Here is a 222,267-nt window from a genome sequence, read left to right as displayed (position 1 = left end):
CTTTAAGCTAACTTCTTGTTTTACAAGAGGTTTACCGAGAGGCCTGCGCCAGAAGAGGTGCGGATTATAGGCCCGACAGAAACTACGTCAAGCCTTTATTAAAAGTTATTTGCCACCTTATAAGCGCTAGTACTGCAACCCTGCAGCAGATTAACGCCGAGACGATGCGTCTGCGGAGTATTCCAAGGTAGTTGTCGCGCCGACAGTGTTCCCTATGCCGCTGTTCTGAGTGCCGGTTACAGCCTCCCCGGGCTAGGTCGGATCGTCCCATGGCCAGGCCCTATTACTCTTCAGTTGCGCAGTACGAGCCCGGCGGGTATGGCTGCGTCCGTGGCGATGCTAGTGCTCGGCGGCATCGAAGGCGCGGTAAAGGATCGCAGCGGAAGACAGGTAACGGTCTTAATCGACTAACCGTGGCAAGATTTGACTGGGTGGCAAGCTGGCAATTAGCGCGCTGTTGAATATAACCAGATGGTGCAGAGCCCGTCCTCAACCACCCCATCCTCAACCGCGCGGATGGCACTGCGCTGATCCACGTAATCCCAGACCAGCCATGCCGGGAAATCTTCCGAGAGTAGGCTCTCCAGATTGCGGAGACTATAGGGGGAACTATAGAAAGCGCTGGAAAACCGCTTCGCGGCATTCCAGCCTACCGGGGCTGTGAATTCCGCGATTTGGAGGACGTGTCTCATCCCTCCTTTACTAGCGGCGCACTCAAGCGCAGTGCTATCAACCGCTCAACTCAATCGCGAAGTCGACTTGCGGATGATCTTGATCGAGTGCTTCAACGTCGGCTTGCGGGTCACGCTGATCGCCTTGCGGCTCACAGTATCGATGGTGATATTCCAGAAGCCACTACTCGGTACGGTGACTTTTGCCGGGAAAGTATCGAAAGCACCGCCGTGGTAAGTGTGTCGGCCGCCATTCTTGAAGCTGCGGAAATTCGCGTCGCTCATCAGGCGGATATTGCAGGTCTGCGAGCACTCGATCACGACTACGTCGTCTTCATTGAGGTGTTCGCGCTGGTGTATGTATTTCATCTACCGCTCCGCACAGCTGGGTCAGGCCAATCAAGGCGCTAGTATGAGTGCCCGGAAGGCCTGAGCAAAGCACTCAGTCGTTCATCGCCGTGCACTGGCCTTGGTTGGCCAACGGATACCGTCGCCGCACGCCTGGTGATAGCATGCGCGCCCCATGCAGATCGAAGACTTTTATCAGCACCTCGCCGACCTCGGCGCCAAGCCCATGCATATCGGGCGGATCAGCCGTGCCTGGCTGCAAGGCAAGCCGCTGGATACCGGTACGCGCAACCAGAAGACCGAGAACTTTCTGCCGCTGGCGGTGCGTAATGCCCTGCCGCAGTTGACGGCAGAACTCAATGCCATCGCCCGCCTCAGCTCCGAGCACCCGGCGGCGGATGGCTCGGCGCGTTTGCTGGTGGAATTGGCCGACAAGCAGATGGTGGAAAGCGTACTGCTACCGCGCGACGGCCTGTGTGTGTCGAGCCAGGTCGGGTGCGCGGTGGGCTGCGTGTTCTGCATGACCGGCAAGAGCGGCCTGCTGCGCCAGTTGAGCACGGCCGAGATTCTCGCCCAGGTGGCACTGGCCAGGCGCTTTCGCCCGGTGAAGAAAGTGGTGTTCATGGGCATGGGCGAGCCGGCGCACAACCTTGACAACGTGCTGCAGGCCATCGACCTCCTAGGCACCGATGGCGGCATTGGCCAGCGCAACCTGGTGTTCTCCACCGTAGGCGACCCACGGGTCTTCGAGCGCCTGCCGCAACAGCGGATCAAGCCGGCGCTGGCCCTGTCGCTGCACACCACCGACGCCGAACTGCGCCAGCAGCTGTTGCCGCGCGCGCCACGCATCGACCCCGAGCAGTTGGTCGAACTGGGTGAAATCTACGCTCGGCAGATCGATTATCCGATCCAGTACCAATGGACGCTGCTCAAGGGCATCAACGACAGCCAGGCCGAAATGGACGGCATCCTGCGCCTGCTCAAGGGCAAGTACGCGATCATGAACCTGATCCCCTATAACAGCCTGGAAGGCGACGACTACCAGCGCCCAGATGGCGACCGTATCGTGCAGATCGTGCGCTATCTACACAGCCGCGGCGTGCTGACCAAGGTGCGCAACTCCGCCGGCCAGGATATCGACGGTGGATGCGGCCAGCTACGCGCGCGATCAGTCGAGGTGCTCAACCGCCGGCGCGAGGGCAAGCGCACAGCTGGCACTTGAGACCGATGCACGCGGCGAGTCGCTGCTAACGACATTGGTGGTCATATGACATGCCTCGGCATCTACCCGGGGTTAAGATTCCCACCACTTCCGGCGCTAAGCATCCTGCATGCCCGGGTTAATTGGCCACAGCGAACCCTGCATGATCGAGCGTCAACGCCTAAGGCACATCCTCACTCTCGGCCTCCCGATTATCGGCGGCATGCTCAGCCAGAGCCTGCTCAATCTAGTGGATGCGGCCATGGTCGGCCGCCTCGGCGAGAAGGCATTGGCCGGAGTCGGCATCGGCAGTTATGCCAACTTCATGGCCATCGCCCTGGTCATGGGCCTTGGCGCCGGCGTGCAAGCCCAGGTCGCGCGGCGTCGCGGAGCAGGACGCCTGGATGAGCTGGCAGCACCATTAAATGTCGGAATACTGATTGCGCTGTGCCTCGCCCTGCCACTGACGGTGTCCTGCTGGTTGAACGCCCAGCCGATCATTCGACTGCTGTCAGGCGACCCCGAAGTACTGGCCATCGGCACCGCATACTTCAAGTGGAGGGTGCTGGCGGTTTTCGCCGTAGGCCTGAACTTCTCCTTCCGCGGCTACTGGAATGGCAACCACAGCTCCGGCGTCTATATGCGCACCCTGGTGATCATGCATCTGGCCAATGTACTGATCAGTTACTCACTGATCCATGGCCTCTTCGGCTTACCGCAGATGGGCGCGCCTGGCTCAGGGCTGGGCACCACGCTGGCGCTGTATCTGGGTTCACTGATTTATGCCGTGCAGACCTGGCGCAGCGCTCGCCACCAGGGTTTTCTGACCCGTCTGCCCAGCGCCATTGATCTGCGCAGCATGCTGCGCCTGTCACTGCCCAACTCGGCTCAGCAATTCTTCTTCGCCACCGGCATTACCGCGCTGTTCTGGATCATCGGCCAGGTCGGCACCGCCGAGTTGGCGGTGGCCCACGTGCTGATCAACCTGGCGCTTCTGCTGATCCTGCCGGCCATCGGCCTGGGCATGGCGGCCACCACTCTGGTCAGCCACAGCTTGGGCGAACTGGACTTCGACGCCGCCCACCGCTGGGGCTGGGAGGTGGTCAAGGTCGCGGCAGTCGGCCTGATGCTGCTGGGTACACCCTTCTGGCTGTACCCGGAACTGATCTTGCGGCTATTCGTCAGCGATCCAGCGTTGATAGAACTGGGCAGTTGGCCGCTGCGCCTGACCGGGATGGGCATGGTGCTGGATGCCACCGCCCTGGTGCTCACCCAGGCGTTGCTTGGCGCCGGCGCCAGCCGTACGGTGATGCTGGTCAGCCTGGGCAACCAATGGCTGTTCTTTCTCCCGCTGGCTTATCTGCTCGGCCCCATCCTGGGCTATGGTTTGCTGGCTATCTGGAGCCTGCAGATTCTCCAGCGCGGCCTCGCCTCGATGATTTTCGCCGTAATGTGGCAACGACGCGGCTGGACCCGGATACAGCTTTGAGCAACTATCGATGGATGTTCGACGGCCTGACAGGGCGCAATTGAGGGGGCACCATGAGCAAACAGGATGATCCAGATGAAAAGCCGCTGAGTTTATGGGAAATGCTGCAGAGCGTGCTGGCGGCGGCCATTGGCGTACAGAGCGGCAAGAAGCGCAGCCGTGACTTCAGCCGGGGCAAACCCAGCCACTTCATCATTCTCGGCCTGCTGTTCACCCTGCTGTTTGTTCTGGTGATCTTTGCCGTGGTCAAGCTGGTGCTGCATTTCGCAGGCGTATGAACTAGCGCAACAAGGCCTCGATAGAGCAGTCATAGCCTTGCAGGCGCGGCTTGAACGCGGCGCTGAAACGACGAAAATCCAGCTTGGCAGCATGCTTGTCGATACGCCGCAGCAATCGTATCGACTCCTGCCGGCTCAGCAAGCGGAATAAATCGGCCTGCTGATCCTTGCCGCCGCGCGCAGCGAAGTCCAGGCCGGCGGCGTGATCGTGGAGCATCACCATGGCACAGCCGCCAAGAATGAAATGGCCGCTGACCAGAACACTGATGCGTTGGTCAATTCGTGCCTGCAGCACCCTCTTTGAATTGTTCAGCCCCGAGTAGTGCAATTGTCGTCCCTTCTCCGCCGCCGCGCGCATCACGCCAAACGCCATCTCGTCATTCGCCGCCCACACCAGACTGACCTCGGGGTAACGCGCTAGCAGGACGCTAGCTTGCTCATACGCGCGTTGCTCCGACCACTCGCCATACAGCAGCTGCTTCAGACGCACGTGCGGATGTTCGGCAAGCGCACGATATAAGCCTGCCTCGCGCAATGTGGCCGATGGCGTCTGTTTGACGCCCGAGAAGGCGACCATTTCGCCAGCGCTAGCCGGCGCCATGGCAATCAGCGCCTTGGCCATCAGATAACCGGCTTCTTCATCGTTGGGCACCAGACTACCGATCCAGTTACGGTACTTCTCCCGACTGCCACCGACAATTGCCTGTTGATCTGGCGTTAGGGTGCTGTGCAGGGCGAACAGCTTGATCTTGCTGTCGGCAAACAGGCGCAGTATCTCCGGACCGACATAATGTTCATTGACGAAGACCAGATAGGTCGGCTGCTCCCTCGCTTGCAACACCTCACGCGCATGCTGCAACAGCTTGAGCGGGTCACGCTCACCATTGAGCACACGCAACTGCATGCCGAGGTCATTCGCGGCGTCGTGCATGTAAGCGACATATTCGAGCCAGAACGGCTCATCGGCATAGCCGGGATTGAGAAACACCACGGACACCGGCGCCTGGGTCGTAGCGGGCTTGCCGACACTGGCCGCCGACGCCAAGCCACTCAGCATTGAGAGACACAGCAGAAAAATCACACCCACAGCTGACCAGACCACGCACACCCCTCCCAAAAAGTGTGCGCAGTATAAACGTCAGACAGTGGCTCTTTGCCGCCACTTGTCCGCAAACATCGGCATAGGGGACGGCTTTCATGGCCGTTCCCCTGCCACAGCACCCGGCTTGCGGGCCCGCACCAGGCAGTCCGAGGAGACGCGGTCATGAGAGGCGGACCAGCCCCAAGCACTCGATCAACGCACTATTCAACACGCGACTCAAGTCCAGAGGACCGCTGTGCCACCAACGGCGTGAATTCCCGGCTACCGTATGCACAACCTGCGCCCCCTCCTCCCAGTGATCAAAACTCTCGATAAATCATGAGGCCGCGCCTCCACTGCTTGTGCTGGATCGCTCTAAGACGTTGTCTATGCATTCATCCCACTTGCGCCAGACTGCCAGGGTACCGACAGATAGCTCGAGCCAGGCTTTCCAACCTAGAAGGCAGGGCCACAGAATCTTGACGACCTGGTGTCCGCCTTGCGGCTGCAAACGTAAATTTTTACGTTATCGGTGCTCCAGCTGTCGATCCACTTCGTCCAACAGCACGCTCGCCAACTACGGCGACAGCGGGCCGCCCTGCGTTTCTCCACTGCGACTGCTCTCGACCACGCCAGTGGTCAACGCCACCGCCTGGGAGCTTGCATCAAAACCTCTCGCGATAAACCCGATTGCTGGAGATCCGCGTCCAGTACCCGACTCGCCTACAGCGAGCCCCATCCGCAATCGTTAATGACTCTCGCCGACCCCGGAAAGCAAAAAACCCCTGAAAGATTGCTCTCTCAGGGGTTTTGCGAAAGTGGCGGTGAAGGTGGGATTCGAACCCACGATACGATTTCTCGTATACACACTTTCCAGGCGTGCTCCTTCAACCGCTCGGACACTTCACCGGATCTCGCCTGACACTGGGTGTCTGTCGAGGCGCGCTAATCTAGCCGAACAGCTCGCCAAAGGCAAAGGTTTTTTCAGAATATTCATGTGCTTATGCCGAATGCTCGGTATCCGCTCGACAAGCCTGGGGGATTGGCTCGAATCGCCGGCGACCGCATAGCAGCAAACCGAGAGGGAATAAACTGGCTGCAGAGCAATACGGCGCTTTCTTCCCACAGGTTTGGCTGCGCGCGCTGCACGCCAGTAATTGACCAACTTGTCGTTTCTCATTATCACAGCCGTCTCCCTCAAGTCAGTCGCCATGCCAACACAACGCACGAGCATGGCGCCAATTGCCTGGGTCAATCGGGCCGGCAGGCTGTAATCGGCCGCTACAGCTGACTCGCCAGTCAGCCGCGGCGCTTTACCTGGGCGGTGCGGGTGGGTAACGTCTGTGGTACTTCAGTACAAGGAACCTGCAATGAGCGACCTGATCAGCTACCAATTCGAAGACGGTATTGCCACCCTGACCCTGTGCAACGGCAAGGTGAACGCCATCTCGCCAGACGTGATCGCCGCCCTCAATGTCGCACTGGATCGTGCCGAGCAGGACAAGGCCATCGTCATCGTCACCGGCCAGCCGGGCATTCTATCCGGCGGCTACGACCTCAAGGTGATGACTTCCGGCCCACAGAACGCGGTCAATCTGGTTGCTGCGGGTTCCACTCTGGCACGCCGCATGCTCGCCCACCCCTTCCCGATCATCGTGGCTTGCCCCGGCCATGCCGTAGCCAAGGGTGCCTTCATCCTGCTCTCGGCCGACTACCGTATCGGCGTCGAGGGTCCGTTCAGCATCGGTCTGAACGAAGTGCAAATTGGCATGACCATGCACCATGTCGGTATCGAACTGGCGCGCGACCGCCTGCGCAAGTCGGCGTTTCACCGCTCGGTGATCAATGGCGAGATGTTCGACCCGCAAAGTGCGGTGGATGCCGGCTTCCTCGACAAGGTGGTAACTGCCGAGCAACTGCTGGTCACCGCCCAGGCGGTCGCTCAGCAGATGAAGAAGATCAACATGAGCGCGCACAAGAACACCAAGCTCAAAGTGCGCAAGGTGCTGCTGGAAACCCTCGACCGGGCCATCGAACTGGACAAGCAACTCCCGCTCTAACCCCGCAATATGCCAGCTTCGCCCGGCCAAGTGCCGGGCGAAGCTGTATCAAGGCCCTTAACCAGAAACTGCCACCCAGCGGTGCTCGCTCAGCGCGAGCGGACACGGCATCAACCGATTATCTGGAAGAAATCCTCGTCAGCGGCAACACTCTAGAAAGAGTGAGGGCGATCGTTGCCCCCTTCGGTAAAAAGCCAAAAGGAATGACCATGGGCCGAGTCGTTGCCGCCGCCGTTTACAGCCAAGGTCAAAAGGTCACCGACATTAGCCTCGATGAAGGCAAGGAGTGGTCGAGAAAACCCGGCCACTTTGTCTGGATAGGCCTGCACGACCCAGGCGCCGAGGAGCTGACCAATCTGCAGCGCCAGTACGACCTGCACGAGCTGGCGCTGGAAGACGCCCTGCAGCGCCATACCCGGCCCAAGCTGGAAACCTTTGGCGACGCGTTGTTTCTAGTGGTCTATTCGGCGATTCAGATGAATGGCGAACTGGAATTCATCGAAACCCAGATATTCGCCGGCAACGGCTACATCATCAGCGCCCGCTATGGCCAGTCAGCGCCTTACTCACAGGTACGCCAGCGCTGCGAGGCGCGCCCCGTGCTGCTGGAACATGGCGAAGACTTCGTGCTCTACGCACTGCTCAATTTCGTCATCGAGAACTACCGGCCGTTGATCGATGACTATTACGCTGAGCTGGAGGAGGTCGAACAGGACGTACTCAAGCGACCGCTGACCCAGGCCGATGTCGAACGCATTCAAGACCTGCGCCGTGACCTGTTGCACCTACGCCGTTACATCGGCCCGCTAGAGGGAATCTGCCAGGAGCTGCAACACCTGGACTTCCCCTTTATCGACAAGCATATGCACCCATACTTTCGCGACGTGGCTATTCACGTCAGCCGCCTGCTGGAGGACCTGATCGCCCTGCGCGAAATGGCCGACCACGCCATCGAAATCGGCTTGCTGCTGGAGTCTTCACGACTGAGCATCACTCAGCGTAAATTCGCTGCCTGGGCTGCGATCCTCGCCTTCCCCGCTGCGGTGGCGGGTATTTACGGGATGAACTTCGAGAACATGCCGGAACTCACCTGGCAGTACGGCTACTTCGGTGTACTTGGCCTGCTTACCAGCGCCTGCATCGGGCTTTACGTAAGCTTCAAGCACTCCGGTTGGTTATGAGCCGATCCTGCCCAGCAGCAAAACGTCCAATCCGATAGTCGGCCTTTTGAGTCTCTAGCCAGCGCCTTAAAACGCAGTAACTCGTTGCTTTCGACTGCTGGCACGTATGGCAGGCGCAGCCAAGACTGCTGGCGCATGGTGTGCGAGGAGCGCCCTTCTCGGCCAGGCGCGGTAACTTGCTCAGTCATTCAGGCCCGCGCGGCCGTGCGCGACAAAACGCATCATCCACTCGGCCACCGTATGGCCCTGATGCTCATGCTGCAGGCTGTCGACACCCTTGCGATAGGCCGCTTCGCCAATGTGCTGCTGGCGAATTTCCAGCAGCTCCTTGGAGTAGTCGTGGATGAACTCCGGATGGCCCTGGAAGCACAGCACCTGGTCGTCGATGCAGTAGGCGGCGAACGGACAGAAGTCGCTCGAAGCCAGCAGGGTGGCATTTTCCGGCAGCTTGGTGACCTGGTCCTGATGGCTGATCAGCAGAGTCAGCTCCTCCAGCGCCGGGGTCATCCAGGTCGGCTGATGATCCAGGCGATAGCGATGGGTGCCCACGCCCCAACCCTGCACGGCGCGCTCTGTCTTGCCGCCGAGCAGCAACGCCAGCAGTTGGTGACCAAAGCAGATGCCGAGCAGCTTGTCGCCATGGGCATAACGCTCGAGCAAATAGGTCTTGAGGGTTTCGATCCACGGATCGCTGCCGAACGAATCGGCCTTGCTGCCGGTAACCAGATAGGCATCGTAGTGCTCGCTGTCCGGCGGGTAGCTACCTTCCATCACGTTGTACACGGTGAACTCGGCAGCGATCGGTTGGCGAGCGAACAGGCGCTCAAACATGCGGCCATAACCCTGATACTGGCCGACCAATTCAGGGCGAAGAACGTCAGTTTCGAGAATGCAAATCTGCAACGGCATGGGGCAAATACCTGAAACGCGAGTAATGGTTGGTTCAATGCTCAAGCCTGCCTGCGGCAGGGCAACAAGGCAAGAGGACGCATCGTCAACCAGGCACAAAAACGCCCGACCACCCAGCCTGCGCTTGTATCAGCTCGCTCGATAGTCACCATGATGCCTATTCACTTCTGCCGCTGACGCCACGCGGGGATGATCCGCACATCGCCCAACCATCGCAGAAGGATAATCATCATGAACAACTTCGCCGCTATCGCCAGCTTGCTTGCCGCTTCCGCCTTTGCCGGCAGTGCCAAAACAACCACCCGTAATTAAGCGAATAGGCGTTGCCGCAAGGCAGCACTGGTATCCAGGAGAGTCCCCATGAGCAGCGTCCAATTGGTCTCGGAGCAAAACGCCTACGGCATCACCTACGCCAGTGTCGATCAAAGCGGCATCCACTTCGAGAGCGAATTGGTTATCCATTTGAGTGACGGCACCTTGACCACCCTGAAGATGCCAACCCGGTTAAGCGAGCGCCAAGCCATTCAACGGCTGGTATGTGCCTACCAGGTGTGATGACTTTGTCCTAGGCCGAAAGACCATGAAACTACAAAACACCCATTTACTGATCGTTGCCGCATTGGCCTTGATGACCAACGGTTTTTCGTTGCTCGGCCTCAATCATGGCTCGGCCGGGGCGCTGGCCAGGAATATCGAGTGCGTCTCAAGCATATCGCGCAATATCCAGGTAGCCGAAATGCTCAAGCAGCTGACCGGCAACCCGCCTTGCAAACCACAGATGACGTCGGCAGGACCGTTCAGTTTCAGCTAAGCCGGTGGTGCATGCGGTGCAAGACGTGCTCGCTCAGCAGCCATCTCTGATATGAGGTTGCTGCACGAAAAAATCCTGCATCTCGCCTACAGGGTCAGAAGTATTCGTTGTTCGCCGCCTTTTCCAACAGCAAGGCCGGGGGCAGGAAGCGCTCGCCGTACTGCTCGGCCAGGTACTGGGCACGGGCAACGAAATCGCGGATGCCGTACTGGTTGATGAACTGCAGCGCCCCACCGGTCCAGGCGGCGAAGCCAATGCCCATGATCGAGCCTATGTTGGCGTCCGCCACCGACGTGAGCACAGCCTCCTCCAGGCAGCGGACGGTCTCGATGGCCTGGATGAAGAGAATGCGGTCGCGCACATCCTGCTGCGAGATCTGTGCGTCAGGCTTTTCGAAACGCGCCTTGAGCGCCGGCCACAAGTGCTTCTTACCGTCGACCGGGTACTCGTAGAAGCCCATGCCTGCAGCCTTGCCCGGACGCTTGTACTCGTTGAGCATCAGCTCGATCACCGCGAATGCCGGGTGCGCGGGGATCTGTTTGCCCTCTTCGGCCAGGTCCTTGAGGGTCTGCTGACGGATATGGTTCATCAGGCTCATGGACACTTCGTCGCTGATCGCCAGCGGGCCAACCGGCATGCCGGCCTTGCGCGCTTCGTTTTCGATCATCGCCGCCGACACGCCTTCGCCGAGCATGGCGATGCCTTCATTGGTGAAGGTACCGAACACCCGCGAGGTGAAGAACCCCCGGCTGTCATTGACCACTATCGGGGTCTTGTTGATCTGCATGACGTAGTCGAAACCGCGGGCCAGGGTTGTGTCGCTGGTACGCTCGCCTTTGATGATTTCCACCAGTGGCATCTTGTCTACCGGGCTGAAGAAATGCAGGCCGATGAACTTGTCCTGTTTCTGCACCGCCGTGGCTAAACCGGTGATCGGCAGGGTCGAGGTGTTGGAGGCGATTACCGCATCGGCCAGCGCAGCTCGTTCGGCGGCAGCGCTGACGTTGGCCTTGAGATCGCGATCTTCGAATACCGCTTCAATGATCAGGTCGCAGCCGTTGAAGTCGGCATCCTTGGCCGTGGCCTTGATCCGCGCCAGGATGCTGTCGCGCTTGTCGACACTCATCTGGCCACGGCCAACCTTCTTCTCCAGCAGCTTGGCCGAGTAGTTCTTGCCCTTTTCGGCCGCCTCCAGGGAGATATCCTTGAGCACCACCTCAATGCCGGCCATGGCCGACACATAGGCAATGCCCGCGCCCATCATGCCGGCGCCGAGCACGCCAACCTTGCGCGTGACATAGGGGGCGAAGCCCTGGGGCCGCGAGCCGCCGGCGTTGATCTGGTTGAGCTGGAACCAGAAGGTGCCGATCATGTTCTTCGCCACTTGCCCGGTGGCCAGCTCGGTGAAGTAGCGCGCCTCGATGATCTGCGCCGTGTCGAAGTCGACCTGGGCGCCCTCGACCGCGGCGCACAGGATCTTCTCCGGGGCGGGGAAACAACCGTTGGTCTTGTTGCGCAGTATAGAGGGCGCGATGGCGAGCATCTGCGCCACATTTGGGCTTGCTGGCGTGCCGCCGGGGATCTTGTAGCCGGCCACATCCCATGGCTGCTTGGGCGCCGGGTTGGCGCCAATCCAGGCGCGCGCCTTGGCTAGCAGATCATCCTTGTCGGAGGCCAATGCGTGGATCAGGCCAGCCTTGAGCGCGACATCCGGGCGTACCTTCTTGCCTTCGAGCAGATACGGCAGGGCCTGCTCCAGGCCAAGCAGGCGCACCATGCGCACCACTCCGCCGCCGCCCGGCAGCAGGCCGAGGGTCACTTCCGGCAGACCGAGTTGCACGCTGGAGCTGTCCAGGGCGACACGGTGATGACAGGCCAGGGCGATTTCCCAGCCGCCGCCCAGGGCCGCACCATTGATCGCCGCCACCACGGGCTTGCCCAGGGTTTCCAGGCGGCGCAGTTGACCTTTGATATTGAGGATCATCTCGTAGAAGGCTTGGGCGTCGGCCTTGGTGACCTTGATCAGTTCACCCAGGTCGCCACCGGCGAAGAAGGTCTTCTTCGCCGAGGTCACAATCACCCCGGCGATCGAATCCTTTTCGGCTTCCAGGCGCGCAACGGCTTTACCCATGGCCTCGCGGTACACCGCGTTCATGGTATTGGCGCTCTGGCCGGGCATGTCCATGGTCAGGACGACGATATTGTCCTGGCCCATTTCGTAACGGATGGCGTCAGTCATTACTTAATTCCTTTCTTGCTGGCAGTTGCGCTCGACTGGAGGGCAACGCAGTAACCGTAGGAGCGGCGGGGACGCCCAGTTCATGCCCGCGATCATCAGTGGCGTAAGGTGGGCTGGGCCCGCAATACCCTTCGATGGGTATCGCTTCGCCCCACCCTCCTGCCGGTCAGATCCGCTCGATAATCGTCGCGATGCCCATACCGCCGCCTACGCAGAGGGTGGCCAGGCCGTAGCGCAACTGGCGACTCTCCAACTCGTCAAGCAGGGTGCCGAGGATCGCGCAACCGGTGGCGCCAAGCGGGTGCCCCATGGCAATGGAGCCACCGTTGACGTTGACCTTGTCTTCACTGACGCCCATGTCCTTCATGAACTTCATCACCACCGAGGCAAAGGCTTCGTTTACCTCGAACAGATCGATGTCGCTGACAGTCAAACCGGCCTTGGCCAGCGCCTTGCGCGTAGCCGGTGCCGGGCCGGTGAGCATGATGGTCGGGTCGGTGCCGATCACGGCTGTCGCGACGATGCGCGCCCGCGGCTGCAAACCCAGCTCCTTGCCCTTGGCGGCGCTGCCGATCAGCATCAGCGCCGAGCCGTCGACTATGCCGGAGCTGTTGCCCGGGGTGTGCACATGGTTGATCTGCTCGACATGGCTGTAGACCCGCAGCGCGGTGCTGTCGAAGCCCATCTGCCCCATCATCTCGAAGCTCGGCTTGAGCTTGCCCAGGCCCTCCAGGGTGCTGTCGCCGCGGATGAATTCATCGTGGTCGAGCAGCACGATGCCGTTCTGATCGGTCACCGGGATCAGCGACTTGTCGAACGAACCATCGGCACGCGCGCGCGCCGCCTTCTGCTGCGAACGCAGGGCATAGGCGTCGACATCGGCCCGGCTGAAGCCTTCCAGGGTGGCGATCAGATCGGCACCGATGCCCTGGGGGGTGAAATGGCTGTGCAGATTGGTCGCCGGATCCATGACCCAGGCGCCACCGTCGGAGCCCATGGGCACGCGCGACATCGACTCGACACCACCCACCACGACCAGGTCCTCGAAGCCGGAGCGCACTTTCATCGCGCCCAGGTTCACCGCTTCCAGGCCCGATGCGCAGAAGCGATTGAGCTGCATGCCCGAGACACTGACATCCCAGTCGGCGACCATGGCCGCAGTCTTGGCAATGTCCGCACCCTGATCACCCACCGGCGTGACGCAGCCGAGCACGATGTCATCGACCTGGCTGGTATCCAGGTTATTACGCACCTGCAGGGCCTTGAGCAGGCCGGCGATCAGGTCAACGGGCTTGACGCTATACAGCGCCCCGTCCTTCTTGCCTTTGCCGCGGGGCGTGCGCACCGCATCGAAAATGAATGCTTCGGTCATGGCGTCCTCAAAGTTTCCAGCGCTGGGATAGACAGTCGCGCGTCGTCAGTTGACAGCCGGCTGTCGGGCTTTGGCAAGTAGGCCGGCCCTGGGTCCGGCAGACTCCCGGAACCAGATTGCGCCAGTAAGTGTTCTAAGGCTCTACCATACCTTCAGGCGAACCAAGCTCAATGACCAAAGTGCTCAGGCACGTTGACCGCTCTGCTCAGACGAACGGTCACCTGCTGGCGTTATGCAGGCACAGCCCGGTCTAATGGCTCTGGCTCAAGGGTCGCTGAGAATTTTGCGGTACCTGGCATAACTCAAAGTTCAGACTTCGCAACGGCTAGCAACCAAGTCATCTAAACGATCTGTGACATGCCCCCTAGAGTTAGGATGACTACACGGAAATAGAGTTATAAAAGTAGCTGCCGCCGCCGGGTTTTGCCGGGGTGGTTTTCAGTCCACGCCCAGGCGTGACGCTGCAGCCCGACAGGTCTTTAGAGCGGGTATTCGACGCCACACCAACAAAAACAAAAGGCAGATGGCCATGTTCAAACAGCCCAAAATCCGGCAAGCGGGTCTGATCGTATTCGCCACGACCCTGATCCTGATTCTTCCCAACCTCACCCGACTGGTCGGTTAGCGCCCTTCCCGCGCCGGGGTGGCGCCTGGGCGATCACCTTGGCGCGGGCAATACCATAAGGGTTCATCGGTCGGACACAGAGCCCGGCGGGTTGCCGCTGTACTCCGAGCGGAACTCAATCCGGGCAGCCCACTGCTCTGCTGCGCACCGAGCTGCCGGTCGGCGATCCAGGATCGCTATCGTTGCGCTCATCCGACAACAGCCACTGTTGCGTGGCGCTGACCAACTCCTCGCGCCATCCGCGATCCTTAGGGTGTCACTCGCCGCAGAGAATGCCCCATTGCTTCGGCGGTGCGCTGCAAGACTTGGCGCCAGCTCGCTGTGCGTCGAGCGGAACGCTGTGCGGCACGATCCAGTGCCTTGTTGCGAAGGTCTGGGGGCGCTCTGGCGACGACGCGCGAATTCCTACTCCGCAGACTGCTTGTGAAAAGCGACGCCGAGATCACCTGCCCGCGATCCGCGCGCGTGCCTGGATAAGCATCACCACCAGCCCGCAAGCCGCTTGCGCAATCTTTGCGACTGCTCCCGCTACACCTTACCCTTAAACCCACACTCGGCCGATCCCCCATATCCTGGGCGATGAAGGTGTAATCCCCTTCATCTTCTGCCAGCGGGAGGTGATGTTCAAAAAAGAGTGTGCGACCTTCGCAGCCGGCACGCGATGGCTCACCATCAGGGCACTGGCGGCGCCCACAGCAGAGGAGCAAGACCCCGTGAATGATTGGAATTTCTTACTCGAACGAATCCTATGGCTCAACGTAGGCGTGGTGCTGATCGCCACCTTGACCCTCTATTTCATACTGCGCACGCTGTCCAGCAAGCTGAGCAGCCATCTGGCCAGCTGGGCCAAGGGCCAGCGCAGCCTGGCCACCACGCTGGCGGTGGAAATCTTGCGCCAGACCAGCCGCATCCTGCTGTTCGCCTTTAGCCTGCTGCTCGCCCTCAAGCTGGTCAGTCTGCCTGCCAGATGGGAAGACACCCTGGCCCACGGCTGGTTCATCGCGCTGGCCTTGCAGATCGCCCTGTGGCTTGACAGCGGAGTACGCCTTTGGACCCGTGACATGCTGGTCAGCGACGATGGCACCCTGCGCAACCCGGTCACCACCACCATCATCGCGGTCCTGCTGCGCATCCTCGTCTGGGCGGTGATGCTGCTGTCGATCCTGGCCAACGTCGGCGTCAATATCACCGCCCTGGTGGCCAGCCTCGGAGTCGGCGGTATTGCCGTGGCGCTGGCGGTGCAAACACTGCTCAGCGACATGTTCGCCTCGCTGTCGATCGGCATCGACAAGCCCTTCGAGATCGGCGACTTCGTGGTATTCGGCTCGGTCGCCGGTTCTATCGAACATATCGGTCTGAAGACCACGCGCATTCGCAGCCTGAGCGGCGAGCAGATCGTCTGCGCCAATTCCGAGCTGCTGCGCCAGACCCTGCATAACTACAAGCGCATGGAGCAGCGGCGCATCGATTTCAAGTTTGGCATCACCTACAACACGCCGCAGGACAAGGTGCGCGAAGTGGCGGCGCTGGTCCGTCGGATAGTCGAGGGGATTGCCGATACCCGCTTCGACCGCGCGCACTTCCTCGCCTTCGACAACTACCAACTGACGTTCGAAGTGGTCTATTTCGTGCTGAGTTCGGACTACAACAAGTACATGGACATTCAGCAGGACATCAATCTGGGCCTGCTGCAAGGCATGCGTGAGCTGGACGTGCAATTCGCCTTTCCGACCCAAAGCGTTGAATTTATCGGCGGGAAATTCCCGCAAATCAGCGTGGCCGGCCTGCCCAGACAAACGACCGCGGAGCGTGGCGACACGCAGCAGGACGCCCCCGCCAGCGCTCAATTGCCGGCCCGTGGGTAACACAGGCAAGCATCAGCAGATCCACTATTCGCGTATGTTCGTGAATAGCCAGCCTATGCGGCGGGCCTGCGCGGCGCGGCCTGCGCGGCCCGGCCCAACCTGCAATTCGCTTTGCGGTTAAGGTCGTCCGCGGACAGGCTGCCGGGGGACTTTGCAATCATGCCGGGGTGTGCTCAAAGCGCTACACCGCGGACGCGGTCAAACCCAGTAGTCACCAGGCGCTTCCGCTAGCTGGCCGAGCAGTGTGCTCAGGCCACCGCACCACTGCTGACGAATCCCTTCGAAATAGGCATCGCCTTCGCGCACACGAAATCCGCTCGGCACCTCAAAGCTGTCGGTTTTGTAGACCAGCAGATCCAGCGGCATACCGACCGACAGGTTGCTGCGGATGGTCGAGTCGAAGGAAATCAAGGCGCACCGCAGCGCCAGTTCCAGAGGCGTCTGGTAACTCAGGGCGCGATCGAGGATTGGCTTGCCGTATTTGCTCTCGCCAATCTGAAAGTACGGCGTGTCTTCGCTGGACGTGATGAAGTTGCCCTGTGGATAGAGGTTGTAAAGCGCCGGGGCTTGGCCATGAATCTGCCCACCGAGCAGAAACGAGCAACCCAGTTCTATGCCCTGATTGAGGGTCGCGCTTTCATCATGGGCCAGCACTTCGCGCAGGGTATCGCCCACCAGAGTCGCCGCGGCAAACAGGCTTGGGACGTTGTGCAAATGCTCGCCGACGCCGTCCAGGCGTTGACGCAGCAAGCTGATCACCGACTGCGAGGTGGCCAGGTTGCCGGCGCTTTGCAGAACGATCAAACGCTCGCCGGGCACCCCGAACACATGCAGTTTGCGAAATACGGAAATGTGATCGACACCCGCATTGGTGCGCGAATCAGAAACGAACACCAGCCCTTGGGCCAGGCTCATGGCAACGCAGTAGGTCATGCTTCACCTTGTAGAACGAATGCGCCCGATGCAGTCGTAAACGCTGCACCGGGCGCGGTTGGGTACTCATGTTGCGCAATTCTACTGTTTTTGCACCTTCAACAACGGAGAAACTTCTACAAGAGCGTGCATCTGTTCGGTGCCACCGCCCCGGCGCATACCGCGCACCGGGCAGGCATCCAGGTAATCCAGACCAACCGCCAGCTTCAAATGACGCTCCGGCTTGGCCAGGCAGTTGGTCACATCGAAACTGTACCAGGCGCCATCCAGCCAGGCTTCTGCCCAAGCATGGCTGGCCAGGTGGTCGTCGCTGTCGGTGAGCAGGTAACCCGACACATAGCGTGCCGGAATACCGAGACTGCGCGCACAGGCGAGAAAGGCATGGGCATGGTCCTGACACACCCCTTGCTGGCCGGCGAAGGCCTCAATCGCGCTGGTTTCCACCGCGGTACTGCCGGTCAGGTAGCTGATGTGGCCATGCAAAGCATGCATCAGGTCGATCAAGGCGCTGCGGTCGCGACGTTGTTTGCAGTGCTGTTGGGCGAACTCGCGCAAGGCTGCATCCGCCTCGGTCAGGCGAGTGAAGCGCAGGAACGGCAACGCCGACTGGCGCTCGTGCTCGCACTCGCGCTGTTCATCGATCTCGACCAGGCCACAGGCGCCGATGACGATGGATTCATGGGGCTCATCCATGGTCAGCACGTGCAGGATGTTGCCGTACGGGTCGAGCTGGGCGCGCACCGGGCGCGGTAGGCTGAGCTGCCAGCTGAGCACGCGCTGGCGTTCGCTGTCGTGCGGGGTCAGGCGTAGGTACTGGATGCTTGCCCGCACCTGTTTTTCGTAGTGGTAGGTGGTGTCGTGGCTGATGGACAGTCTCATGCGACCTCCAGGTAGGAACTGTGGATGGCTTGGCCCAGGTCGCGCACCAGCAGGATGAAATCGGTGAGCCAGGCATGCAGGCCTTCGTCCAGCACCTCGTCAATGCTCGTATAGCGCAGGCGGGCTTCCAGTTCGGCCGCCAGGCGCTGGGCCGGACGACCATTCTCGCCAGGCAGGCTGGCGAGCATCAGGTGCAGTTCATCCATGCAGGCGCGCAGGGAGCGTGGAATGTCGGGGCGCAACAGCAGCAGTTCCGAGACCTTGCGCGTACCCGGCGAGCCGCGATAGATCTCGGCGAAGGCCTCGTACGAGGACAGTGCGCGCAGCAAGGCGCTCCACTGATAGTAGCTGCGCGCCGGACGGCCATCGACCTCGTCGATGTCCTCGCCGAGCATCTCGTAGCGCGCATCGAGCAGACGCAAGGTGTTGTCCGCCCGCTCGATGAAGGTCCCAAGACGAATGAAGCGGTAGGGGTCGCCGCGCATGATGGTGCCGAAAGTGGCGCCACGGAACAGGTGCGAACGCTCCTTGACCCACTCACAGAAGCGGCTGATGCCGTAGCGCCCCAGGCCCTGCTCGGCGATGCCGCGAATATCCAGCCAGCTGGCGTTGATGTTCTCCCACATCTCGGCGGTGATACGTCCGCGTACCGCGTGGGCATTGCTGCGCGCCGCGCCCAGGCAGTTGTAGATGCTCGCCGGATTATCGGCATCCAGGGCAAAAAACTGCAGCATGCGCTCGCCGTGCAGCTGGCCATGGCGTGCCATGTACTCTTCCAGGGTGCCGGTAATAACCAGCGGCATGGCCAGTTCTCCCAGGCCATCGCCACGGCCGTCTTGCGGCATCAGCGACAGTGAATAACTGACATCGAGCATGCGCGCGAGGTTTTCCGCACGCTCCAGATAGCGCGACATCCAGTACAGATCAGAGGCAGTTCTACTCAGCATAGTCAGGGCGCTCTCATGTTAAATGGCGAGCCACGCTGGCGCGCGAGCCTGCCAGGCAAGACGCAGGGCGCAGGTTATGGCCACTCCCTCGTCAAGCCCCACAACGCTGCATGGCGGGCTCACAGCACCAACCCGAAGGACCGCGCCCGCAAGGCGCAATCCCGCGTTATTCGTCGTTCATTGGGAATAACCTACCTTCTCTCCTCACTCCTCGTCTTGCGCCTTGCGGGGCAGCGGCGTGGCCGTCATTCGGCATGAGCGCGCCCTGCTAATCCTCTACCACCCAAGTATCCTTGGTGCCGCCACCTTGCGACGAGTTGACCACCAGCGAGCCTTCGCGCAGGGCCACGCGGGTCAGCCCTCCCGGCACCAGGCGCACTTCGCGACCGGACAGAACGAACGGGCGCAGGTCGATATGCCGCGGCGCGATGCCGTTCTCGACAAAGGTCGGGCAGGTCGACAGGCACAGGGTCGGCTGGGCGATATAGGCCTCGGGCCTGGCGATCAGGCGGGCGCGGAAGGTTTCGATCTCGGCCTTGCTCGCGGCCGGCCCGACCAGCATGCCGTAGCCACCGGAACCCTGGGTTTCCTTGACCACCAGTTCAGCCAGGTTGGCCAGCACGTGAGACAGGTCGGCCGGCTTGCTGCACTGCCAGGTCGGCACGTTCTTGAGGATCGGCTCCTCGTCCAGGTAGAAGCGGATCATCTCGGTGACGTAGGGGTAGGTCGACTTGTCGTCCGCTACCCCGGTGCCGATGGCATTGGCCAGCACCACATTGCCCGAGCGGTAGGCCGACAGCAGCCCGGGCACGCCGAGCATGGAATCCGGATTGAAGGTCAACGGATCGAGGAAGTCGTCATCCAGGCGCCGGTAGATCACGTCCACCTGTTTGGCCCCGGCGGTGGTGCGCATATAGACCTTGTCGTCGCGCACGAACAGGTCCGCGCCCTCGACCAGTTCCACCCCCATTTCCCGCGACAGGAAGGCATGCTCGAAATAGGCACTGTTGAAGCGGCCCGGGGTCAGCACCACCACATTGGGGTTATCCAGCGGGCTGGAGGTCTTCAGGGTCTCGAGCAGCAGGTTCGGGTAATGGTTGATGGGGGCGATGCGTTGCGCGGCAAACAGCTCGGGAAACAGGCGCATCATCATCTTGCGGTCTTCGAGCATGTAGCTGACGCCGCTCGGCGTGCGCAGGTTGTCTTCCAGCACGTAGTAGCTGCCATCGCCATCGCGCACCAGATCGACCCCGGCGATGTGCGCATAGAGGTCGCGGTGCAGGTCGAGGCCCTGCATGGCGATCTGGTAGCCCTCGTTGGCCAGCACTTGCTCGGCCGGGATGATCCCGGCCTTGATGATGCGCTGATCATGATAGAGATCGGCGAGGAACATGTTCAGCGCCTGCACGCGCTGGATGCAGCCGCGCTCGATCATGCGCCACTCGCTGGCCGGAATGCTGCGCGGAATGGTGTCGAAGGGGATCAGCCGCTCGGTGCCCTGCTCATCGCCATACAGGGTGAAGGTGATGCCGGCGCGGTGAAACAGCAGGTCCGCTTCGCGGCGGCGCTGGGCCAGCAACTCCTTGGGCGTTTCAGCCAGCCAACGGGCGAATGCTTGATAGTGCGCACGGCATTCGCCATTCGCCAGGTACATTTCGTCATAAAAGGTGCGGACCATGCCGTGCTCCTTGTCACGCGGACACACCAAAGCACTGCAAAGCCCGAGCCACTGGGCTTATCCATTAATAATCATAGACTTAGGAAATAAACGAGCTTACGACGCACCAATCCAGAGCAACCCCGCCCGCGTCAACGGGCGTCACGCACGGTCATGCGGCAGTGCCGTGCACCTCAAACCAACGCCAGCTTCAACCAATGCCGGTAGAAACCTTCGGCCACCTGGTTGAGGGCCGCTATTTTTTCCGGCAAATCATCGAGCATCTGCGTCCGGCTCTGCTGGCTGGGTTGACTCTCATCGAGCAGATGCAACCAGTCACCGAGCCATTGCCGCACCAACGCCTCGGTCATTTCCGGGTGTCCCTGCATGGCGAAGATCTTCTCACCCCAGCTGAACGCTTGATTGTCGCACCAGGGGCTACTCAATAAGGGTCGGGCGCCATGCGGCAGGCCAAAGGTGTCGCCATGCCACTGGAAGACCGGAAACGCCTGCGGCACATGGGCCAACCAGGGACTCGCCACGGCCCCGTGCACCCGCTCGAGCAACTGCCAACCGCTCTCGGTGTATGGCATACGGCTGACTTCGGCGCCCAATGCCTTGGCCAGCAACTGACCGCCCAGACAGTGGCCGATCAGGGGGATATCGCGCCGAATGAAATGTTGCAGCGCTGCAATTTCAGTTGCCAGCCAGGGCAAGGGATCGTTGACGCTCATGGGGCCACCCATGATCGCCACGGCCTTGGGACGATCCAGATCGACGCCATCGAGCTCGCCAAGATCGACCCGTAGCGTATGAAAGTCCAGCCGCGCTTCATCCAGCACCTTGGCCAAATGACCCGGCGGACAATAATCGATGTGGGTAAGTATCAGGATATCGCTCATCAACAGCCTCCGCCGCCAAGTCTGCAGCAAAGCGGATGCTCGGGTCGAGAGGGCAATAGCGAAAGATAGGCGCATCGGCCAGTCAGGAACCGGCCGACGCTCGTTGCGGAAGCTAACTGGCTATCCAGGCTGCAGGGCTTTGACTTCCTGGGTAACCCCCCAACCGTCCAATTTTCCGCCAAGCGGGGCCACGACCGACTCCAGGTCATGTTCGAAGTCGCCAATGCCGTCGTAGGTCGCATACATCACCTTGCTCACCTGCAGGTGCCAGGCGCCGTCATCACGCTCGGTGACCAAGGCATGCAAGGACTCGCCACGAAAGTTTCTGGTCGCCAGGCGTGCCCGCTCCTCATCCGGGAAAATGGCGTAGAACTCAATGGGATGGAAGCTGGTGAAGTCAAAACCACCTTCTTTCATCCGCCGCAAAACTCCGTTACTGACATCATCGTGCAAGGCTGTGCTCATGAAGTGATCTCCTCAGCGATGGAAGGATTAACTGCTTTCCCATTGCAACCGCCATAACTGCGACGGTGTTGCGACACCTGTAACCATGCCGCCCGAGATTCAAGCAAGGAGCTGCTTGATGTGTCATAAGCCAGACCTGAAGACAGGGCTGGTCGACGATGCGCGATTCAGAGCGAAAAGCGCGAAGCTGTCCAGTGCAGAGTAGCGCGAAGCAGAAAGATTTGCAGTGCCAAAAGACAACTTGTGACAAAACCGGCGACCGGCAGCACGTTGCAGGGTGAGGCAGCAATCTGCGCAACACGTAAATCGCCTCGTGGATCAGCCTGACCACGGGACACTCCGGAGCCTCACACCCGGCTGTGCCGCAGGCCTTCAGCCTGATGCCCAGGGGCTGAGGAGCCGAACGAGAAACGCAGACAGCGCTACATGGGCGTGTTGGCGATGGCCGGCATCCATCGGGCGCCGGCAATCGGGATGTTGGTCACTGAGCAGCCCCGCTCAGGCAGGAAATGCACCACCCGAGCGAGGGCGCAATCCGTGCTCTTGAGCAGGCCGGAGAGGACCTGAAACACATGCCATAACCTCGGCTAAGCCTCCAGGCGCACGCTCCTCGCCGCCTGGGCCTGTGCGATGCAGCGCAGGCTGTCATTGAGCGACAGTTCATCCTCCAGAGCTCGATCAACAGGGACGCTAGCTCCTGGCGCTGGCGGCCTTGTACCACTCATACACTCCGAAGATGCCAACCTATACAGGCAACAAATTCTGTTGGTAGTCAGGCGATCTGCAGGCTAGATATCCATGTTGTCTCACGCGCGACTGCTTACCGGGCAGGGCCTGAGCGAAAACACTCGTGGGTCGTTTCAGACGGCGCACTCAATCAGCAATTGGGCTGGGATAGAAGGCTGCTTATGCAAATGCTTATTGGAAAAACCGCATTCATCACCGGCGCCGCCGAAGGCATCGGTTTTCACATCGCTCGCACCTTTGCGCAACAGGGCATGAACGTGATGTTGGCGGACATAGACGCCGGTTTGCTGGAGCAGGCGCGGCAGACACTGAACGATGAGGGCCATAGTGTGGCCGCCGTTGTCTGCGATGTGGCGAAACGCGACGCTCTGGAAACAGCGGCCAAGGCTACGCTGGAGTGTTTCGGCAAGGTGCATGTGCTGGTGAACAATGCCGGCGTATCGGTTGCGGGGCCTCAGGATCGGATTTCGGAAAACAACTGGCGCTGGATTATCGATGTAAACCTGATGGGCGTGGTTTACGGAGCACAGGTTTTTGTTCCCCTGATCAAGGAGCACGGTGAAGGTGGCCATGTGATCAATGTGGCATCGGTGGCTGGTACGCTCGGCATACCCTTTGCCGGTCCTTACTGTGCGACTAAAGCGGCGGTGGTGTCGCTCTCAGAGAGCTGGCAAGGCGAGTTGAAGTCAGCCGGCATTGGCGTTTCGGTACTCTGCCCGGCGTTTGCCAAGTCCCGTATTTACTGCAGTGAGCGTAATCGTCAGACGGAATACGGCGGTGTTCCTGGGCTTGATGCTAAGCCGAGCCCCCGTACCCTGGAGCTCGCGGCCAAGGCGAAAGAAGCGGTAACCACGGGTATCGACACGGCTATCGTGGCCGAGCGCTTGCTGGAAGCGGTGTTGCATAACGAACTCTATGTGTTTACCCACCCCCACTACCGCCCGGTGGTGGAAGGCCGCAGCCAGCAATTGAGCCTGGCCTTCGATGCCGCCGATGCCAGCCCAGTACTGAAAGCTGTGGAACCGGGTGAAATCACTTCACTGTAAATAAAGCTGAAGGGGCTTAGAGGATCTCAGTTAATCCGACAATTGGGAGGGCTAACCGAAATATTACGCCAAGCCCTCCACCGCACAGGCTGCCCCCCGAGATGGAAAACGTCGCGGTGCTGATCAGGCCGAGGAAGCAGCCATTGTCGACGATCCGCGCCACCTGGCCTGCGGCGCAAGGCTGCGCAGGCGAGGATGGCTGCCGACAACTTGAGGGAATCGGCATGTGCTATACCATCGAGAGCAGGGAAAAGTAGCGAGGAAGGCACCGTGCCTGCACCCAGCACGGATATCCTGCCGCCCACCAGGCTCTTTGACCGATTCAATTTCAGCCGTGTGGATCCGCCAGAGACCCTTAAATGAAGAGGTTGATCTCATGACCACGATGCAATGCACCTACCGCGACCACATCATTGCCGCTGACGTTGTCGAACACCCGGGCATTCCGACACCCTGGGCTGGCGGCTGCCATATCACCACCCCGGACGGCCGCACCACCAGACGGCTACCTCTGCCCCTCGACCAGGCCTTCCTCGCCGAACTGGAAAGTGCCCAGCGGGCCTCCATAGCCCACGGCAAATGGTTGGTTGACCAATGCCTGGACCAAGGCGTGGCACTCTTCGACAAGCCCGCCGCCACGGCCTGAGCGCTTTCTCACAAGCGCGGGCGACGTTTCATCGGCCACGGGGTATACGCGAGCACTCTCGGTGCTCGCGCCGCATCAGAGGACGTAGAACAGGATCGCGATGAAATGCAGCAGACTGCCGACCATGACGAACAGGTGCCAGATACCATGCCAATGCCGGAAGCGGCTGTCGTAGACGAAAAAAATGATCCCGACCGTGTAGAAAACGCCACCTGCCGCCAGCCAGGTGAAGCCCGCAATACCCAGGCCGGCGATTAACGGCTGGATCGCAACCAGGACGACCCAGCCCATCAGCGCATAGATCACCAGCGACAACACCCGTGCCTCGGAGCGTGGTTTGATCTCCTGCAGCATGCCGATCAGCGCCAGTAGCCAGACCACCGTGAACAGCGACCAGCCCCAGGGGCCGCGCAAGGTCACCAGGCAGAACGGCGTGTAGCTGCCGGCAATCAGCAGGTAGATCGACAGGTGATCGAGCTTGCGCATGATCACCTTCGCCCGCCCCTGCACGCTGTGATAGATGGTCGAGATGCTGTAGAGCAGGAGCAAGGTGACGCCGTAGATGGCGACACTGACGATCGTCATCGGCTCGCCATCCAGGCTCGCCAGCACCAGCAGCCAGAGCGCCCCGATGCACGCCAGCACGGCACCGACCAGATGGGTCCAGGCGTTGAATCTTTCCCCGTGATACATGTGTCAGCAACCTCGATCTAAACGCAGGCACACGCGCCTAGCGCGCAGCGTGGCGGTTACTGTAAACGATGCTCGCAAAAGCATGGCACAGGCGCTTACCGATCAAGTAGCGGACGCAACAATTGCCCACGCAGCCAGACAGCTCATGACTGCAGTTGAAGGAGGGTCGACGCGGCGCGATGCCAATGCAAGTGGCCGCCCGCATCAGCATCGGAATCCGTGCGCTGCGACCCATCAGCCGCAAACAGCAGGTAATCCGGCGGCGGCTACAGCCGGCTCACTGCCGCCCAGGCAGCCCATCCACCACGCCAGCACTGTTTTCCAGCAAGCTCTTGGTGGCGGTCTGCAGGAAAGCCTCGAGATTCTGCTGCAGTTCAGGATCGATATCACTCTGTACGCGCGTGGCGCTCGGCTCGGCCCCCAGCCGGTAGTCATACAGCCGCGGGGCAAAACCCTTGGGCTGAATCAGAATGCGCTTGGAGGTCACCAGGGCCACGGTCTGATCGCCGCCCGAGGGCTTGATCACGCCGATGCCCAGATCACCTTGCGGCAGATTGAGCAGGTCGCGCCCCCAGCACTGGTGACGCACCTCGCCGCCCAGGCGACCCATGATGGTCGGCACTATGTCGACCTGGGTACCGACCGTGTGGCTGACGGCGCCGAATTTTTCCTGGATGCCCGGGGCGATCAGCAATAGCGGCACGTTGAAGCGAAACAGATCCATCTCGGTCAGCTGCTCGGTGCTGCCAAAGCCATGATCGCCGACCACCACGAACAGGGTGTCCTTGAAATACGGCGCCTTACGCGCCTTGTCGAAGAACTGACCGAGGGCCCAGTCGGCATAGCGCATGGCGGTGAGGTGTTCATCGGCCGAGCCGTGGCCGCTCACCGGCGCAACCGGCAGATCCGCTGGCAAGGCATAGGGGGTGTGGTTGGACAGGGTTTGCAGCAAGGCATAGAACGGCTTGGCCCCGAAGTTGTTGGCCAACTCGCTGGCACCGCGGTCGAACATATCCTGGTCGGACACCCCCCAGGTCGGGTCCATGAAGACCGGATCGACGAAGTCCTCACGGCCGATGAAATTGCTCATGCCCTGGTTGCTGAAGAAACCCGACTGGTTGTCCCACTGAAAGTTGCCGTTGTAGACGTACAGGTTGTCGTAGCCGCGCGCACCGAGCAGTTGCGGCAAGCCGGAGAACTTGTTCGCGCCTTCCGGGGTGCGCATCAGGTACTCGAAACTCGGCAGGTTGGGGAAGCAGGCCATGCTGGCAAACATGCCCTGGTGGGTGTGGGTGCCGTTGGAGAAGAAGCGATCGAACAACAAGCCCTCTTGCGCCAGCTTGTCGAAGTTCGGCGTGATATTGCCCGGATAGCCCATGGCGCCGACAAAATGACCGGCAAAGCTTTCCATCAGGATCACCACCACGTTGCGAATCGGCAAGGTGGCGTCGGCAGGCGGGGTGAAGTCACGGCGGATCGCCGCAGTGTCGGCATCGACCAGCTGATCGTTAGGGGTCAGCAGCAATTTGCGCACGGTTTCCTGGGCCAGCTGGTCGGTCATGGTCGACTGCCAGGCATTCTCACGGTGCGAGGAAAAACTGGCTTGGGCAGCCGAGACCAGGGTCAGGGTGCCATTCAGGCCGAGCTGATTGGCGAACATCGACTCGGTGGTATAGGCATCGCCCCAGCGCAGCGGCGGACCCTGGCTGATATGGCCACGGGCCGCAATCACAGCCACCACCAGGCAAACGCCGAAGGTGGCGATGCGCCAATACCAGGCCGGCGCGCCAGTTGCTGATGACGACACTGTGGCCGCTGGCCGGCTGAGCAGATCCAGGCGCTTGAACAGCTTGCTCAGCAACCAGGTGGCAACAACCCAGGCCAGCAGGTAGCGGCCGACCGGGAAGCCGTTCCACAGCATGCTCAGGACAGTCTTGGGGTCTTCCTGAAAGTACTGGAACACCAGGCTATTGAGGCGTTGATGAAATTCACGATAGAAGTCCAGTTCGGACAAGCCGAGAAACAGGGTGATGCTGGCAAATCCGCTCAGCCAGAAGCGCTGCACGCCTCGGGCAGCCATGGCGCGCACGCTGAGTAACGACAGCAGCAACGGGATGCAGGCATAAACCACCACCCGCAGATCGAAACGCAGGCCGTTGAGAAAGGCCTCGGCAAAGCTGACCGCAGGCGTCACGCCGATCAGCTCGCGGTTGTAGACCAGCAAGGCAACCCGTAGCAAGGCATAGATCAGCAGCAGCGCCATCGCGCTCAAGAGGGTGAAGGCCAGGTGGCTTTTCAGGGTCGGACGCGCGAGAAGATAGGCGGACGAGGGATGTTTAAGGGCCGCAGTGGAGGCCATAGGTTCAGATTCCGTGAGGTCGACGCTTGAGTTCGAGGATACGCTTACGGCCTTGCTCGGCCAGCAAGTAGCGGCCGGGCTCCAAGGCGATGATGGTTTGGGCGGAGCGCAAATGCTGCAGGACTACCTGCAACTCTCCCGACCAATCGAGCAGCAGCAGCCGAGCCATATGGGTACTGTCTTCAGTGATCCACAGGCCATCGGCGGTGCACAGCAAAAAACCCGGCTGGTTGAGGCCGGCCTGAACCAAGGTGTCCTCCCCTGAGGCTTGCCACTGCTTGACCCAGCCCTTTTTCTTCTCGCTATAGAACAGCCGCCCATCGGCACACACCGTCACCGCTTCGCCCTCATTCAGGCCCTCACGCAGGGTGACGACTGCACCGTTGCTGGGGTCGTAACGCAACAGCCGACCTTGGTGCTTGTCCTGGATGACATACAGGTAATGGCCGTCGCTGGCGATGCCCTCGACACTATCGCTGGAGAACAGCGGCTCGGCCCTGTCGCCCTGCAACAGCAACAGCGGTAGTTTGTCCGCCTCCTGACTGACCGCCACACCGCTAGCAAATGCGGCCAACCCGTCTGGTTTGGACAAGCCACTCAAGACTGTCTTCAGGCTACCGTCACGGTTTTGCCTGAGGATGGTGCCCTTGCCGTCGGAAAACTCCTGACTGATATACAGCCTGCCCTGAGCATCGAGGGCTAAGGCACTGACGCGGTCAATATCCGCTTGAAAAACCTGATATTGCCAATCAGAGGACGCGATGACCGGGTAGAAATGCCGCCAGGCGGGGTAAGCCAAGCCTGGCACAACCAGTACCAGGCAGCAGAGCAACCACCGCCTGTAGCGCAAAGATAATTGCATCGACACCACTCCACAGCCAACTAAGTGAAAACGGCGGAAAGTCTGCCAAGTGCCATGTGAAAATTTTGTCGCGAAGGCTGAAGCGCCCAGCCCTCTTGTTGCGGCGCCCGCTTATGGGTTGCCACGTTCTGGATGAACAGCCGCTATTGCACGGGGACGCTCATCCTATCGGTTGCACCAGTTATGCGCCTAAAGGTCAGGCCGCCCTCAGGCGAAGAACTTCTTCATCGAGCGCGAAAACCAGCCGCCGGCCTGTTGATTACTGACCAGCCTGTTCATGTTGTCCTTGACCGCCTGCACATAACCGGCGTCGTCGCTGCGGATATGGTTGAACAACCAGCGCGAGAGCAGAGCGAGCAATTCAGCGGTGATGTCCTCGCCGGCCTGGAAGCGCAGGTTGAAGTCCTTGACCCGAGCAATGAAGATTTCATGGACGCGCTTGTGCGGACGCGTGAACTCGTAGCCGGCTTCCTCCAGCAGCGATTCCTCGAAGGCGAAATGCGACAGGGTGTAATCCACCAAACCGTTGAGCACGTCCCCCACTTCACCACCACTGTCCCCGTTCGCCTTCGCCTGGTGCAGGGCATTGATCATGTCGACGATGCGTTTGTGCTGGTCATCGATGACTTGAATGCCCGTATTCAGATCGTCCTGCCAAACCAGATAACTCATTACCCTCAGCCCCTCGTATGCCGCTCGACTGCAATGCGAGCGCTGCGACAAGGCTACTAAAGGGCTCTGGAATGGGGGCTGACGCAGATCAGTGAATAGTTGCTTAGGCGCCTATCGACGAAGCCAAGGCAATGGCACGAAGGTCATTACGCGGCTTTTTCAGCGGTCGCTGGATGCATGAGTTGGGCGAAAGAGTGTGACCAGCATGATCGAGTCGGCCTTGGCCCTCAGGGCATGCTCGGCCTCTTCGGCCAGGTACATCAGATCGTTGCCACCCATTTCATGCCATGTGCCCTGGGCTTGCACCTCGACGCAGCCCTGCAGGCAATGCAAGGTGAGGGGGCCGGCCACGGCATGCCCGGGAATGACTTTACCGGCCTGCAACACCAGGCGCATGACCTCGATGCGCGGCGCGCTGACAATTGCCTGGGAAATGAAATCAGGCGACTCTGCGGCGGACAGCAGATTGACTACTTCTCCCGATGCGGCGTGCTTCAAGGCCATGATCTGTTATCTCCATTGGAGGATAAATCCTCAAGGTAGTCGAGTGCGCCGCAGCTTGTCCAATCATGCCAGGACGCCTGCGGCAAGCGGCTAATGTGGGTAATGGATTAACTCAAGTGCGGATATAAGAGGTTCTGAGGCAAGGCGCTGCGACGAGTCATGGTCCACTCTGGCCAGGAGCTGGCCTCAGACAGCGTAATTGACTACTCGAACCGACCCAACAGGCCACTAACAGCGTAGTTTGCTGCGCAATGGCGACGGGCCGTTGTGGTCGATTGCCTGCATCAATTCCAGAGGGCGAACCGGTTGCAGCGGCCAGGATGGTCGCTGATCAAGCGGCCGCTGTATCTACTGAAAGACATTCGGCGGGTACCTGGACAGCTTCCGAGTTGCAGCCCGCCCTGGAGAAATCGGACGCCTTGCCAACGTTACTTTTTACCGCGCGCAACCAGCAACAGCCCACCCAGCACGATCCCCCCGATACCGGCCCAGAGGGGGATGTTGACCCATCGTTTTTCAGCCATTTCCATATGCAGCGGGCCCATGTCGACCTGATGGGTCTCTTTGGTGTAGCTAAAGCCGCCATAGCCGAGTGCCAAGGCACCCGCAACTATCAGCACCAGCCCGAGCATTTTCAGTCCGTCCATCTGTCGCCTCCGGTAAACAGTAAGTGAGCTGCGCCGGCTGGAACCTCCTCCGGCGCTACTCGGGATTGGATGGATTACAAGCGTCGGCCCTGGATGACCCGGAACAGTAAGACCACGACGGCCACAACCAGCAGAATGTGGATGAGCCCGCCCATGGTGTAAGACGTAACCAGTCCAAGCACCCACATGACCAACAAGACAATCACAATGAACTCGAGCATAGCGGCGTCTCCACTAGCCTACTGGCAGTAACCTGCAAGCCGTCAGACTGAGCGCGATAGCCGAACCGCGTCTGTACGATAACGCACGCACGACACTTGTGAGTGGCTCCAGCAGCAGCGGCATGGAAACGCCCCGGACATGACCAGGCAGGTATACCGGTACGCTCACGTGTGCGGCGAGCGCCAGCTGTAATTGACTATCCGTCATGAGGGTACGCTGGCGCACAGAGAAGCGCTGGGCACTCGCGCATCCTGCAAGGCGGTGGTGGGGCCCGGAGCGCCTTTGGGTAGTCGGTCATCACGATGAGATGGCTGAAAGCAACAGCAGGTCTGGCCGCCCGACAGCGAACTAATCGCTGAGGTAAGTGGCCGGTTCTGGCGTTTCGCCAATTGTCGAGGGCAACCTGGGGCAGGAGCGTGAGGCAAGGATGCAGCCGCACCACTAGACGCACATGCGGGCCCGCGCAATCGGGTTCGTCATACCCTGTCTATTTTGCTAGTCGTGGAGTCAACCATGAACATCTCTCTGAAACGCTTCCTCCCGATCGCCCTCGTAGCCTTGTCATTGCTATCTGCCGGTGCGCTGAACTATGCCAGCGCCGCCACCGCGGAAGATCTGAACACGGACGCCCGACAAGCACTGCAGACCCTCTATAAATCCCAGCCATTGGCAGAGAAGCTCTCGCAGACGGCCAAGGCGGTGCTGGTGTTCCCGAATATCGTCAAAGCCGGCCTCGTATTCGGCGGCAGCTACGGCGAGGGGGTACTGATGAGGGGGGGAGAAATTGAAGACTACTACAACTCCGTAACCGGCTCCTGGGGGTTGCAGATAGGTGCCCAGTCCTACGGATATGCGGTGTTTCTGATGAGCGATAAAGCCATCGCCCAGTTGCGCGAGAGCAAGGGCCTGGAAATCGGTGTTGGACCGACCGTTGTCGTGGTCGACGAGGGGATCGCGAAGAATCTGTCGACATCCACGCTGCAGGAAGACGCCTATGCATTTATCTTCGATCAGCAAGGGTTGATGGCCGGCGTCAGTATTGAAGGAACGAAGATCTCGAAAATCCGCCGCTAAGCTCGACTGCAATGGCCTGTTCCCCCCATTGGCCATTGCAGCTATTAGCGAGCACAAACAGACGCAGACCAACTCGACGCGGAACGGCCAGGCCTGCCGTGACTGGCCGTTTGAGCAACGCTGGCACTTGGCGTAACCGCGCGGTATTGGGTCGAGCGCTACGCGGAGCTATACCGGTGACGCTGATATCAGCCGCTGCCCCTCCCCACCTTACCGTCCCGTCCACTACTGCCTGCGTGGCGTCTGGCGCAATGGATCGAGTAACGACGACAGGCCGTTGTGATCGATTTCCTGCATCAACTCCAGCAGGCGACCAATTTCTCCTTTGGGAAAGCCCTCGCGGGCGAACCAGTTGAGGTAGCGGCCAGGCAGGTCGGCGATCAAGCGGCCTTTGTATTTGCCGAAAGGCATTTCGCGGGTCACCAGCAGTTGCAGGTCTTCGGGCTTCATTGGGCGCTCTGGTTCATGGGTGCTGATGGGCAAGGTGACTCGGGCATAGGGGCAATTATGCCTAAAGGCGGCCCTGACTGGGGCTAAAGCCCCGGCAGGCGACCAACGCACAGGCCGACAGCGACAAACTCGGGTAAGCTTGCCCCCGCCATTTTCTACCCAGGGTTGTCACGCAATGCTTATCAAGGCACTCAGAATCGGTCTCGGCCAGTTGATCGTGTTTCTCGACTTCATCACCCGCCCGCGCAAGCTCAAGCGCGCGCCTGCCGCGCAGGCCGCAGTCGCGCAAGCCGCAACAGGCCTGGCGCTGTACCAGTTTCATGCTTGCCCATTCTGCGTAAAGACCCGCCGCACCCTGCACAAACTCAACGTACCGATCACCCTGCGCGACGCCAAGAACGACGACCAGCATCGCCAAGCCCTGCTGGAGCAAGGCGGCAAGATCAAGGTGCCGTGCCTGCGCATCGAGGACAACGGCCAGAGCACCTGGCTGTACGAGTCCAAGGCGATCATTGCCTACCTGAACGAGCGCTTCGCGGCGGCCTGACGCCCCGGATCACCGCTCGTACCACGAGGCGGCCCGAAACAGCCCTGGCACCTGGTCATAGGATCAACCCGGGACATTCGAGCTGCTGGGGCTATCGCCCTGCCCCGGACGCGTTGACGCGCACCACCTGCGCCGGTGTGCGACGCATCAATACCTGGCCGGCGCGGACCGACACCAGGGCATGGCCCTGGCTGCGCAGCATTTCGTAATCGCTGGCGGCGGACAGAATCAGCAAGTTGCCCGGGCGCCCCACTTCGATGCCGTAGCCCTCCCCCAGGTTGAGGGTTTTTGCGCTGTTGTCGGTGACCAGGTCGAGCGAGCGCTGCAGATCCTCGAAACCAAGCATGTGGCAGATGTGCAGGCCGGCCTCGAGGATGCGCAGGATGTTGCCGTTGCCAAGCGGATACCAGGGGTCGACGATCGAATCCTGGCCGAAACAGACATTCAGCCCGGCGCGGTCGAGTTCGGCGACGCGAGTCAGCCCGCGGCGCTTGGGATAGACATCGAAACGGCCCTGCAGGTGGATGCTCTCGGTCGGGCAGGAGACGAAGTTGATCTGCGACTGCTTGAGCAGGCGGAACAACTTGGAGCAGTAGGCGTTGTCGTAGGAGCCCATGGCGGTGGTATGGCTGGCCGTGACCCGCGCGCCCATGCCGCGCACCCGCGCCTCTTCGGCCAGTACCTCGAGAAAGCGCGAGTGCGGATCGTCGGTCTCGTCGCAATGCACATCCACCAGGCAACCACTGCGCTCGGCCAGGTCCATGAGGAACTTGATCGAGCTGACCCCCTGTTCGCGGGTGTTCTCGAAATGCGGGATACCGCCCACCACATCGACGCCCAGTGCTACGGCCTGCTCCATCAGCGCGCGGCCATTGGCGTAAGACTCGATGCCCTCCTGGGGAAAGGCAACGAGCTGCAGGTCGATCAGGTGACGGGTTTCCTCGCGCACCTCGAGCAAGGCCTTGAGCGCTGCCAGGGTCGGGTCGGTGACGTCGACATGGCTGCGCACGTGCTGGATGCCGTGGTCGACCAGCATGTCGATGGCCTTGCGCGCCCGCTGCTTGCTGTCCTCGTGAGTGACCAGAGCCTTGCGTTCGGCCCAGAGCTCGATGCCTTCGAACAGGGTGCCACTGAGGTTCCAGTTCGGCTCGCCAGCCGTGAGAGCCGCGTCGAGGTGGATATGCGGCTCGACGAATGGCGGCACCACCAGGTTACCGGCTGCGTCCAGTTCATCCGCTGCGGCGACCAACTCCTGCGCCTGCGCAACTATGGCGGCGATGCGCGTGTGCGCCAGCTCGATGCGAAACAGGCCGCTGCGGCCGCGCAGACGCGCATTGACGATATGCATGGGTATCTCCAGGTGTAGGCACAGATCCAGCCGTAGACTAACAGGCCCTCGGCTGCGCAGGCCGAGGAACGCAGCTCAACAAGATCACGGCATGCAGGGCTGGTCGTCCTGCCCTGCCCGGCAATGGCGAGCATTGCCATCCAGCTCAAGGCAATTTGCCGTGATCTGCTCATGGTGTTCAATCGCCAGGCGGAGCATTCGCAACCTGCGGATTCTCCACTTTTCCGGCGGCTTATCCATAATTGATACACGCCGATGGTATCGAGTAGCGCTTGGCAATCGATCGGTGCGGGTTTTTACATGGCTATCTAGCCTTTTACGCGCAAGCATAGGGCGGATCGACGCGGCCGAGCGTGGTCAACAGCGGGCCACCCGACAATCAGCCGAATGGAGCGAAAGGCAGCATGCAGGGGAACCGATGAGTATCGAACTGCCGAGCGGACTCAGCCAGCAGCAGGCCGCCGCCCGCCTCAGCGCCGAAGGCCCCAATGAGCTGGGCACCGATCAGCGTCGCAACTTGCTCAGCATCGCCGTTAGCGTGCTGCGCGAGCCGATGTTCCTGCTGTTACTCGGTGCAGGGGCGATTTACCTGACCATGGGCGACCCACGTGAGGCGTTGATCCTGCTCGGGTTCGTGTTCATCATCATTTCCATCACGGTGCTTCAGGAACGCCATACCGAGCGTGCCCTGGAGTCTCTGCGCGACCTTTCAAGCCCCAGAGCCCTGGTGATCCGGGACGGCAAACCCGTGCGCATAGCCGGGCGTGAAGTGGTGCGCGAGGACATCCTGATGCTCGCCGAGGGCGACCGCGTGCCCGCCGACGGCCTGCTCTTGCAGGCGCATGAACTGGCCGTTGATGAATCGATGCTCACCGGAGAGTCCGCGGCGGTGGCCAAGTTTGCCGATGGCAGCGAGGTATTCGCCGGCACCTTGGTCGTCCGCGGGCAAGGCCTGATCCAGGTCAGTGCGATCGGCAAAGCCACCCAGATCGGTCATATCGGCCAGTCATTGCAGGACATCTCCCTGCAGTCGGCCCCGCTGCAGGCTGAAATCGCGCGACTGACTCGGCGGCTGGCGGTTATCGGGGCCGGCTTGTGCGTATTCTTGACCTTGCTCTATCAGCTGTTGCGCGGCGGCTGGCTGGAGGCGCTGCTGGCCGGCATCACCCTGGCCATGGGCATCCTGCCGCAGGAACTGCCGGTGATCATGATCGTCTTCCTGGCTCTCGGCGCGCGCAGGATCGCTCGCCATCAGGTCCTCACGAGACGCCTGAGCAGCATCGAAACCCTGGGACAAACCAGTGTGCTGTGCGTGGACAAAACCGGCACGCTGACGCACAACCGCATGCAGGTGGCGGCCCTGTGCGTCGCTGGCGAGGTTCTCGACGTCGACACGCTGACGTCCGCGGCGCTGCCGGAAGAATTCCACGAACTGCTCGAATACGCAGTGCTGGCCAGCGAAATCGAACCGCATGACCCGATGGAGCAAGCCTTTCACCGCTTCGCCCATGACTACCTGGCCAATACCGAGCACCTGCATCCGGATTGGCTGCTGGTGCGCGAATACGAACTGTCACCGGCTCAGCTGGCGATGTCGCACCTGTGGCAGGAGCATGCCGCCGAACCGGCGTTCGTCGCCACCAAGGGCGCGCCGGAGGCGATTGTCGACCTCTGCCACCTGTCTCCAGGCGACTGCCAGCAGGTACTGCAACAGGCCGAACAGCTGGCCGAACGCGGCCTGCGGGTACTCGGCGTGGCAAAGGCGCGCCATCCACCGGGTCCACAATGGCCGGAGATCCAGCATGACTTTGCCTTGCAGTACATCGGCCTGCTCGGGTTGGCCGACCCGCTGCGCGACGACGTGCCTGCGGCCATCGCCGAGTGCCAGCGCGCCGGTATCCGCCTGGTGATGATTACCGGCGATCATCCGCGCACCGCACGAGCCATTGCCGCCGCAGCCGGCATCGCCAGCACAAGGGTGTGCAGTGGCAGGGAGCTGGCCGCGATGGATGCCTCCCAACTGGCCGACTGCCTGCGCTCGACCAGCGTCTTTGCCCGGGTCAGCCCGCAGCAGAAACTGGCACTGGTGGAGAGCCTCAAGGCCAGTGGTGAGGTGGTGGCGATGACCGGCGACGGGGTCAATGATGCGCCAGCGCTCAAGGCCGCCCACATCGGCATCGCCATGGGCAAGCGCGGCACCGATGTGGCGCGCGAAGCGGCGGCGCTGGTGCTGCTCGACGACGATTTCAGCGCCATAGTTGCGGCCATCCGGCGCGGCCGGAAGATCTTCGCCAACCTGCGCCAGGCACTGATCTATACCATCGCCGTGCATATGCCGATTATCGGCCTGAGCCTGATGCCCGTGCTGCTGGGATTGCCCTTGCTGCTGGCGCCGATTCACATCGCCCTTCTCGAACTGCTGATCAACCCGGCCTGCTCGATCGTGTTCGAGGCCGAGAATGGCCGTGGCGAGCCAATGCGTCAGCCACCACGCGCACTGCACGAACCGCTGGTGAGCATGCGCCACATCGCACTGGGCATGCTCCAGGGTCTCGGCGTCAGCCTCGTGGTGGTGGCCCTGTATCACAGCGGGCTGGCCAATGGCATGGCGCAGGATGTGGCCCGCGGTTTGGCCTTCATTACCCTGGTGGTGGCCAATACCGGGCTGATCCTCGCCAACCGTTCGCCCGTACAGGGTTGGCGATCGATGTTGTTGGGGCTGTCCCGGGTTGGCGGATGGGTGCTCGCCGGCACCCTGGCGATGTTGCTGTTGGTGACCGCCATCACGCCGCTGGCTCGGGTTTTTGCTTTCCAGCCCGCCTCGATCGAGCAGTGGTTAGTGGCCTTTGCCTACGGCGCCGCACTGCTGCTGTACTTCGAAATAGCCAAGATCGGCATGCGGCTCGGACTAAAACGCTGAGCGTTTCAACACCGCCCAGCCGGTTCTTGCGACGGCCCTAGCGCGAGCAGCAGCAACATACTCAAGGCACCCAGCATGGCCAATCCGGAATCCTTCTGGGCATCCCATTCGTCGCCTTGAGTACCCAGGAAGGCCGAACCCAGTTCCGGGCTGACCAGCACGGCCGCGAGCATTTCCACCTGTTCGTAGAATGCGCTCATGGCCATCACCACGGCGAGGCTGAGGATCGCCAGCCACCTGCCGGCGAGCCTGGCCGAACGCTGCAGTAATTCCCGCAGCGGATAGACCAGCAGCAAGCCAAAGGAAAAGTGCACCAGCCGGTCGTAGTGGTTGCGGCCCAGAGCAAAGGCATCCTGAAACCAAAAGCCGAGGGGCGTTTGCGAGTAGGTGTAATGGGAGCCATACAGGTGCATGCCCATGAACAGGGCGAACAGCCAATACGCCGTCAGGGAAAAGGCAAAGCGTCGATAGGTCGCCAGCAACAAGCCGGCGAAAAAGAACACCAGCAGGTTCTCCAGCAACCAGTCCTCGCGACTCAAGGGGTTGATCGCGGCCCACAGCCAGATCAGCAGGAGCATGACGACGATCAGCGCCAACTGGATTTTGCGACTGGGGGTTTCGATCATGGGCGGCGTCACTCCGGACGGTTGCCGCCAAGGTGGCTGGCATTGTGTCAAAGCAGTCGACTGCTCGACCTGCCTGGAACTTTAGCAGCCCGGCGAAACATGTTGCGTGCATCGAGTAGATGCGGGACGCCTGGTTACCCCAGCATGCTCACATGCTGCGGATGGCTGGCCACCCGATCGAGCCAGGTGCGAATGGCCGGATAGGGGCCGAGGTCGAAGCCGCCCTCATCGGCCACATGGGTGTAGGCGTACAGCGCGATATCGGCGATCGAATACTGCTCACCGACCAGGTAAGCGGTGCGCTGCAGCTGCCGCTCCATCACCTTGAGCGCCTTGTGCCCGCGCACATGGCACTCCTCGTACTCCTTGCGCCGCGCCTCGGGCAGGCCCTGGTAGAGCTGGATAAAGCGTGCCACGGCGATGTAGGGCTCGTGGCTGTACTGCTCGAAGAACTGCCACTGCAGCACCTGGGTGCGCAGGCGCGGCTCGCTGGGCAGAAACTCCGTGCCGTCGGCGAGGAAGTTGAGAATCGCATTGGACTCCCACAGGCAGGTGCCATCCTCCAGCTCCAGCACCGGAATCTTGCCGTTGGGGTTCTTGGCCAGGAAGGCCTCGCTCTGGGTTTCGCCCTTGAGGATGTCCATGGCCACCCACTCATGGGCAATACCCAGCAGGTTGAGCATCAACTTGACCTTGTAGCAGTTGCCCGACCGGGTATCGCCGTAGACCTTGTACATTGCCCTGCTCTCCCTTCATTCGTCTGTCATATGCACCGTTGCCGCGTGGCGAGGCCGCACGACTGGATCAAGCCGCCAGGTTGGCCTGCGCTTCGCGGATCACTCCGGCCAGGCGCTTGAGGCCTTCGTTCAAGCGCGCCGGGGCGATATGGCTGAAGTTAAGCCGCATGTGCCCCGGATGCCGGTCCGGGTCGATGAAAAACGGCTCTCCCGGCATGAAGGCAACGTTCTGCGCCAGCGCCGGCTCGAGCAAGGTGCGCGTATCCAGCGGCTGCTTGAGGGTCAGCCAGAAAAACAGGCCACCCTGGGGAATCTGCCAATCGGCCAGATCGCCGAAGTGCTCCTGCAACACCACTTGCATGGCGTCGCGGCGGATGCGGTAGAAGTCGCGCAATTCGGCCAGATGCTCACGGTAGTGACGGGTGCCCAACCATTGCAGGGCCTGCCACTGGCCGACGCGGTTGGTGTGCAAATCCGCCGACTGCTTGAGACGCAGCAGATAGGGGAACAGATCCGGGGTGGCGATCAGGTAACCGACGCGTAGCCCCGGCAACAGGGTTTTCGACACGGTGCCGGTATAGATCCAGCTGGCCTTGTGCAGGCGGCTGACAATTGGCGTGGCGCTGCCCTCGTCGAACACCAGCTCGCGGTAGGGTTCATCCTCGATCAGGGTCACGCCGAACTCGTCGAGCAAGGCCGCCACCGCATCGCGCTTGGCTTCGCTGTAGCGCACCGCCGAAGGGTTCTGGAAGGTCGGAATCAGGTAGGCAAAGGCCGGCTTGTGCTGTTCCAGGCGCTGACGCAGGGCGTCGATCTGCGGGCCATCGGCTTCCTGCGGCACGGCGATGCAGTCGGCGCCGAACAACTGGAAGGCCTGCAAGGCGGCCAGATAGGTCGGCGCCTCGAGCAATACTTCGGTACCCGGATCGATAAACAGTTTGCTGGCCAGGTCCAGGGTCTGCTGCGAACCGCTGACGATCAGCACCTGGGTGGCATCGCAGGGTACGCCGAGGGCGCGGGCCTCCTCGGCGATGGCCTCGCGCAATTCCGGCTCGCCTTCGCTCATGCCGTACTGGCCCATGCTGGTCGGCATATCCGCCCATTCGACCTTGGGCAGCATCGGCTCGGCCGGCAGGCCACCGGCGAACGACATCACTTCCGGGCGCTGCGCCGCGGCGAGAATTTCACGGATCAAGGAGCTTTTCAGGCGGGCAACGCGTTCGGAGAAGGCCATGGAGACACCGGTAGCAAAGGCTAATAAAAATAGGTCAAACTGTTTGACCGAAATTACGATACCCCGACCCAATACGTCAACAGGCTTGACCTTAATGCTTGACCTCAAGAACGTCACCACCCAGCAAGCCGCCATGGAGGCCTTCTTCTTCGGTTACCAGGCGTTCACCGCCAAGGCCGACGAGATGCTGGCGCGTCGCGGTTTGTCGCGCGTGCACCACCGCATTCTGTTTTTTATCGCCAAGTACCCCGGGCTGAGCATGAAGGAACTGCTGGCCTACCTGGGGGTGAGTAAGCAGGCGCTGAATACGCCGCTGCGCCAGTTGCTGGAAATGGGCCTGGTGGAGAGCCTGGCGGCCGAGGACGACAAGCGCAAACGCCTGCTCGGCTTTACCGCCGAAGGGGCCAAGCTGGAACTGGCCCTGCGCCGCGAGCAGGCCAAGTTGCTGCAGCGGGCCTTTGGCGAAGTCGGTGAAGAGGCCGTACAGGGCTGGCTCGAGGTCAATCAGGCTCTGGGCAACAGCTATCAGGGCGGCTCGGCGCAAGGTTAAAACGCCTTGTGCAGGGCAACTGTACCGCCCGCCTCAGCGCACGGCTGCCAACTGTACTACCCATTGCCTGCCCCGCTGTACCGCGACGCACGGCACAACTGCCCTTAGGCTGAGCAGCACAGACCCCGAGTGCCGCCACCATGACCACTGAACTGCTGATCGCCTTTATCGCCTTCGCCTTCGTCACCTCGGTGACGCCGGGGCCGAACAACATGATGCTGCTCGCCTCCGGGGTGAACTTCGGCATGCGCCGCAGCCTGCCGCATATGTTCGGAATCAGCCTGGGTTTCATGCTGCTGGTGATGGCGGTGGGCTTGGGCCTCGGCCAGGTGTTCGAACAGGTGCCGATGCTCTACAGCGTGCTGCGTTATCTGGGCGCGACCTATCTGCTCTACCTGGCCTGGAACATCGCCCACGCCGGTGCACCGGACAGCCAAGCTCAAGCCAGCGGCAAGCCATTCAGCTTCCTCCAGGCCGCGGCGTTTCAATGGGTCAACCCCAAGGCCTGGGTGATGGCCATCGGCGCCATCACCACCTATACCCCGCAGGACAATTTCGTGGTCAATGTGCTGCTGATCGCGGCGCTGTTCGCCCTGGTCAACTGCCCCAGCGTCGGCCTCTGGACCATGGCCGGCAGCCTGCTGCGCAACTGGTTGAGCAATCCACGGGTGCTGCGCGGCTTCAATATCGGCATGGCCCTGCTGCTGGTGGCCTCGCTGTACCCGATTCTCGCCGACGTCAATGGAGTCCTGTAGATGAGCGAAGCGGTCCAGACACGCCTGCGGCCACTGGCCGACACCTCGACCTCGGCGGTAGTCGCCGGCTTCATCGCCATGCTCACCGGCTACACCAGTTCACTGGTGCTGATGTTCCAGGCCGGCCAGGCCGCCGGCCTGAGCAGCGGGCAGATTTCCTCATGGATCTGGGCGCTGTCGATCGGCATGGCGATCGGCTCCATCGGCCTGTCGCTGCGCTACCGCGCGCCGGTGATGATCGCCTGGTCGACGCCCGGCGCGGCGCTGCTGATCAGCAGCCTGCCGGGGGTGCCTTACGGCGAGGCGATCGGTGCCTATATCCTCGCCTCGGGGCTGATCGTGCTGATCGGCCTGACCGGCAGCTTCGACCACATCATGCGGCGTATCCCCGCCTCAATCGCCGCCGCCTTGCTGGCCGGGGTGCTGTTCAAGATCGGTCTGGAGATCTGCGGCGCCGCCGAGCAGCAGCCGCAGCTGGTGGTGGCGATGCTGCTCGCCTACCTGCTGGGCAAACGCCTGCTGCCGCGTTATGCGGTGCTGGCGGCGCTGATCGTCGGCTGCCTGCTGGCTGGGTTGTTCGGTCTGCTGGATTTCAGCGAGTTCGAGCTGCAACTGGCCACCCCGGTATGGACCACGCCGAGCTTCTCACTGGCCGCGGCGATCAGCATCGGCATCCCGCTGTTCATCGTCGCCATGGCCTCGCAGAACCTGCCAGGCATCGCCGTGCTGCGTGCCAACGGCTACCAGGTGCCGGCCTCCAAGCTGCTCACCAGCACCGGCCTGCTCTCGATCCTGCTGGCGCCCTTCGGCTCCCATGGCATCCATATGGCGGCCATCAGCGCGGCGATCTGCGCCGGCCCCGAGGCCCATGAAGACCCGAAAAAGCGCTATACCGCGGCCATCTGGTGCGGCCTGTTCTACGGTATCGCCGGGATCTTCGGCGCCACCCTGGCCGCGCTGTTCACCGCCCTGCCCCAGGCGCTGATCCTGTCGATCGCGGCGCTGGCGCTGTTCGCCTCGATCATCGGCGGCCTGACCCAGGCCATGAGCGAACCCAAGGAACGCGAGGCGGCGCTGATCACCTTCCTGGTCACCGCCTCGGGCATGAGCCTGTTCTCGGTCGGTTCGGCGTTCTGGGGCATAGTCGCCGGTCTACTGTGCCTGGCGATCCTCAATGGCGGTCGGCAGTCTGCCTGAACGGCCCTGGCCGCTGACAAGGGCGCACCGTCGGACCTGAAAAGCTCCGACGGCCTGCTCGAGGCGATGGCACGAGCTACCGCCTCACGCTAATAGGGCCCCGGGCCTACATGGAAGGGCCGCATCATCTCGTGATCCTCGTGCGAGAGGATGTGGCAGTGCCAGACATAGCGCCCCGGCTTGTCGAATCGCGCCCGGATCCGGGTGACTTCGCCCGGCAGCGCCGCCACCATATCGCGACGGGTCTGCTCCTGGGGCTCGGGCCCGCGGGGCTGGCCGACCAGCTTGATGTCCTCCAGTCGATAACCCTCGCCGAGACTGCCATCGTGCTGCAGCAAGGGCTGCTCGATCAGTTTGGCCTTGAACGGCTGGCGGTCGAGAATTTCAAAGTGCACCAGGTGCAGGTGAATCGGATGGGCGTCACCGGTGGCGTTGTAGATTTCCCAGATTTCACTGGTATCCAGGGCGGGATTCTCGGTGATCGGGCTGTGCCAGGCCAGCGCACCGTTGACCCAATTGCCGGCGACATCCATGACCGGCTCGGCGGTACCCAGCAGCGGTTGCAGGCGGCCGTACTGATCGGTCCCTTCGAATAGCGCCAGCTTGCGCGTCAGGCTGGCGTCCGTGCCCGGCGCACCGCCACCCAGCCAGCTGCCGTGAGCTATCCCGGTGTCCGCTCTGGACGACAGCGGCAGCATGACATCGAAGGCCATGACGCGGTCGGTCCGGCGGTCCGGGAACAGGTCTTCGCGCTTCGGTTCACTGCCGCCGAAGGGCGCATCGCCGAGTAGATTCTCGATGATCACCCGGCTGCCCCAGGGCACCGCCTTGAAGTCGATGACCAGATCCAGGCGTTCGCCAGGGGCGAAATCGACCGCCTCAACCTCAGCGGCTGTCTGTCGCAGGCTCTGATCGGAGCCGATGACCTGAAACGGCAGGCGCACACCCTCGGACGGATCGCTACCCCAGCCTGCGACCACCTTGAAGCACAGGCGCATGAAGCGACTGTCGCAGCCATTGAGCAACCTGACCCGGTATTGGCGTTGTTCGACCTCGTATCGAGGCCAGATGACGCCGTTGACCAGCATATGGTCGCCGAAGAACTCGGCCAGGGCAGTCGGACCGCCATCCGGGAAGAGTTCCTCCGGCAACTCGGCCTCCTCCTCGTCGATGAATTCGCTGTAGAACGGATCGCCGGGGAAGGCAGGATAGAAGAGTTCGCCGGTGTGGCGGAACATCCGGTCCTGAACTGCGAAGCCCAGTTCATAGGGTGGTGCGGGCAACCCTAAAGGATTGCCCGGCAAGCCGGAGTCGTCGGCATCGCGCAGGATCAGGAAGCCGGCCAGGCCGGCATAGACATTCAGGCGGGTGATGCCCAGGGCATGATCGTGATACCACAGGGTACCGGCCACCGGGTTCCAGTCGGGCCCGCCGTAGCTATAGGTGCGGGCCTCCCAGCGCGGCCCGGTAACCTTGAAGCGCGGCGAGAAGAAATACTCGGGATTGCCGTCGAACGGACTGTCGTTATGCCCACCGTGCACATGGGTGACTACGGGCACACCGTCCGTGACGATCCCGCGGTGCTGGTAACCGGCCAGCGAATAGGCCCAGTGCAGGCTGCCGTCGACCGGCAGCAGATGGCTCAGCGGCAAGGCGCCGTCGATCAGATCATTTTCCCAGGTCACCTCCAGCGGCGCCGCACTGGCCGCCAGTTCGAGGGTGCGTCCCGGCCAGCTAACCGGACCATTGTGCGGACCGTAGCCCCAGATACGGGTTACCACGGGCTGGCCATTCGCGCCCAACAAACCGGTCAGCTGTAGCGCCTCAGCCACGCGGATACGCAGCTTGCCGCTGCTCGCTGCGTATCTGAATTGCGGATCCAGGGCATTGGGCGCCAGGTTGACGAACAGTGGCTGGGCCGCCGGATCGGATAGACCGGCGGCCAGTATTGCCGCATGGCTGCTGTGACTGCGCAACAGTGCCAGGGGAATACTGGCAGTCAGCCCGGCCGCCATTGCCGAACGAATGCTGAGTGTGAGGAAGTCTCGCCGTTGCATACAAATCACCTCGGTTTGGCAACGCTGCCGTTTGGAAAACGGCGGCTCGATATCGAGGACGAGCAATGGCGAACCCAGACGAAACGGTGACAGCTGCGCTAGTACTCGCGTCTCAGGGTACGAAGTATCAAGCAATAAGTAGGCCGATCGGATTTATGACTTACAAATCAAAGCATCTGCTCAATAGCGAGGTGCTCGACAAAGCGATTTGTAATGTCGACTTAACAAGATGGCGGCGTACTCGCCGAACCTGTCGCAGTGGCTATACGCTCGTGCAGCCGGCACCCGCCCCCCGCCAGCCGATGCATACACAACCATCGTCGAGGCCATAGACCTTCGACGGGCCGGGCCCGGCTTGGATTGGCTTAGCTTGGCGAATGATCCAGCCACGAGGGCTTGGCTTGCCGTTGCTGGATATTTTCGACGCAAACGCAGACGCCCCGAACCAGTCGGGGCGTCTGTGCTGCCAGGTCGCTGATTCCGGCGCCTCTCAAGCAGTCTGCCCGAGGCGCCTTTGCGCAATCAGATCGCCGTGGCCCCGCCGTCCACCGCCAGGGCATGGCCGGTGGTGAAGGCGGCACCGTCGCAGCACAGGTAGAGTACCGCGGTGGCGATTTCCTCGACCTTGCCGATGCGCCCGACCGGGTGCATGGCGGCGGCGAACTCGCCCTTCTTCGGATCGGCCTCATAGGCGCGGCGGAACATGTCGGTGTCGATCACCGCCGGGCACACCGCGTTGACGCGGATCTTCTTCTTCGCGTATTCCACCGCCGCCGACTTGGTCAGACCGATGACCGCGTGCTTGGAGGCGCTATAGATGCTCATCTTCGGCGCGGCGCCGAGGCCGGCGACCGAGGCGGTGTTGACGATGGCGCCGCCACCCTGAGCCAGCAGCAACGGGATCTGGTGCTTCATGCACAGCCACACACCCTTGACGTTGACGCCCATGAGGGCGTCGAACTCGGCCTCGGTGCCCTCGGCCAGCTTGCCCTGTTCGATCTCGATGCCGGCGTTGTTGAAGGCGTAGTCCAGGCGGCCGTAGGCGGCTACCGTGGCGTCCATCAAGGCCTTGACCTCGGCATCACGGGTCACGTCGCAACGCACGAAGGTGGCCTGGCCACCGGCGTCGCGGATCAGTCCGGCAGTGCCCTCGCCGCCCGCCACGTCGACATCGGAAACCACTACCTTGAGGCCTTCGTTGGCGAAAGCCAGGGCGGTCGCACGACCAATACCGGCAGCGCCGCCGGTGACCAGGGCAACCTGGCCGGAAAAGCTCAAACTCATCTTAGTGTCCTCACAAGGAGTGAAAGTCTGCGCCGAGTCTAGTCAGGGCCGCGCCTGGCACGACAGCTCTATTCGAACAGCGGTTATGGCTCCATGCAAAATAATGATTAAGCCCCCATACCGCTATCAGCCGAATGGATTAACCGCCATTCGGCCCCAGGGCAAACCTTGCCCATCGGGGCGGCAGGGGCTATCACAGGTCTTTCCGTTCAATGAGTAACCACCATGACCGCCACGCTCAACCGCCAATTCCTCCTCGCCCAACGCCCCGTCGGCCTGCCCAGCCGCGACACCTTCAGCTACGTGGAAACGCCGCTCGGCGAGCCCGGCCCCGGAGAGATTCTGGTCAAGAACCTTTACCTGTCCCTCGATCCGGCCATGCGCGGCTGGATGAACGATGCCAAATCCTATATCCCGCCTGTCGGCATCGGCGAAGTGATGCGCGCCCTCGGCGTCGGCCAGGTGATCGCCTCGCAACACCCGGATTTCGCCGTCGGCGACCACGTCAACGGTGCCCTCGGCGTGCAGGACTACTTCCTCGGCGAGCCCAAGGGCTTCTACAAGGTCGACCCCAAGCGCGCGCCGCTGCCGCTGTACCTGTCGGCGCTGGGCATGACCGGCATGACCGCCTACTTCGCCCTGCTCGATGTCGGCGCGCCCAAGGCCGGCGAAACCGTGGTGATTTCCGGCGCCGCCGGCGCAGTCGGCAGCATTGCCGGACAGATCGCCAAGCTCAAGGGCTGCCGTGTGGTCGGTATCGCTGGCGGCGCCGACAAGTGCAAGTTCCTGATCGACGAGCTGGGCTTCGACGGGGCCATCGACTACAAAAACGAAGAGGTGGTTGCCGGTCTCAAGCGCGAATGCCCGAAGGGTGTGGACGTGTACTTCGACAACGTCGGTGGTGACATTCTCGATGCCGTGCTCACCCGCCTGGCCTTCAAGGCGCGAGTAATCATTTGCGGCGCCATCAGCCAGTACAACAGCAAGGAAGCGATCAAGGGTCCGGCCAACTACCTCAACCTGCTGGTCAACAGCGCGCGCATGGAAGGCATGGTGGTGATGACCTACGCCCCGCGCTTCGCCGAGGCGGCTGCAGAGATGGGTGGCTGGCTGGCCAGCGGCAAACTGAAGTCCAAGGAAGACATCGTGGTCGGCCTGCAGACCTTCCCGGAAACCCTGCTCAAGCTGTTCAGCGGTGAGAACTTCGGCAAGCTGGTGCTCAAGGTCGAGTAACCGCGACCAGCAATGAAGGCGCCGATAAGCGCCAGGGCGCTAAGCCGTAGGGTGGACTCAGGAGCGCAGCGAACAGTCCACCGTCACCAGCAGCAGCAATGGCGTACTGCTTCGCGAGTACGCCCTACGACGTGAGTTACCCTACGCCGTGGCGGTCTCTGCTTGTTCCTGCCTGATCGGCCGCCAGCGGCGCAGCAGCATGTACAGGGTCGGAATCACGAACAGGGTGAAGAAGGTGCCCACCAGCAGGCCGCCGACGATCACCAGGCCGATCTGCTGACGGCTTTCCGCCCCCGCGCCGCTGGCGATGGCCAGGGGCAACGAACCCAGGACCATCGCCCCGGTGGTCATCAGAATCGGCCGCAGGCGCTGCACCGAGGCGTCTATCACCGCGCCACGCAGCTCCTGGCCCTGACGCAGCAGCACGTTGGCGAATTCGACGATGAGGATGCCGTGCTTGGTGATCAGGCCGATCAGGGTCACCAGGCCGATCTGCGAGTAGATATTCAGGGTGCCGCCGAACAGGGTCAGCGCCAGCAAGGCGCCGGCCATCGACAGCGGTACGCTGAACAGAATGATCAGCGGATCGCTGAAACTCTCGAACTGCGCCGCCAGCACCAGGAAGATGAAGGCCAGGGCCAGGGCGAAGATCAGCGCGATGCCGGCGCCGGACTCCTTGAAGTCACGCGAGGTGCCGGTGAAGTCGTATTGGGTTTCCGGCGGGAATACCGTGCGCGCGGCGCTTTCCAGGTAGTCCAGGGCTTCACCCAGGGTGTAGCCGGCACCGACGTTGGCGCTCACCGTGACCGCCCGCAACTGGTTGAAGTGATTGAGTTCGCGCGGCGCCACCGTCTCGCGCACCTCGATCAGGTTGGACAGTTGCACCATGCTGTCGTCACGCCCGCGTACATAGACGCGGTCGAGATCCTGCGGGTTGCTGCGGTCGACGTCCTGCAACTGCACCAGCACGTCGTACTGCTCGCCGTTCTGCTTGAAGCGGGTCACCTGGCGGCTGCCGAACAGGCTTTCCAGGCTGCGGCCGATGGTCGCCACGTCCGTGCCGACCGCGACCGCCTGTTCGCGGTTGATCGTCACCTTGAGCTGCGGCGCGTTCAACTTCAGATCGCTGTCCGGGCTTTCCAGGCCAGGGTAATCGCGCAGGCTGTTCAACAGCTGATCGACGTAGCCCTGCAGCTCGGCGTACTCCATCGAGGAGCGGATCACGAAGTTGACCGGCTGATTGCGCGCGCTCTGCCCGAGCGGTGGCCGATTGACCGGAAAGGCCCGAAACCCGGCGATCTCCTGGAACTTGGGCAGCAGCTCGTTGCGGATCTCGAACTGGCTGCGCGAGCGATCGCCCCAGTCTTCCAGCTTCATGAAGGAAATACCCTGAGCCACGGTGGGGAAACCGGCGATCACCATGTAGCGGTTGGTCTCCGGGATGCTCTCGTAGGCCGCCTCGATCTGCCGCGCATAACGCCCGGTGTAGCCGATGGTGGCGCCGTCCGGGCCGTTGAACACGCCGATGATGGTGCTGGTGTCTTCGGTGGGCGCCAGTTCCGACTTCAGGCCGGCGAACAGCAGCAGGCAGGCCAGCAGGGCCAGCACCAGCACCCCCAGCACCAGCCACCAGGCGGCCAGGGCGCGGGCCAGCAAGCGCTTGTAGCCATGGGTCAGGCCGGTGAGGAAATCCTCGATCAGGTTGTACAGGCGGTTGTGCCGCTCGCCGGCCTGGTGCGGTTTGAGCAGCAGCGCGCACATCATCGGGGTCAGGGTCAGGGCGACGAAACCCGAGACCAGCACGGCTCCAGCCAGCGTCCAGGCGAACTCGGTGAACAGCTTGCCGGTGCTGCCTTGCATGAAACCGATGGGGGTGAACACCGCGGCCAGGGTCAGGGTCATGGCGACCACCGCGAAGGCGATCTCGCGGCTGCCCTTGAGCGCCGCCTGCACCGGGGCCATGCCCTCTTCGATATGCCGATGGATGTTCTCCAGCATGACGATGGCGTCGTCCACCACCAGACCGATCGCCAGCACCATGGCCAGCAAGGTCAGGGTATTGATGGTGAAGCCCATCACGCTCATCAGGGCGAAGGCACCGATCAGCGACACCGGGATGGTCACCAGCGGAATGAGGGTGGCGCGCAGCGAACGCAGGAAGATGAAGATGATCAGGATGACCAGCGCCACCGCTTCCCAGATGGTGATGAAGACGTTGTCGATCGACTCGCGAATGAACAGCGAGCTGTCGTGGGCCACCACCAGGTGCATGCCGTCCGGCAGCAGGGTACGCACCTCCGGCAGGGCCGCACTCAAGCCGTCGGAGATATCCAGCGGGTTGGCCGTGGCCTGCTTGATCACCCCCATGGACACCGCCGGGCGGCCCTTGAAGCGCACGATGCTGCGCTCGCTCTGCGGGCCTATCGTGGCATAGCCGACATCGGCCAGGCGCAGCAGGTAGCCCTGCGAGTCATCGAGAATCAGCTGATTGAATTGCTCCGGGGTATTCAGGTCGGTTTCCGAGAGCACGGTGAATTCGCGCTCTTGCGACTCGATACGTCCGGCGGGAATCTCGACGTTCTGCCGGCGCAGGGCGTCTTCGACGTCCTGCACGGTGAGGTTGTGCGCGGCGAGTTTTTCCGGGTCGAGCCAGATGCGCATGGCCAGGGTGCGGCCGCCGCGGATCTGCACCTCGGCGACGCCGGGGATGGTCTGCAGGCGGTCCTTGATCACCCGCTCCAGCACATCGGTGATCTCCATGGCGCTGTAGCGTTCGCTGTAGGACGCCAGCCAGATCACCGGCTGGGCATCGGCCTCGACCTTCTGCACGATGGGCTCGTTGATCTCGTCCGGCAGCAACCCGCGCACCCGGCCGAGGCGGTCGCGGACGTCGTTGGCCGCCTCGTCGCTGTTGGCGCCCAGCTTGAACTGGGCAGTGATCTGGGTGTTTTCCGAACGGCTGATGGAACTGACGAAATCCAGCCCCTCGATGCCCGAGAGCACATCCTCGATCGGCTGGGCGACCTGGGACTCCATGATTTCCGGACTGGCCCCGGGATAGCCGACGCTGACCGTGACGATGGGCACGTCGATGTTCGGGTATTCGCGCACGCTCAGGCGCTGATAGGCCATCAGGCCGAGCAGCACCACGATCAGCGACAGCACGGTGGCGAACACCGGCCGGCGGATGCAGATATCCGACAGCGTCATGGCTGGCGCTCCACCACCCTGGTGCGCACCGCCATGCCCGCGCGTACCTTCTGCCAGCCGGCGCTGATCAGCTCCTCATCGCCATCCAGGCCCTCGCGCACCTCGACCTTGCCGTCCAGGCGCTTGCCCAGCGTGACCTCGCGCTGCTCGACCTTGCCGTCCACCACCAGGTTGACCAGCAGGCGGTCGCCGACCGGCATCACCGCCTCCTCGGGGATCACCAGGGCCTCGGGCCGTTCGGCGAGGATCACCGTCACCCTGACGAACTGGCCGGGGCTCAGGCGTCGATCGGGGTTAGCAATATGGGCACGCACCGCCTGGCTGCGCCCGGCTTCATCCAGACGCGGGTTGATCGCGTAGATCTCGCCCCTGAAGCGCTCGCCCGGATAGGTATCCAGGCTGATCTCGATCAGTTGGTCCAGACGAATCTGACTGACGGCTTTTTGCGGAATGCGGAAGTCGACCTTGAGCGGATCGAGCACCTCCAGGTTGACGATGTCCTGGCCAGCCTCCAGATAATCGCCCGGGCTGACATGGCGCAGGCCCAGGACGCCGTCGTGGGGTGCATGAATGCGGGTCTTGTCCAGGCGCGCCTGGGCCAGCGCCAGACTGGCGCGGGCGGCTTGCTGCTGGGCGCTGGCTTCATCCAGTGCCTGGGCATTGCTGGCGCCGCGCTTGAACAGCATCTGCGCGCGCTGATAATTTTTTTCCGCCAGATTCAGATTGGCCTGGGCCTGGGCCCGCTCGGCACGGGCAATCGCATCGTCCAGGCTGACCAACAGCGTCCCGGCCGTGACGGCCTGGCCTTCGCGGAAATGCAGCGCGGCCAGACGCCCTTCGATTTCCGGACGGATCATCACCGACTCATCGGAGCGCAGCGAGCCGAAGGTGATCAGCTCGTCGCGCACCAGGGCCTTCTCCACCGGCACGACTTCGACCAGGGGGCCTTCGGCCGCATGAGCCACTGGCCAAACGGCCGAGAGAAGCAACAGCGCTGCCACGAATAGAGCGCGCGGACGGGCAGACATGGACAACCCCCAGTAATTCCATAGCGGCTGAGTCTAACGGCCTCGCCGCGCGCTTCAGCCGTTCGAGATGTTTCCCGATATTATTTTCAATAAATACTCGCTACTGCCGCATGCCGCGCCCGCTGATCAGCAGGCGAATGCACACGCCATAGAGCACCGCGGTGGCTATCAGCATGAAGCCGACGGCGACACCGATGCGAATGTCCGACACGCCGAGAATGCCGTAGCGAAAGGCATTGACCATATGCAGGACCGGGTTGACCAGCGACAGGGTCTGCCAGAACGGCGGCAGCAGGCTGATCGAGTAGAACACCCCGCCCAGGTAGGTCAGCGGCGTCAGGACGAAGGTCGGGATGATCGAGATGTCGTCGAAGTTGCGCGCAAATACCGCATTGATGAAGCCGCCCATGGCGAAAATGGTCGCGGTCAGCAACACCACCAGCACGGTCACACCAAGGTGATGCACCTGCAGGTGGGTGAAGAACAGCGACAACAGAGTGACGATCAGGCCTACCGCCAGCCCGCGTATTACCCCGCCGGCCACGTAGCCGATGAGAATGATGTGCGGCGACACCGGCGAGACCATCAGCTCCTCGATCGAGCGCTGGAACTTGCTGCCGAAGAAGCTCGACACCACGTTGCCGTAGGAGTTGGTGATCACCGACATCATGATCAGCCCCGGCACTATGTATTCCATGTAGCTGAAGCCACCCATCTCGCCGATCCGCTGGCCGATCAGGTTGCCGAAGATGACGAAGTACAGAACCATGGTGATCGCCGGCGGCAGCAGGGTCTGCGGCCAGATGCGGGTGAAGCGGCGGATCTCGCGGTAGACGATGGTGCGCAGGGCCACCATGTTGGCGGCGAACTCGGAATTCAGATAAGCCGTGCTCATACCGCCTCCTTGGCCAGGTTCTTCTCGACCAGGGAGACGAACAGCTCCTCCAGGCGATTGGTCTTGTTGCGCAAGCTGAGCACCTCGATGTTCTGCCGCGCCAGTTGGCGGAACAGTTCGGTAATGCCCTGGCTCTTGTCGATTTGCACTTCCAGGGTGTGATGATCGAGCAGGTGCGCCGGGTAGCCGATCAGCTGCGGCGGCACCAGCAGCGACTCCTTCAGGTCGAGCAGAAAGGTCTCCACGTGCAGCTTCTTCAGCAGCGTCTTCATGCTGGTGTTCTCGACGATGCGGCCGTGATCGATGATGCCGATGTTGCGGCACAACTGCTCGGCCTCCTCCAGGTAATGGGTGGTGAGGATGATGGTGATGCCCTGCTGGTTGAGCTCGGTGAGAAAACTCCACATCGAGCGACGCAATTCGATGTCGACGCCTGCGGTCGGCTCATCGAGGATCAGCAAGCGTGGCTGGTGGACCAGGGCGCGGGCGATCATCAAACGGCGCTTCATGCCGCCGGACAGTTCGCGCGAGGGCACATCGCGCTTGTCCCACAGCCCCAACTGGTTGAGGTACTGCTCGGCACGCTCCTTGGCGATGCGCGCGGGAATGCCGTAATAACCAGCCTGGGTCACGACAATGTCGAAGACCTTCTCGAACTGGTTGAAATTGAACTCCTGCGGCACCACGCCCAGGCAGCGCTTGAGCGCCGCCGGCTGCTGGTCCAGATCATGGCCAAACACATTGACCGTGCCGCTGGTCTTGGTCACCAGGGTCGAGAGAATGCCGATGGTGGTGGATTTGCCGGCGCCATTGGGGCCGAGCAAGGCGAAGAAATCCCCTTCGGCGACATCCAGATCGATGCCATGCAGAGCCTGGAAGCCATTGCCGTAGGTTTTGGTCAACTGCCGGATGGACAGAGCAGTACTCATAAAAAATGCACGCACCTGTAAAAAGAAGAAATCAAAAGATGGGGGCGGCGCCGCTCACTACAAGGGCAACGCGCAGCAAGTCTAGCGCCACAGCGCCGCCAATCGCAGCGTTATCGTGAGAAATTCTGGGTTGCCGGGAGTAAAGGCCTCGAACAAAAGCCAATCTGCAGCTCACGCTCGATGTGCAACAGCCAACGAGTACAGCGTCTTTGAAAGTCAGTTTGGCGCAGACAAGTGCTCGGCACCGGGGTTATCGTCCGGGCATGAATAACCCTGCGCAAACCACGCTGCTGCTGCCCTACCACGCCCCCTGGGATTGGCAGCAGTTCCACGACCATTTCGCCCTGCGCGCCCTGGCGGGGGTCGAACGGCTGAGCCACGAGCGCTATTGCCGCAGTTTCCGCCTGGCAGACGTCAGCGGTTGGTTCAGCGTAAGCCCGCAGCCCGGGCATGACGCCCTGATCTTGAGCTACAGCGCCTCGGCCATCCCCTGCCTGGCCGAATTGCAGCAGCGGGTGCGACGCATGTTCGACCTGGATGCCGAACCGCAGCGCATCGGCCGACATTTCGCCCAGGATCCCTACCTGGCCACGCTGGTCGCGCGCAATCCAGGGCTGCGCCTGCCGACGGCCTTCGATCCGTTCGAGCAGGCGGTGCGGGCCATCGTCGGCCAGCAGGTCACGGTAAAAGCTGCGGTGACCATCAGCGGGCGCCTGGTCACCCGCCTGGGCGAGCCGTTACCGGCGGCCTACGGCGCAGGCGTCGACCGCCTGTTCCCCAGCGCCGCGGCCATCGCCGGCGCCGACCTGACGGGCATCGGCATGCCGGGTAGGCGCGTACAGACGCTGCAGCACTTCGCCGGGCTGGTCGCCAGCGGCGCGTTGCACCTGGATCTGCGCCACGGCAGCGAAGGCCTGATCGAACGGCTCTGCGCCCTGCCCGGCATCGGCCCGTGGACCGCCGAATACATTGCCCTGCGCGCCTTTGGCGCAGCCGATGCTTTCCCCGCCAGCGACCTGGGCCTGCTCAAAGCGCCACTGTGGGGCGCTGACGGCATCGACGCCAGGCAACTCAAGGCCCGCGCCGAAGCCTGGCGACCGTGGCGCGCCTACGCCGCCGCCTACCTGTGGCACGACTACTCGCAGAGGTGAATAGCCATGTACTACCGCTACCACCACAGCCCCATTGGCCGCCTGCTGCTGGCCGGCGACGAAACCGGCCTGCAGCAACTGTTGATGGAAATCGACACCAAACCCTGGCGGATCGGTGAGCACTGGCAAACCGCTGCTGGCAAACTGGATGAGGTGTGCTGGCAACTCGACGACTATTTCGCCGGCCGCCGTCGGCGCTTCGAGCTGCGCCTGGCGCCGCACGGCACGGCTTTTCAACAGGCGGTGTGGCAGGCGTTGCAGGGTATCCCCTTCGGCCAGACCAGTAGCTACAGCGCCCTGGCCGCACAGATCGCCCGGCCCAAGGCGGTGCGCGCGGTCGGCGCAGCCAATGGTGCCAACCCTATTGCGGTGATCATCCCCTGCCACCGGGTAATCGGCCGCGACGGCAGCCTGACCGGTTATGCCGGTGGCCTGGCGCGCAAGGCGTTGCTGTTGAAGCTGGAAGGGGTGCAGTTACCGCAGCAGGCGACGCTGGCGCTTTGAGGGGCTGCTAGGGCGCCGGTATGCGCGCCAGCACCTGGGCCGGGACGTCGAGCGGCAAGGCCAGGATCAGGCCTTCGCCGGAGGCGGGATAGCTGCCGGTCAAGGCGCTGATATTCACCTGATGAGACACCAGCACCATGGGTGCACCGCGCGCCAGGCCATTGATCTGGGCGACCAGCTCCGCGGTCTGCCGGCTGGCGCGTGCGCGGTTGGCGAAGAAGGAATCCAGTGCCGGCAAGGGCTCGACCGTGCCTAGGTACATTTCCCGCGCCGTATCGCGCGCCCGGCACCAGCGGCTGCTGAACAGCCTGGGCTGCTCGATCCTCTTGCTGCGCAACAACGCACCCCAACGCCGGGACTCCTCTCGCCCCTGCTCGCTGAGGTTGCGCTGGGTGGTGCAATCGTCGAGCTGGAAATTCGCCGGATCACCGAAGCCCGGCGCGCTGGCATGGCGCAACAGCAACAGCGCGCGGCCCTCGCGCAGGGCATCCCATGCCTGGCTATCGCTGGCGTAGGCGGAACCGGGCAGGCTCAGCCAGGCCAGCAACACCCAGCCGAGCAGGTGGGCCGCGCCTCTAGAAACGCACGTTGCCACGCGGCCCCATCAGCGCCCAGATGATCAGACCGATCACCGGCAGAAACAGGATCAACAACACCCAGAGGACTTTCTTGCCGACCTCGGTGTTGCTTTTAACGATATTGATAATGGCCCAGATACTCAGAACCAGAATAACCAGGCCGACAAGGCCATTCAGTGTAGAACCCATGAGGACACTCCTGTGCGAAGGGTTGCCCATCTAGGATAGCCATCGAAGCCCGGAGTTCCGCAAGCATTATGTTGTTCGGGCCCTGCGGCGCAGAACGGTATCGGCCATCAAGCGGCGCATCAGTCATCCAGCCGCGGAAAACGGCTGGCGATCGCATCGCCGGTGAACTCGCCGACCCAGCCCTCAGTGTTGCCGAACAGGCGGATCATCACGAAGTGCGGATGCTCACCCATGTCGAACCAGTGCCGCGTGCCCGCCGGTACCGAGATCAGGTCACCCTTCTCGCACAACACGGCGAAGACGTAATCGTCTACATGCAGGCTGAACAGCCCGCTGCCCACCACGAAAAAACGCACTTCGTCCTCGGCATGCCGATGCTCATCGAGAAACTTGGCGCGCAGTTCGGCTTTGTCCGGGTGATCATCGCTCACGCTGATCACATCAACCGCGACATAGCCGCGCTCGCTCATCAGTTGCTCGATCTGCGGGCGGTAGGCGGCGATCACCTGATCCTGGCTGGAGCCAGGATCGAGCGGCGCCGAAGCCTGCCAGCGGTCGAAATGCACCCCGACGGCAGCCAGGGTGCTGGCGATATCTTCCAGGTGGGTCAGTACCTTGTTCGGCAAATCGGCAGAAGACTCGTGGTAGACGCTCAGGCTGCTCATGGTCAGAACTCTCGTTGGTTATCCGTAGACTGAGTAAAGGCACAGTGCGCGCCAGAACCCAATGACATCCTGCACGACCGGCTCATGGCCGCGGCTCGTGCATGCGCGTGGCAGTGATGGCCGCGACCAGGGCGATCAGGCTGGCAATGGCGAACGTCCAGGCCGGGCCGAGGCTGTTCCAGCTGTAACCGGAATAGAGCGCGCCCAGGGCGCCACCAACCCCGGTCAGTGCGGTATACAAGGCCTGCCCCTGGCCCTGCTGACGATCGGCAAAACTGCGCTGCACGAAGTGGATGGCCGCCGCATGAAAACTGCCAAAAGTCGCGGCATGCAGCAACTGGGCGAACAACAGCACCAGCAGATTATCGGCCAGGTTACCCAGCAGCAACCAGCGCACGGCGGTGATCAGAAAGCTGGCCAACAGCACGCTGCGCAGCGAAAAACGCGCCAGCAGCTGGGCCATGACCATGAACAGCACGATCTCGGCCAGCACCCCGAGGGCCCAGAGCTGACCGATCAGGCCGCGCGAATAGCCGAGCGACTCCAGATGCAGGGTCAGGAAGGTGTAGTACGGGCCGTTGCTCAGCTGCATCAGCCCGACACTGAGGTAAAACGCCAGGATGCCGGGGCGACGCAACTGCTGGATAAAGCCGCCCTCGCCCACTGCATTGGGGCGCATGCGCGGCTCGGCGTTGGGCACCCACCAACTGCTCAGCACGATGCCGGCCATGATCAGGATCAGCGCCCAGGGATAGGCATCCAGGCTGAGCAGTTCGAACAGCTTGCCCAGGCCGACCACCGCGACGATGAAGCCGATGCTGCCCCACAGGCGAATCTTGCTGTAGCGCGCCGCCTGCTCCTGCAGATGGGCGAAGGTGATGACCTCGAACTGCGGCAGCACCGCATGCCAAAAGAACGCGTGCAGCCCCATGATCAGGGCCAGCCAGGCATACGTCTGACTGATGAAGATGCCGGCGAAACACAACAGCGTGCAGATCGCGCCAAAGCGCACGATGGCCAGGCGCTGGCCGCTGTAATCGCCCAGCCAGCCCCAGATATTGGGCGCGATGCAGCGCATCAGCATGGGAATGGCCACCAGCTCGCCGATGCGCGCGGCGGAAAAGCCCAGGTGATCGAAGTACAGCGCCAGAAACGGCGCCGTGGCGCCGAGTAGCGAAAAATAGAAGAAATAGAAACCGGACAGGCGCCAGTAGGGCAATGCGGCAGTCATGACCTAGCCACCGCCGATCGGTTCGAGGCGCGCAGCGACGAAGCCCGATAGTGCGAGTGGCAGGCCGACAACTTCAATTGCTGCAGTTGGGCTGCGCTGCGCTCAGCCTGCGCGGCCCGGCCCAACCTGCCCCTGCTCAAAGCTGCGGCAGCACCGGTGTGGTCACCCGCACATCGGCGTTCTGCGCGCGATGGCGCAGCAGGTGATCCATCAGCACGATGGCCATCATCGCCTCGGCGATCGGCGTGGCGCGAATGCCGACGCAGGGGTCGTGACGGCCCTTGGTGATTACCTCCACGGCATTGCCATCGACGTCGATCGAGCGGCCCGGCGTGGTGATGCTCGAGGTCGGCTTGAGTGCCAGGTGCGCGACAATCGGCTGGCCGCTGGAGATGCCGCCGAGAATGCCGCCGGCGTTATTCGAGACGAAGCCCGCCGGCGTCAGCTCGTCGCGATGTTCGGTGCCGCGCTGGGCGACACTGGCGAAGCCGGCGCCGATCTCCACGCCCTTGACCGCGTTGATGCTCATCAGCGCATGGGCCAGCTCGGCGTCCAGGCGGTCGAAGATCGGCTCGCCCAGGCCCGGCATCACCCCTTCGGCGACCACGGTGATCTTCGCCCCGACCGAGTCCTGGTCACGGCGCAACTGGTCCATATAGGCTTCCAGCTCTGGCACCTTGTCCGGGTCTGGGCAGAAGAAGGCGTTCTGCTCGACGCTGTCCCAGCTCTTGAACGGAATCTCGATCGGGCCGAGCTGGCTCATGTAGCCGCGAATGACGATGCCCTGGGTCGCCAGGTATTTCTTGGCAATGGCCCCAGCGGCCACGCGCATGGCGGTCTCGCGGGCCGAGCTGCGGCCGCCGCCACGGTAGTCGCGGATGCCGTACTTGTGCTGATAGGTGTAATCGGCGTGGGCCGGGCGGAACACATCCTTGATCGCCGAGTAGTCCTTGGACTTCTGGTCGGTATTGCGAATCAGCAAGCCGATGGCGCAGCCGGTGGTCTTGCCCTCGAACACCCCGGCGAGGATTTCCACCACATCGTCTTCCTGACGCTGGGTGGTATGGCGGCTGGTGCCCGGCTTGCGCCGGTCGAGGTCGCGCTGCATGTCCTCCAGCGACAATTCCAGGCCCGGGGGGCACCCATCGACGATGGCGACCAGCGCCGGGCCATGGCTTTCGCCAGCACTGGTGACGGTAAACAACTTGCCGTAGGTATTGCCGGACATTTGCAGGGTACTCCGCGGGAATCAGCACCGGGCCCGGCGCAACGCTTGCCCGCGCACGCCCAACCCCGACTCGATAAAGGCCGCGAGTATACCCGCGGCGCCAGCCCAGTTCACCCCAGAAGCCTGTCGGACTTGCCCCATCTGGATGAGGAAAAGTCCGGACTGAGGCTGCCGGGTCGCTGGCTCGAGGCGAATAGCGGGACATTTGACGAGAAAATGCAGCCAAAATGCGTCCTACACGCTAAAACAGTGGCATCTGCAGAGCAGCACAGCGATAAGCCCGGCAGGCCGCTAGAACCTTATGTCGGTGCTGACGTCCAACCCACTTCCGTTGCCATTAGTGCCTACCCATGCTGCGAGTTCTCCTCTTGACCCTGACCTTGCTTGCCGGCCTGACCCAGGCCGCGCCCCAAACCATCGAACAACGACCGATTCGCCTGGCAACCGACCAGGGCACCCTGCATGGCACCCTATTACGCCCGTTAAGCGCCCAGCCGGTCGCTGTCGCCCTGCTGGTCGCCGGTTCCGGGCCGACCGACCGCGATGGCAACAACCCCGCTGGCGGCCACAACGACAGCCTCAAGCGCCTGGCCCAGGCACTGGCCAAGCACGGCATCGCCAGTGTGCGCTACGACAAGCGCGGGATCGCCGCCAGCCGCGCAGCCACCCCGGACGAGCGCGATTTGACTGTCGAGCAATATGTCGCCGACGTGGTCGCCTGGGGGCATCTGCTCAAGGCCGATGAGCATTTCAGTCGCCTGATCCTGATCGGCCACAGCGAAGGCGCCTTGATCGCCAGCCTGGCAGCCCCCGCAGCCGGTGCCGATGCGCTGATCTCGCTTGCCGGCAGCGCACGCCCCATCGACCAGGTACTGCGCGAACAACTGCACTATCGCCTGCCGCCGAAACTGCTCACGCACAGCCAGCGGTTGCTCGACTCGCTGCTGGCCGGCCAGCCGACCGATGCAGTGCCCGATGAGCTGCAAGTGCTGTTTCGTCCCAGCGTGCAGCCCTACCTGATTTCACTGTTTCGCTATAACCCCAGTGAGGTTTTCGCCCGCCTGCGGATCCCCGCACTGATCGTCCAGGGCAGTCACGACATCCAGGTCGGCGTCGCCGATGCCGAGGCATTGCACGCCGCCAAGACCGATGCGCACCTGGTGATAATCGAGGGCATGAACCACGTCCTGCGCATCGTCCCGCTCGACGTCAAGGCGCAACTGGCGTCCTACGACAACCCGGGCCTGCCGCTGGCACGACTGCTGAGCGAGCGAATCGTCGGCTTCATCGACGACACTGGCAAAACGCCAGCCTCCAGCGCCGCGCCAACCGGCCGATAAAGGCTGGGCCAGCCCGATACCCGCAGCTGGTATCGCGCAAAGGACCGCCTTGATGACCGACGCCAATGCCCCACAAGCTGTGCCAGACGCCAGCGCCCAAGCCGTGGTTGAGAACGTTCATCCCTGGGCGGACCTCGCGCCTGAGCACTTTCGCCTGCTGCGTCTGGCGCCTCTGCCGGTCGACCGTCACACCGGCGTGCGGCCTTTGCGCTTCGTACAACTGGGCCGGGTTGAACGGCATGCCAAGGGCCAGAGCCTGCTGCGCCTGACCCTGCACCTGCCCGGCGAGCGGGTGCGCAAGGAACTGAACCTGCTGGAGGTATGGATCGACCACCGCAGCAAGGAAATGCGCCTCGGTCCGGAAAAGGGCTTGCTGGTAGAGCCGGCCAATCGAGGCCTGGGCCGCTTCCTGCTGGCCCAGGGCATCGCCTGGGCCCAGCAACACTGCGCCCATTACCTGGTAGAGGGCGCGGCCCTGGCGGCCAAGGACGTCCTCAGCGAAGCGGCCCGACTGCGCCGCGACCACTGCCTGCAAGCCCAGGGCTTCGTCATCGAATACCTCGACCCCCAGCAACTCAACGCCCGTTACAGCGCAGAGCGGGTCAGCAGCCTGCACAGCGATTGGCCTAGCGAAAAAGTGCAGATGGTTGACCTGCTCGATGCGGCGGCCATGCTGCAAAAAGCCGACCAGAGCCTGCGCGAGCAGGACGTCAAGCTGCGCAAGCTGGAATCGCGCCTCGAACTGTTCCGCCGCGAAGACAGCAGCCTGCGCTTCACCATCGCCTGCCTGGTGGCGTTTTGCATGTTCCAGGCCGGCTTGCTGATCTGGATGGCCACGCGCTGAGAGGACCGAAGCTTTCCGCGTCCGCATGGCGGCCCGCCCCGAGGCGATCACTCGCCGCAGGCGCTACGCCAGGCGCGAGGACGAGGGGACGCCGCCTCAAACGCGACGGGTCTCAGGGCGCGGCGTCTCCCGGATTGTGCTGCGCAGGCGCGCCATCCGCGCCTGCTGAATCGGCCGGGGCATGCGTCGGTGCCCGTGGTGCCGGGCGCCAGCCGCCAGCGGCGAGGTGACAGCTGAACTCCAGAACGTCGCCTGCCTTGAACGGACGCACCTGATTGCGCACGCCGATGCGTCCCGGCCCGGCCCAGCCATAGGGCGCGGAAACGGTCAGTTTGTCGCAGCTGATATCCAGGTAGAGCCAGCAGCCGCGATAGAGCAGCTTGAGGTGAAGCCCTTGCAGTTCCGTCGGCAGGCAGGGGCTGATCCAGATGGTGTCATCGCGGAACTCGAGTGCGGTCTGGCCGCGCTGGATGAGGTCGACGGTGCCCGCCATAGCCCCCAGGTGGATGCCTTCGGCGGTCGTGCCGCCCTGGATGTCGGCAATGTCGCTCTCCAGCGCCTCGGCGAGCAGCGACCACGACCGCGGCCGGTCACTGCGGGCCTCTACCCAAGAATGAACGACACGGCTCAGCGTGGAGCCGTCGGAGGTGCGTGGCACGTAATAATCGATCGTCTTGCGCACGGTATCCGGCTCGAGGGGGTAGCCAAGCGAGTTCATCAGCTCGCGCAGTTCCTCGAAGGAGAAGAGATAGAAGAGCATCAATACGTCGGCCTGCTTGGATACCTTGTAACGGTTGACCGTATCGCCTTCGGCCTCGAGGATGCGATCGAGCCGGTGGATATCGCCGTACTTCTCGCGGTAGGCGTCCCAGTCCAGCTCCTCCAGGCAGTCGTAGCCTTCGAACTGGGCGATGATGCCGTCGTCCAAAAAGTCGACCCGCATCCCGCGGCTGACGTTCTGCCAATGGGCGATCTCTTCTGCCTGCAGGCCAAGCAAGACGTCGAGCTCGCGGCGGCGCTCGCCTCCGAGGTAGTCGAGGGTTTCTGCCGCGCGAAGCAGCACCCAGGCCGCCATGAGGTTGGTATAGCCGTTGTTGTCGAGGCCAGGCTCTTCCCGCCACGGGTAGCGGTCGTGGAACTCGTCGGGGCCCATGACCCCGCGGATTTCGTAGCGGCCAAGCTCCTCGTTGTAGGACGCCACGCTCGCCCAGAAGCGGGCAATTTCCACGAGCATCTCGGCGCCGTAGAAGGACAGGAACTCCCGGTCGCCAGTCGTTTGCCAGTAGCGCCAGACGTTGTAGCCGATGGCGGCGCTCACATGCCGCTGCAGGTGGGTACTGTCCGGGGTCCAGCGACCCGAGCGGGGATTGAGGTGCAGCACCTGGCTCTCCTCGCGGCCGCTGGAGCCACTCTGCCAGGGGTACATCGCGCCGCGGCAGGCCGCCTGCCGCGCGAGCCGCCGCGCATCCGGCAGGCGCCGGTAGCGATAGAGCAGCAGCGCCCTGGTGATCTCGGGAAGGCGGAAGTTGAGGAACGGGAAGATGAACAGTTCATCCCAGAAGATGTGACCACGGTAGGCCTCGCCATGCAGGCCACGGGCAGGAATTCCGGCATCGCAGTCGACCGTGTGGAGCGAAGCCGTCTGCAGGAGATGAAAGATATGCAGCCGCAGGATCATCTGCGTGCGCGCGTGACCTTCTATGACCACGTCGCAGCGATCCCACAGCGCCCGCCACGCCCGGACATGGGAGCCGAGGAGCTCATCGAAAGATCCCGCTTCGCCGATTGCACTGGTCGCCGCGTCGAGAGGCTCGGAGATCGCGCGGTCCCTCGAGGTGAAAAGCGCGACCACCTTCTCAAGCGTGACCGGCTGCCCCTTGGTCGCGGCGAACGTCAGATCCTGCGCGACGAAACCCTCCTCTTCGAGTGCCGAGCGTGTGGCGGCGAGCGGCTCGCCGCCTTGCAAGACGCGGGTACGGGCCGCCTCGGCGATACGCAGCCGCGACTGGTTGGTCTCGACCACGAGCAGGATCGCGTCTTCGCCCAATGTGCGGCTTTCCAGCGCAGTCAGGTGCTTGTTGTTGAGTTGCCGGTAACGCTCGACCCCGGCATTGATGACTCGCCCGTCGAGCGCGGTTCGCACCACGATCCGGCCCGACCAGTTTTCCGGACACAGGGTGACTTCTAGCGCCGCCAGGTGAGGCAGCCCCATGTGCACGAGCCGGCGACTCACCAGCGATGTTTCCCGGCCCTGGGCGTCGCGCACCCGCATGCGCCGCTCGAGCAGGCCGCGCTCGAGATCGAGTTCCAGGCGATAGGCCAGGATCTCGATGCGCCGCAGGTTGAACCAGTCGCCATCCTCGGGGCGGAAGGTCAGCGGCAGCCAGTTCGGCAGATTGACCAGGTCTTCGTTCTCGATGACGCGCCCGGCGATATCGGTCTGCAGCCGATTGTAGCCGCCGGCAAGATAGGTGCCGGGGTAGTGGACGTCATCCGCTTCGACCTCTTCCGCTGCGCCGCGCGTCGCGAAGTAGCCGTTGCCAAGGGTACAGAGCGCCTCGCGGTGTCCCTCCTGCGCGGGCTCGAATCCTTCATAGGCGAGTTTCCAGCCGCTATCCACCATGACGCCTGTCCTCCAGCGTGCCGACGAGATTGCGCAGAAAGCGCTGGACGTCGGCGGGCCGCTCCAGCACGTAGCGGGCGGCGGTCTCGGGCGCGGAACAGCCCACCAGGATGCCGATGCCGTGCTCGGCCAGTGCCACGAAGGCGTCCTCGTCGGTGGTGTCGTCGCCGAGGTAGAAGGGCAGCACCTCGGGGCCGTGCAGCCCAAGTGCCTCCAGCAGCCACGACACGGCCTTGCCCTTGTCCCAGTCGAAGCGGGGGCGGAGTTCGAAGACCTTCTTGCCGTGGGTCTTGCGCAGATCGGGCGTTTCGCCGAGCAACTGGTCGACGACGGCCTCGACCCTCGCCACCTCGGCCTCGGCAACTTGGCGGTAATGCACGGCAACCGCGAAGCGCTTCGGCTCGACGAGCGCCCCGGCGATCGGCGCGAGCGCTTCGCGCAAGCGCTCGGCAGCGCGCTGAACCACAGCCGCGAACGCCTCGCCTTGCTCGTGCTGGAGCTCGAGACCGTCGGGCCCGGCGATATCAAAGCCGTGGCTACCGGCATAGATCAGTTCGTCGAGACCGACGAGCCGTTCGACGTCGACACGGTCACGCCCAGAGATGATGGCCACACGGCAAAGGCCGGCAAGTGCCTTGACGGTCGCCCGCATATCCTCGGCCAGCACCGCCAGATCCGGCCGTTCGACGATCGGTGTCAGCGTCCCGTCATAGTCGAGGAACACCGCCGCGCGCCTGCCGCTCAGTTCGCGCTCGATCTGCGCATACTGTTCGAGCGCCCGCGGCACCACGGCCACGGCGCGCAAGACGGTCTCGGGGAGGACACTGAGGTGCAGATCGGCGAGATCGGCGACCACGATGTCCGCCCCGCTCGCCTCGAGCTCCGCCGCCTGGTCTGCGCGGCCGATGCCGACCACCAGGCCAAAGCCGCCAGCCCGCCCCGCCTGCACGCCGCTGACCGCGTCTTCAATGACCATGGCGCGCTGCGGCTCGACGCCGAGCAGCTCGGCGGCCTTGACGAACAGGTCCGGCGCCGGCTTGCCCCGCAGGCCGAGGCGCGCGATGTCATTGCCGTCGAGGCAGATGTCGAACAGTTCCTCCAGGCCGGCGACCTCGAGCACCGCACGTGCATTGCGGCTCGACGATACCAGCGCCGTGCCGATGCGCCGACTGCGCAGCCGGCGGATGAGCGCAACGGCGCTGTCGAAGACCTCGACCCCATCCTGTTGCAGGCTCTCGCGGAAGTACTGGTTCTTGCGATTGCCGAGGCCACAGACCGTCTCGCGCTCGGGCGGGTCGGACGGTTCGCCTCTCGGCAGGGTTATGCCGCGGGCCTGCAGGAAACTCTCGACGCCGTCGTAGCGCGGCTTGCCGTCGACATAACGGCGGTAGTCGCGCTCGCTATCGAACGGGCGCACTGGCTCTCCGGTCTTCGCGGCGCGCTGGCCGAGGTACTCGTCGAACAGGCGCTTCCAGCTTGCGGCGTGCACCCGGGCGGTCCGCGTGACGACCCCATCGAGGTCGAAGATGGCGGCGGCGAAATCCGCCACGCGCACGTCGGCATCGGCGCCAGACACGCTCTGCCGCCCCGCGGTCCGGGCGGATGGCGCCTTGGCAGCTGGCCGGTCCTGCTGCGCGGCGTGTGAAGGTCGGCTCGACTTCTTCACGACGCTGGCGCCTGCGGCGCGGCAGCCTGGGCGTCGTGGCCCTGCGCTTCGGCCGCCGCGACGTGGCGCTTGACGGCGATGAAGCTGTCGGGGCTCACGGACATCGAGTCGATGCCGCAGGCGACGAGTAATTCGGCGAAGGCCGGGTGGTCGCTGGGCGCCTGGCCGCACAGGCCGACCTTGGCCCCGCAGCGGTGCGCGGCCTCGATCACGGTGCGGATCATCCACTTGACCGCCTCATCCTGCTCATCGAACAGCTCGGCGAGCTCGTCCGAATCGCGGTCGACACCGAGCGTGAGCTGGGTCAGGTCATTGGAGCCGATGGAGAATCCGTCGAAGCGCTCGGCGAACGCCTTGGCCAGCACCACGTTGGAGGGAACCTCGCACATGACGTAGACCTCGAGCCCGTTCTCCCCGCGCCTGAGACCGTTCTGCGCCATGACGTCGAGCACCCGGTCGGCTTCCTTGGTCGAGCGGCAGAAGGGGATCATCACCACGACGTTGCTGAAGCCCATCGCCTCACGCAGGCGCCGAATGGCACGGCACTCCAGGGCGAAGCCCTCACGGTAGCGTGGCGAGTAGTAACGCGAGGCGCCGCGAAAGCCGAGCATCGGGTTCTCCTCCCTGGGCTCGAACTCGGCGCCACCGATCAAATTGGCATACTCGTTGGTCTTGAAGTCGCTCATCCGCACGATCACCGGCTTCGGGTGATAGGCGGCGGCGATCCGTGCCAGCCCGCGTGCGAGCCGGTCGACGAAGTATTCGGTCTTGTCGGCATAGCCGCGCGTCAGCTCGACGATCCGCTGCTTGGCCTCCTCGTCCTGCAGGGTGTCGAAGCGCACCAGCGCCATCGGGTGAACCTTGATGTGGTTGCTCACCACGAACTCCATCCGGGCCAGACCGACACCGTCGGTCGGGAGCCGCCACCAGCGGAACGCGGCGGCCGGGTTGGCCAGGTTGAGCATGACCGCGGTGCGGGTTTTCGGGATGTCGTCGAGCGAGAGGGGCTCGACGTCGAACTCGCCGATACCCGCGTAGACGAAGCCCTCATCGCCCTCGGCGCAGGAGACCGTCACCTCTTGGTCGTCATGCAGGATTTCGGTCGCATTGCCGGTGCCGACGATCGCCGGCAGTCCGAGCTCGCGGCTGACGATCGCCGCATGCGAGGTGCGTCCGCCGTGGTCGGTGACGATCGCGGCCGCCCGCTTCATGATCGGCACCCAGTCGGGGTCCGTGGTCTCGGTGACGAGGATGGCGCCGTCCACGAACCGCTCAATCTCCTGGGCGCTACGGATGAAGCAGACTTTCCCGGTGACGACGGCGTCGCCGATGCTCAGACCCTCGACGAGCTTCGCTCCCTTGCTCTTGAGGTGGTAGGACTTGAGGGCCCCCGCCTCCTTGCGCGACTGCACTGTCTCGGGACGAGCCTGGACGATGTAAAGCTGGCCTGAGTCGCCGTCCTTGGCCCACTCCATGTCCATCGGCATGCCGTAATGCGCTTCGATCGTGCAGGCCCAGCGCGCGAGTTGGAGGATTTCCTGATCGTCCAGCACGAAGGCCGCGCGCTCCGCCTTCGAGGTGGGTACGTTGCGGGTGGCCTGCTCGGCGCCGGTCGCATAGAGCATTTTCAGCGACTTGCCGCCGAGCTTTTTCTCGATGATCGGCGTGAGCGCCGCATCGTCGAGGAGCGGTTTGAACACCTGATATTCGTCCGGGTCGACCGCCCCCTGCACGACATTCTCTCCCAGCCCCCAGGCGGCATCCAGAACCACGACCTTGTCGAAACCGCTCTCCGTATCGATCGAAAACATGACCCCGGCGCCGCCGAGATCCGAGCGCACCATCTTCTGCACGCCGACCGACAGCGCCACCTTGAGGTGCTCGAAGCCTTTGGTCTCGCGGTAGCTGATCGCCCGGTCGGTGAACAGCGAGGCGTAGCAGCGCCGGCAGGCATCGAGCAGGGCCGCTTCGCCGCGAATATTGAGGAAGGTCTCCTGCTGACCGGCGAAGCTCGCGTCCGGCAGGTCCTCGGCCGTCGCGCTCGAGCGGACCGCCACGTCCGTGTCGGCGGCGCCGGCGCGCTTGGAGAGTTGTCGATAGGCTTGGCGGATCTGCTGGGCAGTCGCCTCCGGCCAGTCGCCGCGCAGGAAGGCCCGGCGGATATTCTGTCCGGTCTCATGTAAGGATGCCTTGCCTGCCTTGAGGTCGTTCAGAGCCCCTTCGATCGCGTCCTCGAGGCGGTTCGCCTCGACGAAGCGCCAATAGGCCTCGGCCGTGGTCGCAAAGCCGGGCGGCACGCTGACGCCCTGCGCACCGAGGTGGCCCACCATCTCGCCGAGCGAGGCATTCTTACCGCCGACGCGTGCCACGTCGCCGCGTCCGAGGGCCTCGAACCAGATCACCTGTGGAGCGTCGGCAGTCATACGTTCCTCCCCTGCCCCTGTTCAATGGCGCATGCGGCCCGACTGCACACTGCTGCCGCAGACGAGGTCACTGCTTGACTCAGTAGCAAGTGGTGCCGTTTGCCCATCATGCTGAGGTCGTTGCCTGGGGAATATTGCAGCCGCGCTCTAACCTTTTCTTTGATCTCGATTAAGGATTTCGACCATTTATAGGGTAGCCCGCGAGCAGCACGCCGACTCACCGCTAGCAGGTTCAGCCACCCTCATGGTCGCGGCGCATCGAAATCAAGCCAGGCACGGCACCATGGGTTGCCGAGCCCTAACGACCCGGCAAACGAGGGTATCGCAGCGCAAACGGCCCCTCTAGCCGTCCGCACAGTGACCGCTGGCGCGAATAGACAACTGGCGAGCGCACGGGGTTAAGCTTTCCGCCAGGCGGCCGACACTATAGGAACCCCAAAATCTCTCGCGCAGCGTCGTGCGCAAGGACCCCTGATGAACATAAAACAAAAACTGACCTGGGCCTTCGCCATCATCGCCTGCGTTCCCATCATGCTGGTCGCCGTTCTGGTCATCTTCAATCTGCGTAGCGATGCCAGAACTGAGTTCGTCGACACCAGCGCACGCGAGATCCGCCAGGTAGAGAACGCCATGCGGTTATTTTTCGACGGCATCAACCAAAACGTCGAATACCTGGCCAAGCACCCGCTCGTCGCTCAATCCGACGACCAGCTCAAGCAATATATGGGGGCTAATGCAGCAAGCATTCCCTCCGGCGAGCAAGACAAGCAACTTCTCGCCCTGTTTGCGGGCCTGGGTACCAGCCACCCGGCCTACTCCTATGTATCGATGGGAACTGTCCAAGGCGGCTATGTGAGCTGGCCAGAAGATCCCAAGATGAGCAATTACGACCCTCGCCAACGTCCCTGGTATCAAAAAGCCATGGACAATCAGGGCAAGACCGTGCGCACCGATGCCTACTACTGGGCCGCCGACGATGCCGTACTGTTAGCCAGCGTTCGCAGCATAGCCACCGCCCTTGGCAACCCGGGTGGGGTGATCAGCATCGACGTCTCACTCAAGCAACTGACCGACATCGTCAAGCAGATCAAACTGGGCGAAAGTGGTTACCTGATGCTGATGGAGGATAACGGCACCATTCTGGTCGACCCGCAAAACCCGGATCACAACTTCAAGAAAATAAGTGACTTGAAGGATGGATACAGCACGCTGAGCCAAGCACAAGGAGGCCTGGTCGAAGTCGAGCTGAACGGGGCACGTTACATGGCCAACGTGTGGCCCTCCGAGCAACTGGGCTGGCGCTTTGTCGGCCTGATCAGCGAAAAAGAAGCGATGGCCGGGGTCACCCGCCTGACCTGGATCATCGTGGGGCTGGCAATCGTGCTCGCCGCCGTGTTTGCCCTGGTGGGCGCCAGCTTTGCCGGGCTTATCGTCAAACCAATCCGCGCAGTCGCCAGTGGCCTGGAAGGCATTGCCCAGGGTGAAGGGGATCTGACTCAGGCCCTTAGCGTCCGTGGCCAGGATGAAACCGCGCAACTGGCCAATTGGTTCAATCAGTTCCTCACAGCCATTCGTCAATTGATCCTCAACATTGGCCAAGCTGCCAAGCATATCCAGCAGACCTCGAGCACCTCATCCAAGGTTTCCGGCGACATGACCGAAGCTGCAGGGCGGCAGCGTGAGTCGATCGACATGGTCTCCACCGCCTTTCACGAAATGGTCGCCACCGCCAACGAAGTGGCTCGCTCCTGCTCTCAGGCGGCGGAGTCGGCTGACAACGGGCAAAAGCAGGCACGCGATGGGCAACTGCAGATTGATGCCGCCGTCGGCAACGTCGAGAAATTGAGTCGCGAGATATCCCAGTCCGCCGCGGCGATGCAGCAACTCGAGCAGGACAATAACAATATCCAGTCGATTCTCGGCACCATTCGCTCAATCGCCGAACAAACCAACCTGCTTGCCCTGAATGCGGCGATTGAAGCGGCACGTGCCGGCGAACAGGGTCGGGGATTTGCCGTGGTGGCTGACGAGGTGCGCGCGCTGGCCAAGCGCACTGCGGATTCCACCTCTGAAATTGACGGACTGCTGAGCAGTCTGGCCCAGCGCACCCGGGAGATGGGCAAGCAAATGCATGCCAGCCTGGAGGTATCGCAGAGCACGGTTACCAGCATTACCGATGCCCGTTCAAGCTTCGGTCTGATCCGCGAGTCGGTCGATGTGATACGCGATATGAATGCGCAAATCGCCACTGCCGCCGAAGAACAGCACCAGGTTGCCGAAGACATCAACCGTCACATCAGCATGATCCATGGCGATGCGCAGCTGGTCGAAGGCCTGGCAGAGTCGGCGCGCAGTGACTCGCAGCAACTGTCCAGCCTCTCCACCCAGCTCAATGAACTGGTTAATCGATTCAAGACCTGATGGCGCCATGCACTGCGCAGACACAATCAAGGCAGGCACTCGAGTGCCTGCCTTCAGGTTGTGCACAACTGACCTGCCGGATCAGCCAGCGAAGCTCCGCCTGAGCAGTCAGCTGCCGCGATAAGTGGAGTAGCTGTACGGGGAAATCAGCAGGGGGACATGGTAGTGCTCCTGGCCGGCATCGACCCCGAAGCGCAGTACCACCACATCGAGAAAGGCCGGATCGGGCAACTGCACCCCGCGAGCCCGGTAATAGTCGCCCGCATGGAAGTGCAGCTGGTAGACACCACTGCGGTAATCGTCGCCCTGCAGAATGGGCGCATCGCAACGGCCATCATGGTTGGTCACCACGCGGGTGAGCAACTGCAACTGCGCGCCCTCGACCCGATACAACTCGACAGTGATGGCGCTGCCGGGGCAGCCGTGCGCGGCATCTAGAACATGTGTGGTCAATCGTCCCATAGCGATCAGGCATCCACGCCGGCCACTTGCCACGCAGACACCGCACCTCCTCTACTGTTAGTGAATATTGAAGTCGGCAGATGGCTCAGGTGCCAGCGGCCTCGAGCTGCGCGGAGCATAGCATGCCGCCGAGAAACTCAAGACAGTTTTTTGATTTATTGTACACAATCATATTGACAACCATCCCGACAACGACCGCCAGCCCAGATCCGCCATGACCGCGAACCCCGCGATCAAGGCATGCGCCAGGCGCACGGTCCGAGTGCTCGCACAGATTCGCCGGGGTGAATTGTTTCAGCAATAGTGCTGATTTTTTATTTACAAAGCGCTATTCATTTTGTATACAATTACCCCATCACGGTCGCGTCCCTCGTCACCCGGGCTACGCAGTGACCGCAACACGCCAAGAAGGAAGACTGCAGTGAGCGCTGACTACCCACGCGACCTGATCGGTTACGCCAACAACCCGCCCCACCCGCACTGGCCCGGCGATGCGCGCATTGCCCTGTCGTTCGTCCTCAACTACGAGGAAGGCGGCGAGCGCAACGTGCTGCACGGCGATAAGGAATCCGAGTCCTTTCTCTCCGAGATGGTCTCCGCCCAGCCGCTGCAGGGCGAACGCAACATGAGCATGGAATCGCTCTATGAATACGGCAGCCGCGCTGGCGCGTGGCGCCTGCTCAAACTGTTCGACCAGCACGCGATTCCGTTGACCGTGTTCGCCGTGGCCATGGCCGCCCAGCGTCACCCCGAGATGATCAAGGCCATGGTCGCGGCCGGCCATGAGATCTGCAGCCACGGCTACCGCTGGATCGACTACCAATATATGGACGAGGCGCAAGAGCGCGAGCACATGCTCGAAGCCATCCGCATCCTCACCGCTATCACCGGCGAGCGTCCACTGGGCTGGTATACCGGCCGCACCGGGCCGAACACCCGGCGCCTGGTGATGGAGGAAGGCGGCTTCCTCTACGACTCCGACACCTATGACGACGACCTGCCCTACTGGGATCCGGCCAGCAGTGCAACCAGGCCGCACCTGGTGATCCCCTACACCCTGGACACCAACGACATGCGTTTCACCCAGGCCCAGGGCTTCAACACCGGTGATGACTTCTACCAGTACCTGAAAGACGCCTTCGACGTGCTCTACGCCGAAGGCGTGGCCGGGGCGCCGAAGATGCTCTCGATCGGCATGCACTGCCGCCTGCTCGGGCGCCCCGCGCGCATCGCCGCCCTGGCGCGCTTCATCGAGTACGTCAAAGGCCACGAGAAGGTCTGGTGCGCTCGCCGGGTGGATATCGCCCGCCACTGGCACGCCGCCCATCCCTTCTCCTTGAACCAGCAGCAAGAGAGTACGCAATGAGCCGTTTCCAAACCCTGACCCCATCCCGACTCAGCCGCGAAGACTTCGTCAAGGTCTTCGCCGACATCTACGAGCACTCGCCCTGGGTGGCCGAGAAGGCCTATGACCTGGGCCAGGACGCGAGCATCGACGAGGTCGACGGCCTGCACCAGCGCATGGCCGACCTGCTGCTCAGCGCCAGCCATGAGATGCAGCTGGCACTGATCAATGCGCACCCGGACCTGGCCGGCAAGGCCGCTATCCAGGGCGCGCTGACCGCCTCCAGCACCGCCGAACAGGCCGGCGCCGGCATCAGCGCCTGCACGGCCGAGGAGTTCGCCCGCTTCACCCACCTCAACGACGCCTACAAGGCCAAGTTCGGCTTCCCCTTCATCATGGCGGTGAAAGGCAGCAACCGGCACCAGATCCTCGCGGCCTTCGAGGAGCGTATCCACAACGCTCCGGAGCAGGAATTCGCCTGCGCCCTGGCCGAGATCAACAAGATCGCCCTGTTTCGCTTGCAGCAGCTCTAGCCCGCCACTCCCCGCCCTCACTGTTAAGGCAGACACGACATGAAAGCTTACGCCGTACCCTTCGAGAAATACGTCAACCTGGCCGACGCGCGCCTCGGCACCCAGGCCATCTCGGTCACCGACGACTGGTTCGCCGACGTCAACCGTTTGTTCCAACCGACCCCGGCGGTGTGGAAGGAAGGCGTGTTCGATGACAACGGCAAGTGGATGGATGGCTGGGAGTCGCGGCGCAAGCGCTTCGAAGGCTACGACAGCGCGGTGATTCGCCTCGGCGTGGCCGGCTCGATCAAAGGTGTGGATATCGACACCAGCTTCTTCACCGGCAACTTTCCGCCGTCGGCCTCGCTGGAAGGCTGCTTCGTCGCCGAAGGCGACCCGACTGAGAGCACCGCGTGGACTGAAGTACTGGGTGCGGTTGAGCTGCAAGGCAACCAGCACCACTACCACCCGATCGACAACGCCCAGGCCTTCACCCACCTGCGCTTCAACATCTACCCGGACGGTGGCGTGGCCCGCCTGCGTGTCTATGGCATCCCGTTCCGCGACTGGAGCCACGTCGGCGACAATGAGCAGATCGACCTGGCTGCGGCGCTGAATGGCGGTCGTGCCCTGGCCTGCTCCGACGAGCACTTCGGCCGCATGAGCAACATCCTCAACCCGGGCCGTGGCATCAACATGGGCGACGGCTGGGAAACCGCGCGCCGGCGTACCCCGGGCAACGACTGGGTGATCATCGCCCTCGGCCATGCGGGTGAAATCGAACGCATTGTCGTCGACACCCTGCATTTCAAAGGCAACTACCCCGACAGCTGCTCGATCCAGGGCGCGTTCGTCAAGGGCGGCACCGACAGCCAGATCGAAACCCAGAGCCTGTTCTGGCGTGACCTGCTGCCGAGCCAGAAGCTTTCGATGCACGCCGAGCACGAGTTCGCCGAGCAGATCAAGGCGCTGGGCCCGATCACCCACGTACGGGTGAACGTGTTCCCGGATGGCGGTATCAGCCGCCTGCGCCTGTTCGGAAAAATTAAATAGCCGTAGGAGGGGCTTTAGCCGCGATGCTGTTAAAAGCTCGCGGCTAAAGCGCAATGCCGCCCAGCCCCTCTCACAAAGAGCAAACGCGACACCGCATTTCCGACCTCAAAGAACAGAAGACCCACCATGCGCACACTGATCATCGAGCCCCTGAGCAAAGAAGCCTTCGCCCCCTTTGGTGACGTTATCGAAACCGAGGGCAGCGAATTCTTCATGATCAACAACGGCTCCACTCGCCGCTATCACAAGTTGGCCACCGTGGAGACCGCCCAGCCCGAGGATCAGGCGATCATCAGCATCTTCAGTGCCGAGGCGCTGGAGATGCCACTGACCGTGCGCATGCTGGAGCGACATCCGCTGGGCAGCCAGGCGTTCATGCCGCTGCTCGGCCACCACTTTCTGATCGTGGTCGCGCCAGTTGGCGATGCACCTGCATCAGAGTTAGTCCGCGCCTTCCGCAGCAACGGCAGGCAGGGCGTCAATTACCATCGCGGCGTCTGGCACCATCCGGTGCTGACGATCGAAAAGCGGGATGACTTCCTGGTGGTTGATCGCAGTGGTTCCGGCAACAACTGCGATGAGCATTTCTTTGATGAGCATGAGCAACTGCTGCTCGCTCCCCACCAATAAGAGAAGCCTGGCGCCGGCCTGCCGGCAGCGGGAAAAGAGGTACTGACTGTGGAAGCACATTTGACTGAGTGGCTGAATCTGGGCGTGCGCTGGATTCACATGATTACCGGTATCGCCTGGATTGGCGCATCCTTCTATTTCGTCTGGCTGGAAAACAACCTCAATCGGGTCAACCCGAAAGACGGTTTGGCCGGCGACCTCTGGGCGATCCACGGTGGTGGTATCTATCACCTGGAGAAGTACAAACTGGCACCGCCGAAAATGCCGGAGAACCTGCATTGGTTCAAGTGGGAAGCCTACTGGACCTGGATGTCCGGCGTAGCCCTGTTGATGGTGGTGTACTACCTCAACCCGAGCCTGTACCTGATCGCGCCCGGCAGCGACATGGCGCCGGCCATGGCGATTGCCATCGGCATTGGCTCACTTATAGCCGGCTGGTTCATCTATGACCTGTTGTGTGACTCGGCCCTCGGCAAGCAACCGGCCCTACTCGGCCTGGTGCTGTTCATTCTGCTGGTTGCCGCAGCCTTCGGCCTGAGCCAGGTGTTCAGTGGCCGTGGTGCCTACATTCATGTTGGCGCGATCATCGGTACCATCATGGTCGGTAACGTGTTCCGCACCATCATGCCGGCACAGCGCGCCCTGGTTAAGGCCATCGAAGAGCACCGGACGCCGGATCCGGCCCTGCCGGCCAAGGGCCTGCTGCGTTCGCGGCACAACAACTACTTCACCCTGCCGGTGCTGTTCATCATGATCAGCAACCACTTCCCGAGCACCTATGGCAGCAGCTACAACTGGCTGATCCTGGCGGGTATCGCAATCTTTGCAGTCCTGGTCCGCCACTACTTCAACACCCGCCACAGCAGCAACAAGTTCGCCTGGACCCTGCCAGTGGCAGCACTGGGCATGATCTGCCTGGCCTATGTCACCGCACCGGTGCGCCCGGCAGCCAATGCCATGCCGGTGGCCACTCCAGCCAGCCAGCCCGCCGTCAGTGTTGCCAAGGTAGAAGAAGTGCTCGCCCCCTCGGCTGAAGCGGCCCCAGCCGGAGTAGGCACTGCCTTTACCGAGGTCAACAGGGTGATCCAGGAACGTTGCAGCGTATGCCACTCGGCCACGCCGAGCAGCCCGATGTTCAGCGCCGCACCACTGGGTTTCATGCTCGACACCCCGCAGCAGATCAAGGCCCAGACGGCGAAGATCCAAGCCCTGGCCGTCGCCTCGCAGGTCATGCCGCTGGGCAACATCACCCAGATGACCCAGGCCGAACGTGACCTGATCGGCGCATGGATCGCCCAGGGCGCGCAGATCGAGTAAACAGCGCACCTGGACCGGCACCGCCGGTCCTTCGCTCTTTTAGCCCGCCTATGCGCGGGCTTTTTGTTAGCTGCCTGCACACGCCTGTCCGACTCTATTTGCACCCAAACGGCGCCACGCTAGACATGGCCTTCTGCTGGCCCGGTACAATGCCCAGCTCTAGCCCGATGCTTCACGCCGATAAGGACAGCCCATGATCGCAGCCACCTGGATCGCCTTCGCCTTCTTCATGGGCCTGGCAGTGCGCGCCATCGGCCTGCCGCCACTGATCGGCTACCTGGCGGCGGGCTTCGTCCTGGCGATTGTCGGCGAGCCCCTCGGCATAGGCCCGGGCGATAGTGCAGCGCTGGAACATATAGCCCACCTCGGTGTACTCCTGCTGCTATTCACCGTCGGTCTCAAGCTCAAGCCGAGCAACCTGATCAGGCGCGAGGTGATTGGCGGAGGGCTGCTGCACTTCGCCATATCGAGCCTGATTTTCCTGCCGGCCATCCTGCTGATCCTCGACCTGCCCTGGCAGGAAGGCCTACTGCTGGCCATCGCCCTCTCCTTTTCCAGTACCGTGCTGGCCGCGAAGGTGCTGGAGAGCAGGCGCGAGCTGCGCGCCTTTCACGGCCGGGTAGCCATCGGCGTACTGATCATCCAGGACCTGATCGCCCTGCTGGTGATGAGCCTGGCCAACGGCGACGCCCCTTCGCCCTGGGCGCTGCTGGTGTTCACCCTGCCCCTGCTGCGTCCGCTGCTGTACCGTTTGCTCGATGCCAGCGGTCACGAGGAACTCATGGTGCTGCTGGGGCTGCTGCTGGCGCTGGTGGTCGGCGGCTATGGCTTCGAGTCGCTGGGGCTCAGTTCCGAACTCGGCGCCCTGGCGTTTGGCGCCCTGCTGGCCAAACACAAGCGTGCCGTCGAGCTGTCCAACTCGCTGTGGGGCATCAAGGAAGTGTTCCTGGTTGGCTTCTTCCTGCAGATTGGCATCGGTGGCCTGCCGGACACCAATGGCATGATCTTCGCCGTGGTCATGTCACTGCTGCTACCGCTCAAGGGCATGCTGTTCTTCGGCCTGTTCCTGATGTTCCGGCTACGCGCGCGTAGCGCCTTTCTCAGCAGCATCAGCCTGACCAACTACAGCGAGTTCGGCCTGATCGTGGCCAGCGTGGTGCTGCCACAATGGCTCACCCCCCTGGCCATCAGCGTGGCCCTGTCCTTCGTCATTTCCGCGCAACTGAACCGCTTCGTCCACCCGCTCTACGAGCGCCTGGCCAGGCGCCTGATTCCGTTTGAACGCGACATCCGCCATCCCGACGAACAGCCGATCTCGCTGGGCGATGCACAGATCCTGATCATCGGCATGGGCCGCACAGGCCGCGCCGCCTACGATCACCTCAAGGACAAGGGCTTCAGGCTGTCCAGCCTGGACTCCGACCCGGGGATGATCGAATTGAGCGCCAAGGCCGGGCGCCGGGTGCAATTCGCCGACGCCGAAGACCAGGTGTTCTGGCAGAGCCTGGAGATGCCGGCAATCGAGGCGGTGATCCTGGCCATGAACGACCAGGAAGCCAAGATCATCTCCACCCACAAGCTGCGCGAACGCGGCTTCAAGGGACTGATCGTCGCCCACGCGCTGTATGAAGACATGGCCCAGCGCATTCAGGCCGCCGGCGCCGACCGCACCTACCTGACCATGAGCGAGGCCGGTACCGGCCTCGCCGAGCACGTCGCCCGCGGCCTCCGAACAGACGACTGAGCGGTTGTCAACAAACGCTCAGCCGAGCCCCGACACCATTCGCCAATCCCGCGGACACTCGCTACCGCCAGTGCACCCGGGCTGTTGGGCGCGTCGCAAGGCCTGACTGACGCTGCGCGCCGAGCGGAACCGACCCGGGTCGCCCTACGCCTCGGGCGAAATCGCGACATCGATATCCCCCGGGCGTGAGTAATACCTCATCTGCAGCGGCACCCGACTGCCAGCCATGACACCCGCTGCGCACCGCAGAAAATCTTGTACACAATAATAAAATAAATTGTTTCTAACCCTGTGACCAAATTGCTATAGTCGCAAATTCTGACCGAACAGACAGCTTATAGCGCCGATCAGACAGAGGCGCCGTGAAGCCTCGTGCAAGCCCATGACCATATAAAAACAACTGGCAGGCTCTGACATGACCACGACTCGCACTACCCACGCCCCAGCTCCGTCTGCGGCTAGCAACGACCTGATCTATCAACTCGATGATTGCCCGGCCTTTGTCCCGGCGCTCTTCGCCGCCCTGCAACACGTGCTGGCCGCCTTCGTCGGCATCATCACGCCGACGCTGATCATCGGCAGCGTGCTCGGCCTAGGCGCCCATGTGCCCTACCTGGTGAGCATGGCGCTGTTCGTCTCCGGCCTTGGCACCTTCGTCCAGGCCAAGCGCTTCGGCCCCATAGGTTCCGGCCTGCTGTGCCTGCAGGGCACCAGCTTCGGCTTCCTCAGCGTGATCCTCAGCGCCGGCTTTATCGTCAAGGGCCGTGGCGGCAGCGAGGAGGAAATCCTCTCGACCCTCTTCGGCGTGTGCTTTTGCGCCGCCTTCGTCGAGATCGCCTTCAGCCAGTTCATCAACAAGCTGCGCCGGGTCATCACCCCGGTGGTCACCGGCACCATCATCTGCCTGATGGGCCTGTCACTGATCAAGGTGGCGATGACCGACATCGCCGGCGGCTTCGGCGCCCCGGACCTCGGCGCGCTGCACCACCTGGCCCTCGGCGGCCTGGTGCTGGTCACCATCGTGGTATTCAACCGCTTCCAGTCCCAGTCGGTACGCCTCAGCGCGGTGATCGCTGGCCTGGCCCTGGGCTTCGGTGTGGCCTGGTACACCGGCCAGGTGGATTTCGCGCAAATGACCGAGGTACCGCTGGTCAGCGTACCGGTGCCGTTCAAGTACGGTTTCAACTTCGACTGGGTGGCCTTCGTGCCGATTGCCGTGATCTTTCTGATCACGCCGCTGGAGACCGCCGGTGACCTGACCGCCAACTCGATCATTTCCAAGCAGCCGGTGAGCGGCCCGCTGTACCTGCGCCGAATCAAGTCCGGGGTGCTGGCCGACGGCTGCAACTCGGCGCTGGCCGCCATGTTCAACAGCCTGCCGATGACCACCTTCAGCCAGAACAACGGGGTGATTCAGCTGACGGGTGTAGCCAGCCGCCACGTAGGCTTCTACATCGCCGCGCTCCTGGTCCTGCTCGGCCTGTTCCCGGCGGTCGGCGCGGTGCTGCAGCTGATGCCCAAACCGGTGCTGGGCGGCGCCACCCTGATCATGTTCGGCACCGTCGCCGTGGCCGGAATCAAGATCCTCACCGAGGCCGGTTTGCACCGCCGCAACGTGCTGATCGTGGCCATCTCCCTCGGCCTGGGCCTGGGCGTTGCTGCCGTGCCAGAGGCGCTGTCGCAGATGCCCGACGCCCTGAAAAACATCTTCGGCTCGCCGATCACCATCGGCGCCTTCAGCGCCATCCTGCTGAACTTCTTTCTGCCGGAAGAACATCAACCGCTGGCAGAGAACGACTACGAGCCCGAAGCCCATCTGCACAGCGTGCTGCAAAACCCGCGGCACGCCGAGCCCGACCAACCGTCGAGCGCTCCCGGCAATGGCCTGAGCCCGGCCAATCAGGCCGGCTGAATCACCCGTGCTGTGCCAATACCACCCTGCGGCTCGCCGCAGGGTGGTGACCCCTGCAAGTCCCAACAATAAGGAAAACCCGATGAATCTGAAGCATCTGCCTCACTGCATTGCGCTTTCTGCCGGCCTGCTGGCCGGCCAACAGGCCCTTGCCGGCGACATGCTGTACTGGCAAGACAACAGCCTGAGCTACCTCTACGGCAGCAACTTCCAGCGCCTCAACTTCAACAGTGGGGAACAGCGTTCGCAGACCACCTTCACCTTCGAGCACGCCAGCGGCTGGGCCTGGGGCGATGTCTTCTACTTCCTCGACTACATCGATGCCGATATCGAGCAGGCCCGCGGCAGCAACTACGGCAACCTCGAGGTCAAGGACAAGAGCGACTTCTACTACATGGAGTTCTCGCCGCGGGTCAGCCTCAGCTGGCTGACCGGCCAGGACCTGTCCGCCGGCCCGCTGAAGGACGTCAAGGCTGCCTTCACCTACGAGAAGGGCAACGGCGGCCCAGCTACCGAGAACTACCTGTACGGCCTGGGCTTCGACTGGGACGTGCCCGGTTTCACCTATCTGAAGACCAACCTGTACCGGGTCAAGATCAACAACCACATCTTCTTCGACCATGACTTCAAGGCCAGCGACGCGGGCAATGGCCACGCGACCCAATTGACCGTGGCCGGTGCCTACCCCTTCGCCATCGGCGAGCAGGACTTCGTGGTCGACGGCTACATCGACTGGCGCTCGCCCTCCAAGGATGCCGGCACCCAGACCTCGGTCGGCTCCTCGATCCAGGTCAAATGGGATGCGGGCAAGGCGCTGTTCGGCAAGGAACGCAAGCTCTACGTCGGCACTGAAGTGAACATGTGGCACAACAAATACGGGATCAAACCCATCGACGGTTCCACCGACGGTTTCGACCAGACCGCCGTACAGGCCCTGGTCAAGTACCACTTCTGACGGCAACGAACTGAACCACTGCCGGATAGGCGGCAGTGGCAAGGTAAAGGGCAAGCATGCCAGGCATGCTTGCCCTTTTTAATGCATCTTTTATGCGCCGCTCTCACCAGGCGCGGCCGGCCTACCTGGCCTTGGTTGCCCGCACGATATGCGCCGGCGAGTCGAACTGCACAATGCCATCCGCGGTGACATAGCGGCCAAGCGCCTGCTCCGCCTCGGCCAGTACCTGGGCGATGGTCGGCTCATCCAGAGTCACCCCCATCACCGGCAACCAGCCGCGCAGATCCGCCTCGACCATGGCGCCAATACTCGGAAAATGCGCGGTGCCGGTGTGGGTCACGATGTTTGGCGCGGCGATCCCAGCGTCGCAGAACAATGCCGCCAGCCGCTGCGGGTCGCCCAGGGCGAAAGGCGCGCGCATGGCGGCCGCCGCATCCTCACCGGCGATGCGCGCCAGCACGGCGACTTCCGCCGCATAGGCCGGGGTATGCGCCAGCGAATCCCACACGGCCACCGCCAGGTGGCCGCCCGGACGCGCGACCCTAAGCATTTCGCGCAGGGCTTGCACAGGGTCGCTGAAAAACATCAGGCCGAACTGGCTGATGACGGCATCGAAGTTGTGGTCGGCATACGGCAGGGCTTCGGCCAGCCCCACCTGCCAGTCGATCGCCGGCTCGAGCCGGGCGGCCACCGCCAGCATGCCGGGGTTGGCGTCCAGGCCGGCGACGGCGCCACCAGGGCCAACGCAGGCAAGCGCGGCCTGAGCCAGGACACCGGTGCCACAGGCGACATCCAGCACCCGCTCACCCGGCTGAATATTGGCGGCGGCGACCACCCACGGTGCCCACTCCTGAAACAGCGCCGGGACAAACAATGCCTGGTAGGCATTGGCCGCATCAATCTGAACTTGCAAGGCAGGATCGATCATTTCAGGGCCTCCTGTGCTGCACATCGCAACCTGGCGAGCAGAGCGCCTGGCTACTCTCATTGCAGACCAGCGGACGGCTAATCAGCCGCCCACCAAGCAAGATTCAGGCGAGCAATGGCCAGGCCGCGTCATGCCCTCTCCCTGCAAGCATAGAAGACTTGCGCCGTGCCAGCGGGCCGACCGGTCGCTTGCCACCCGTTGGCGGCTGGGGCCTGCGCGCCCCGCTACTCGGCAGACTTGGCCTTCTGCCGCTTGAGAAAGTCCACCTTCCACTGCTCCATGCCAATGAACTCGGAATCCAGGTTGGCCTCGACCCGGTATTGCGCCTTGAGCGCCGCCACCTCGGCCTGCTGCTCGACAAGGAAACGATCGAAACGCTGAAGCAACTGCGGATGCCGGAGGGTGGACAGGTGAAAGGTGCCGCGGGTGTTCGGCAACTTCGGATCGAAAACCAAGGCACCGGGACGAGCGCGGATGTTGTCGAGGTAATGGGTCGCCACCACCACATTGAAGTAGGCGCCGTCGACATCCTGCTTCAGCACCTGATGGATCATCTTGCGCAAATCCTCGCTGTAGGTCAGCTGGATCTGCTCGGCGTCGATACGCGCCTGATACCCCCAGGGGGTCCAGCCGTTAACCATGCCCAGGCGCTTGAGTAGCTCCACCGGCTGGCCCTGGCGTTCTGGCGCGACCAGCACGCCGTCGACATAGCCGACTACCGCCTGGCTGTAATGCAGATCCTTACCGGCCTTCTGCGCCTGCGCCCAGTTGCTGCTGTCGGGGTATTTGAAATCCACCTCGCCCTGCAACAGGGCCGACAACAAGCGTTTCACCGGCAACGGCTGGTAGCTCAACTGCACCCCACTGTGCCGGGCGAACAGATCGAACAGCTCGCGGGCAAAGCCCTGATACTGACCCTGACTGTCGACGCTGTAATGCGGCGCGAAGGCCATGTCCTCGACGCCGATGACGTAACTTTCGGCATGAGTAGCCGCACAGAACAGCACGGCGAACAAACTGCAGACGCGAGTAGGCTTCACAGCAACCCTCCAGGTTAATGTTGATGGGGTCTAACGGGTTCTTGGGGGCAGCGGGCGGCGGCTACCCAGGAACTCAGCCGCCGGTCATGCTCATGAAACGCAGCACCTGCACCTGCGCATCGGCCGCAAAGTGATGGCGCTCGGGCTTGAGTTGCAGGGCCTCGAGCAAGGCCTGGCGCAGACGCAGGCCGTCGCCTGGGTGACGGCGAATCAACGCCTTGAGATCAAGCGCATTGTCGTGGCCCAGGCACAGCACCAGCTTGCCTTCGGCGGTGACCCGCACCCGATTGCAGTCGCCGCAGAAGTTGTGGCTGTGGGGCGAAATGAAGCCAATCTGGGTATCGCTGCCGACCACTTGCCAGTAGCGCGATGGCCCGCCGGTCTGCTTGCTGCTGCGCACCAGCCCATGGCGCTGTGCGATGCGCGCCCGTACCTCGTCACTGGAACAGAAGGTGTCCTGGCGCTGGTGACTGGAGACGCTGCCCAGCGGCATCTCCTCGATAAAGCTGATATCCAGACCGCGGGCCATGGCGTACTCCACCAGGTCGAGAACCTCATCGTCGTTGCGGCCCTTCTGCACCACGCAGTTCAATTTGATCTTGCGAAAACCCGCCGCCCGCGCCACGTCGATGCCGGCCAGCACCTGGTCGAGCTTATCGCGCCGAGTGAAGGCGGCGAAGCGCTCGCGGTTCAACGAGTCGAGGCTGATATTCAAGCGCTTGACCCCGGCGGCGCGCAGTTGCGGCGCCAGCTGGGCCAGCTGCGAGCCGTTACTGGTGATGGCCAGGTCGTCCAGTTCCGGGCGCCGGCCCAGGCGACTCAACAGACTGAGCAGGTTCTTGCGCACCAACGGCTCGCCACCGGTGATGCGGATGCGCTTGACCCCCAGACCGATAAAGGCATCGGCCACGGCGTAGAGCTCTTCCAGGCTGAGAATCTGCGCACGCGGGGCGAAGACCATGTCCTCGCTCATGCAGTAGGTGCAACGGAAGTCGCAGCGGTCGGTAACCGACAATCGCAGGTAGGTGATGCGCCGACCGAAAGGGTCGAGCAGTTGCGCGTGGTCCACAGCGAGTCTCCTGCATGCAAGGAGTCGAGACATTATTGTTATGAAATTCAGGAGACAGATAGAAACAGAAATGCATTTTTTTGTACACAATAATCTGACCACAGGGTCAGCTTGAGCCGCGCACAACGCCGGTGCTACCATGCCCGACCGCCGCCCAGCGCCGGGTGGCACATGGAAGCACAGGGGCTTATGACCAGTATTCGCGAGCGCAACAGAGAGCTGATTTTGCGCGCAGCCAGTGAAGAGTTCGCCGACCAGGGTTTTGCCGCCAGCAAGACCAGCGATATCGCCGCCAAGGCCGGCGTGCCCAAGCCCAACGTCTATTACTACTTCAAGTCGAAAGAGAACCTCTACCGCGAGGTGCTGGAAAGCATCATCGAACCGCTGCTGGAGGCGTCGGCGCCGTTCAATCAGCCCGGCAAACCGGCGGAAGTGCTGACGGCCTATATCCGCTCGAAGATCCGCATTTCCCGCGAGCTGCCTTCCGCCTCCAAGGTATTCGCCAGCGAGATCATGCACGGCGCACCGCATCTGTCCACCGAACAGGCCGAGCAGCTCAACGCCCAGGCCCAGCACAACATCGCCTGTATCCAGCGCTGGATCGACCAGGGCCTGATGGCCAAAGTCGATCCGCATCACCTGATGTTCAGCATCTGGGCCGCGACCCAGACCTATGCCGACTTCGACTGGCAGATCGCCACTGTCACCGGCAAGGCCAGCCTGGACGACGCCGACTACGAAGCCGCCGCCCAGACCATCATCCGCCTGGTGATCAAGGGCTGCGAGATCGAGGCAAACCAGCCCAGCGCCTCCGAGCAGGTCACCCGCGCCTAGCCTGAGCCTGAGCCTGAGCCTGAGCCTGAGCCTGAGCCCTGTTGTGCGCCCTCCTCTGGGCTAAGCGCGAGCATAAAAAACGCTGAATGCCTGCAAAGCATTCAGCGTTTTTTGTAGCTGCCCGCACTGCCCGCGGGCGCAGTGGGCGGCGCTTTAGCGGCGAACGGTCAGAATTCTCGTCGCGGCTAAAGCCTTTCCCGCTGGCTCAGGCCGCGCCCCCGGCATCGGCCTTGAGCCCCACCGACTCCACCGCGCCAATCGCGCACTGCTCGTCGATGTCCGAGGTGTCGCCGGTGATACCGATGGCGCCGATCACTTCGCCCTGCTCATCACGAATCAAGACACCACCCGGCGCCGGCACCAGCTTGCCGTCGGCCAGGTTATTCAGCGCACCGATGAAGGCCGGCCGCTGCTGCGCGTCTGCCGCAATGGCTCGCGAGCCCTTGCCCAGCGCCACGGCGCCCCAGGCCTTGCCGATAGCAATCTGCGGGCGCAGCAGGCTCGCGCCGTCCTCACGCTGCAGACTGATCAGGTGGCCACCGCCATCGAGGATCGCCACGGTCAGGGGTGCCGCGCAAATTTCCCGGCCGATCGCCAGGGCGCGGTGGCTGATGTGGGTCGCGGTAATCAGGTTCAACGTGCTCATGAGTAGCCCTTCCTAAGAGTAATAGGTGAAACGAGGTGCCTGGCTGCGTAGTTGCCGGCCGCGCAGCCAGGCCATTCAAAGTCCGCCCAACTATCCCACCAGAAACAAAAAACGCAATAGCCAGATACAATACAAGTCTCGTTTGTATACATATATGCTCGTCGCTCGCCTTTCCCCCGGGGCATCCCCCCTCAAACACGCGTTTTAAAAGAGTTCTGCTCGAAGCGGCCTTAGTCCAGAAAAAATCTTGACCGCGAAGTCATGCTCTGAATAGAATCCATGCCAGATGTTTTGTATACAATTTGATAACAAATGAGGCACAAGCTAATGGCCAGAATGAGAGCAATCGAGGCAGCCGTACTGGTGATGCGCCGCGAAGGCGTTGACACTGCGTTCGGTATTCCCGGCGCCGCCATCAACCCCCTGTACGCCGCATTGAATAAAGTCGGCGGCATCGACCACGTCCTGGCTCGCCACGTTGAAGGCGCCTCGCACATGGCCGAGGGTTACACCCGCACCAACGCCGGCAACATCGGTGTGTGCATCGGTACCTCCGGCCCTGCCGGCACCGACATGGTCACCGGCCTGTATTCGGCCAGCGCCGACTCCATCCCGATCCTGTGCATCACCGGCCAGGCGCCGCGGGCGCGCATGCACAAGGAAGACTTCCAGGCCGTCGACATCACCAGCATCGTGGGGCCGGTAACCAAGTGGGCGACCACCGTAATGGAGCCGGGCCAGGTGCCGCGCGCCTTCCAGAAAGCCTTCTTCGAAATGCGCAGCGGCCGTCCGGGCCCGGTGCTGATCGACCTGCCGTTCGACGTGCAGATGGCCGAGATCGAATTCGACATCGACGCCTACCAACCCCTGCCACTGGCCAAGCCTACGACCAACCGGGTACAGGCCGAGAAGGCCCTGGCCATGCTCAATGACGCCGAGCGTCCATTGCTGGTCGCCGGTGGCGGCATCTTCAACGCCGATGCGGCCGACAAGCTGGTCGAGTTCGCCGAACTGACCGGGGTACCGGTTATCCCGACCCTGATGGGCTGGGGCGTGATTCCCGACGACCACAAGCTGATGGTCGGCATGGTCGGCCTGCAGACCTCGCACCGTTACGGCAACGCCACCCTGCTGGCGTCCGACCTGGTATTCGGCATCGGCAACCGCTGGGCCAACCGCCACACCGGCAGCGTCGAGGTCTACACCGAAGGGCGCAAGTTCATCCACGTCGACATCGAACCGACCCAGATCGGCCGGGTGTTCAACCCGGACCTGGGCATCGTTTCCGACGCCGGCGCCGCGCTGGATGCCTTTCTTGAGGTGGCCCGCGAGTGGCAAGCCGCTGGCAAGCTGAAGAACCGCAGCGCCTGGGTGGAATCCTGCCAGGAACGCAAGCGCACTTTGCAGCGCAAGACCCACTTCGACAACGTGCCGGTCAAGCCGCAGCGCGTGTACGAAGAGATGAACGAGTTCTTCGGCAAGGACACCTGCTACGTCAGCACCATTGGGCTGTCGCAGATCGCCGGCGCGCAGTTCCTGCACGTCTACAAGCCGCGCCACTGGATCAACTGTGGCCAGGCCGGCCCGCTCGGCTGGACCATTCCGGCAGCACTGGGTGTGGTCAAGGCCGATCCGAGCCGCAAGGTGGTGGCGCTGTCCGGCGACTACGACTTCCAGTTCATGATCGAAGAACTGGCCGTCGGCGCGCAGTTCAACCTGCCGTACATCCACGTGATGGTGAACAACTCCTACCTGGGCCTGATCCGTCAGGCGCAGCGCGGTTTCGAGATGGACTACTGCGTGCAGTTGGCCTTCGAGAACATCAACGCGCCGGAGCTCAACGGCTACGGCGTTGACCATGTTGCCGTGGCAGAAGGCCTGGGCTGCAAGGCCGTCCGCGTATTCGAGCCGAACGACATCCAGGCGGCCCTGGCCAAGGCCAAGGCGCTGATGGAAGAGTTCCGCGTGCCGGTGGTCGTTGAAGTGATCCTGGAGCGCGTGACCAACATCTCCATGGGGGTCGAGATCAACGCGGTCAACGAGTTCGAAGAACTGGCCGAGCGCGGTGCCGACGCACCGACTGCCATCTCCCTGCTGGATTGATGCAACCGTGGGGTGGAGTCGCGAAGCAGATCCACCCTACGCACCGAATAAAGGAACCAACCATGCCCCGTTTTGCTGCCAACCTGTCCATGCTGTTCACCGAAGTGGATTTCCTGGATCGTTTCGACGCCGCCGCCGCTGCCGGCTTCAGCGGTGTCGAGTACCTGTTTCCCTATGATTTTCCAGCCGAGGCGATCAAGGCCCGTCTGGATAGCAATGGCCTGACCCAGGTGCTGTTCAACCTGCCGGCCGGCGACTGGAGCAAGGGCGAGCGTGGTATCGCCTGCCACCCGGATCGGGTCGAGGAATTCCGTGCCGGCGTCGACCAGGCCATCGCCTACGCCCAGGTGCTGGGCAACAGCCAGATCAACTGCCTGGCCGGCATTCGCCCGTCAGGTTATGACGGCGCGAGCGTCGCGCAGTGCTTCGTCGACAACCTCAAGTTTGCCGCCGACAAACTCCAGGCCGCCGGCATCAAGCTGGTCATGGAAGCCATCAACACCCGCGACATCCCCGGCTTCTACCTGAACAACACCGAGCAAGCGCTGGCCATTCGCGAGCAGGTCGGCAGCAGCAACCTGTACCTGCAATACGACATCTATCACATGCAGATCATGGAGGGCGATCTGGCCCGTACCGTGGAGGCGAACCTCGCCGCCATCAACCATGTGCAGTTGGCCGACAACCCGGGCCGCCACGAGCCGGGCACCGGCGAGATCAACTACCGCTTCCTCTTCGAGCACCTGGACCGGATCGGTTACCAGGGCTGGATCGGCTGTGAATACAAGCCAGCCACCACCACCGCTGCCGGCCTCGGCTGGCTGAAGACCCATAACGCAGTTTGACCATACAGCGCTCGCAGGATGGGTGGAGCGAAGCGATACCCATCCTACGTAGCCAGGCCTCACCAGACATCACGACACCAGGAGAAAACCTCATGGCTAAAATCGGATTTATCGGTACCGGCATCATGGGCAAGCCCATGGCTGAAAACCTGCAGAAAGCAGGTCACCAACTGTTCCTCTCGACCCACCACGATCCGGCACCTGCTGACCTGCTAGCGGCAGGCGCAATCGCCCTGGCCAACCCGAAAGAAGTCGCTCAGGAAGCCGAGTTCATCATCGTCATGGTGCCGGACACCCCGCACGTTGAAGACGTGCTGTTCCGCAGCGCAGGCATCGCCGAAGGCGTTGGCCCGAACAAGGTGGTGATCGACATGAGCTCGATCTCGCCGAGCGCGACCAAAACCTTCGCCGAGAAGATCAAAGCCACTGGCGCGGCCTACCTCGACGCTCCGGTTTCCGGCGGTGAGGTCGGCGCTAGAGCGGCCTCGCTGAGCATCATGGTCGGCGGCTGTGAACAGGCCTTCGCGCGCGCCCTGCCGCTGTTCCAGGCCATGGGCAAGAACATCACCCGCGTCGGCGGCAACGGTGACGGCCAGACCGCCAAGGTGGCCAACCAGATCATCGTCGCCCTGAACATCCAGGCGGTGGCCGAGGCCCTGCTGTTCGCCGCGAAGAACGGCGCCGACCCGGCCAAGGTGCGCGAGGCCCTGATGGGCGGCTTCGCCGGCTCGAAGATCCTCGAAGTGCACGGCGAGCGCATGATCAAGGGCACCTTCGACCCGGGATTCCGCATCAGCCTGCACCAGAAGGACCTCAACCTGGCCCTGGCCGGTGCCCGCGAGCTGGGCCTGAACCTGCCCAACACCGCCAATGCCCAGCAGGTGTTCAGCACCTGCGCGGCCATCGGCGGCAGCAATTGGGACCATTCGGCGCTGATCAAAGGCTTGGAGCACATGGCCAACTTCAATATCCGCAGCGAGTGAGCAGAACCGTAGGATGGGTTGAGCCTGCGCTACCCATCGATAGGATCGATGCCTAAGTCGATGGGTATCGCTACGCTCCCCCCATCCTACCCAGCCGGTGGAATATCTGCCGGCAACCCTTTCGATCTGTCCGGCAGGCGGTGTCACGGCCTGACTGCCGGGTGGGTCGATTCTAGTGCGCAGCGCCCGCTCGCGGACGCTGCGCACTAGAATCGACATTGAATCCGCGATTACAAGAGAGCCTGTCATGTCCATCGATCCGCAAAGCCTGTTACGCGAGCTGTTCGCCAGCGCCATCGACGCCGCCCATCCGCGCCAGGTCCTGGCCGACTGCCTGCCGGCCGACCGCAGTGGCCGGGTCATCGTCATCGGCGCCGGCAAGGCCGCCGCGGCCATGGCCGAAGTGATCGAGCGCGAATGGCAGGGCGAAGTGACCGGCCTGGTGGTGACCCGCTACGAGCACGGCGCCAATTGCAGGCGCATCGAGGTGGTGGAAGCCGCTCACCCGGTGCCGGACGACGCCGGCGAACGGGTGGCGCGCCGGGTACTGCAGCTGGTCAGCCACCTGACGGAAAGTGATCGGGTGATCTTCCTGCTGTCCGGTGGCGGTTCCTCGCTGCTCGCCCTGCCGGCCGATGGCATCGGCCTCAAGGACAAGCAGGCGATCAACAAGGCCCTGCTCAAGTCCGGCGCCACCATCGGCGAGATGAACTGCGTACGCAAACACCTCTCGGCGATCAAGGGCGGCCGCCTGGCCAAGGCCTGCTGGCCGGCCAGCGTCTATACCTACGCGATTTCCGACGTGCCGGGCGACGAGGCCACGGTGATCGCCTCCGGGCCGACCGTGGCCGACCCGACCACCTCGGCCCAGGCCCTGGCGATCCTCGCCCGCTATCAGATCGAGATTCCGGCGAACGTACGCGCCTGGCTGCAGGACCCGCGCTCGGAAACGGTCAAGCCGGGCGATCCCTGCCTCGCGCGCAGCCACTTCCAGCTGATCGCCGCGCCGCAGCAATCGCTCGAGGCCGCTGCCGCCAGGGCCGAGGCCGCCGGTTTCACCACGCTGATCCTCGGCGACCTGGAGGGCGAGTCGCGCGAGGTGGCCAAGGTGCATGCCGGCATCGCCCGCCAGGTGGTCCTGCACGGCCAGCCGATCCAGCCACCCTGCGTGATTCTCTCCGGCGGCGAGACCACCGTCACCGTGCGTGGCAACGGCCGCGGCGGACGCAACGCCGAATTCCTGCTCAGCCTCACCGACAGCCTCAAGGGCCTGCCCGGGGTCTACGCCCTGGCCGGCGACACCGACGGCATCGACGGCTCGGAAGACAATGCCGGCGCCCTGATGACCCCCGATAGTTACGCGCATGCGGCCGCATTGGGCCTGAGCAGCAGCTTTGAACTGGACAACAACAACGGCTATGGCTACTTCGCCGCCCTCGACGCGCTGATCGTCACCGGGCCGACCCGTACCAACGTCAACGATTTTCGCGCCATTCTGATTCTCGAGAGCCAGCAAAAATGATCCCGAACAAGAAAGTAAAGATCCTCGCCACCCTCGGGCCGGCGATCAAAACCCAGGACGACATCCGCCAGTTGGTCGAAGCCGGGGTCAACCTGTTTCGCCTCAACTTCAGCCACGGCGAACACGCCGACCATGCCCAGCGCTATGACTGGGTTCGCGCAGTCGAGCAGCAGCTGAACACCCCGATCGGCATCCTCATGGACCTGCAAGGGCCGAAGCTGCGCGTCGGCCGCTTCGCCGAAGGCAAGGTCATGCTGGAGCGCGGTCAGACCCTGCGCCTGGACCTGGACAGCACCCCGGGCGACGCCCAGCGGGTCAACCTGCCGCACCCGGAAATCATCGAGGCGCTGCAACCGGGCATGAGCCTGCTGCTCGACGATGGCCGCCTGCGCCTGCAAGTCACCAGCAAGCAAAGCGATGCGGTGATCACCGAAGTCATCGCTGGCGGCGAACTGTCAGACCGCAAGGGCGTCAATGTGCCGGAGGCGGTGCTGCAACTGAGCCCGCTGACCGACAAAGACCGCCGCGACCTGGCCTTCGGCCTGGAGCTTGGCGTCGATTGGGTGGCGCTGTCGTTCGTCCAGCGCCCGCAAGACATCATCGAAGCGCGTGAACTGATTGGCGACAAAGCCTTCCTCATGGCCAAGATCGAGAAACCCTCGGCAGTGATCCACCTGGAAGAAATCGCCCGCCTGTGCGACGCGATCATGGTCGCCCGTGGCGACCTGGGTGTGGAAGTGCCGGCGGAAAACGTGCCACGCATCCAGAAGGACATCATCCGCACCTGCCGCCAGCTTGGTAAGCCGGTGGTGGTGGCCACGCAGATGCTCGAGTCCATGCGCTTCTCCCCGGCGCCGACCCGCGCCGAAGTTACCGACGTGGCCAATGCCGTGGCCGAAGGCAGCGACGCGGTGATGCTGTCGGCCGAGACCGCCTCCGGCGACTACCCGCTGGAAGCGGTGCAGATGATGAGCAAGATCATTCGTCAGGTGGAAAGCGGCCCGGACTTCCAGGCCCAGCTCGACGTTGGCCGGCCGCAGGCCGACGCCACCGCCTCCGATGCGATCAGCTGCGCGATCCGCCGGATCAGTTCGATTCTGCCGGTGGCCGCGCTGGTCAATTACACCGAGTCCGGTGCCAGCAGCCTGCGCACCTCGCGCGAACGACCGACGGCGGCGATCCTCAGCCTGACGCCGAACCTGAACACCGCTCGGCGCCTGACGGTGGCCTGGGGCATCTATTCGGTGGTCAACGAGCGCCTGCACAAGGTCGAGGAAGTCACCAGTACCGCCCTGGAAATCGCCCAGGCCCAAGGCATGGCCCAGCGCGGCGACACCCTGGTGATCACTGCCGGCGAACCCTTCGGCCAGCCCGGCAGCACCAACAGCCTGAGGATCGAAACCCTGCATTGAAGTCATAGGGCGATCCGGGCGGCGTTCGGCTGGGAGGCAGGGCGACTGCGCAGCGGAGCGACAACCTGCCATTTTTCTGCGCCGCCAGGCAATTCCACGGAGTACTGCCTGCAGCGAGTAGCGCCCTATGCCGCCCCTGCATAACCGCCAGAACACTTCCAGGCGCCCTGATCGGCGCCTCTTTTTTATTCAGGTTTGTATTCAGGCCGAGCGCGCATGCACCAGCTGTCCCTGCCACCCCGCGCGCGACGAGGCTTGCGTGCGCTACTCAACGGCTTCAGCCAGATTGTCCTGCTCAGCCACGCCGGCTGCGGCCTGCTGGTGGTGCTGGCGATCCTCATCGGTGCGCCGCAGCTGCTTGGCGCCGCCGTGCTCGGCGGTGGCTGCAGCATGCTCACGGCGCGGTGCCGCAACTACCCGCAGGCCGATATCGTCGCGGGGTTATACGGCTACAACGGCATCCTCCTGGGGATGCTGATCAGCGTGCAGTTCTGCTGGTCGCCGCTGCTGCCACTGCTGATCATCCTCGGCGCTGGCCTGTCCAGCCTGATTCTCGCGGCCTGGATGCGCTGCATGCGCGAACGTCAGTGGCTGCCGGCCTTCACCCTGCCCTTCGTCGCCCTGAGCTGGCTGCTGTTGTGGCTGGCGCAGCCACTGCAGCTGCACAGCGCCGCAGTCACGGCGGCGCATGGTCTCGACTGGCTGGCCATCCTGCAGGCACTGCTGCGCGGCCTGGGTCAGGTGATCTTCCTCGAGCAACCGCTAGCCGGGCTGTGCCTGTGGCTCGGTGTGCTGCTGGCCGATCGCCGCGCCGCTCTCTGGGCGCTGCTCGGCTCCGCCGCAGGCTTGAGCCTGGCGCTGTATCAGGGCGGGGAACAGCACAGCGCCCTCGCCGGCCTCTATGGTTACAACCCGGCGCTGGCGGCCATCGCCTTGCACCAGGTACACCGCCAGCCGTGGGCGCCGTTGCTGGGAATCTGCCTCGCCCTGCTCCTGCAGCCGGGTTTCGGCGCCCTCGGCCTGCCGCCACTGACCCTGCCCTTCATCCTCGCCTGCTGGCTGATCCAGGCCAGCCAGCGAGTGCTGCGCCAGGCCGCCGTCGACTGCTCGCCAGCGCGCCGCGCCTGCGAGCTTATGAACAAACGCCAGCCCACTGCGGCCGCCATCAAACGATCGCGGCGGCGCTCGATACGCTGACAACCGCACAGCGCTTGCATTGCAGCGGCAGAACTCCCTAGGCTGGCGGGCATAGTCGTTGCCAGCCGTGTCGCAAGGGAAAACACAATCCACCATGAGTAGCTCAGACAACTGGCGCCAGCGCCTGTACATCATCATCTTCCACACCGACACCCCCGCCGGGCAACGCTTCGACAACTGGCTGCTGCTGACCATCCTGGCCAGCCTGGTAGTGGTGATGCTCGACAGCGTGAGCAGCGTTCACGATCAATATGGCAGCTGGCTGAAAGCCCTCGAATGGGGCTTCACCGCCCTGTTCGCCATCGAGTACGTGGTGCGCCTGTACTGCTCGCCCAAGCCGTTGCGCTATGCCTTCAGCTTCTTCGGCTTAATCGACCTGCTGGCGATTCTGCCGGCGATCCTCGCCCTGCTGTTCGCCGACGCCCAGTACCTGCTGATCATCCGGGTGATCCGCATGCTGCGGGTGTTCCGGGTGCTCAAGCTCAGCCCCTACCTGCGCCAGGCCAATTTCCTGCTCACCGCGCTACGCGGTAGCCGGCAGAAGATCATCGTGTTCTTCGCCACCATCGCCACCCTGGTCACGGTGTTCGGCACCCTGATGTACGTGGTCGAAGGACCGGCAAATGGCTTCAGCAGCATCCCCAAAGGCATCTACTGGGCGGTGGTCACGCTGACCACCGTGGGCTTTGGCGACATAGTGCCGAAAACCGCGCTAGGTCAGGCGCTGTCGACCCTGGTGATGATCACGGGTTATTCGATCATCGCCGTACCCACCGGCATCTTCACCGCCGAACTGGCCAGCGCCATGCGCGGCGGCGACCAGCACCGGCACGACTGCCCGAGCTGCGCGAAGGATTTTCACGAGCACGGTGCGGCGTTTTGCAGTCGCTGCGGCAATCCGTTGTTTCCACGCCAGGTCGATCAAGGCTGATCCTGGTGGTGGGCCGATGCCCACCACCTTGCGCCGCCTCAGCCGCGCTCGACCGGCGCCGAGGTCAGCTCGAAGGGACTGTTGCTGCGCCGCTGGTTGCGGTCTTCGCGCGGGGTGGCGCCGAAGAAGTTGCGGTAGGCGCTGGAGAAGTGCGGCCCGGAGGAGAAGCCGCAGGACAGGCCGATCTGGATGATCGACTTGCTGGTCTGCATCAGCAACTGACGCGCCTTGTTCAGGCGCAGTTCCAGGTAGTACTGGCTGGGCACCCGATTCAGGTACTGCTTGAAAATGCGCTCCAGCTGGCGCCGCGAGACGCAGACATGCTGGGCGATTTCGTCGGTGGTCAGCGGTTCTTCGATATTCGCCTCCATCAACAGCACCGCCTGGGTCAGCTTGGGATGGCTGGAGCCCAACCGGTTCTGCAACGGAATGCGCTGACGCTCGCTGCCCTCGCGAATACGCTCGACCACCAGCTCTTCCGACACCGCACCAGCCAGCTCGGCGCCGTGATCACGGGCCAGCAAAGCCAGCAGCAGATCGAGCACGGCCAGACCGCCGCATGCGCTGAGGCGATCACGATCCCAGTCGAACAGATGGCTGGTGGCAATGACCTTGGGGAAACGTTCGCTGAAGTCGTCCTGCCAACGCCAGTGCACGGCGGCGCGGTAACCGTCGAGCAAGCCCAGTTGCGCCAGTGGATAGACCCCGGCGGATATCCCGCCGATCACGCAACCAGCACGCACCAGGTGCTTGAGCGCGCTGGACAAGGCCAGGGGCATGGGTGCAGGCGGCTCGTCGGCAAGCAGGAAGAGCTTGTGCAACCCATCCAGCTTGCCCAGCCAGGCTTCTCCCGGGAGACGCCAGGCGCCGTCGGCCGGGGGCTCGGCCTGAATGAACGACAGTTCGTAGGCCACGTCCGGGTGGACACGCTGGGCGACGTGCAAGGCCTCCTCGGCCAGGGCCAAGGTCAGGGGTTTGCAGTTGGGCCAAAGCAGGAAGCCGATTCGATGGGCAGTCATGGGGGCAGTTTAGGCTCTGTGGGCGGACGAGGGTATGCCGCTCACTTAAGGCTACCAGAGAGAAACTGCTGGAGGCGTTCCGATTGTGGATTGACCAGCACTTCGCGCGGGTCGCCACGCTCCTCGACCACTCCCTTGTGGAGGAATACCAACTGATTGGACACCTCGCGAGCGAAGCCCATTTCGTGAGTCACCACCACCATGGTGCGGCCTTCCTGCGCCAGGTCCTGCATCACCTTGAGCACCTCGCCGACCAGCTCGGGGTCGAGGGCCGAGGTCGGTTCGTCGAACAACATCACTTCCGGCTCCATGGCCAGGGCGCGGGCGATCGCCACGCGCTGCTGCTCACCGCCGGACATGTGCGCCGGATAGGCGTCCTTGCGATGGGCCACGCCGACCTTGCTCAGGTAGTGCTCGGCCTTTTCCCGGGCTTCTGCCTTGGCGATACCGAGGACATGCACCGGCGCTTCCATGACGTTTTCCAGGGCGCTCATGTGCGACCACAGGTTGAAATGCTGGAACACCATGGCCAGCCGCGAACGCATGCGCTGCAACTGCTTGGGGTCGGCGGCCTTGAGCGCGCCCTCCTTGTTGGCCACCAGCTTCAGCTCTTCGCCGTTGAGCAGAATCTTGCCGCCGTGGGGCTGCTCGAGCAGGTTGATGCAGCGCAGGAAGGTACTCTTGCCCGAGCCACTGGAGCCGATGATGCTGATCACGTCACCGGCCTTGGCCGCCAGGGACACGCCCTTGAGTACTTCGTGAGTGCCGTAGCGCTTGTGCAGATCCTGAACTTCGAGTTTGTACATGGTTTCCACTCTCTTGAATCAGTCGCTGAGCAAGCGACCCTGGCGAATAGGGGTACGACCGGCGACCTTGGCCAACCATAGACCGGGTTGGGCAAAGCGCATCCGTTCACGAACGTAAAGCACACCGTCGGTGGAGGCGCAGACGGTGCTGTGGCGATCGCTCAGCGGATCGATCACCTCGAACAACGGATCGCCGGCCTTGACCCGCGCTCCCACCGGCTGCAGAAAACTCACCACTCCGGCATGCGGCGCGCAGGCATATTCGGCGCCCTCGAAAGGCGTGGCCTCGCAGCAGTCCACGGGGGCGGCCGGCCAATCGCCGGCAATCAGGCCCTGCTCGGCGAGAAACGCCAGAATACTCTCGGCACTGGCGGCGGCCTGCTTCTTGCCGGTATCGGCCATGCCGCCCAGTTCGACCGTGGCCGCCAGGCACGCCAGCGGAATGGTCGCCGCGGGGAACTGCCGCCTTAGGCGCAACCAGGGTAGCGAGCAGGATTCGTCGAACGAACTGCCGCCGCCATCCTCGGTCACCAGCACCGCGCCGGCCTGCAGGCGGGCGGCCAGCGGGCGCAACTGCGTCCATTGCTGCGGCAGCGTGTACAGATGCACCACCGCCTCGAAGTCGCAGTGCAGGTCCAGCACCACATCGGCATCGCAGGCGTGCTTGAGCAACAAGCGCTGCAAGGCCTGCAACTCGGACGTTGGCGCAGGCAGGGTATCCAGCGCGGCCTGCATCGCCGCACGGATCATGCGCACATTGGCCGGGCCATCCACGCCCAGGCAGCCGTCGAGTGCCGGGGCAATGGCCTCGGCCAAGGCGAAGAAGTCGCGGTTGAAATTCTTGCCGCTGGCGAACTCGAAACGTCCCTGCTGGGTCGCCTGAAACAACTGCCCCAGGCCGATCGGATTGGCCACCGGCACCAGTTCGATGACGCCGGTCAGGCGGCCTTGGGCTTCGAGTTCGCGCAGGCGCCGCTTGAGTTCCACGGCAACCCGCATGCCCGGCATCTCATCGGCATGCAGCGCGGCCTGGATATAGGCCTTGCACGGGCCGCTGCCAAAGCGCAACACGCTTAAACGCCGTTCCGTGCCGGGGCAGTTCCAGGGCAACACATGATCGATCCGTTGCATGTTCAGTTCCTCAGGCCTTGCGTGGCGCCAGATAGGCCAGCCAGCGGCGTTCGGCCTGTTTGAACAGGCGCACCAGGACGAAGGTCAGGCACAGGTAGAACACCCCGGCGGTGATGAACGCCTCGAACGGCAGGTAATGCTGCGAACTGACGGTGCGTGCCGCGCCAGTGATGTCGATCAGGGTGACGATCGATGCCAGCGAGGTGGTGTGCAGCATCATGATCACTTCGTTGCTGTACTGCGGAAGGGCCCGGCGCAGTGCCGAGGGCAGCAGGATGCGCCGGTACAGCTTGCCCCGCGACATGCCCATGGCCTTGGCCGCCTCGATTTCGCCATGCGGGGTCGACTTCAGGCTGCCAGCGAGAATCTCCGCACTGTAGGCACTGGTGTTGATGCCGAACGCCAGGCAGGCGCAGAAGGTTGCACTGGAAAAATACGGCCAGAGGAAACTCTCCCGCACCACCTCGAACTGGGCCAGGCCGTAGTAGATCAGAAACAGCTGCACCAGCATCGGCGTGCCGCGGATCACATAGGTATAGAGCCAGGCCGGAAAGTTCAGCAGCGGTGACTTGGACACCCGCATCAACCCCAGCGGTATCGCCAGCGCCAAGCCGAATGCCAGGGAAATCAGGAGAAGCTGCAGGGTCACCAGTACGCCACCGAAGTACAGCGGCAGGTTTTCCCAGATCACGTTGTAGTCGAAGATCATGCGTTCGCTCCCATGCTCACAGATCGGCGGCTTTGGTGCCGACCGAGTAGCGCTTTTCCACATAGCGCAGCACCAGCAGGGACACGCTGGTCAGTACCAGGTAGAGGGCGCCGACCGCCAGGTAAAAGGTGAACGGCTCACGCGTAGCATCGGCCGCGCTTTTCGCCTTGAACATCATGTCCTGCAGGCCGACCACCGAAATCAACGCGGTGGCCTTGGTCAGCACCAGCCAGTTGTTGGTGAAGCCCGGGATGGCGAAACGGATCATCTGCGGCACCAGGATGCGCAAGAACACCTTGATCCCGCTCATGCCGTAAGCGGCGCCCGCCTCGCTCTGGCCTTTGGGGATCGCCATGAAGGCGCCGCGAAAGGTCTCCGACAGGTAGGCGCCGAAGATGAAGCCCATGGTGAATACACCGGCGATAAACGGATTAATATCGATGTATTCGTTGAAACCCAGCAACGGTGCCACCCGATTCACCAGGTCCTGACCGCCATAGAAAATCAGCAGGATCAGCACCAGATCGGGAATGCCGCGAATCACGGTGGCGTAGGTCTCACCCAGCATCGCCAACCAGCGGATCGGCGACAGACGGAACGCCGCACCGAGCAAGCCGAGAATGATGGCAACCGTAACGGACGACAGGGCTAGCAGCAGGGTGAGCCAGGCGCCTTCGAGAATGGTCGAGCCGTAGCCGTCAAGCATGCTCTAGTACCTCATACAGGCGCCGGGCGGCGCCGAGGAACACAACGGAAAAGTGGCACAAGCGCGCTATCCGCCTGTTTGCGCCACTCTCACTAATATGCGACTTGATTGCGGAAATCAGTCGCCGTAGACGTCAAAGTCGAAGTACTTGGCCTGCACTTCCTTGTACTTGCCGTTGGCCCGGATACCGGCAATGGCCGCCGTGAATTTGTCGGCCAGGGCCTTGTCGCCCTTGCGTACGGCAATACCGGCACCGTCACCAAAATACTTCTGCTCATTGAAATCTGGTCCAACCAGAGCGAAGCCCTTGCCGGCGTCGGTCTTGAGGAAACCGTCGTCGATGTTCACCGAGTCGGCGATGGTGGCGTCAAGGCGGCCGGTCTGCAGGTCCAGGAAGATTTCGTTCTGCGAGCTGTAGCGCACGATTTCCACACCCGCTGGGGCGAACACATCGGTGGCGTAACGGTCGTAGATCGACGCGCGCTGCACGCCGACTTTCTTGCCTTTGAGGTCGACCAGCGGATCATTGATCACGCTGCCGGCCTTCATCGCCAGCTTGGCCGGGGTGTGGTAGTACTTCTTGGAGAAGTCGACAGACTTGAGGCGATCTTCGGTGATGGTCATCGACGACAGCACGGCGTCGAACTTGCGAACCTTCAGCGCCGGAATCAGGCCATCGAACTCCTGCTCGATCCACTGGCACTTGACCTTCATCTCTTCGCACAGGGCGTTGCCGATGTCGTAGTCGAAACCGGTGATGTTGCCTTCGGGAGTCTTGTAGGCGAACGGAGGGTAGGCCGCTTCGATGCCAATGCGCAGGGTCTTGGCCTCATCTGCCATGGACAGCGGGGACAGCATGGATAGCGCCAGTGCGCCGAGAAGTGCAATCTTCTTCATCTTGTGACTCCTTCGAATGGGAATGGATGCGGCTGGCAGTATCTCTGTGAGCGCATATGCACCCAGCCCTGGAGAAATTGTAGAGATCGTCGCCGTCTTTGCCGAGTAACTCGCAGCGACAAGCAGTTCCGGCTGGGTGAGCGGCATTCTAGCGACAGGTCGAAAGTCGATATTTCTTCAATGCGACAAGTAATTACAAAAGACCCGGACGGGCACTGCGGACGTGTTGACAGCCTCCGGCGAATATGCGGAGACAAACAGGAAGAGCAACCTTTTAATAAAGCAATTACCGCGCCTGTTTCAGCAAAACCCTTGATTTACAGGGCTTGCAGCGCAGATTCAGTATTTAGCGCCGGGTTTTTCCAACGCCGAGCCAGCACGATATGTTTCCATGCCGCCCAAATTCAGTGGGCGGTGTTACCGGCGTGCGGCCTCAACACACGCGCAACCCCGACCTATCAGCCCGAAACGTCATAGGACGCGCTTGCGCAGCAGACCCTACTGACAAACAGCAAAACGCCCCGCCTCGGCTTGTGGCCGTGGCGGGGCGCGGTTTACCGGTGCCGGTTAGGCGACCTGCATGTCGCGATGAGTATCGATGAGGTGTTGCACCACGCCAGGATCGGCCAGCGTGGAGATATCGCCGAGTGCATCGTATTCGCCGGTCGCGATCTTGCGCAGGATACGGCGCATGATCTTGCCCGAGCGAGTCTTCGGCAAACCGGGAGCCCACTGGATAACATCTGGCGAGGCGATCGGACCGATCTCCTTGCGCACCCAGTTCTTCAATTCCTGACGCAGCTGCTCGGAAGGCTCCTGGCCACCATTCAGGGTGACGTAGACGTAGATGCCCTGCCCCTTGATGTCGTGCGGCACACCCACCACCGCCGCTTCCGCCACTTTCGGGTGAGCAACCATGGCGCTTTCGATTTCGGCGGTGCCCATGCGGTGGCCGGAGACATTGAGCACGTCGTCGACGCGACCGGTGATCCAGTAGTAACCGTCTTCGTCGCGGCGAGCACCGTCGCCGGTAAAATACATGCCCTTGAAAGTCTTGAAGTAGGTATCGACGAACCGGTCGTGGTCGCCGTACAGGGTACGGGCCTGACCCGGCCAGGAGTCGATGATCACCAGGTTGCCCTCGATGGCCCCTTCCAGCAGGTTGCCCATGTTGTCCACCAGCGCTGGCTGCACACCGAAGAACGGACGGGTTGCCGAGCCTGGCTTGAGCGCGGTCGCGCCCGGCAGCGGGCTGATCATGATGCCGCCGGTTTCGGTCTGCCACCAGGTGTCGACGATCGGGCAGCGTTCCTGGCCGACCGCCTTGTAGTACCAGTTCCAGGCCTCCGGATTGATCGGCTCGCCCACCGAACCGAGCAGGCGCAGGCTGGAGCCATCGGCGCCCTGCATGGCGGCATCGCCCTGGGCCATCATCGCGCGGATCGCGGTCGGCGCGGTGTAGAGGATATTGACCTTGTGCTTGTCGACGATCTTGGCGACGCGGGTGATATCCGGGTAGTTGGGCACCCCCTCGAACAGCAAGGTGGTCGCGCCGTTGGCCAGCGGGCCGTAGACGATGTAGCTGTGCCCGGTGACCCAGCCGACGTCGGCGGTGCACCAGTAGATATCGCCTGGCTTGTAGTCGAATACCCGCTCATGGGTCAGCGCGGCATACAGCAAGTAGCCGGCGCTGGTGTGCTGCACGCCCTTGGGCTTGCCGGTGGAGCCGGAGGTGTAGAGGATGAACAGCGCTTCCTCGGCGCCCATTTCTTTCGGTGCACAGACGCTACCGGCAACCGCCATCAGGTCTTCGTACCAGATATCGCGATGCTGGTGCCACTTGATATCGCCACCGGTGCGCTTGCACACGATGATCTTCTGCACGCTGGCAGTTTCCGGGTTGGCCAGGGCGTCATCGACGTTGGCTTTGAGCGGCGTGCGCTTGCCACCGCGCAGGCCTTCGTCGGCGGTGATCACCACCTTGGATTTGCAGTCGATGATGCGCCCGGCCAGCGCTTCCGGGGAGAAGCCGCCGAATACCACCGAGTGGATCGCACCGATACGGGCACAGGCGAGCATCGCCACTACCGCTTCCGGAATCATCGGCATGTAGATGGTCACTACGTCGCCACGGTGCACGTCCTGGCCGCGCAGGGCATTGGCGAACTTGCACACTTGCTCGTGCAGCTCGCGGTAGGTGATGTTCTTGTGCTCGGACGGGTCGTCACCTTCCCAGATGATCGCCAGCTGATCGCCACGTTCTTCCAGGTGCCGATCCAGGCAGTTGTAGGAGACGTTGAGGGTGCCGTCGGCGAACCACTTGATATCGACATGGTGATCATCGAACGAGGTCTGCTTGACCTTGGTGAATGGCTTGATCCAGTCGAGACGTTGGGCCTGCTCACGCCAGAAGCCGTCGGGGTTGATCACCGACTGCTGGTACATGGCTTTGTAGGTGGCTTCGTCGGTAAGCGACTGAGCCGCCACCTCTGGGCGCACGGGATAGAGGGACGCAGCACTCATTGGATAGACCTCGGTGGGTAGTTGTTTTTCTATGGGGCATTTTGTAACCAGACACCCCTACTAGGGCCATTCGACCATGGTATTACCGCTCTACAACCATGGTCTTGCTCCGCTGACCGCCCGCAATGGCGCTGCAAGTATGTCCCAGCGGCGGTGAAAATATCGGGCGTGCGCAGCGGATTCCTGACCGCGTTCACAGCAGTCGAGGGTTTTTCACAACCGCTCACGCTGGCGCCGCTGCAACTCAAGCGAGCCGCTGAACAGCCGCCAACGCGCTCGACGGGGGGCGCTTGCAGACGAAAAAAAGGCGACCCCGAGGCCGCCTACCCACACATTCCGCGGGCGGAATGGAGAACCACTTGCATCCAAATCACGCAGAATCCGAACGCAGCCAGTCTCGCTCCCGCCCCGCCCACCGGCAATTGCACCAAGGTCGCAGGCCAACCACTCGGCACGGGAAAACCCGGTAGGAGCCAGCTTGCTGGCGATCCCGGGCAGCATCAAAGCATCGCCGGACCGCAGCAAGCTGGCTCCTACGGACCAACTGCGCTACTCCTTGCCCAAGCCGTGCTGGCGCAGTTTGTTGGCGATGGTGGTGTGCGAAACGCCGAGGCGCTTAGCCAATTGCCGACTGCTCGGATGGTCGTGATACAGCCGCTCCAGCACGGCCTTCTCGAAGCGGCCGAGAATGTCATCCAGCCCGCCCTCCAGCGAGAACTCGCCCAGCGGCTGCGGCGCGCCATAGTCCGGCAGGCGGATATGTTCAAGCTTGACCGTGCCGCCCTCGCACAGCGACACCGCCTGGAACAGCACGTTCTCCAACTGGCGCACATTGCCCGGCCAGTGGTAGTGGCCGAGCTTGTCCAGCACCTGGGGCGCCAGCCTGGGCAACGGGCAGCCGATCTGCCGGCTGGCCGAATCGAGGAAGTGATCGACCAGCGGCGCCAGGCCGTCCAGGCACTCACGCAATGGCGGGATATGCAGGCTGAGCACGTTGAGCCGATGGTAAAGGTCCTGGCGGAATTCACCCCTGGTGCACAGCTCGGACAGGTCGACCTGGGTCGCGCAGATTACCCTTACGTCCAGGTACACCTCCTCGTCGCTGCCCACGCGACGGAAGCAGCCATCCTGCAGGAAGCGCAGCAGCTTGGCCTGCAGACGCGGGCTCATCTCGCCGACGCCATCGAGAAACAGGGTGCCGCCGGCAGTCAATTCCAGCAGACCGAGTTTGCCTTCCGGGCGCGCGCCCTCGAAGGCCCCGGGGCCGTAGCCGAACAGCTCGGTCTCGGCCATGGATTCCGGCAGCCCTGCACAGTTCAATGCCATGAACGGCGACTGCCCGCGCGGGCTGGCCAGGTGGCAGGCGCGCGCCAGCAATTCCTTGCCGGTGCCGGTCTCGCCCTCGATCAGCAGCGGCGCATCCAGCGGCGCCATGCGCCGCGCCTCGCGCACCACCGCGGCCATCACTTTCGAACTCTGGAAGATGCTGTCGAAGCCGCGCAGTTCCTGCTTGCGCACATGGTAGATGCGCTCGCCAACCCGGTCGGCGCGGTGCAGGGTCAGCACCGCGCCGGCCAGGGCATCGCTCTCGTCGTGTTCGGTCTGCAGCGGCGCGATGTCGGCGAGGAACACATCGCCCTTGACCTTGACCCGCAGGCCATTGATCCGCGACTTGTTGGCCCGCACCAGTTCCGGCAGGTCGAAGTCCTCGGCGTAGCGCGACAGCGCAATCCCCGGCACCTCGTCGACGCGCACGCCGAGCAACTGCGCGGCGGCGCGGTTGGCCGCGACGATCGAGCCAGCCATGTCGATCGACAGCACCGGGAAGTCCAGGGCGCCGAGCAAGGCGTTGAGTTCCAGGTGGCGACGTTCGCTGGGCATCAGGCCGACGCGCTTGACCCCGAACACCCCGGCAATCGCCTCCAGCTTCGGCCGCAGGGCCTGGAATTGCAGGTTGATCAGGTTCGGGCAGAGCATATAAATGGCGTTGCCCTGCTCACCGCCGACCTCGCCCCGGGCGACGTTGATGCCGTAGTCGACCAGCAGGTTGAGGATGTCGCGCAGAATGCCGATCCGGTTCTGGCAGTGAATCTTGATACGCATGGCAGGCCCTGAACACATTTTCCGATAGGCCAGGTGCCGACAATCGACAGCCTCGCCTTAATTTTCGTCAAGAATATGTGACAGATTAGCCCAGCAGCAACACGATAGTTGGCCGCACCGACGCCAACGTAACCTTTTCTTTACGAAAACCCCGCTCCTAGCCCGTCCGGACCGCGCCTTCACCGCTGCGCAACGCCACAATCTGGGGTATTCATTGTCCAATAAAACAATGACAGCCCCAGCAGGAGGCAGCGATGAAGAGTACGCAGTATGTGGCTCGGCAACCGGATGAAAGCGGTTTTATCCACTACGGCGAAGCCGAGCATCAGGTGTGGAACACCCTGATCACCCGGCAACTCAAGGTGGTCGACGGACGTGCCTGCCAGGAGTACCTGGATGGCATCGAGCAACTCGGCCTGCCCCATGAACGTATTCCCCAACTCGATGAAGTGAATCGGGTGTTGCAAGGCGCTACCGGCTGGCGCGTCGCCCGGGTGCCGGCGCTGATCCCCTTCCAGACCTTTTTCGAACTGCTGGCCAGCCAGCAGTTTCCGGTCGCCACCTTCATCCGTACCCCGGAAGAACTCGATTACCTGCAGGAGCCGGACATCTTTCACGAGATCTTCGGCCACTGCCCGTTGCTGACCAACCCCTGGTTTGCCGAGTTCACCCACACCTATGGCAAGCTCGGCCTCAAGGCCAGCAAGGAAGAGCGCGTCTACCTCGCCCGGCTGTACTGGCTGACCATCGAGTTCGGACTGGTCGACACCAGCCAGGGTCGCCGGATCTACGGCGGTGGCATCCTCTCCTCGCCGAAGGAAACCGTCTACAGCCTGTCCGAGGAACCCGAGCACCTGCCATTCGATCCGATCGAGGCCATGCGCACGCCTTACCGCATCGACATCCTGCAGCCGTTGTACTACGTCTTGCCGGAACTCAAGCATCTGTTCGAACTGGCGCACCAGGACATCATGGGCATGGTTCATCAGGCCATGCAGATGGGCCTGCACGCGCCGAAGTTTCCGCCGAAAGCCGCGTAGGGCTAAACCCCACGTGCAGCGTATTCAGCATGACCCCGAGGGGTGGATAACGCTTCGTGGTTTTCCACGGGGTGGCCATCCACCCTACGCTTAGTAAACCCATTGCCCTGGAGAACCCTTATGAGCCTTGCCCAAGCCCAATGCGAAGCCTGCCGCGCCGACGCCCCGAAAGTCTCGGACGAGGAGCTGGCCGAGCTGATCCGCGAGATCCCCGACTGGAACATCGAAGTGCGCGACGACCACATGGAGCTGGAGCGGGTGTTCCTGTTCCGCACCTTCAGGCATGCCCTGGCCTTCACCAACGCGGTCGGCGCGATCGCTGAGGAAGTCGGCCACCACCCGGCGCTGCTCACCGAGTGGGGCAAGGTCACCGTCACCTGGTGGAGCCATGAGATGCGCGGCCTGCACCGCAACGACTTCATCATGGCCGCGCGTACCGACGAGCTGGCGAAGAGCGCGGAAGGTCGCAAGTGAGCCATTTCGCCCAGGTCGCACGGGTCCCCGGCGACCCCATTCTCGGCCTGATGGAGGCTTTCCGCGCCGATGGCAACCCCGCCAAGCTCGACCTGGGTGTCGGCGTATTCAAGGACGCCCAGGGCCTGACCCCGATTCCGCAAGCGGTCAAGCTGGCCGAGCAGCGCCTGGTCGAGCAGGAAACCACCAAGACCTACATCGGTGGCCACGGCGATCCACTGTTCACCCGGCATCTGGCCACCCTGGTACTGGGCCGCGACTCCCAGGCCCTGGCCGAACAGCGTGCTGCCGCCAGCCAGACGCCAGGCGGCACCGGTGCCCTGCGCCTGGCCGCCGACTTCATCGGCCACTGCCTGCCGGGCCGCGGCATCTGGCTGAGCGACCCGACCTGGCCGATCCACGAGACCCTGTTCGCCGAGGCCGGGTTGCGCGTCGGCCACTATCCCTATGTCGGCGCCGACAACCGGCTCAACGTCGAGGCGATGCTCGCCGCGCTCAGTTACTTGCCTCAAGGCGATGTGATCCTGCTGCACGCCTGTTGCCATAACCCGACCGGCTTCGACCTCAGCCAGGATGACTGGCGCCGGGTGCTGGACGTGGTCAAGGCACGCGAACTGCTGCCGTTGATCGACTTCGCCTACCAGGGCTTCGGCGCCGGCCTGGAACAGGACGCCTGGGCGGTGCGCCTGTTCGCCAGCGAGTTGCCCGAACTGCTGATCACCAGCTCCTGCTCGAAGAACTTCGGCCTCTACCGCGAGCGCACCGGTGCCTTGATTGTCTGCAGCAGCGACGCAGAAAAACTGTTGGATGTGCGCAGCCAACTGGCCGCCATCGCCCGCAACCTGTGGTCGACGCCACCGGCCCACGGCGCGGCCGTTGTCGCCACCATCCTCGATGATGCCAAGCTCAAGGCCCTATGGAGCGACGAGCTGGACGGCATGCGCCAACGGGTGGTCAGCCTGCGTAATGGTCTGGTCGAGGCCTTGCAGCCCTACGGCCTGGCCGAACGCTTCGCGCATATTGCCGAGCAACGCGGGATGTTCTCCTACACCGGCTTGTCGCCCAGCCAGGTGCAGCGCCTGCGCGATGAATACAGCGTGTATATGGTCGGCAGCGGCCGGGCCAACGTCGCCGGCCTGGATCGCGAACGCCTGGATGCCTTGGCACAGGCAATCGCCCGGGTTTGCTCAAGCTAATGGCTCGCTGCGCCAGCCGGCATGCTGGCGCAGCGGTTACCCAGGCGCGCAACGTTACGCGCCTGGGCAGTTGCGCTGTCTTGCTACTCATGCCGGCGTAGGCATCAGGTGAGCCGGGGGCCTATAGTTGTATAGCTTGCCCTCCCCTAGTCAGCACGAGACAACCTGTGATCCACCCTGCCAACCTGCTCTTTCGCGCCTACCAACGCATCATTCACAGCATGGCGTTCTTCCCCACGCTGATAGCCGTGGGTTTCCTGCTGCTGTGCATCTTGAACATGGCCATCGAGTACCAGCCCTGGCTGATGGCGCTCAAACAGCGGTTCGACTTTGGCCTGGTAAGTAACCCCGACAATGCCCGGTTGATTCTCGGCACCCTGGTCGGCGGCATCCTGACATTGATGGTGTTCAGCTTTTCGATGGTCATGGTGGTGCTCAATAATGCCGCCGCGTCCCTATCGCCACGGGTAATCCCAGGCCTGATCAGCAGCAAGAGTCACCAGAAGACCCTGGGCTTTTACCTCGGCACCATCCTCTACGCCCTGCTGTTGATCACGACCATCGAGCAGACCGAGCAACATCAGGCCCCCAGCCTTGGCGTGCTGATTACGCTGGGGCTGGCTATCGCCTGTCTGGGTCTGTTCGTGCACTTCATCCGCTCCATCTCGCAATCGATCCAAGTCGAATACATCCTCAACAACCTCTATGCCACCACGCTTGAGAAGCTCACCGGCAGGGTGGACAAGTTGCCCGACGGCAAGCCGCTGCCTTCCTGGCCGGCAGACCAGGAGTGGGTGGTGGTCAATGCGCAACGCAGCGGTTATTTCAAGACGCTCAATGTCCACACACTCAACCGATTGCTGGTGGACAATGACCTGCGTATGACCGTGCTGATCCATCGCGGCTTTTTCGTCATGCCCGGCCACCCGCTGCTCAAACTCGAGCGCAAAGTCGACGACGAACTGTGCCAGCAACTGCTCGATTGCTTCGACTTCTTCGTCGAGCAATACGCCAGCACCCATTACGTATTTGGCTGCCGGCAAATTTCCGAAATCGCGGTGAAAGCCCTGAGCCCCGGCATCAATGACCCAGGCACCGCCATCACCGCTATCGACATGCTCAGCGTGCTGCTGTGCAAGCGCCTGCAGTTGCCCGACCTGGACTGCGCGCCACTGGCGGACGAAGCCCCCCGTCTATTTTTCTTCGAACTGTCGCTGGACCAACTGCTCCAGCAGATATTCGGCCCGATACGCACCTATGGCAGTAGCGACCCACAGGTACTGACCAACCTGCTCGAAGCGTTCAAGAACCTGATGTTTCAAAACCCTCGCGCCCAGCACCGAGCCGAGCTGATCACCCATGCACGCAGTGTCGTGGAGACAGCCGACCGGCATATTGCCATTCGCCGCGACCGCGAGGAGCTGAATGACATGATCGAGCGCTTCAACAAGGCCGCCGGGCTCACACCGCCAGCGCTAGCGCCGCTACAGTTCGAGCAGCACTGAGAGGCTGTGAAAAAACGCCCACCTACTGCGGCGTCCGCCTGGTGTCACTCTCGCGACGGCGCTCGATATTTTCACAGTCGCGGTGCAGAACCCGCACCGGGATGGTGCGGGTTCCGCCAGCAGAAAAACCAGAACCCCTTCATCTGACAATTTTTCATATATAAATCAAAAACTTAATAACACACCCGAAGAATCATGGCGCGCTTCCTGCTTGCTATCAGGCCCATAGTCCCCTAGGGTAGTTCGCCATGTGGTCCCTGATTGCCCCTATCAGCTCATTGCTCGGTGGGGTTGCTTTACTCCTCCTCGGCAATGGCCTGCTCAACACCCTACTGACCCTGCGTGGCGTTGCCGAAGGCTACTCCACCGGGATGCTCGGCCTGATCATGTCCGGGTACTTCGTCGGTTTTCTCCTTGGCACCTGGCTAGCGATTCCGCTGGTTCGTCGCGTTGGGCATATCCGTGCGTTTGCCTTTTGCGCCGCGCTGGCGGCCATCACCGCCCTGCTCCACGTCCTGATCATCGACCCCTGGGTCTGGCTGGGTTTGCGCGTGCTCTACGGCCTGGCGCTGGTCAGCCTGTACATGGTGATCGAGAGCTGGCTCAACGCTAAGGTGCCCAATGGCAAACGCGGTCAGGTGTTCGCCGTGTACATGGCGGTCAACCTCGGCGCCCTGGCGGCGGCGCAGCAGTTGCTCAACCTGGCCGACCCCAGCGATTTCGTGCTGTTCGTCCTCGCGGCGATGCTGATCAGCGCGGCGCTGATGCCGATCACCCTGACCCGCCAGGTGCAGCCCAGTATTCCGGACACCCTGCACACCAACCTGCGCCAACTGGTCAGTATCGCGCCTTTGGCGATTGCCGCCGCCGGCCTTTCCGGTCTGGCCCTGGGCGCGTTCTGGGGGATGGCGCCGGTGTATGCCAGCCTCAACGGCTTCGATGCCACCGGCGTTGGTCTGTTGATGAGCAGTGCGATTCTCGGTGGCGCCTTGCTGCAATGGCCGATCGGGATCTATTCCGACAAGCACGACCGGCGCCTGGTGCTGTTCTGGGTAGTGGCGCTGTCGGTAGGCGTAGCCCTGCTGATGAGCGTATTGCCGGCCGGCCCCCTGTTGCTCGGGCTGATCTTTGTCTGGGGCGGCCTGGCCTTCGCCATTTACCCGATCGCCGTGGCGCAGTTGATCGATCAGCTGCACAGCGATGAGATTCTCGCCGGATCCAGCAGTTTGCTGATGGTTAATGGGATCGGTTCTGTCTGTGGGCCACTCCTGGCCGGCTTGCTCATGCAGCATTTGGGCGCCCAGGCACTGCCGCTGTACTTCGCCGCGACCCTCGGCGTGCTCGCCGCTTATACCTTCTACCGTTTGCGCCACGTCAGCGACCTGGTCAGCGAGCCGCATGGGCACTTCATGCCGATGCTGCGCACCAGCCATGCCGTGCTGGAACTGATACCCGAAGCGCTGCCATCGCACGATCCCAGCGAGCAGCGCCCCACCGATTCAGAGCAGGAGTAAAGCAACTAGCTTCTGCCCAACAAAAGAGGTGATCGCTGTGAGGCGAGTACACCCAACACCTTGCACGTCGGCCCATGTCGGCGCGTCAACTGCATAGGAGACTGCGCATGTTACTTGCCACCGATCTCGATGGAACCTTTCTCGCCGGTGACCCCGAGGATCGTCTAAGCCTGTATCAAATCATCGCCGCTCACCCGGAAATCCAGCTGGCCTACGTCACCGGCCGCAGCCTGGAATCGGTACTGCCGCTGCTGGCCGACCCGACCCTGCCACAGCCGGACTTCATCATCTCCGATGTCGGAGCCAGCTTTACCCACGGCGACAGCCTGCAGCCAATCCAGCCGCTGCAAGGTCTGGTCGATGCGCTCTGGCCCGGCGAAAGCCAGGTCGCCAGTGCCATCGAAGGCTTCGCTCTGGAACGCCAGGACGTGCCGCAGATGCGCCGCTGTTCCTACTTCTGCACGCCTGAAGAGGCCGCCAATCCGGCCCTTCTGGCCGCCGCCCAATCGCTCGGTTGCGACCTGCTCTATTCGGCCGAACGTTTTCTCGACTTCCTGCCCCAGGGCGTCAACAAAGGCAGCAGCCTGCAGGCCCTGGTCGAGTGGCTGGAGCTGGACAATGATCAAGTGCTCACCGCTGGCGACAGCTTCAACGACCTGAGCATGCTCAACGGTAACTTCAACAGCGTCTGCGTCGGCGATTCGGAAGCCAATCTGCTGCAAGCCACCGAGACCCACTCGCGCACGCTGCATGCCAGCCGCACCGGTTGCGGCGGCATTCTCCAGGCATTCGCCCACTTCGGTTACCTCGGCGAACACGGCATCGCCGCCGAACGGCGGATCGCCGCCGAGCACGGCAAGTCGGAGCTGGTGATGGTCTATCACCGCCTGCCCTATGAAGAACACCGCGTCGACGGCAAGCTGCAACGCCGCCGCCCGACGTCGCCGAACGGCATCATCCCCACCCTGCTGAGCTTTTTCGGTGACGGCCGCCCCGGCTCCTGGGTTGCCTGGGCCGTGCATGAGGAAGGCGATGAAACCTTCGACATCCACACCACCGTAGATGCCGAGCGCTACCCCAAGCTCAAGGCCGCCAGGGTCAAGCTGAGCAAGGAAGAGGTCGACATCTTCTACAAGCGCTTCTCCAAGGAAGCCTTCTGGCCGACCCTGCACACCTTCTGGGAACGTGCCACCTTCAACGAAGACGACTGGCAGGTGTTCCTCAAGGTCAATCGTGCCTTCGCCGAACGCACTGCCCTGGAAGCCGCCGAAGGGGCCATCGTCTGGCTGCATGACTACAACCTGTGGATGGTGCCCGGCTATCTGCGCGAATTGCGTCCGGATCTGCGCATCGCCTTCTTCCACCACACCTATTTCCCCTCGGCCGACGTGTTCAACGTACTGCCGTGGCGCAAGCAGATCATCGGCAGCCTGCTGCAATGCGACTACATCGGCTTTCACATTCCGCGTCAGGTGGAGAACTTCGTTGACGTGGCACGCGGCGTAACGCCACTGCAGACCGTGAGCCGGCAGAATTGCGCGCCGCGCTTCATCACCTATGGCTGCGCCGTGGGCCTGGAACGCATGACCACTGCCGTCGACACCGGCAGCCGCATCGTCAAGCTAGGCGCCCACCCGGTCGGCCTGGATATGGGCCGGATCAGCAGCGCCCTGGCCCAACCGAAGATTCAGGAGCAGATGGCCAACCTGCGCAAAGAACTCAGCGGCCTGAAACTGATCCTCTCGGTGGAGCGACTCGACTACACCAAAGGCATCCTGGAAAAACTCCAGGCCTTCGAGCGCCTGCTGGAGGACAACCCGGAGCTGCTGGGCAAGGTCACCCTGGTCAGCATCTGCGTACCGGCTGCCAGCGAAATGACCATTTACGACGAACTGCAAGCGCAGATCGAACAAGCCGTAGGCCGCATCAACGGACGCTTCGCCCACATCGGCTGGACCCCGGTGCAGTTCTTCTTCCGCAGCTTCCCGTTCGATCAGGTGGTGGCCTGGTACGCCATGGCCGACGTCATGTGGATCACCCCACTACGCGACGGCCTCAACCTGGTGGCCAAGGAGTTCGTCGCCACCCAGGGTCTGCTCGAAGGCCATGGCGTGCTGGCACTCTCGGAATTCGCTGGCGCTGCCGCCGAACTCAAGGGCGCACTGCTGACCAATCCGCACGACACTGCAGACCTGGCACAGGTCTGCTACCTGGCCCTGAACATGCCCAAGACCGAGGCCCAGGCCCGTCTGCGCGAGCTGTTCGACATCGTCAACTACAACGACATCCGTCGCTGGGGCGATGAATTCCTCGCCGGTGTAGTCGAACCGGTAGAGCAGCCAGTGCTGACGCTGGCCGGCTAAGCCAGCGCAGCAACGCCTTTGCTGGCCCAGACGCCCCCTGCGGATCGCGATATCCGCAGGGGGCGTCTGGTCAGTACCAGCCTCAGTCCATCTCGCTCACCGTGCAATTGATCATCCAGGACACGCCGAAGCGGTCGGTGAGCATGGCGAAGCGCGTGGACCAGAAGGTCTGCTGCAACTCCATCTGCACCGAGCCGCCCTCGGCCAGGGCCGCATACAGGCTCTCGGCCTCGGGCACGTTGTCCACCTGCAGCGTGATCGAACAGCCCTTGATACCCTCGTACGGGCATTGCGCGGTGCTGTCGGAGGCCATCAACTGCTGATCGCCCACCGTCAAGCAGACATGCATGACACGCTGGTGGAACTCCGGCGGAATATCCTTGGCATCGGGACTCTCGGCATAGCGCATCAGCTGCAGGGTGCCGTCCAGGGTCTGGGCATAGAAGTTGAAAGCGGCCTCGCACTGGCCATCGAACATCAGGTAGGCATTGATCTTCATATGAGTTCATCTCCATTGTGAGGGTCGATACGCGCGCGAATACGGGCTTCCTGCTCGCGCAATTCGGGAGTGAATTCGGCGCCGAAATCCTCGGCCTCGAATATCTGCCGGATCTCGATCTCCGACTCGCCGGGCATCGGGTTGGGGCAGCGCTTAACCCACTCGATGCACTCCTGCAATGACGCGAGCTGGAAGATCCAGAAACCGGCGATCAGTTCCTTGGTTTCGCTGAAAGGGCCGTCGGTCACGCTGCGCTGGTCGCCGGAGAATTTCACTCGCGCGCCCTTGGCGCTGGGATGCAGGCCCTCGCCGGCGAGCATCACGCCGGCCTCGACCAGTTCTTCGTTGTAGCGACCCATGGCCGCCAGCAACTCCTCGCTGGGCATCACCCCGGCTTCGGAATCCGCGGTTGCCTTGACCATCACCATAAAACGCATCGTCGTCTCTCCTCGCAGGGGCAAAGCCACGCGGCCAGTGGCGTGGCGTCTGCCCATTAGTCGAACGCCTCATGGGCGAATCGACAGACTGCCCCGAGTTTTTTGCCTCGCCGCATTCATTACCGGGTACACCTTCAGCCCGCTTTCTTCAGGATAGCCGCCGCTATGTGCGCCGGCGCCTCGGCGTAGCGGGCGAACTCCATGGAGAAGCTGGCGCGGCCCTGGGACATCGAACGCACGTCGGTGGCGTAACCGAACATCTCGCCCAGCGGCACCTCGGCGCGCACGATGCGCCCCGACACCGCCTCCTCGGTGCCGTGGATCAGGCCACGGCGGCGATTGAGGTCGCCCATGATGTCGCCCATATACTCCTCGGGCATGACCACCTCGAGGCGCATCAGCGGTTCCAGCAGCACCGCCCCGCCTCTCTGCGACAGCTGTTTGGTGGCCATCGAGGCGGCGATCTTGTAGGCCAGCTCGCTGGAGTCGACGTCATGGGTGGAACCATCGATCACCGCGGCCTTGAGCCCGAGCAGCGGGTAACCGGCGAGCACGCCGTTCTTCATCTGTTCCTCGATGCCTTTCTGGATCGCCGGAATATATTCCCGCGGGATCGTCCCGCCGACGATCTCGTTGCTGAACAGCAGCCCCTCCTGGCCCTCGTCGGCCGGCGCGAAGCGGATCCAGCAGTGGCCATACTGGCCGTGCCCGCCGGTCTGGCGGACGAACTTGCCCTCGATCTCGCAGGTATTGCGGATGGTCTCGCGATAGGCCACCTGCGGCTTGCCGGTGTTGGCCTCGACGCCGAACTCGCGGCGCAGGCGGTCGACGATGATGTCCAGGTGCAACTCGCCCATGCCGGAGATGATGGTCTGCGTGGTTTCCTCATCGGTGCGCACCCGGAACGAGGGATCTTCCTGGGCCAGGCGGCCCAGGGCGACGCCCATCTTCTCCTGATCGGCCTTGGTCTTGGGCTCCACGGCGATGGAGATCACCGGCTCGGGAAAGTCCATGCGCTCGAGCACGATCGGCTTGTTCAGGTCGCACAGGGTGTCGCCGGTGGTGACGTCCTTGATGCCGATCAGCGCGGCAATGTCGCCGGCGCGCACCTCCTTGATCTCGGCACGGTGATTGGCGTGCATCTGCACCATGCGCCCGACCCGCTCCTTCTTGCCCTTGACCGAGTTGAGCACCGCATCGCCAGAGCTGAGCACCCCGGAATACACGCGAATGAAGGTCAGGGTGCCGACGAAAGGATCGCTGGCGATCTTGAACGCCAGGGCCGCGAACGGCTCCTCGTCATCGGCGTGGCGCTCGTCCACGCGCTCCGGGTCGTCCGGGTGGCTGCCACGGATCGCCGGGACCTCGGTGGGCGCCGGCAGCAGTTCGACCACTGCATCGAGCAGCAGCGGCACGCCCTTGTTCTTGAACGCCGAGCCGCAAACCGCCGGCACCACCTCGCAGGACAGGGTGCGCAGGCGCAGGCCGGTCTTGATTTCGTCCTCCGACAGTTCGCCGCCGTCCAGGTACTTCTCGAGCAGCTCCTCGCTGCCCTCGGCCGCGACCTCGAGCAGGTTGGCACGCCAGCGCTGCGCCTGCTCCAGCAGCTCGGCCGGAATCTCCTCCTCGCGCCCGCTCAGGCCCTGGTCCTCGGCGTTCCAGTAGATGGCCTTCATGCGGATCAGGTCGATCTGCCCGCAGAATTCCTCCTCCTGGCCGATCGGCAACTGGATCGGCACCGGCGTATGGCCCAGGCGCTGCTTGATCTGCGCGACCACCCGCAGGAAGTCGGCACCGGCACGGTCCATCTTGTTGACGAAGGCAATGCGCGGCACCTGGTATTTGTCGGCCTGGCGCCAGACCGTCTCCGATTGCGGCTCGACGCCGTCGGCACCGCTGAACACCACCACCGCGCCGTCCAGCACACGCAAGGAACGCTCCACCTCGATGGTGAAGTCGACGTGGCCGGGGGTGTCGATGATGTTGATCCGGTACTTGTCCAGCTGCTTGCGCGAGCCGGTCCAGAACGCCGTGGTCGCCGCCGAGGTGATGGTGATGCCGCGCTCCTGCTCCTGGACCATCCAGTCCATGGTCGCAGCGCCATCATGCACCTCGCCCATCTTGTAGTTGACCCCGGTGTAGAACAGGATCCGCTCGGTAGTGGTGGTCTTGCCCGCATCCACATGCGCCACTATGCCGATATTGCGGTAAAGGCTGATGGCTGTAGTGCGGGGCATGACGATCACCTCCATGACTGGCAAAGCGATGCGCAGGGAGTATGCCTGGCAGGGGCGGCGAGATAATCGCCCCCCACATGTGAACGCTAGCACCCCTGCAAACCTGTGCTGGGGCGATGCACCGCCGCCTATCGGGAGAGCGGCCACCGCCGTCAGCAAACCCATCCAGCACTGGCTAGTAGCCGCCCCCCCCATGGGAGCGGCGATGTTTGCCGTACCTCTTGCTCAAGCCACGTGGCACGCGCTTGTTGCCCTTCCTCCAGCCACCATCGCGGCGGTCGGACCAGTACCAGCCATCATGATCGTGCCAGCGGTAATAGTACCCATCCCGGTAATACAGGTGCGGCCAGCCGAGCACCACAAAGACGTCGAGATTGGGATCCCAGCGCCACTCAACCTGGGGCGGCGGCGCGTACCCGTGCCCCCCATCGACGTGCAGGGTGCAGGCCGCCAGCGGCAGCACCAGAGCGAAGTACAGCAGATAGCGCAGTTTCATCGCCTCGGCCCTCTTGCAGGCTATATACCTGTCAGATTAGACCCGTGCGGCCGTGGACGGTTTCCTGACCACAGGTGCACGCAGCTGGCCTGGCCAGCCTCCGCGCAAGCGCAGCGGCCTCGATCATCAGCTGCGCCCGGCCGGCCCGATCGAGGGCCAGGCGGGCCGCCTGACGCTGCCGCTACTCATGAGCGATGACCAGACGCGGAGAAACAAGACCAGCGGCGGCGCAACGACCCGGGACGACGCACATCCTTGCGGGCTGATGGCTATAGTCAATGGGTAGGTTGATTTTCAGTCATAGGTACAGCTAGCCGGCAGCGAGGAAAATAAGGGATGAAGCGACCCCTGCTCGCAGAAAGAGAACACTCGATTACCCTGCTGGTTCGACACTCAACAGATTGCGTATTTTTCAGCGGCGTACCGAGTCCAGATTCGGCGGCCGCCACGTTGGTTCGGGTAGGTTTTTTGAACAGGACGCAGGGCGAACAGCCCGTGCGTCGCCCGTTTTTTGGCTTCCTTCCTGAAGCACTTGTTTAAGGAGGACTCAATGGTAGATTCCCCACTCCAGTTCCCCGCTCAAGAGCGTCGCAAGAATAATCCTGCCGCAGCCAACCTGTCGGCCCCGGGCAATTCCAATCTGCATCTGCACAGCTTCCAACCGGGCAGGCGCAATATCCTCTTCGTCACCTCCGAGCTGGCAGGCCTGGCCAAGACCGGCGGTCTCGGCGAAGTCTGCGCCGCCCTGCCCCGCGCCCTGGCCCGCCTCCACGATGTCCGCGTGCTCCTGCCCGGCTACCGCGAAGTGCTCGAGAGCGGCCATCCGGTGCGGGTGGTCGGCCGCATCGACGGACATGCCGCGCTGCCTCCCTGCAAGCTCGGCCGTATCGATCTCGCCGACGGCCTGATCGTCTACCTGCTGCTCTGCCCGGAACTCTATGAGCGCCCGGGCAGCCCCTACACCGACGAAAAGGGCCGGGACTGGGCGGATAACCATATCCGCTTCGCCCGCCTGGGCCTGGCGGCCGCCGAAATCGCGGCGGGCAACAGCGGCACTCTCTGGCGTCCGGACCTGATCCACGCGCATGACTGGCCGGCAGCGCTGGCCCCGGCCTACATGCACTGGCGCGGCCAGACCACCTCCAGCGTGTTCACCATCCATAACCTCGCCTACCTGGGCCTGTACAGCCTGGCGTGCCGTCCCGAACTGGGCATACCGGCCGCAGCCTGCCGACCCGAGGGCATGGAATTCCACGGCAAACTGTCCTTTCTCAAGGCCGGTATCGCCTACGCCAGCCGGATCACCACCGTCAGTGCGACCTACGCGCGGGAAATCACCACCGCGCAGTTCGGTTGCGGCCTGGAAGGCATACTCAGGAGCAAGGCGCGCCAGGGCCTGCTCAGCGGCATTCGCAACGGCATCGACGACAGCTGGGACCCGGCCAGCGATCCCCACTTGCTGGACCATTTCAGCAGCAGCGACTGGCAAGGCAAGGCGGCGAATGCCGCCTACGTGCGCCAGCGCTTCGAGTTGCAGCCCTCGGCCGGGCCATTGTTCGCCGTGGTCTCGCGCCTGGTGCAGCAGAAGGGTATCGACCTGACCCTCGCGGTCGCCGCCGACATAGTCGCCGCCGGCGGACAAATCGCCGTCATCGGTCGTGGTGAACCGCTGATCGAGGAGCGCATGCGCCAACTCGGTAGCCGCTTCCCCGGGCACATCGGCGTGCATATCGGTTTCGATGAAACGGACGCCCGGCGCATGTTCGCCGGCAGCGACTTCCTGCTGATGCCGTCGCGTTACGAGCCCTGCGGGCTCAGCCAGATGTATGCGCAACGCTTCGCCTCCCTGCCGATCGCCCGGCGTACCGGCGGCCTGGCGGACACTATCGAGGACGGCGTCAGTGGCTTCCTGTTCGATCAGGCCAAGGTCGCCAGCTATCGCCAGGCGATCGAACGCGCGCTCAAGGTCTACGCCCACCCCCGCTTGTTGCAGGCCATGCGCTGCCGGGCAATGGCCTCGCGCTTCTTCTGGAGCGAGGCGATCGCCCCCTATGCCGAGCTTTACCACAGGCTGCTTGAGCGCCGGCGCACGGTCCGCGCGCCCGCCTAGGGGAGAGTGCAGACATGTCAGTGCAGTACGCCCGCTGCCAGCAGCACGGGGCCCTTCTGCTCGAGGGCGGGCGAACGCGCTTCTGCCTCTGGGCGCCGGATGCGCAAACAGTCAGCGTGGCAATCGAGGGCGGCGCGAACTGGCCGATGCAGGCCGAGGAAGCCGGCTGGTTCCGTTGCGAACTCGCCTGCGGCGCCGGTACGCGCTACCGCTATTGCATCGATGGCCAATTGTGCGTGCCCGACCCCGCCTCGCGCGCCCAGGCCGGCGACGTTCACGCGCCGAGCCTGGTGGTCGACCCCCAGGCCTATCACTGGCTGCACCCCGAATGGTGCGGCCGGCCCTGGCACGAGGCGGTGATCTATGAAGTGCACGTGGGGGCCATGGGCGGCTATGCGGCGCTCGGCGAACGCCTCGCCGGCCTGGCCGAACTGGGCATCAGCGCGATCGAACTGATGCCGCTGGCGGAATTCCCCGGCGCGCGCAACTGGGGCTACGACGGCGTGCTGCCCTATGCGCCGGAAGCTTCCTACGGCCCTCCGGCGGCGCTCAAGCAGCTGATCGACCAGGCCCACGGCCACGGCCTGATGGTCTTCCTCGATGTTGTCTACAACCACTTCGGCCCGGACGGCAACTTCCTCGGCCACTATGCCAAGGCCTTCTTCCGTCACGACCAGCCCACCCCCTGGGGCGATGCCATCGACTTTCGCCGCCCGCAGGTGCGCGATTTCTTCATCGACAGCGCCCTGCAATGGCTGCAGGAGTACCGCTTCGACGGCCTGCGCCTGGACGCGGTGCACGCCATCGACGACAAGAGTTTCCTGCGCGAACTGGCGGCGCGGGTGCGCGCCGCGCTGGCCCCGCAACGGCAGGTGCACCTGGTGCTGGAGAACGAGGACAACAGCGCCAGCCTGCTCGCGCAAGGCTTCACCGCGCAGTGGAACGATGACGGCCACAACGCCCTGCACGTGCTGCTGACCGGCGAGACGCAAGGCTACTACGCCGACTTCTGCCACGCGACCACGCACAAGCTGGCGCGCTGCCTGGGCGAAGGCTTCGTCTATCAGGGCCAGCTCAACCGCCATGGCAAGCCCCGCGGCGAGCCCAGCGGCCACCTGCCGCCGAGCGCCTTCGTGCTGTTCCTGCAGAACCACGACCAGATCGGCAACCGCGCCCTCGGCGAGCGCCTGATCGAGCTGGCCGATGCCGAAGCCCTGCGCGCGGCGACCTGCCTGCTGCTGCTCTCACCGATGATCCCGCTGTTGTTCATGGGCGATGAAATCGCCGTGCGCCAGCCCTTCCTCTACTTCACCAGTCACACCGACGCACTGGCCGACGCGGTGCGGATCGGCCGGCGTGCCGAGTTCGCCTCCTTCCCCGCCTTCGCCGACGCCGCCAGCCGCGAGCGGATTCCGGCGCCCAATGCCGAGACCACCTTCACCGCCTCGCGGCCCGACTTCGGCTGTGCCGACCAGCCCGGCCACGCCGAATGGCGCACGCTGTACCGCCAGCTGCTCAGGCTGCGCCAGGACGAGATCGTGCCGCGCCTGCCCGGGGCCCGGGCGCTCGGCGCCGAGGTGCTGGCCGAGGCTGCAGTCAGCGCCCGCTGGCGGCTGGGCGACGGCCAGGTGCTGCGCATCGAGCTCAACCTCGACGAGCAGGCCGCGGCGCTCGCCGCCGCACCGGCGGGACGGCTGCTGTTCGCCAGCCGCGCGGTTCTCGCCCAGCGCCAGAGCGGCCTGCTCGCGGCAAAAACCGCGCTGGTGTTCCTGGAGCCCGGCGATGACGGATAAACGCTTGCTGGCCCTGGCCGAGGCCGCCGGCCTGGTCGTCGACTGGGTGGATGCCGATCGGCGCGCGCAACGCGTGACGCCCGCCGTGCTGCGGCGGATCCTCGCCGCCCTGGCGCTGCCGGCCGAGAGCCCGGCGCAGATCGAGGAGAGCCTCGCCCAGCTGCAGCAGGATGCGAACCAGGTCAGCCTGCCGCCGCTGCTGACCCTGGATGCCGGCACGCCACTGGATCTCTCCGCGCGCTTTCCCGCCGGCACGCCGTTCGAGCTGCTGCATGAAGATGGCAGCCGTCACGCCGGCCAGCTGGACCACGCGGGCCGGCTCAACGGCCTCGACGCAATCGGCTATCAGCAACTGTGCATCGGCGACCAGCAACTGACCCTGGCCGTGGCGCCGGCCCAAGGCACCAGCCTCGGCCAGCTGACCGGCAGCGCCAGGCCGAGCATCTGGGGCCTGGGCGTGCAGCTGTATGCCCTGCGCCGTGCCGGCGACGGTGGTATCGGCGATACCCTGGCCCTGCAACAGCTGGTCCGCGCCGCCGCAGCGCGCGGCACCGATGCCGTGGCGATCAGCCCGGTGCATGCCATGTTCAGCGCCGATACCCGGCGTTTCAGTCCCTACTCCCCCTCCAGCCGGCTGTTCTGCAACATCCTGCATGCCGCGCCTGCCAGCCTGCTCGGCGAGGAAGCGCTGCGCCGGGCGATCGACGCCGAAGGCCTGGGCCCCGAGCTGGCGCGCCTGGAACGCCTGGAACTGCTCGATTGGCCTGCCGCCTCCCGGGCCAAGCTGCGCCTGTTGCGCCGGCTGTTCAGCGACTTCGTCAACGCTGACCCGCCGCTCCGCCAAGACTTTCTCGACTTCCGCCGGGACGGCGCCGAACCGCTGGAAAATCATTGCCGCTTTGAAGCCCTGCATGGCTTCCATGCCCGCGACGATGAGCCGTGCGACTGGCACTGCTGGCCGGCGCAATTTCACCATCCGGCCAGCCCGGCGGTGGCGCGGTTCGCCGCCGAGCACGCCGAGGAGGTCAGCTTTCACGCCTTCGGCCAATGGCTGATCAGCCGTTGCCTGGCGCAGACCCAGCAGGCCGCGCGCAGCGCCGGCATGCGCATCGGCCTGATCAACGACCTGGCGGTCGGTGCCGATGTCGGCGGCAGCCAGGCCTGGAGCCGTCAGGCCGAGTTGCTCTCGACCCTGCGCGTCGGCGCACCACCGGACATCCTCAACCGTAGCGGGCAGAACTGGGGTCTTTCGGCATTCTCCCCGCACGGCCTGCACCGCCATGGTTATCGCGCCTTCATCGAGATGCTGCGAGCCAATCTGGCCCATGCCGGCGGCCTGCGCATCGACCATGTGATGGGCCTCGAACGCCTGTGGGTGATTCCCCTGGGGGCCGACCCCGCCGATGGCGCCTACCTGCGCTATCCGCTGCACGACCTGCTGCGCCTGCTGGCCTTGGAGTCCTGGCGGCATCAGGCGCTGATCCTCGGCGAGGATCTCGGCACGGTGCCCGCAGGCTTCAGCGCGGCACTGGCCGCCCGCGGTGGCCTGGGCATGCGCGTGCTGCTGTTCGAACAGGACCAGCAGCACAACTTCGCGCCAGCGGCCACCTGGCCGGCCGATGCCCTGGCCACCACCAGCACCCACGACCTGCCGACCCTGAGCGGCTGGTGGCTGGGCCGCGACCTCGACTGGCGCGAGCGCCTCGGTCTGCTCGACGCGCCGGCCCTGGCCGCCGCCCGCGCGAGCCGCGAGCTCGAGCGCGAGGGCCTGCTTGCCGCCCTGGCCACGGATACCGGGATGCCACTGGACGAGCCGCCGAGTAGCGCTCAGGTGCTCGATGCGAGCATCGTCTTCCTCGCCCACACCCCGGCGCCGTTGGTGCTGCTGCCGATGGAAGATGTCCTCGGCCTGGAGCAGCAGGCCAACCTGCCCGGCACCTTCGACCAACACCCCAACTGGCGGCGACGCTGGCACGGCGACAGCGCGCACCTGCTCGACGGCAAGCTGGCCAGGCACCGCCTGCAACTGCTGGCGCGGGCGCGACAGCGACCGCAGGAGCGCCCATGAAGCCCCTCAGCGCGACCCTGCGCCTGCAGTTCCACTCCGATTTCACCCTGGACGATGCCGCCGCGCTGGTCGACTACTTCGCCGACCTCGGCATCAGTCACCTGTATGCCTCCCCCCTGCTCAGCGCCCGTCCCGGCTCGCGGCACTGCTACGACGTGGTCGACCCGAGCACGATCAACCCCGAACTGGGCGGCGAGCCGGCCCTGCGCCGCCTGGTCGCGGCGCTGCGGCGGCGCGACATGGGCCTGATTCTCGACATCGTCTCCAACCACATGGCGGTGGGCGGCGCGGCCAACCCCTGGTGGCTGGATGTGCTGGAGTGGGGCCAGCGCAGCCCCTATGCGAACTTCTTCGATATCGAATGGCATTCCCCCGACCCACTGCTCAAGGGCCAGTTGCTGGTGCCCTTCCTGCGCAGCGACTACGGCGAGATGCTCCTGGCCGGCGAGCTGCCCCTGCGATTCGTCGCTGCGCGCGGCTGCTTCCAGGTCGAACACCATGAGCACCACTTCCCGCTCGACCCGGCCAGCTATACCGAACTCCTCGAAGCCGCCGAGCATCCGGCGTTGCAAGCGCTGGCGCCAGGTTTCGCCGCGCTCGCCAGTCAGGCCGATGCACGGCAGGCCGCCGCCGACCTCAAGGCCGAACTGGCCCGGCTGGCCAAGCAGGCGCCGGTTCGCCAGGCCCTGGAGGCCATGCTCGGCCGCTACGACTCGCGCAGCGAGGCCGGCTTCGAGCGCCTGCACCGGCTGCTCGAGCGCCAACACTATCGCCTGGCCAGCTGGCGCACGGCCGCCGACGACATCAACTGGCGGCGCTTCTTCGATATCAACGAACTCGGCGGCCTGCGGGTCGAACGCCCGCGGGTGTTCGAGCGGACCCATGGCAAGATCTTCCAACTGATCGCCAACGGCCTGGTCGACGGCCTGCGTATCGACCACATCGACGGCCTGGCCGATCCGCGCGGCTACTGCCGGCGCCTGCGCCGCCGCTGTGAGCGCCTGCTCGCGGCGCGCCCGCCAGCGGCGACGCTCAGCCACTTGCCGATCTACGTGGAGAAGATCCTCGGCCAGGGCGAGCAACTGCCAGGCGACTGGCTGGTGGACGGCAGCACCGGCTACGACTTCATGAACCAGGTCTCCCTGTTGCAGCACGACCCGGCCGGCGAGGCGCCGCTCGGCGCGCTCTGGAGCGAACTCAGCGGGCGCCCGGCGGACTTTCTCGAGGAGCTGCGTCAGGCCCGCCGGGCGATGCTCACCGGCCCCCTGGCCGGCGACTTCGAAACCGTCGCCCAGGCCCTGCTGCAGGTCGCCCGTGGCGATCTGATGAGCCGCGACCTGACCCTCGGCACGATTCGCCGGGCGCTACTCGAGCTGATCGTGCATTTTCCGGTCTATCGCAGCTATATCAACGCCTGCGGCCGCCGCGCCGAGGATCAGCCGTTCTTCCAGCAGGCGCTGCAGGGCGCGCGCAGCACCCTCGGCGAAAGCGACTGGCCACTGCTCGAGCACCTGCAGCGCTGGCTCGGCGGCCAGCCCTTGCGCCAAGTTCCGCCCGGCCCCCTGCGCCGGGCCAGAAAACAGGCCTGCGTACGCTTCCAGCAGCTGACCTCGCCGACGGCGGCCAAGGCGCTGGAGGACACCGCTGGCTATCGCTCGGCACGGCTGCTGTCGCGCAACGACGTCGGCTTCGACCCGCAGCGTTTCAGTGCCCCGCCACAGGCCTTCCACGACGCCTGCCGGAGCCGTCAGCAGCGCTTCCCGCGCGGCTTGCTGTGCACCGCCAGCCATGACCACAAGCGCGGCGAAGACACCCGCGCACGGCTGGCCGTGCTCAGCGAGCGCGGCCCCTGGTTCGCCGCCCAGGTGCGGCGTTGGCTGGCTCAGGCCGCGCCGCTGCGCCAGCACCTGGCCGATGGCCCGGCGCCCTCGCCGGGCGACGAGCTGATGCTGTTGCAGATCCTGCTCGGCAGCTGGCCGCTGGCCCTCGCCGCCGATGACGCCGAGGGGCTGCGCCACTATGCCGAGCGGGTTGCCCAGTGGCAGCACAAGGCCCTGCGCGAAGCCAAGCTGCGCAGCAGTTGGACCGCGCCGAACCTGGACTATGAACACGCCTGCCGCGCCTATCTGCAGGGCCTGCTGAACGATCCGCGGCAGGCCAAGCTACGCGCGGAGCTCGCCGCCGCGGCGAACGCAATCGCCCCGGCCGGGGCGCTCAACGGCCTGGTCCAGGCACTGCTGCGCATGACCACCCCGGGCGTACCGGACCTCTACCAGGGCAGCGAATTCTGGGACTTCAGCCTGGTCGATCCAGACAACCGCCGGCCGGTGGACTTCACCGCCCGCCAGCGCGCACTGGATCACAGCGTCGCGCCAGGACAACTGCTGGCGCACTGGCGTGACGGTCGCATCAAGCAGTGGCTGATCGCCCATACCCTGGCCCTGCGCCTGCAACGTCCGGCGCTGTTTGCCAGCGGCCGTTACCGGCCGCTGGCGGTGACCGGCAGCCAGGCCGAGCGGGTCCTGGCCTTCGCCCGCGAGCACGCGGACGAGCGGCTGCTGGTGATAGTGCCGCGCCTGGCCAGCGCCCTGCTCGGCGACGCCAAACTGCCCCTGATTCCCCCCGACCAGTGGGGCGACACCCGGGTCAGGCTGCCGGCCGCACTCGCCGGGCAAGCCTGGCTCGGGCTGTTTGCCGCCCCGGGCATCGCCCGCGGCCAGGAGCAACTGCCGCTGGCGCAGGCCCTGGCGGATTTACCCTTCTGCGTGTGGTATTCCCCCGCCCCCGCCACCAAGGAGCCAACAGATGAGTAGCGAAGTGAAGATTGACGAGCAGCAGATCCGTGAATACGCCCACCAGATCTGGCTGACCGAAGGCTGCCCCCAGGGACAGGCGCAGCGGCACTGGGACATGGCCCGGCAACTGGTCGAAGCCGAGGCCCTGGCCGCCAGCGCCGCCCCGGCGAGCGCCAGGCCGCCCTCCATGCGCCAGCCCAGAAGCATGGCGACGTCGGCCAAGGCCAGCGTCCTCAAACAACCGCGGAGTACGGGCAAGGCCGACACCTGAGGCGAGTACCAGGTCCCGCCGAGCAGCGTGAAGCGCGCGGCGCGGCGACAGAGGCCCAGCAGAAAAGACAAGACATCGCTTTTCTGCGCCAGTTGTTCATGGCCGGCAGTGGTCGTCCGGCACCGGGGCGCGGCCCGCAACCGCAGCGCCGCCTCGTCCCGGCGAGCTCCCAGGAGGTCAGATGCACAGCAGACAGAAGAAAGGCTCGCAGGCGCCGCAGGTGATGATTCCGTCGCGGATTCGCGAGGGCTTGCCCTTCCCCCTCGGCGCCACCTGGGATGGTCTGGGCGTCAACTTCGCGCTGTTTTCCGCCCATGCCCATATGGTCGAGTTGTGCCTGTTCGATGACAGCGGCCAGGTCGAGTTGGAGCGTATCCAGCTGCCGGAATACACCGACGAGATCTGGCACGGCTATCTGCCCGATGCCCATCCCGGGCAGATCTACGGCTACCGCGTGCACGGCCCCTACGCCCCGGACGTGGGCTTGAGGTTCAACCCCCACAAGCTGCTGATCGACCCCTATGCCAAACAGCTGCTGGGCGAGTTGCGCTGGTCGGAAGCCCTGTTCGGCTACATCATCGGCTCGCAGGACGCCGACCTCAGCTTCGACCAGCGCGACAGTGCGCCCTTCGTGCCCAAGAGCAAGGTCATCGACCCGGCCTTCACCTGGGGCCGCGATCATCGTCTGCAGCTCCCCTGGGATCGCACCATCCTCTACGAGACCCACGTGCGCGGCTACACCATGCGCCATCCGCAGGTGCCCGCCGAGCTGCGCGGCAGCTTTGCCGGCCTGAGTGTCGAGGCGGTCCTGCAGCACCTCCGCGAGCTCGGCGTCTCCGCGCTCGAACTGCTGCCGGTGTGCGCCTTCGTCAACGACCAGCACCTGCTGAACAAGGAACTGAGCAACTATTGGGGCTACAACACCCTGGCCTTCTTCGCCCCGCACCCGCGCTACCTCGCCAGCGGCAAGGTCAGCGAATTCAAGGAAATGGTCGCGCACCTGCACCATGCCGGGATCGAGGTGATCCTCGACGTGGTCTACAACCACACCGCCGAAGGCAACGAACTGGGACCGACCCTGTCGATGCGCGGGATCGACAACCTCAGCTACTACCGCCTGCAGGCCGACGACCAGCGCTTCTACGTCAACGATTCCGGCACCGGCAATACCCTCGACCTCAGCCACCCCCGGGTCCTGCAGATGGTCACCGACTCGCTGCGCTACTGGGTCGCGGAGATGCACGTGGATGGCTTCCGCTTCGACCTGGCGACCATCCTCGGCCGCGAGCCGCAGGGCTTCGACGAGCGTCACGGCTTTCTCGTCGCCTGCCGCCAGGATCCGCTGCTGAGCCAGGTCAAGCTGATCGCCGAGCCTTGGGACTGCGGCCCCGGCGGTTACCAGCTCGGCGGCTTCCCGCCCGGCTGGGCGGAATGGAACGACCGCTTCCGCGACACCGTGCGCGCCTTCTGGAAAGGTGACGACAACCAGCTCGCCGACTTCGCCAAGCGCCTGACCGCCTCCGGCGACCTGTTCGACCGGCGCGGGCGGCGGCCCCACAGCTCGGTCAATTTCGTCACCGCCCACGACGGCTTCACCCTGCACGACCTGGTGTCCTACAACGACAAGCACAACGAGGCCAACCAGGAGAACAACCAGGACGGCACCGACAACAACCTGTCCTGGAACCATGGCGTCGAGGGCCCGAGCGACGACCCGCAGATCCGTGCGCTGCGCCTGCGCCAGATGTACAACTTCATGGCCACCCTGCTGTTCTCCCAGGGCACGCCGATGCTGCTCGCCGGCGACGAGTTCGCCCGCACCCAGCATGGCAACAACAATGCCTACTGCCAGGACAGCGAGATTGGCTGGATCGACTGGGCGCTGGACGAGGATGGCGCGGCCCTGCTGCTGTTCGTGCGCCAGGCGATCAGGCTGCGCCTGGCCTACCCGATCCTGCGCCGCGGCCGCTACCTGATCGGCGCCTACAATGAAGAGCTGGGGGTCAAGGACGTGGCTTGGCTGGCGCCCAGCGGCGAGGAAATGAGCATCGAGCAGTGGCACGATGGCCAGGGCCGCTGCCTGGGCATGCTCCTCGACGGTCGCGCGCAACCCACTGGCATCCGCCGCAGCGGTTCGGACAGCACCCTGCTGCTGATCGTCAATGCGCATTACCAGCCGATCGACTTCCGTCTGCCGGAGGTGCCCCAGGGCAACGGCTGGCGCCGCCTGCTCGATACGGCGCGGGTCGACGGCGACCGCGAAGTCTTCGCCTTGGACCGGGAATACGAGGTCGGCGACCGGTCCCTGTTGCTGTTCGCACTGAACCGCCCCACGGACTGAATGCAGGAGCAGGCATGTGAACACCGATAACGCGGGGCAAGGCAGCGGCGGGCGCCGGCTGGAGCTGGCCGAGCCGGTGCACAGCCTGCGAATCTTGACGGTCAACACGCACAAGGGCTTCACCCTGTTCAACCGCCGTTTCATCCTCCACGAGCTGCGCGATGCGGTGCGCAACGTCTCGGCGGAAGTGGTGTTTCTGCAAGAGGTGCTGGGCACCCATGAACGCCACTCGCGGCGCTTTCTCAACTGGCCGCCGACGCCGCAATACGAGTTTCTCGCCGACAGCATGTGGAGCGACTTCGCCTACGGGCGCAATGCGGTCTACCCGGATGGCGATCACGGTAACGCCCTGCTGTCGAAGTACCCGATCATCCGCGAGCGCAACATCGACATCTCGATTGCCGGACCGGAGTGCCGCGGCCTGCTCCACTGCGTCCTGCAGTTGCCCGCGCAACGCCAGCTGCACGCCATCTGCGTGCACCTGGGGCTGCGCGAGCAGCACCGCCAGCAGCAGCTGCAGCTGCTCTGCGAGTTGCTCGCCAGCTTGCCGGCCAAGGCGCCGGTGGTGGTGGCCGGGGACTTCAACGACTGGCGGCTGCGCGCCACACGCCTGCTGGAGGGCGAGGTCGGCCTGCACGAAGTATTCGCGCGGGCCCATGGCAGGGTCGCCCGGAGTTTTCCGGCGCGCTGGCCGTTGCTGCGCCTGGACCGCATCTACGTACGCAACGCCAGCAGCCATGAACCGCGGATACTCTCGACCCGGCCCTGGTCGCACCTGTCCGACCACCTGCCACTGGCGGTGGAGATCCGCCTATGAAGTTTCCCTGGCGCGCCGACAACCGCCTGAGCCTGCTGATCAACGGCGAGGCGTTTTTCCCGCGGGTGTTCGAGGCCATCCGCGCGGCCGAACGGGAGGTGCTGATCGAGACCTTCATCCTCTTCGAGGACAAGGTCGGCAGCCAACTGCAGGCCGAACTGATTGCCGCCGCCGAACGCGGGGTCAGGGTCGAGTTGACGGTGGATGGCTATGGCTCGGCCGACCTCAGCAGCGCGTTCGTCACGGCCATGAGCGAGGTCGGCGTGCGCGTGCATATGTTCGACCCACAGCCCCGCCTGCTGGGCATGCGCACCAATCTGTTCCGCCGCATGCACCGCAAGCTGGTGGTCATCGATGACCGCCTGGCGTTCGTCGGCGGGATCAATTTTTCCGCCGACCACCTGGCCGATTTCGGCCCCGAGGCCAAGCAGGATTATGCCGTCGAAGTCGAAGGGCCGGTGGTACACGATATCCGCCGGTTCGTCCTGGCCATGCTGGCGCCGCCCGAGCAGCGGCGGCGCCGCTGGCGGCGGCGCGGCAGGGCCAAGCCGGGTAGCCAGGCCGCCGACCAGGCGGGCTCAGGCCCCGGCCAGGCGCAGCTGGTGATTCGCGACAACCGCCGACACCGCATCGATATCGAGCAGCAATATTTGCAGGCCATCCGCGGCGCGCGCCAGCGCCTGCTGATCGCCAACGCCTACTTCTTTCCCGGCTTCCGGCTGCTGCGCGAGATTCGCCGCGCGGCGCAGCGCGGGGTCAAGGTCGAGCTGATCCTGCAGGGCCAGCCGGACATGCCGATCGCCCGCTTCAGTGCCCGGATCCTCTACGACTACCTGCTGCGCGGCGGGGTAAGCATCCTCGAATACGCCAGCCGGCCGCTGCACGGCAAGGTGGCGCTGGTCGATGACCAGTGGGCCACCGTCGGCTCCAGCAATCTGGATCCGCTGAGCCTGTCGCTGAACCTGGAGGCCAACCTGATCATCCGCGACCGCGCCTTCAATCGGCAGTTGTTCGAGCACCTGCAGGCATTGGCCAGCGAGCATTGCCAGGCGATCAGTCAGGCGCAGTTGGCACGCTGGGCCTTCTGGCGGATGCCGCTGGTGTTCCTCGGTTTCCACTTGCTGCGCCACTTTCCGGCCTGGATCGGCTGGCTACCGGCGCACACCCCGAAGCTGGCCCTGTTGCAGCCCCATGAGCAGGCCAAGGCGGCCCGTAGCGCCGCCCAGCGGCGCGAGCGACAATGAACCAGCCGCGCCGCCCTGCACGCGCCTCGAGCACCAGGCGCGACTGGCCGGCGCGCGCTAAATTGCTGCTGAGCCTGACGTTCTTCCTCCTGGTGCTGGGCCTGCTGGTCGCCCTGACCCGCCGCCTCGACTGGCAGGAACTGCTCGCGGCACTGCGCGGCTACCGCACCAGCACCTTGCTCCTGGCTGCGGCCACCGCCTGCGCCAGCTACGCGCTGTACAGCTGCTTCGACCTGATCGGCCGCGCCTACACCCACCATCGTCTGCCGCTCAGGCAGGTTCTGCCGGTCACCTTCGTCTGTTACGCGTTCAGCCTGAACCTCAGCGCCTGGATCGGCAGTGTCGGCCTGCGCTTTCGCCTCTACTCGCAGCTTGGCCTGGGCTCGGCCGAGATCACCAAGGTGCTGACCCTCAGCCTGATGACCAACTGGTTAGGCTACATCGGCCTGCTCGGGGTGGTCCTGACCCTCGGCCTGGTGGTGCCGCCGACAGGCTGGGAGCTCGGCCTCCCCGGTTTGCGCCTGCTCGGTGGCGCGCTGCTGGCCCTGCTGTTGGGCTATCTGCTGCTCTGTGCCTGCTCGCCCCGGCGCACCTGGACGATCCGCGGCCACGAGGTCTATCTGCCCTCGCTGCGCATGGGCCTGCTGCAGGTTGCCCTCGGCGCCGGCAACTGGTCGCTGATGGCCCTGCTGCTCGATATCCTGCTGCCTGCCCCGCTCGGTTACCCGGCCGTGCTTGGCGCCCTGCTGGTCAGCGCCATCGCCGGGGTCATCATTCATATCCCGGCCGGTCTCGGCGTATTGGAGGTGGTATTCATCGCCCTGCTGCAACAGCAGACCTCGATCGGCGCCCTACTAGCGGGGTTGATCGGCTACCGGGTGTTCTATTACCTGCTGCCGCTGGCACTGGCCGGGCTCGGTTATGCGCTGCTCGAGATGCGCGCCAGGCGCATGCGCCGTAACAACCTCCGTTAGCAAGCGGCGCTCAACCAACGGTGAACCGCGCCGCGCGAGGCCGGCAATATACAGCTGCCCTACGCCGGGGCAGCGGACTCTTGCCCGGCGACTGGGCGCAGGATCAGCACCGCCAGGGGCGGCAGGACCAGTTGCAGCGAGGCGGCATGGCCGTGGCTGGGCAACGGCTCGGCCATCAGCATGCCGCCGTTGCCGACGTTCGCCCCGCAATAGCATTCGGCGTCGCTGTTGAACAGTTCCTGCCAGTGGCCGCCGAACGGCACGCCGACCCGATAGGCGTGGCGCACCAGCGGGGTCAGGTTGGCGATGACCAGCAGCGGGTAGCCTTCACGACTCCAGCGCAACCAGGCATAGACGCTGTTCTCGGCATCGTCGCCGATCAGCCACTGGAAGCCGGCCGGCAAGCAGTCCTGCTGATGCAGCGCCGGTTCGTCGCGATACAGCCGGTTGAGGTCGCCGACCAGTTGCTGCACCCCACAGTGCTTGCGGTAGTTGAGCAGGTACCAGTCCAGTTCGCGGTCGTGGCTCCACTCGCGCCACTGGGCGAACTCGCAGCCCATGAACAGCAGCTTCTTGCCCGGATGGGTCCACATGAAACTCAGGTAGGCGCGCAGGTTGGCGAACTGCTGCCAGCGGTCGCCGGGCATCTTGTCGATCAGCGCGCGCTTGCCATGCACCACCTCGTCATGCGAGATCGGCAGCACGAAGCGCTCGGAAAAGGCATAGAGCAGGCCGAAGGTCAGCTCGCCATGGTGGTGGCGGCGGTGGATCGGGTCGTGCTGGATGTAGTGCAGGCTGTCATGCATCCAGCCCATGTTCCATTTGAAGGCGAAGCCCAGCCCGCCCTCGGCGGTGGCATGGGTGACCCCGGGCCAGGCGGTGGACTCCTCGGCGATCACCAGGGCGCCGGGCACCTCGCTGGCGACCACGTCGTTGAGGTGGCGGAGGAAGTCGACGGCCTCGAGGTTCTCGCGCCCGCCATAGCGATTGGGAATCCATTCGCCTTCGTTGCGCGAATAGTCGCGGTAGAGCATCGAGGCCACCGCATCGACGCGCAGGCCATCGACATGGAACGCCTTGAGCCAGTGCAGGGCCGAGGCCAGCATGAAGCCATGCACCTCGGTGCGGCCGAGGTTGTAGATCAGGGTATCCCAGTCCCGGTGCAGCCCCTCGTGGGGGTGGGCGTACTCATAGAGCGCGGTGCCGTCGAACTGCACCAGGCCATGGACGTCATTGGGGAAATGCGCCGGCACCCAGTCGAGAATCACGCCGATCCCGGCCTGGTGACAGGCATCGACGAAGGCGGCGAAATCTTCGCGCGAGCCGTAGCGGCTGCTCGGCGCGAACTGCGAGAGCGGCTGGTAGCCCCAGGAACCGCCGAAGGGGTGTTCCATGATCGGCATCAGCTCGACATGGCTGAAGCCCAGGGTCTGCAGATAGGGGATCAACCGTTCGGCGAGTTCATGCCAGTCGTACTGGCGGCCCTCTTCTCCGCCCTCACGGCGCCAGGATCCGGCATGCACCTCGTAGATGGCGATCGGCGCATCGGCCGCCTGAGCGGCGGCGCGCCGGGCCAGCCAGTCGTCGTCGTGCCAGTTGTAGTCCAGCGCGGCGGCCACCCGCGAGGCGGTGCCCGGCGGGGTCTCGGTGGCCAGGGCCATGGGATCGGCCTTGAGCGGCAGCAGGCCATGGGCGCCGAGAATCTCGTACTTGTACAGCTCACCCGCCTGCAGGCGCGGGATAAACAGCTCCCAGACCCCGGAGGGATGACGCAAGCGCATGGGGTGACGGCGGCCGTCCCAGCCGTTGAACGCGCCGACCACCGAGACCCGGCGGGCGTTCGGTGCCCAGACGGCGAAGCGCACCCCGGCCACGCCCTCGACCGACATCAGCTGGGCGCCCAGGCAGTGGCCGAGATCGCGGTGATTGCCCTCGGCGAACAGGTAGAGGTCCATCTCGCCGAGCAGTGGCGCGAAGCTGTAGGGATCCTCGCTGAGCTGTTCGGCGTCCGTCCAGCGGATACGCAGCAGGTAGGGCTGGGGCTGCGCCAGGCGACCGACGAACAGGCCGGGCACCCGGCTCTGCTGGAGCGCGACGAGGGGCGTTTCGCCATCCCTGGCCAGCACCTCGACCGCCAGCGCATCGGGCAGGTAAACACGGATCAGCGGCCCCTGGGCATCGCGGTGCATGCCGAGGATGGCGAAGGGGTCGGGGTGTTCGGCGCGCAGCAGCGCCTCAATGTCGTGGTCGGCCGGCAGCAGGGCCGCCAGTGCCTGCGCGCCTGTCTGTTGCTTGCTCATCGCTCACCTCCGGCATTCTCTTGCAGCAGATCGAGCAAACCCTGCAGCGGCACCACCAGCCAGTCGGGCCTGAATTCAGCTTCATAGGCGATTTCATAGGCGATCTTTTCCAGACTGAACAGGCGCAGGGCGGCGTCTGCTCCGTCCTCCTCGCGCCAGACGTGGGGCACCTGCGCCGCCGCCAGCCGGTAACCGGCGAGGAAGGCCGCCTGCGAACGCTGCCGGTAGTCGGCGGTGATCGCCCGGCGCGCCTGGTTGGCCTCGCTCGAGATGTCGGCGCTCAGGGCATTGCGCGTGGCCATGGCCGCGGCGTAGTCGATCGAGCGCAACACCCCGCAAACATCCTTGTACGGGCTGTGCTTGGCCCGGCGTTCGGCCAGCGAGCGCAGTGGTTCACCTTCGAAGTCGATCAGGTAGGCATCACCATGTACCACCAGCACCTGACCGAGGTGCAGGTCGCCGTGGACACGAATGCGCAGGCCGCCGACTGCACGCCGGGCGAGGCCCTCGACCTGTTCGAGCAGCGCCGCGGGGTGCTGGCGCAGTCGTTCGATCGCCGCCTGCTGCGCCGCCCCCAGCGTGCTGCGCTGCTGGATGAGGATGTCCAGGGCCCGTTCGAGCTGGCCGGCTATGCTCCGGGTCCACTGTTCGGCATCCGCCGCGGTGCTGATCTGCGGCGCGAAGTCCGGATCGCTATTGGGCAGTGCCAGCAGCCGGTGCATCTCGCCGAGGCGCTCGCCGAGCAGGCCGGCGAAGCGTTCCAGCTCGGCGAGGGCCGCAGAGGCGCTACCGCCCTCGGCCAGGTAGCTGCTCATCTCGTCGCGGATGGACCGCTCCAGGCTGCTCTGGGTCCAGGTCCAGGCATCGCCCTGGCTCTCCAGGTAGCGCTGGGCGATCAGCAGGGTGTGCGGTTCGCCGTCCGCCGCAACACGTCGCACTTCGCCTACCACCTCGGCGATATGGGCGAAGCCCTGGGCGCTCAGTTGGCCGTTCATCTCCACCTCGGGATGAATCCCGGCGGCGACCCGGCGGATCAGTTTGAATACCAGCATGTCGGCGATCACCACCGAGCTGTTCGACTGCTCCCCGGCGATATGGCTCACCTCGGGCGCAGCGCCAAAGTCCAGGTCGGCCAGAAGGGGGCGCGCGATGAACTGCAGCTCACCGTCGGCACAGCTCAACCGGCGCTCTTCGCGCAGGGCCTGCAGTAGCGCCAGGACGAAGCTATCGAGGCTGAAGGCGTCGGTCAGTTGACCGACCCGGTTGCCACGCCGCACGCGCGCCATGGCCAGCTGATGCGGCAGCGCACTGCCGGTTTCGTCCTCGTCGATGTAGCCAAACGGCAACTGGTAGCGCTCCCGGGCGCCCGCCCTGCTCACCTCGACTTCGCTGAGCAGGGCCGTTGGCTGCATATCGCCGAAGGGGACCGCATAGGCTATGTGCACCGTTTCCAGCGCCCCGCCCTTGCCGGCGCACCAGCGCCGCTTGGGCAGGTAGGCCGGCAGCGACTCGCGTTCGAGCACCAGCCGCGCCGGCCCCTGCAGCAGATCCTCGAAGCGCTTCAGCACCAGGGTCTGCAGCTCCGGCAGGGTGGCGATCTGGTGCATGTGCCAGGCCGGCATCTGCGCCTCGGCGGCCAACTGGAACCAGTAGAAGCCATAGGGCGGCAGGGTTAGCAGGTAGGGCAGCTGACCGATCGGCGGGAAGGCGCTGCCGCCGACCATCTCCACCGGCACCAGGCCGGCATAGGCCGAAAGCTCGAGCTCCGCCGCCTGGGCCGCGCGCGACACATTGACCACGCAGAGGATCAGCTCGCTCCTGCCGTCGCCGCCCTGGTACTCACGCAGGTAGGCGAGGATGCGCCGGTTGGTCGGCGCCAGCAGCTTCAGGCTGCCGCGGCCGAAGGCCATGAACTGCTTGCGGATCGCCAGCAGGCGGCGGGTCCAGTTCAGCAGCGAATGGGCGTCGTACTGCTGGGCCTCGACGTTGACGGTCTGGTAGCCGTAGAGCGGGTCCATGATCGGCGGCAGCACCAGGCTGGCCGGATCGGCACGGGAGAAGCCGCCATTGCGGTCGATCGACCACTGCATCGGCGTGCGCACCCCGTCGCGATCGCCGAGGAAGATATTGTCGCCCATGCCGATCTCGTCGCCGTAGTAGAGCACCGGGGTGCCCGGCATCGACAGCAGCAGGCTGGTGAGCAGTTCGATGCGCCGCCGGTCGCGCTCCAGCAGCGGCGCCAGGCGCCGGCGGATGCCCAGGTTGATGCGCGCGCGGCGGTCGGCCGCGTAGTAGTTCCACAGGTGGTCGCGCTCGCGGTCGGTCACCATCTCCAGGGTCAGTTCGTCGTGGTTGCGCAGGAAAATCGCCCACTGGCAGTCGGCGGGGATATCCGGGGTCTGGCGCAGGATGTCGGTGATCGGGTAGCGATCCTCCTGGGCCAGGGCCATGTACATGCGCGGCATCAGCGGGAAGTGGAAGGCCATGTGGCATTCATCGCCACCGCCCTGGGCGTTGCCGCCGAAGTACAGCTGGGTGTCCTCCGGCCACTGGTTAGCCTCGGCCAGCAGCATGCGATCGGGATAGTGGGCATCGATCTCGGCGCGGATCCGCTTGAGCACCATGTGGGTCTCAGGCAGGTTCTCGTTGTTGGTGCCCTCGCGCTCGACCAGGTAGGGGATGGCGTCCAGACGCAGGCCGTCGATGCCCAGGTCCAGCCAGTAGCGCATGACGCCGAGGAGCGCTTGCAGGACCCGCGGGTTGTCGAAATTGAGGTCCGGCTGATGCGAGTAGAAGCGGTGCCAGAAGTAGGCCCCGGCCACCGGATCCCAGGTCCAGTTGGAGGTCTCGGTGTCGAGGAAGATGATCCGCGTCCCCTCATACTTCTGGCTGGTGTCCGACCAGACATAGAAGTTGCGCGCCGCCGAGCCGGGCTTGGCCTGGCGGGCACGCTGGAACCAGGGGTGCTGGTCGGACGTGTGGTTGATCACCAGTTCGCTGATCACCCGCAGGCCACGCCGGTGTGCCTGGGCGATGAAACGTTTGACGTCGGCCAGGCCGCCGTAGTCGGGGTGCACGCCGCGGTAGTCGGAGATGTCATAGCCGTCGTCGCGCCGCGGCGAGGGGTAGAACGGCAGCAGCCAGAGGGTGTTGACGCCGAGGTCGGCGATGTAGTCCAGCTTGTCGATCAGGCCATTGAAATCGCCGACGCCGTCGTTGTTCGAGTCGAAAAACGATTTGACGTGCACCTGATAAATCACCGCATCCTTGTACCACAGGGGATCGTCGATGAAGGCCGCAGGCTTGCGCTGTCTGGCTTTGCCCATGGGGGAGTCCTTCTAGGTGACAGGTTCGATGCGCCAGATGCCGAACGGCGAGTGCCAGGGCTCGAGACGCATCCATTGGGTCTTGCCGTGCCAGGTCCAGCGATGACCGGTCATCAGGTCCTCGCCGTGCAGGGACGCCTCGTCCGGCAGGCCGAACTCCCACAGGGGCAGTTCGAAATGCGCCTCCTGGGCGTGGTGCGGATCGAGGTTGACCGCCACCAGGATGAAATTGTCGAGCCCGGGCGTGCGCTTGCCGAAATACAGAATGTTGTCGTTCCAGGCGTTGTAGGCCTTGAAGCCGAGGTGGCTATGCAGTGCCGGGTTCTCCCGGCGGATACGGTTGAGCTGGGTGATCTCGGCGATGATGTTGCCCGGCGCCGCGTAGTCGCGCGGGCGGATCTGGTACTTCTCCGAATCGAGGTATTCCTCCTTGCCCGGCAGCGCCGCGCTCTCGCACAGCTCGAAGCCCGAATACATGCCCCACAACCCCGAACCCATGGTCGCCAGGGCGGCGCGGATGAGGAAGCCGGGGCGCCCGCTGGTGTGCAGGAAGGTGGGGTTGATGTCGGGGGTGTTGACGAAGAAGTTTGGCCGATAGCAATCGCGCAGCGGCGGCTGATTGAGCTCGGTGAAATAGGCTTCGAGTTCGTCCTTGAGGTTGCGCCAAGTGAAGTAGGTGTAGCTCTGGCTGAAGCCCAGCTTGCCCAGACGCGCCATCATCGCCGGGCGGGTGAAGGCCTCGGCGAGGAACATCACCTCGGGGTTCTGGCGACGGATGTCGGCGATCAGCCATTCCCAGAAGGGCAGCGGTTTGGTGTGCGGGTTGTCGACGCGGAACACCTTCACGCCCTCGGCCACCCAGCCGGCGACCACGTCGCGCAAGGCCAGCCAGAGGTCGGGCATGGCATCCGCCGTATAGAAATCCAGGTTGACGATGTCCTGGTACTTCTTCGGCGGGTTCTCGGCATAACGGATGCTGCCGTCCGGGCGCCAGGAGAACCAGCCGGGGTGCTGCTTGAGCCAGGGATGGTCCTGGGAGCACTGGATGGCGAAGTCCAGGGCGATTTCCAGACCGTGCTCGGCGGCGGCGGCGACCAGCCGGCGGAAGTCCTCGCGGCTGCCGAGCTGCGGATGAATAGCCTCGTGGCCGCCCTCCTCGCTGCCGATCGCGTAGGGGCTGCCGGGGTCGTCCGGGCCAGCATCCAGCTGGTTGTTCGGGCCCTTGCGAAAACTGCGCCCGATCGGGTGGATCGGCGGAAAGTAGAGCACGTCGAAACCCATGTCGCGGATCATCGGCAGGCGCTTGCAGACGTCGTTGAAGGTGCCGTGCCGCTTCGGGTCGTCGGTCTCGGAACGCGGGAACAGCTCATACCAGCTGGCGAATCCGGCCAATGGCCGCTCGACCTCGATGGCGAACTCCGCGCTGCGCACCAGGTGCGCGTGTTCATCCAGGCGGCCCATGGCGGCGGCCATCTCATTGCCCAGGAGGATGGCCAGCTGCTCGCTTTCATCATGGGCCTGGCGCAGCAGCTGAAGCTGCTCGTCCAACGCCGCCCGGGCCTCACCCTGCGCCCGCTGCAAGGTGCTCTCCAGCAGGATGCGCCCCTCCTGCAACTCCAGCCCGACCGGCATGCCGGTGTCGTACTTCTTGGTCAATTCGTAGCGGAAGGTTTCGTAGTGATCCCACCAGGCGGCGATGACGAAGCCATAACGCCCGACACGAAAGGGCGTGAATTGGGCCTGCCAGTTGTCGTTGCCACGCTCGCTGAGGCGCACGCGGTGGCCGCCTTCCTCACCCTCGAAGTGCCAGAGCAGTGCGGTGCCCAGCTTCTCGTGGCCATCGGTGAAGATTTTCGCGCTGACGCTGACCGGCTGGCCGACGATCGCCTTGGCGGCGAAGCGGCCCTGTTCGAGCGCCGGCTCAATCGACTCGATGGCGATGCGCGGCATGCGCAACGCCTCCTCTATCGGCAGTGTCCTGGGGGTGACGCTTGGCTGACGCGGAGCATGCGGGTGAGCATCGGTCATCGGTCATGGACTCATCATGAACGCGTGAACGCAGGCTGCTGGCACAGCGCAGGGCTGCTGGGCTGTGGCAGGCACCGCTACGCTCGCCGCTCAACGGCCCTGCCAACTTGGGGTAAGTATAGCCAGCCCCCCTCTGCCGCTAGCGCGGATTGCCGCGAATCGACGGCCGGCCGTGGAGGTCGTCAGGTGACCGGCGGCGCCCTGAAACGCAACAGCCCGGCCAATGGCCGGGCTGTTGCTAGGGTCGGTTGCCGTTTCAGCGCAAGCCGCGTTGCCGCGATGCAACGGCAACAACTCCTAGGAGGTAATCGCGCTCAGGGTCTACTCGACCTCGACCTCGACCTCGACCTCGACATCAACATCTGCGTCGACGCTGCCGTCGATGTCCGGCTCATCGGCGAGGTTCCTGGCGGCCTGCTTGTCGGCCGCGCTCTGCAGGCCCAGGGCCGCCGCCAGCGCCGCTGGCGTACTGGCGACCACGGCCATGGCCTTGGCCAGGCCGGTAGTTTCATCGGACCTGGCCACGGCCGAGGTGGTGGCGCCGCGATTATCGCTGCGGTTGGCCTCGGCCTTGCCATTGGCCGCCCCTAGACCCGCCGCGGAGGAATGATCTCGACCGAGACCTAAACCGCCAGTCCCCCCAACACCGCCGCCAGCATGGCCGCCCGCGCCGCCACCTCCTGCGCCACCGCCACCACCGCCTCCTGCACCGCCACCACCACCACCACCACCACCACCACCACCACCACCACCTTGGGCATAGGCGGAGCCGATCAATGGATTGAATTCAGGTGCAACCAGTCCCGACAGCATCAACGCGCAGGCTGATACCGCGAATAACTTGGTGATATTTCGCATGATCGATTACTCCAGAAGATAACCGCACTCGGCGGTACTCACCGCGCAACGTGGGCTAAACCAGCCTCCAGCCGCCTGGACGGGCCGGTGAAAGACGAAGAGCGAACAGGACTTAATGCTCGCCAGCACTCTATCCGACCGAGTGCATCGGAACAAAGTTCAGCGGCAGAACCAGGCACCAGTTGGCAATTTGCGGACGGTTGGCTAACGGGCCGCGGGATCCGCCAACAAGGCGCCAAGATCATCCAGGCCTCCCTGCACGGCGGCCAATGCCTGTGCGCAGAGTTCACGGTAGCGCCGCAGCACTCGCACGCCCATCTCGGTCAGCTGGGTGCCGCCCCCATGGCGGCCGCCCGCAAGCGTGGTGACCAAAGGTTCTTGGAAACAGCGATTCATGGTTTCGACCAACAACCAGGCGCGGCGGTAAGACATGCCCAGGCTACGCGCAGCCGCGCTGATCGAGCCACTTGCCTGGATAGCTTCCAGCAAGTCGGCCTTGCCGGGGCCGATAGCGATATCGGCGCCGCAGTGCAGGCGAATTTTCAGGTCGAGTCGGTGCATGGGGGAGCTTGAGCTAAATTGTTGGAGGAAAACCGCTAACTGCTCGCACTATACCTGCCACTGGCGTGCGGCTGGCGAACCGAACAGTGGCCAACACCAGGGAAACGCTCGGGCTTTACGATACATGCGGCTATACGTATATTCGTTTTTCCATATATTGGGAGTCGCGCGACGACCCAGCGAACGCCGGTGCTGTTTGGCTGCCGGGGCGGGTAATGAGCGCATCAAGATCCAAGCAAACGTTGAGAACCGCAATGGCCGTACACCTGAACCCGACCGGCGTTTTCAAATGCCTGGCTGACGAAACCCGCGTCCGCCTGATGCTGCTGATCACGGCTGCAGAGGAACTCTGTGTCTGCGAGCTAACCGGTGCCCTTGATGAAAGCCAGCCCAAGATCTCCCGTCACCTGGCGCAATTGCGCACCTGCGGCTTGCTGGCAGACCGCCGGCAGGGTCAATGGGTGTATTACCGCCTGCACCCCGACCTGCCGGATTGGGTGATCGCCGTGCTGGACACCACCCTGGGCGCCAACCAGCAATGGCTCAGCGCCGACACCAAGCGCCTCGACGGCATGGGTGGGCGCTGTGTTCCAGGCGCCGATCGTTAAATTCATTGCATAAGGAAGCCATCATGACCATCAAAGTAGGCATCAACGGTTTCGGTCGCATCGGCCGCCTGGCCTTGCGCGCCGCCTGGGACTGGCCAGAGCTCGAGTTCGTGCAGATCAATGACCCGGCCGGCAACCCGGAGACCCACGCACACCTGCTCAATTTCGACTCGGTGCACGGCCGCTGGCAGCATGAGGCGGGCAGCGCGGACGACTGCATCCTGATCGGCGGCAAGCGGGTCAAGGTCAGCGCCAACAAGGCCATCGCCGACACCGACTGGTCGGGCTGCGATCTGGTGATCGAAGCCAGCGGTAAGATGAAGACGGTCGCGGTGCTTTCGGGCTACCTGGAGCAAGGGGTCAAGCGCGTGGTGGTCAGCGCCCCGGTGAAGGAAGCCGGCGCCCTGAATATCGTCATGGGCGTCAACCAGGACCTGTTCGACCCGGCGCTGCACCGCATCGTCACCGCCGCATCCTGCACCACCAACTGCCTGGCGCCGGTGGTCAAGGTGATCCACCAACACCTGGGCATCCGCCACGGCTCGATCACCACCATCCATGACCTGACCAATACCCAGAGCATCCTCGATGCGCCGCACAAGGACCTGCGCCGGGCGCGGGCCTGCGGCATGAGCCTGATCCCCACCAGCACCGGCTCGGCCACGGCCATCGCGGAAATCTTCCCGGAGCTGCGCGGCAAGCTGAACGGCCATGCCGTGCGCGTTCCGCTGGCCAACGCCTCGCTGACCGACTGTGTGTTCGAGGTCGAGCGCGCTACCACCGTGGATGAGGTCAATGCCCTGTTCAAGACAGCGGCGGCCGGCTCCATGAAGGACATCCTCGGCTACGAGGAACGCCCGCTGGTCTCCATCGACTACCGCACCGACCCGCGCTCCTCGATCATCGATGCGCTCTCGACCATGGTGATCAACGGCACCCAGGTGAAGCTGTACGCCTGGTACGACAACGAGTGGGCCTACGCCAACCGCACCGTGGAGCTGGCGCGACTGGTCGGCATGGCGGGCTGAGAAGTCACTTGAGGGCGGGGCTGGGCGGCATTCCGCTTCAGCCGCGGCTGGCATCGCACTGATCGCGGCTAAAGCCCCTCCCACTAATCGCAGAGGCCTATCCGCCCTGCAAATTCATGGTCCTTTGCAGAATCCATATGCACGCCTTGACCCGCCTGACTCCAGAAGTCCGTCAATACCTGCTGGTGACCGGCAACTACTGGGCCTTCACCCTCACCGACGGTGCGTTGCGCATGTTGGTGGTGCTGCATTTCCACAGCCTCGGCTATACGCCGCTGCAGATCGCCACGCTGTTTCTGTTCTATGAAATCTTCGGTGTGATCACCAACCTGATCGGTGGCTACCTGGGCGCCCGCCTGGGCCTGAACCGCACCATGAATATCGGCCTGGGCCTGCAGGTGGCCGCCTTGCTGATGCTCACGGTACCGGCCCCCTGGCTGACCATCCCCTGGGTGATGGGCGCGCAGGCCATGTCGGGCATCGCCAAAGACCTGAACAAGATGAGCGCCAAGAGCTCGATCAAACTGCTGGTACCGGACAATCAGCAAAGCACCCTGTACAAGTGGGTGGCGCTGCTGACCGGCTCGAAGAATGCGCTCAAGGGCGTCGGCTTTTTCCTCGGCGGCGCCCTCCTCGCCCTGCTCGGCTTCGCCGGCGCGGTGCTGGCCATGGCCGCGCTGCTGGCGCTGATCTGGCTGGCCAGTCTGCTCCTGCTGAAAAAGGACCTGGGCAAGGCCAAGGCCAAACCCCGGTTCCGCGACATCCTCTCGAAAAGCCGGGCGATCAATAGCCTGTCGGCCGCACGCCTGTTTCTGTTCGGCGCGCGCGATGTCTGGTTCGTGGTGGCACTGCCGGTGTACCTGTCCAGTGTATTGGGCTGGGATTTCTGGATGGTCGGTGGTTTTCTCGCCGCCTGGGTGATCGGCTACGGCATCGTGCAGTCCTGCGCACCCGCCATAACCGGCAAAGCCCGTGGCCAGGTGCCGGACGGGCGCGCCGCATTTGTCTGGGCCGCCTCGCTGGCGGGCCTGCCGGCGGCCATCGCCCTGGGGCTGTACGGCGGCTGGTCGGCGCACTGGGTGCTGCTCGGCGGCCTGCTGCTGTTCGGTGCGCTGTTCGCGGTGAACTCTTCGCTGCACAGCTACCTGATCGTCAGTTACGCCAAGGAAGATGGCGTGTCGCTGGACGTGGGCTTCTATTACATGTCCAACGCTTTGGGCCGGCTGCTCGGCACCCTGCTGTCAGGTTGGGTCTATCAGGCTTATGGCCTGCAAGCCTGCCTGTGGCTGTCCTCGGCCTTCGTTCTGCTCGCTGCGCTGATTTCCCTGGGCCTGCCCAAGCATGCCGAACCATCCCCTGCCGTCTGATCAGTTACAGCCCGGCGTACAACCCGACTGCGGCGCCGGATAGACCGGGGCAAAGCCGCCGCCCGGGGTGCGAAAGTTGGTGGTCTGGCCCTGGTACAGGCGCGCCGCCACCCACTGCACCGAGCCGTCGTAGGCGTAAGCACGCAGATCGAACTTCAGCGCTGGGGAATCGCTGGCCATCACTCGCTGCCCCGGCAGCACCAGGGCCTGGGCCACGTAGTCGCCAGCGAGAATTTCCTGCCAGACGCGCTGGGTCAGTTTGTCGCCACGGTAGGCCGCGCGACTGCCATAACCGGCGCAGGGTTTGAAAAACAGCTGCTTGCGCTCGCGCCACAGGCGCTCGGCATTGGCCGGATCCACGACCTCGGTATGCGGAATGGCCGCCAGCAGCAATTCCTGAGTGGCCTGGGGCACATCCAGCGCCTGCAAGTGCTCGACATCGCAGAGCAGCGCCAGGTTGCGTTTGTCGGCATACAGGGCATGGGCTTGCGGGTGCGGCGTGAGCACGCTGGCGTGCTCAAGGTAGGCCTGGCGCAATGTGGCGTTGGCCGGGGCGTCGAGGGCGAAATCGGTCAGGCGGTTGTAGACCAGGTCGATGGCCAGTTCGCCATGCCAGAGCACACCATCCTTCAAGCTCAACTCGGCCGGGTCGACGATCACCGCCTGCAAGCCATGGCGCTGGAACAACTGTTGGAACAGCAGAAACTCCGGGTACAGGTACTGCTGTTCGGGCGCCTCGTCGACAATCGCAATGCTGCGCAGCGGCCGCGCATGACCGGCCAGGGCCCATTCCTGCTGGAACATGGCGATGATCCCAGCCTCCAGGGTCTCGGCCCGCAACGCCGCTGGCAGCAGCTGTTCGATGGCCGGGCAGCAGGCCTGCTGCGCCCGCGCCAGCACGGCGTTGAGCATGGCTCCGCCGGCATTGCTGTTGATCTCGATCAGGCCGAAACCGCCCTCGGTGACATGGAAGTCGTAGCCGAAGAACACACCCATGGCGCCGCCCGGCGCATGCCGCGCGATGGCCGGCGAACGGGCCAACACCAATTCGCGATAGGCCGGCAGGGCCACCACCGACTCGATGGCGCGGATCACCCCGGCCATGCGCTGCAAGTGCGCCGGGGCGATAAACACTGGATGGGCGGCGAACAGATAGGGACAACGCTGCTGCACCAGTTCGGACAGGCCGGGCTGGCCCAGTGTCGACTCCAGAGCGCCGCGCAACGCCTCGCCGTCCAGACTGATGCAGAAGCAGCTGCTGTTCAGTGTCTCGGTCGAGACCCCGGCCAGGGCTGCCGCAGCGGCAGCGGCAGCGGCAGCGGCAGCGGCAGCGGTCGAGAGATCGTTCGCATCGTTTTCACACAGGGGGATCAGCGGCTTGGTCATATCAGTTTCCGCGTGGCGGGGATTGGCTGACAGGTGCCCCGGAGGGCCGCGCCTGTCCTGCCTGGGGTCCTGCAGATTGTGATGCAGTTGCCGTAGCGCAGGTGGGCGCCGGCTGCGGGAACCAGCCCCGGGTTCGATTGGCGAAGGCAACCAGCGACAACATCACCGGCACTTCCACCAGCACGCCAACCACCGTGACCAGGGCAGCGCCGGAATTGAGACCGAACAAGCCGATCGCCACGGCGACCGCCAGCTCGAAGAAATTCGAGGTGCCGATCAGGGCGCAGGGAGCCGCCACATTGAAGGGCACTTTCCAGGCGCGTGCCGCCACATAGGCAATGGCGAAAATGCCGTAGGACTGAATCAGCAAGGGCACAGTAATCAAGGCAATCAGTACCGGCTTATCCAGAATGATCGGCCCCTGAAAACCAAACAGCAGCACCACCGTACCCAGCAGTCCGAGCACCGACAGAGGCTTCACCCGAGCGGTGAAACGCGAGACCGCCTGTTCGGCCTCCACGGCGCTGCCAGCATCGGCACTGAGTTTCAGCCGGGTGATCACCCCGGCGATCAGCGGGATCAACACGTAGAGTCCGACGGACAGCAGCAATGTTGCCCAAGGCACCTCGATGTCGGTGACCCCGAGCAGCAGGGCGACCAGGGGCGCGAAGGCGAAGATCATGATCACGTCGTTCAGCGCCACCTGCACCAGGGTGTAGGTGGCGTCGCCACGGGTCAGTTGCGACCAGACGAATACCATGGCGGTACAGGGCGCGGCGCCGAGCAGGATCAAGCCGGCGATATATTGGCTGGCGTCAGCCGGATCGATCAGGTCGACAAACAAGTAGTGAAAGAACACCACCCCCAGGCCCGCCATGGTGAAGGGCTTGATCAGCCAATTGACCGTCAGGGTGATGATCAGCCCCTTGGGCCGTTCATGAATGCGCTTGAGGCTGGAGAAATCCACCGACACCATCATCGGGTAGACCATCAGCCAGATCAGCACCGCGACTATGAAGTTGACCGAACCGTACTCATAACCGGCCATGGTCTGGAACAGCTGCGGCAACAGACTGCCCAGGCCAATGCCGGTAACGATGCAGAGCGCGACCCAGACCGACAGATAGCGTTCGAAAAAGCCGATAGGCTGTCTTGTACTCATGGCAGAACCTCTTCCGAGTGCGGCAGCGCATACAGACCCTGACTGCCCTGCGGCTCCTGCCTGCACCGAAGGATCACTGCGTCGCGCGCAGAATTGACTACCTGGACGGCCTTCACGTTGACTCTCCCCATAACTATTGCATGACTGAATTCGGCGCAGGACGATCAAGCTGATGAACCATAGGGCGAGCGAGTGCGCGCCTGCGTTCGGGTATGCCAGCCACGGCTACTTTTCGTCGATGCCGGCTTTCCTCAGCCGAGCCTTGAGGCGCCCCACCTCCTCGATCAAATCCACCACCAGGGCGGCCAGTTCGGGGTTGGCATCAAAATCTCGCTCGATCGCCAGCAGGCGCCGGGCGCGGAGCAACTCGGCACTGCTGAAGCGCTGCGGCTGAGTGACTTCGCAGAGCAACCCCGCCTCGATCCGCTCGACGATCCACAGTGCATCGACCGAACAGGCCTGGGCCAGTTCATCGAGGTCGAGGGCGACCTCATCCAGCAAAACGCCGGTGACAATCTCAGTGTGTGGCATGGTTCAGACTCCCATGGCCAGGCGCGGGTTGAACGCCATCTCCCGCGCCATCATTTCGTAGAGCTGACGCGCCTTTTCGCTATCGGCCGGCGGCAGCACGATCTCCAGCAACAGATACAGATCACCCGCCGGCTCGCCGGGAATGCCGCGGCCCTTGAGGCGTAACTTGCGGCCACCTTGCGAATTGGCAGGTATTTTCACCTGCACCTTGCCCGATGGGGTGGGCGCCTCGATGCTGGCGCCCAACGCCGCTTCCCACGGCGTGACCGGCAGGGTCTCGTAGACATCGCGACCGTCCACACGGTAGTGCGGGTCCTGCTTGAAGTGCACCTCCAAGAACAAATCCCCCGCCGCGCTGCCATCGCTACCCGGGCTGCCTTGGCCGGCAAGGCGGATGTGCTGGCCTTCCTTGACGCCCTTGGGGATCTGCACGGTGAGGTTATGCTCCTGCATGCTCACGCGGCCCTGGGCGTCGGCCCGTGCGCCACGCAGGGTGATGGTGCGGGGCGCGCCCTGATAGGCATCACGCAGGTCGATGACGATCTTGGCGTGATGATCCTCACCGCGCCTTGGACGCGGCCCGGCACGCCCACCGCGCCCTGCCCGGCCGGCAGCAGCGTGCCCAAACAGGTTGGCAAAAAAGTCGCTGAAGTCGCCCATGTCGGCGCCGGAGAAGTCGGCACCGGAAAACTCGAAGCCGGCGTCCCAATTCGGTGGCGGCTGGAATTGCTGACCATCCCGATAACCACCACCGAGCTGATCGTAGGCCGCGCGCTTTTCCAGGTCGCCAAGTACCGCGTAGGCCTCATTGACCTCCTTCATGCGCAGTTCGGCATCCGCCTCCTTGCTTACATCCGGATGGTATTTGCGCGCCAGCTTGCGGTAGGACTTCTTGATCTCATCCTCACTGGCGCTCTTGTCCAGACCGAGAACCTGGTAGTAATCCTTGAATTCCAACTCGTCGCACTCCCCTACTGGTTGATGGCTAGACCATGCTCACTCTGCGCTAGCCGGCGATCGGCATCGGCGGGCTTGCACAAAGAGTCGCTATTTCACCGCAGGTCAGCCCCTAGCCCACCGACACCACTCGATCATCGATCGCCAAAGCGGGTGTTCTCACTCAGGCTCACGCACTTCTTACAGCCAGTATCGAGAATCTTGACCATCATCTTGATCCACCTTTACAGGTTAGATGAACGGCCAGGCAAAGCAGCTGAACACACCACATAGCTGCTCGCAGGGAACATCCTGACGCTTACCCCCTTGTCAGCTGCGGCGGCAGGTCGAGGTTCTTGTGTTGCGTGAAGCGAATACATGCCCGCAGCGCCTTGAACGTAGCGCCCTTGCGGGATCCAACCGGCGACACCCTCGGTCCATCAACCAGCAGCCCACTCGAACAGCCCCCGACCATCGACGTCATCATCGGGCAGACACAAGGGCCTGCCCGGTGCCGCAGGAAGCGTCGACGACCTTGGAAACTTCCGCGAGTAGCTTCGCATCGGAATTGCCAAAGCCGGTAATGACGACATCGACTGCCTGAATAGGCCGATCGAGCATAAGTGGTAGACCCTTGCTTGGATGCCGTGCCCCAAAAGATACCCGAACAAGCGCAAGCGATAATGATCCAGGGCAGTTCGACAGCTATACCGGCAACCCGAAGCAGATACGGGCCACGGAAATGCCACTCACTGACTTGACTCACTCTGGCCACCCCAGCGGCACCGTTGACTGATCCGAGAGTCCGCAAAGCGCGTTGAAAACAGCTTCATAAACTGCCTCCGCGTCATTGAGCGGCTGCATCCGGGGTTCGGGGCGCCGCCACTCGGGCGTATCAGAGGCCCGAGAGCGTCCGACCGACCACACAACAGATAACTTCGTCGATATATGGGCAAAAAACCGGATAACAGGTTTAAAAACAACGAACATCGACGGATTAAGCGAGATCTTGCAGAACAATCGGCGAGGATTAATTTCCACTCAAAGCCACTGAATACCGAAAAATCATTGCGTTAATCACCCTCCTGCGGTATTTCTAGTACTGCAATCCGCATCGATTCAATAAGAGATACATCATGGCTAACCGCGAAACTGGCACCGTCAAATGGTTCAACGATGAAAAGGGCTTCGGCTTCATTACCCCGACTAACGGCGGCGATGATCTGTTCGTTCATTTCAAAGCTATCCAGAGCGACGGTTTCAAAAGCCTGAAAGAAGGCCAAACCGTTACCTATGTGGCCGCACGCGGTCAGAAAGGTATGCAAGCTGAAGAGGTACAGGTAGCTTAAGCTTCCTGACCTGTTCAAGAGACGAGCCCCGCACAAGCGGGGCTCGTTTTTTTGTGCCTGCTGAACGGCAATAGCACTGGCCGACATAAACACCCACACTCCTGCGCGAAAAAACACTCAGGACGATACGCGAAACACCTCACCACGGCTCCGTAAGGCTTTCGCATCGGTGTAACGCCGAATCCCGCCCTACAACCCCATCTGCTTGCTGATGATCTCGTTCATGATCTCCCGCGAGCCGCCGCCAATCGACAAAATCCGATTATCGCGGTACAGGCGCTCTACCAAACTTTCTCTCATATACCCCATCCCACCCATTACCTGCACCGCATCGTAGGTCAGCCGGTCGGCAATGTCGGTGGCGAAATTCTTCGCCATGGAAATTTCCTTGATCACACTCTGGCCCGCTGCCATCTTCGCCGCCTGGCGGTAGGTGAATTCACGGGAAACCTCTAACTGAGTAGCCATCTCCGCCAGACGATGCTTGAGCACCTGAAACTTGCCGATTGGCTTGCCGAACGCCTCACGCTGCTTCGCCCACTTCATCGCTTCCTCCAAGGCCAACTGCGCCGTCATATTGGCCATGATCGCCAGCGACAATCGCTCGCTCTGGAAGTTGGCCATGATGCAGGCAAAGCCCATGTTCTCGGCACCGATCAGGTTCGACACCGGCACCCGGCAGTCGTCGAAGAACAGTTCGGCGGTATCCGATGCCCACCAGCCCATCTTCTTCAGCTTGCGACCGACAGTGAAACCGGGCGTGCCCTTCTCGATCAGCAACAGGCTGATACCGCCGAAACCGTCGCCACCGGTGCGTACCGCCACCGTGTAGTAATCGGCACGAATGCCGCTGGTGATAAAGGTCTTGCTGCCGCTCACCCGATAGCAATCACCGTCGCGTAATGCGCGAGTCTTCAGATTGGCCACGTCAGAGCCGCCAGAGGGTTCGGTGACCGCCAAAGCCATGATCTTCTCGCCCGCGAGCACCTGCGGCACTATGCGGTCGCGCAGCGCCGGCGCACCCCACTTGACCACCGGCGGCAGACCGATATCCAGCGAACCCAGGCCAGCGACAAGACCACCGGAACCAGAGCGCATCAACTCTTCACTGGCGGCGACCTTGGCGAAGGTATCGCCCTCGTGGCTGCCACCAAACCGCTCCGGGTAGCCGATACCAAGAATCCCGGCGGCACCGGCCTTCAGGTACAGTTCACGTGGAAATTCTTCGGCCTCCTCCCATTCATCTATATGCGCAAGGATTTCCCGCTCAACGAAGCGCCGCACCGAGTCGCGCACCAGTTGCTGGGACTCATCGAAGTAATCCTGAAAGACAGACATGGGGCAGCTCCCGCAGAGGTTTCCGCGACCATAGCGAGCGCTTGCTTGGTTTACAAGATGGAAGGTGCGCCATCTGCAAGGACGATGAAGCCATGCCCGGCACGAAGTAGAACGTCGTCACAGCAGATCCACGAGCCCGGAGGGACGCACAAGAGCCAATGAACCTGCCGTCAGTCACCCGCAGCCCCCCTTCTGCCGTCTTCGACGCTGCGTGTCGCGCAGCGAGCCGTGCAGGAGCAAGGGACGCCCAGCCATTAAGCCTTGAGCGCTTTGATACACCGCAAAAGCTTCGCGGTTGAAGCCGCTCCTACAGGGTAGGCCAACCGTAGATACGACCTTACAACTGAATCGGTCGCCGCCCGGCAATCGAATGCGCCAAGGTGCCGCCATCGACCAGCTCCAACTCACCACCGAGCGGCATGCCATGGGCGATACGCGAGGCGATCAGCCCCTTGTTAGCCAACAACTGAGCGATGTAATGCGCCGTCGCCTCGCCTTCCACAGTCGGGTTCGTGGCCAGGATGACTTCGGCAAAACCGCCCAGGGCAATACGCGCCAGCAGATCAGGAATACCGATGGCCTCTGGCCCCAGGCCGTCGAGCGGAGAAAGATGCCCCTTGAGCACGAAGTAGCGCCCGCGAAAGCCGGTCTGCTCCACCGCATAGACATCCATCGGCCCCTCCACCACACACAACAAGCTGTTGTCGCGACGCGGGTCAAGGCACAACTGGCAAACCTCATCCTCGCTCAGGCTGCGGCACTGCTTGCAGTGACCAACGCCTTCCATTGCCCGGGTCAGCGCCTGAGCCAGGCGCATTGCGCCAGGGCGATCACGCTCGAGCATCTGCAACGCCATGCGCTGGGCAGTCTTCTGCCCCACCCCCGGCAGGATGCGCAGGGAATCGATCAATTGGCGGATCAATGGGCTGAAGCTCATGGGAATACTCGTTGGCTACAGGAATGTTATGCAAGCATTTGACTTGGGGATCAACGCCGCTGCCAGGGGTGGTCAGACGGCGTGCAGGACAAGGCGCAAGCAGGCGCGGGCACCGGAGTTTACTGGCTGTAAATGAGGATGCCCGTGCCTGCTTGCAACGCAGTCATGTGCGCTGGCTGGACGCCCCGGATCAGAACGGCATTTTGAAGCCGGGGGGCAGTTGCATACCTGCAGTCATACCGGACATTTTGTCCTGACTGTTCTGCTCGACCTTGCGCACCGCATCGTTCACCGCCGCCGCGATCAGGTCCTCGAGAATTTCCTTGTCTTCCTGCATCAGGCTGTCGTCCAGGCTCACGCGCTTGACGTCATGCCGACCGGTCATCACCACGCTGACCAGGCCGGCGCCGGACTGCCCGGTTACTTCGGCGTTAGCCAACTCTTCCTGCATCTTTTGCATTTTTTCTTGCATCTGCTGGGCCTGCTTCATCAGGCCGCTCATGCCACCTTTCATCATGGTGCTAGTCCTCGGTAATCAGGGAGTTAACTTGAGTATCTACGGGTTCGATACTGTCCGCGCGAATAACCGCGGCGAATTGCTCAATCATTTGCTGCACCAGTGGATCGCCGTGGATCGACTCTTCTGCCTCGCGCTGGCGATTGGCGCGCTTGCGGGCCGCTGCCTGAGCCGGCGTTTCCTGTTCGGGCGCGCACAACTCGATCTGCAGGCTTAACTCGCGCCCATGATACTGATTCAGGGCATCATTCAAACGGCGCTGCTGGGTCGCATTGAACAGCGCACTGTGTCCAGGATCGAGATGCAGCAACCAGCTATCACCCTCGACTGCCATCAGCGTGCAGTTGGCACCGATACTGCCGGTCATGCCAGACAGGCCAAGCTTGGGAAACAGCTCCAACCAGTCTGCAGCCAGGCCGGTCGCCGGCTTCGCAGCGAGCTGCGGCTCCGGCTCGACGGAGGCAACGGAATCAACCGCGTCGAAATCGTAGTCGAACGTCTGCGCATCCATCTCCACGTAATCATAATCGCCCAGCGGCGGCTCATCATCGCTGTCGCCAAGGCCCTCGACCGGTGGCGCAATAATGCTGGCGGGCTGCACCGCCAACGCCTCGGCTTGCGGCTGCGCCGAGACCGGCTCAGCCAGAGGCACGCAGTCCTCCACCGTAGCGGCCTGTTCTTCCCAGGGCAAATTCGTCACTGCAGCAATCATCACGGGCGGCGCAGCAGCTCGCGGTGCGGCGACAACCGGGGACACGGCAACCACAGGCTCCGGCTCGACCGGCGCCGAGGCCTGGGGCTCGATCTGCACAAGTGGCGGCTCAGGCGTAGCCGCCGCAACCAGCACAGGCTCGGCTTTGGCGTCGGCTTCGACAACGACAGCCGACACAGCCACAGCCGTGTCGGCCACTGGGTTGGGACGGGGATCAGCTGTGGCCTGGCTAATCCCTAGCGGCTTTAGCGCTACCCTCGGCCCATCGCCGCTATCGGCAGGCCGAAACGCCAGCATGCGCAACAGCACCATCTCGAAGCCACTGCGCGGATCCGGCGCCAACGGCAGGTCACGCCGACCGATCAGGCCCATCTGGTAGTAGAACTGCACGTCTTCGGCTGGCAATACCTCGGCCAATGCCAGCACCCGATCACGGTCGCCCTGGCCGTTGTCGACCGCATCCGGCAGCGCCTGAGCGATAGCCACGCGGTGCAGGACATTGAGAATCTCCGCCAGCACTCCATTCCAGTCAGGACCCTGCTCGGCCAAATGACGCACGGCGTCGATCAGGCCGCGCGCATCACCCTCGAGCAAAGCATGCAGTACGCCATACACCTGACCGTGATCGAGAGTGCCGAGCATCGCGCGCACGTCTGCGGCCAGCACCTTGCCTTCACCGAAGGCAATCGCCTGGTCGGTCAGGCTCATCGCATCGCGCATCGAACCATCGGCCGCACGCCCGAGCAGCCAGAGGGCATCCTCTTCAAACGGAATATTTTCCGCACCCAACACATGGGTCAGGTGCTCCACCACCCGCTCCGGCGGCATGTTCTTCAGGGAGAACTGCAAGCAGCGCGACAGAATGGTCATCGGCAGCTTCTGCGGGTCGGTGGTCGCCAGCAAAAACTTGACGTGCGGCGGCGGCTCTTCCAGGGTCTTGAGCAGGGCGTTGAACGAATGCGAGGACAGCATGTGCACTTCGTCGATCAGGTAGACCTTGAAGCGCCCGCGACTCGGCGAATACTGCACGTTATCCAGCAGCTCGCGCGTGTCTTCGACCTTGGTACGACTGGCAGCATCGACCTCGATGAGATCGACGAAACGCCCCTCGTCGATCTCCTTGCAGATAGAGCAGACACCGCAAGGCGTCGAACTGATGCCGGTTTCGCAGTTCAGGCACTTGGCGATAATGCGCGCAATTGTGGTCTTGCCAACGCCACGGGTACCTGTAAACAGGTAGGCGTGATGCAGGCGTTGACTGTCGAGGGCGTTGATCAGCGCCTTGAGCACATGGGCCTGGCCGACCATTTCGCGAAACGAGCGCGGACGCCACTTTCGTGCAAGAACCTGATAACTCATCTAAAACCGTCGCGAGATGAAAGCAAAAGTGGGCTAATCGTAACGGAGCATGGGCTAAATTGCATCCGATGCACCGCTCGACTCTGCTGGGCGACAATCAGTGCATCGACTGAGCCCATGAATTTGGCGACTACTGGCTTCTACGAGGGTATTATCCGCGCCCTGAGCAGATTCAGCTGGCTAATACCTTATCAAGCAGTTACCATCCGGCCCGTTAGTACCACGCTGTAAGTCATTCAGGCCTTCTGGCCCCCTCGATGGACTCCAGGTAAAGAACGCATACGCCCCATCAGGCTATGCCGCACAGTTCCTTACCAGACCCAACCTGCTGACTGATCAGGCCGTCTTGCGCAAGCACTGACTCAGCCTGCCTCCGAAGTACCGACCCGCATAAGCACCAGCCAATACTGAACTTATGTGCGCAGTCCCGCTCCGATCAGACGCATGCCTTCGGCTATAAGTCGAAAGCCTGGAGCATTATTTAGCGCAATGACGCGCCCGTTGTTTTAGGAAACACCCCAAAAAATGAATACTCAACACCAAATTCAGGATGCCATTCGCACCCTATCCAACGCCTTTGCGCCATTCGATTGCCGCATTCTTGCCAGCCGCAAGGGTAACTTCAGCTTCACTATCGTCAACCAGGCCGGCATTGCCCAGCATACCCAGCGCCTGTACCCCGAGCAGTACAGCAGCGAGTCCTTGCCGCAGGTAATCGAGCGCGCGCGCCAATCGCTACTGGCCTGACCGAACTTCACCACACCACAGCGGTCTTAAATGATCAGCCTCAGGATGGAGAACGGTCATGGATAGCATCAATCGCCAATTAGTCGAACAGTTGTTTGCTCCTTTACGCGTCACTTTCAGCCCGCGCCGCCCAGACGGCGGCATTGTCCTCTCCCTCCTGGACGCCGACGATGTCACTGCCTACAGCCGAGTCCTCAGCTCAGCCCAGCGGGACGACGCACAAGCTTTTGCGCAAAGCCTCGAAGAAATTCGCCTGGAGCTCGCGGTTCGCTCCGGCAATATTCCAGCAGAAATGCGTAAGGCACTGAAAGAACAAAACAGCGTGCTCAACTACCACGTCGACTGAAATAGCCTGCACCGCTCAGCTGCCCGTACAGCGTAATGCCGCTCACTTGAACCAAGTAAGCGGCATTTTTTGTAATAGGGGCCGAAGGCTTAGCCGGGGGATAATTCGTCGATGCGATTGGACCTGCCAATTCGCTTACCGCGCTCGCACCCCAGCCAGAGAAAAACAGAAGTGGACTAAACTGCCGCACCCATGCTGCCACTTCATGCCGGCTATCGCTTGAACTCGAACTGCAGCTCGGCGCCTTCTAGCGAATCCAGATAGTCATCGCCGCGCTCATTGGTGATCAGCTTGCCATTGAGCTGAAAGGGGCTTTCTGCTGCCTGTTCTGCCCGGAATAGTGGTGGCAGCAAGGCCGGCGACGGCAGCTCATCCGGCGCGACGAACGATTGCAACTCTTCAAACAGATCCGCCGGCAGGCTCAAGTCCAGGTCCGCCTGGGGTGGCGCGGCAACCACACTGTCTTTTTTGGCCACCGGCTTGCTGACCACGGCAGGCTTGGGCTTGGGCTTGGGCCGAGCAGGCTCGCTTGCTTGCTGGTCGACGGGCTTGGTTAGCGGTTTCGGGGCGGGAGTGGGCGCTGCATCTGCAACCGGCGGCGGCACAACGGATACAGCGGGTTTGGCAGGCTCTGCCGGCACAGCGGTCGTGGACTTTTCATCGTCGCACGCACTCATCGCCAGTAGAGCCAGAAGCAAAAGCAGAAACCGGAAGCTGATCATCGACAAGCACAATCGCAGTAAGGGTGGAGCACCATGCTCCCCCCTCCTCCGAAATCTAGCAAGTCTGCCGTGCAGTGCGCATACGGTTTTTCTCAACCGGCGGCCGACTCATCGCAGCGGCCTGCTAACGGCGTCCTCCGATGCGCTCGAGTTGCGCTTCGATCTCCATCTGCGGGTAATCCAAGTGCAGGCGTTGTTGCAGGGCACGCGCTTCCTCAGTCTTGCCTGCGCGGCGCAGCTCGAGCAGCTGCATGAGCATGTTTTCCGCATCCTGGGTCACTGCGATGTTGGCCGGAGGTATAGAACCCAGGGTGGCCGACAGCTCTGCACTCGGCACCGGGGCGTCAGCCAAGGCTTCGACCTCGACCGGTGCTTGCCTGACCGCGCCCCCCATGAGGACTGACATTGATTGCTGCTTCTCGGCCTTTTGCCGCGGCTCGGCGTAACCAGGCGCCGCTTGCTCGCGCAGCAGAGCATGCGGCGCTGCGGTATCGGCCATGGGCGCGGCTGGGGCCATTACGGCACGCGGCATCGGCGCAATGAAGTATTCAGGCGCTGGCGCCAACGTGCGCCAGGTCAGGCTGACACCGATGCCGACGCTTGCCAAACCAGCCACCGCCAGCGACCAGCGCTGCCGGCCGGCATGGCCGAACAACCAGCTATGCAGGCGCTGACTCCAGCCCGGCCTAACTGCGGGCTGCGCAGCACGGGCCGCGGCCAGGATCTGCGCATCCAGTTCGGCACTGGGTTCGGCCTGGCTCTGGGCGCGAAAGTGTTCGAGCAAGGCCCGCTCTTGCGCCACGTCTTGCGGGTCGTATTGATCGCGGTTCATACGGGCAACTCCTCGGCGGCCGGATCAGCCAGCAGCCGGCGTAATTTCTGCAACGCATAACGCAAACGGCTTTTCACCGTTTCCGCCGGCGTGCGGGTCAGCTCGGCGATCTCGTGCAGCTCCAGATCGCCATGGGCGCGCAGCAGGAAGACTTCGCGTTGCTCCGGCGGCAGGTCGTCCAGCGCCGCCTGCAAGCGCTGCTTATCGCGACTCAGGCCGAACTGCTGTTCAGGATCGCTCTCGCTGCACGGCTGATCATGCAGCTGCTCGTCGAACGCCTCATGCGTTGCCTGCCGACGGCCGGTTTTGCGCCAGTGATCGATCAGCCGATTGCGCGCGATCTGGTACAGCCAAGTCTTGAACAGCACGGCCTCGCGCTGCAGCGACTGGCTGCGGATCAGGCTCATCCAGGTGTCCTGGAACACCTCCTCGGCCAGCGTCGGGTCGCCGCACAGGCCACAGAGAAAACGAAACAGGCCGAGGCGATGGCGCTGATAGAGCAGCGCAAACGCCTCGGCATCACCCTGGCGATACCGCCGCAACAAGGCGGCGTCCTCTTCGTCAGGCAGTGGGGCAACAGGCTGGACAGTCACGCTCAATCGACCTTGGCAGCGCTGGGCGCGGGGAATGAAGCCGGAGTTTGCAGGCTTTGCGCCAGCTCGACCAGCTGGACAAACTCGCCGCGCAGGCCAAAGCGGTCCTCGCCCTTGCCGCTACGGGCCAGCTCGGCGGTTGCTGGCAGCTCGAACGCACCGGTGTAGCGCCCGCCTTTCAGCTGCTGGGCAAAGGCGGCGACGGCGGCGGCGAAACGCAGATCCTCGCTGGCCCGAGCAATCGTCGCGGTGGTGCGCTGCGCCTCGATGGGGATTTCCAGCAGCTTGCTGTTGCCCTGCTGCGGCGCCTTGAAGCGGATGCGCAGCAGCGCCAGTTCGCCCTGCTTGCCGGTGGCTTTTTCCGCCTGCCGATAGCGCAGCGGTTCCAGCCAGCCCTTATTGCCAGCCGGGACTATTTCATAGAGCGCGGTGACCGTATGGCCGGCGCCGATCTCGCCGGCATCGACCTTGTCGTTGCGGAAATCTTCCCGCTTCAGCGCGCGATTCTCATAGCCGAGCAGGCGGTACTCGCTGACCCGCGCCGGGTTGAACTCGACCTGGATCTTCACGTCCCTGGCGACGGTGGCCAGGGTCGAGCCGAGCTGATCGACCAGCACCTTGCGCGCCTCGCGCAGGTTGTCGATATAGGCGTAATTGCCATCGCCGGCATCGGCCAACTGCTCCATCAACTGCTCGTTGTAGTTGTCGGTGCCGAAGCCCAGAGTGGTCAGGGATATCCCGCTCTTGCGCTTGTCCGCCGCCAACTGCTTGAGCGTCTCGAAATCGCTGATGCCGACATTGAAGTCGCCATCGGTGGCCAGCAGGATGCGGTTGATGCCGTTCTCGATAAAACCCTGCTGCGCCTGCTGATAGGCTAGCTGAATGCCCGACTCGCCGGCCGTCGAACCGCCAGCGCGCAACTGATCGATAGCCGCGCGGATCCTGGCCTTGTCGCTGCCAGCAGTCGGCTCCAGCACCACGCTGGACGAGCCGGCATAGACCACCAGGGACACCTTATCCTCGCTGCGCAACTGCTCGACCAGCAGCTTCAGCGTGCTCTGCACCAGCGGCAGCCCTTCGCGCCTGCCCATCGAACCGGAGACATCCACCAGAAACACCAGATTGGCCGGCGGCATGGCCGCCACCGACAGATCCGCCGCCTTGATCGCGATACGCAGCAGCCGGCTCTGCGGGTTCCACGGCGTCACCGCCAGTTCGGTGCCGACGCCAAAGGGCGTATCGCCGGTCGGCAGCGGATAGGCATAGGGGAAGTAATTTACCAACTCCTCCAGCCGCACCGCCTCGGCCGGCGGCAACTGGCCCTGATTGAGAAAACGCCGGACGTTGGCGTAGCTGCCGGTGTCCACGTCGACACTGAAGGTCGACACCGGCGTTTCGGCCACCGCATGCACCGGGTTATCGGCGAGTTTCTGGTACTGCTCGCGATATTGCTCGCGGAACGCCGACGGCAGAGAGTCCGCCATAGAAGCCCCAGATTGACCCGCCGCCGGCCGCGAAGCGACGACGGCCTGACGCTGCAACTCGGTTTTCTGTGCCCGCGGCAACGCCTGGGGTTGCTCAACGGCGGCTACTGCCAACTCCCGATCAACAACTTGAACCTGCGGCGGCTCCGATTGAGCGGCATTGCAGGCGGCCAGGGTCAGCAGCAGACTAGCGGCAAATCCCTGCAGCAGCGGTTGCGGATGTAACGCACGATTCCTCGACATGATGCATCTCCTTGGGGCGAAAAAGCTCTTCGCCCTGGTAGACGCAATACCTTGCCTATTCGGGTTAACCACGAGGTCATTCAGCTACTCGCCGTTGCCTCCTGACACAACTGGCTGGCCAGCATGCCCAGGGTCATCAAGGCCCGCTCGGCTTCGCGGTTCCAGGGGATGCCACAATTCAGGCGCACGCAGTGATTGAACTGTTCGGTGTTACTGAAGATCAGCCCCGGCGCGATGCTGATGCCCTGCTGCAAGGCGCGCACGTGCAGGTCCTTGGTGTTGACCCGTACCGGCAGGCTGATCCAGAGGATGAATCCGCCATTGGGCCGAGTCATCTGCGTGCCTTCAGGGAAATATTGCTGAATCGCCAACTGGAAGGCGCTGAGGTTCTTGCGGTACTCCTGGCGAATGTAGCGCAGGTGACGGTCGTAACCGCCGTTCTCCAGGTAGGCGGCCACCGCCATCTGCGTGACGCTGCAGGCTGAGTGGGTGCTGAACGTCTGCAGGCGCTGGATCTCGTCCTGGTATTTGCCGGCGATGATCCAGCCGATGCGCACCCCCGGCGACAGGGTCTTGGAGAAGCTCGAGCAATACACCACCCGCCCTTCCCGGTCATGTGACTTGAGCGCCTTGATCGGCCCCTGCTCGAACATCAGTTCGCCGTAGATGTCGTCCTCGACGATCTGGATATCGAAATCCCCGGCCAGGCGCAACAACTGCTTCTGCCGCGGCTCGGGGATGCTGCCGCCGAGCGGATTGCTCAGGCGTGCGGTCAACACCAGCGCCTTGATCGGCCACTGGCTGGCCGCCAATTGCAAGGCCTCCAGGCTGATCCCCGTGGCTGGGTCGCTGGGTATTTCGATGACCTTCAAGCCCAGCAGGTCGGCCAGCTGCAGCAGGCCGTAATAGGTCGGCGACTCGGTGGCGATCAAGTCCCCCGGCTTGGTCAACACCCGCAGTGACATCTGCAGCGCATCGACACAACCATGGGTAATCACCACTTCCGATGGATCGACCACAACGCCGGCATCGCGCATACGAATCGCCACCTGGCGACGCAGCGGCTCGAATCCGGGGCTGAACATATAGCTGAAGGCGCGCGGGCTCTGAAAGCGGGTGACCTTGGCCAACTGTTGGTGCAAGGCACGCACCGGCAGGTAGTCGACATGCGGCACCGCTGCGCCGAGGGGAAACACGCCCTCGCGGCGCGACTCGGTGAGGATCTGATTGATGATGCTGCTGCGCGTCACCAGGCTGGGACGCTCGACCCGGGCGATATCCGGGGTCGGGGCGGTCAGGGCCGGGGTCTGGTGCACGTAGAAGCCGGACTGCGGGCGCGCGCGGATCAGCCCCTGGTCCTCCAGGTTGGCGTAAGCCTGCAAGACCGTGGCATGACTGACACTCAGCTGCGAGCTCATTTTGCGCACCGACGGTACCCGCTCTCCCGGCTGATAGACGCCGCGGCGGATATCTTCCGCCAATTGCTGGGCGATACGCTGATAGAGCAACAGACTGGTCATGGCCGCTTTCCCGCTTTATTGAACCCATACAGTAACCCGGCGAACCCAGGGTGCACCGGTACAGTCCTGTAAATTGTGGACGACACAGCGGTGATACGCCAGTGACTGTAGCGGAACAATTCAACATCAAGTCAACTGTTTTGGAATTACTCACACCCTCTGAAAGGTGGCGATTCTGGCAACCAGCTGTGATGAATCGAGTGCAGTAAAAAGCCTCGGCGCGTCGGGGCTTTTTGGGTAATACGCTACTTCAGCGTGCGGAGCTCAGCCGCCCCAACTCGTCGGAGAACACAATCTCGACACGACGGTTTTGTGCACGCCCCCTGGCCGACGCATTCTCGGCCACCGGGAAGCTTTCACCATGGCCTTGCACCTCGATGCGCGCGGTATCGACCCCCAGATCTACCAGGACATCGGCGACGGTTTGTGCCCGTGCGCGGGACAGCTTGAGGTTTTCCAGCTTGTCGCCACGGCTGTCGCTGTAGCCCTCGATACGCACCACCCGACGCGGATTGAGCTGCAGGAACTGCACCAGCTTCAGTACTGTGCGATTGGCCGAGGCCTTCAACTCGGCCTGCCCCGCATCGAACAACACATCGCCAAGGGTCATCACCAGACCACGCTCGGTCTCGCCGGCTGTCAGGCTGAGTATCTGCTCTTCCAGCCAGTTGCTCTGCTCCTGCACGCTGAGCAGCTTGGCCTCACGCAGGGCCAGTTGCAGGCGCTGACGGTCCAGTTCGAGCTTGGCCGCCCGATCCTGATTCAGGCTCAGGACACTGTTTTGTTCGGCGATTTCGCTGTAACGCAGACTGAGATAGGCGTAATGGCTAACGTCATCCGTACTGCCCCAATAGCTCGACAGGCGGTCTGCACGGGCCAGGGATTCGCCCGCACGGATCACATCCTTCGGTGCGCTGCGCAGCACATCGGAATTTTCCCTTACCGCCTGAAAGCTGCTGCGGGCCGCCTCGAGTGCCTCATTGCTGCTCTGCTGCTGCGAACCCGCGCAACCACTCAGTAACAACGCCAACAAAGCGCTTGCCAGCATCTGGACCCGAGCACTCATCACAGCGTCCCCAACTGCTTGCGCAGGCGATTGATGCGGTTATTCAGTTCGTCCAGCTGATCTTGACTTTTCTGCGTCAACACCCGAGCTTCCGCCAGGCGGGCATCCAGTTCGGCCTGCTCGGCAAGTACCCGCGCATCCTTGAAGGCGTCACGCTGCATGGCAGCCTGAGCCTGCAACAGCTTGGCTTCGGCCATTGCCAGTTCAGCTACTTGCTCATCAGCACCAACCGCTTTGGCTTGTGCCAAGGCTTGCTCGCTGAGCCGCAATTGCTCGGTAGGCGCCGGGTCGCTGGCGCAACCGGTCAAACTCAGCACCACCAGTGCGGCACATGAAAATCGATTAATCACAAAAAACTTCCTACGGGTTCGGGACGCTTGCGGGTTGCAACTGCTGCTCTTTCCAGCGCAATAGGTTGCGCTGCAGCAGGGTGTCCGGCAGACCGGCAGCGACCAATTCTGTCATCTTTATCGCCAGTTGTCCGCGCAGCCAGGAGTCGTTGCATGCCGAGTTGTGCGACAGGGTCAGGTATAAACCCTCGCTCGAAATAGGCGGATCCAGCACCAGCAGGTCATCTTCCAGGCTCAGCGTTTCAGCCAGAGCCAGACCGGGGAAACGCTCGTAGAGGACATAATCGGTACGACCCAGCATCAGCTTCTGAAATGCCTGAGTCAGGCTGGATACACCCTCCAGGGTCAGATTGGCCTTGGCATAGGCGTCGAAAAGCTGACCGAAGCTGTTATTCACCAACGTCCCGCCTGTGCGGTCATGCAGGTCAGCCCAGCTGGCGTAGGGAAACTCCGCACCTTTACGCACCCAGACCACGCTCGGGGTGAAGAAAAATGCCGGGTGCACATAATCCATGGCTTCCAGACGCGGCAAGGTCAGAAAAGCACCGGCGATCAAATCGACCCGCCCGGTACGCACCTCATCTTGTGCACGAGACCAGGGGCCGGTATAGATCACATCGATCACCAGATCCAACTCTTTGGCCAGATGCTTGAGCAAGTCTGCATTAGCACCGATCAACTGCTGCGGATTCTGCGGGTCACGCCATAAATAAGGCGGATACTCCGGATTGCCAGTGGCGACCAGGCGCTCACACTTACCTGCGGCTGCACTCAGCCCCGGCAACAGGACCACGCCAAGAAAAATCAATACAGATTTCAATAACCTACGTTCGAGCATGGCGACTTCTCGACTGAACTGTTGATGGACTTTCGGGACAAGCGAACAGTGATAAATGTAGCCTGCATGTTAGCTTACAGGTGGCTTAATAATAATTAGCGATAAGGGCGCACCATGAAAAAACTGCTACTCGGCTTGATATTGCTGCTTGGCGGAGCCGCTGCAACGCTCTATTTCTGCCCCGCCGCGCTCCTGGTCACGACGCAACTGATCGAACAGCAGCGGGCAGATCTCAGCGCCAAACAGTTGACCGTCAGCGATCTTAGCATTCATTACTACCAAGGCGGCCCGAGCAACGGCGAAACCATTCTGATGATCCATGGCTTTGCTGCCAGCAAGGACAACTGGCTGCAGTTTGCCCGTTACTTCACCGAGGACTACCAGGTGATAGCCCTGGACTTGCCCGGCTTCGGCGACAGCAGCAAGCCCTACGCCAGCTACGACATCGGCACTCAAGTCGAACGCCTCGCCGCGTTCACTCAAGCCTTGAAGATCAAGAAGCTGCACCTGATCGGCAATTCGATGGGTGGCCATATCAGCGCCCTGTATGCCGCTCGCTACCCCGAGCAAATCCTGTCGGTAGCCCTGCTCGACAATGCCGGCATCGACGCGCCAAAAACCAGCGAGCTGATTGAGCGCCTCGAACACGGCGAACCCAATCCGCTGATCGTCAAAACGCAGCAACAATTCGATCAGTTGCTGGAGCTCCTCTTCGTCCAAGTGCCGAACATACCCGAACGCCTCAAGCACTACCTGGCAGCACGAAGCATCGCTAATAGTGCGTTCAATGAACGGATCTTCGCGCAACTGGTCAGTCGCTATATTCCGCTCGAACCCGTACTGCCGAAGATTCAGGCACCGACCCTACTGCTATGGGGGGCGCAGGACAGGGTGCTGGATGTTTCCAGCATCGAGGTTATGCAGCCGCTCCTGCGGCGACCCAGCGTGGTGATCATGCAAAACTGCGGGCACGCCCCCATGATCGAGCGCCCCGAGGAAACCGCCGAGCACTACCGGGCGTTTCTGCATAGAGTCGCAGCAGAGCCTGAATAGTGCGCAGCCAAGACAAATCGCACACAAGAAAAAACCCGCTCAAGGCGGGTTTTTCATGGAGCCAGGAAAACCGGCTTACACCAGTTTCTCGAACTCCGGGATGGCCTCGAACAGGTCAGCGACCAACCCGTAATCGGCCACTTGGAAGATCGGCGCCTCTTCATCCTTGTTGATCGCGACGATCACCTTGGAGTCTTTCATGCCCGCCAGGTGCTGGATCGCGCCGGAGATACCGACGGCGATGTACAGCTGCGGTGCGACGATCTTGCCGGTCTGACCGACCTGCATGTCGTTGGGCACGAAACCAGCGTCGACGGCGGCGCGCGAGGCACCCACGGCGGCGCCGAGTTTGTCGGCCAAGGCATAGAGGTGCTTGAAGTTGTCGCCGTTCTGCATGCCGCGACCGCCGGATACGACGATCTTGGCAGCGGTCAGCTCCGGACGATCGGACTTGGCCAGCTCTTCGCCGACGAACATCGACTTGCCGGCGTCGCCGCCAATAGCCACAGCCTCAACGGCAGCGGAACCGCCCTCAGCCGCAACCGGATCGAACCCGGTGGCTCGCACGGTGATCACTTTCACCGCCGCCGAGGATTGCACGGTGGCGATGGCATTACCGGCATAGATCGGACGCTTGAAGGTGTCCGCGCTTTCAACGGTAATGATTTCCGAGATCTGATCAACGTCCAGCTGAGCGGCAACCCGCGGCAGGATGTTTTTGCCGTTGCTGGTGGCAGCCGCCAGGATGTGGCTGTAACCAGCACCCAACTCGGCAACCAGCGGCGCGACATTTTCCGGCAGCTGATGAGCGAAAGCAGCGTTGTCGGCAACCAGGACCTTGGCCACGCCAGCGACTTTGCCAGCCGCTTCGGCAACTGCGCCACAACCGCTACCGGCCACCAGCACATGGATATCACCACCGATGGCTTGCGCCGCGGCAATGGTATTCAAGGTGGCAGGCGCCAGGGCCGCGTTAGTGTGTTCTGCAACAACTAAGATAGCCATTTAGATTACCTTCGCTTCGTTCTTCAGTTTCTCGACCAATTCAGCCACCGACTTGACCTTGATGCCGGCGCTACGAGTAGCAGGCGCTTCGACTTTCAGGGTCTTGACGGTAGAAGTGGTGGCAACGCCCAGGGTTTCAGGGGTGAGCACTTCCAGCGGCTTCTTCTTGGCCTTCATGATGTTCGGCAGCGATGCGTAGCGCGGCTCGTTCAAACGCAGGTCGGTAGTCACGATCGCCGGCAGGTTCAACGCCACGGTCTGCAGGCCGCCGTCGACTTCGCGAGTCACGTTGACCTTGTCGCCGGTCACTTCCACCTTGGAGGCGAAGGTGCCTTGGGCGTAACCGCTCAGGGCGGCGAGCATCTGGCCGGTCTGGTTGTTGTCGCTGTCGATCGCCTGTTTGCCGAGGATCACCAGTTGCGGCTGCTCCTTGTCGACCACGGCCTTAAGCAGTTTGGCCACGGCCAGGGAATTCAGCTCATCGCTGGACTCGACCAGAATGGCGCGATCGGCGCCCAGTGCCAGGGCGGTACGCAGCTGCTCTTGGGCAGCCGTCGGACCGATCGACACCACGACGATTTCGCTGGCCACGCCTTTTTCTTTCAGGCGCACCGCTTCTTCCACGGCGATTTCGCAGAAGGGATTCATCGACATCTTGACGTTGGCAAGATCAACGCCGCTGTTGTCCGCCTTGACGCGAACCTTGACGTTGTAGTCGACCACTCGTTTGACAGCTACAAGAACCTTCATGGATTCCTCGTTACTCTCCGGTGAATAGGAATGTCGCCAGAAGCGAACATAGCGGGTAATGCACATCGGCCGGAACCGACCTTCAGCCCAGACGGCGAACGCAAAACCGCCCGTATCTTGACTGCACGGCCTGGCCCGGTCAATACAATGAGTCGGCCAGCCATCCGAGATGTAGTAGGATTCTAACAGGACTACAACATTTTCAAACAAACGTTTGTATTGGCCCGTTCGGAGGGTGTAGATATAATGCGCCCGCATCGCCCAGGGAACGAGCCTGATCGCCAAATTAAAATTAGAGAGCCTTGAGTAGGAGATAGCCTGTGGAACGCGAGTTTATGGAATTCGACGTCGTCATCGTCGGCGCCGGCCCAGCCGGCCTGTCCGCCGCCTGCCGACTGAAGCAGAAAGCCGCCGAAGCGGGCAAGGAAATCAGCGTCTGCGTGGTTGAAAAAGGCTCCGAAGTCGGTGCGCACATCCTCTCCGGCGCGGTGTTCGAGCCGCGCGCGCTGAACGAACTGTTCCCCGACTGGAAAGAGCTCGGCGCACCGCTGAACACCCCGGTCAAGCGCGACGACATCTATCTGCTGAATAACGCGACAAAGGCCAGTCGAATCCCCGACCTGTTCGTGCCCAAGACCATGCACAACCAGGGCAACTACATCATCTCCCTGGGTAATCTGTGCCGCTGGCTAGCCCAACAGGCCGAGAACCTGGGTGTGGAAATCTACCCCGGCTTCGCCGCTCAGGAAGCGCTGATCGATGAAAAGGGCTCGGTTTACGGCATTCTCACCGGCGACCTGGGCGTCGACCGCGAAGGCAATCCGAAGGAGGGTTATTACACCCCCGGCATGGAATTGCGCGCCAAGTACACCCTGTTCGCCGAAGGCTGCCGTGGCCATATCGGCAAGCAACTGATCAAGAAGTACAACCTCGATAGCGAAGCCGACGCCCAGCATTACGGCATCGGCATCAAGGAAATCTGGGATATCGACCCGACCAAGCACGAGCAGGGTCTGGTGGTACACACCGCCGGCTGGCCGCTGTCGCTGGTCGACAGCGATAACACCGGCGGTTCCTTCCTCTATCACCTGGAGAACAACCAGGTGGTGGTCGGTCTGATCGTCGACCTGTCCTACAGCAACCCGCACCTGTCGCCGTTCGATGAATTCCAGCGCTACAAGCACCATCCGGTCATCGCCCAGTACCTGGAAGGCGGCAAGCGCGTTGCCTACGGTGCGCGCGCCATTGCCAAGGGCGGCCTCAACTCGCTGCCAAAGATGGTATTCAACGGCGGCGCGCTGATCGGCTGCGACCTCGGCACCCTCAACTTCGCCAAGATCAAGGGCAGCCACACCGCCATGAAGTCCGGCATGCTCGCAGCCGATGCGGTGGCCGACGCGCTGTTCGCCGGACGCGAAGGCGGCGACCAGCTGACCGGCTACGTCGACGCCTTCAAAGCCAGCTGGCTCTACGACGAACTGTTCCGCAGCCGCAACTTCGGTGCAGCGATCCACAAGTTCGGCGTCCTCGGTGGCGGTGCCTTCAACTACCTCGACCAGAATATCTTCGGCGGCAAGATCCCCTTCACCCTGCACGACACCAAGCCGGATTACGCCACCCTTAAACCGGCGGCCGAGTCGAAGCGAATCGACTACCCGAAACCGGACGGCAAGCTCAGCTTCGACAAGCTCAGCTCGGTATTCCTCTCCAACACCAACCATGAAGAGGAACAACCCTGCCACCTGAAGCTCACCGACCCGAGCATTCCGCTGACCAAGAATCTGCCGCTGTACGACGAACCGGCACAGCGCTACTGCCCGGCCGGCGTGTACGAAATCGTCACCCTGGAAGACGGCGAGAAGAAGTTCCAGATCAACGCGCAGAACTGCGTGCACTGCAAGACCTGCGACATCAAGGACCCAGCCCAGAACATCAACTGGGTGGCACCGGAAGGCGCCGGCGGGCCTAACTACCCCAATATGTAAGATGCGCAAAAAAGGCTCCCGCGGGAGCCTTTTTCTTGAGCGCCGCAGCGTGCGCCCTTTTTTGCCGAGCCCTAGGGCTCTGGCCCAATCGGGAAGAACTCGCCACTGCTCCACACCCCCAACCAGGTCTTACCGTCGATCTCGCGCGGCACCGCCAGCTCGACCAGCTGATAAAACACATTGCGGTGAATCAATGCCTCCAGGTTGCTGCGCACATGCACGTAGGGCGCCGGCTCCTGGGTCTGTTCATCAAGCACCACGCGCAGCGGATGCTCGGCGCCGGCGATGGCCTCCTCCTCGACGTTAGTGGTGAAGCGCAGCACCTGCGCCTCGCCCTCACCGTCCACCTGCAGACTGACGGCAACGAAGGGCGCATCGTCGACCTTGATGCCGACCTTCTCCACCGGGGTGATCAGGAAGTAATCGTCACCATCGCGGCGGATGATGGTGGAGAACAACTTGACCATCGGCTTGCGCCCGATCGGGGTGCCCATGTAGAACCAGCTACCGTCACGGGCGATGCGCATGTCGATATCGCCGCAAAAGTCCGGGTTCCACAGATGCACGGGCGGCAAGCCCTTCTTCTCGCTTTTGGGAATCTGCGCCAGCAGGTCGCCGGCTTTTGTGCCTGAGTCGGTCATGCGGGTTTCCTTAGCGGCTCAGCCCAATCAGGCTGCGGGCATAATCGCGCAGCGGCGGACCGAGCAAATCTTCTGGTTTGGCATCATAGAACGTCAGGAAGCCGCCAAGGTTGCGAATTCGCGCAGTATCGACCAAATAACGGGTATTGGTCTCGATCAGCATCAACTGAATGACGCTACGGTCGGTGCCGAGCCGATCCAGCGCCTGCTGATCCGCCCACTCGTCCCCGTTGCCGATACGATCATCGGCATAGGCAAAGCGGGTGTAGAGCAGATAATGCGCGCCGGCGGCGCGCGCCTGCCCCATGGCCTCCTCCAGCCCGGCCGGGCCGCGCGCCCGACGAACCAGCGGGAAATACTCGACGAAACCCTTGAATGCCTCTTCCGCCACCACATTCGGGCGCGGATAGGCTGCGCCGGGGGGAACGAAGTGCCCTTGGGCGATATAGATGAAGGAGTCCTGTTGCAGGCGCCGCGAGGCCATGCGCTCGGTTCTCCCATGATCGAGAAAACCGGCATCGCGCAATTGATAGGCGGCGCCATCGGCCAAGTCGCTGACCTTCATGCAACCGCCCAGGGCCAACAGTGCCAGGACTAACATCAGACTGCGCATCACTCTCCTCCCGTGCCGGCGACGGAATGCCGGCGGATAGCGCAGTAATGCAGATTCCACGCCATTACAGGCCGCGCTGCCACTCCTGACGCAACCCGGCGCCCTGCGGCTGTTCGATGGCGGCGCGCACCTGCGCCAGCAGACGCGGCTTGTCCTCACCCAGGATGCCTTTGAGTACCAGATAGTTGGAGGCATGATCGCTGCGAAATACCGTGTCGCGCAGTTCGAGGCCACGCAACAGACGCTCGACCTCAATGAACAGCTGCTGCTGGCCCAACGCCTGATAATCGGCGAACGCCTGGCGAAAACGTGCCTCGCCCTGGGGAAAGCTGACTACCAGGGTCGAGAGGAATTCCGGTTGCGCGGCATTCATCAGACGCGCCGAGTTATCGGCATGCTGCCCGCTTAAGGTGATTCCACCAAGACCATTGAGGATCATCACCGAACGCGTAATCCCGGCCTGGCCAAGCTTGTCCAGGGCACTCAGACTGGACTCGAAGGTTTCGCCCTTGTTGACCCGCGTCAGCACCTCATCGTCACCCGACTCGCAGCCTACATAGGCCATACGAAGCCCGGCATCGGCCAGTTCCTTCAGTTCATCGACCGATTTCTTGCGCAAATTGCGCGGCAGGCAATAGCTGGAGACCCGTTCGACACCCGGCATGTACTCACGAATGGCCGATAGGATGACCAGCAAACGTCGCGTCGGCAGCACCAGGGCATCGCCATCGGCAAGAAACACCCGCTGCACGATCAGCCGCTCACCGGCGCGGCGAATTTCGTCCAGCACCTCCCGCTCATCCCGGGCGCGGAATTTCTTCTGACCCTCGGTGTACATCTCGCAAAAGGTGCAGTTATTCCAGGAGCAGCCGTTGGTCACCGGCAGAATCAGCGAGTGGGCCTCGCTTGGCGGGCGGAATACCGGTTCGATATAGGCAATCGGGAAATCAGTCATACTTTTTAGCGTCAAGCCAGGATGCCTTGCCCAACCAATAGAAATCACCCCTTTTGCGGCTTGCGACGCTCACCCTCCAATAATCTTCATGACGGTCACGCCCCCGGAAAAGGCCACCTCCTGCTTGTCACCCAGCGCCTTGACCAATAACCCCTGCAACGCAGGTAAAGCCTGGTGACGCGGCTTATCGAGCAGGTCGCCGACATAGTGGCGGTTGCTCGACGACAGACAGCCATGCAGCCAACCAGTCGACGACAGGCGCAAGCGTGAACACGTCCGGCAGAACGGCACACTTTCATTGGCAATCACACCGAAAAACCCCTGCCCCGGCACCTCGTAGCGCAACGCAGTGGCATCCACCGGCGCATTGGCCTGGATATAGTCATAGCGCTCGCCAATCATGGCCAACAGCTCGGGCATGCCGACGAACTGGCGCAGGAAACTGTTGCCGTCACGCGCCAGATGGCCCATGCGCATCAGCTCGATAAAGCGCAGCTCGAAACCGCGCGCCAGACAATAATCCAGCAACGGCAGCACCTGATCGAGGTTCTGCCCGCGTAGCGGCACCATATTGAGTTTGATCCGCATGCCGGCGGCATGCGCTTCGTCCAACCCAGCCAGGACAGTGGGCAGATCACCGCCGCGGGCAATGGTCCGGAAAGCAACGGGATCAAGGGTATCCAGGGAAACGTTGAGGCGGCGAATGCCGTTTTCCAGCAGCAACGGCAGCTTGCGCGAGAGCAGCTGGCCGTTGCTGGTCAGACTGATATCGGCCAACCCCAGCGGGCTGACGCCGCGCAGAAACGCCTCCAGCTTCGGACTGACCAGGGGCTCGCCACCGGTAATCCGCAGACGCTCGATACCCGCAGCTTCGATCAGGTAGCCGACGCCACGCACCATGGCCTCGGCGGACAGCTCGTCCTGCGCCGCGACCAGGCGCTTGCCGTCGGGCACGCAGTAGGTACAGGCGTAATTACAGGCGGCGGTCAGACTTACTCGCAGATTGCGAAAGCGTCTACCTTGGCGGTCAACAATCATGGAGGACTCCGATTAACAGTACTCGGAGTATATCGCCGCATTCCGCTATGGCACATGCACTGTATGCGCTATCAACCGGACGAATACCGTCAACTAGACGGGGTTTCGCTGTCTCGCTTGCGCTTGTTGCCCATGCGCACGCCGATATCCATGAGGAACTGGAAGAATCCCTCCTGATCTTCCAGCACATTGCTCCAGAACGGCGAGTGATAGAGCGCCACGGCGCCATGCACCAACGCCCAGGCCGCGCAATAATGGAAATAGGGTGGCACGTCTTCCAGTTTGCCTTCGGCGATACGGCCCTTGATCAGCTGAGTCAGACGTTCAAAATTGGAGGCGCGGATCTTGTGCAACTGCTCGACCAGTTCCGGCACCTGATTGCCCTTGACCACCTTTTCTTCCAGGCGGTCGAACAAGCGGTAGCGTTGCGGATCGCGCATGCGAAACTCGAAGTAGGCGCGTGACAGCGCTTCCTTATCACGGTCGATGTCGGCCGAGTGCAGCAACTCGTTCAAGTCACGCTCATAGTCGAGCATCAAGCGCAGGTAGATCTCCGCCTTGGACTTGAAGTGCTTGTAGATGGTGCCTTTGCCGATACCGACGGCGTCAGCGATCATCTCGACAGTAACGCTGTCTTCACCCTGCTCAAGGAACAGTTTCAACGCTGTGTCGAGAATTTCCTGTTCGCGGCGGCGAAACTCACGGACCTTACGGGGTTCATTCTGCATAAGAAGGACTAAGAGGTCGAAAATCGAAGCCGAGTATTATGCCTAACTAGCGCAAAATTGCACGGATCATCCGACCATGTATGGCATTCATGACGAGTTTCCGCAACTTCCCGGTCTCCGGTACCTGAACCACGCCGCAATTGCGCCTTGGCCGCGGCGGGCAGTGCTGGCGGTCAAGCGATTTGCCAAACAGAACACCCAGGTTGGCGCCCGCGATTATGCGCAGTGGCTGATAGTGGAACACCGTCTGCGCGAACGCCTGACGCGCCTGCTCAATGCCCCCGGCAGTGACGATATCGCGCTGGTCAAAAGCACCTCGGAGGCGTTGTCCTTCGTGGCTTTCGGCCTGGACTGGCATGCGGGCGATCAGGTGGTGATCAGCAACGAGGAGTTCTCCTCCAACCGTGTGGTCTGGGAGGCGCTCAAGCCGCAAGGGGTCGAGGTCATCAAGGTCGACCTGCATAGCGGCGACCCGGAAACCAACCTGCTCAGCGCCTGCGGCCCGCGTACCCGGCTGCTGTCAATCAGTGCCGTGCAATACGCCAGCGGCCTGCGCCTGGACCTGCAGCGCCTCGGCCATGGCTGTCAGCAACGCGGCGTCTTGTTGTGTATCGATGCAATCCAGCAGCTTGGCGCCCTGCCCTTCGATGTCCAGGCCTGCCAGTGCGCCTTTGCCATGGCCGACGGACATAAATGGTTGCTCGGCCCGGAAGGGCTTGGCGTGTTCTATTGCCGCAGTGATCTGCGCGCCCAGCTTGAATTGCATGAATACGGCTGGCATATGCTCGAACACCACGGCGACTACCTGCGCCAGGACTGGCAACCCGCGCACTCGGCCAGGCGCTTTGAATGCGGCAGCCCGAATATGCTCGGGGCCATGGCACTGGAAGCCAGCCTGTCGCTCCTCGAGGAAGTCGGCATGATCGAGGTCGGCAAGGCCGTACAGGAGCGCGCGCAATGGCTGCTCGACGGCCTGAGCGGCATGCCTGGCATCACACTGCACAGCCCGACTGACCCGGCTCGTCGCGCCGGGATTGTCACCTTCAGCCTCGCCGGCTGGGATAACCAGTCACTTTTCCAGCGCCTTAGGTCTGAACAGGTGATTTGTGCAAAACGCGGCGCCGGCATCCGCCTGTCCCCACATTTTTACAGCGAGGCACGGGTCATAGAGGAAACCTTGAGCCTGCTGCACCAGTTCGCAGCAGGATGAGGACTCAACAGCCGGCCAGGTATTCCAAATCTGTTTAAAAAATGAGCCTAATGGGCCTGGACGTTCGGCAAACTTCGCCAATACTCAGAAGTACTGGCGCGCGGCATCTCCCCCCAAGTGTCCCGCCAGGCAAGGTACCGTGGACCGCGTGCCTTGATTTACTCCTAATGGTCTTAACCCGGATTCCCCCCCAGAACCCGGGTTTTTTTTGCCTCGCCGATTATTCACGGCATACAGCCTTCGACGAGTAGCGCCCCGCGGATCGTGGCGTGCATCTGACGGTCCGCATTGCGCTCACCGGACATCAGCCAGCGCGGACCTCAGGCAACCCGTGCAAGCGGGAAAAGACGCTTGAAGTTGGCGCTGGTCTGCTCGGCCAACTGCTCGAAACTCACGCCCCGCAACAGCGCCAGATACTCGGCCACGTCGCGGACATATTCCGGCAGATTAGGCTTGCCACGGTGCGGCACCGGCGCCAGGTATGGCGAGTCGGTTTCCACCAGCAAGCGATCGATTGGCACTTGGCGGGCGACTTCGCGCAGCGCTTCGGCATTGCGAAAGGTGACGATACCGGACAGGGAAATATAAAAACCGAGATCCAGCGCCGCCTTGGCCATCGCCCAGTCTTCGGTGAAGCAGTGCAACACCCCGGCCTGCGGCAAGGCGGCCTCGCGCAGCAAGGCCAGGGTATCGGCACGCGCCTCCCGGGTATGCACGATCACCGGCTTGCCAGTGATCTGGGCGGCCTGCAGGTGCAGACGGAAGGCCTGCTGCTGGGATTCTGCAGCTTGCGGTTCGTAGTGGTAGTCCAGCCCGGTTTCACCGATGGCCACCACCCGAGGGTGGTTCAGTTCGGCCAGCAACCAGTCCAGGACGGGGGCCGCGCCCGGATCGAGATCCAGCGGATGCACGCCGACCGAGCAATCGACATCGGTATAACGCTCGGCCAGGCTTTTGACTGCCGCGGCATTGTCGGCACTAACACCGATACAGAGAAAATGACCAACGCCGCGCGCCCGCGCTGCATCCAGCGCAGCATCGAGGGAGCCGCCATGGGCCGTCAGATCGAGGCGATCGAGATGACAGTGGGAATCGATTAGCATGGCAAGCCTCAAGCGACAAGCTGCGAGCCACAAGCCAAAAACCGAAGCGCATTAGCTTACTTGTGGTTTGCAGCTTGGGACTTGCGCCTGCAGTTACATGGTATGGGTTGGCCGATCCGACTTGAGCGCACCCGCCAGATAGGTCTCGATCTTGTTCCGCGCGGTGTTGTCACCGTCATTGAACTGCACGCCGACTCCTGCCGCGCGGTTGCCCTGTGCGCCCTTGGGCGTGATCCACACCACCTTGCCGGCGACCGGGATCTTTTCTGGTTCATCCATCAGGTTGAGCAACATGAACACTTCATCGCCAAGCTTGTAACTCTTGTTGGTCGGGATAAACAGCCCACCATTTTTGATAAAGGGCATGTAAGCGGCATAGAGCACGGATTTGTCTTTGATGGTCAAAGACAGGATTCCGTTACGCGGGCCCAAATTAGGTGGCAAGCTCATGCGGCGTTCCTGGTTTTCATTACTTGATGGCCGATTCTAGCCCGGTCCGGGCAAGCTTGCCCACTGCACCAGCAGGGCTTCGAGAAGCAGGACACGATTGAGGTTGGCTTTGCCTATGACTTTCTGCCGCTGCACCAGCAACCAATCCTGCATCTTCAAGACTTTCGGCTGAGGCGTTTTCTCCGCCAGATACTGTACGACCTTGCGCATATCGGCTTGCCCCAGCCCGGCCTCGTCACGCGCCAGCTGATATCGCAGGGTCAACTGCGCCCAGTCACAGAACCAGTCGAACAATAGCTGCAAGGACACTGCGTTCCAGCTCTCGGCCAATTGGCTCGGCGCGATTTGCTGCTTGAGCAGCTTCTTGACCCCGTCGACCACCAGGGCACGCTGCTGACGCACGCCCTGGGCGTGCATACGTGCAGCGACCAATGGCGAACCTGCCGCCAGACAGAGCAACTCGGTGCGCTCCTCATCGGCACATTCCGGCAGCGCCTGTGCCAGCCAGGCCTGGCTCATTGCCTGGCTCGGCAATGGGCAGGCCTGCTGAACGCAGCGACTTCTCACCGTCGGCAGCAAGCGGCTGGGCTGGTGGCTGATCAACAGCAGAACCGTATCGCCGGAAGGCTCTTCAAGACTTTTCAGCAGGGCGTTGGCAGCGTTCAGATTCATCGCTTCGGCCGGTTCGACCAGCACCACCTTGCGGCCGGCGAGTTGAGCGGTCTGCACCACGAAGTTGACCAAGTCACGCACCTGGTCGACCTTGATCGCCTTGTCGACCTCTTCCGGCTGCAGAATGTAGTTGTCCGGATGGGTGCCGGCAGCCAGCAAATGACAGGACTTGCACTGACCGCAGGCCTCCAGACCCGCTGGCCGCTGACAGAGCAAGCGGGCCATCAAGCGCTCGGCGAGGGCGCGCTTACCGATGCCGGCGGGCCCATGCAGCAGGTAGGCATGGGCATGCTGCGTGCGCCCGGCCAGTTGCTGCCAGAGCATGGCTTGCCAGGGGTAGGCATCAGCCACGGCACAGCTCCACGATCTGCGCCAACATGGCGTCAAGATCCTGCTGCACCTGACTCAGCGATTGCGCGGCATTCAAAATCCGATAACGCTGGGGCTCCTCACTGGCACGGCGCAGATAGGTCTGGCGTACCGCTTCGAAAAACGCCCGCCCCTCCTGCTCGAATCGATCCAGTCGGCCGCGTGCCGCAGCACGGGCCAGCCCGACCTCTACCGGCAAATCGAACACCAGGGTCAGATCCGGACGCAGATCGCCCTGTACGAAGCGTTCCAGGACGGCAATACGAACTTCCGACAAACCGCGCCCCCCCCCTTGGTAGGCATAGGTGGCATCGGTAAAGCGGTCGCACAGCACCACACAACCACGGGCCAGCGCGGGACGAATCACCTGAGCCAGATGCTGGGCACGGGCGGCAAACACCAACAGCAACTCGGTATCGGCCGCCATCGGCTCATCGCTCGGCGCCAGCAACAGCTCACGGATGCGCTCAGCCAGCGGAGTGCCGCCCGGTTCGCGGGTCAGCAGCACCTCCACACCTTGCGCGCGCAGGCGCTCGGCCAGGAACTCGCGGTTAGTGCTTTTGCCAGCGCCCTCAGGGCCTTCCAGGGTGATAAACAAACCGCTCACAGGCTGTCCTTTATTGATTGTTCGACTGCACTGGGGCAGGACTTGAACGGTAATCCGCACGGCGCGTGAGCTGGTACTCGCGCACGGCACGGTTGTGTGCCTCGAGGGTGCTGGAGAATACATGGCTGCCGTCGCCGCGAGCGACGAAATACAGGCTCTTGCCCGTCACCGGATGCAGCGCGGCATTGATCGCCTCGCGCCCCACCATGGCAATCGGCGTTGGCGGCATGCCATCGATCACATAGGTGTTATAGGTGGTTGGCTCAAGCAGGTGAGCACGGGTCAACTTACCGTTGTAGCGCTCACCCAAGCCATAAATCACCGTGGGGTCGGTCTGCAGGCGCATACCGATGCGCAGGCGCCGGATAAAGACACCGGCAATTTCACCACGCTCCTCGGGCACCCCGGTTTCCTTTTCGATTATCGAGGCCATGATCAAGGCGTCATAGGGCTCCTTGTAAGGCAGGCCATCGGCGCGGCCCTGCCACTCCTCGGCCAATATCTGCTCCAGGCGCACATAGGCCTGCTTGAGCAGATCAAGGTCGCTCATGCCACGCACGAAACGGTAGGTGTCGGGGAAGAAGCGCCCTTCTGGATTGACTCCGGGCTGATCCAGGCTCGCCATCAGCTGGGCATCGCTCAGCCCTGTCAAAGTCAGTTCAAGCTTGCTTTGGCGCTCCAGAGCCGCGCGAACCTGACGAAAATTCCAACCTTCCACCAAGGTCAGGCTGTACTGCACCACCTCGCCACGCTGCCATAACCCGAGCAAATCGCGCACGGTAAGTTCTGGGGTCAGGGCATACTCGCCACTGTGCAGATGCTGCCCCCTGAGGTTGAAGCGCCAGTAGAGTCGCAGCCAGAATGCATCATGCAAAACACCGTCAGCCTCTAGACGATTGAGCACACCGCCCGGCGTAGCGCCAGCCGGCACTTCAAGCATCAACTCCTCGGCCAGATTCAGCGGTTGCTCGAGTGCCAAGTGCTGCTGCCAGGCGACAAAGGCCACCAGCAATCCCGCCACCAACACGCCACCCTCAAGCAGCAACAACAATTTACGCATCATGAATCAGCTGTCCAGTAAGTCGCAGGCTATGACCTGCAGTTTACGGGTCAGCGGACCAACCGACCACTGATGCCATTGCAGGGAGTGGACTGGCCAGACGCCATAGAGGCTGTTGCAGAGAAAAACTTCGTCGGCCTGCAGCAATGCATCGACACCGATATCGCGCACATCGCAGCGGATCCCCTGGGCCTGCACCTGCGCCAGCAGTTCGGCACGCATCACTCCGGCTACCCCGCAACGGGAAAGATCAGGCGTGAGCAAGACACCATCCTGCACCAGAAACAGATTACTGAAGACGCCCTCGATCACCCGCCCCGAAGCATCCAGCATCAAGCCTTCGGCGTGCTCGGCGTCCTGCCACTCGGCACGCGCGAGCACCTGCTCGAGCCGATTCAAATGCTTGATCCCGGCCAACAGCGGCTGTTCGGCCAGTCGCGTGGCGCAGGGGAACAAACGCACACCCAGCTCTGCGTTGCCGGCCGGATAAGCTGGTTTGGCGCTGCCCTGCAGTATCCGTCGCGGCGACCCGGCCTGTGGCGGCGCATAACCGCGCAAACCGTCGCCGCGGGTGACGATCAACTTGGCCACGCCATCGCCCAGCTCACGACTGAACGCCAGCAGCTCTGCCCGCACCACCGCCAGATCGAGATCGATCAGCAGGCGCGCGCAACCGTCACCGAGCCGCGCCAGGTGCCGCTCCAGCAAAGCGGGAATGCCACCACTGACGGCGATGGTCTCGAACAGTCCATCGCCGTAAGCCAGACCACGGTCCTTGACGGAGAGCCACTCCAGCGGCTGACCGTCGACCCAACTCGGCATCAACCGGCGTACCGGCGGAACACCAGCGAGCCGTTGGTCCCGCCAAAACCGAAGGAGTTGGACAGTACTACATCGATCGGCATGGCTTTGGCCTGGTGTGCAACGAAGTCGAGGTCACAGCCCTCGCTAGGTTCGTCCAGGTTGATGGTGGGTGGCGCCACCTGCTCGCGAATTGCCAAGATGCTGAAGATGGCCTCGACCGCGCCAGCCGCGCCCAGCAGGTGACCGGTCATCGATTTGGTCGAGCTGACGGCAAGCTGATAGGCATTTTCGCCGAATACCGACTTGATCGCTGCGACCTCTGCCTTGTCTCCAGCAGAGGTCGAGGTGCCATGAGCATTGATGTACTGCACCTGATCGGTATTCAGCCCGGCGTCGCGCATGGCATTAGCAATGCAGCGCGCGGCACCGGCACCGTCATCCGGTGGTGACGTCATGTGATACGCATCGCCGCTCATGCCGAAGCCGATCAACTCGGCATAGATGGTCGCGCCTCGCGCCTTGGCATGCTCCAACTCTTCCAGAACCAGTGCACCGGCACCATCCGACAGCACGAAGCCGTCGCGATCCTTATCCCATGGACGACTGGCCCTGGCCGGGTCGTCGTTGCGCGTGGACAGTGCCCGCGCCGCAGCGAAACCACCAATGCCCAAACCACACGCCGCCATCTCGGAACCACCAGCGACCATCACGTCGGCTTCACCATAGGCAATATTGCGTGCGGCCATGCCGATGCAATGGGTACCTGTGGTACAGGCCGTGGCGATCGCATAATTCGGCCCCTGCAGCCCCAGATGGATCGACAGGAAACCGGAAATCATGTTGATGATCGAGCCAGGGACGAAAAACGGCGAGATACGCCGCGGACCCAACTCATGCAATAACTTGCAGTTGTTCTCGATATTGGTCAGGCCGCCAATACCCGAACCAAGTGCTACACCGATACGCTCACGGTTGGCGTCGGTTACTTCCAGCCCGGAATCGCGCACAGCCTGAAAGCTGGCGGCCAGACCATACTGTATAAACAGATCGAGCTTGCGCGCCTCTTTGGCGGACAAGTACTCCTCGACATTGAACCCTTTGACCGAACCACCAAAACGGGTGGTGTAAGCGGAAAGATCCATGTGCTCTATGGGGGCGATGCCACTGCGTCCGGCCAAAATACCCTGCCAGCTGCTCGTCACATCGTTACCCAGCGGCGACAGCATGCCCATACCGGTAACCACGACGCGTCTACGCGACACAGCAATCTCCTCTTTTTCGGTTATTCAACACCCATCCGCACCCTTACCCTGATAGCAGATAACGAGCAATGAACAGGCAAGACGCTACACCGCGCGGTGCAGCAACAGCCAAAGACCGGCCCCGAGGCAAGCGCACTAAGCGAGTCAGCCCGGCCACACTCCGATGATCGACCTGCAAGGCACCTAGCTGCTTTCAACAGCCCGTCAAAGAAAAACCGCACGCCCGATGAGGGCTGTGCGGCTTTTCCAAGTCGGGAACCGACGATCAGCTTATTGCGCGTGTGCGGTCACGTAATCGATGGCTTCCTGAACGGAGGTGATTTTCTCAGCCTGCTCATCCGGGATTTCAGTCTCAAATTCTTCCTCGAGAGCCATTACCAGCTCAACAGTATCAAGGGAGTCGGCACCCAGGTCTTCAACGAAGGAAGCGCTGTTGGTTACTTCGTCTTCTTTGACGCCAAGTTGCTCGGCAACGATTTTCTTGACGCGTTCTTCGATGGTGCTCATACCGTATTTTCACTCCTAATTGGAAAAATCCAGGCAGCTGGTCCGCGGCCAAGTGTATAGAAAGGGTTTTTAGCTTTTCAAGCAGAATGCGAGATTGCCCCAGAACACTTCAACGATCCACCTATAAACCGACTGCAGCTCTATTAACGGATTTTAGACAGCATCTCTGACAGCGTTCAGAAGGCCTCAGTCACATTCAGCTCATGTACATTCCGCCGTTCACAGGGATAGTAGCTCCTGTGACGTAGGCTGCGCCATCGGAAGCGAGGAAAGCGACTACTTTCGCGATCTCTTCGGCCTGCCCCAAACGACCCAGCGGAATCTGTGTCAGCAATGCGTCACGCTGTGCTTCCGGCAGTTCGCGGGTCATATCGGTATCGATAAAACCAGGTGCCACCGCGTTGACGGTGATCGACCGCGAGCCGACTTCACGTGCCAGGGCACGACCGAAGCCTTCCACCCCGGCCTTGGACGCAGCATAGTTCACTTGTCCGGCATTGCCCATGGCGCCGACAACCGAACCGATATTGATGATGCGCCCGAAACGCGCCTTGGTCATACCGCGCAGCACCGCCTTGGACAGGCGATAGAGGCTGTTCAGGTTGGTATTGATGACATCGAACCACTCGTCATCCTTCATGCGCAGCATCAGGTTATCCCGAGTGATGCCGGCGTTGTTGACCAGGATCAACGGCTGACCGAGGTGTTGCTGAATGTGTTGCAGGGTCGTGGCAACCGATTCGTCGCTGCCGACATCCAGCACCAGACCAGCCCCCTCGATGCCATGTTCTTTCAGGTACTCGGCGATGCGCTCGGCGCCAGACGGCGAAGTCGCCGTCCCGATCACAACGGCGCCCTGCCGACCCAATTCCAGCGCAATGGCTTGACCAATACCGCGACTCGCGCCAGTGACCAGTGCAACCTTACCTTGCAGGCTCATAGAAACCTCTCTTAATTCAGGCCAAAGCCGCACGCGCGGCGGCAAAGGCGTCTGGAGTGTCCAGACTATACGTATTGATTCCCTTGACGCAGCGCTTGTTCAGCCCCGACAGCACCCGACCTGGACCGCACTCGAGCAGATCAGTCACGCCTTGTTCAGCCATACAGACAATTGATTCAACCCAGCGCACCGGACTATACAGTTGCGCCAGCAAATCGGCCTTGAGCGTATCAAGGTCTGCGACCACGCGCGCACTGACGTTCTGAACCAGCGGAATCCGCGGCGCTTGCCAGGCAACGGCTGCAACCGCCCCTGCGAAGCGCTCGGCAGCCGGGCGCATCAGCGCACAATGCGACGGCACGCTAACCGGCAGCGGCATGGCACGCTTGGCGCCACGCGCCTTACAGGCATCGACCGCACGCGCTACAGCAGCAGCCGAACCTGCGATCACCACCTGGCCAGGCGCATTGAAATTCACTGCGCTCACCACCTCGCCTTGCGCCGCTTCGGCGCAGGCAGCCAGTACGTCGGCATCGTCCAGTCCGAGAATTGCCGCCATACCGCCCTGTCCCGCAGGCACCGCCTGCTGCATCAGTTGGCCACGCAGCTCAACCAGCTTCACAGCTTCAGCGAACTCCAGACTTCCCGCAGCAACCAGTGCCGAGTATTCACCCAAGCTATGGCCGGCCACGAAAGCCGGCTGCAAACCGCCCTCAGCGCGCCACAGGCGCCACAAGGCAGTGGATGCCGCAAGAATCGCCGGCTGAGTTTTATCGGTTTGATTGAGTTGTTCTTCCGGCCCCTGCTGGGCCAAGGCCCAAAGGTCGTAGCCGAGCACACTGGAGGCTTCGGCAAAAGTATCGATAACAATTTGCTGTGAGCCATGCCCAGCCAGCATTGCCAGCGACTGCGAGCCTTGCCCAGGAAAGACGAATGCGAGGGATGCAGACATGTAAACGAGCCTCTATGGTCTTATCGTCGAATAAATTCGCGCCTGGCAGAGTCAAGCGCAACAATCTGACAGTTGGATGACAGGCCATCCGCCGCGGTCACATTAACAGGCGACACAACCGCCAGCACCCGCAAACCCGCCACAACCGGCTCAAAGCAACATGCCCTCGAGACGACCATGCAGGCGCTGCGGCAAATCGTCCTCGATTTCCCTCAATGCACAACGGATGGCACTCTTGAAACCTTCAGTGCCTGCCGAGCCATGACTCTTCACCACAATACCCTGCAGGCCGAGCAAGCTTGCACCATTGTGCTGCGCGGGCGCCAACTCGGCACGCAGGCGGCGCAATACCGGCATCGCCAGCAGGCCTGCCAACCGCGAAACCAGGCTGCGTCTGAACAGCACCTCGATACGCGCCGCAATCATCGTCGCCAGGCCTTCGCTGGACTTGAGCAAAATATTGCCCACAAAACCGTCACACACCACTACATCGGCTTCGCCACGATATACCCCATCGCCCTCGATAAAGCCGATGTAATTCAAACCACGGGCCTGCTGCAAAAGACCCGAAGCAAGCTTGACCTGCTGATTGCCCTTGACCTCTTCGGTGCCAACATTGAGCAACGCCACGCGCGGACTCAGCACCCCCAGCGTCTCAGCGGCCACCGCGCCCATTACCGCGAACTGGTAGAGCTGCTCGGCACTGCAGTCGACATTAGCCCCCAGGTCAAGCAAGTGACAGTAGCCAGTCCGGGTCGGCACAGCCGCCACCATGGCCGGACGATCGATGCCCGGCAGGGTTTTCAGCAGATAACGCGACAACGCCATCAGGGCCCCGGTATTGCCCGCACTGACGCACGCCTGAACGCGCCCGTCTCGCAGCAAACCCAGGGCGACCCGCATTGACGAATCGGACTTGCCTCGCAGCGCTAGCGCTGGGCGCTCATCCATGGAGATCACTTCGCCAGCATGCTCGACTTGCAGGCGTGCGCGATCGACCCCGGGATTACGGGCAATCAACTCTTCAATAAGGGGGGCTTGGCCGACAAGGACCAGGTGCAACGAAGGGTACTCAGCCAGACAGGCAATGCTGGCTTGAACAATGCTGTGGGGACCGAAGTCCCCACCCATTGCATCAATCGCGATGATCGGAGCGGACAAGATTTACTCGTCAGCGCCCTTGTCGATCACTTTGCGACCACGATAAACACCTTCCGGCGATACGTGGTGGCGCAGATGGATTTCACCGGTGCTTTTCTCAACGGACAGCGTACTGGCATCGAGAGCATCGTGCGAACGACGCATGTCGCGGGCGGAACGGGATTTTTTGTTCTGCTGAACAGCCATAACTAATTAACTCCTAAACGTTTGGGTCACGCTTTAACTGCGCCAATACACTGAACGGGTTGGACCGCGTTACCTCGTCCTCGCTCGGCCCGGGCTCTTCGAGGCCGACCGGCTGCTGGCAATCTTTAGGGTCATGAACCGGGACAATGGGCAAGGCGAGCAATAACTCATCCTCAACCAGCGCCAGCAGATCCAATGGATCTTCACCCAACTCCAGCGCGTCATAGCCTTGCGGCACGGACTGGGTATTTGCACCTTCTTTCACCACAGCGTAATCACACGCACTGTGGATCGGCAGGGCAACCAGTTCCAGACAACGCTGGCAAACCATCTTGACCTCAACCTCGAGCTCACTATGGAAAACCACAGCATTACGCTCATCACGCTCGAAAAAAAACTTCGCACGCACCATGCCTTGGTTATCGGCAAGTGGGTCGCAGAGTCGCGCCAAATCGGCTAGCGGTACCTCGCCTTCAAGCGTGGCACCACGATCAGCCAACTTTCGCGGATCAACATGAGGTGGAATCGGTGCATTCGACATAGGCGCCGCATTCTATGGATGCACCCTGCCCCTGTCAAAGGATATTCGGCCTGTCCAGCACGAAGAGTGCCGACTAGAATTGCCCGCCTATATAAAAGGAGATGCACAGACATGCTACCCCTGGTGCTCGCATCCAGTTCGCCCTATCGCCGAGAATTACTGACCCGCCTGCGCCTGCCCTTTATCTGGGGCGCGCCTGCGATCAACGAAGCCCCTCACCCCGATGAAGACGCCAGCACACTGGTACGCCGCCTGGCAGAAGAAAAAGCGCGCGCCCTCAGCCCCAAACACCCACAGCACCTGATTATCGGCTCGGACCAGGTCGCCGTACTTGACGGCCAGATTGTCGGCAAGCCAGAAACATATGAACGAGCCCGCGCACAACTACTCGCCGCAAGCGGCAACAGCGTCACTTTCCTCACCGGTCTGGCCCTGCTCGACAGCCAAAGCGGCCACTGCCAGATCGACAGCATCCCCTTCACCGTATACTTTCGCCAACTGAGCGAAGCGCAGATCACCCGCTACCTGCAGGCAGAGCAGCCCTACGACTGCGCCGGTAGCTTCAAGGCCGAGGGACTGGGCGTCAGCCTGTTTCGCAGCACCGAAGGCACTGACGCCACCAGCCTGATCGGACTCCCCCTGATCCGCCTGGTGGACATGCTCCTTATAGCCGGCATTGATATCCCATAAAGCAACAGGCCCGATCAATGACCGGGCCCGTGGGCAACGCGAAATCAACTAGCGCAGGCTTGGCCCCTGAAAACCCATCCACATGGCCAGATCCTCGGCGACGCTGGCACCCAAGCGCTTGGCAAATCGATCGAACGGCGACTCCTCAACCGTGAAGTCGACCAGTTCTTTCTCGCCGATCACTTCACGCGCGACATAACTGGTATTGCCCAGAGCATCGATCAAACCCAACTGCAACGCCTGCTCACCCGACCAAATCAAGCCCGAAAACAGCTCGGGATGCTCCGCCGACTTAAGCCGATCACCACGGCCCTGCTTGACGCTTTCAATAAACTGCCGATGCGTGGTGTCCAGCACCCCCTGCCAGAACTGCGCCTCTTCATCGTTCGGCGGCTGAAACGGGTCGAGAAACGCCTTGTGCTCGCCAGAGGTATACACCCGACGATCGACCCCCAGCTTTTCCATGACTCCGACAAACCCGAAACCGGTCGCCGTCACGCCAATCGACCCGACAAGACTGGCCTTGTCGGCATAGATCTCATCCGCGGCACTGGCAATGTAATAGGCGCCAGAGGCCCCAAGATCGGAGATCACTGCATACAGCTTGATCGCCGGGTACTCGGCCCGCAGGCGACGAATCTCGTCATAGATATAGCCCGACTGCACCGGACTGCCGCCCGGACTGTTGATCCGCAGGATCACACCCTTGGTATTAGCGTCCTCGAACGCGGCGCGCAGGCTGCCAACAATATTATCGGCGCTGGCCATCTCCTTATCGGCGATCATTCCGCGCACCTCGATCAATGCGGTATGACTGCCACCACTCTTGACGCTCCCCTTCAGACTGAGCAGCGGCGCAAATAGCGCCAGCGCAGCAAACAGGTAAATAAATGTCAGCGACTTGAAGAAAATCCCCCAACGCCGCGCCCGACGCTGCTCCTGAACACCAGCCAACAATGTTTTTTCCAGCAACTTCCAGCTTTTTTCATCACCCTCGCTGGCAGCCGATGCTTTCCATTCATCTGACATATTCACCCACCTCAACTGGTTGCCCACTTGCACGCCGATCGAGCCAGGCATGCAGCTCCATGAAATTCTCTATTGCCAACACCGGACCATGCTCACGCAACACCGCCAAGGGCTGAGCGCCATAACCTACCGCCACGGAGCCAATCCCCGCATGCCAAGCCATCTGCAAATCGAACGATGAATCACCCACCATCAAGGCCCGTTCCGCAGAAACACCACAATGCTCGAGAATTTCCTCCAACATCAGCGGACTCGGTTTACTCGCCGTTTCATCGGCACAGCGAGTGACATCGAAGTAGTCCAGCCAGCCACGCCCCTCCAGCACACGCTGCAAGCCATGACGACTCTTGCCCGTGGCTACCGCCAAACGATAGCCCTGCGCACGGAACATCTCCAGCGCCTCAGCCACCCCCGGAAACAACGCGGAGGGCTCAGCCTCCAGCGCCAGGTAGCGCTCGCTATAACAGCGACGAAAGCGCTCGACGAGCGCCGAGTCGAGCAACTCCGGGTGCAGACTGGCTATCGCCTCCGGCAAGCCAAGCCCGATGATGCCCTTGACCTGCGCATCGCTGCACCGCACCAGACCACAAGAATCCGCCGCCCAATGCATCGATTCGACGATACGATCAATGGAGTCGACCAGCGTGCCGTCCCAGTCGAAGATCAGCAACTCGTAGTCAGGCACTCAGACGCTCCAGCGTGTGCACCCAGGCCGCATCGACCGGCGCTTCCAGCCTGAGCTCGCCTCCATCGGGCAGCGGCACGACTAGCGCATAGGCATGCAGAAACAGACGCTTACCGCCCAACTCGCGGATCTCGCGACTGAACTCATCATCGCCATACTTGCTGTCGCCGGCGATGCAATGCCCGGCATACTGGCTGTGCACGCGAATCTGATGGGTGCGCCCGGTCACCGGCTTGGCCTCGACCAAGGTGGCGAACTCGCCAAAGCGGCGCAGTACGCGAAACAGCGTCAGCGCCTCCTTGCCTTCATCGCTGACCTCGACCATGCGCTCACCCGAACGCAGGTTGCTCTTCTGCAAAGGGGCATTGACCCGCTTCTTGGCAGTCGCCCAGTGCCCACGGACCAGCGCCATGTAGCGCTTGTCCACACCGTCACCACGCAAGGCCTCATGCAGATGCCGCAGCATGCTGCGCTTCTTGGCGATCATCAGCAGCCCGGACGTATCGCGATCGAGACGATGAACCAGCTCAAGCTCCTTGGCGTCCGGCCGCAGCTGGCGAAAAGCCTCTATCACCCCGTAGTTGAGGCCGCTGCCGCCATGCACGGCGATGCCGGCGGGCTTGTTCAGCACGATCAAGGCCTTGTCTTCATAAACGATGGCCGCCTCAAGGCGCGCGAGCAAGCCCTGCGCCAAGGGTGCCGGCTCATCGCGCTCGGCCAGCCGCAGCGGCGGGACGCGAATGATGTCGCCCGCCTGCAGCTTGTACTCCGGCTTGATGCGCCCCTTGTTCACCCGCACCTCGCCTTTACGCAAAATGCGGTAAATCAATGTCTTGGGCACACCCTTTAAATGAGTGCGAAGGAAGTTATCGATGCGCTGGCCGGCGAGTTCCGGCGCAACCTCGAGCAGCTGAACGCCGGAGGTTGTAGGAGTAGGAATTGTCATCGCGCAATCATAACAATTTTTTATGGATTTGAAGCACTTAATCATAACTGCTATAGTCGCGAACGCCGCCAAAAGCGGTCCGGTCTGCGGATGATCGCCAAAACTGCCATCCCTAACCGATGCAATCCATTTGGGACGTAAGGCCGTCCGACGGGTTATTCAGAGATAGGATGCCGCAAAGGCTGCGGATAACTCGGAAATAAAGCCTTAAGCCATGATGCGCAGCCGCCCCATTGGGCGTTTGCGGTAAAAGCCAACCCGCTGCGGATTTTATGCGAGCGGCACCCGATTTTCAGTGATACGTGTAGGGTGGAGACGTACAACCGTCGGTCTGCGTAGCAATTAGCTTTATCGAAGACGCTTTATCTCGTCCGCTACCGACAGTTGATTCCTCCTCCTGACTAGTGCTTTCTGTCACAACAGCGAGCAGGAGATGTCCGTCGCGACCCAGCCCAACTGGCTGACTGTCGTTTGACAATGAAACGATTTACGACCGTTTCTGACGCGCCTGACACCGACCCTGAGAGTCGTGTGTGCCGAACGCCGCTTCCGCCAGCACCGGAAACCGACGGTACAACATGAAAAGAATGCTGATTAACGCAACTCAACCCGAAGAGTTGCGTGTTGCTCTGGTCGATGGCCAGCGCCTGTATGACCTGGACATTGAATCGGGTGCCCGCGAGCAGAAGAAGGCCAACATCTATAAAGGCCGCATTACTCGCGTCGAACCCAGCCTCGAGGCCGCCTTTGTCGACTTCGGTTCGGATCGTCATGGGTTTCTCCCGCTCAAAGAAATCTCACGCGAATACTTCAGCAAGGCCACCGAGGGCCGCGTCAACATTAAAGACGTGCTCAAGGAAGGCCAGGAAGTCATCGTTCAGGTCGAAAAAGAAGAACGTGGCAACAAGGGTGCAGCCCTCACCACCTTCATCAGCCTGGCCGGTCGCTACCTGGTATTGATGCCGAACAACCCGCGCGCGGGTGGCATTTCGCGCCGCATCGAAGGTGAAGAACGCAACGAACTGCGCGAAGCGCTCAATGGCCTGGTCGCCCCGAGCGACATGGGCCTGATCGTACGCACCGCCGGCCTTGGTCGTTCCAGCGAAGAAATGCAGTGGGACCTCGACTACCTGCTGCAACTGTGGAACGCCATCAAGGAAGCCTCACTCGATCGCGCCGCCCCGTTCCTGATCTACCAGGAAAGCAACGTGATCATCCGCGCGATCCGCGATTACCTGCGCCAAGACATCGGCGAAGTACTGGTCGACAGCGTCGAAGCCCAGCAGGAAGCCCTCAGCTTCATCAACCAGGTGATGCCGCAGTACGCCAGCAAGATCAAGCTGTACGAAGACAGCGTGCCGCTGTTCAACCGTTTCCAGATCGAAAGCCAGATCGAAACGGCCTTCCAGCGCGAAGTGAAGCTACCGTCCGGCGGCGCCATCGTCATCGACCCGACGGAAGCCCTGGTGTCCATCGACATCAACTCGGCGCGCGCGACCAAAGGCAGCGACATCGAAGAAACCGCGCTGCAGACCAACCTCGAAGCGGCCGAAGAGATTGCTCGCCAGCTGCGTCTGCGCGACATCGGCGGCCTGATCGTCATCGACTTCATCGACATGACGCCGGCTAAAAACCAGCGCGCCGTGGAAGAAAAAGTCCGTGAAAGCCTGGAAGCCGACCGCGCCCGCGTCCAGGTCGGACGCATCTCGCGCTTCGGCCTGCTGGAAATGTCCCGTCAACGCCTGCGCCCATCGCTCGGCGAGAGCAGCGGCATCGTCTGCCCGCGCTGCAACGGCCAAGGCATCATCCGTGACGTCGAATCGCTGTCGCTGGCTATTTTGCGCCTGATCGAAGAAGAAGCCCTGAAGGACCGTACCGCCGAGGTTCGCGCCCAGGTACCGATTCCGGTTGCCGCCTTCCTGCTCAACGAGAAGCGCAACTCGATCACCAAGATCGAACTGCGCAGCCGTGCGCGCATTGTCATCCTGCCGAACGATCACCTGGAAACGCCTAACTTCGAAGTGCAGCGTATTCGTGACGACAGCCCGGAAGCACAATCCACCCAGTCCAGCTATGAAATGGCTGCCACTGAAGTGGAAGAAGTGCAACCGGTTGCCGCCACCCGCACCCTGGTTCGCCAGGAAGCAGCGATCAAGACCGCACCACAGCGCACCGCGCCGACACCGGCGCCAACGCCAGTGGCCGAAGTCAGCGCGCCTGTAGTCGCCAGCCAGCCGAGCCTGTTCAAGGGCTTGGTAAAGTCGCTGGTCAGCCTGTTCGCCGGCAAGGAAGAAGAAGCCAAACCTGCGGTGATTGAAAAGAAAACCAGCGAACGCCCCCAGCGTGGTGATGAGCGTCGCAACGGTCGCCAGCAAAGCCGCAGCCGCGGTGGACGCCGTGACGAAGAGCGCAAGCCACGTGAAGAGCGCGCTCCGCGCGAAGAACGGGCACCACGCGAAGAGCGTCAACCGCGTGTAGCGCGCGAAGAAGCGCAACCGCGTGAAGAACGCCCAGCACGTGAAACTGTTGAAGTTCGCGAGCCGCAAGAAGTCCGCCAGTCGCGCCCACCACGCGAAGGCCAGGAAAAGCGTCGTGAACGCAAGCCACGCGAAGATCGTCCAGCACGCGAACTGCGCGAGCCGCTCGATGCAGTACAAACCACTGACAGCAGCAGCGACACCAGCAGTGCAGAAGTGCCAGCCGAGCGCCCTCAGCGTGAGCCGCGCCAACCGCGCGCCCCGCGTGAAGAGCGTCAACCGCGCCCTGAAACCGCCGCTGTCGTCGATGATGAAGTACTGAGCAACGAAGACGCCCAGCAAGACGAAGAGCCGGAAGGCACAGAAGGCACAGAAGGCACAGAAGGTGAGCGTCCACGCCGCCGTTCGCGTGGCCAGCGTCGTCGCAGCAATCGCCGCGAGCGCCAAAGCGATGCCAGCGGTAACGTGATCGAGGGCACTGAAGAAAGCCCGGAAACCAAAGCTGAAGCCACAGCTCCACTGGCCGTTGCCGCAACCGTTGCCGCCGAGCTGAGCGCAGAACTGGTCAGCCCAGAACCTGCCGCAAGCGAACAAGCCGCAGAGGAGGCCCCGGCTCAACCTGCTGCAGAGCCAGAGCTGCCAGCAGCCGAGCAATTGACCGAAGCAAAGACTGAGACGAGCGAGGAAACTGCAGTCGTGGCGCCCAGCGCACCCCCTGCCGTTGAAGCAACACCTGAAGTCACTGCTGAAGCAGCCACTCCCGAGCCAAGCGCAGAGGTGGCCGAAGTAGCGGTCGAGATCGTTGCCAGTGAGCCGTCTGAGGCTGTTGAGGCTGTTGAAGCGGTTGAAGCGGTTGAAGCGATTGAAGCTGCTGAGCCAGTGATCACAGCGAGCGAAGAGATCGCAGAAACCGTCAACATTGCGCCAAGCGCCACCGGTCGCGCACCAAACGACCCGCGCGAAGTGCGTCGTCGTCAACGCGAAGCCGAACGTCTGGCTCGTGAAGCTGCAGCCGCCCAGCCAGTCGAAGCAGCAGAAACCAGCCCAGCTGAACCTGCAGCTGCAGCTGCAGAGCGTGACGAAGCTACTGAAGAAAGCAACGAAGCAGCAGTGACAGAGACCCGCGAGCCGCAGCGCGCGCCGGCCAGCGCACATGATGCCGATGTCGAAAGCGAAACTGAAAAGAACCAGGATGAGCACGCGGACAAGCCGCACGCCTGAGACTGTTCAGCGCAATAAAAAAGGGGATGCTTCGGCATCCCCTTTTTCTTGCTTCGGTCCGCACTAACCGTGCAACACGATCTTTCGGATGGCCCGGGCTAGGCCACAGCCACCAGATAAACAGTCCTGGGGGCTGAAGCCCACCCTACCTGGCCCTATCGATGCCTGAACATCTTCGCCGGCTACGGCTTAAAGCACGTTAGGTTCGATTTCCAGATCAACCGCAAAGCGCTGGAATACATCAGCCTGGATACGCCGCGCCAGCGTCAACAACTGCTTGCCGGTGGCCTGACCATAATTGACCAACACCAGGGCTTGCAGCCGATGCACCCCGGCATCGCCCTCACGAAAGCCTTTCCAGCCAGCGCGCTCGATCAACCAGCCTGCGGCCAGCTTGACCCGACCATCGGCCTGCGGATAAGCCACCAGGTCGGCATGCTCGACGCTCAGGCGCTGCGCCAGCTCAACCGAAACCAAAGGATTCTTGAAAAAACTGCCGGCATTACCCAGGATTGCCGGATCCGGTAATTTCTCGCTGCGAATAGCGCAGATGGCCTGACTGACATCGACCGCCGTCGGCACCACCATGCCCTGCTCTGCCAGACGCTGGCGCAGCGGACCGTAGTCCAGGTGCAGCCCGGCCGTGCGACTGAGTGCAAAGCGTACGCGCAGGATCACCCATCGCCCCGCCTCACGCTTGAACAGACTGTCGCGGTAGGCAAAAGCACACTCATCCAGAAAGAACTCGCGTACCTGACCACTGCGGCGATCCAGGGCGGTCAAACCGGCGAACACATCTTTCAACTCGACACCATAGGCGCCGATATTCTGCATCGGCGCGGCACCGACCGTCCCCGGGATCAGGCTGAGATTCTCCAGCCCCACCAGGCCCTGCTGCAGAGTCCACTGCACAAAGGGGTGCCAGGGCTCACCGGCCTCAGCTTCGACCAGCACCCGCTCGCCGTCATCCTGCAACACACGAATGCCGCGACTGGCCATGCGCAGCACCAGCGCCTCGACATCGGCGGTAAACAGCATATTGCTGCCGCCACCAAGCAGCAGCACGGGCAGCTGCTGCCGCTGCGCACAAGCCAACGCTTCGCGCACCTGATCGTCGTCACACGCCTCGACAAACTCGCGCGCCGCAACATCCACGGCAAAGCTGTTGTAGGCCTTGAGCGAAACCAGCGACTGCACGCAAAGGCTCATGGTTGCACCCGCAATTCGCGGAGCAAGCCATCGCAGGCCTGTTCGAGCAGATCCAGCACCTGCTCGAAACCTTCGTCGCCACCATAATAGGGGTCCGGCACCTCATCCAGCGCCAGGTCATAGCGGCGCAGAAACAGATCCAGCTCGGCCGTGCTACCGCCTGGACGCAAGCGCTGCAGGTGCTCAAGGTTACTGTTGTCCATGGCCAGAATCAGATCGAAACGACTGAAGTCACTGACCGACACCTGACGCCCGCGCAGGGCGCAAAGATCATAGCCGCGCAACTGCGCCGCTTGCCGCGTGCGACTGTCTGGCGGCTTGCCCACATGCCAGTCGCCGGTACCGGCGGAATCGACCTCGATGGCCGCCTCCAGCCCCAGCTCACGCAACTTGTGACGCAGTACCGCTTCTGCGGTCGGCGAGCGGCAGATATTCCCCAGGCAGACAAACAAGATCCGCATCAAGCCCCCAGCAATCGGCGCACGCGCTCTAGATCGTCCTGAGTGTCGACTCCAGCCGGCGGAGCCTGCAGGGCATCGGCAACATGGATGCGCACGCCATGCCAGAGTGCCCGCAGCTGCTCCAGACACTCGGTGTCTTCCAGCCAACAAGGACCCCAGGCGACAAAATCGTGGAGGAACTGCGCGCGATAGGCATAGATACCGATATGCCGACGGTAAGGCACGTTAGCCGGAAGCTGCTCGCGACTGACGGCAAAAGCGTTGCGCGCCCAAGGTAAGGGGGCACGACTGAACGTCAGCGCCAGGCCATTGCGATCGCTCACGACCTTGACCACGTTGGGATTGAACAGCGCCTCCACCTCGTCGATCGGCTCGGCCAGGGTAGCGATTGCCGCTTGCGGATTGGCCGCCAGATTGGCCGCCACTTGATCGATAATCGCCGGCGGAATCAGCGGCTCGTCACCCTGCACGTTGACCACGATGGCATCGGGCGCCAGGCCCAGCGCCGCGGCCACTTCGGCCAGGCGATCGGTGCCGGAGTTATGCTCGAGGCGGGTCAACAGCACTTCGGCGCCGAAACCGCGGCAGACCTCGACGATGCGCGCATCGTCGGTCGCCACCACCACTTGCCGGGCACTGCTTTTGCACGCCTGCTCCCAGACATGCTGGATCATCGGTTTGCCGGCAATGTCCTGCAGCGGTTTGCCGGGCAGGCGACTAGAGGCGTAACGCGCCGGAATCACAACGGTAAAAACGCAATTCATTTACTTGTCCAGGCGCTCATCGACGTTGAGGGTACGGGCTTCGCTTTCCAGCATCACCGGGATGCCATCGCGTACCGGAAAAGCCAGACCATCGGCCTTGCAGATCAACTCGGACTTGTCGGTGGCGAGCTTCAGCGGGCCTTTGCACAGGGGGCAAGCCAATATATCGAGTAACTTTGGGTCCATGGGAGATCCTTGCCGTAGAGCGGCTGCAATGAATGGGACGGCACTCGCAATAGCCAGCGGGCTTAGCGAGCGAGAGGCAGCAACGCGGTCAATTGCGCATCGAACCAGGCAATGAAGGCCGCCGAGGGCTCGGCATCCACCACCAGATACCACCAGTCATCGGCGGCGAAAGTCCGGCATTTGACCGCATCCTTTTCCGTCATGACCACAGGCAATGCCGGGCTGAATTTCAGCAGTTCTGCGCTGTACTGCGCATGGTCGGCAAAAGCATGCGGAATCGGTCGCCAGTGTAGCGTTTCGAGCGTGTTGAAGAAACGCTGAGGGTTGCCGATACCGGCGACGGCATGCAACGGCTGCTGGGGCGAGAAATGCGTCAGCGGGTAGTGTTCGCCACTGCGCATATTGACCAGCGCGCGCGGGCGCAAGCCGAAGGCGTACCCCCCCTGCGGATCGCCGCTGGCACCGTTGTAAAGCAGCGCATCGACGCTCAACAGACGCTCGACCGGCTCGCGCAACGGCCCAGCAGGCAGGCAACGGCCATTGCCCAGACCGCGTGCTGCATCGATCAGCACCAGCTCCAGATCACGAGCGAGGCGGTAGTGCTGCAAGCCATCATCACTGAGAATCAGATCCAGCGGCTCCGCTGCCAGCAAGGCCGCAACCGCCCGCCCCCGGTCGGGATCGATCATCAGGGGCACAGCGCTGCGCTGAACGATCAGTAACGGCTCGTCGCCGGCAACACGGGGGCATTGATCAGCCTGCACACGCCAGGGCAATTGCGGCGGCTTGGCACCGTAGCCACGGCTGACCACACCGACCTTGAGGCCACGCTGACGGCAATGTTCGATCAGCCAGAGAATCAACGGGGTCTTGCCAGTGCCGCCGACGGTGATATTGCCCACCACCACGACTGGCACTGTGGCGCGGTAGATCTCGCCCGCGCCCGCGAGAAAACGCGCCCGTCGGCGCGCTGCTACGGCACGGTAGAGGCGCTCGAATGGGCGCAGTAGGGTCAGCGCCGGATGCCCGGCGTACCAGGCAGCCAGCAGGCGGTCGGACAGGCTCATTGGCGAACAGCCCTCAAGGCGCGGCCTGCACCTCGACCGTGGTAATGCGCAGATGGGCGAAGCCCAACTTGCCTGCAGCATCCATGGCCGTGATCACCGCCTGATGAGGGGTCTGGCCATCGGCACTGATAGTCAGCGGCAGGCTGGTATCGCCCTCCGATTCCTTTTGCAGGGCCGCCATCAAACCATCCAGATTACTCTTCAGCAGTTGCTTGCCATTCAGCGAATAACTGCCGTCGACTGCGATCAGAACCTCCAACTGCTTGAGTTCGGTCTGCTCCGGCGGCGTGCCACTGACAGCCTCGGGCAGATCGACCTTGAGCTGGGTCTCGCGGGTGAAGGTGGTGGTGACCACGAAGAACAGCAGCAGGATGAATACCACGTCGATCAGCGAAGCCAGGTTGATCTCGACGTTCTCCTGCGGTTTGCGCCGGAATTTCACGCCTTGCCCTCAGCAAAATCTACATCACGATCACCTTGCACGACTTCCACCAGCTTGATCGCTTCCTGCTCCATGCCGACCACCAGTTCATCGACTCGGCGCTGCAGATAACGGTGAAAGAACAAGGCTGGAATGGCCACCATCAAACCGGCTGCAGTGGTGATCAATGCCGTGGAAATACCTGCCGCAAGCAGCCCCGCATTGGCCATCCCCGAGCCCATGAAGGAGCTGAAGATCTCGATCATACCCAGCACGGTACCGAGCAACCCGAGCAGCGGCGCGATACCGGCGATGGTGCCCAGAGCATTGAGATAGCGTTCCAGGTCGTGGATAACCCGCGCGGCAGCCTCTTCGATGCACTCCTTCATGATCTCGCGACCATGCTTGGAATTGGCCAGACCGGCAGCCAGAATCTGCCCCAGGGGCGAGTTGGCACGCAGCTCCTTGAGTTTCTGGTTATTCAGCTTTTTATCCTTGATCCACCGCCAGACCTGACCAAGCAGGTGTGGCGGGGTGATGCGACTGGGCCGCAGCGTCCACAGCCGCTCGGCAATAATGCCGGCCGCAGCAATGGAGCACAGCATTATGGGCAGCATCATCCAGCCGCCAGCTTTAACCAGTTCCCACACTGTGGCATATCCCCTTTGGAAAAGTGGCGCCACTCTAGCATAGGGGCGGCATGTCGCCGACCGCTGCGGTTCTCATTTTTCTCGCCAAAAGCGTGCGCGCTTGCGCAACCCTCGCCCCTGGGTAAAGGCGCCCAGCCGAATCTGAAGGGCCCCGTACTCCACCGTGTCGTAGAGTTGCGTGGACTGCGCCTCGTAACGCGCAACCACACTGGCATGCGGATGACCGAATGGGTTGTGCTGGCCACGAGAAATCAGTGCTGCACGCGGGGCCACAGCCGCCAGCAAGTGCTGCGAGGATGAGCTGCGACTGCCATGATGCGGCGCCAGCAACCAGTCCGCGCGAACATCAATACCGCTGTCGAGCAACGCCCGCTCGGCACTACTGTCGATATCGCCGGTCAATAGCAGCCGTTCGCCAGCCGCTTCAACCAGCAAGACACAGGAAGCCTGATTGCCATTGGCTGCCCCGGCCCAATGCCAGGTAGTGAAGCGCACCCCATCCCACTGCCAGCTGCGCCCCGCCTCACAGGCTTCGACCTGATGCATCGCGGCCAGCGCTGCAGCCTCGCCACTCACCACTCGCTTGACCTCCATGCCGCGCTGAATAGCCCGGGCACCACCGGAATGATCGTTATCGGCATGGCTGATCAGCAACATATCCAATTGCGCCACCCCCAGGCCGCGCAGTGACGGTAGTACCACGCGCTCGCCCATATCGAAGTCGCCGAAACGCGGACCGGCGTCATACAACAGCGAGTGTTCGCGGGTGCGCAGCAAGACCGCCAGGCCTTGACCCACATCCAGCATCCACACCTCGGCCTGGCCATGGACCGGGCGCTCCGTCTCGGTATAGAACAGTGGCAGCAGCAAAACCCAGCCCAGGCTGCGCAATGGCACGCCAGCCGGCAGTAGCAACAGCAAGGCGCCCAGCGCCACCAGCAGCCATGCCCAGAACGGCAATGTCTCAGGCAACCAGGCCGGTAACCAGGTGGCAATCTGCGCCAACACCAGGAACAGCCATTTGAGCAAACCACCCGCGAGCCATAGCAGCGCCTCACCCAGCCAGGGCAGTGGCAACAGCAAGGTACCCAACAGCGCCAAGGGCACCACAGCCAGGCCGACCCAGGGCACGGCGATCAGATTGGCCAGCGGGCCACTGGCACTGACCGGCAACCCCAAGGCCAACAACAGCGGCAGCAGACCTAGGGCCATCGCCCACTGCGCCCGTCCCAGCGTCTGCCACCAGGGCCATGCGCCCAGCCGACCGCTGAAAATCAGGATCAGCAACAGCACCGCGCCGAACGACAGCCAGAACCCCGCCTGCAAGCTGGCCAGGGGTTCCAGCAGCAAGACCACGACCAACGCCATCAACAGCGGCAAGAAAACCCCAAGATGGCGAAAGCGCCAACGCCATAGCAGCACCAGGCCGATCATCACGCAAGCACGCCGCACCGGCACCTCGAAGCCGGCCAGCATGCCGTAGCCGAGCGCACCGGCGAAGGCCAGTGCACAGGCACAGGGCAACCACGGCCACTGACGTGGCCACCAGCCCAAACGCGCCAGCCCGGCAATAAAGCCATACAACAGCCCGGCAAGAAGCCCGATATGCTGACCGGAAATCACCAGCAAGTGCACCGTTCCGGTGTCTTGCAGCACGCGCCAATCGGCCACCGACAAGCCGGAGCCATCACCCAACACCAGGGCTGCCAGCGCGCCCTCGCGACCATGGGCATCGACTGCGAGCAAGCGCTGACGCAACTCATCGCGCCAACTGACAAGCCCACTGGCAGCGCTCACCAACTGGCCACTCTTGACCGTACCAGTCGCGCCAATGCGTTGCGCCAGCAGCCAGGCCTCGTAATCGAATGACTGTGGATTAACCAGGCCACGTGGCCGCTTGAGGCGCACAGCCAGACGCCAGGTCTCGCCGCCCCGCAGTGCTGGACCGCCATGCCAGGCCAAGCGCAGTCGCTGAGGCAATTCGGCACGTCGCGACCTGGCCTGCTGCAATTGAAACCTGACGACGCCATCACGCACATCGGGCAGGCCGACCACCCTTCCCTGCAGCCACAGGGTACGGCCATCGAGCTGCGGCGCCAGCCTGTCGTCCAAGGCCGACTGCGCCGAGATGCACGCCCAACTGAAGCCAAACAGGAAAAGTGCTAGCGGATAGCTGCGAAAAGGCAGCAACATCAACCCCAGGATCGGCAACAGCCATAACAACCAGACCGGCGGCAAAACCGGTAACACTCGCAACAGCAGCAACCCCGCCACCAGCGCAGTCATCCCTACGCGCATATCCACTCACTCCATGAGTGCCGACTCTGTGGATCTAACCCACACGCGACCTTAAATTATTTGCTGTGACAAAGTCTGAAAGCAGGTCACCGCAAATCTGTGCATAATATTGGCGCTGTTAGCCTGCCAGAGAGCCACGATGCCGCGTCGTTTATTCAAGCGCTACATGCCTCATCCAGACCGCATCAAGGCCAACAAATCCCTGCGCTTTCTCGGCGACCTTATTCACGACCCCAACCTCTGGCACCTCAACCGTCACTCGGTGGCGCGCGCCGTGGCCGTCGGCCTGTTCTGGGCCATGATCCCCATGCCGCTGCAAATGGTCGCCGCCGCACTGGTCGCCATTCCTGCACGCGCCAATCTGCCCATCTCCGTTGGACTGGTCTGGCTGACCAACCCGATCACCATGCCTCCGGTGTTCTATTGCAGCTATAAATTCGGCGCGTGGATGACCAACACCCCCACTCTGCGCATGCCCGACGAAATAACCTTGAGCTGGGTCGGCCATATGCTGCAGACCCACTGGCAGCCTCTGCTCCTTGGCTCTTTCGTGCTCGGCTTGCTCTTTGCTGCGCTGGGCTACCTGGCCACCAACACCTATTGGCACTGGTGGGTAAGGCGCAGTTGGCGCAAGCGCCAGGAAAAACGCCGCGACAGCAAGCAGGAGAACTAAAAGCAAAAAGCCGTTACTCAGTAACGGCTTTTTGCTTTCACAGAGACTAGCTCATTCGTAGCGCAAGGCATCAGCCGGCTGGATACCGGCGGCACGCCAGGACGGATAGAGGGTGGCGAAAAAGCTCAAGGCAAAGGCCGCGCCACAGATCAGCAGGACGTCGGTGAGCAGCAATTCAGATGGCAGGTTACTGATGAAGTAGACATCCGAGCTGAGTATCTGCTGACCACTGAGACGCTCGATCCAACCGACCAACTGGCTGACATTCAACGCCGCCAGTATGCCCAGCACGGCGCCAATCAGCGTGCCTACCATCCCAATCACCGTGCCCTGCACCATGAAGATGCCCATGATCTGCCCTGGGGTAGCACCCAGGGTACGCAAGATGGCGATATCCCCACCCTTATCGGCGACCACCATGATCAGGGTGGCAATGATATTGAATGCAGCCACCGCGACGATAAGCAGCAACAGCAAGCCGATCATGGTCTTTTCCATTTTCATCGCACTGAACAGGCTGCCCTGGGTCAGCGTCCAGTCGTTGGCCTGATAGCCCCCACCCAGTTCGCTGACGATGGCAGCCGATACCTGCGGCGCCTGGTAGAGGTCCTGCAACTTCAAGCGCACGCTGGGTACCTGGCCAGGCTGCAAGCGTTGAATCTGTGCAGCATCGGCGACATGCAACAAGGCCATGGAGCTATCCAGCTCGGCACCGACCTTGAACACCCCGACCACATTGACCGCTTGCATACGCGGCGTGATACCACCAGGCACCGAACTGGCTTCGGGCACGATCAGCGCCAAGCGGTCGCCGATCTTCAGCTGAAAGCGCCGGGCGGTTATTTCGCCGATTACCACACCGAACTCACCGGCCTGCAGATCGCTCAGGCGACCCTGGGTCATGTGCTCGGCAATGATCGAGACCTGCGGCTCCAGTTCGGGATCGATGCCCTGCAACTGAATCGGCTGCATCGAGCCGCGGTAGGACAACATACCGTCCAACTCGGCAAAGGGCACGGCGGCCAGCACTTGCGGATTGCGCTTGGCAGCCGCGGCCACCGCCGACCAATCATCCAGCGGCTCGAGCCCGGAAATTACCGCGTGGGGCACCATGCCGAGGATGCGCGAACTCATTTCCTTCTGAAACCCGTTCATCACCGACAGCACCACGATCATGGCCAACACGCCCAGGGCGAGGCCAATCATCGAAGTCAGCGAAATAAAGGAAATAAAATGGTTGCGCCGTTTGGCCCGCGTGTAGCGGGTGCCGATGTACAGACTCAGGGGGCGAAACATCAGGCGGCCACCAACTTGCCGTCTTCCAGGCGCAGGATGCGATCCATCTGCTGAGCCAGCTCCAGGTCGTGGGTCACCACCAGGAAAGCGGTGCGTGACGCGCGGCTCAACTCCCGCATCAGATCCTGAATACCCTGGGCGGTGTGATGATCGAGGTTGCCGGTCGGCTCATCGAGCAGCACCAGCCCCGGCCGATTGACCAAGGCACGGGCAATAGCCACGCGCTGGCGCTCGCCGCCGGACAGCTCCGCCGGCTTGTGTGCCAGGCGATGGCCGAGTCCGACCCGCTCGAGCAGCGCGGTTGCCCGTTGACGCGCCTCGGCAATCGGCGTTCGCCCGATCAGCAGGGGCATGCAGACGTTCTCCAGCGCGGTGAACTCAGGCAACAGGTGATGGAACTGATAGACGAAGCCCAGCGAGCGGTTGCGCAGCAGGCCACGCTCTTTTTCACTCAGTGCCGACAGCTCCTCACCTGCCAGCCAGACACTGCCGGTACTGGGTGTATCCAGGCCGCCGAGCATGTTCAATAAAGTGCTCTTGCCCGATCCCGAACTGCCGACGATGGCTACCCGCTCACCGGGGTGCAGTTCCAGCTGCAAGCCTTCCAGCACCACCACCGACTGAGGGCCTTCCTCGTAGCTTTTACCAAGGTTGCGACAACTCAACACCGCACGATCCTGCATAACCTGATCACTCATAACGCAAAGCCTCCGCTGGCTGGGTGCGCGCCGCGCGCCAGGCTGGATATAGGGTGGCGAGAAAACTTAGCACCAGCGCAGCGGCGCAGACCAGCAGTACATCCGCGAGCATCAGTTGCGATGGCAGGTAGTCGATGAAATAAACGTCCGAGCTGAGAAAGCGCATGCCCAGCGCACGCTCCAGTGCGGCGATAGCGGCGCTGATATTGAGTGCGGCGAAAATGCCCAGCAGCGCACCAATGACAGTACCGACCACGCCGATCACCGTGCCCTGGACCATGAAGATGGCCATGATTTGCCCAGGCGTAGCGCCGAGGGTGCGCAGGATGGCAATGTCGCCCTTCTTGTCCGTCACCACCATGACCAGCGTCGAGATGATGTTGAACGCGGCAACCGCCACAATCAGCAGCAACAGCAGACCGATCATGGCCTTCTCCATGCGGATCGCCTGATACAGGTTGCCGTGGGTGCGGGTCCAGTCGCGTGCATAATATTCACGCTCACCCAGGGTTTGCGCCAACTCCCAAGCTGTGCGCGGCGCCTGAAACAGATCGGCGACCTTCAAGCGGATGCCCTGCACCTGGTCGGCTTGACGGCGCTGCAAGCGCGCCAGGTCCTGCACATGGGTCATCGCCACGTAACCATCGATCTCGCCGGCACCCACATGAAAGATGCCAACTACGGTAAAACGCTTGAGCCGCGGAAACATACCCGCTGGCGTTACCGTGACTTCGGGTGCAACGAAAGTGATCTTGTCGCCCAGAGTGACACCCAGCTTGGCGGCGGCCTTGTCGCCGATGACGATGTCAAAGGCGCCGGGTTCGAGGTCTTGCAGACGGCCTTGCTGAAAGAAATCGCCAATGATCGAAACCTTTACTTCCTCATGCGGATCGACCGCGTTGATCAACACCTTCTGCACCTTGCCCTCATGCGTGAGCAGGCCTTGCATCTGGCTGAATGGCGCGACGGCTACCACCTGCGGGTTTTCCATGGCCTTGTCGGCGAGACTGCGCCAATCCTCGATGGGCGAAGCAGACTCGATAGTGGCATGCGGCACCATACCCAGCACACGCGTGCGCATCTCGTGATCGAAGCCATTCATCACCGACAGCACTACAATCATCACCAGCACGCCGAGTGCCAGCCCGATCATTGAAGTCAGGGAAATAAAAGACACGAAGTGATTACGACGCTTGGCGCGCGTATAACGCGTACCTATATATACGAACAGAGGTCTGAACATGTCGGGGGGCTAATTCGCGGGAAAGAGGAACGTCCTTGTGGCGGGGCTTGGCAAGCGGCCTTACACTCAGACCACTACTGCTGCCATGGGTTCGCCATGTCGATTCAAGATGAAGATGACCGCCGCGAATACTATCGTATCGACGATACGATCGCACTGGAATTCACCCCGCTGTCAGGTGCCGAAGCCCTGGCCAGCGACGAGCTTCATGACAGTTCGCCACTGTTCAACCTGCTCAGTGAACTGCACCTGCTGGACTTCGAGTCGCAGCACTTGTTGCGCCATATCAGTGAGCGCGACCGCACCCTGGCCAACTACCTCAAGGTGATCAACAAGCGCATCGACCTGCTCGGCCAAGCTGTCGCCCAGAGCCTGTTGCGCGACATAGGCACACCGCGGCAGGTCTGCCTGTCCGAAGGCGGTGTGAGTTTCAGCAGCAGCCAAATTCTTGCCATCGGCAGCCATCTGGCGATCAAGATAGTACTGATGCCGCAGGCTCTCGGCCTGCTATTACGGGCCAAGGTGATTCACTGCCAGGCGCTCGCCGAGCAACAGTTCGAGATCGGCACCGAGTTCGAAGCCTTGACCGACGCGCAGCGCCAGTTACTGGCCCGGCATATCCTCCAGCGCCAAGCCCTGGAGCGCCGCCAGGCCCGTGAACAGCCCCAGCCCTAGTGACGAGAACCCTATGCCACGCCTTTTCCTTGCACTAATAGTGTCGTGCCTGCCGTTCGGCGCTAACGCCGACAGCCTGCAGATCCCCCTCGGCCAGCAAGGCGCCGCCACCGTTCAACTGCCGCAGCGCGGAGAATCGCAGCGCTCGGTACTGGAGCGCTTCGGCCTCGCCGATGAAGAACGCCCTGCGGTCGGCAGCCCGCCGATTAGCCGCTGGGATTACCGCGAGTTCAGCGTGTACTTCGAATACGACCACGTCATCAACAGCGTGCGCCACCATCAGCCGCGCACCAGCTACCCGACCAAGGAGCAACCGTGACCCTGATCTACGGCCACCGCGGCGCCAAAGGCGAGGCTCCGGAGAACACCCTGACCAGCTTCCAGCAATGTCTGGAGCATGGTGTGCGACGCTGTGAACTGGACCTGCACCAGTCGCGCGACGGCGAGCTGATGGTAATTCACGACCCGACCCTGAAGCGCACCACCGGCCATCGCGGCAAGGTAGTCGAGCACGACGCCGCCGAACTGGCCAGCTATGACGCCCGCAAAGGCGGACCTGGCTGGAAGACCCCATGCCCGATTCCTCGCCTGGCCGAGCTGTTCGAGAAATGCGACTTCGAGCACTGGCAACTGGAAGTCAAAAGCGCCTCGAAAGCCCGTGCCGCGAAGATGGTCGAAGCGATTGCCGAGCTGACTGCGCGTTATCAGCTGACAGATAAAGTCACGGTCACCTCAAGTTCCAGGGAGGTACTCAGTGCGCTCAAGCGCCTGACACCGCAGCTGGCCCGCGGCCTGGTGGCGGAATATGCCTGGCTCGACCCGCTGAAGGTGGCCCAGCACTATGACTGCAGCCTACTGGCGTTGAACTGGACCCTGTGCACCCCGGAACGCCTGCTCAAAGCACAGAAAGCCGGCTTGCATGTCTCGGTCTGGACGGTCAACGAACCGGCACTGATGCGCCGGCTGGCTGATTTCGGCGTGGACAGCCTGATTACCGATTTTCCCGGCCTCGCGGCGCAGACGCTGCAGCCAAGTTCGTAGACTGGGCTGAATTGCGAAACCCGGATTGCAGCGCCCCTGACGCCGCCGGATGGGTTACCCGCGCTACACAGCAGGCAATAAAAAACCGGCCACAGTGGGCCGGTTTTTTATTGCTGCCTGGTCAGAAACTCTCCCGGTTAGGCCAGCGCCACGCCGAGGAATCACTGAACGGATCTTCCCCGATCGGCTCAGGCCACCGATCGGAGCCGTTCAAAAAAGCCGGTTGAGGCCGTCGAACGCCGCCACTCGATAGGCTTCGGCCATGGTCGGGTAGTTGAAGGTAGTGTTAACGAAGTACCTGAGACTGTTCGCCTCACCCTTCTGATTCATGATCGCCTGGCCGATGTGCACGATCTCCGAAGCCTGATAACCGAAGCAGTGCACACCCAGCACTTCGAGCGTTTCGCGATGGAACAGGATCTTCAACATGCCGACCGGCTCGTTGGAAATCTGTGCCCGCGCCATACTCTTGAAGAATGCCTTACCCACTTCATAGGGGATCTTCGCCTGGGTCAGCTCGCGCTCATTCTTGCCGATCGAGCTGATCTCCGGGATGGTGTAGATTCCGGTCGGCACATCATCGACGAAACGCCAACTGTCGTTCTCGACGATATTGCCAGCCGCCGAGCGACCCTGATCGTAGGCTGCACTGGCCAGACTCGGCCAACCAATCACATCACCAGCCGCAAAGATATTCGACACCTCGGTGCGGTAATTATGGTCGACTTCTATCTGCCCGCGGCTGTTGACCTTGATGCCGATGTTCTCCAAGCCCAGCTGATCGGTGTTGCCGGTACGGCCGTTGCACCAGAGCAAGGCATCGGCCTTGATCTTCTTGCCCGACTTGAGATTGAGGATCACACCGTTGTCGACCCCCTCGATGCTTTCGTACTCTTCATTGTGGCGAATCAGTACATTGTTATTACGCAGGTGATAGCTCAGCGCATCGGAAATTTCCGCATCGAGAAAACTGAGCAATTGATCACGGTTGTCGATCAGATCGACCAGCACACCGAGACCACTGAAGATCGATGCATATTCGCAACCAATGACCCCTGCCCCATAGATAATCAGCCGCCGCGGCGTGTGACTGAGGGTCAAGATGGTGTCGCTCTCGTACACCCGTGGATGGTCAAAATCGACATCCGCCGGACGATAGGGCCGCGAGCCCGTAGCAATGATGATCTGCTTGGCCACCAGCTTTTCCACCACGCCATTGGCGCAGACCACATCGATAGTCTGTTCGTCGGCAAAGCTACCCGTGCCGAAGAACAGGTCGATGCGATTGCGTGCGTAGTATCCGGTGCGCGAGGCCACCTGCTTGCTGATCACTCGCTCCGCGCTTTTGAGCACATCGGGGAAGGAAAACCAGCGCGGCTCGCCGATCTGACGAAACATCGGATTGGTATTGAATTGCATGATCTGGCGCACCGAATGGCGCAAGGCCTTGGACGGGATAGTGCCCAGGTGGGTGCAGTTGCCGCCGACCTCACGGCGGCTATCGACCACTGCCACCTTGCGCCCTGCCTTGGCAGCATTCATTGCCGCGCCCTCACCCGCGGGGCCAGAACCCAGCACCACTACGTCGTAGTTGTAGACCGCCATGTTTACTCCTTCAGATCACACCGGAGCGTTTGTGCCGCACTCTCGGCAGGGCCAGCACTGCATCAGCAGCCTGGCAATCGATACGTGATAACAGCCTGACATGCAGGCCGGTGAATGGCGATTAGCGCTTGGTCGCGTCGTAGGCGAGTTCGCCGGTATTGGTCTCGGTCGGCGAACTGTTGATCTCTTCGCACTTCTCGCGACTCCCGCCGCAAATCGAGCACTCTTTCTCGATGCCCAGATTGGCAATACCGCCACAGGAACCGGCTATCGGTTTACCCCCCATGATCACGCCCACTGCCATCAGCGCCACCACCGACAGCATGGTGAAAAATACGATCAACCAAATCATTGTTCTTCTCCTGCAGCGAACTGCTGCTCGAAAGCCGTGGTACCCCGTGTGACGAAGCCCGCGCCCTCTCGGGTCACGAAAAACGCCGCGATGCCCGCCTGCTCAGCGTAGGCCAAGCCTTGCTCAGGCCCCAGCACCATCAACGCTGTCGACAAGCCGTCGGCGCGTAAGGTCGATGAGTCAGCCACCGTCACCGCTGCCAGCCTGTGGGTGATGGGCGCGCCGGTATGCGGATCAAGCGTATGCGAGTAACGCACGCCATTTTCCTCGAAATAATTACGGTAATCACCCGAGGTGGAAATACCGTAACCATCCAGCTGCAGAATTCTCTGTGCGACTCGCTGATCATCGAGTGGCGCCTCGATAGCGATGCGCCAGGGCTGGCCATCCGGCTTCTTGCCGACAGCCTTGAGCTCCCCGGTGACCTCCACCAGATAGTTAGCGACAGCCAATTCGGCCAGGCGAGCGCTGATCTTATCGACCGTATAACCGGCAGCCATACTGTTGAGATCCAGCTGCAGATCGACATCCTTGCACAGTTGCTGCCCGTCTATGCGCAGATTCCGATAACCACTGCGTCGACGCGCCTCAGCCAGCTCATCGGCGCTCGGCACCCGCTCGACCCGTGCCTGCGGACCGAAGCCCCACAGGTTGAGCAACGGCTCGATGGTCGGATCGAAAGCGCCGCCACTTTCCTCGGCCAACTGCAGGCCCAGGCGCACAACCTCGAGCATTCCTGCGGGAACCGCCATACAGCTACCCGCCGGCGCCCGGTTGAACGCCGAGATAACCGAGTCGTCTCGATAGGTGGACATCTGCTGGTCGACCTCGGCAAGAATCGCCTCGGTCTCGGCCTTGAGGGTCAGCCCATCGGCAACACCCTCGCCGGTGACATATTTGACCGAATAGGTACTGCCCATGGTGGGGCCGCCGAACTCTTCGACCGTCTCAGAATGCAAACAGCCCGTTAGGGCTGCCGCAAAAGCGACAGCGATAACGGGCTGGAATACCACTAATTTCATGCCTAGCCGCCGAAGTCGTCGAGCAGGATATTCTCCTCCTCCACACCTAGGTCGACCAACATCTTGACCACGGCGGCGTTCATCATCGGCGGACCGCACATGTAGAACTCGCAATCCTCCGGAGCCGGATGATCCTTCAGGTAATTCTCGAACAGCACGTTATGGATGAACCCCTTCATGCCGCTCCAGTTGTCTTCCGGCAATGGATCGGACAACGCCAGGTGCCACTTGAAGTTGGGATTCTCCGCCTGCAACTGGTCGTACTCTTCGACGTAGAAGGCTTCACGCATGGAGCGTGCGCCATACCAGAAGCTGATCTTGCGCGTCGACTTGAGGCGCTTGAGCTGATCGAAGATATGCGAGCGCATCGGCGCCATGCCAGCACCGCCACCGATGAAGACCATTTCGGCATCGGTATCCTTGGCGAAGAATTCGCCAAAGGGACCATAGACGTCGATCTTGTCGCCCGGCTTGAGGCTGAACACATAGGAACTCATCTTGCCTGGCGGCAGATCGTCCTTGCCTGGCGGCGGCGAGGCGATGCGAATATTGAACTTCACCAGACCGACTTCTTCCGGGTAGTTGGCCATGGAGTAGGCACGGATCGTGGTCTCTTCGACCTTGGACACGTACTTCCACTGGTTGAACTTGTCCCAGTCGCCGCGATACTCCTCCTGGATATCGAAGTCCTTGTAATGCACGACGTGCGGAGGGCATTCCAGCTGGACATAGCCACCGGCGCGGAAGTCGACGTTCTCGCCTTCCGGCAATTTCAGCGTCAGTTCCTTGATGAAGGTGGCCACGTTCGGATTGGACAACACCGTACATTCCCACTTCTTCACGCCGAAGACTTCTTCAGGCACCTCGATCTTCATGTCCTGCTTGACCGGAGTCTGGCAGGACAGGCGCCAGCCAGCCTTGGCCTCGCGGCGAGTGAAGGCAGCTTCTTCGGTCGGCAGCATTTCGCCGCCGCCGCTTTCCACCACGCACTTGCACTGAGCACAGGTACCGCCGCCGCCACAGGCCGACGACAGGAAAATATTGTTGGTAGCCAACGTCTGCAGCAACTTGCCGCCTGCCGGAACCACAATGGTTCTTTCGCCATTGATCTCGATGCTCACGTCACCACTGGAAACCAGCTTGGCGCGCGCAGCCAGAATAATCAGCACCAACGCCAGCACGATGCCGGTGAACATGCCGATGGCGAGAAAGATTTCGTAATTGATCATCTATTCATCCCGTCCTTACAACTGCACGCCGGAGAAGGACATGAAGCCCAGAGACATCAGACCGATGGTGATAAAGGTGATGCCCAACCCCTGCAGACCTGCCGGTACGTCACTGTACTTGAGCTTCTCGCGGATGCCCGCCAGCGCGGCAATCGCCAGCGCCCAGGACAAACCTGAACCGAAGCCATACACGGTACTTTCCGCCAGGTTGTAGTCACGCTCCACCATAAACAGGGTGCCGCCCATGATGGCGCAGTTAACCGTAATCAGCGGCAGGAACACACCCAGGGCGTTGTACAGCGAGGGTACGTACTTATCCAGGAGCATCTCGAGGATCTGCACGATGGCTGCGATCACACCGATATAGCTGAGCAGACCGAGGAAGCTCAGGTCTACTTCCGGCAAGCCGGCCCAGGCCAGCGCACCGTCTTTCAGCAGGTAGGTGTAGATCAGGTTGTTCGCCGGCACAGTGATGACCTGCACCACGACAACCGCGATACCCAGGCCAATCGCCGTCTCTACTTTCTTCGAGATGGCAATAAAGGTGCACATGCCGAGGAAGAAGGCCAGCGCCATGTTCTCAACGAACACGGCCTTGGCCAGCAGACTAATGTAATGCTCCATTAATAGGCCTCCTTGTTGGATATTTGCGGCGCCATCTTGAAGCTCGGCTGCTCGAGTTGCTCTTTCTTCCAACTGCGCAGCGCCCAAATAAACAGGCCGATCAGGAAGAAGGCCGAAGGTGGCAACAACAGCAGACCGTTAGGCTGATACCAGCCACCGTCGTTGATGACCGGAATGATTTCAAAGCCCATCAGCTTGCCACTGCCAAACAACTCGCGAACGATGCCCAGCATGACCAGCATGACGCTGTAACCCAGACCGTTACCGATGCCATCGAAGAACGACAGCACCGGCGGGTTCTGCATGGCGAATGCTTCGGCACGCCCCATCACGATGCAATTGGTGATGATCAGACCCACGAACACCGACAGCTGCTTGGACAGACTAAAGGCATAAGCCTTGAGCACCTGATCCACCACGATCACCAGGGAGGCGATGATCACCATCTGTACGATCATGCGGATCGAGCTGGGGATCTGGCTGCGGATCATCGAGATAAACAGGTTGGAGAACCCGGTTACCAGGGTCAGGGCGATCGACATCACCATGGCAGTCTTCAGGTTCGAGGTGACCGCCAAAGCGGAGCAAATACCCAGAATCTGCAAACCAATCGGATTGTTGTTGAAGATCGGATTGAGCAGGACTTCTTTAATAGTCGGCTGCGACATGATCAAGCCTCCCCTGCGCGCAAGTTAGCGATAAACGGACCGAAACCATTCTGGCCAAGCCAGAACTTCAGCAGATTGTCCACGCCCTTGCTGGTCAAGGTCGCGCCGGCCAATGCATCGACCTGATGCTCCGCCTTCGGGCTTTGTGGGTCGACGCCGCCTTTGACCACCGCCACGGCAAGCTTGCCGTCCTGGTCAAACAGGGTCTTGCCTGGCCACTGACCTTTCCACTTCGGGTTATCCACTTCGCCACCCAGGCCCGGGGTCTCTGCATGCTGGTAGAAGCCCATGCCCACCACGGTATTCAAATCGCCCTTGAGGGCAATGAAACCGTACAGCGTCGACCACAAGCCGTAGCCGCGAATTGGCAGAATCACGGTATCGGTCTGGCCGTCCTTCTCCACCACATACACCGTGGTGTAACGTTCCAGACGCTTGATCGACGCAATATCCTGCTCACCCGGCAGAACGCTGGAAAGCTTGGGGTCCTTCGCGGCTTTCAACGGATCGAAGGTCACCGGGTCCTTGGCATCGGAGAACTTGCCGCTTTGCAGATCCACGAGCTTGGCGGTAATGGTGCCCTTGAACATGTCTTTGACTTGCGCACTCGACATACTCGCATCGCCCAGCCCGGCGATAGCCAGGATGCTGCGCTGTTTATCCAGCAGACGGTTGTCCACCTGGATCGGCTTGAGCGCCACAGCAGCGCCGGCGACGAACACCGAGCACACCAGGCAAACCAGCAAGGCCACCGTCAACGTGCGCGCGGTAGATTCTTTTTGACTAGACATTGCGTGCCAGCCTCCGCTTGATATTGGCTTGAACGACGAAGTGGTCGATCAGCGGTGCGAACAGGTTGGCGAACAGAATCGCCAGCATCATGCCTTCCGGGAACGCAGGGTTGACCACGCGGATCAACACCACCATGACACCGATCAAGGCACCGAAAATCCACTTACCGGTATTGGTCATGGACGCCGACACCGGGTCGGTGGCCATAAAGAACATACCGAAGGCAAAACCACCGACCACCAGATGCCAGTACCACGGCATGGCGAACATCGGATTGGTTGCCGAGCCGAGTGTATTGAACAGCAGGCTGAGGCCGATCATGCCCAGCATCACGCCGGCGACGATGCGCCAGGAAGCGATCTTGGTAAGCAACAGCACAGCACCGCCAATCATGATCGCCAACGTGCTGGTTTCGCCCAGGGAACCATGGACGGTGCCGAGGAAGGCATTCAGCCAGGTGACCCCATTGCTCAGTACATTCTCGATACCGCCAGCGGCGGCCAGGCTCAGCGAAGTCGCGCCAGCGAAGCCATCGACCGCAGTCCAGACCGCATCGCCCGACATCTGCGCCGGGTAGGCGAAGAACAGGAAGGCACGGCCGGTCAGCGCCGGGTTGAGGAAGTTCTTGCCAGTACCGCCGAACACTTCCTTGCCGATCACCACACCGAAGCTGATGCCCAGGGCGACCTGCCACAGCGGAATGCTGGGCGGCAGGATCAGGGCGAACAGCACCGAGGTGACGAAGAAGCCTTCGTTGACTTCATGCTTGCGGATCGAAGCAAACAACACTTCCCAGAAGCCGCCAACGATGAAAATCACCGCATAGACCGGCAGGAACCAGGCAGCACCCTGGATGAAGTTATCCCACAGGCTGTTTGGGTCGAAACCGGCCAGCGCGCTGATCAACGCAAAGTGCCAACCTCCCTGCGCGGCCAGCAGCTCGGGACTGCCGGCGAAAATCAGGTTGGCCTGGTAACCGGTGTTCCACATGCCGAAGAACATCGCCGGGAAGGTACACAACCAGACGATGATCATCATGCGCTTGAGGTCAATGCCGTCACGCACGTGGGCCGTGGTTTTGGTCACACTACCGGGGCGATAGAGGAAGGTGTCGACCGCCTCGTACAGGGCGTACCACTTCTCGTACTTGCCGCCCTTTTCGAAGTTGTGCTCGATCTTGTCGAGGAATTCGCGAATACCCATGGATTAACCCTCCTTCTCGATACGGGCGAGGTTATCGCGCAGGATCGGGCCATATTCATATTTGCCGGCACAGACATAGCTGCACAGCGCCAGATCTTCTTCGTCGAGCTCCAGACAGCCAAGTTTCTGGGCCATCTCGGTATCACCAACGATCAGGTAGCGCAGCAGTTGCGTCGGTAGCACATCCAGCGGCATCACTTCTTCGTAGTTGCCGACCGGCACCATGGCGCGCGGGCTGCCGTTGGTGGTGGTGGAAAACGCGAACTTCTTCGCCGCCGCCAACTTGGAAACAAACACATTCAACACCGAATGCTTGTTTACCCCGGCACGCAGGTAATGCAGCATCTCGCGGTCACTACCCTCAGCCAGGCACGACACCTGCAGGTGATAACGCCCCAGATAGGCAAAGGCACCCTGCGCGGTACGCCCGCCCAGCACCGAACCGGAAACCACGCGGTTAAATCCAGACTGCAATTGACCTGCGGTCAGCTCATCCAGACTGGCGCCCAGGCGAGTACGCAACAGACGTGGCTGCTCAACCACCGGACCAGCCAGGGCGACTACACGCTCAACCCACAACTGCCCGGTCGCGAACAACTTGCCGACGGCAATCACGTCCTGATAGTTGATCGTCCAGACACTCTTGCTGGCATTGACCGGGTCGAGAAAGTGGATATGGGTGCCTGCCAGGCCAGCGGGGTGCGGACCGGCAAACGCCTCGGTCTGCACCTTGCTCAGTTGCTCACCCGGCAGACTGCTGCCAGCGGCCTTGCACAGGAAGACCTTGGCCAGATTGCTCAGCACCTTGAGGCCGTTTTCGAAATCAGCGGCATATTCGCCGATGACCACCGCGGGATCGGCCGCCAACGGCTGAGTATCCATGGCTGCGACGAAAATAGAGCTGGGTACTGCATCTACCGCAGGCACCTTGCTGTATGGACGAGTACGCAGTGCGGTCCAGAGACCAGACTGCAGGAGGTTTTCACGCACCTGCGCGTCACTCAACCCATCCAACTGCGCCAGCGGATAGCTGGCGAAGGTCACTTGCTCATCGCCGTCCAGGTCGATCACCAGCGATTGCAGCACACGCTTCTCACCACGATGAATCGCACTGACCACCCCGGCGCCTGGCGCAGTGTAATCAACCCCTGCCGACCTCTTATCGGAGAACAGCACTTGACCGAGCTTGACTCGATCTCCGACCTGCACCTGCATCGTCGGCTTCATATCGTGATAATCGAAGCCGACGATAGCGACACTGCGTACCGGCCTTGCAGCCTCGATACGCTGCGCCGGCGCGCCTGTTATGGGCAAATCAAGCCCATGTTTCAATTTGATCATAGGTTTGCCTAACCACTGATTTATAAGCTTTTTTTAGAATACGGGCGGCATCTGGGTGCTTAATAGCCATACCCACACCAATAACGTGATTGGCGCGGGTAATGATGCCGAGCGCGGGTAAAAAATCCGCTTGATTATAAAGACGCGCCCCTCAACTGACCACCCAAGCGCTTGCTTTTTTTGGGCTTTCTGCAACAGGCCGCAACAGACGACAACTTGACTGAAAATGCCGCACTGACGACATTCAAGCATTGCGCCCCGAGGATGCTCATCATGCGCCGACCGCTGCTACTCGCCAGCCTGCTACTGCTCAGCCCCGTCCTGCTCGCCGCTGCGGACGAGCGCTTGCGCCAGGCGAATTTCGCACCACATACAACCCTGGAGCGGGCCAGCCTGGAGCGCAAGAATCAAAGTGTCCTGCGTTACCTGTGGGTCGACGTCTACGCCGCTGCCCTCTATGCAGAACCCAAGGTCAGTGCCGCACAAGCCCTGGATCGCCAGCGCAGCCTGCGCCTGGAGCTCTATTACTTCCGCAACATCCTGCGCAGCGACGTCATCGAAGCCGCCTGGACCACGCTAAAGAGGCAACACGACCAAGCTAAGCTCGACCGCCTGCGCAGCGACCTGGATGCCTTGCACGCAAGCTTCCGGGACATCAAGCCAGGCGACCGCTACGCCCTCAATTACCACGCTGACAGCGGCCTGAGCCTGGAGCGCAATGGCAAAACCACCTTTGCCAGCAGCAACCCGGAACTGGCCCGCACCTACCTAGGTATCTGGCTAGCGCCCGACGGACTCTCGGACCGCCTGCGCAGCAGCCTGCTCAACGACTAGCCAACAAGCCTGAATAAAAAACGGGAGCCAAGGCTCCCGTTTTTTATAAATCGCCGCTAGCGCTTAGCGCGGAAAAGCCGGCGGATTGACGCCAGCCATGTCTTCCATCACGCGAACCACCTGGCAGCTGTAGCCAAACTCGTTGTCGTACCAGACATAGAGTACGACCCGATTGTCATTGGCAATGGTCGCTTCGGCATCCACCACACCGGCGTGACGCGAGCCGACGAAGTCGGTGGAAACCACCTCCTGGGAATTGACGAAGTCGATCTGCTTGTGCAGATCCGAGTGCAGCGCCATGTAGCGCAGGTACTCGTTCATCTCTTCGCGGGTCGCGGCCTTCTCCAGGTTCAGGTTGAGGATGGCCATGGACACGTTCGGCGTGGGGACGCGAATGGCATTACCGGTCAACTTGCCCTTGAGCACCGGCAATGCCTTGGCAGCGGCAGTGGCGGCACCGGTCTCGGTGATCACCATGTTCAACGCAGCACTGCGACCACGACGACTGCCCTTGTGGAAGTTGTCGATCAGGTTCTGGTCGTTGGTGTACGAATGCACGGTTTCAACGTGACCATTGACGATGCCGTACTTATCATTCACCGCCTTGAGCACCGGCACGATGGCGTTGGTGGTGCAGGATGCTGCAGATATGATCTTGTCGTCAGCGGCGATATCGCCATGATTGATGCCATGCACGATATTCTTCAGCGCGCCTTTGCCAGGCGCAGTCAGCACCACGCGATCGATGCCCGGACAGGCCAGATGCTGACTCAGTCCCTCGGCATCACGCCACACACCGGTGTTATCCACCAGCAGCGCATTGTCGATACCGTACTGGGTGTAATCCACATCGCCGGGCGACTTGGCGTAAATCACCTGGATCAGGTTGCCATTGGCGGTAATTGTGTTGTTTTCCTCGTCGACGACGATGGTGCCGTCGAACGGACCGTGAACGGAGTCACGACGCAGCAGACTGGCGCGCTTCTCCAGATCGTTATCAGCGCCCTTGCGCACGACAATCGCCCGTAGGCGCAGGCCGTCGCCTCCCCCGGTTTTCTCGATCAGGATGCGCGCCAGCAGGCGGCCGATACGACCGAAGCCGTAGAGCACCACGTCGGTACCCTTGCGGGCCACGACATTCTGCTGACCGGCGACCGGCTCCAGTTCGTCACGCACGAACTGCTCGATACTGCGGCCATTGGCCTCTGCCAGGTACTTGGCCATCATGCGACCCAAATCCACGGAAGCGGCGCCCAACTTGAGCTCGCTCATGGTCTTGAGCATCGGAAAGGTGTCATGCACCGACAGCTCGGCATCGCCGTCCAGACGGTGGCGGGCGTAGCGGTGGGCTTTGAGAATCTGAATGACCGAACGGTTGATCAGGCTACGACCGTAGATCGAGGTGACTACGTTGTTGTTGCGGTAGAGTTGACCAATCAAGGGAATCATCGCTTCCGCGAGGGCTTCACGATCGATCCACTCACCGAGACACTGGTCGGGCTTCTGATTCACGGGCAGTACCTTCCATATGTAGGGGCTGAAAAAAGGGGCTACATTATGACGGCCCAGCCCACCGCCGGCAATCTGCAACGGACGAAACACTGACAGCAACCAACGTGGCTAGTTACAATCGCGGACCCTGTCGCCATGACCGTGAGCCGCCCGTGCCTGTACCGCCCGTGTCCATACTGCGTCTACCGTCCCTGCCCGCCACCGCCGGAAAACAACACTGGGGCAATCTGCCCGGTGCGGCCTTGAGCCTGGCGATTGCCGAAGCCGCCAGCGCGGCCAAGCGCTTTACCCTGCTGCTGACAGCCGACAGCCAGAACGCCGAGCGCCTGCAGCAGGAACTGAGCTTCTTCGCCCCGGAACTGCCGGTTCTGCACTTCCCCGACTGGGAAACCCTGCCCTACGACCTGTTTTCGCCGCACCAGGACATCATCTCCCAGCGTATTTCCGCACTCTATCGCCTGCCGGAACTGAAACATGGCGTCCTGGTAGTGCCGATCACCACCGCCCTGCACCGCCTGGCCCCCAAGCGTTTTCTGCTCGGCAGCAGCCTGGTGCTGGACGCCGGCCAGAAACTCGACGTCAACGACATGCGCACCCGGCTGGAGGCGGCAGGCTACCGCTGCGTCGACACGGTCTACGAACACGGCGAATTCGCCGTGCGCGGCGCCCTGATTGACCTGTTTCCGATGGGCAGTGACCAGCCGTTTCGCATCGACCTGTTCGACGACGAGATCGAAACCCTGCGCACCTTCGATCCAGAAACCCAACGCTCGATCGATAAAGTCGAGTCGATCAAGCTGCTGCCGGCCCGTGAATTCCCCCTGGAGAAAAAGGCCGTTGGCGATTTTCGCGGACGCTTTCGTGAGCGCTTCGACGTGGATTTCCGTCGTTGCCCGATCTATCAGGACCTGACCACCGGCATAACCCCGGCCGGCATCGAGTACTACCTGCCGCTGTTTTTCGAAGAAACCGCCACCCTGTTCGACTACCTGCCACAGGACACCCAGGTATTTTCCCTGCCCGGGGTGGAAAAAGCCGCCGAGCACTTCTGGAACGACGCGCGCAACCGTTATGAAGAGCGCCGGGTCGACCCCGAGCGTCCGCTGCTGCCGCCAGCCGATATTTTCCTGCCGGTCGAAGACTGCTTCGCCCGCCTGAAAGATTGGCCACGGGTTGTCATCAGCCAGGAAGACATCGAACCCGGCGTCGGCCGCCAGCGCTTCAACGCGCAGCCCCTGCCCGACCTGGCGATCCAGGCTAAGGCCAGCGAACCCCTGGCCGCCCTGCGCCGTTTTATCGAAGACTATCCAGGCCGCGTGCTGTTCTGTGCCGAGTCCGCCGGGCGCCGCGAAGTGCTGCTGGAATTGCTCGCCCGCCTCAAGCTCAAGCCCAGGGAAGTGGCCAATTGGCCGGAGTTCACCGCCAGCGAGGAGCGCCTGGGCATCACCATCGCCCCGCTCGACGACGGCCTGATGCTCGAGGACCTGGCGCTGATTGCCGAAAGCCCACTGTTCGGCCAACGGGTGATGCAGCGCCGCCGCCGCGAGAAATCGCGCGACGGCGGCGACAACGTGATCAAGAACCTCACCGAACTGCGCGAAGGAGCGCCGGTGGTGCATATCGATCATGGCGTCGGACGCTACCTGGGCCTGATCACCCTGGAGATCGATGGCCAGGCAGCCGAGTTTCTCGCGCTGATGTACGCCGAGGAAGCCAAACTCTATGTGCCGGTCGCCAGCCTGCACCTGATCGCCCGCTACACCGGCAGCGACGACGCCCTGGCGCCGCTGCACCGCCTCGGCTCGGAGATCTGGCAGAAAGCCAAACGCAAGGCCGCCGAACAAGTGCGCGACGTGGCGGCCGAATTGCTCGATATCTATGCCCGCCGCGCTGCTCGCGAAGGCTACGCCTTCGCCGACCCGCAGCTCGATTACGTCACCTTCAGCGCCGGCTTCCCCTTCGAGGAAACCCCGGACCAGCAAACCGCCATCGATGCGGTGCGCGACGACATGCTCGCCGCCAAGCCGATGGATCGCCTGATCTGCGGCGATGTCGGTTTCGGCAAGACCGAAGTGGCCATGCGCGCCGCCTTCATCGCCGTGCACAGCGGTCGCCAGGTCGCCGTGCTGGTGCCGACCACCCTGCTCGCCCAGCAGCACTACAACAGTTTTCGCGACCGCTTTGCCGACTGGCCGGTGAACGTCGAGGTAATGAGCCGCTTCAAGAGCACCAAGGAAGTCGCCAGCGCCATGCAGCAACTGGCCGAGGGCAAGGTCGATATCGTCATCGGCACCCACAAGCTGCTGCAGGGAGACGTCCAATTCAACAACCTGGGCCTGGTGATCATCGACGAGGAACACCGTTTCGGCGTGCGCCAGAAGGAACAGCTCAAGGCCCTGCGCAGCGAAGTGGACATCCTCACCCTCACCGCCACCCCGATCCCGCGCACCCTGAACATGGCCGTGGCGGGCATGCGCGACCTGTCGATCATTGCCACGCCTCCGGCGCGCCGGCTGTCGGTGCGCACCTTCGTCATGGAGCAGAACAACCCGACCATCAAGGAAGCCCTGCTGCGCGAGCTGTTGCGTGGCGGCCAGGTCTATTACCTGCACAATGACGTGAAGACCATCGAGAAATGCGCCGCCGACCTCGCCGAACTTGTGCCGGAAGCGCGTATCGGCATCGGCCACGGGCAGATGCGCGAGCGCGAGCTGGAACAGGTGATGGGCGACTTCTACCACAAGCGCTTCAACGTGCTGATCGCCTCGACCATCATCGAGACCGGCATCGACGTACCCAGCGCCAACACCATCATCATCGAGCGCGCCGACAAGTTCGGCCTGGCCCAGCTGCACCAATTGCGTGGCCGGGTCGGGCGCAGCCACCACCAGGCCTATGCCTACCTGCTGACCCCACCGCGCAAACAGCTGACCGACGACGCGCAGAAGCGTCTGGAAGCCATCTCCGGCGCCCAGGATCTGGGCGCCGGTTTTCTCCTTGCCACCCACGACCTGGAAATCCGCGGCGCCGGCGAACTACTCGGCGATGGCCAGAGCGGGCAGATCCAGGCGGTCGGTTTTACCCTGTACATGGAAATGCTCGAGCGCGCGGTGAAAGCCATCCGCAAGGGCGAACAGCCCAACCTCGAGCAACCGCTGGGCGGTGGCCCGGAAATCAACTTACGGGTAGCGGCGCTGATCCCGGAAAGCTATCTGCCGGACGTCCATGCCCGGCTGATCCTCTACAAACGCATCGCTTCGGCCGCCGACGAAGACGGTCTGAAAGAGTTGCAGGTGGAAATGATCGACCGTTTCGGCCTGCTGCCGGAGCCAACCAAGAACCTGGTGCGCCTGACCCTGTTGAAACTGCAGGCAGAAAAGCTCGGGATCAAGAAAGTCGACGCCGGCCCGCAAGGCGGCCGTATCGAATTCGCCGCCGATACCTGCGTCGATCCGCTGACCCTGATCAAGCTGATCCAAGGCGCGCCCGCCCGCTACAAGTTCGAAGGCGCCACTATGTTCAAATTCCAGGTACCGATGGAGCAGCCGGATCATCGATTTAATACTCTGGAAGCGCTGTTCGAGCGCCTGACGCCCCCCGACTTGAAGGACTGACCCATGCGCGCGCTCCGCACCCTGGCTTTGCTGCCGCTTGTCCTATTCTCGCTCCTGAGTACCACTGCCGCCTTTGCCGAGACGATGTATCAGATTGAAGTCATCGTCTTCCGGCAAACAACGCAGCAGCTGTCCGCCGCCCGCCCTGCCCCCGACGACTGGGCACAAGGCGCATTGCCAATCGCCCCCAGCCAGGAGCGCAACACCTCACTGAATAATGAAGCGGGCAAACTCACTCCGGCCAACGGCTATCAGGTGCTGCTGCACAAAGCCTGGGCCCAGAGCATCGGCGCCAGCCCCAGCAGAGTAGCGCTGAGCACGGGCCCGGAACACTTCGGGCATTTCCCGATCGAGGGTACTCTTGACCTGCAACAGGATCGCCTTATCGACCTGAATACCAACCTGTGGGTCAATCGGTTCGATGACAGCGGCCTGCTCAGCGGCAGTGAACTGCTCAAATACAGCGTGCGCCTGCAAAGCGGCGAACTGACCTACCTCGACCACGGCAGCCTCGGTCTGCTGGTGCGCATCAGCCCGCTATAATCGATTCCCCTAGCGCCTTGCCTGCACAAAAAAGGGTCGCGATAGCGACCCCCTTTATTCACAGCCAATATGCTCAGCCGGCCAGCACATGGGCCAAGACGGCCTTGACCCGCCCCATGCCCTCGTCCAAGGCGCGCTCTATAGCAGCCATGGTGATCAATGCATTGGATTTACCCGCCGCTGGGTTCACCACCAACGCCAGACAGGCATAAGGCAAGGCCAGCTCGCGCGCCAGCACCGCCTCGGGCATCCCGGTCATACCGACGATATCGCAACCGTCACGCTCCATCCGGGCGATCTCGGCAACCGTCTCCAGGCGCGGACCCTGGGTGCAACCATAGACGCCCCGATCACTGAATGCGCAGTGCTCGGCAACCAGCGCCGCGGCTAGTTTTTCCCGCAGTCCGGCATCGTAGGGGTGGCTGAAATCGACATGGGTGACATGCTCCAACTCCCCCTCATAAAAAGTGTGCGCACGCCCGGAGGTGTAGTCGATGACCTGGTGCGGCAGACAGAAGTGTCCAGTGCCCATGGCTGCCTCGATGCCACCAACCGCATTTACCGCAATAATCGCCTTGGCGCCCGACTGCCGCAGCGCCCAGAGATTGGCGCGGTAGTTCACCTGATGCGGCGGGATCCGGTGCGGGTGACCATGGCGGGCAAGAAACAACACTTCCCCGCCAGCATACTCACCTCGCAAGATCGGCGCCGAGGGAGCACCGTAGGGTGTATCAACATGCAGCGCAGCTTTAATGGTCAGCCCATCCAGCTGGGTCAAGCCAGTACCGCCGATTATGGCGTAGACAGTCATCAAACTCTCCTCAATCGATTAATTGCGCGGCGCGTAATGCGCCGACTGCTTCCAGCCATCGCGGACTCTGGCGGTATTCCGTACCCGGGAAAGCCTGGCGCCGCATGCGCGCCAGACCTGGCGGCGTGACAACCCGTAGCCGCTGCAATGCGCTCAGCGCCAACTCGGCGGCAGCGCGATCATTGCAGACCAAGCCCATGTCGCAGCCTGCCGTTAACGCGGCCTCAATGCGACAAGCTGCGTCGCCCACCACATGAGCCCCCGCCATCGACAAATCATCGCTGAAAATCACCCCAGTGAACTGCAACTCTCCACGCAAAATCTCCTGCAGCCAGCGTCGCGAGAAACCGGCAGGCTGGTCATCGACCTGCGGGTAGATCACGTGCGCCGGCATCACCGCGGCCAACTGCCGGCTCAAGCGAGCGAACGGCTGCAGATCGCTGGCGCGAATCTGTTCGAGGCTGCGCTCATCCACAGGAATGGCCACATGGGAGTCGGCCTCGGCCCAGCCATGCCCGGGAAAATGCTTACCTGTCGCGGCCATACCTGCAGCGCTCATGCCGCGAATAAATGCCGCCGCCAACTGTGTGGCGCGCTGTGCATCTGCTTCAAAGGCCCGACTGCCAACCACGGCACTGCGCTGATGATCCAGGTCCAGCACCGGCGCAAAGCTCAGATCCAGCCCTACCGCCAGCACTTCGGTGGCCATCAACCAGCCGCAGTGCTCGGCCAAGACCCCGGCATTGGTGTTATCGGCAATGGCACGCATCGCCGGCAGACGCACAAAGCCCTGGCGCAGACGTTGCACCCGACCACCCTCCTGATCGACCGCCAGAAGCAGATCCGGCCGTACCGCACGAATCGCGGCCGACAGCTCGCGCACCTGCTGCGGATGCTCGATATTGCGCCCGAACAGGATCAAGCCAGCCACTTCGGGCTGGCGCAGAATCTGCCGATCCTCGGCGGTCAACCAAGTGCCGGCGATATCCAGCATCAACGAGCCTTGCATGGGTGAACTCACAAATAATCCTTAACTAAAGTGACGCCGCCGCCCAGACCGGACATGACGCCTCATCGATCTGCACGACACACTGAACAGGGACGAGCGGGAACAGCGACAGTAGGTCGGCATTATGCAGCCGTACACAACCGTGGGAGCGCGGCACCCCCATGGGCTCAGTGTCCGGCGTGCCATGTAAATAGATGTAGCGGCGGAAGGTATCGACCTGCCCCAGTCGATTGCGCCCCATCTCACAACCGCTGAGCCAGATGATTCGCGTGAGAATCCAGTCGCGCCCGGGAAACTGAGCAGCCAGCGTTGGCGACCAGACCTCGCCCGTCCAGCGCCGGCCCCGCAATACCGCCCTCAGCGGCAAGCCTTCGCCGATCTTCGCCCGCACGCAGTGGCGCCCGCGCGGCGTGCAGCCGGAGCCGCTGAGCTCACCGGGACCATTGAGGGCGGTGGACACAGGCAGGCGCAACAACAGTTGCCCGTCGGCAAAGCCGTACAGGCACTGATCAGCGAGGGAGATATGCAGATAGTCGAGGGCGCGCATGGGCGACTAGCTTAGCGGATCGGACTGGCCAAGCCCACAAGCGTGGTATCAAACCTTGGCGAGCAGGCCAGCGCTCTTGACCCGCGCTTTGAGCTGGGCAGTGGCGAGGGTTTCATCGCTCACGCCGCTTTGCGAACGCATGCCGGCCGCGAGGAACGGCACCATCATGCGCATAACCTGTTCGATTGACGTATTCACCCCGAAGTCGGTTTCGGCCATGGCGCGCAACGCCTTGATCCCGGACATGCTGAAAGCTGCAGCGCCGAGCATGAAATGCACGCGCCAGAACAGCTCAAGCGGTGGGATACGCGGTGCGGATTCATGCACCAGGAGCATGTAACGGCGGAAGACCTTGCCGTACACCTCTTCCAGATACTTGCGCAGGTGGCCCTGACTCTGGCTGAAGGCCAAACCCAACAGGCGCATGAATATCGACAAATCGTTACCACTACGCGGCTTCACGGCCAGCGCCTGATCGACCAGCAACTCAAGCAACTCCTCAAGGCTGACCTTAACCTCCTGCTTGGCCTGACGACGATCGAGCTCTCGCTCGAGACTGCTGCAGAACGGGCCGAGGAAACGGGAAAACACCGCCTGGATCAGCGCTTTCTTGGAGCCAAAATGATAATTCACCGCCGCCAGGTTGACCCCGGCCTTGCCAGTAATCAGCCGTAATGACGTTTCCGCAAAGCCTTTCTCTGCGAACAATTGCTCCGCCGCATCGAGAATGCGTTCAACGGTTTCCGACTGAGCCATCACTACCCACCTGACAAACACTTGTTTGAAACATACGTTTCGACCTGCCACTTTGTCAAGTCACGTCAGCCATTTATTGGCCGGGCGGTCATCTATCCACAGCACACAAGGCCTGGCCAGCGCCGACGCACTTGCCATCAACCAAGTAATGCGCAGATAGACTGAAACCGCTAGCAGCGAATTCAGCCAAGAGGGAAAAGGAGGATTGCCAACCCCAGCCCACTGTATATAATCCCAGTCACTGTATAAAAAAACAGAGTCCAACATGCTGAAACTGACGCCACGCCAAGCTGAAATTCTCGCCTTCATCAAGCATTGCCTTGACGACAACGGCTACCCGCCAACCCGTGCGGAAATCGCTCAGGCACTTGGCTTCAAGTCACCCAATGCCGCCGAGGAACACCTCAAGGCCCTGGCCCGTAAAGGGGCCATCGAAATGACCCCGGGCGCCTCACGCGGCATCCGCATCCCTGGCTACGAACCAAACAATCCGGAAGAGGGCTTACCGGTGATCGGCCGCGTCGCCGCTGGCGCCCCCATTCTAGCGCAACAGAATATTGAAGACTCATGCCGTATCAACCCCGAGTTTTTCCACCCCAAGGCCGACTACCTGCTCCGGGTGCGCGGCATGAGCATGAAGGACATTGGCATTATCGACGGCGACCTGCTGGCCGTGCATACCACCCGTGAAGCACGCAACGGCCAAGTAGTGGTCGCTCGCATCGATGACGAAGTGACGGTCAAACGCTTCAAGCGCGAAGGGAACAAGGTCTGGCTTATTGCTGAAAATGCCGAGTTCGCCCCGATTGAAGTGAACCTGGAAGAACAAGAGTTGATTATCGAAGGGTTGAGCGTCGGCGTTATCCGGCGCTAGCAAGCCCCTGCAACCCAGGGCGGCGCAGTACCGACAGCAACGACAGACCAATACCCACCGTGCACCGCTCGCCCACTCTGGGTGCGCTGGAACCAGACACGCAAGGTCTTCGAAGCTGTTTCAAGCCCACGATCATAGACACCACGAGGGCATGTGCGGGTCGTTTTTCCAGCACCTGCCAGAGGAGGTTTTATGCAGTTCCCGCAATCGCTAAAGCGTACGCAGTTGCCGCTGTTCGACGGGCTCATGGCCTCAACAGTCACGCCGCTGCTGCAGCCGGTAGTGGAGTCGACCTGGCAGGAAAACCTCGCAGCCTTCAGTGAAATGTCGCTACGTGGCGCTGCAGGTCACTGCCTGAACCTGCTCGCGCCAATTCTGCGCGAGCTGAGCCAGAATAACGATGCGCGCTGGCTGAGCCTGATCGCCCCGCCCAGCAGCCTGACGCAAACCTGGCTGCGCGAAGCCGGACTTAACCGCGAGCGCATTCTGTTACTCCATCCCCGCGGCAACCAAAGTGCCTTGCAACTGGCTCAGGAGGCACTGAAGCTGGGCCGTAGCCATACCGTTGTTAGCTGGCTTCACCCTCTTGAGCACTGTGCTCGCGAGCAACTGGAGCAGGCCGCGCGACAAGGCAAGGCGCAAAGCCTCAACATCAGTCTTGGGTGAGATTCCCGAGCAATTGCACAAGGACTGTGCATGAGACGATGCCCTTAATCAGGCACCTGGAGCCGCCACTACACTCAGACCCAGCTGCCGATAACACTATCAGCGGCAATACAACACTGGGCAATCAATGCAGAACACGCGGGCCTTGCGCGTGATCAAGATCGCCTTCAGCCAATTTCCCGGCCATTTGCACACCGACACTGAGCATAGCCTTGGCTACCTCGACGTGCTGTCCCTGCAGAAATTCCTTGGCATCAGCGGAAAAGTCCAGCACCACCAGGGTTTCCTCATCGTCTGCACGACGCAGTGCAATGCGCCCATCGGGCAACTCGACGATCTCAAGGTAGGATGTAGGCATAGGGCTGATTCTCCACGAAAGGCCGGCATTGTAACAGTCGACCAAGGCTCACCCTAGCCCGCTTATCCAAACTCGGCTCACCACTCACTCAACGACTCGCGAAAGCGCTTGGCCAACCCCTTCAACTCCTGCCGCCAAACCTCCAGCGTTTCACGCGCCAGTGGTGGCTCCTCCTGATCCAGGCTGACCGCGACAATCAAGGGAGTACGCGGGTCAACCTTGACCTTTTTTGCCGCCTGAGGTGGCTGAAACAGCTCGCCATAGGCTTGCAGTAACTGAGCCAGCCAGGTTTCCGGCTGCTGCGCCAACTCGATTAGCTCGGCTAACTCAGGGCAAGGCGCAGCAGCCAGCAGCGCCTTGTCCAGCAATTGCTCGGCTCGTGTCGTATTACTTTCAGGCAGGCGGTAGTAACCGGCGATCTCATGACACAACCCCAGCAGTGCCCCATAGAGATGGAATAGCGCGGCTTCACGCTCAGCCTGTATCAGGGCCAAAGCGTTGACGGCTCGCCCCTCCTGCGCGGCGCGCCAGGACTCCAGCGACAGACCGGCATAGAAGAGCTTCTGGTTGGTACGGGTATACAGTTCATGGGCCATCAAGGCGCCCTCCACGACAGACCGATCAGGCCACTATACGCGCGCCTGCTGTCTGCAGACGCGCGCTTTGTCCCGATCAAGACTTCTCTTCGACCTTCCACTTGCCGCCATCATAGAAGGCACGCCAGCCGGTAGGCTTGCCATCGACTTCAGTCTGCACGTACTGCTCTTTGGTCTTGCGACTGAAGCGAATAACCGCTGCGCGACCCTCAGGGTCTTTCTTCGGCGCATCACAGAGGAAGTGATATTTCGGGTCGATCTCGTCCTTGTGCGGAATCAATTCCAGCACCAGGGGCGCACGGGTCTCGCGATTTTTCGGGAACTGACTGGCCGCCAGGAACAAGCCCGCCGCGCCGTCGCGCAAGATATAGGTGTCATTGACCTTCTCGCACTTGAGCTCCGGCATCTTCACCGGATCCATCTTCGGCGGAGCGGCCTCACCGCTTTTCAGCAGCTTGCGGGTGTTTTTGCATTCCGCGTTGGTGCAACCGAAAAACTTGCCGAAACGCCCGGTCTTCAGCTGCATCTGGTTGCCACACTTGTCGCACTCCAGGCTTGGGCCTTCGTAACCTTTGATCCGGTATTGACCCTGCTCGATTTCGTAGCCCGTGCAATCCGGGTTGTTGCCGCAGATATGCAGCTTGCGCGTCTCGTCGAGCAGGTAGGCATCCATGGCAGTGCCGCACTTCTGGCAGCGATGTTTGCCGAGCAGCACCAGCGATTCCGACTCACCCTCATCGTCCGCGGCGATTTCATCGCCAGGCACCAGATTGATGGTCGACTTGCAGCGCTCTTTTGGCGGCAGGGCATAGCCGGAGCACCCGAGGAAGACCCCGGTCGAGGCGGTCCGAATCATCATCGGCCGACCGCACTCGCGGCAGGGGATATCGGTCGGCGTCGGTAGATTGGCGCGCATACCGCTGTCGCTGGCCTCGGCCACTTCGAGTTTCTTCCTGAAGTCGCCGTAGAACTCATCGAGCACATGCTTCCACTCGCGCTCACCCTGGGCCACATCGTCCAGGTTCTCTTCCATCCCGGCAGTAAAGCCATAGTCCATCAGGTTGGAGAAACTTTCGCTCAGGCGTCCGGTAACGATGTCGCCCATCTTTTCCGAATAGAAGCGCCGATTGTGCAGGGCCACATAACCGCGATCCTGAATGGTCGAGATGATCGCCGCATAGGTCGACGG

At 62.4% G+C, this 222,267-nt stretch carries 199 protein-coding genes, 1 tRNA gene and 1 pseudogene (1 of these 201 cut by a window edge); 74 read left to right on the top strand and 127 right to left on the bottom strand.

Annotation, left to right across the window (positions count from 1 at the left end; genetic code table 11):
* Positions 1–737: 737 nt before the first annotated feature.
* The gene (locus PH586_RS16415) at positions 738–1,040 is read right to left on the bottom strand and encodes a DUF1883 domain-containing protein (protein WP_271348837.1); all 303 of its coding nucleotides are present in this window, start codon (positions 1,038–1,040) and stop codon (positions 738–740) included.
* Positions 1,041–1,194: 154 nt separating this feature from the next.
* Between PH586_RS16415 and PH586_RS16410 the strand changes: the two genes are divergently transcribed.
* From PH586_RS16410 to PH586_RS16400, 3 genes are all read left to right on the top strand, one after another.
* Positions 1,195–2,241: an RNA methyltransferase gene (locus PH586_RS16410; RefSeq protein WP_271348836.1), complete on the top strand. Its 1,047-nt coding sequence runs from the start codon at positions 1,195–1,197 to the stop codon at positions 2,239–2,241.
* 142 nt (positions 2,242–2,383) lie between these two features.
* A complete protein-coding gene (locus tag PH586_RS16405) occupies positions 2,384–3,709 on the top strand; it encodes an MATE family efflux transporter (RefSeq protein ID WP_271348835.1) in 1,326 nt (441 codons plus the stop codon).
* Positions 3,710–3,762: 53 nt separating this feature from the next.
* Complete coding sequence (locus tag PH586_RS16400; RefSeq protein ID WP_271348834.1) at positions 3,763–3,987, top strand: DUF2970 domain-containing protein; 225 nt, start codon at positions 3,763–3,765, stop codon at positions 3,985–3,987.
* 1 nt (position 3,988) lies between these two features.
* Here the strand turns inward: PH586_RS16400 and PH586_RS16395 are convergent, their stop codons facing one another.
* Both PH586_RS16395 and PH586_RS16390 read right to left on the bottom strand, forming a co-directional pair.
* Complete coding sequence (locus tag PH586_RS16395) at positions 3,989–5,044, bottom strand: ABC transporter substrate-binding protein (RefSeq protein ID WP_271348833.1); 1,056 nt, start codon at positions 5,042–5,044, stop codon at positions 3,989–3,991.
* 843 nt (positions 5,045–5,887) lie between these two features.
* Positions 5,888–5,977: transfer RNA gene (locus PH586_RS16390), tRNA-Ser, on the bottom strand.
* Between the two features lie 461 nt (positions 5,978–6,438).
* Between PH586_RS16390 and PH586_RS16385 the strand changes: the two genes are divergently transcribed.
* On the top strand, positions 6,439–7,128 hold the full coding sequence (locus tag PH586_RS16385; protein ID WP_271348832.1) for a crotonase/enoyl-CoA hydratase family protein: 690 nt from the start codon (positions 6,439–6,441) through the stop codon (positions 7,126–7,128).
* A 209-nt stretch (positions 7,129–7,337) separates the two neighbouring features.
* Positions 7,338–8,309 (top strand): magnesium and cobalt transport protein CorA, encoded by a 972-nt coding sequence (locus tag PH586_RS16380; RefSeq protein WP_271348831.1) that lies wholly within the window; start codon positions 7,338–7,340, stop codon positions 8,307–8,309.
* A 180-nt stretch (positions 8,310–8,489) separates the two neighbouring features.
* Here PH586_RS16380 and PH586_RS16375 read toward each other — a convergent pair whose 3' ends face one another.
* A complete protein-coding gene (locus PH586_RS16375; protein ID WP_271348830.1) occupies positions 8,490–9,218 on the bottom strand; it encodes an amidotransferase in 729 nt (242 codons plus the stop codon).
* Positions 9,219–9,578: 360 nt separating this feature from the next.
* Here PH586_RS16375 and ptrC point away from each other — a divergent pair, with 360 nt between their 5' ends.
* Entirely contained in the window at positions 9,579–9,773 is a 195-nt protein-coding gene (ptrC, locus tag PH586_RS16370) for a type III secretion system co-regulatory protein PtrC (RefSeq protein WP_271348829.1), read from the top strand.
* A gap of 25 nt (positions 9,774–9,798) precedes the next feature.
* Positions 9,799–10,029 (top strand): hypothetical protein, encoded by a 231-nt coding sequence (locus PH586_RS16365; protein WP_271348828.1) that lies wholly within the window; start codon positions 9,799–9,801, stop codon positions 10,027–10,029.
* Between the two features lie 94 nt (positions 10,030–10,123).
* On the opposite strand, the gene PH586_RS16360 is transcribed toward PH586_RS16365, so the two are convergent.
* Positions 10,124–12,268 (bottom strand): 3-hydroxyacyl-CoA dehydrogenase NAD-binding domain-containing protein, encoded by a 2,145-nt coding sequence (locus tag PH586_RS16360; protein WP_271348827.1) that lies wholly within the window; start codon positions 12,266–12,268, stop codon positions 10,124–10,126.
* A 166-nt stretch (positions 12,269–12,434) separates the two neighbouring features.
* Positions 12,435–13,640 carry an acetyl-CoA C-acetyltransferase gene (locus PH586_RS16355; RefSeq protein WP_271348826.1) on the bottom strand — a complete coding sequence of 402 codons (1,206 nt, stop codon included), beginning with the start codon at positions 13,638–13,640 and terminating at the stop codon, positions 12,435–12,437.
* 1,338 nt (positions 13,641–14,978) lie between these two features.
* On the opposite strand from PH586_RS16355, the gene PH586_RS16350 reads away from it, so the two are divergent.
* Positions 14,979–16,130 (top strand): mechanosensitive ion channel family protein, encoded by a 1,152-nt coding sequence (locus tag PH586_RS16350; RefSeq protein ID WP_271348825.1) that lies wholly within the window; start codon positions 14,979–14,981, stop codon positions 16,128–16,130.
* A 198-nt stretch (positions 16,131–16,328) separates the two neighbouring features.
* Here PH586_RS16350 and PH586_RS16345 read toward each other — a convergent pair whose 3' ends face one another.
* The 6 genes from PH586_RS16345 to PH586_RS16320 all read right to left on the bottom strand — a co-directional run bounded on the left by PH586_RS16345 (position 16,329) and on the right by PH586_RS16320 (position 21,913).
* A complete protein-coding gene (locus tag PH586_RS16345; protein ID WP_271348824.1) occupies positions 16,329–17,063 on the bottom strand; it encodes a proteasome-type protease in 735 nt (244 codons plus the stop codon).
* 81 nt (positions 17,064–17,144) lie between these two features.
* Positions 17,145–17,942: a transglutaminase family protein gene (locus tag PH586_RS16340; RefSeq protein WP_271348823.1), complete on the bottom strand. Its 798-nt coding sequence runs from the start codon at positions 17,940–17,942 to the stop codon at positions 17,145–17,147.
* Complete coding sequence (locus PH586_RS16335) at positions 17,939–18,889, bottom strand: alpha-E domain-containing protein (RefSeq protein ID WP_271348822.1); 951 nt, start codon at positions 18,887–18,889, stop codon at positions 17,939–17,941. The genes PH586_RS16340 and PH586_RS16335 overlap by 4 nt, the downstream gene beginning before the upstream one ends.
* Positions 18,890–19,157: 268 nt before the next feature.
* Positions 19,158–20,567 carry a circularly permuted type 2 ATP-grasp protein gene (locus tag PH586_RS16330; protein WP_271348821.1) on the bottom strand — a complete coding sequence of 470 codons (1,410 nt, stop codon included), beginning with the start codon at positions 20,565–20,567 and terminating at the stop codon, positions 19,158–19,160.
* Between the two features lie 173 nt (positions 20,568–20,740).
* A complete protein-coding gene (locus PH586_RS16325; RefSeq protein WP_271348820.1) occupies positions 20,741–21,448 on the bottom strand; it encodes a type 1 glutamine amidotransferase in 708 nt (235 codons plus the stop codon).
* A 120-nt stretch (positions 21,449–21,568) separates the two neighbouring features.
* The gene (locus PH586_RS16320; RefSeq protein ID WP_271348819.1) at positions 21,569–21,913 is read right to left on the bottom strand and encodes a ribonuclease E inhibitor RraB; all 345 of its coding nucleotides are present in this window, start codon (positions 21,911–21,913) and stop codon (positions 21,569–21,571) included.
* Positions 21,914–22,821: 908 nt separating this feature from the next.
* Here PH586_RS16320 and PH586_RS16315 point away from each other — a divergent pair.
* Together PH586_RS16315 and PH586_RS16310 are read left to right on the top strand one after the other, a co-directional pair.
* Positions 22,822–23,706: an SDR family NAD(P)-dependent oxidoreductase gene (locus PH586_RS16315; protein WP_271348818.1), complete on the top strand. Its 885-nt coding sequence runs from the start codon at positions 22,822–22,824 to the stop codon at positions 23,704–23,706.
* Positions 23,707–24,082: 376 nt separating this feature from the next.
* The gene (locus PH586_RS16310) at positions 24,083–24,352 is read left to right on the top strand and encodes a hypothetical protein (RefSeq protein WP_271348817.1); all 270 of its coding nucleotides are present in this window, start codon (positions 24,083–24,085) and stop codon (positions 24,350–24,352) included.
* Between the two features lie 75 nt (positions 24,353–24,427).
* Here PH586_RS16310 and trhA read toward each other — a convergent pair whose 3' ends face one another.
* From trhA to PH586_RS16275, 7 genes are all read right to left on the bottom strand, one after another.
* Positions 24,428–25,045, bottom strand: a complete 618-nt coding sequence (trhA, locus tag PH586_RS16305) for a PAQR family membrane homeostasis protein TrhA (RefSeq protein WP_271348816.1) — start codon at positions 25,043–25,045, stop codon at positions 24,428–24,430.
* Between the two features lie 277 nt (positions 25,046–25,322).
* A complete protein-coding gene (locus PH586_RS16300) occupies positions 25,323–27,404 on the bottom strand; it encodes an LTA synthase family protein (protein WP_271348815.1) in 2,082 nt (693 codons plus the stop codon).
* A 4-nt stretch (positions 27,405–27,408) separates the two neighbouring features.
* The gene (locus PH586_RS16295; RefSeq protein ID WP_271348814.1) at positions 27,409–28,266 is read right to left on the bottom strand and encodes a hypothetical protein; all 858 of its coding nucleotides are present in this window, start codon (positions 28,264–28,266) and stop codon (positions 27,409–27,411) included.
* A gap of 207 nt (positions 28,267–28,473) precedes the next feature.
* The gene (locus PH586_RS16290; protein ID WP_271348813.1) at positions 28,474–28,938 is read right to left on the bottom strand and encodes a bacteriohemerythrin; all 465 of its coding nucleotides are present in this window, start codon (positions 28,936–28,938) and stop codon (positions 28,474–28,476) included.
* A 159-nt stretch (positions 28,939–29,097) separates the two neighbouring features.
* Positions 29,098–29,442 carry a cupin domain-containing protein gene (locus PH586_RS16285; RefSeq protein WP_271348812.1) on the bottom strand — a complete coding sequence of 115 codons (345 nt, stop codon included), beginning with the start codon at positions 29,440–29,442 and terminating at the stop codon, positions 29,098–29,100.
* A gap of 428 nt (positions 29,443–29,870) precedes the next feature.
* Positions 29,871–30,089, bottom strand: coding sequence for a hypothetical protein (locus PH586_RS16280; protein ID WP_271348811.1), 219 nt, complete (start codon positions 30,087–30,089; stop codon positions 29,871–29,873).
* Positions 30,090–30,163: 74 nt separating this feature from the next.
* Positions 30,164–30,310, bottom strand: coding sequence for a lmo0937 family membrane protein (locus tag PH586_RS16275; protein WP_271348810.1), 147 nt, complete (start codon positions 30,308–30,310; stop codon positions 30,164–30,166).
* Positions 30,311–30,824: 514 nt separating this feature from the next.
* Here PH586_RS16275 and PH586_RS16270 point away from each other — a divergent pair.
* Complete coding sequence (locus PH586_RS16270; protein WP_271348809.1) at positions 30,825–31,385, top strand: lipid-binding SYLF domain-containing protein; 561 nt, start codon at positions 30,825–30,827, stop codon at positions 31,383–31,385.
* Positions 31,386–31,610: 225 nt separating this feature from the next.
* Here the strand turns inward: PH586_RS16270 and PH586_RS16265 are convergent, their stop codons facing one another.
* Positions 31,611–31,835 (bottom strand): DUF3820 family protein, encoded by a 225-nt coding sequence (locus PH586_RS16265; protein WP_271348808.1) that lies wholly within the window; start codon positions 31,833–31,835, stop codon positions 31,611–31,613.
* Positions 31,836–32,010: 175 nt separating this feature from the next.
* Between PH586_RS16265 and PH586_RS16260 the strand changes: the two genes are divergently transcribed.
* On the top strand, positions 32,011–32,382 hold the full coding sequence (locus tag PH586_RS16260) for a glutaredoxin family protein (RefSeq protein WP_271348807.1): 372 nt from the start codon (positions 32,011–32,013) through the stop codon (positions 32,380–32,382).
* Between the two features lie 91 nt (positions 32,383–32,473).
* On the opposite strand, the gene codA is transcribed toward PH586_RS16260, so the two are convergent.
* Complete coding sequence (gene codA, locus PH586_RS16255; protein WP_271348806.1) at positions 32,474–33,730, bottom strand: cytosine deaminase; 1,257 nt, start codon at positions 33,728–33,730, stop codon at positions 32,474–32,476.
* Between the two features lie 418 nt (positions 33,731–34,148).
* Between codA and PH586_RS16250 the strand changes: the two genes are divergently transcribed.
* The gene (locus PH586_RS16250) at positions 34,149–36,650 is read left to right on the top strand and encodes a cation-translocating P-type ATPase (RefSeq protein ID WP_271348805.1); all 2,502 of its coding nucleotides are present in this window, start codon (positions 34,149–34,151) and stop codon (positions 36,648–36,650) included.
* A gap of 5 nt (positions 36,651–36,655) precedes the next feature.
* On the opposite strand, the gene PH586_RS16245 is transcribed toward PH586_RS16250, so the two are convergent.
* The 3 genes from PH586_RS16245 to PH586_RS16235 form a co-directional block, all read right to left on the bottom strand.
* Positions 36,656–37,276, bottom strand: coding sequence for a DUF2238 domain-containing protein (locus PH586_RS16245; protein ID WP_271348804.1), 621 nt, complete (start codon positions 37,274–37,276; stop codon positions 36,656–36,658).
* 134 nt (positions 37,277–37,410) lie between these two features.
* Entirely contained in the window at positions 37,411–38,013 is a 603-nt protein-coding gene (locus PH586_RS16240; RefSeq protein WP_271348803.1) for a glutathione S-transferase family protein, read from the bottom strand.
* 67 nt (positions 38,014–38,080) lie between these two features.
* Positions 38,081–39,247 (bottom strand): aminotransferase-like domain-containing protein, encoded by a 1,167-nt coding sequence (locus PH586_RS16235; protein ID WP_271348802.1) that lies wholly within the window; start codon positions 39,245–39,247, stop codon positions 38,081–38,083.
* 94 nt (positions 39,248–39,341) lie between these two features.
* Between PH586_RS16235 and PH586_RS16230 the strand changes: the two genes are divergently transcribed.
* The 3 genes from PH586_RS16230 (at position 39,342) to PH586_RS16220 (ending at position 41,749) form a co-directional block, all read left to right on the top strand.
* Positions 39,342–39,797 carry a MarR family winged helix-turn-helix transcriptional regulator gene (locus PH586_RS16230; protein ID WP_271348801.1) on the top strand — a complete coding sequence of 152 codons (456 nt, stop codon included), beginning with the start codon at positions 39,342–39,344 and terminating at the stop codon, positions 39,795–39,797.
* A 140-nt stretch (positions 39,798–39,937) separates the two neighbouring features.
* A complete protein-coding gene (locus PH586_RS16225) occupies positions 39,938–40,552 on the top strand; it encodes a LysE family translocator (RefSeq protein ID WP_271348800.1) in 615 nt (204 codons plus the stop codon).
* Positions 40,553–41,749 (top strand): benzoate/H(+) symporter BenE family transporter, encoded by a 1,197-nt coding sequence (locus tag PH586_RS16220; protein WP_271348799.1) that lies wholly within the window; start codon positions 40,553–40,555, stop codon positions 41,747–41,749.
* Positions 41,750–41,838: 89 nt separating this feature from the next.
* Here PH586_RS16220 and PH586_RS16215 read toward each other — a convergent pair whose 3' ends face one another.
* Both PH586_RS16215 and PH586_RS16210 read right to left on the bottom strand, forming a co-directional pair.
* The gene (locus tag PH586_RS16215; protein ID WP_271348797.1) at positions 41,839–43,806 is read right to left on the bottom strand and encodes a multicopper oxidase family protein; all 1,968 of its coding nucleotides are present in this window, start codon (positions 43,804–43,806) and stop codon (positions 41,839–41,841) included.
* 522 nt (positions 43,807–44,328) lie between these two features.
* Entirely contained in the window at positions 44,329–45,090 is a 762-nt protein-coding gene (locus PH586_RS16210) for an SDR family oxidoreductase (RefSeq protein ID WP_271348796.1), read from the bottom strand.
* Between the two features lie 225 nt (positions 45,091–45,315).
* On the opposite strand from PH586_RS16210, the gene PH586_RS16205 reads away from it, so the two are divergent.
* Positions 45,316–46,323, top strand: a complete 1,008-nt coding sequence (locus tag PH586_RS16205) for an NADP-dependent oxidoreductase (RefSeq protein WP_271348795.1) — start codon at positions 45,316–45,318, stop codon at positions 46,321–46,323.
* A 141-nt stretch (positions 46,324–46,464) separates the two neighbouring features.
* Here the strand turns inward: PH586_RS16205 and PH586_RS16200 are convergent, their stop codons facing one another.
* From PH586_RS16200 to PH586_RS16185, 4 genes are all read right to left on the bottom strand, one after another.
* Positions 46,465–49,533 (bottom strand): efflux RND transporter permease subunit, encoded by a 3,069-nt coding sequence (locus PH586_RS16200; RefSeq protein ID WP_271348794.1) that lies wholly within the window; start codon positions 49,531–49,533, stop codon positions 46,465–46,467.
* Entirely contained in the window at positions 49,530–50,561 is a 1,032-nt protein-coding gene (locus tag PH586_RS16195) for an efflux RND transporter periplasmic adaptor subunit (protein ID WP_271348793.1), read from the bottom strand. The genes PH586_RS16200 and PH586_RS16195 overlap by 4 nt, the downstream gene beginning before the upstream one ends.
* A gap of 100 nt (positions 50,562–50,661) precedes the next feature.
* Positions 50,662–51,441, bottom strand: a complete 780-nt coding sequence (locus tag PH586_RS16190; RefSeq protein ID WP_271348847.1) for an ABC transporter permease — start codon at positions 51,439–51,441, stop codon at positions 50,662–50,664.
* 11 nt (positions 51,442–51,452) lie between these two features.
* Positions 51,453–52,385 carry an ABC transporter ATP-binding protein gene (locus PH586_RS16185; protein ID WP_271348792.1) on the bottom strand — a complete coding sequence of 311 codons (933 nt, stop codon included), beginning with the start codon at positions 52,383–52,385 and terminating at the stop codon, positions 51,453–51,455.
* 263 nt (positions 52,386–52,648) lie between these two features.
* Here PH586_RS16185 and PH586_RS16180 point away from each other — a divergent pair, with 263 nt between their 5' ends.
* Positions 52,649–53,536 (top strand): DNA-3-methyladenine glycosylase family protein, encoded by an 888-nt coding sequence (locus tag PH586_RS16180; protein ID WP_271348791.1) that lies wholly within the window; start codon positions 52,649–52,651, stop codon positions 53,534–53,536.
* A gap of 6 nt (positions 53,537–53,542) precedes the next feature.
* A complete protein-coding gene (locus tag PH586_RS16175; protein WP_271348790.1) occupies positions 53,543–54,040 on the top strand; it encodes a methylated-DNA--[protein]-cysteine S-methyltransferase in 498 nt (165 codons plus the stop codon).
* A 7-nt stretch (positions 54,041–54,047) separates the two neighbouring features.
* On the opposite strand, the gene PH586_RS16170 is transcribed toward PH586_RS16175, so the two are convergent.
* From PH586_RS16170 to aroC, 5 genes are all read right to left on the bottom strand, one after another.
* Complete coding sequence (locus tag PH586_RS16170; RefSeq protein ID WP_408636968.1) at positions 54,048–54,602, bottom strand: histidine phosphatase family protein; 555 nt, start codon at positions 54,600–54,602, stop codon at positions 54,048–54,050.
* Positions 54,603–54,615: 13 nt separating this feature from the next.
* Complete coding sequence (locus PH586_RS16165) at positions 54,616–54,807, bottom strand: PLD nuclease N-terminal domain-containing protein (RefSeq protein ID WP_271348789.1); 192 nt, start codon at positions 54,805–54,807, stop codon at positions 54,616–54,618.
* 119 nt (positions 54,808–54,926) lie between these two features.
* The gene (locus tag PH586_RS16160) at positions 54,927–55,472 is read right to left on the bottom strand and encodes a 1,2-dihydroxy-3-keto-5-methylthiopentene dioxygenase (protein WP_271348788.1); all 546 of its coding nucleotides are present in this window, start codon (positions 55,470–55,472) and stop codon (positions 54,927–54,929) included.
* Positions 55,473–55,554: 82 nt separating this feature from the next.
* Positions 55,555–56,703, bottom strand: a complete 1,149-nt coding sequence (locus tag PH586_RS16155) for an MFS transporter (protein ID WP_271348787.1) — start codon at positions 56,701–56,703, stop codon at positions 55,555–55,557.
* A gap of 136 nt (positions 56,704–56,839) precedes the next feature.
* Positions 56,840–57,931: a chorismate synthase gene (aroC, locus tag PH586_RS16150; protein ID WP_271348786.1), complete on the bottom strand. Its 1,092-nt coding sequence runs from the start codon at positions 57,929–57,931 to the stop codon at positions 56,840–56,842.
* Positions 57,932–58,281: 350 nt separating this feature from the next.
* Here aroC and PH586_RS16145 point away from each other — a divergent pair, with 350 nt between their 5' ends.
* Together PH586_RS16145 and PH586_RS16140 are read left to right on the top strand one after the other, a co-directional pair.
* The gene (locus PH586_RS16145) at positions 58,282–59,271 is read left to right on the top strand and encodes an alpha/beta hydrolase (RefSeq protein ID WP_271348785.1); all 990 of its coding nucleotides are present in this window, start codon (positions 58,282–58,284) and stop codon (positions 59,269–59,271) included.
* A gap of 52 nt (positions 59,272–59,323) precedes the next feature.
* Positions 59,324–60,115: a hypothetical protein gene (locus tag PH586_RS16140; RefSeq protein WP_271348784.1), complete on the top strand. Its 792-nt coding sequence runs from the start codon at positions 59,324–59,326 to the stop codon at positions 60,113–60,115.
* A gap of 112 nt (positions 60,116–60,227) precedes the next feature.
* Here the strand turns inward: PH586_RS16140 and PH586_RS16135 are convergent, their stop codons facing one another.
* Genes PH586_RS16135 through ppsA form a run of 3 tightly spaced genes read right to left on the bottom strand, consistent with a single transcriptional unit; the run spans position 60,228 to position 66,827 of the window.
* The gene (locus PH586_RS16135) at positions 60,228–62,738 is read right to left on the bottom strand and encodes a glycoside hydrolase family 65 protein (RefSeq protein WP_271348783.1); all 2,511 of its coding nucleotides are present in this window, start codon (positions 62,736–62,738) and stop codon (positions 60,228–60,230) included.
* Positions 62,728–64,404 (bottom strand): trehalose-phosphatase, encoded by a 1,677-nt coding sequence (gene otsB, locus PH586_RS16130; protein WP_271348782.1) that lies wholly within the window; start codon positions 64,402–64,404, stop codon positions 62,728–62,730. Before otsB ends, PH586_RS16135 begins: the two co-directional genes overlap by 11 nt.
* Positions 64,401–66,827: a phosphoenolpyruvate synthase gene (ppsA, locus tag PH586_RS16125; protein ID WP_271348781.1), complete on the bottom strand. Its 2,427-nt coding sequence runs from the start codon at positions 66,825–66,827 to the stop codon at positions 64,401–64,403. Before ppsA ends, otsB begins: the two co-directional genes overlap by 4 nt.
* A gap of 474 nt (positions 66,828–67,301) precedes the next feature.
* On the opposite strand from ppsA, the pseudogene PH586_RS23715 reads away from it, so the two are divergent.
* Positions 67,302–68,393, top strand: a pseudogene (locus PH586_RS23715) (cache domain-containing protein); the annotation flags it as partial.
* An 87-nt stretch (positions 68,394–68,480) separates the two neighbouring features.
* The gene (locus PH586_RS23710) at positions 68,481–69,248 is read left to right on the top strand and encodes a methyl-accepting chemotaxis protein (RefSeq protein WP_408636967.1); all 768 of its coding nucleotides are present in this window, start codon (positions 68,481–68,483) and stop codon (positions 69,246–69,248) included.
* A gap of 108 nt (positions 69,249–69,356) precedes the next feature.
* Here PH586_RS23710 and uraH read toward each other — a convergent pair whose 3' ends face one another.
* Entirely contained in the window at positions 69,357–69,710 is a 354-nt protein-coding gene (uraH, locus tag PH586_RS16115; RefSeq protein ID WP_238044095.1) for a hydroxyisourate hydrolase, read from the bottom strand.
* A 421-nt stretch (positions 69,711–70,131) separates the two neighbouring features.
* Between uraH and puuE the strand changes: the two genes are divergently transcribed.
* The 8 genes from puuE (at position 70,132) to PH586_RS16075 (ending at position 79,178) form a co-directional block, all read left to right on the top strand.
* A complete protein-coding gene (gene puuE / locus PH586_RS16110; RefSeq protein WP_271348779.1) occupies positions 70,132–71,076 on the top strand; it encodes an allantoinase PuuE in 945 nt (314 codons plus the stop codon).
* Entirely contained in the window at positions 71,073–71,588 is a 516-nt protein-coding gene (gene uraD / locus PH586_RS16105) for a 2-oxo-4-hydroxy-4-carboxy-5-ureidoimidazoline decarboxylase (RefSeq protein ID WP_271348778.1), read from the top strand. The genes puuE and uraD overlap by 4 nt, the downstream gene beginning before the upstream one ends.
* 39 nt (positions 71,589–71,627) lie before the next feature.
* Positions 71,628–72,620: an allantoicase gene (gene alc / locus PH586_RS16100; RefSeq protein ID WP_271348777.1), complete on the top strand. Its 993-nt coding sequence runs from the start codon at positions 71,628–71,630 to the stop codon at positions 72,618–72,620.
* Positions 72,621–72,746: 126 nt separating this feature from the next.
* Positions 72,747–73,250, top strand: a complete 504-nt coding sequence (locus tag PH586_RS16095) for an ureidoglycolate lyase (RefSeq protein ID WP_271348776.1) — start codon at positions 72,747–72,749, stop codon at positions 73,248–73,250.
* Between the two features lie 48 nt (positions 73,251–73,298).
* On the top strand, positions 73,299–74,567 hold the full coding sequence (locus tag PH586_RS16090) for a urate hydroxylase PuuD (protein WP_271348775.1): 1,269 nt from the start codon (positions 73,299–73,301) through the stop codon (positions 74,565–74,567).
* Positions 74,568–74,760: 193 nt separating this feature from the next.
* The gene (locus PH586_RS16085; protein WP_271348774.1) at positions 74,761–76,311 is read left to right on the top strand and encodes a cation:proton antiporter domain-containing protein; all 1,551 of its coding nucleotides are present in this window, start codon (positions 74,761–74,763) and stop codon (positions 76,309–76,311) included.
* A gap of 415 nt (positions 76,312–76,726) precedes the next feature.
* Entirely contained in the window at positions 76,727–78,223 is a 1,497-nt protein-coding gene (locus tag PH586_RS16080; RefSeq protein WP_271348773.1) for a nucleobase:cation symporter-2 family protein, read from the top strand.
* Between the two features lie 82 nt (positions 78,224–78,305).
* The gene (locus tag PH586_RS16075) at positions 78,306–79,178 is read left to right on the top strand and encodes an outer membrane protein OmpK (protein WP_271348772.1); all 873 of its coding nucleotides are present in this window, start codon (positions 78,306–78,308) and stop codon (positions 79,176–79,178) included.
* A 121-nt stretch (positions 79,179–79,299) separates the two neighbouring features.
* Here PH586_RS16075 and PH586_RS16070 read toward each other — a convergent pair whose 3' ends face one another.
* From PH586_RS16070 to moaA, 3 genes are all read right to left on the bottom strand, one after another.
* On the bottom strand, positions 79,300–80,106 hold the full coding sequence (locus PH586_RS16070; RefSeq protein WP_271348771.1) for a methyltransferase domain-containing protein: 807 nt from the start codon (positions 80,104–80,106) through the stop codon (positions 79,300–79,302).
* 224 nt (positions 80,107–80,330) lie between these two features.
* Positions 80,331–81,146: a substrate-binding periplasmic protein gene (locus PH586_RS16065; protein ID WP_271348770.1), complete on the bottom strand. Its 816-nt coding sequence runs from the start codon at positions 81,144–81,146 to the stop codon at positions 80,331–80,333.
* Between the two features lie 73 nt (positions 81,147–81,219).
* Positions 81,220–82,248, bottom strand: coding sequence for a GTP 3',8-cyclase MoaA (gene moaA, locus PH586_RS16060; RefSeq protein ID WP_408636958.1), 1,029 nt, complete (start codon positions 82,246–82,248; stop codon positions 81,220–81,222).
* A 156-nt stretch (positions 82,249–82,404) separates the two neighbouring features.
* Between moaA and PH586_RS16055 the strand changes: the two genes are divergently transcribed.
* Complete coding sequence (locus PH586_RS16055) at positions 82,405–83,049, top strand: TetR/AcrR family transcriptional regulator (protein WP_271348768.1); 645 nt, start codon at positions 82,405–82,407, stop codon at positions 83,047–83,049.
* Positions 83,050–83,254: 205 nt separating this feature from the next.
* On the opposite strand, the gene PH586_RS16050 is transcribed toward PH586_RS16055, so the two are convergent.
* Complete coding sequence (locus PH586_RS16050) at positions 83,255–83,695, bottom strand: GlcG/HbpS family heme-binding protein (RefSeq protein WP_271348767.1); 441 nt, start codon at positions 83,693–83,695, stop codon at positions 83,255–83,257.
* Positions 83,696–84,022: 327 nt separating this feature from the next.
* Here PH586_RS16050 and gcl point away from each other — a divergent pair, with 327 nt between their 5' ends.
* The 7 genes from gcl (at position 84,023) to PH586_RS16015 (ending at position 92,688) form a co-directional block, all read left to right on the top strand.
* A complete protein-coding gene (gene gcl / locus PH586_RS16045) occupies positions 84,023–85,798 on the top strand; it encodes a glyoxylate carboligase (RefSeq protein WP_271348766.1) in 1,776 nt (591 codons plus the stop codon).
* Between the two features lie 62 nt (positions 85,799–85,860).
* Positions 85,861–86,643 (top strand): hydroxypyruvate isomerase, encoded by a 783-nt coding sequence (gene hyi, locus PH586_RS16040; RefSeq protein ID WP_271348765.1) that lies wholly within the window; start codon positions 85,861–85,863, stop codon positions 86,641–86,643.
* A 92-nt stretch (positions 86,644–86,735) separates the two neighbouring features.
* Positions 86,736–87,626 (top strand): 2-hydroxy-3-oxopropionate reductase, encoded by an 891-nt coding sequence (locus PH586_RS16035; RefSeq protein ID WP_271348764.1) that lies wholly within the window; start codon positions 86,736–86,738, stop codon positions 87,624–87,626.
* A 247-nt stretch (positions 87,627–87,873) separates the two neighbouring features.
* The gene (locus PH586_RS16030; RefSeq protein WP_271348763.1) at positions 87,874–89,148 is read left to right on the top strand and encodes a glycerate kinase type-2 family protein; all 1,275 of its coding nucleotides are present in this window, start codon (positions 87,874–87,876) and stop codon (positions 89,146–89,148) included.
* Positions 89,145–90,560 (top strand): pyruvate kinase, encoded by a 1,416-nt coding sequence (pyk, locus tag PH586_RS16025; protein WP_271348762.1) that lies wholly within the window; start codon positions 89,145–89,147, stop codon positions 90,558–90,560. Before PH586_RS16030 ends, pyk begins: the two co-directional genes overlap by 4 nt.
* A gap of 216 nt (positions 90,561–90,776) precedes the next feature.
* A complete protein-coding gene (locus tag PH586_RS16020; RefSeq protein WP_271348761.1) occupies positions 90,777–91,757 on the top strand; it encodes an urea transporter in 981 nt (326 codons plus the stop codon).
* A 94-nt stretch (positions 91,758–91,851) separates the two neighbouring features.
* Positions 91,852–92,688, top strand: a complete 837-nt coding sequence (locus PH586_RS16015) for an ion transporter (RefSeq protein WP_271348760.1) — start codon at positions 91,852–91,854, stop codon at positions 92,686–92,688.
* Between the two features lie 38 nt (positions 92,689–92,726).
* On the opposite strand, the gene PH586_RS16010 is transcribed toward PH586_RS16015, so the two are convergent.
* The 8 genes from PH586_RS16010 to PH586_RS15975 all read right to left on the bottom strand — a co-directional run bounded on the left by PH586_RS16010 (position 92,727) and on the right by PH586_RS15975 (position 102,582).
* The gene (locus PH586_RS16010; RefSeq protein WP_271348759.1) at positions 92,727–93,707 is read right to left on the bottom strand and encodes a GlxA family transcriptional regulator; all 981 of its coding nucleotides are present in this window, start codon (positions 93,705–93,707) and stop codon (positions 92,727–92,729) included.
* Positions 93,708–93,748: 41 nt separating this feature from the next.
* Complete coding sequence (locus PH586_RS16005) at positions 93,749–94,513, bottom strand: ABC transporter ATP-binding protein (RefSeq protein ID WP_271348758.1); 765 nt, start codon at positions 94,511–94,513, stop codon at positions 93,749–93,751.
* A gap of 18 nt (positions 94,514–94,531) precedes the next feature.
* On the bottom strand, positions 94,532–95,644 hold the full coding sequence (locus PH586_RS16000; RefSeq protein ID WP_271348756.1) for a succinylglutamate desuccinylase/aspartoacylase family protein: 1,113 nt from the start codon (positions 95,642–95,644) through the stop codon (positions 94,532–94,534).
* Between the two features lie 10 nt (positions 95,645–95,654).
* Positions 95,655–96,353 (bottom strand): ABC transporter permease, encoded by a 699-nt coding sequence (locus PH586_RS15995; RefSeq protein WP_271348755.1) that lies wholly within the window; start codon positions 96,351–96,353, stop codon positions 95,655–95,657.
* 16 nt (positions 96,354–96,369) lie between these two features.
* Positions 96,370–97,059: an ABC transporter permease gene (locus PH586_RS15990; protein WP_271348754.1), complete on the bottom strand. Its 690-nt coding sequence runs from the start codon at positions 97,057–97,059 to the stop codon at positions 96,370–96,372.
* A gap of 117 nt (positions 97,060–97,176) precedes the next feature.
* A complete protein-coding gene (locus tag PH586_RS15985) occupies positions 97,177–97,956 on the bottom strand; it encodes an ABC transporter substrate-binding protein (RefSeq protein ID WP_271348753.1) in 780 nt (259 codons plus the stop codon).
* A 567-nt stretch (positions 97,957–98,523) separates the two neighbouring features.
* Positions 98,524–100,479: an acetate--CoA ligase gene (gene acs, locus PH586_RS15980; RefSeq protein ID WP_271348752.1), complete on the bottom strand. Its 1,956-nt coding sequence runs from the start codon at positions 100,477–100,479 to the stop codon at positions 98,524–98,526.
* A 549-nt stretch (positions 100,480–101,028) separates the two neighbouring features.
* Positions 101,029–102,582 (bottom strand): sigma-54-dependent transcriptional regulator, encoded by a 1,554-nt coding sequence (locus tag PH586_RS15975; protein WP_271348751.1) that lies wholly within the window; start codon positions 102,580–102,582, stop codon positions 101,029–101,031.
* A 254-nt stretch (positions 102,583–102,836) separates the two neighbouring features.
* Between PH586_RS15975 and phhA the strand changes: the two genes are divergently transcribed.
* The 6 genes from phhA (at position 102,837) to ggpS (ending at position 110,674) form a co-directional block, all read left to right on the top strand.
* Positions 102,837–103,622: a phenylalanine 4-monooxygenase gene (phhA, locus tag PH586_RS15970; protein WP_271348750.1), complete on the top strand. Its 786-nt coding sequence runs from the start codon at positions 102,837–102,839 to the stop codon at positions 103,620–103,622.
* 120 nt (positions 103,623–103,742) lie between these two features.
* Positions 103,743–104,096, top strand: a complete 354-nt coding sequence (locus PH586_RS15965) for a 4a-hydroxytetrahydrobiopterin dehydratase (RefSeq protein WP_271348749.1) — start codon at positions 103,743–103,745, stop codon at positions 104,094–104,096.
* Positions 104,093–105,292, top strand: a complete 1,200-nt coding sequence (locus tag PH586_RS15960; RefSeq protein ID WP_271348748.1) for an amino acid aminotransferase — start codon at positions 104,093–104,095, stop codon at positions 105,290–105,292. Before PH586_RS15965 ends, PH586_RS15960 begins: the two co-directional genes overlap by 4 nt.
* 167 nt (positions 105,293–105,459) lie before the next feature.
* Positions 105,460–106,797, top strand: coding sequence for a DUF2254 domain-containing protein (locus tag PH586_RS15955; RefSeq protein WP_271348747.1), 1,338 nt, complete (start codon positions 105,460–105,462; stop codon positions 106,795–106,797).
* Positions 106,798–107,045: 248 nt separating this feature from the next.
* Positions 107,046–108,311: an MFS transporter gene (locus tag PH586_RS15950; RefSeq protein ID WP_271348746.1), complete on the top strand. Its 1,266-nt coding sequence runs from the start codon at positions 107,046–107,048 to the stop codon at positions 108,309–108,311.
* Between the two features lie 107 nt (positions 108,312–108,418).
* Positions 108,419–110,674 (top strand): glucosylglycerol-phosphate synthase, encoded by a 2,256-nt coding sequence (ggpS, locus tag PH586_RS15945; RefSeq protein ID WP_271348745.1) that lies wholly within the window; start codon positions 108,419–108,421, stop codon positions 110,672–110,674.
* A gap of 82 nt (positions 110,675–110,756) precedes the next feature.
* On the opposite strand, the gene PH586_RS15940 is transcribed toward ggpS, so the two are convergent.
* The 4 genes from PH586_RS15940 to PH586_RS15925 form a co-directional block, all read right to left on the bottom strand.
* Entirely contained in the window at positions 110,757–111,173 is a 417-nt protein-coding gene (locus PH586_RS15940; protein ID WP_271348744.1) for a VOC family protein, read from the bottom strand.
* A complete protein-coding gene (locus tag PH586_RS15935) occupies positions 111,170–111,610 on the bottom strand; it encodes a YciI family protein (RefSeq protein ID WP_271348743.1) in 441 nt (146 codons plus the stop codon). Before PH586_RS15935 ends, PH586_RS15940 begins: the two co-directional genes overlap by 4 nt.
* A gap of 134 nt (positions 111,611–111,744) precedes the next feature.
* Positions 111,745–113,847, bottom strand: a complete 2,103-nt coding sequence (fusA, locus tag PH586_RS15930; RefSeq protein ID WP_271348742.1) for an elongation factor G — start codon at positions 113,845–113,847, stop codon at positions 111,745–111,747.
* A gap of 175 nt (positions 113,848–114,022) precedes the next feature.
* Positions 114,023–114,343, bottom strand: coding sequence for a hypothetical protein (locus PH586_RS15925; protein WP_271348741.1), 321 nt, complete (start codon positions 114,341–114,343; stop codon positions 114,023–114,025).
* A 550-nt stretch (positions 114,344–114,893) separates the two neighbouring features.
* Between PH586_RS15925 and glgA the strand changes: the two genes are divergently transcribed.
* From glgA to PH586_RS15880, 9 genes are all read left to right on the top strand, one after another.
* Entirely contained in the window at positions 114,894–116,453 is a 1,560-nt protein-coding gene (gene glgA, locus PH586_RS15920; protein WP_271348740.1) for a glycogen synthase GlgA, read from the top strand.
* Positions 116,454–116,467: 14 nt separating this feature from the next.
* Positions 116,468–118,246, top strand: a complete 1,779-nt coding sequence (gene treZ / locus PH586_RS15915) for a malto-oligosyltrehalose trehalohydrolase (RefSeq protein WP_271348739.1) — start codon at positions 116,468–116,470, stop codon at positions 118,244–118,246.
* A complete protein-coding gene (gene malQ, locus PH586_RS15910; protein WP_271348738.1) occupies positions 118,236–120,314 on the top strand; it encodes a 4-alpha-glucanotransferase in 2,079 nt (692 codons plus the stop codon). Before treZ ends, malQ begins: the two co-directional genes overlap by 11 nt.
* Positions 120,311–123,127 (top strand): malto-oligosyltrehalose synthase, encoded by a 2,817-nt coding sequence (locus PH586_RS15905; RefSeq protein ID WP_271348737.1) that lies wholly within the window; start codon positions 120,311–120,313, stop codon positions 123,125–123,127. The genes malQ and PH586_RS15905 overlap by 4 nt, the downstream gene beginning before the upstream one ends.
* Positions 123,120–123,380, top strand: a complete 261-nt coding sequence (locus PH586_RS15900) for a DUF2934 domain-containing protein (protein WP_271348736.1) — start codon at positions 123,120–123,122, stop codon at positions 123,378–123,380. Before PH586_RS15905 ends, PH586_RS15900 begins: the two co-directional genes overlap by 8 nt.
* A 181-nt stretch (positions 123,381–123,561) precedes the next feature.
* Complete coding sequence (gene glgX, locus PH586_RS15895; RefSeq protein WP_271348735.1) at positions 123,562–125,721, top strand: glycogen debranching protein GlgX; 2,160 nt, start codon at positions 123,562–123,564, stop codon at positions 125,719–125,721.
* Between the two features lie 58 nt (positions 125,722–125,779).
* Complete coding sequence (locus PH586_RS15890) at positions 125,780–126,538, top strand: endonuclease/exonuclease/phosphatase family protein (RefSeq protein WP_408636966.1); 759 nt, start codon at positions 125,780–125,782, stop codon at positions 126,536–126,538.
* On the top strand, positions 126,535–127,782 hold the full coding sequence (gene clsB / locus PH586_RS15885) for a cardiolipin synthase ClsB (RefSeq protein WP_271348733.1): 1,248 nt from the start codon (positions 126,535–126,537) through the stop codon (positions 127,780–127,782). Before PH586_RS15890 ends, clsB begins: the two co-directional genes overlap by 4 nt.
* Positions 127,779–128,756: a putative bifunctional lysylphosphatidylglycerol flippase/synthetase gene (locus PH586_RS15880; protein ID WP_271348732.1), complete on the top strand. Its 978-nt coding sequence runs from the start codon at positions 127,779–127,781 to the stop codon at positions 128,754–128,756. Before clsB ends, PH586_RS15880 begins: the two co-directional genes overlap by 4 nt.
* Positions 128,757–128,815: 59 nt before the next feature.
* On the opposite strand, the gene glgB is transcribed toward PH586_RS15880, so the two are convergent.
* The 5 genes from glgB to PH586_RS15855 all read right to left on the bottom strand — a co-directional run bounded on the left by glgB (position 128,816) and on the right by PH586_RS15855 (position 137,829).
* On the bottom strand, positions 128,816–131,056 hold the full coding sequence (glgB, locus tag PH586_RS15875) for a 1,4-alpha-glucan branching protein GlgB (protein WP_271348731.1): 2,241 nt from the start codon (positions 131,054–131,056) through the stop codon (positions 128,816–128,818).
* On the bottom strand, positions 131,053–134,382 hold the full coding sequence (gene treS, locus PH586_RS15870; protein WP_271348730.1) for a maltose alpha-D-glucosyltransferase: 3,330 nt from the start codon (positions 134,380–134,382) through the stop codon (positions 131,053–131,055). The genes glgB and treS overlap by 4 nt, the downstream gene beginning before the upstream one ends.
* 12 nt (positions 134,383–134,394) lie before the next feature.
* Positions 134,395–136,410 carry an alpha-1,4-glucan--maltose-1-phosphate maltosyltransferase gene (locus PH586_RS15865; RefSeq protein WP_271348729.1) on the bottom strand — a complete coding sequence of 672 codons (2,016 nt, stop codon included), beginning with the start codon at positions 136,408–136,410 and terminating at the stop codon, positions 134,395–134,397.
* Between the two features lie 321 nt (positions 136,411–136,731).
* Positions 136,732–137,268 (bottom strand): hypothetical protein, encoded by a 537-nt coding sequence (locus PH586_RS15860; RefSeq protein ID WP_271348728.1) that lies wholly within the window; start codon positions 137,266–137,268, stop codon positions 136,732–136,734.
* Between the two features lie 204 nt (positions 137,269–137,472).
* Positions 137,473–137,829 carry a winged helix-turn-helix domain-containing protein gene (locus PH586_RS15855; RefSeq protein WP_271348727.1) on the bottom strand — a complete coding sequence of 119 codons (357 nt, stop codon included), beginning with the start codon at positions 137,827–137,829 and terminating at the stop codon, positions 137,473–137,475.
* A 254-nt stretch (positions 137,830–138,083) separates the two neighbouring features.
* Between PH586_RS15855 and PH586_RS15850 the strand changes: the two genes are divergently transcribed.
* The 3 genes from PH586_RS15850 (at position 138,084) to arsJ (ending at position 140,832) form a co-directional block, all read left to right on the top strand.
* Positions 138,084–138,437, top strand: a complete 354-nt coding sequence (locus PH586_RS15850) for a metalloregulator ArsR/SmtB family transcription factor (RefSeq protein ID WP_271348726.1) — start codon at positions 138,084–138,086, stop codon at positions 138,435–138,437.
* Between the two features lie 23 nt (positions 138,438–138,460).
* Complete coding sequence (locus PH586_RS15845) at positions 138,461–139,465, top strand: ArsJ-associated glyceraldehyde-3-phosphate dehydrogenase (RefSeq protein WP_271348725.1); 1,005 nt, start codon at positions 138,461–138,463, stop codon at positions 139,463–139,465.
* Between the two features lie 137 nt (positions 139,466–139,602).
* Positions 139,603–140,832: an organoarsenical effux MFS transporter ArsJ gene (gene arsJ / locus PH586_RS15840; RefSeq protein ID WP_271348724.1), complete on the top strand. Its 1,230-nt coding sequence runs from the start codon at positions 139,603–139,605 to the stop codon at positions 140,830–140,832.
* On the opposite strand, the gene PH586_RS15835 is transcribed toward arsJ, so the two are convergent.
* The 4 genes from PH586_RS15835 to PH586_RS15820 form a co-directional block, all read right to left on the bottom strand.
* Positions 140,833–142,218 carry a hypothetical protein gene (locus PH586_RS15835; protein ID WP_271348723.1) on the bottom strand — a complete coding sequence of 462 codons (1,386 nt, stop codon included), beginning with the start codon at positions 142,216–142,218 and terminating at the stop codon, positions 140,833–140,835. It abuts the gene before it with no gap.
* Between the two features lies 1 nt (position 142,219).
* A complete protein-coding gene (gene arsB / locus PH586_RS15830) occupies positions 142,220–143,380 on the bottom strand; it encodes an ACR3 family arsenite efflux transporter (RefSeq protein ID WP_271348722.1) in 1,161 nt (386 codons plus the stop codon).
* A gap of 225 nt (positions 143,381–143,605) precedes the next feature.
* The gene (locus PH586_RS15825) at positions 143,606–143,911 is read right to left on the bottom strand and encodes a chaperone modulator CbpM (protein ID WP_271348721.1); all 306 of its coding nucleotides are present in this window, start codon (positions 143,909–143,911) and stop codon (positions 143,606–143,608) included.
* 3 nt (positions 143,912–143,914) lie between these two features.
* Complete coding sequence (locus tag PH586_RS15820) at positions 143,915–144,868, bottom strand: DnaJ C-terminal domain-containing protein (RefSeq protein ID WP_271348720.1); 954 nt, start codon at positions 144,866–144,868, stop codon at positions 143,915–143,917.
* 1,115 nt (positions 144,869–145,983) lie between these two features.
* Here PH586_RS15820 and PH586_RS15815 point away from each other — a divergent pair.
* Entirely contained in the window at positions 145,984–146,196 is a 213-nt protein-coding gene (locus PH586_RS15815; RefSeq protein WP_069516724.1) for a cold-shock protein, read from the top strand.
* Positions 146,197–146,385: 189 nt separating this feature from the next.
* On the opposite strand, the gene PH586_RS15810 is transcribed toward PH586_RS15815, so the two are convergent.
* From PH586_RS15810 to dnaX, 4 genes are all read right to left on the bottom strand, one after another.
* Complete coding sequence (locus tag PH586_RS15810; RefSeq protein WP_271348719.1) at positions 146,386–147,534, bottom strand: acyl-CoA dehydrogenase family protein; 1,149 nt, start codon at positions 147,532–147,534, stop codon at positions 146,386–146,388.
* A gap of 337 nt (positions 147,535–147,871) precedes the next feature.
* Positions 147,872–148,471, bottom strand: coding sequence for a recombination mediator RecR (gene recR / locus PH586_RS15805; protein ID WP_271348718.1), 600 nt, complete (start codon positions 148,469–148,471; stop codon positions 147,872–147,874).
* 190 nt (positions 148,472–148,661) lie between these two features.
* Positions 148,662–148,988 (bottom strand): YbaB/EbfC family nucleoid-associated protein, encoded by a 327-nt coding sequence (locus PH586_RS15800; protein WP_271348717.1) that lies wholly within the window; start codon positions 148,986–148,988, stop codon positions 148,662–148,664.
* A gap of 4 nt (positions 148,989–148,992) precedes the next feature.
* Positions 148,993–151,059, bottom strand: a complete 2,067-nt coding sequence (gene dnaX / locus PH586_RS15795) for a DNA polymerase III subunit gamma/tau (RefSeq protein WP_271348716.1) — start codon at positions 151,057–151,059, stop codon at positions 148,993–148,995.
* 525 nt (positions 151,060–151,584) lie between these two features.
* Between dnaX and PH586_RS15790 the strand changes: the two genes are divergently transcribed.
* Positions 151,585–151,806 carry a hypothetical protein gene (locus PH586_RS15790; RefSeq protein ID WP_172151094.1) on the top strand — a complete coding sequence of 74 codons (222 nt, stop codon included), beginning with the start codon at positions 151,585–151,587 and terminating at the stop codon, positions 151,804–151,806.
* A 58-nt stretch (positions 151,807–151,864) separates the two neighbouring features.
* Complete coding sequence (locus tag PH586_RS15785; protein ID WP_271348715.1) at positions 151,865–152,152, top strand: DUF3509 domain-containing protein; 288 nt, start codon at positions 151,865–151,867, stop codon at positions 152,150–152,152.
* 212 nt (positions 152,153–152,364) lie between these two features.
* Here the strand turns inward: PH586_RS15785 and PH586_RS15780 are convergent, their stop codons facing one another.
* The 8 genes from PH586_RS15780 to PH586_RS15745 all read right to left on the bottom strand — a co-directional run bounded on the left by PH586_RS15780 (position 152,365) and on the right by PH586_RS15745 (position 159,800).
* Positions 152,365–152,874: a hypothetical protein gene (locus PH586_RS15780; RefSeq protein ID WP_408636965.1), complete on the bottom strand. Its 510-nt coding sequence runs from the start codon at positions 152,872–152,874 to the stop codon at positions 152,365–152,367.
* A 124-nt stretch (positions 152,875–152,998) separates the two neighbouring features.
* Positions 152,999–153,706, bottom strand: a complete 708-nt coding sequence (locus PH586_RS15775) for a hypothetical protein (protein WP_271348713.1) — start codon at positions 153,704–153,706, stop codon at positions 152,999–153,001.
* The gene (locus PH586_RS15770; protein ID WP_271348712.1) at positions 153,703–154,299 is read right to left on the bottom strand and encodes an RNA polymerase sigma factor; all 597 of its coding nucleotides are present in this window, start codon (positions 154,297–154,299) and stop codon (positions 153,703–153,705) included. Before PH586_RS15770 ends, PH586_RS15775 begins: the two co-directional genes overlap by 4 nt.
* Positions 154,300–154,301: 2 nt before the next feature.
* Entirely contained in the window at positions 154,302–156,026 is a 1,725-nt protein-coding gene (locus PH586_RS15765) for a vWA domain-containing protein (protein WP_271348711.1), read from the bottom strand.
* An 80-nt stretch (positions 156,027–156,106) separates the two neighbouring features.
* Positions 156,107–157,546 (bottom strand): aminotransferase-like domain-containing protein, encoded by a 1,440-nt coding sequence (locus PH586_RS15760; protein WP_271348710.1) that lies wholly within the window; start codon positions 157,544–157,546, stop codon positions 156,107–156,109.
* A 250-nt stretch (positions 157,547–157,796) separates the two neighbouring features.
* Complete coding sequence (locus tag PH586_RS15755; protein ID WP_271348709.1) at positions 157,797–158,612, bottom strand: OmpA family protein; 816 nt, start codon at positions 158,610–158,612, stop codon at positions 157,797–157,799.
* Positions 158,612–158,962: a DUF4398 domain-containing protein gene (locus PH586_RS15750; protein ID WP_271348708.1), complete on the bottom strand. Its 351-nt coding sequence runs from the start codon at positions 158,960–158,962 to the stop codon at positions 158,612–158,614. The genes PH586_RS15755 and PH586_RS15750 overlap by 1 nt, the downstream gene beginning before the upstream one ends.
* 10 nt (positions 158,963–158,972) lie before the next feature.
* Complete coding sequence (locus PH586_RS15745) at positions 158,973–159,800, bottom strand: substrate-binding periplasmic protein (protein WP_271348707.1); 828 nt, start codon at positions 159,798–159,800, stop codon at positions 158,973–158,975.
* 114 nt (positions 159,801–159,914) lie between these two features.
* Here PH586_RS15745 and PH586_RS15740 point away from each other — a divergent pair, with 114 nt between their 5' ends.
* Entirely contained in the window at positions 159,915–160,853 is a 939-nt protein-coding gene (locus tag PH586_RS15740) for an alpha/beta fold hydrolase (RefSeq protein ID WP_271348706.1), read from the top strand.
* A 75-nt stretch (positions 160,854–160,928) separates the two neighbouring features.
* On the opposite strand, the gene PH586_RS15735 is transcribed toward PH586_RS15740, so the two are convergent.
* Both PH586_RS15735 and PH586_RS15730 read right to left on the bottom strand, forming a co-directional pair.
* Entirely contained in the window at positions 160,929–161,858 is a 930-nt protein-coding gene (locus tag PH586_RS15735; protein WP_271348705.1) for an electron transfer flavoprotein subunit alpha/FixB family protein, read from the bottom strand.
* Positions 161,859–162,608, bottom strand: a complete 750-nt coding sequence (locus PH586_RS15730) for an electron transfer flavoprotein subunit beta/FixA family protein (RefSeq protein WP_271348704.1) — start codon at positions 162,606–162,608, stop codon at positions 161,859–161,861.
* A gap of 320 nt (positions 162,609–162,928) precedes the next feature.
* On the opposite strand from PH586_RS15730, the gene PH586_RS15725 reads away from it, so the two are divergent.
* Positions 162,929–164,593, top strand: coding sequence for an electron transfer flavoprotein-ubiquinone oxidoreductase (locus tag PH586_RS15725; protein ID WP_271348703.1), 1,665 nt, complete (start codon positions 162,929–162,931; stop codon positions 164,591–164,593).
* A gap of 71 nt (positions 164,594–164,664) precedes the next feature.
* On the opposite strand, the gene PH586_RS15720 is transcribed toward PH586_RS15725, so the two are convergent.
* From PH586_RS15720 to PH586_RS15700, 5 genes are all read right to left on the bottom strand, one after another.
* Entirely contained in the window at positions 164,665–165,234 is a 570-nt protein-coding gene (locus PH586_RS15720; protein WP_271348702.1) for a DUF1285 domain-containing protein, read from the bottom strand.
* A gap of 10 nt (positions 165,235–165,244) precedes the next feature.
* Positions 165,245–165,847, bottom strand: coding sequence for a DUF4823 domain-containing protein (locus tag PH586_RS15715; RefSeq protein WP_271348701.1), 603 nt, complete (start codon positions 165,845–165,847; stop codon positions 165,245–165,247).
* A 64-nt stretch (positions 165,848–165,911) separates the two neighbouring features.
* On the bottom strand, positions 165,912–166,802 hold the full coding sequence (locus tag PH586_RS15710) for a radical SAM protein (RefSeq protein WP_271348700.1): 891 nt from the start codon (positions 166,800–166,802) through the stop codon (positions 165,912–165,914).
* 69 nt (positions 166,803–166,871) lie between these two features.
* Positions 166,872–167,840 (bottom strand): GTP 3',8-cyclase MoaA, encoded by a 969-nt coding sequence (locus PH586_RS15705; RefSeq protein ID WP_271348699.1) that lies wholly within the window; start codon positions 167,838–167,840, stop codon positions 166,872–166,874.
* Positions 167,841–167,929: 89 nt separating this feature from the next.
* Positions 167,930–168,568 carry a TetR/AcrR family transcriptional regulator gene (locus tag PH586_RS15700; protein ID WP_271348698.1) on the bottom strand — a complete coding sequence of 213 codons (639 nt, stop codon included), beginning with the start codon at positions 168,566–168,568 and terminating at the stop codon, positions 167,930–167,932.
* 76 nt (positions 168,569–168,644) lie between these two features.
* On the opposite strand from PH586_RS15700, the gene PH586_RS15695 reads away from it, so the two are divergent.
* Positions 168,645–169,778, top strand: a complete 1,134-nt coding sequence (locus PH586_RS15695) for an aminotransferase class V-fold PLP-dependent enzyme (RefSeq protein ID WP_271348697.1) — start codon at positions 168,645–168,647, stop codon at positions 169,776–169,778.
* A 320-nt stretch (positions 169,779–170,098) separates the two neighbouring features.
* Here PH586_RS15695 and PH586_RS15690 read toward each other — a convergent pair whose 3' ends face one another.
* The 13 genes from PH586_RS15690 to PH586_RS15630 form a co-directional block, all read right to left on the bottom strand.
* Positions 170,099–170,881, bottom strand: a complete 783-nt coding sequence (locus tag PH586_RS15690) for a TatD family hydrolase (protein ID WP_271348696.1) — start codon at positions 170,879–170,881, stop codon at positions 170,099–170,101.
* A 93-nt stretch (positions 170,882–170,974) separates the two neighbouring features.
* The gene (locus tag PH586_RS15685; RefSeq protein ID WP_003245164.1) at positions 170,975–171,331 is read right to left on the bottom strand and encodes a PilZ domain-containing protein; all 357 of its coding nucleotides are present in this window, start codon (positions 171,329–171,331) and stop codon (positions 170,975–170,977) included.
* Between the two features lie 36 nt (positions 171,332–171,367).
* Entirely contained in the window at positions 171,368–172,354 is a 987-nt protein-coding gene (locus PH586_RS15680; protein ID WP_271348695.1) for a DNA polymerase III subunit delta', read from the bottom strand.
* Positions 172,347–172,979 (bottom strand): dTMP kinase, encoded by a 633-nt coding sequence (tmk, locus tag PH586_RS15675; protein ID WP_271348694.1) that lies wholly within the window; start codon positions 172,977–172,979, stop codon positions 172,347–172,349. Before tmk ends, PH586_RS15680 begins: the two co-directional genes overlap by 8 nt.
* Before the next feature lie 10 nt (positions 172,980–172,989).
* The gene (mltG, locus tag PH586_RS15670; RefSeq protein WP_271348693.1) at positions 172,990–174,042 is read right to left on the bottom strand and encodes an endolytic transglycosylase MltG; all 1,053 of its coding nucleotides are present in this window, start codon (positions 174,040–174,042) and stop codon (positions 172,990–172,992) included.
* A gap of 3 nt (positions 174,043–174,045) precedes the next feature.
* The gene (pabC, locus tag PH586_RS15665; RefSeq protein WP_271348692.1) at positions 174,046–174,861 is read right to left on the bottom strand and encodes an aminodeoxychorismate lyase; all 816 of its coding nucleotides are present in this window, start codon (positions 174,859–174,861) and stop codon (positions 174,046–174,048) included.
* Complete coding sequence (fabF, locus tag PH586_RS15660; RefSeq protein ID WP_271348691.1) at positions 174,861–176,105, bottom strand: beta-ketoacyl-ACP synthase II; 1,245 nt, start codon at positions 176,103–176,105, stop codon at positions 174,861–174,863. Before fabF ends, pabC begins: the two co-directional genes overlap by 1 nt.
* A 270-nt stretch (positions 176,106–176,375) precedes the next feature.
* Positions 176,376–176,612 carry an acyl carrier protein gene (gene acpP, locus PH586_RS15655; protein WP_025167424.1) on the bottom strand — a complete coding sequence of 79 codons (237 nt, stop codon included), beginning with the start codon at positions 176,610–176,612 and terminating at the stop codon, positions 176,376–176,378.
* Between the two features lie 196 nt (positions 176,613–176,808).
* Positions 176,809–177,552 carry a 3-oxoacyl-ACP reductase FabG gene (gene fabG, locus PH586_RS15650; protein ID WP_271348690.1) on the bottom strand — a complete coding sequence of 248 codons (744 nt, stop codon included), beginning with the start codon at positions 177,550–177,552 and terminating at the stop codon, positions 176,809–176,811.
* 16 nt (positions 177,553–177,568) lie between these two features.
* Positions 177,569–178,504 (bottom strand): ACP S-malonyltransferase, encoded by a 936-nt coding sequence (fabD, locus tag PH586_RS15645; RefSeq protein ID WP_271348689.1) that lies wholly within the window; start codon positions 178,502–178,504, stop codon positions 177,569–177,571.
* A 150-nt stretch (positions 178,505–178,654) separates the two neighbouring features.
* Positions 178,655–179,665 carry a phosphate acyltransferase PlsX gene (gene plsX, locus PH586_RS15640; protein ID WP_271348688.1) on the bottom strand — a complete coding sequence of 337 codons (1,011 nt, stop codon included), beginning with the start codon at positions 179,663–179,665 and terminating at the stop codon, positions 178,655–178,657.
* 3 nt (positions 179,666–179,668) lie between these two features.
* Positions 179,669–179,851 carry a 50S ribosomal protein L32 gene (gene rpmF, locus PH586_RS15635; RefSeq protein ID WP_079201670.1) on the bottom strand — a complete coding sequence of 61 codons (183 nt, stop codon included), beginning with the start codon at positions 179,849–179,851 and terminating at the stop codon, positions 179,669–179,671.
* A 13-nt stretch (positions 179,852–179,864) separates the two neighbouring features.
* A complete protein-coding gene (locus PH586_RS15630) occupies positions 179,865–180,392 on the bottom strand; it encodes a YceD family protein (protein ID WP_271348687.1) in 528 nt (175 codons plus the stop codon).
* A gap of 111 nt (positions 180,393–180,503) precedes the next feature.
* Here PH586_RS15630 and PH586_RS15625 point away from each other — a divergent pair, with 111 nt between their 5' ends.
* Positions 180,504–181,082, top strand: a complete 579-nt coding sequence (locus PH586_RS15625) for a Maf family protein (protein ID WP_271348686.1) — start codon at positions 180,504–180,506, stop codon at positions 181,080–181,082.
* 48 nt (positions 181,083–181,130) lie between these two features.
* Here the strand turns inward: PH586_RS15625 and PH586_RS15620 are convergent, their stop codons facing one another.
* The 3 genes from PH586_RS15620 to rluC are packed head-to-tail and all read right to left on the bottom strand — an operon-like array spanning position 181,131 to position 183,742.
* Positions 181,131–182,111 (bottom strand): S49 family peptidase, encoded by a 981-nt coding sequence (locus PH586_RS15620; RefSeq protein WP_271348845.1) that lies wholly within the window; start codon positions 182,109–182,111, stop codon positions 181,131–181,133.
* Entirely contained in the window at positions 182,101–182,796 is a 696-nt protein-coding gene (locus PH586_RS15615) for an HAD-IA family hydrolase (protein ID WP_271348685.1), read from the bottom strand. The genes PH586_RS15620 and PH586_RS15615 overlap by 11 nt, the downstream gene beginning before the upstream one ends.
* Entirely contained in the window at positions 182,789–183,742 is a 954-nt protein-coding gene (rluC, locus tag PH586_RS15610; protein ID WP_271348684.1) for a 23S rRNA pseudouridine(955/2504/2580) synthase RluC, read from the bottom strand. Before rluC ends, PH586_RS15615 begins: the two co-directional genes overlap by 8 nt.
* 578 nt (positions 183,743–184,320) lie before the next feature.
* Here rluC and rne point away from each other — a divergent pair.
* Positions 184,321–187,440, top strand: a complete 3,120-nt coding sequence (gene rne, locus PH586_RS15605) for a ribonuclease E (RefSeq protein ID WP_271348683.1) — start codon at positions 184,321–184,323, stop codon at positions 187,438–187,440.
* Positions 187,441–187,629: 189 nt separating this feature from the next.
* On the opposite strand, the gene murB is transcribed toward rne, so the two are convergent.
* From murB to PH586_RS15565, 8 genes are all read right to left on the bottom strand, one after another.
* Positions 187,630–188,649, bottom strand: a complete 1,020-nt coding sequence (murB, locus tag PH586_RS15600) for a UDP-N-acetylmuramate dehydrogenase (RefSeq protein WP_271348682.1) — start codon at positions 188,647–188,649, stop codon at positions 187,630–187,632.
* Entirely contained in the window at positions 188,646–189,110 is a 465-nt protein-coding gene (locus tag PH586_RS15595) for a low molecular weight protein-tyrosine-phosphatase (protein ID WP_271348681.1), read from the bottom strand. The genes murB and PH586_RS15595 overlap by 4 nt, the downstream gene beginning before the upstream one ends.
* Positions 189,110–189,874 (bottom strand): 3-deoxy-manno-octulosonate cytidylyltransferase, encoded by a 765-nt coding sequence (gene kdsB / locus PH586_RS15590; protein ID WP_271348680.1) that lies wholly within the window; start codon positions 189,872–189,874, stop codon positions 189,110–189,112. Before kdsB ends, PH586_RS15595 begins: the two co-directional genes overlap by 1 nt.
* Positions 189,875–190,060 (bottom strand): Trm112 family protein, encoded by a 186-nt coding sequence (locus PH586_RS15585; protein WP_271348679.1) that lies wholly within the window; start codon positions 190,058–190,060, stop codon positions 189,875–189,877.
* A 62-nt stretch (positions 190,061–190,122) separates the two neighbouring features.
* The gene (gene lpxK / locus PH586_RS15580; RefSeq protein WP_271348678.1) at positions 190,123–191,127 is read right to left on the bottom strand and encodes a tetraacyldisaccharide 4'-kinase; all 1,005 of its coding nucleotides are present in this window, start codon (positions 191,125–191,127) and stop codon (positions 190,123–190,125) included.
* A gap of 13 nt (positions 191,128–191,140) precedes the next feature.
* A complete protein-coding gene (locus tag PH586_RS15575) occupies positions 191,141–191,569 on the bottom strand; it encodes an ExbD/TolR family protein (RefSeq protein WP_271348677.1) in 429 nt (142 codons plus the stop codon).
* Positions 191,566–192,198 carry a MotA/TolQ/ExbB proton channel family protein gene (locus PH586_RS15570; RefSeq protein WP_271348676.1) on the bottom strand — a complete coding sequence of 211 codons (633 nt, stop codon included), beginning with the start codon at positions 192,196–192,198 and terminating at the stop codon, positions 191,566–191,568. The genes PH586_RS15575 and PH586_RS15570 overlap by 4 nt, the downstream gene beginning before the upstream one ends.
* Before the next feature lie 72 nt (positions 192,199–192,270).
* Positions 192,271–194,484, bottom strand: coding sequence for a DNA internalization-related competence protein ComEC/Rec2 (locus PH586_RS15565; protein ID WP_271348844.1), 2,214 nt, complete (start codon positions 194,482–194,484; stop codon positions 192,271–192,273).
* A gap of 151 nt (positions 194,485–194,635) precedes the next feature.
* Here PH586_RS15565 and PH586_RS15560 point away from each other — a divergent pair, with 151 nt between their 5' ends.
* Positions 194,636–195,169, top strand: a complete 534-nt coding sequence (locus PH586_RS15560) for a DUF2062 domain-containing protein (RefSeq protein ID WP_271348675.1) — start codon at positions 194,636–194,638, stop codon at positions 195,167–195,169.
* A 51-nt stretch (positions 195,170–195,220) separates the two neighbouring features.
* On the opposite strand, the gene PH586_RS15555 is transcribed toward PH586_RS15560, so the two are convergent.
* From PH586_RS15555 to PH586_RS15545, 3 genes are read right to left on the bottom strand one after another with little or no spacing between them, the layout of a single operon-like run.
* A complete protein-coding gene (locus PH586_RS15555) occupies positions 195,221–196,465 on the bottom strand; it encodes a lipoprotein-releasing ABC transporter permease subunit (protein ID WP_271348674.1) in 1,245 nt (414 codons plus the stop codon).
* Positions 196,465–197,148 carry a lipoprotein-releasing ABC transporter ATP-binding protein LolD gene (gene lolD, locus PH586_RS15550; protein ID WP_271348843.1) on the bottom strand — a complete coding sequence of 228 codons (684 nt, stop codon included), beginning with the start codon at positions 197,146–197,148 and terminating at the stop codon, positions 196,465–196,467. The genes PH586_RS15555 and lolD overlap by 1 nt, the downstream gene beginning before the upstream one ends.
* Positions 197,149–197,155: 7 nt before the next feature.
* Positions 197,156–198,406, bottom strand: coding sequence for a lipoprotein-releasing ABC transporter permease subunit (locus tag PH586_RS15545; RefSeq protein WP_271348673.1), 1,251 nt, complete (start codon positions 198,404–198,406; stop codon positions 197,156–197,158).
* Between the two features lie 96 nt (positions 198,407–198,502).
* On the opposite strand from PH586_RS15545, the gene PH586_RS15540 reads away from it, so the two are divergent.
* Genes PH586_RS15540 through PH586_RS15530 form a run of 3 tightly spaced genes read left to right on the top strand, consistent with a single transcriptional unit; the run spans position 198,503 to position 200,122 of the window.
* Positions 198,503–199,081 (top strand): PilZ domain-containing protein, encoded by a 579-nt coding sequence (locus PH586_RS15540; protein ID WP_271348672.1) that lies wholly within the window; start codon positions 198,503–198,505, stop codon positions 199,079–199,081.
* A 13-nt stretch (positions 199,082–199,094) separates the two neighbouring features.
* Complete coding sequence (locus PH586_RS15535; protein ID WP_271348671.1) at positions 199,095–199,400, top strand: phosphodiesterase; 306 nt, start codon at positions 199,095–199,097, stop codon at positions 199,398–199,400.
* Positions 199,397–200,122, top strand: coding sequence for a glycerophosphodiester phosphodiesterase (locus PH586_RS15530; protein WP_271348670.1), 726 nt, complete (start codon positions 199,397–199,399; stop codon positions 200,120–200,122). The genes PH586_RS15535 and PH586_RS15530 overlap by 4 nt, the downstream gene beginning before the upstream one ends.
* Before the next feature lie 210 nt (positions 200,123–200,332).
* On the opposite strand, the gene sthA is transcribed toward PH586_RS15530, so the two are convergent.
* From sthA to PH586_RS15485, 9 genes are all read right to left on the bottom strand, one after another.
* Positions 200,333–201,727 (bottom strand): Si-specific NAD(P)(+) transhydrogenase, encoded by a 1,395-nt coding sequence (gene sthA, locus PH586_RS15525; RefSeq protein WP_271348669.1) that lies wholly within the window; start codon positions 201,725–201,727, stop codon positions 200,333–200,335.
* A 121-nt stretch (positions 201,728–201,848) separates the two neighbouring features.
* Complete coding sequence (gene nqrM / locus PH586_RS15520; protein ID WP_271348668.1) at positions 201,849–202,079, bottom strand: (Na+)-NQR maturation NqrM; 231 nt, start codon at positions 202,077–202,079, stop codon at positions 201,849–201,851.
* Positions 202,076–203,101 carry an FAD:protein FMN transferase gene (locus PH586_RS15515; protein WP_271348667.1) on the bottom strand — a complete coding sequence of 342 codons (1,026 nt, stop codon included), beginning with the start codon at positions 203,099–203,101 and terminating at the stop codon, positions 202,076–202,078. Before PH586_RS15515 ends, nqrM begins: the two co-directional genes overlap by 4 nt.
* A gap of 2 nt (positions 203,102–203,103) precedes the next feature.
* Positions 203,104–204,330 carry an NADH:ubiquinone reductase (Na(+)-transporting) subunit F gene (nqrF, locus tag PH586_RS15510; RefSeq protein WP_271348666.1) on the bottom strand — a complete coding sequence of 409 codons (1,227 nt, stop codon included), beginning with the start codon at positions 204,328–204,330 and terminating at the stop codon, positions 203,104–203,106.
* A 15-nt stretch (positions 204,331–204,345) separates the two neighbouring features.
* Positions 204,346–204,954, bottom strand: coding sequence for an NADH:ubiquinone reductase (Na(+)-transporting) subunit E (nqrE, locus tag PH586_RS15505; RefSeq protein ID WP_238043901.1), 609 nt, complete (start codon positions 204,952–204,954; stop codon positions 204,346–204,348).
* The gene (locus PH586_RS15500) at positions 204,954–205,628 is read right to left on the bottom strand and encodes an NADH:ubiquinone reductase (Na(+)-transporting) subunit D (protein WP_271348665.1); all 675 of its coding nucleotides are present in this window, start codon (positions 205,626–205,628) and stop codon (positions 204,954–204,956) included. The genes nqrE and PH586_RS15500 overlap by 1 nt, the downstream gene beginning before the upstream one ends.
* Positions 205,625–206,413, bottom strand: coding sequence for a Na(+)-translocating NADH-quinone reductase subunit C (locus PH586_RS15495; protein WP_271348664.1), 789 nt, complete (start codon positions 206,411–206,413; stop codon positions 205,625–205,627). The genes PH586_RS15500 and PH586_RS15495 overlap by 4 nt, the downstream gene beginning before the upstream one ends.
* The gene (locus PH586_RS15490; RefSeq protein ID WP_271348663.1) at positions 206,406–207,617 is read right to left on the bottom strand and encodes an NADH:ubiquinone reductase (Na(+)-transporting) subunit B; all 1,212 of its coding nucleotides are present in this window, start codon (positions 207,615–207,617) and stop codon (positions 206,406–206,408) included. The genes PH586_RS15495 and PH586_RS15490 overlap by 8 nt, the downstream gene beginning before the upstream one ends.
* A 3-nt stretch (positions 207,618–207,620) precedes the next feature.
* Positions 207,621–208,958 carry a Na(+)-translocating NADH-quinone reductase subunit A gene (locus tag PH586_RS15485; protein ID WP_271348662.1) on the bottom strand — a complete coding sequence of 446 codons (1,338 nt, stop codon included), beginning with the start codon at positions 208,956–208,958 and terminating at the stop codon, positions 207,621–207,623.
* Between the two features lie 273 nt (positions 208,959–209,231).
* Here PH586_RS15485 and PH586_RS15480 point away from each other — a divergent pair, with 273 nt between their 5' ends.
* Positions 209,232–209,792: a chalcone isomerase family protein gene (locus PH586_RS15480; protein ID WP_271348661.1), complete on the top strand. Its 561-nt coding sequence runs from the start codon at positions 209,232–209,234 to the stop codon at positions 209,790–209,792.
* A 63-nt stretch (positions 209,793–209,855) separates the two neighbouring features.
* On the opposite strand, the gene PH586_RS15475 is transcribed toward PH586_RS15480, so the two are convergent.
* Positions 209,856–211,322, bottom strand: coding sequence for a glyceraldehyde-3-phosphate dehydrogenase (locus PH586_RS15475; RefSeq protein WP_271348842.1), 1,467 nt, complete (start codon positions 211,320–211,322; stop codon positions 209,856–209,858).
* Positions 211,323–211,471: 149 nt separating this feature from the next.
* Here PH586_RS15475 and mfd point away from each other — a divergent pair, with 149 nt between their 5' ends.
* Complete coding sequence (gene mfd, locus PH586_RS15470; RefSeq protein ID WP_271348841.1) at positions 211,472–214,918, top strand: transcription-repair coupling factor; 3,447 nt, start codon at positions 211,472–211,474, stop codon at positions 214,916–214,918.
* A gap of 3 nt (positions 214,919–214,921) precedes the next feature.
* A complete protein-coding gene (locus PH586_RS15465) occupies positions 214,922–215,461 on the top strand; it encodes a CsiV family protein (protein WP_271348660.1) in 540 nt (179 codons plus the stop codon).
* Between the two features lie 73 nt (positions 215,462–215,534).
* Here the strand turns inward: PH586_RS15465 and PH586_RS15460 are convergent, their stop codons facing one another.
* From PH586_RS15460 to PH586_RS15445, 4 genes are read right to left on the bottom strand one after another with little or no spacing between them, the layout of a single operon-like run.
* Positions 215,535–216,272, bottom strand: a complete 738-nt coding sequence (locus PH586_RS15460) for an S-methyl-5'-thioinosine phosphorylase (RefSeq protein ID WP_271348659.1) — start codon at positions 216,270–216,272, stop codon at positions 215,535–215,537.
* 10 nt (positions 216,273–216,282) lie between these two features.
* Positions 216,283–217,281 carry a beta-N-acetylhexosaminidase gene (gene nagZ / locus PH586_RS15455; protein WP_271348840.1) on the bottom strand — a complete coding sequence of 333 codons (999 nt, stop codon included), beginning with the start codon at positions 217,279–217,281 and terminating at the stop codon, positions 216,283–216,285.
* A gap of 25 nt (positions 217,282–217,306) precedes the next feature.
* Positions 217,307–217,828, bottom strand: coding sequence for a L,D-transpeptidase (locus tag PH586_RS15450; protein ID WP_271348658.1), 522 nt, complete (start codon positions 217,826–217,828; stop codon positions 217,307–217,309).
* 48 nt (positions 217,829–217,876) lie between these two features.
* Positions 217,877–218,584 carry a TetR/AcrR family transcriptional regulator gene (locus PH586_RS15445; protein ID WP_271348657.1) on the bottom strand — a complete coding sequence of 236 codons (708 nt, stop codon included), beginning with the start codon at positions 218,582–218,584 and terminating at the stop codon, positions 217,877–217,879.
* A gap of 265 nt (positions 218,585–218,849) precedes the next feature.
* Here PH586_RS15445 and lexA point away from each other — a divergent pair, with 265 nt between their 5' ends.
* Together lexA and sulA are read left to right on the top strand one after the other, a co-directional pair.
* Positions 218,850–219,458 carry a transcriptional repressor LexA gene (lexA, locus tag PH586_RS15440; protein WP_271348656.1) on the top strand — a complete coding sequence of 203 codons (609 nt, stop codon included), beginning with the start codon at positions 218,850–218,852 and terminating at the stop codon, positions 219,456–219,458.
* 192 nt (positions 219,459–219,650) lie between these two features.
* Positions 219,651–220,124 carry an SOS-induced cell division inhibitor SulA gene (sulA, locus tag PH586_RS15435; RefSeq protein ID WP_271348655.1) on the top strand — a complete coding sequence of 158 codons (474 nt, stop codon included), beginning with the start codon at positions 219,651–219,653 and terminating at the stop codon, positions 220,122–220,124.
* A 124-nt stretch (positions 220,125–220,248) separates the two neighbouring features.
* Here the strand turns inward: sulA and PH586_RS15430 are convergent, their stop codons facing one another.
* The 3 genes from PH586_RS15430 to topA all read right to left on the bottom strand — a co-directional run.
* Positions 220,249–220,482 carry a hypothetical protein gene (locus PH586_RS15430; RefSeq protein WP_271348654.1) on the bottom strand — a complete coding sequence of 78 codons (234 nt, stop codon included), beginning with the start codon at positions 220,480–220,482 and terminating at the stop codon, positions 220,249–220,251.
* Between the two features lie 77 nt (positions 220,483–220,559).
* On the bottom strand, positions 220,560–221,078 hold the full coding sequence (locus PH586_RS15425) for a DUF6586 family protein (RefSeq protein WP_271348653.1): 519 nt from the start codon (positions 221,076–221,078) through the stop codon (positions 220,560–220,562).
* Positions 221,079–221,154: 76 nt separating this feature from the next.
* A protein-coding gene (gene topA / locus PH586_RS15420) for a type I DNA topoisomerase (protein WP_271348652.1) crosses the window boundary here: on the bottom strand, positions 221,155–222,267 show its 3' portion. Its footprint extends 1,497 nt past the window's final position; the window shows 1,113 of its 2,610 coding nt (coding positions 1,498–2,610); its start codon lies beyond the right edge, outside the window; its stop codon occupies positions 221,155–221,157.

Source organism: Pseudomonas aestuarii (genome assembly GCF_027988105.1).
Lineage (GTDB): Bacteria > Pseudomonadota > Gammaproteobacteria > Pseudomonadales > Pseudomonadaceae > Aquipseudomonas > Aquipseudomonas aestuarii.
Note: the sequence above shows the minus strand (reverse complement) of the source record. Positions and strands in the feature narration are given on the sequence as shown.

Bases quoted from the DNA above. Each gene is read 5' to 3' on its own strand.
- PH586_RS15445 (WP_271348657.1), bottom strand. From the start codon at position 218,584: ATGGCTCAGTCGGAAACCGTTGAACGCATTCTCGATGCGGCGGAGCAA.
- PH586_RS16235 (WP_271348802.1), bottom strand. From the start codon at position 39,247: ATGGCCTTCTCCGAACGCGTTGCCCGCCTGAAAAGCTCCTTGATCCGT.
- PH586_RS16355 (WP_271348826.1), bottom strand. From the start codon at position 13,640: ATGACCGAAGCATTCATTTTCGATGCGGTGCGCACGCCCCGCGGCAAA.
- PH586_RS15905 (WP_271348737.1), top strand. From the start codon at position 120,311: ATGAAGCCCCTCAGCGCGACCCTGCGCCTGCAGTTCCACTCCGATTTC.
- PH586_RS15700 (WP_271348698.1), bottom strand. From the start codon at position 168,568: ATGCAGAATGAACCCCGTAAGGTCCGTGAGTTTCGCCGCCGCGAACAG.
- PH586_RS16185 (WP_271348792.1), bottom strand. From the start codon at position 52,385: ATGAGTACTGCTCTGTCCATCCGGCAGTTGACCAAAACCTACGGCAAT.
- PH586_RS16380 (WP_271348831.1), top strand. From the start codon at position 7,338: ATGGGCCGAGTCGTTGCCGCCGCCGTTTACAGCCAAGGTCAAAAGGTC.
- sthA (WP_271348669.1), bottom strand. From the start codon at position 201,727: ATGGCGGTCTACAACTACGACGTAGTGGTGCTGGGTTCTGGCCCCGCG.
- PH586_RS15715 (WP_271348701.1), bottom strand. From the start codon at position 165,847: ATGCGCAGTCTGATGTTAGTCCTGGCACTGTTGGCCCTGGGCGGTTGC.
- PH586_RS16240 (WP_271348803.1), bottom strand. From the start codon at position 38,013: ATGTACAAGGTCTACGGCGATACCCGGTCGGGCAACTGCTACAAGGTC.
- lpxK (WP_271348678.1), bottom strand. From the start codon at position 191,127: ATGAGCCTGTCCGACCGCCTGCTGGCTGCCTGGTACGCCGGGCATCCG.
- PH586_RS15450 (WP_271348658.1), bottom strand. From the start codon at position 217,828: ATGCGCGCCCTCGACTATCTGCATATCTCCCTCGCTGATCAGTGCCTG.
- PH586_RS16360 (WP_271348827.1), bottom strand. From the start codon at position 12,268: ATGACTGACGCCATCCGTTACGAAATGGGCCAGGACAATATCGTCGTC.
- PH586_RS16295 (WP_271348814.1), bottom strand. From the start codon at position 28,266: ATGCAATTATCTTTGCGCTACAGGCGGTGGTTGCTCTGCTGCCTGGTA.
- PH586_RS16135 (WP_271348783.1), bottom strand. From the start codon at position 62,738: ATGGTGGATAGCGGCTGGAAACTCGCCTATGAAGGATTCGAGCCCGCG.
- PH586_RS15935 (WP_271348743.1), bottom strand. From the start codon at position 111,610: ATGCGTTTTATGGTGATGGTCAAGGCAACCGCGGATTCCGAAGCCGGG.
- PH586_RS15925 (WP_271348741.1), bottom strand. From the start codon at position 114,343: ATGAAACTGCGCTATCTGCTGTACTTCGCTCTGGTGCTGCCGCTGGCG.
- PH586_RS15855 (WP_271348727.1), bottom strand. From the start codon at position 137,829: ATGCACCGACTCGACCTGAAAATTCGCCTGCACTGCGGCGCCGATATC.
- PH586_RS15800 (WP_271348717.1), bottom strand. From the start codon at position 148,988: ATGATGAAAGGTGGCATGAGCGGCCTGATGAAGCAGGCCCAGCAGATG.
- PH586_RS16415 (WP_271348837.1), bottom strand. From the start codon at position 1,040: ATGAAATACATACACCAGCGCGAACACCTCAATGAAGACGACGTAGTC.
- PH586_RS15515 (WP_271348667.1), bottom strand. From the start codon at position 203,101: ATGAAATTAGTGGTATTCCAGCCCGTTATCGCTGTCGCTTTTGCGGCA.
- gcl (WP_271348766.1), top strand. From the start codon at position 84,023: ATGGCCAGAATGAGAGCAATCGAGGCAGCCGTACTGGTGATGCGCCGC.
- PH586_RS16165 (WP_271348789.1), bottom strand. From the start codon at position 54,807: ATGGGTTCTACACTGAATGGCCTTGTCGGCCTGGTTATTCTGGTTCTG.
- aroC (WP_271348786.1), bottom strand. From the start codon at position 57,931: ATGTCCGGCAATACCTACGGCAAGTTGTTTACCGTCACCAGTGCTGGC.
- PH586_RS16175 (WP_271348790.1), top strand. From the start codon at position 53,543: ATGTACTACCGCTACCACCACAGCCCCATTGGCCGCCTGCTGCTGGCC.
- PH586_RS15765 (WP_271348711.1), bottom strand. From the start codon at position 156,026: ATGTCGAGGAATCGTGCGTTACATCCGCAACCGCTGCTGCAGGGATTT.
- hyi (WP_271348765.1), top strand. From the start codon at position 85,861: ATGCCCCGTTTTGCTGCCAACCTGTCCATGCTGTTCACCGAAGTGGAT.
- PH586_RS16290 (WP_271348813.1), bottom strand. From the start codon at position 28,938: ATGAGTTATCTGGTTTGGCAGGACGATCTGAATACGGGCATTCAAGTC.
- PH586_RS15720 (WP_271348702.1), bottom strand. From the start codon at position 165,234: ATGACCGACTCAGGCACAAAAGCCGGCGACCTGCTGGCGCAGATTCCC.
- PH586_RS16220 (WP_271348799.1), top strand. From the start codon at position 40,553: ATGAGCGAAGCGGTCCAGACACGCCTGCGGCCACTGGCCGACACCTCG.
- sulA (WP_271348655.1), top strand. From the start codon at position 219,651: ATGCAGTTCCCGCAATCGCTAAAGCGTACGCAGTTGCCGCTGTTCGAC.
- glgB (WP_271348731.1), bottom strand. From the start codon at position 131,056: ATGAGCAAGCAACAGACAGGCGCGCAGGCACTGGCGGCCCTGCTGCCG.
- PH586_RS15705 (WP_271348699.1), bottom strand. From the start codon at position 167,840: ATGATTGTTGACCGCCAAGGTAGACGCTTTCGCAATCTGCGAGTAAGT.
- alc (WP_271348777.1), top strand. From the start codon at position 71,628: ATGAAAGCTTACGCCGTACCCTTCGAGAAATACGTCAACCTGGCCGAC.
- recR (WP_271348718.1), bottom strand. From the start codon at position 148,471: ATGAGCTTCAGCCCATTGATCCGCCAATTGATCGATTCCCTGCGCATC.
- ptrC (WP_271348829.1), top strand. From the start codon at position 9,579: ATGAGCAGCGTCCAATTGGTCTCGGAGCAAAACGCCTACGGCATCACC.
- PH586_RS16215 (WP_271348797.1), bottom strand. From the start codon at position 43,806: ATGCAACGGCGAGACTTCCTCACACTCAGCATTCGTTCGGCAATGGCG.
- PH586_RS15495 (WP_271348664.1), bottom strand. From the start codon at position 206,413: ATGTCTAGTCAAAAAGAATCTACCGCGCGCACGTTGACGGTGGCCTTG.
- treZ (WP_271348739.1), top strand. From the start codon at position 116,468: ATGTCAGTGCAGTACGCCCGCTGCCAGCAGCACGGGGCCCTTCTGCTC.
- PH586_RS16030 (WP_271348763.1), top strand. From the start codon at position 87,874: ATGTCCATCGATCCGCAAAGCCTGTTACGCGAGCTGTTCGCCAGCGCC.
- PH586_RS15730 (WP_271348704.1), bottom strand. From the start codon at position 162,608: ATGAAGGTTCTTGTAGCTGTCAAACGAGTGGTCGACTACAACGTCAAG.
- PH586_RS15755 (WP_271348709.1), bottom strand. From the start codon at position 158,612: ATGAGTGCTCGGGTCCAGATGCTGGCAAGCGCTTTGTTGGCGTTGTTA.
- PH586_RS16405 (WP_271348835.1), top strand. From the start codon at position 2,384: ATGATCGAGCGTCAACGCCTAAGGCACATCCTCACTCTCGGCCTCCCG.
- PH586_RS15990 (WP_271348754.1), bottom strand. From the start codon at position 97,059: ATGCTTGACGGCTACGGCTCGACCATTCTCGAAGGCGCCTGGCTCACC.
- PH586_RS16210 (WP_271348796.1), bottom strand. From the start codon at position 45,090: ATGAGTTTGAGCTTTTCCGGCCAGGTTGCCCTGGTCACCGGCGGCGCT.
- PH586_RS15940 (WP_271348744.1), bottom strand. From the start codon at position 111,173: ATGAAGATCAATGCCTACCTGATGTTCGATGGCCAGTGCGAGGCCGCT.
- PH586_RS16275 (WP_271348810.1), bottom strand. From the start codon at position 30,310: ATGCTCGAGTTCATTGTGATTGTCTTGTTGGTCATGTGGGTGCTTGGA.
- PH586_RS15825 (WP_271348721.1), bottom strand. From the start codon at position 143,911: ATGCCACACACTGAGATTGTCACCGGCGTTTTGCTGGATGAGGTCGCC.
- uraD (WP_271348778.1), top strand. From the start codon at position 71,073: ATGAGCCGTTTCCAAACCCTGACCCCATCCCGACTCAGCCGCGAAGAC.
- PH586_RS15735 (WP_271348705.1), bottom strand. From the start codon at position 161,858: ATGGCTATCTTAGTTGTTGCAGAACACACTAACGCGGCCCTGGCGCCT.
- PH586_RS16095 (WP_271348776.1), top strand. From the start codon at position 72,747: ATGCGCACACTGATCATCGAGCCCCTGAGCAAAGAAGCCTTCGCCCCC.
- arsB (WP_271348722.1), bottom strand. From the start codon at position 143,380: ATGAGTACAAGACAGCCTATCGGCTTTTTCGAACGCTATCTGTCGGTC.
- PH586_RS15975 (WP_271348751.1), bottom strand. From the start codon at position 102,582: ATGCGTATCAAGATTCACTGCCAGAACCGGATCGGCATTCTGCGCGAC.
- PH586_RS15985 (WP_271348753.1), bottom strand. From the start codon at position 97,956: ATGAAGAAGATTGCACTTCTCGGCGCACTGGCGCTATCCATGCTGTCC.
- PH586_RS15695 (WP_271348697.1), top strand. From the start codon at position 168,645: ATGTATGGCATTCATGACGAGTTTCCGCAACTTCCCGGTCTCCGGTAC.
- PH586_RS16005 (WP_271348758.1), bottom strand. From the start codon at position 94,513: ATGTACAAACTCGAAGTTCAGGATCTGCACAAGCGCTACGGCACTCAC.
- PH586_RS15790 (WP_172151094.1), top strand. From the start codon at position 151,585: ATGAATACTCAACACCAAATTCAGGATGCCATTCGCACCCTATCCAAC.
- PH586_RS16050 (WP_271348767.1), bottom strand. From the start codon at position 83,695: ATGAGCACGTTGAACCTGATTACCGCGACCCACATCAGCCACCGCGCC.
- fusA (WP_271348742.1), bottom strand. From the start codon at position 113,847: ATGCCCCGCACTACAGCCATCAGCCTTTACCGCAATATCGGCATAGTG.
- dnaX (WP_271348716.1), bottom strand. From the start codon at position 151,059: ATGAGTTATCAGGTTCTTGCACGAAAGTGGCGTCCGCGCTCGTTTCGC.
- PH586_RS15630 (WP_271348687.1), bottom strand. From the start codon at position 180,392: ATGTCGAATGCACCGATTCCACCTCATGTTGATCCGCGAAAGTTGGCT.
- PH586_RS16230 (WP_271348801.1), top strand. From the start codon at position 39,342: ATGCTTGACCTCAAGAACGTCACCACCCAGCAAGCCGCCATGGAGGCC.
- PH586_RS16250 (WP_271348805.1), top strand. From the start codon at position 34,149: ATGAGTATCGAACTGCCGAGCGGACTCAGCCAGCAGCAGGCCGCCGCC.
- rluC (WP_271348684.1), bottom strand. From the start codon at position 183,742: ATGACAATTCCTACTCCTACAACCTCCGGCGTTCAGCTGCTCGAGGTT.
- PH586_RS16330 (WP_271348821.1), bottom strand. From the start codon at position 20,567: ATGGTCCGCACCTTTTATGACGAAATGTACCTGGCGAATGGCGAATGC.
- lolD (WP_271348843.1), bottom strand. From the start codon at position 197,148: ATGCAGGATCGTGCGGTGTTGAGTTGTCGCAACCTTGGTAAAAGCTAC.
- PH586_RS15460 (WP_271348659.1), bottom strand. From the start codon at position 216,272: ATGACTGTCTACGCCATAATCGGCGGTACTGGCTTGACCCAGCTGGAT.
- PH586_RS15620 (WP_271348845.1), bottom strand. From the start codon at position 182,111: ATGTCAGATGAATGGAAAGCATCGGCTGCCAGCGAGGGTGATGAAAAA.
- PH586_RS15540 (WP_271348672.1), top strand. From the start codon at position 198,503: ATGTCGATTCAAGATGAAGATGACCGCCGCGAATACTATCGTATCGAC.
- PH586_RS16015 (WP_271348760.1), top strand. From the start codon at position 91,852: ATGAGTAGCTCAGACAACTGGCGCCAGCGCCTGTACATCATCATCTTC.
- moaA (WP_408636958.1), bottom strand. From the start codon at position 82,248: ATGTCTCGACTCCTTGCATGCAGGAGACTCGCTGTGGACCACGCGCAA.
- nqrF (WP_271348666.1), bottom strand. From the start codon at position 204,330: ATGATCAATTACGAAATCTTTCTCGCCATCGGCATGTTCACCGGCATC.
- PH586_RS16145 (WP_271348785.1), top strand. From the start codon at position 58,282: ATGCTGCGAGTTCTCCTCTTGACCCTGACCTTGCTTGCCGGCCTGACC.
- PH586_RS15900 (WP_271348736.1), top strand. From the start codon at position 123,120: ATGAGTAGCGAAGTGAAGATTGACGAGCAGCAGATCCGTGAATACGCC.
- PH586_RS15850 (WP_271348726.1), top strand. From the start codon at position 138,084: ATGGCCGTACACCTGAACCCGACCGGCGTTTTCAAATGCCTGGCTGAC.
- mltG (WP_271348693.1), bottom strand. From the start codon at position 174,042: ATGATGCGTAAATTGTTGTTGCTGCTTGAGGGTGGCGTGTTGGTGGCG.
- PH586_RS15490 (WP_271348663.1), bottom strand. From the start codon at position 207,617: ATGGGTATTCGCGAATTCCTCGACAAGATCGAGCACAACTTCGAAAAG.
- PH586_RS16395 (WP_271348833.1), bottom strand. From the start codon at position 5,044: ATGCTGAGTGGCTTGGCGTCGGCGGCCAGTGTCGGCAAGCCCGCTACG.
- nqrE (WP_238043901.1), bottom strand. From the start codon at position 204,954: ATGGAGCATTACATTAGTCTGCTGGCCAAGGCCGTGTTCGTTGAGAAC.
- ppsA (WP_271348781.1), bottom strand. From the start codon at position 66,827: ATGACTGCCGACGCTCCACAGGTGATCTGGTTCGAGGCCCTCGGACGC.
- acs (WP_271348752.1), bottom strand. From the start codon at position 100,479: ATGAGTGCTGCGTCCCTCTATCCCGTGCGCCCAGAGGTGGCGGCTCAG.
- PH586_RS15760 (WP_271348710.1), bottom strand. From the start codon at position 157,546: ATGACCAGTCTGTTGCTCTATCAGCGTATCGCCCAGCAATTGGCGGAA.
- PH586_RS16205 (WP_271348795.1), top strand. From the start codon at position 45,316: ATGACCGCCACGCTCAACCGCCAATTCCTCCTCGCCCAACGCCCCGTC.
- PH586_RS23710 (WP_408636967.1), top strand. From the start codon at position 68,481: ATGACCGAAGCTGCAGGGCGGCAGCGTGAGTCGATCGACATGGTCTCC.
- PH586_RS15585 (WP_271348679.1), bottom strand. From the start codon at position 190,060: ATGGACCCAAAGTTACTCGATATATTGGCTTGCCCCCTGTGCAAAGGC.
- PH586_RS16400 (WP_271348834.1), top strand. From the start codon at position 3,763: ATGAGCAAACAGGATGATCCAGATGAAAAGCCGCTGAGTTTATGGGAA.
- PH586_RS16010 (WP_271348759.1), bottom strand. From the start codon at position 93,707: ATGACTGCCCATCGAATCGGCTTCCTGCTTTGGCCCAACTGCAAACCC.
- PH586_RS16410 (WP_271348836.1), top strand. From the start codon at position 1,195: ATGCAGATCGAAGACTTTTATCAGCACCTCGCCGACCTCGGCGCCAAG.
- PH586_RS16285 (WP_271348812.1), bottom strand. From the start codon at position 29,442: ATGGCCTTGAAGCACGCCGCATCGGGAGAAGTAGTCAATCTGCTGTCC.
- uraH (WP_238044095.1), bottom strand. From the start codon at position 69,710: ATGGGACGATTGACCACACATGTTCTAGATGCCGCGCACGGCTGCCCC.
- PH586_RS15430 (WP_271348654.1), bottom strand. From the start codon at position 220,482: ATGCCTACATCCTACCTTGAGATCGTCGAGTTGCCCGATGGGCGCATT.
- PH586_RS16265 (WP_271348808.1), bottom strand. From the start codon at position 31,835: ATGAAGCCCGAAGACCTGCAACTGCTGGTGACCCGCGAAATGCCTTTC.
- malQ (WP_271348738.1), top strand. From the start codon at position 118,236: ATGACGGATAAACGCTTGCTGGCCCTGGCCGAGGCCGCCGGCCTGGTC.
- PH586_RS15535 (WP_271348671.1), top strand. From the start codon at position 199,095: ATGCCACGCCTTTTCCTTGCACTAATAGTGTCGTGCCTGCCGTTCGGC.
- PH586_RS15690 (WP_271348696.1), bottom strand. From the start codon at position 170,881: ATGCTAATCGATTCCCACTGTCATCTCGATCGCCTCGATCTGACGGCC.
- PH586_RS15565 (WP_271348844.1), bottom strand. From the start codon at position 194,484: ATGACTGCGCTGGTGGCGGGGTTGCTGCTGTTGCGAGTGTTACCGGTT.
- PH586_RS15880 (WP_271348732.1), top strand. From the start codon at position 127,779: ATGAACCAGCCGCGCCGCCCTGCACGCGCCTCGAGCACCAGGCGCGAC.
- fabD (WP_271348689.1), bottom strand. From the start codon at position 178,504: ATGTCTGCATCCCTCGCATTCGTCTTTCCTGGGCAAGGCTCGCAGTCG.
- PH586_RS16195 (WP_271348793.1), bottom strand. From the start codon at position 50,561: ATGTCTGCCCGTCCGCGCGCTCTATTCGTGGCAGCGCTGTTGCTTCTC.
- codA (WP_271348806.1), bottom strand. From the start codon at position 33,730: ATGCATATCGTCAATGCGCGTCTGCGCGGCCGCAGCGGCCTGTTTCGC.
- PH586_RS15595 (WP_271348681.1), bottom strand. From the start codon at position 189,110: ATGCGGATCTTGTTTGTCTGCCTGGGGAATATCTGCCGCTCGCCGACC.
- PH586_RS16070 (WP_271348771.1), bottom strand. From the start codon at position 80,106: ATGATCGATCCTGCCTTGCAAGTTCAGATTGATGCGGCCAATGCCTAC.
- PH586_RS15810 (WP_271348719.1), bottom strand. From the start codon at position 147,534: ATGTCTGTCTTTCAGGATTACTTCGATGAGTCCCAGCAACTGGTGCGC.
- PH586_RS16375 (WP_271348830.1), bottom strand. From the start codon at position 9,218: ATGCCGTTGCAGATTTGCATTCTCGAAACTGACGTTCTTCGCCCTGAA.
- PH586_RS16300 (WP_271348815.1), bottom strand. From the start codon at position 27,404: ATGGCCTCCACTGCGGCCCTTAAACATCCCTCGTCCGCCTATCTTCTC.
- PH586_RS16310 (WP_271348817.1), top strand. From the start codon at position 24,083: ATGACCACGATGCAATGCACCTACCGCGACCACATCATTGCCGCTGAC.
- PH586_RS16260 (WP_271348807.1), top strand. From the start codon at position 32,011: ATGCTTATCAAGGCACTCAGAATCGGTCTCGGCCAGTTGATCGTGTTT.
- PH586_RS16075 (WP_271348772.1), top strand. From the start codon at position 78,306: ATGAATCTGAAGCATCTGCCTCACTGCATTGCGCTTTCTGCCGGCCTG.
- arsJ (WP_271348724.1), top strand. From the start codon at position 139,603: ATGCACGCCTTGACCCGCCTGACTCCAGAAGTCCGTCAATACCTGCTG.
- PH586_RS16385 (WP_271348832.1), top strand. From the start codon at position 6,439: ATGAGCGACCTGATCAGCTACCAATTCGAAGACGGTATTGCCACCCTG.
- PH586_RS15835 (WP_271348723.1), bottom strand. From the start codon at position 142,218: ATGACCAAGCCGCTGATCCCCCTGTGTGAAAACGATGCGAACGATCTC.
- PH586_RS16335 (WP_271348822.1), bottom strand. From the start codon at position 18,889: ATGCTGAGTAGAACTGCCTCTGATCTGTACTGGATGTCGCGCTATCTG.
- PH586_RS15625 (WP_271348686.1), top strand. From the start codon at position 180,504: ATGCTACCCCTGGTGCTCGCATCCAGTTCGCCCTATCGCCGAGAATTA.
- PH586_RS16155 (WP_271348787.1), bottom strand. From the start codon at position 56,703: ATGACTGCCGCATTGCCCTACTGGCGCCTGTCCGGTTTCTATTTCTTC.
- clsB (WP_271348733.1), top strand. From the start codon at position 126,535: ATGAAGTTTCCCTGGCGCGCCGACAACCGCCTGAGCCTGCTGATCAAC.
- PH586_RS15815 (WP_069516724.1), top strand. From the start codon at position 145,984: ATGGCTAACCGCGAAACTGGCACCGTCAAATGGTTCAACGATGAAAAG.
- glgA (WP_271348740.1), top strand. From the start codon at position 114,894: ATGGTAGATTCCCCACTCCAGTTCCCCGCTCAAGAGCGTCGCAAGAAT.
- PH586_RS16055 (WP_271348768.1), top strand. From the start codon at position 82,405: ATGACCAGTATTCGCGAGCGCAACAGAGAGCTGATTTTGCGCGCAGCC.
- PH586_RS15555 (WP_271348674.1), bottom strand. From the start codon at position 196,465: ATGTTTCGCCCCCTGAGTCTGTACATCGGCACCCGCTACACGCGGGCC.
- acpP (WP_025167424.1), bottom strand. From the start codon at position 176,612: ATGAGCACCATCGAAGAACGCGTCAAGAAAATCGTTGCCGAGCAACTT.
- PH586_RS16225 (WP_271348800.1), top strand. From the start codon at position 39,938: ATGACCACTGAACTGCTGATCGCCTTTATCGCCTTCGCCTTCGTCACC.
- PH586_RS15785 (WP_271348715.1), top strand. From the start codon at position 151,865: ATGGATAGCATCAATCGCCAATTAGTCGAACAGTTGTTTGCTCCTTTA.
- PH586_RS15995 (WP_271348755.1), bottom strand. From the start codon at position 96,353: ATGATCTTCGACTACAACGTGATCTGGGAAAACCTGCCGCTGTACTTC.
- PH586_RS15710 (WP_271348700.1), bottom strand. From the start codon at position 166,802: ATGACTGATTTCCCGATTGCCTATATCGAACCGGTATTCCGCCCGCCA.
- PH586_RS15740 (WP_271348706.1), top strand. From the start codon at position 159,915: ATGAAAAAACTGCTACTCGGCTTGATATTGCTGCTTGGCGGAGCCGCT.
- PH586_RS16320 (WP_271348819.1), bottom strand. From the start codon at position 21,913: ATGAGCACAGCCTTGCACGATGATGTCAGTAACGGAGTTTTGCGGCGG.
- PH586_RS15560 (WP_271348675.1), top strand. From the start codon at position 194,636: ATGCCGCGTCGTTTATTCAAGCGCTACATGCCTCATCCAGACCGCATC.
- PH586_RS16270 (WP_271348809.1), top strand. From the start codon at position 30,825: ATGAACATCTCTCTGAAACGCTTCCTCCCGATCGCCCTCGTAGCCTTG.
- murB (WP_271348682.1), bottom strand. From the start codon at position 188,649: ATGAGCCTTTGCGTGCAGTCGCTGGTTTCGCTCAAGGCCTACAACAGC.
- pabC (WP_271348692.1), bottom strand. From the start codon at position 174,861: ATGCCGAGTTGGGTCGACGGTCAGCCGCTGGAGTGGCTCTCCGTCAAG.
- kdsB (WP_271348680.1), bottom strand. From the start codon at position 189,874: ATGAATTGCGTTTTTACCGTTGTGATTCCGGCGCGTTACGCCTCTAGT.
- ggpS (WP_271348745.1), top strand. From the start codon at position 108,419: ATGTTACTTGCCACCGATCTCGATGGAACCTTTCTCGCCGGTGACCCC.
- PH586_RS15845 (WP_271348725.1), top strand. From the start codon at position 138,461: ATGACCATCAAAGTAGGCATCAACGGTTTCGGTCGCATCGGCCGCCTG.
- PH586_RS16035 (WP_271348764.1), top strand. From the start codon at position 86,736: ATGGCTAAAATCGGATTTATCGGTACCGGCATCATGGGCAAGCCCATG.
- PH586_RS16245 (WP_271348804.1), bottom strand. From the start codon at position 37,276: ATGATCGAAACCCCCAGTCGCAAAATCCAGTTGGCGCTGATCGTCGTC.
- PH586_RS16080 (WP_271348773.1), top strand. From the start codon at position 76,727: ATGACCACGACTCGCACTACCCACGCCCCAGCTCCGTCTGCGGCTAGC.
- PH586_RS16180 (WP_271348791.1), top strand. From the start codon at position 52,649: ATGAATAACCCTGCGCAAACCACGCTGCTGCTGCCCTACCACGCCCCC.
- trhA (WP_271348816.1), bottom strand. From the start codon at position 25,045: ATGTATCACGGGGAAAGATTCAACGCCTGGACCCATCTGGTCGGTGCC.
- PH586_RS15485 (WP_271348662.1), bottom strand. From the start codon at position 208,958: ATGATCAAATTGAAACATGGGCTTGATTTGCCCATAACAGGCGCGCCG.
- glgX (WP_271348735.1), top strand. From the start codon at position 123,562: ATGCACAGCAGACAGAAGAAAGGCTCGCAGGCGCCGCAGGTGATGATT.
- phhA (WP_271348750.1), top strand. From the start codon at position 102,837: ATGAAGAGTACGCAGTATGTGGCTCGGCAACCGGATGAAAGCGGTTTT.
- PH586_RS16345 (WP_271348824.1), bottom strand. From the start codon at position 17,063: ATGACCTACTGCGTTGCCATGAGCCTGGCCCAAGGGCTGGTGTTCGTT.
- PH586_RS15865 (WP_271348729.1), bottom strand. From the start codon at position 136,410: ATGACCGATGCTCACCCGCATGCTCCGCGTCAGCCAAGCGTCACCCCC.
- PH586_RS15950 (WP_271348746.1), top strand. From the start codon at position 107,046: ATGTGGTCCCTGATTGCCCCTATCAGCTCATTGCTCGGTGGGGTTGCT.
- PH586_RS15480 (WP_271348661.1), top strand. From the start codon at position 209,232: ATGCGCCGACCGCTGCTACTCGCCAGCCTGCTACTGCTCAGCCCCGTC.
- PH586_RS16140 (WP_271348784.1), top strand. From the start codon at position 59,324: ATGACCGACGCCAATGCCCCACAAGCTGTGCCAGACGCCAGCGCCCAA.
- PH586_RS15545 (WP_271348673.1), bottom strand. From the start codon at position 198,406: ATGTTCAGACCTCTGTTCGTATATATAGGTACGCGTTATACGCGCGCC.
- PH586_RS15465 (WP_271348660.1), top strand. From the start codon at position 214,922: ATGCGCGCGCTCCGCACCCTGGCTTTGCTGCCGCTTGTCCTATTCTCG.
- nagZ (WP_271348840.1), bottom strand. From the start codon at position 217,281: ATGCAAGGCTCGTTGATGCTGGATATCGCCGGCACTTGGTTGACCGCC.
- PH586_RS15775 (WP_271348713.1), bottom strand. From the start codon at position 153,706: ATGAACCGCGATCAATACGACCCGCAAGACGTGGCGCAAGAGCGGGCC.
- PH586_RS16280 (WP_271348811.1), bottom strand. From the start codon at position 30,089: ATGGACGGACTGAAAATGCTCGGGCTGGTGCTGATAGTTGCGGGTGCC.
- PH586_RS16160 (WP_271348788.1), bottom strand. From the start codon at position 55,472: ATGAGCAGCCTGAGCGTCTACCACGAGTCTTCTGCCGATTTGCCGAAC.
- PH586_RS16020 (WP_271348761.1), top strand. From the start codon at position 90,777: ATGCACCAGCTGTCCCTGCCACCCCGCGCGCGACGAGGCTTGCGTGCG.
- PH586_RS16325 (WP_271348820.1), bottom strand. From the start codon at position 21,448: ATGAGCGATATCCTGATACTTACCCACATCGATTATTGTCCGCCGGGT.
- PH586_RS15860 (WP_271348728.1), bottom strand. From the start codon at position 137,268: ATGCGAAATATCACCAAGTTATTCGCGGTATCAGCCTGCGCGTTGATG.
- PH586_RS15425 (WP_271348653.1), bottom strand. From the start codon at position 221,078: ATGGCCCATGAACTGTATACCCGTACCAACCAGAAGCTCTTCTATGCC.
- PH586_RS16365 (WP_271348828.1), top strand. From the start codon at position 9,799: ATGAAACTACAAAACACCCATTTACTGATCGTTGCCGCATTGGCCTTG.
- rne (WP_271348683.1), top strand. From the start codon at position 184,321: ATGAAAAGAATGCTGATTAACGCAACTCAACCCGAAGAGTTGCGTGTT.
- pyk (WP_271348762.1), top strand. From the start codon at position 89,145: ATGATCCCGAACAAGAAAGTAAAGATCCTCGCCACCCTCGGGCCGGCG.
- PH586_RS16315 (WP_271348818.1), top strand. From the start codon at position 22,822: ATGCAAATGCTTATTGGAAAAACCGCATTCATCACCGGCGCCGCCGAA.
- PH586_RS15965 (WP_271348749.1), top strand. From the start codon at position 103,743: ATGAGCCTTGCCCAAGCCCAATGCGAAGCCTGCCGCGCCGACGCCCCG.
- PH586_RS16340 (WP_271348823.1), bottom strand. From the start codon at position 17,942: ATGAGACTGTCCATCAGCCACGACACCACCTACCACTACGAAAAACAG.
- PH586_RS15745 (WP_271348707.1), bottom strand. From the start codon at position 159,800: ATGCTCGAACGTAGGTTATTGAAATCTGTATTGATTTTTCTTGGCGTG.
- nqrM (WP_271348668.1), bottom strand. From the start codon at position 202,079: ATGATTTGGTTGATCGTATTTTTCACCATGCTGTCGGTGGTGGCGCTG.
- PH586_RS16200 (WP_271348794.1), bottom strand. From the start codon at position 49,533: ATGACGCTGTCGGATATCTGCATCCGCCGGCCGGTGTTCGCCACCGTG.
- rpmF (WP_079201670.1), bottom strand. From the start codon at position 179,851: ATGGCTGTTCAGCAGAACAAAAAATCCCGTTCCGCCCGCGACATGCGT.
- PH586_RS15780 (WP_408636965.1), bottom strand. From the start codon at position 152,874: ATGATCAGCTTCCGGTTTCTGCTTTTGCTTCTGGCTCTACTGGCGATG.
- lexA (WP_271348656.1), top strand. From the start codon at position 218,850: ATGCTGAAACTGACGCCACGCCAAGCTGAAATTCTCGCCTTCATCAAG.
- PH586_RS16000 (WP_271348756.1), bottom strand. From the start codon at position 95,644: ATGCAACGGATCGATCATGTGTTGCCCTGGAACTGCCCCGGCACGGAA.
- fabG (WP_271348690.1), bottom strand. From the start codon at position 177,552: ATGAGCCTGCAAGGTAAGGTTGCACTGGTCACTGGCGCGAGTCGCGGT.
- PH586_RS15685 (WP_003245164.1), bottom strand. From the start codon at position 171,331: ATGAGCTTGCCACCTAATTTGGGCCCGCGTAACGGAATCCTGTCTTTG.
- treS (WP_271348730.1), bottom strand. From the start codon at position 134,382: ATGGGCAAAGCCAGACAGCGCAAGCCTGCGGCCTTCATCGACGATCCC.
- PH586_RS16085 (WP_271348774.1), top strand. From the start codon at position 74,761: ATGATCGCAGCCACCTGGATCGCCTTCGCCTTCTTCATGGGCCTGGCA.